Genomic DNA, 230686 nt, shown 5'->3' with positions numbered 1-230686 from the left:
TTAAACCCTGTGCCGCCTCTTCCAGTGTTACCAAAAAAGGAACAAGTTCAAAAGCAGCCCGAAGAGCCATCCTTTGCTCCCAAAGCGGCGAAACCAGCGCATACTCATACTCAGCCTTTAGAATATGTGAGGAATGAACGGCATGCTGGTATTCTGCCTGAACCTCTCGTAGCAATCGATCAAAAGCTAAAGGATCAAGGTCTTGATGATGCTATTCGAGACGAATGCCTGAAAGGTCTTTTAACAAAGGGCGCGGTTAAAGAAGATCACATAGAAAAAGAACTTGAACAACTGCTGACAGATATGCTACCAGCTAAAACCTCTGATGAGCCGATGATTTCTTCAAAATACATTGTACTGTTCGGTTCAACTGGAGCTGGTAAAACGACAACGATTGCAAAGCTGGCTGCTAAAACGGCCATTCAGCAGCAAAAAAAGATCGCTTTTATTACAACTGATACGTACCGGATTGCAGCGATCGAACAGCTGAAAACATATGCTGAACTGCTGAATGCACCGCTTGAGGTTTGTTATTCGAGAGAGGATTTTGTAAAAGCTCAAGAGACCTTTAAAGAGTATGATCATATTTTCATCGATACAGCAGGCCGTAACTTTAAAGAAGAAGCGTATATCAAAGAGCTGACCGACATTATTCCATTTGATGAGAGCATTCAAAGTTTTCTCGTGATGAGTGCTACATCAAAATATCAAGACATGAAAGCCATGGTCAAGCGCTTTGAACACGTTCCAATCGATCAATTCATTTTTACAAAAGTAGATGAAACGGACACGATGGGAACCATTTTTCAAATCATTGCTGACTCTCAAATCAAACTTGGTTTTTTAACAAATGGCCAAAATGTGCCTGAGGATATTCTTGAAGGTTCTCCTCGTGAACTTACAAGGATGGTTTTACAATCATGAAGCCCGACCAAGCAGAAGGGTTAAGAAAACTAGTTCAGCAGAGTCAAATGATCACACCGGCTCCTCATAACGTCAACGGACAGGCAAAAACCATTGCCGTTATGAGCGGCAAAGGCGGGGTAGGTAAATCGAATTTGACACTGAATATGGCACTGTCTATCGCAAGCACAGGCAAAAGAGTGTTAGTGATCGATCTTGATTTTGGGATGGGGAATATTGATATTTTACTAGGGAAAACATCGACTAGCTCTATATTAGATGTTCTCGTTAGAAAAAAATCCTTCCAAGCAGCTATGACAAAAGGAACGGACAACCTATATTACATTTCTGGCGGAAGCGGACTTGAACAGCTGTTTTCTTTAGATAAAGATCAATGGTCGTTCTTTTTGGAAGAGATGGAAAAAATGATGCAGGGCTTCGATTGTATTTTCTTTGATATGGGTGCCGGGCTGTCAAAAGATCAGCTGCCATTTGTCTTATCAGCAGGAGAAGTAGTCGTTGTGACTACGCCAGAGCCAACATCCATCATGGATGCCTACAGCGCAATTAAACACTTAGCCATTCATCAGTTTGAACGGTCTGTGCAAATCATTGTCAATCGGTGTAAAACCCCGTCAGAAGGGTCTGAAACCTACCGGAAATTAGCAGGAGTGGTCACAAGTTTTCTTCACAGAAAACTTGTATTCGCTGGCGCTGTGCCTGATGATCCTGCGGTTCCTAAAGCAGTATCAGAACAAATTCCATTTTATATGAAGCAGCCTCATTCAAGGCTGAGTAAAACCGTTAAGATGCTGGCAGAAACACTATATCATCAGCAGATAAGAGAGGCACGGAGAGAACAGCATACGTTTATAGATAAGTTGTCCTCTTTTTTTAAAAGGAGGAAGGTGGACTCATGATTAGAGTGCTAGTAGTAGATGACTCGGCCTTTATGAGAAAACTCATTAGTGATTTTCTAAGTGCTGAGCAAGAAATTGAAGTCGTCGGAACGGCGCGAAATGGGGAAGATGCCTTAAAACGGATCAAGGAACTGAATCCAGATGTTGTCACATTAGATGTGGAAATGCCCGTTTTAAATGGAACAGAAGCATTAAAACAAATTCTGGCTGAACACGACCTTGCCGTGATTATGGTGTCAAGCCAGACAAAGCAAGGAAAAGATTTAACCATCCATTGCTTAGAACTCGGTGCTTTCGACTTTGTGACAAAACCTTCGGGAAGTATTTCGCTCGATTTGCACAAAGTGAGAGGGCAAATTGTAGAGCGGGTACTTGCGGCAGGACTGTCAAGGAAACGCACTGAAGAGAAGGTGTCTCCTAAACCGGTGATAAAGCCGCCAAGTGCAGTGGCTGCACCCCGTCTGCTGCAAACAGTAAAAGGCGCCTCACTCCGAAAGATTATTTCTATCGGAACATCTACAGGAGGGCCAAGGGCACTTCAACGAGTCGTAACGAAGCTGCCTAAGGACATAGAGGCACCTATATTGATTGTGCAGCATATGCCGGCAGGATTTACGGCATCACTTGCTGCTAGGTTAGACCATTTATCACAAATTACGATTAAAGAAGCGCAAGATGGAGACATCGCGAAAAATGGAGTGGCTTACATAGCTCCTGGTGGATTGAATATGTCACTTCATGACCAAGGGGGATCACTTGTTATCAGGCTGTCCCCTGAAGACACGGAAAGCCGGCACAAACCATCTGTTAACTATTTATTTGAATCCATCAGCAATATAAAGGGTTACGAGAAAATCGCTGTCATTATGACAGGCATGGGCAGTGACGGTACGGAAGGTGTCAAAAAAATGGTCGCAAGCGGTCATACGAAAGTCATTGCTGAAAAAGAAGAATCATGTGTTGTTTTCGGAATGCCTAAATCAGTCATTAAAGCAGGCCTTGCACATGAAACAAGGCATGTGGATGACATCGCACATGCAATTATAAGCTCCATGAAAAAAGAGAGGGCGTGAACACGTTGGATGTAAACCAATACTTAGATATCTTTTTAGATGAAAGCAGAGAACACTTACAAACTTGTAATGAAAAACTTCTTGATTTAGAAAAGAACCCAACCGACTTGCAGCTAGTGAATGATATATTCAGAGCAGCTCATACATTGAAAGGCATGAGTGCAACGATGGGCTTTGATGATATGGCTCACTTAACGCATCATTTAGAAAACATGTTTGATGCTATCCGTAATGAACAAATGATTGTCACTCCTGAGTCAATGGATACGATGTTCGAAGCACTCGATCATCTTGAAGCAATGGTTCAATCGATTGCAGAAGGAGGAGACGGGAAACGTGATGTCACTGAGATTAGTAAAAAGCTAGATGTGACAGGAAGCCATGCTGAGGCAGCTTCTAGCGTTGAAACAGCAGATGCATCAGCAGCTGCTAATGACTTAGATTATAACGAATTTGAACGAACGGTTCTTGATGAAGCGAGAGAGCAAGGCTTTAAATGCTATGAACTCAACGTGACATTAAGCGAAGCGTGCTTACTAAAAGCCGTTCGTGTCTATATGATTTTTGAAAGACTAAATGAAGCAGGCGAGGTTGTCAAAACCGTTCCGAATGCAGAGCTGTTAGAATCAGAAGATTTCGAATCAGAATTCAGCATTTCTTATCTTTCTAAACTGCCGATGGACGAAGTGCAGAAAATCGTCACGGCGATCTCAGAGGTTGAGAAGGTTGAGATCTCTGAAGTCTCCGCATTTGATGAAGCAGCTCCGGCTGAAAAACAAGAGGCGCAGCCTGAACAGAAAAAAGAAGAAGTCTCCGTTCCTGCTGCGAAAGCGCCAGCAAATGATGCACCAAAAGCAAATGGCAATAACGGTGCAGCTGCCGGCGGAACAAAAACAATTCGTGTCAACATCGACCGTCTAGATTCTCTAATGAATCTATTTGAAGAACTTGTGATTGATAGAGGCCGATTAGAACAGATTGCCAAAGAACTAGAAAATAACGAACTCACAGACACAGTCGAAAGAATGACACGTATTTCTGGAGACCTGCAATCAATCATCCTGAACATGAGAATGGTACCTGTGGAAACTGTCTTTAACAGATTCCCGCGTATGATTCGTCAATTGACGAAAGAGCTTAATAAGAAAATTGAACTTATTATTGAGGGTGCTGAGACAGAGCTTGATCGAACAGTGATCGACGAGATTGGAGATCCGCTCTTGCACTTACTTAGAAACAGTCTAGATCACGGGATTGAATCACCAGAAGAACGTGTGAAAAAAGGCAAGCCGGAAAAAGGTACGGTTCTATTAAAAGCGTATCATAGCGGAAACCATGTCTTCATTGAAGTAGAGGATGATGGAGGCGGGATTAACCGTAAAAAGGTGCTTGAAAAAGCATTAGAGCGCGGAGTTATTACAGAAAGAGAAGCAGAAACACTTGAAGATCATCAAATTGATTCATTGATCTTTGCAGCAGGCTTCTCTACAGCTGACACGATTTCTGACATCTCAGGCCGCGGTGTAGGTCTTGACGTTGTGAAAAACAAGCTGGAATCACTTGGCGGATCTGTGAGTATTAACTCAACAGAGGGACAGGGCTCCCTATTCTCGATCCAGCTTCCGCTGACACTATCGATTATTTCCGTTCTTCTTGTAAAACTGGAAGAGGAAACATTTGCGATTCCGATTTCTTCTATTATTGAAACGGCTGTCATTAAGAAAAGTGACATCCTGCAAACGCATGATCGTGAAGTGATTGATTTCCGCGGATTTATCGTACCGGTCGTGTACTTGAAGAAACAATTCCACGTACCAAATGCGAATGAATTAGAGGAAGAGCTGCACATCATTGTTGTTCGTAAAGGAGACAAGCTGACAGCATTTGTGGTCGATTCATTTATTGGTCAGCAAGAGGTTGTATTGAAATCACTAGGAGATTATCTGCCAAACGTATTTGCGATATCCGGCGCAACGATCCTAGGTGACGGTCAAGTTGCACTCATCGTTGACTGTAATGCACTGATCAAGTAAAAAACAATAGAGGAGCGGTCTGAAATGAGTACAGATATCAAAACTGGCGAAAAGATGATTGTGTTTATCGTAAACAAAAAAGAATACGCCATTTCAGTATCAGAAGTAAAGTCCATTGAAAAATGGCAGCAGCCGACAAGAGTTCCTGGCGTTGCCCCTTATATATGCGGTGTTATTAATTTACGCGGTGTCGTGACACCTGTCATTGACCTGAGAGTCAGACTTGGTTCTACTGACAACGAGATTACAGATGAAACAAGAATGATCATTGTACAAGTTGGTGATATTGAAGTCGGCTGGATTGTTGATGAAGCAAATGATGTCATAACCGTCCATCAGGAAGAAGTAGAATCTTCTCCTGAATCAGCTGAAAAAGAAGGACAGTCATGGGTGACAGGTATTATTAAGCATGATCAGCGTCTTTTCAATATCATTCATGCCGGTGCTGTCCTCGACAAGAGCGTTCAAGGTGCACCTGTTCATTAAGGGGGATGTGAAATGAGCATTTTCAACGAAATTAAAGATGAACAGCTAGATATTTTAGGAGAGGTTGGTAATATCGGGGCAGGCCACGCAGCGTCTGCTCTTGCCAACCTATTGGATCGCAAAATTGATATGGCTGTTCCTTTTGTCAAGGTTCTCTCGTTTGAAGATTTAATGGATTTCTTTGGCGGTGCAGACCTTCCCGTTGCAAGCATTTTCCTGCGAATGGAAGGGGATTTAACCGGGTCAATCTTTTTCATTATGCCGTTTGAGCAAGCGGAGCAATTTGTAAGAGAGCTTGTCCAGGATCCGGCATTTGATATTGATACGATTCATGAACATGAGATGGGGACGTCAGCACTTCATGAACTGGGAAATATTTTAGCGGGCTCTTATCTATCAGCCCTTGCCGATTTAACAAAATTGCAGCTTTACCCAAGTGTTCCAGATGTCACGCTCGATATGTTCGGAGCTGTCATTAGTGAAGGGTTAATGCAATTCAGTCCTCTTGGTGATCAGGCGATTGTGATTGATACATCTATTTTTGATGATCAAAATAAGCAAGAGCTGAAAGGAAATATGTTTCTATTACCAGACTTTGAATCGTTTGAAAAACTATTCAAAGCATTAGGTAACCTATAATGAACGTGCAAATTCCGGCAGTTGTAAAGGTTGGTATTGCGGATGTTCAGCTTGTCAAAACACCGGACCGCATTCGGACATCAGGTCTTGGTTCTTGCGTAGGGCTTGTCTTGTTTGATCAAGAGAAAAAGCTGGCAGGCCTTGTCCATGTTATGCTGCCAGACTCCTCTCTTTCAAAAGGGACGGTGGAGAACTTGGCTAAATATGCAGATACAGGTGTCAAGCATACAATTGATCTGCTCCTAAAAGCAGGCGCACGCAAACATGCGCTAAAGGCAAAACTTGCTGGCGGGGCGGAAATGTTTAAGTTTAAGTCAACCAATGACCTTATGAGAATTGGACCTAGAAACGTTTCAGCTGTGAAAGAACATCTGTCTCTTCATCATATCCCGATTATTAGTGAGGATACAGGCGGAAACAGTGGTCGTACGATTGAATTTGATCCGCTTACGGCAGAACTTGAGATCCGTACTGTGAAGCAAGGCATTATGAAGATATAACTAAGGAAGTATAGGGGGATAAAGATGCAATCCTTAAATTACGAAGATCAGGCGCTATGGGCTAGATGGAAAGAGTGGAAAGACCCTGCTGCTGGAGATGATCTTATGCGCCGCTATATGCCGCTCGTCACATATCATGTTGGAAGAATTTCCATCGGTCTCCCGAAGTCAGTGCATAAAGAAGACTTGATCAGTCTAGGAATGCTCGGTTTATATGATGCCCTTGAAAAATTTGATCCCGGAAGAGATCTGAAGTTTGATACATATGCATCCTTCAGAATCCGCGGGGCCATCATCGACGGTCTTCGTAAAGAGGACTGGCTGCCTCGTACATCAAGAGAAAAAACAAAAAAAGTAGAAGCGGCTATTGAAAAGCTTGAACAGCGTTATTTGCGTAATGTGACGCCGACAGAGGTGGCTGAGGAACTCGGCATGAGTGAACAAGATGTTGTCACAACGATGAATGAAGGATTCTTTGCAAATCTGCTCTCAATCGATGAGAAGCTGCATGATCAAGAAGACGGAGAAAACGTCCAAGTCATGATTCGCGACGAGAAGTCTGTGACTCCAGAAGAGAAAATGCTGAAAGATGAATTAATTGAACAGCTTTCTGAAAAAATCACTGAGCTTTCAGAAAAAGAAAAGCTCGTGATCAGTCTTTTCTATAAAGAAGAACTGACATTAACGGAAATCGGTCAAGTGCTCAATTTATCTACCTCGCGCATTTCGCAAATTCATTCAAAGGCCTTGTTCAAGCTTAAGCATCTGCTTGATAAAGCCATTCAATCTTAAAGAGTTAGTGAGTGAAAAAATATGTTATGGCTGATTAGCTTCATGCTTCATGCTGCACTTATTTATTTTGTGATTATTTTATATACGAGAATGAATTCGCTGAAGGCAACAGAACAAAAACAGCGAGAACTTCTAGAAGAAACGGAAAATACCCTGGCTGCATTTTTGATGGAAGTCAAAGAAGAGAATGACAAACTAACAAAAGTGGCAGCCGCTTCCCCTGATTTTTCTGCTGAAGAGCTGAAATCGGATCTTCAGACACCAAAGCAGCCACAACCACCAATTGAATCCCAGCAATCGGTCGAAAGTGAAGATCCCGTACCAGAGCACCTGTCGGCTCTCCTTAGCGAAGTTGAGGTGCAGGAAGAGAAGGTAAACGAACCCGTTCCACAACTTGAAACAGAGGCTTCTCTGCCTTCTAAAAGTGAAATAGAAGAAACATTCGAAGATCAAGTGAAGACCTTATATAATGAAGGGCGATCACTAGAAGAAATAGCGAAAGAAATGAAAACTGGCAAGACAGAAATCGAGCTTTTATTAAAATTTAGCGGAAAGCTGTAAAGGATTCTTGATTGTCAGTCCATCATGTGTTATATTATTTCTTGGTGTTAAATACACACGCTTAATGATTCGTATGAAGGTGCTGCCGTGGCGCAGTTTTATGTGAACATGACTTAAGCGGAGGAAAAAAAACCATTATATTAGGAGGCAACAAAATGTCAGTTATTTCTATGAAACAATTGCTAGAAGCTGGTGTTCACTTCGGTCACCAAACTCGCCGTTGGAACCCAAAAATGAAGCGTTACATCTTTACAGAGCGTAACGGTATCTACATCATCGACCTTCAAAAAACGGTGAAAAAAGTAGAGGAAGCTTACAACTTCACGAAAAACCTTGCTGCTGACGGAGGAAAAATCCTTTTCGTTGGTACGAAAAAGCAAGCACAAGATTCAGTGAAAGAAGAAGCAATCCGTTCTGGTATGTTCTATGTGAACCAACGCTGGCTTGGTGGAACTTTAACAAACTTTGAAACAATCCAAAAACGTATCAAACGTTTAAAAGATATTGAAAAAATGCAAGAAAACGGTACTTTCGAAGTTCTTCCTAAGAAAGAAGTCGTTCAACTGAAAAAAGAATTAGAGCGTCTTGAAAAATTCCTAGGCGGAATCAAAGACATGAAGAGTCTTCCGGATGCACTTTTCATTATCGACCCTCGTAAAGAGCGTATTGCAGTTGCAGAAGCTCGTAAATTGAATATCCCAATCATCGGTATCGTTGACACAAACTGTGATCCAGACGAAATTGATGTTGTGATCCCTGCAAACGATGATGCAATCCGTGCTGTAAAACTTCTAACTGCTAAAATGGCAGATGCGATTCTTGAGTCTAAACAAGGCGAAGAAGAAGCTGTTGTAGAAGAAACGACAGAAACTGAAACAACAACTGCGTAACCTATTCAAAAGGTGATAAGAGGGAAATGCCTTTTATCACCTTTTTTTCACCTAGTAATCCGTGTTTTAACATAGAAGGAGGAAATGTAAAATGGCAATTACTGCTCAATTAGTTAAAGAACTGCGTCAAAAAACTGGTGCAGGTATGATGGACTGTAAAAAAGCGTTAACAGAAACTGATGGTGACATCGAGAAAGCAATCGACCTTCTAAGAGAAAAAGGAATCGCAAAAGCTGCGAAAAAAGCAGACCGTATTGCGGCAGAAGGATTAACTCTTATCAAAACTGACGGCAACACAGGCGTCATCCTAGAAGTGAACTCTGAGACTGATTTCGTTGCGAAAAACGAAGGATTCCAAGCACTTCTTAACGAACTTGCTGATCATTTGCTTGCTGCTAAACCTGCAACAATTGAAGAAGCTCATGCTTCTAAAATGGAAAATGGTTCAACAGTTGAAGAGCATATCACATCTGCAATTGCGAAAATCGGAGAGAAAATCACTCTACGCCGTTTCTCTGTCATCACAAAAGAAGATAATGCTGCATTCGGTTCTTACCTGCACATGGGCGGACGTATCGGTGTGTTAGCTGTTCTTAACGGAACAACTGACGAAGAGCTTGCAAGAGACATCGCAATGCACGTTGCAGCTGTAAACCCTAAATACATTTCTCGTGACCAAGTGTCAGAAGAAGAAGCAAACCGTGAGCGTGAAGTATTAACTCAGCAAGCGCTTCAAGAAGGAAAGCCTGAAAACATCGTAGCTAAAATGGTAGAAGGCCGTCTAAACAAATTCTTCGAAGAAATTTGCTTACTTGACCAAGCGTTCGTTAAAAACCCAGATGAAAAAGTGAAACAAGTTGTAGCTGCGAAAAACGCAACTGTTCAAACTTATGTTCGCTATGAAGTGGGCGAAGGTATCGAAAAACGTCAAGACAACTTTGCTGAAGAAGTTATGAGCCAAGTGAAAAAATAATGTTTGAAAAGCTCTCTGGGGCTTTTTTAGGGGAGCACAAGCACTGTGTTCCCTATTTTTTAGAGGATATTGATTTACAAAAGGCAGTTTCTTACGCATAATAAGAGACGGTATAGTTTACACTTGGAGGTTATCATGAGCAAACCGAAATATAATCGCATTGTACTGAAGCTAAGTGGCGAAGCACTAGCGGGTGATGCTGGAAATGGAATTAACCCAACTGTCATTCAATCCATTGCAAAGCAAGTAAAAGAAATTGCAGAGCTTGATGTTGAAGTTGCAGTCGTTGTAGGCGGAGGAAACCTTTGGCGCGGAAAGACAGGCAGTGATCTAGGAATGGACCGTGCAACAGCAGACTACATGGGGATGCTGGCAACAGTGATGAACTCACTGGCGTTACAGGACAGCCTAGAAACGCTTGGCATTCAGTCTAGAGTGCAAACCTCTATCGAAATGAGACAGGTTGCAGAACCATACATAAGAAGAAAAGCGATCCGTCATCTTGAGAAGAAACGTGTCGTCATTTTTGCTGCTGGAACAGGTAACCCTTATTTCTCTACAGATACTACGGCAGCACTTCGAGCAGCAGAAATTGAAGCAGATGTCATTTTAATGGCGAAAAATAATGTAGATGGTGTCTACAGTGCTGATCCTCGTACAGATGCGGATGCAGTAAAATATGATAAGCTTTCATATCTTGATGTACTTAAAGAAGGGCTTGCTGTAATGGATTCTACTGCGTCCTCATTATGTATGGACAATGACATTCCATTAATTGTCTTCTCCATTATGGAAGAAGGAAATATTAAACGTGCCGTAAATGGCGAATCAATCGGAACGATCGTGAGGGGGAAATAACGTGTCAAAAGAAGTGTTGAACCAAACGAAAGAAAAAATGGAAAAAGCTGTACAAGCATACGGACGTGAGCTTGCAACTGTTCGTGCAGGCCGTGCAAATGCTTCACTGCTTGATAAAGTGACAGTTGATTATTACGGTGCACAAACACCTCTTAACCAAATTGCGTCAATCACAGTGCCAGAAGCACGTATGCTGATTATCACACCTTACGATAAAACAGCAATCGGTGATATCGAAAAAGCGATCCAAAAGTCTGATCTTGGCATCACGCCAACAAGTGACGGAAATGTGATCCGCATTGCGATTCCTGCGCTGACAGAAGAAAGACGTAAAGAGCTTGTGAAAGTAGTAAAAAAATACTCAGAAGAAGCAAAAGTAGCTGTTCGTAACGTTCGTCGTGATTCAAACGATGATTTGAAAAAGCTTGAGAAAAATGGGGAGATCACTGAAGATGAATTAAGATCATCAACAGAGGATGTCCAAAAATTGACAGATGAATATGTCGCTAAAATTGATGACGTGACGAAAGATAAAGAAAAAGAAATCATGGAAGTTTAAGAAAAAACTATGTACAATAGATAATAGTGAAAAGACCCTCTTCATGTTTACAGGGGGTTTTTTTGTTAATACTGTTGATGACTATATTATTAGCGGGAACGCAACCTTTTTGGGTGATGGAGGAATCTCATGCTCAATATACTCAAAAATTGGAAGAATCAGCAAACAGCAGCTTCCAACTTAGAAAGCCTGACAAAAGAAGACATATTAAATGGAGAAATTCCTGAACATATCGCCATTATCATGGATGGGAACGGAAGATGGGCGAAAAAACGTGCTCTTCCACGGGTAGCAGGTCATCATGAAGGAATGAAAGTCGTCAAGCGCATGACAAAGCTTGCAAATGAGCTGAATGTCAAAGTGCTGACTTTGTATGCTTTCTCTACGGAAAATTGGAAACGTCCAAAACTAGAAGTAGACTTTTTAATGAAACTTCCTGAAGAATTTTTAAACATCTACCTGCCTGAACTCATCGAGGAAAATGTCCGTGTGCGTTTAACAGGTGATCCAGACGGCCTCCCGCAGCATACGAAAAAAGCGGTAGAGAATGCAGTAAAGAGTACGGCAAATAACGACGGACTCGTTTTGAACTTTGCGCTCAACTATGGGGGGCGCACAGAAATCGTCTCCGCATGCAGACAAATTTCTGAAATGGTCAAAGAAGGTAAGCTTCAAGCAGAAGACATCACAGAAGAGATGTTTTCAGCTTATTTAATGACAGAATCTCTTCAAGATCCGGATTTGCTCATTCGCACGAGTGGAGAAATTAGATTAAGCAACTTTATGCTTTGGCAAATTGCTTACAGCGAGTTTGTCTTTACGGATGTGCTTTGGCCTGACTTTTCTGATGAGCACCTTATAGGCGCTATTGGAGAGTACCAGCGCCGCGGCCGGAGGTTCGGTGGAATTTAGAGGGTGGTGCAGATGAAACAAAGAATTTTGACGGGTGTTTTGGCAGCTGCAGTCTTTTTACTTGCTGTTATATATGGACAGATGCCATTTACCCTGCTGATTTATTTAATGGGAAGTGTCGCTCTCTTTGAGCTTTTAAGAATGAAAAAAATCTCGATTTTCAGCTTTCCTGGTATTGTCAGCTTAATATTGCTTTGGCTTTTAATGGGCGGAGACAACAGTTTCTTCCCAAACGTGGACGCATCAAAAATGCAGATTGCTTTATTCGCAGTCTTAATACTTTTAACTTATACAGTTTTGAGCAAAAACTCTTTCACATTCGATGAGGTTGCTTTTGTTGTATTAGCCACATTATATATTGGCGTTAGTTTCTATTATTTTATCCAAATTAGAGGCTTATATGGCATGAGTGCGATCTTCTTCGCAGCAGTGATTATTTGGTCTACTGACTCAGGAGCCTACTTTATTGGGAAATCTATGGGGAAACGAAAGCTTTGGCCAGAAATCAGCCCAAACAAAACAGTAGAAGGATTTATCGGCGGAATCGTCACAGCGGTCGTGTTGTCACTTGTGTTTCAGGCGGTTACAGGATTTTTGCCATCATATCTGCTTGTGATGTTTATTACTCTTTTACTCAGTATCTTTGGACAGCTTGGCGACCTAGTGGAATCTGCTTTAAAGCGTCATTATCACGTGAAGGATTCAGGGACAATTCTCCCTGGCCATGGCGGAATTTTGGACAGGTTTGACAGCTTTTTATTCGTTCTGCCGTTTTTATACTTACTGCTCGCAACGTTTGCCAGCTAACCTCATAGAAACTTATTGAACGAGAGAAGGAGTGGCAATTTGAAATATATTTCGCTATTAGGCGCAACAGGATCAATTGGAGAACAAACGTTAGATGTGATCAGGCAGCACCCGGACAAATTTAAGCTGAAAGCCATGACCTTTGGCAGAAATATAGCAAAAGCGATTCCGATCATTGAGCGCTTTCAGCCTGAATTCGTTGGCTGTGTAGACGAAGAAACCTATCGCATGCTAAAAAATCATTCATTTGCATACGGTGTGAAGCTGGCTGCTGGTGATGAAGCCAACATCGAGGCAGCGACCTATGATGCAGTGGACGTAGTGGTAAATGCACTTGTAGGAAGTGTTGGACTTGTTCCAACATTAAAGGCCATTGAACAAAAAAAGACGATTGCACTCGCAAATAAGGAAACACTTGTAACAGCTGGTCATATAGTAAAAGAGTATGCTAAAACATATGATGTACCTTTACTTCCTGTCGATAGTGAGCATTCCGCTATTTTTCAATGCCTGCAAGGTGAACAAGCTAAAAATATTGAACGCTTAATCGTGACAGCTTCAGGTGGTAGTTTCCGAGATAAAAAACGAACTGAACTTGAAGGTGTTACGGTTGAAGAAGCGCTGAACCACCCGAACTGGTCGATGGGAGCGAAAATCACCATTGATTCAGCGACGATGATGAATAAGGGGCTCGAGGTGATTGAGGCACATTGGTTGTTTGATATCCCTTATGAACAAATTGATGTGCTGCTACATAAAGAGAGCATTATCCATTCGATGGTGGAATTTCACGACAAAAGCGTCATGGCTCAGTTAGGGACACCTGACATGAGAGTGCCTATTCAATATGCACTCACATACCCTGACAGGGCGCCGTTACAAGAAGCGAAATCATTGAACCTTTGGGAGATTGGACAATTGAATTTCCAAAAAGCGGATTTTGACAGGTATCGCTGCTTACATTTTGCTTATGAATCAGGTAAAATAGGAGGGACAATGCCTGCTGTACTTAATGCAGCAAATGAAATAGCAGTCGATGCATTTCTGAAAGGCAAAGTAACGTTCCTGCAAATTGAAGAATTGATTGAAAAGGCACTAATTAGACATCATGTGATTTCAACGCCTAGTTTGCAAGATATCCATGAAGTGGACAAAGATACGCGAGACTTTGTTCAATCAATCCTCACATAAGGTGGTATGTTCGTGAATACAGTGATTGCGTTTATTATTATTTTTGGAACGCTCGTTTTTTTCCACGAGCTTGGCCATTTAATTATGGCGCAGCGCGCGGGGATTTTATGCCGCGAGTTCGCAATTGGTTTTGGGCCGAAGATTTTCTCCTTTAAACGAAAGGAAACCGTTTATACCATTAGACTCCTCCCTATTGGCGGATTTGTGAAAATGGCTGGAGAAGACCCTGAAGTCATCGAAATTAAACCAGGTCATACAGTGGGGCTCTTATTCAATGAGCAAAATGAAGTAGAAAAGATCATTTTAAATGATAAAGAAAAATATCCTGATGCACTTGTTATCGAAGTGGAGCAGATCGATTTAGATCATGCCATGAGAATCTCGGGATATGAAGCTGGAAATGAAGATATTCTGACTGGCTACAATGTCAGTCAAACAAGCTTCTATATTGCAGATGGTGAAGAAATTCAAATTGCACCATACAATCGTCAATTTGGTTCAAAAACGGTTTGGCAGCGAATTAAAGCCATCGCAGCTGGACCAATTATGAACTTTATCCTGGCGTATGTGATTTTGGTTGCTTTAGGCTTTATCCAAGGGGTAACCGTTGATGACCCTGTACTCGGTAAGCTGACGAAAGACGGCCGAGCGGCGGAAGCTGGACTGATGCAGGGAGATCACATCGTGTCGATTAACGGCGAGAAAATGAATTCTTGGACAGACGTCGTTCAAACAGTTCAAAAGAACCCTGAGAAAAAAATGAATGTCGTCATTGACCGAGACGGTAAAGAAAGCACTGTGCAGGTTGTACCAGAAGCTGTGAAAGCTGACGGAAAAAGCATTGGCCGTTTCGGATCATATCCGCCAACGGAAAATGGATTCTTGAAAGTCATTTCATCTTCAGGCACAACCGTCATTTCAACGGCAGGTCTGATCTTAACGAACTTGCAAAAAATTGTCACAGGACAATTTTCACTAGATATGTTAGCAGGTCCTGTTGGAATTTATGACATGACAGGAGAAGTAGCCAAACAAGGTGTATTAACATTAATGCAGTTTGCGGCGTTCCTCAGTATCAACCTAGGCATCGTGAATTTGTTACCGATTCCTGCATTAGACGGAGGACGTTTACTATTCTTATTTGTTGAAGCCATTCGCGGTAAACCAATTAATCGTGAGAAAGAAGCACTTGTTGTCTTTATTGGTGTTGCCTTCCTCATGCTGTTAATGTTAGTGGTAACGTGGAATGACATTCAGCGGTTATTTTTATAAAAACCATTCTCTCTTGTTTCTCATTCCGGGAAACAAGAGTTTTTGTGAGAAGTCCTATTTCATAAATGAGGTGTAACGACATGAGACAATCCCTGACTTTCATTCCAACTCTTCGAGAGGTGCCGGCAGATGCTGAGGCAAAAAGCCATCAACTCTTAGTAAGAGCTGGATTTATTAGACAAAATACAAGTGGAATCTATCATTATCTGCCGCTTGCGCATAAAGTCATTCAGCATATTCAATCCATCGTCCGCAAGGAAATGGAAAAGGCAGGCGCAGCTGAGCTGTTAATGCCAGTGCTCCAGCAGGCAGAAATGTGGCAAGAGTCAGGAAGATGGTATACATACGGTCCAGAATTGATGCGTATGAAGGATCGCCATGGCCGCGAATTTGCGCTTGGTCCAACCCACGAAGAAGTGATTACATCACTAGTACGCAGTGAAGTGAAATCGTATAAGAAGCTACCTTTAACTCTATATCAAATTCAATCAAAATTCCGTGATGAACAGAGACCACGCTTTGGACTGCTGCGCGGACGTGAATTTATTATGAAGGATGCATACTCATTCCATTCTTCACCAGAAAGCCTTGACGAGACATACAACAAAATGTTTACAGCTTATTCTAATGTGTTCTCAAAAGTAGGTCTCAATTTTAGACCAGTCATTGCAGATTCTGGGGCAATGGGCGGAAAAGATACACATGAGTTCATGGCACTCTCAGAGGTCGGAGAGGATACCATCGCTTATTCTGATACTTCCTCATATGCTGCAAACATTGAAATGGCTGAGGCTGTATATCACGGAGAAGAAGCAAATCCTGCGGACTTCAAAGAGCTTGAAAAAGTCCACACGCCGCAAGCGAAAACAATTCAAGATGTGGCTGGATTTTTAGAAGTTGATCCTTCTGCATGCATGAAATCTGTTTTATTTAAAGCAGACGATGCGTATGTTCTCATCCTTACTAGAGGCGATCATGAAGTAAATGATGTGAAAGTGAAAAACTTAGTAGGAGCACAGCTTGTCGAACTAGCATCACGCGAAGAAGTGCTAGAAGTCATTGGAACTGAGCCTGGATTTGTTGGACCTGTTAAACTGGAAGCAGAAGTCGATATTTATGCGGACCTTGCTGTGAAGGGAATGACAAATGCAGTCGCTGGTGCAAATGAAGCGGATTATCACTATGTCAATGTCAACCCTGCACGTGATGTGTCAGTGAAAGAATTCACAGATCTTCGCTTGATTCAAGAAGGAGATGTTTCTCCAGACGGGGAAGGCACCATCCAGTTTGCAAAAGGGATTGAAGTAGGACAAGTCTTTAAACTCGGCACTCGTTATTCTGAGTCAATGGATGCAACGTACCTTGATGAGAATGGACGGGCGCAGCCAATGATTATGGGCTGCTATGGCATCGGCATCTCTAGAACTCTTTCAGCGATTGTTGAACAGCATCATGATGAGAAAGGAATCATTTGGCCGGAAACAGTGGCACCATATGACCTTCACCTTCTTGCATTAAATATGAAAAACGATGCGCAAAAAGAACTGGCTGAAACGTTGTACGAGCGCTTAGAAGATGAAGGCTTTGACGTACTTTTCGATGACCGCCAGGAGCGTGCAGGAGTGAAATTTGCAGACAGTGATTTAATTGGACTGCCAATTCGCATTAGCTGCGGTAAACGTTCAGAAGAAGGTATTGTTGAAGTGAAGTTTAGAAAATCAGGTGAATCACATGAAGTATCTGTTGATGATCTGATTTCATTTATACGCCAAGCATAAAACGAACAAAAAAATGAAGGTACCTCCTGTAGAAAAGAGGTACCTTTCTGATTGACAAAAGGAGGGTCCTGTCTTGGATGAACAATTACCGATCACACGGCGGCAATTTCATATATTACTCAATCAGATTCAAATGACAGATGATGACCTCAGTCGTTACTTTGAAGAAGGAGAAATCGTCAAATTGACGGTGCACAAAGCGACGAAAACATGGCATTTCCTTTTTAAATTTAAGGCTCTTTTGCCTTACAAAGTATACGCCATGTTTCTCAGCAGACTGACAAATGCATTTTCTCATATTGCACAAATTACTTGTACGATTGAAGTAAGTGATCCGCACATCTCTGAAGAACTCGTGCAATCGTACTGGTCACATTGTGTGGAAGAACTTCAAGGAATTTCTCCCCCAATCATCAGTTTGCTTCAGCAGCAAAAACCATCGCTGTCTGGCCATAAAATCATCATTAAAACGAAAAGCGAAACAGAGGCACTCGCTATTAAGAAGAAGTACAGCCCGATGCTCCAGGCCGCATTTAAACAAGTAGGTTTTCCAGAGCTGCAATTCGATACAGAAATTTTTGTATCAGATCAAGAGATTCAGAAGTTCAGAGAACAAAAGCTTGCTGAAGATCAAGAAAGAGCCATGCAAGCCCTCACTGAGATGGAGAAGAAAGAAAGTGAGGAGCAGGATGAAGCTCCATCAGGCCCTCTGATGATTGGCTATCAAATCAAAGACAATGAAGAAATTCGTACGCTTGACAGTATCATGGACGAGGAAAGAAGAATCACCGTTCAAGGCTACGTATTCGATGCAGAAACGCGTGAGCTGAAAAGCGGGAGAACGCTTTGTATCTTTAAGATCACTGATTATACAAATAGTATATTGATCAAAATGTTTGCAAGAGAAAAAGAAGATGCTCAGCTGATGAAATCATTGAAAAAAGGCATGTGGGTGAAAGCAAGAGGAAGCATTCAAAATGATACGTTTGTCAGAGATCTTGTCATGATCGCTAATGATGTCAATGAAATGAAACCGCAGCTGAAAGAAGATACAGCACCTGAGGGTGAAAAGCGTGTGGAGCTTCATTTACATTCACCTATGAGCCAAATGGATGCTGTCACTGGCATCGGCAGGCTTGTTGAACAAGCAAAAAAATGGGGACATGAAGCCATTGCCCTGACAGATCATGCCGTTGTACAATCCTTCCCGGATGCGTATGCAGCAAGTAAAAAGCATGGCATCAAAATGATGTACGGTGTGGAAATCAATTTAGTGGACGACGGGGTACCGATTGCATATAACCCAGAGCACCGCTTGTTAGAGGATGCGACATATGTCGTATTTGACGTAGAGACAACTGGACTTTCAGCCGTTTATGACACGATCATTGAGCTGGCAGCAGTGAAAATCAAAGGCGGGGAAATCATTGACCGCTTTGAGGCGTTTGCAAATCCCCATCACCCGTTATCAGCGACAACCATCGAATTAACAGGTATCACCGATGATATGGTGAGAGATGCACCAGATGTCGTCGACGTCGTACGGGATTTCAAAGAATGGATTGGACAAGATATTCTTGTTGCGCACAATGCGAGCTTTGATATGGGCTTTTTAAATGCAGCGTATAAACGCCTCTTAAAAACAGATAAAGCGTCAAACCCTGTCATTGATACACTTGAACTTGGCCGTTTCCTTTACCCAGAATTTAAAAATCACCGGCTGAACACCCTCTGTAAAAAGTTTGATATTGAACTAACGCAGCATCACCGGGCGATTTATGATGCAGAGGCGACAGGCTATCTCATGCTGAAGATGCTAAAAGATGCGGCTGAAAAAGAGATTGCCTATCACGATCAATTGAATGAAAACATGGGGCAGTCGAATGCTTACCAGCGCTCACGTCCTTACCATGCAACTTTAATTGCTCAAAATGAGACAGGTCTTAAGAATTTATTTAAGCTTGTTTCACTTTCTCATATTCATTATTTCTACCGTGTCCCGCGTATTCCACGCTCCCAGCTTGAGAAATATCGAGAAGGTTTAATTGTTGGGTCTGCTTGTGATAAGGGTGAGGTATTTGAAGGAATGATGCAAAAGTCACCTGATGAGGTGGAAGACATTGCAGCATTTTATGACTATTTAGAGGTACATCCGCCAGAAGTGTATCAGCACCTGCTGCAGCTTGAGCTAGTTCGAGATGAACGTGCGTTAAAAGAAATCATCACAAACATTGTCAAACTTGGCGAAAAGCTGAATAAACCAGTTGTGGCGACTGGGAATGTACATTACCTGCATCCAGAAGACAAAATTTATCGTAAAATCTTAATTTCATCACAAGGTGGAGCGAATCCGCTGAACCGACATGAACTGCCAAAAGTTCATTTTAGAACGACAGATGAAATGCTTGAAGCGTTCTCCTTCCTAGGAGACGAAAAAGCGAAAGAGATCGTCGTAACAAATACGCAAAAAGTATCTGAGATGGTCGAAAGCATTAAACCTATCAAAGATGATCTTTACACACCAAAAATTGAAGGTGCAGATGAAGAAATACGGGAAATGAGCTATCAAATGGCGCGCAGTATCTACGGAGATGACCTGCCGAAAATCGTAGAAGACCGCATTGAGAAAGAATTAAAAAGTATTATCGGTCATGGTTTCGCCGTTATTTACTTAATCTCTCATAAGCTCGTAAAAAAATCACTTGATGATGGATATCTTGTTGGTTCAAGGGGATCTGTCGGATCATCTCTTGTTGCGACATTAACAGAGATTACTGAAGTAAATCCACTTGCACCTCATTATGTATGCCCAAGCTGTAAGCACTCTGAGTTCTTTAATGACGGATCTGTTGGTTCAGGCTTTGACCTTCCAGATAAAGACTGTCCTGAATGTGGAACGCCGTATAAAAAAGACGGACATGATATTCCGTTTGAAACGTTCCTAGGTTTTAAAGGAGACAAAGTTCCTGATATTGATTTGAACTTCTCAGGCGAATATCAGCCGATCGCGCATAACTATACGAAAGAGTTGTTCGGAGAAGAGTATGTATACCGAGCAGGGACGATTGGTACCGTTGCAGAAAAAACAGCATACGGTTACGTGAAAGGCTATGCAGGGGATCATAACCTTCATATGAGAGGTGCTGAAATCGACCGGCTTGTACAAGGCTGTACAGGGGTAAAACGGACAACGGGCCAGCATCCAGGCGGGATTATCGTTGTGCCGGATTATATGGATATTTACGATTTCTCACCTATTCAATACCCAGCAGATGCGACAGGTTCTGATTGGAAGACGACACATTTTGATTTCCATTCGATTCACGATAACTTGCTCAAGCTGGATATTCTTGGGCACGATGATCCAACGGTCATTCGTATGCTTCAAGATTTAAGCGGAATCGATCCAAAAACGATTCCAACAGATGACCCTGAAGTCATGAAGATTTTCCAAGGGACAGAGCCGCTAGGTGTAACAGAAGAGCAAATAGGCTGTAAAACAGGTACACTCGGTATCCCGGAATTTGGAACAAGATTTGTTCGGCAAATGCTAGAGGATACAAAACCAACGACCTTCTCAGAGCTTGTTCAGATTTCTGGACTCTCACACGGTACGGATGTATGGCTCGGAAACGCACAAGAGCTCATTCACAATAAAACGTGTGAACTAAGTGAAGTCATTGGGTGTCGTGATGATATTATGGTCTATCTCATCTACCAAGGCTTAGAGCCGTCACTTGCCTTTAAAATCATGGAATCTGTTCGTAAAGGAAAGGGGCTTCCTCCTGAATGGGAAGAAGAAATGAAGAATAATAATGTACCAAACTGGTATATTGATTCTTGTAAAAAAATCAAATACATGTTCCCTAAAGCCCACGCGGCTGCATATGTATTAATGGCTGTTCGTATTGCTTATTTCAAGGTGCATCATGCACTTCTGTACTATGCTGCTTACTTTACCGTTCGTGCGGATGACTTTGATATTGAAACGATGACAAAAGGATCGAATGCGATTCGAGCCGTTATGGACGATATTAATTCAAAAGGTTTAGATGCATCACCGAAAGAAAAGAACCTATTAACTGTACTAGAGCTTGCCCTTGAAATGTGCGAAAGAGGCTACCATTTCAAAAAAGTTGACCTCTATCGCTCAAGTGCAACAGAGTTTATCATTGATGGAGACGGACTAATTCCACCATTCAACTCGATCCCTGGACTCGGAACAAACGTTGCGTTAAATATTGTTCGCGCGCGGCAAGATGGGGAATTCCTTTCAAAAGAAGATTTACAAAAGCGTGGAAAAGTCTCAAAGACTATTCTTGAGTATTTAGATCGTCAAGGCTGTTTAGAAGCACTTCCTGATCAAAATCAGCTTTCTTTATTCTAATGTGATGAATAAGAGCGCCCTTAAAAGGGCGTTCTTTTCTATATATACAATAATATTATTATGTTAACTAATAAAGATTTTTCACCAACTGGAATTATTTTCATATCCATTCATATATCTTGATTTAGCGTGATGTTTTAAGAGAAGAGATTGTATGTCATTCTTTCTACCCAAATAGAGCTCAAAAGAGAATTTCGCCGTCTGAAATGTTCTTAAGCGACATATGATCATTCTGGGTACAGTCAGAAGGAGAATCAAGAGAAAACTTCGATGAGCGTAAAGCTGATTGCTGTTTACTATGCTTATTTTTGAAACATATTTGATTCTTTTCAAAACTGTACAGATCACGAAACGAAGTATCAAAAGGAGGCGGTGCGTCTATTGATCAATGTTTCACTAAAAAGAAGGGGTGAGCAATAGAGAAATGGCATCTTACAACTATGTAGAGGTTTTACAAAAATCCATGCTTTTTTATGAAGCGCAGCGGTCAGGCCGGCTTCCGGAAAACAATCGTCTTAACTGGCGGGGAGATTCTGGGCTAGAGGACGGGAAGGATGTTGGGCATGATTTAACTGGCGGCTGGTATGATGCAGGAGATCATGTGAAATTTGGACTTCCGATGGCTTATTCAGCAGCCGTGCTTGCATGGACAGTATATGAATACCGGGAAGCTTATGAAGAGGCGGAGCTGCTTGATGAGATACTAGATCAAATCAAGTGGGCAACGGATTATTTCTTGAAAGCACATACGGGCCCGAATGAATTTTGGGCGCAAGTAGGTGATGGAAATGCTGATCATGCTTGGTGGGGACCAGCAGAAGTGATGCCGATGAACCGGCCAGCTTTTAAAATTGATGAACATTGTCCTGGAACAGAAGTAGCTGCACAAACTGCGGCGGCTTTAGCAGCAGGTTCTATCATTTTTAAAGAAACAGATGCGTCTTATGCGGCAAAGCTTTTGACGCACGCCAAACAGCTATATGCATTTGCTGACAAGTATCGCGGCAAATATTCAGATTGTGTCACCAATGCGCAGCCATTTTACAACTCCTGGAGCGGCTATGTTGACGAACTGATTTGGGGCGGAATCTGGCTGTACTTGGCGACAAATGAAGAAACTTATTTAAACCAAGCATTAAAAGCGGTAGAGGAATGGCCGGAGGATTGGGATTATACGTTTACCATGTCATGGGACAATACTTTTTTTGCTTCACAAATCTTACTTGCAAGAATCACGAAAGAGAACAGATTTATAGAATCCACTGAGCGCAATCTTGATTACTGGACCACAGGTCTCGTTCAAAATGGAAAAGTAGAAAGAATCACCTATACGCCTGGTGGTTTGGCATGGCTAGATCAATGGGGGTCACTTCGTTATGCCGCCAATGCAGCATTTTTAGCCTTTGTTTATGCTGATTGGGTATCTGATCAAGAAAAGAAGAATCGATACCAATCGTTTGCGATCAAGCAAACTCACTATATGTTAGGTGATAATCCGCTGAATAGAAGCTACGTCGTTGGGTTTGGCCAGAATCCGCCGAAGCACCCGCACCATCGTACTGCACATGGCTCATGGTCTAACCAGCTGACAAACCCTCCAAATCACCGGCACACACTTTATGGAGCGCTTGTTGGAGGTCCTAATGCACAGGATCAATATGACGATGACATCTCTGATTATATATCTAACGAAGTGGCGACTGATTATAATGCCGCCTTTACTGGAAATATCGCCAAAATGGTGCAGCTCTTTGGTCAAGGCCAATCAAAGCTGCCAAATTTCCCGCCTAAAGAACAGGTGGAGGATGAGTTTTTTGTAGAGGCAGCTGTGATGCATAACGATACAACATCTACTCAAGTGAAAGCAGTGCTGTACAACAGGTCCGGCTGGCCGGCAAGAACCAGTCAAACACTCTCCTTCAGATATTACGTTAATCTGAGCGAGGTCTTTGCAAAGGGATTGACTGAAAAGGATATTCAGGTGACAGCAGCCTACAATGAAGGCGCTTCCTTATCGCCTTTAAAGGTATATGAAGCATCAGCCCGCGTCTATTTTGCAGAAATCGATTTTACCGGCGTAGCTATTTCTCCTAGAGGAGAATCTGAGCATAAGAAGGAAATACAATTTCGATTATCTGCTCCAAATGGATCGAATATATGGGATGCCTCAAATGATTATTCCTATCAAGGATTAACATCCACTATGCAAAAAACAACGAAGATTCCTGTCTTTGACGATGGTGCTTTAGTATTTGGCACACTTCCAGACAAATAAAAATCAACGATTTTATTGAAAGGGTGAAGGACTTGTCAAATAAAGAACGGTTTTTAACGCTTTATCATCAAATCAAAAGCGATGCGAATGGATATTTTTCACCAGAAGGAATTCCGTATCATTCAATCGAGACGCTCATTTGTGAAGCGCCTGATTACGGGCATATGACAACTTCAGAAGCGTATAGCTATTGGCTATGGCTTGAGGTACTGTACGGACATTACACAGGGGATTGGAGCAAATTAGAGGCAGCTTGGGACAATATGGAGAAGTACATCATCCCAGTCAATGAAGATGGGCATGATGAGCAGCCGCATATGAATGCTTATAATCCGTCCAGTCCAGCCACATACGCAGCAGAGAAACCATTTCCGGATCAATACCCAAGCCAATTAACCGGTGCCCGTCCTGCTGGTCAAGATCCAATTGATGGTGAATTAAAATCAACCTATGGATCAAATGAAACGTATTTAATGCACTGGCTCCTTGACGTAGATAACTGGTATGGCTATGGGAACTTGCTCAACCCATCACATACAGCCGCATATGTGAACACATTCCAGCGTGGTCCACAGGAATCTGTATGGGAGTCCATCCCTCATCCATCACAAGACGATAAATCTTTTGGTAAGCCGAATGAAGGCTTTATGAGCTTGTTCACAAAAGAAAATCAAGCTCCAGCTGCTCAGTGGCGTTATACGAATGCAACAGATGCTGATGCACGTGCGATACAAGCGATGTATTGGGCGAAGGAGCTCGGCTATAATCAGTCAGCTTATCTTGATAAAGCGAAAAAAATGGGGGATTTCCTTCGTTACGGCATGTACGATAAATATTTTCAAACGATTGGAAGCGGGAAGCAGGGGAATCCGTATCCTGGAAACGGAAAGGGTGCCTGTCATTACTTAATGGCTTGGTATACCTCTTGGGGCGGAGGACTTGGGGAGTATGCAAACTGGTCATGGCGTATTGGAGCGAGCCATTGTCATCAGGGATATCAAAATCCTGTCGCTGCTTATGCTTTATCCTCAGATAAAGGAGGCTTAAAGCCATCTTCTGCTACCGGGGCAAGCGATTGGGAAAAAACTTTAAAGAGACAGCTTGAATTTTACGTATGGCTTCAATCGAAAGAAGGAGCCATAGCAGGAGGCGCAACCAATAGCTGGAATGGAGACTATAGCGCTTATCCGGCGGGAAGAAGTACTTTTTACGATATGGCATATGAAGATGCGCCTGTTTACCTTGATCCACCATCAAATAACTGGTTTGGAATGCAGGCGTGGCCAATGGAGCGCGTAGCAGAGCTTTATTATATTTTTGTCAAAGATGGCGACAAAACATCTGAAAATGTCCAAATGGCCAAATCTGCCATAACAAAATGGGTCAACTATGCATTAGATTATATTTTTATCGGCAGCCGTCCTGTGTCGGATGAAGAGGGTTATTTCTTAGATGAGCAAGGACAGAGAATTCTAGGAGGAACAAATGTTTCGGTTGCTACAACAAGTGCGCCTGGAGAGTTTTGGCTTCCTGGAAATATTGCTTGGAGCGGACAGCCTGATACTTGGAATGGGTTCCAGTCTGCAACAGGAAATCCAAATTTAACAGCTGTCACAAAAGATCCAACTCAGGATACAGGCGTATTAGGGAGTCTTGCCAAAGCTTTGATTTTCTTTGCTGCAGCCACCAAGCTGGAAACAGGTGATTATACAGCGCTTGGTGCAAGAGCGAAAGATGCAGCCGCGCAGCTCCTAGAGGTTGCATGGAATTACAATGATGGCGTCGGCATAGTGACCGAGGAAGATAGAGAAGACTATGACCGTTTCTTTAGAAAAGAAGTGTATTTCCCAAATGGATGGAACGGGACATTTGGTCAAGGAAATCAGATTCCTGGAGCCAGCACCGTTCCTTCTGACCCGCAGCGAGGAGGGAATGGGGTCTATACGAGTTTTGCTGACCTTCGTCCGAAGATTAAACAAGATCCAGCGTGGTCTTCACTCGAAAGTAAATATCAGTCTTCATTTAATGAAGCTACGGGCAAATGGGAGAATGGCGCACCAGTTTTCACTTATCACCGCTTCTGGTCTCAAGTGGATATGGCCACTGCCTATGCTGAATATCATCGTCTGATCAACTAAGAGATCAAAGGTCAAATTCAAGCTGTCGGCTTCTAGCCGGCAGTTTGAATAGAAAATATCAAGAATCCAATGAAGATAAGGGTGAGTTTATATGGTCAAAGAAAGAAGTTTTCTTCATCATTCATTCAATAGGGGCGAAAATGGACAGGACAATCTGATGTGGAAAAAAGAGGCGGATGATCGAATCTCAGAGCATAGGCAAAGAGATCTTGTGATCAATGTGACAAACGATGAAAAAAAGCCAATAGCAGGTATAGAGGTTGAAATAAAGCAAATCAGACATGAATTCGCCTTTGGTTCAGCGATGAATGATCAAGTGTTATTTAATCAACAATATGCTGATTTTTTCGTGAAACATTTTAATTGGGCTGTTTTTGAAAATGAGGCAAAATGGTATGCGAATGAGCCTCAAAGAGGGAGAATCACCTACGAAAAAGCAGATGCGATGCTGAATTTTGCAGATCGACATCAGCTTCCAGTGAGAGGGCACGCTTTGTTTTGGGAGGTAGAGGATGCGAATCCAAGCTGGCTAAGGTCACTCCCGAATCACGAAGTATATGAAGCCATGAAAAACCGGCTTGAGCATGCGGGTAATCACTTTAAGGGAAGGTTCCGTCATTGGGATGTAAACAATGAAATGATGCATGGTTCATTTTTTAAAGATCGCTTTGGGAAAAATATTTGGAAGTGGATGTATGAAGAAACGAAAAAAATTGACCCTCAAGCACTATTGTTTGTAAATGATTATAATGTGATCTCATATGGTGAACACCATGCCTATAAAGCGCATATCAATGAACTGCGTCAGTTAGGCGCACCTATTGAGGCGATTGGAGTTCAAGGCCATTTTGAAGAACGGGTCGATCCAGTCATTGTCAAAGAGAGACTCGATGTGCTTGCTGAGCTAGGTCTTCCAATATGGGTCACAGAGTACGATTCGGTTCACCCTGACCCTAATCGAAGAGCGGATAACCTGGAAGCTTTATATCGCGTCGCATTTAGTCATCCAGCCGTAAAAGGAGTGCTGATGTGGGGATTTTGGGCAGGTGCCCATTGGAGAGGGGAAAATGCAGCCATCGTGAATTATGATTGGTCTTTAAATGAAGCAGGAAGACGTTATGAAAAGCTTCTAAATGAGTGGACGACCCAAAGAGTTGAAAAAACAGATGCTAATGGCCATGTGAGATGTCCAGCATTTCATGGAACATATGAGATTCGAATCGGTAAAGAAAGTAAAATGTTGAAACAGCAGACGATTGAACTTGATTCAAATGAACAAACACCATTTCAACTAGATGTGATCTTGCCTCAAGAAGGATAGAGATAGATTGTGAGGAGAATGTAAATGAAAAAGTGGGCTCAAAGAGTGTCTTGTTTCATACTTGTGGCCGCTATATGGTCCGGCTGGTTTTCTCTTACGATTAAAGCCGCCGCTTATGTGCAGACGTCTGGTACACAATTTACGCTGAACAATCAACCATTTTACTTCGCCGGCACAAATAATTACTATTTCCATTACAAATCTAAAAAGATGGTAGATGCAGTGTTCGATGATATGAAAGCAATGAATTTAAAGGTCATACGGATTTGGGGCTTTCACGACGGGGCCCCTCAAGAAAACTCAGTCTTACAATCTAGTCCAGGCGTCTATGAAGAATCGGGTTTTCAAAAACTAGATTATGCGATTTATAAAGCAGGCCAGGAAGGAATAAAGCTTGTCATCCCACTAGTGAACAATTGGGATGACTTCGGCGGTATGAATCAATATGTGAAGTGGTTCGGGGCAGGATCGCATGATGCCTTTTATACAGATCCTCGTATTCAAAAAGCTTACAAAAATTATGTCCGCTATGTATTAGAAAGAACCAATACGTATACAGGTGTTCAATATAAAGACGATCCAGCTATTATGACGTGGGAATTAGCCAACGAGCCGCGGATGCAGTCAGATCCAACGGGAAATGTACTAGTCAAATGGGCAGATGAAATGAGTACATGGATCAAATCGCTTGATCGTCACCATCTTGTTGCAGTAGGAGATGAAGGATTCTTTCGTATACCAGGACATGAAGATTGGTTTTACGGAGGAGGGGAAGGCGTCGATTGGGACCGTCTAACATCTCTTCCTCATATCGATTATGGAACCTATCATTTGTACCCAGATCACTGGAACAAGTCTGCTGTCTGGGGAGTGAAATGGATTGAAGACCATATCACCCGCGGAAATTCAATCGGAAAACCAGTTGTGCTAGAAGAGTTTGGCTATCAGAATCAATCAGCTCGTCCCGACGTATATCAAAGCTGGCTGTCAGCGGTAGAGCGGCTTGGAGGGGCTGGCAGTCAATTTTGGATTTTAACAAGCATTCAGGACGATGACTCGCTCTATCCGGATTATGATGGATTCCGCATCATAAAAGGGAGCAGGGAGGCAGCACTTATCAGTGAACATGCGAAAAGAATGAATGAAAAAAACCGATGATGAATGCCTGCTGAATAAGGAACTTCATTTGCATAAAAAAATTGGATATGGTATAGTTTTTATGGAAATGCTAACGATTACCGAGACAAGAGTGGGGAAACCCGCTCTTTTGTATTGAACAGGCAATTTTTGTCTCGACATTATTCATCCGTTTTCTGCTCCCCCTGCTCACATAAAGCAGGGTTTTTATGCAGAATGATTGATAAGAGCGTTTATCGAAAGCACAAGGAGGAAGAGAATGAGCAAAAAAGTAGTGGATGTCGTAAGCGAAATGGTGCAGCCAATTTTAGATGGCTTACAGCTTGAACTCGTTGATGTTGAATTTGTCAAAGAGGGTCAAAACTGGTTCCTTCGCGTGTTTATTGACTCTGATAAAGGTGTCGATATCGAAGAGTGTGCCAAAGTGAGCGAAGCCTTGAGCGAAAAGCTTGATGAGGCAGATCCGATTAGCCAAAACTACTTTCTTGAAGTGTCCTCTCCTGGAGCGGAGCGCCCATTAAAGAAAAAAGCTGATTTTGAAAAAGCACTTGGAAAAAATGTTTTCATGAAAACATATGAACCAATTGATGGTGAAAAAGCATTTGAAGGTGAGCTTACAAGCTTTGATGGTGAGATTGCAACAGTGACAGTGAAGATCAAGACAAGAAAGAAAGAGATCAATATTCCATACGAAAAAATAGCTAACGCAAGATTAGCAGTTTCGTTCAATTAACCTTTTCATTGATATAAGGGGGAACCATAAAAATGAGTAGTGAGTTGTTAGATGCCCTGACTGTTCTTGAGAAAGAGAAGGGTATTAGTAAAGAAATTATAATTGAAGCGATAGAAGCTGCACTCATTTCTGCATATAAGCGTAATTTTAATCAAGCACAAAATGTTCGTGTTGATTTAAACCGCGAAACGGGAACGATTCGTGTGTTCGCAAGAAAAGATGTTGTAGATGAAGTGTACGATTCTCGCCTTGAAATCTCTGTAGATGATGCAGCCAATATTAACCCGAATTACATGGTGGGTGACGTCGTTGAGATTGAAGTCACACCAAAAGACTTCGGGCGCATTGCAGCTCAGACAGCGAAACAAGTTGTGACGCAGCGAGTGAGAGAAGCAGAGCGTGGTGTGATCTACACTGAGTTTATCGACCGCGAGGAAGACATTATGACGGGAATCGTTCAGCGAATTGACAGTAAATTCATTTACGTGTCACTTGGCAAAATCGAAGCCCTTCTTCCTGTCAATGAACAAATGCCAAATGAAGAATACAAACCTCATGACCGCATTAAAGTGTTCATTACAAAAGTAGAAAAAACAACAAAAGGGCCACAAATTTATGTGTCTAGAACACATCCAGGTCTTTTAAAGCGTTTATTTGAAATTGAAGTACCAGAAATTTATGATGGTACTGTAGAGCTTAAATCGGTTGCTAGAGAAGCTGGGGACCGTTCTAAAATATCTGTTCGTACAGATGATCCTGATGTTGATCCAGTTGGCTCCTGTGTTGGACCAAAAGGCCAGCGTGTACAAGCAATTGTCAATGAGCTAAAAGGCGAAAAAATTGATATTGTCCATTGGTCTAATGACCCGGTTGAATTTGTTGCCAATGCGCTGAGTCCATCAAAAGTACTTGATGTCATTGTGAATGAAGAAGACAAGGCGACAACAGTCATTGTCCCTGATTATCAGCTATCATTAGCGATTGGTAAAAGAGGTCAAAATGCTCGTCTTGCAGCGAAGCTGACCAGCTGGAAAATCGACATTAAAAGCGAAACAGATGCAAGGGAACTCGGTATTTTCCCAAGAACTGAAGACTCTGAATCTCTTTTCTTAGAGGCTGAACCAGTAGCTGAGGAATCTGACGAATAAGAGGTGATATAAAAGGTGAAAAGCCGAAAAAAAATCCCGCTTAGAAAATGCGTCGTGACGGGAGAAATGAAACCAAAGAAAGAACTGATCCGTGTTGTTCGTTCGAAAGAAGGAGAAGTGTCTGTTGACGCTACCGGAAAAATGAACGGACGCGGAGCTTACCTTTCTCTCGATAAAGAAACCATTCTTGCGGCAAAGAACAAACGCAGTTTACAGCAGCAATTTCAGACACAGATTGACGAACACATATTTGAAGAATTACTAGAACTAGCTGAAAAGGTGAAAAAACCTAATGAATGAATCTGAATGGTATCCTTTGCTTGGTCTAGCAAATCGAGCTCGTAAAGTCGTGTCAGGAGAAGATCTGGTGATCAAAGAAATTAGACATGCGCGTGCTAAGCTGGTTCTTCTTGCAGCAGATGCCTCACCTAACACAGAAAAAAAGGTATCTGACAAATGCAAATTTTATAATGTTCCGGTTAGAAAAGTTGAAGACCGTTCCGTTCTCGGACGTTCTATTGGGAAAGAAGCTCGCGTAGTTGTCGCTGTCACTGACCAAGGCTTCGCTAAGAAGCTCATAAGCTTGCTCGATTAATTTATTTGGGGGTGAACGAATGGCTAAAGTGAGAGTATATGAATACGCAAAAGCCATAGATGTTTCAAGTAAAGATATTATAGCAGCGCTTAAGGATATGAACGTGGAAGTGAACAACCACATGGCGACGCTTGAAGACGACACTGTGAAAAAGCTAGACGCTATCTATAAAAAAGCCAAAGCAAAAGAGACAACTAACGAGAAACCCGCAGAACAAAAAAAACAATCATCTAACAAAAACAATGATAGAAAGAAGAATGACGTGCAGAATAATCAATTTAATAAAAACAAAAAAAACAACAACCAAAACAAAAACAAAAATAAACGCGGTGGAAATAACAAACCGCAGCATCAGCAAGCTAGACCTGTGAAGCCTAAAAAAGAGCTTCCTGAAAAAATTGAATTTACAAATTCAATGACCGTCGGCCAGCTGGCTGATGAGCTTGGAAAAGAAACAGCTGAAATCATCAAAAAGCTGATGATGCTTGGTGTTATGGCAACGATCAACCAAGAACTTGACAAAGATACAGTTGAATTAATCGCTTCTGAATATGGTGTTCCAGTAGAGGAAGTCATTATTTTAGAAGAAACTGAACTTGAAAAGTATGAAGTTGAAGATAAAGAAGAAGATATGCAAGTACGCCCTCCAGTTGTAACGATCATGGGACACGTTGACCACGGGAAAACAACTCTTCTTGACAGCATTCGTAAGACAAAAGTCGTCGAAGGTGAAGCAGGTGGAATCACGCAGCATATCGGTGCATACCAAATCGAAGAAAACGGCAAAAAAATTACGTTCCTTGATACACCTGGACACGCAGCATTTACAACGATGCGTGCACGTGGTGCCGAAGTAACCGATACGACAATTCTGGTTGTTGCAGCAGATGATGGTGTCATGCCGCAAACAATTGAAGCGATTAACCATGCGAAAGCGGCAGAAGTGCCAATCATTGTCGCTGTCAATAAAATTGACAAACCAACAGCAAACCCTGACCGCGTGATGCAGGAATTAACTGAGCATGGTCTTGTACCAGAAGCTTGGGGCGGGGAAACGATCTTCGTGCCACTATCTGCAAAAACAGGTGAAGGCATTGACGAATTGATCGAAATGATCCTTCTTGTCAGCGAAGTAGCAGAATTGAAAGCCAACCCAAATCGTGCGGCAAAAGGGACTGTTATCGAGGCTGAGCTTGATAAAGGAAGAGGTTCTGTTGCAACCCTTCTTGTTCAAACAGGTACACTTCAAGTAGGTGACCCAATCGTTGTCGGAAATACATTTGGCCGTGTACGTGCAATGGTCAATGATATCGGCCGCCGCGTGAAAACAGCAGGACCATCTACACCTGTTGAAATCACTGGTTTAAACGATGTACCAAATGCAGGGGATCAGTTCCTCGTATTCAAAGATGAAAAAACAGCTCGTCAAGTTGGTGAGGCGCGTGCTTCTAAACAGCTGGACGAACAGCGTTCAGACAAAGCAAAATTATCTCTAGACGACCTATTTGAGCAAATCAAACAAGGTGACGTAAAAGATATCAACTTGATCGTAAAAGCAGACGTACAAGGCTCTGCTGAAGCATTAACGGCAGCTCTACAAAAAATTGAAGTCGAAGGCGTAAAAGTGAAAATCATCCATACGGGTGTTGGAGCGATTACAGAATCAGATATCATTTTAGCAAGTGCTTCTAATGCCATCGTGATCGGCTTTAACGTACGTCCTGATGGAAATGCGAAGAGCACAGCTGAGACTGAAAACGTTGATATCCGCTTGCACCGCATTATCTATAAAGTCATCGATGAAATTGAAGCTGCGATGAAAGGAATGCTTGACCCTGAATATGAAGAAAAAGTCATCGGTCAAGTTGAAGTTCGTCAAACGTTCAAAGTATCTAAAATCGGTACAATTGCTGGCGGCTATGTAACTGAAGGAACGATTACAAGAGATAGCGGAATCCGCTTAATCCGTGACGGCGTTGTTATTTTCGAAGGCGAAGTTGACGTATTAAAACGATTTAAAGATGATGTGAAAGAAGTTTCACAAGGCTATGAATGTGGTATTACCATTAAGAAATACAATGATATCCGTGAAGGTGATGTTATGGAATCATTCGTTATGCAAGAAATCGAAAGAAAATGATCGGTTATACCGAATGTGAGTGTATGATCTATGATGCATCCTCACTGAAGGAAAAACGTGCGGTTCTTCAGCGTATATTGACAAGAACGCGTCATAAATTCAATGTAACCATTGCTGAAATGGATTACCAGGATACATGGCAGCGTACATCAATTGGAATCGCCGTGATTTCCTCATCTCGGGTTCAAGTGGAAAAGGAACTTCAGCGTGTATTAAGCTTTATCGATTCTTTTCCAGAAATTGAACGAACGATCACGAAAACTGAGTGGTTTTAATTAGAGGTGATAAGATCATGAGTATGAGAGCAACCCGTGTGGGTGAGCAAATGAAAAAAGAATTGGGCGACATCCTAGGCAGAAAGCTAAAAGATCCAAGAATCGGCTTTTTGACTGTAACCGATGTCGAAGTATCCGGTGATTTGCAAATTGCCAAAGTCTACATTTCTGTTCTTGGCGACGAGAAGAAAAGAGAGGAAACCTTAAAAGGCCTTACAAAGGCTAAAGGGTACATCCGCTCTGAAATTGGCAATCGAATCAGACTTCGCAAAACACCAGAACTTCATTTTGAATTCGACGAATCCGTAGATTACGGAAACCGAATTGAAAGCCTGATTGCTGAATTAAACACAAAAGATCACGAATAAGACGTTGAAATAAGGATAGGCGATGATCGTCTGTCCTTTTTCATCGTTTATGAAAGGAGAGAACGCAGATGATAAATGGTGTTCTTTTATTACATAAAGAAAGAGGTATGACTTCCCACGACTGTGTGTTTAAGGTAAGAAAAATATTGCACACAAAAAAAGTCGGACATACAGGCACCCTCGACCCAGAGGTTTCAGGTGTTCTGCCTATTTGTATCGGAAGAGCAACGAAGATTGTAGAATACTTAACAGATAAATCAAAAACGTATGATGCAGAAATCACGATTGGCTTTTCTACAACAACAGAAGACCAAACAGGTGAGATCGTAGAAGAAAAAAAAGTGGAAAAACCGATCTCAGAAAAAGACATTGATGCGGCGCTGAAGCAGTTTGAAGGAACTATTGAACAAATTCCTCCCATGTTTTCTGCTGTGAAAATTGGCGGGAAAAAGCTCTATGAATATGCTAGAGAAGGCATTGAAATTGAGCGGCCGGCCCGTAAAATTACTATTCACCGTATCGAGCGGACTACACCTGTCACATATGAGGATGGCAGCGTGTCATTTAGATTCACCGTACTATGCTCAAAGGGAACATATGTGAGAACTTTAGCAGTTGATATCGGGAAGAAACTAGGGTTTCCAGCCCACATGTCACATCTCATTCGTACAGGATCTGGTGATTTTACACTTGATGAATGTATCACGCTGGATGAGCTGCGAGAGATAAGCGAGGAAGGAACTGTAGATGAGCACCTTGTCCCGATCGAGCGTGCGCTCAATCATTTGCCGAAATGGGAGATAAATGATACATTAGCAAGTAAAGTGGAAAACGGTGCAGTCCTGCCAATGCCTGATGAATTTGCTCATTTCGCAGAGGAGGATCGTGTCGCTGTTTTTGCTCCTTCAGGTCGTTGTCTGGCGATATATATGAAGCACCCGACCAAACCGAACCTGATGAAGCCGGCGAAGATCTTATCTCAGGACAAGCAATCTTAAAGAAAAGGTGACATCTCGTGAAGACTATACATATTTCACACCCACATACATTGAATCAAAAGGATCAAGTCCCGTCTGTCATGGCTTTAGGGTACTTTGACGGTGTTCACCTCGGGCATCAAAAAGTCATTGATGAAGCAAGAAGCATTGCGAAAAAAGAAGGATTGGCCTTAGCGGTCATGACCTTTCATCCGCATCCATCACATGTTTTGCAAAAGGCAAGGGAACCAAAAGACTTAATTACACCGCTTGAGGATAAAATTGATTTCATCGAACAGCTGGGCGCTGACTATTTATACATCGTACAATTCAGCGAGAGCTTTGCAGCTCTATCTCCTCAAGAGTTTGTGGATCAATATTTGGATGAATTGAATGTGAAGCACGCAGTAGCGGGGTTTGATTTTACGTTTGGCCGTTTTGGTGCAGGCACAATGGAAACGTTCGATGAATACGGAAAAGGCCGTATCACGGCAACCATCGTCCCTAAGCTGTCCAATCAAGATCGAAAAGTCAGCTCCACTCTCATCCGTTCTGCATTAAAGAATGGGGATGTTGAATATGTGAGCGAGCTTTTAGGAAAACCTTATCAGCTTCGCGGCATTGTCATCCATGGAGACAAACGCGGACGGACGATCGGATTTCCGACAGCTAATGTCGGCTTATCTGCTGAATACATTATTCCGCCAACAGGGGTATATGCTGTAAGAGCAGAAGTGAAAGGCAAAGTATATGACGGCGTTTGTAATGTTGGGTATAAACCAACATTTTATGAAAAGCGACCTGATCAGCCTGCCATTGAAGTAAACCTCTTTGATTTCAACGAAGAAATATATGGCCAGCCGATTAAATTACAATGGTTCAAGCGCATTCGCAGTGAACGTAAATTTAACGGAATTCAGGAGCTGACGGCTCAAATTAGTCAAGATAAAGAAGAAGCGATTCAGTTTTTTCAAGATCAACACAAGCAAACAAAAAAAATATAGAAAAACTGCTCTACCATTTGCAAATTTAGCATATTTTTAGTATGATAATTCCTGTAGCTTTAAAACCACTTACTTGGCAGGCCGACTTCACCGACGGTTGCGAGGTAGATGGGGCTAACATGATTTGGAGGTGAAACAGGATGGCAATTACTCAAGAGCGTAAAACGCAATTAATTAATGAGTTCAAAACACACGAATCTGATACTGGATCTCCAGAAGTTCAGATCGCTGTCCTAACAGAATCAATTAACAACTTGAACGAGCATTTACGTACTCATAAGAAAGATCACCACTCACGTCGCGGTCTTTTGAAAATGGTAGGTAGACGTCGTAATCTTCTTACGTATCTACGTAATAAAGACGTAACTCGTTACCGTGAGTTAATTAACAAACTAGGCTTACGTCGATAATCGTAAAAAGCGGGAGGATTCCCGCTTTTTTATCGTATAATCACTAATATTTTATGGTTAAAATGTTGAAAGAATGGCAAAAACCCTTCTACATACAGCTTTCACATTGATATGTGAAAATCATTTTGTTCATAATAAGAACTAACTAAAACTTTACGATAAGAGAGGAGTTTATCTCAGAATGGGACAAGAGAAACATGTCTTCACCATAGACTGGGCTGGACGTCAACTGACAGTTGAAACTGGCCAGCTTGCAAAGCAAGCAAACGGAGCGGTCCTCGTACGCTACGGAGATACGGCTGTGCTTAGCTCAGCAACAGCTTCTAAAGAACCAAAACCACTTGATTTCTTCCCGCTCACTGTGAACTACGAAGAAAGACTATACGCAGTAGGTAAAATTCCTGGCGGCTTCATTAAAAGAGAAGGTCGTCCAAGTGAAAAGGCGATCCTTGCAAGCCGCTTAATTGACAGACCAATTCGTCCGCTGTTTGCAGATGGATTTAGAAACGAAGTACAAGTTATTAGTATCGTCATGAGTGTGGATCAAGATTGCTCATCTGAAATGGCTGCAATGTTTGGCTCATCTTTAGCTTTATGTGTGTCTGACATTCCATTTGAGGGACCAATCGCCGGCGTTACAGTAGGACGAGTGGATGGAAAGCTCATCATTAACCCAAATGTGGAGCAGCTTGAACAAAGTGACATCAATCTTGTGGTTGCTGGAACAAAAGATGCGATCAACATGGTAGAAGCTGGTGCTGATGAAGTACCGGAAGAAACAATGCTTGAAGCGATCATGTACGGTCACCAAGAAATCAAACGCTTAATCGAATTCCAAGAAGAAATTGTGAAGGCAGTCGGTAAAGAAAAAATCGATATTCCTTTATATGAAGTAGATCAAACGTTAGCAGACGAAGTAAAAGCCCTTGCTGAAGCAGACCTGCTGAAAGCGATTCAAGTACATGAGAAGCATGCGCGTGAGGATGCAATCAGTGCTGTGAAAAAAGCTGTAGTCGAGAAGTTTGAAGCAGAAGAACGTGACGAAGCAACGATTAAACAAGCGAAAGATGTATTAAATAAGCTTGTCAAAAACGAAGTTCGCCGTCTGATCACTGAAGAGAAAGTACGTCCAGATGGACGCGGAGTAGATCAAATCCGTCCACTTTCTTCAGAAGTAGGACTCCTGCCAAGAACGCACGGTTCAGGCTTATTTACAAGAGGACAAACACAGGCGCTTAGTATTTGTACATTAGGTGCACTGGGCGATGTGCAAATTCTTGATGGTCTAGGTGTTGAAGAATCAAAACGCTTCATGCACCATTACAACTTCCCGCAATTCAGTGTTGGTGAGACAGGTCCAATGCGCGGTCCAGGCCGCCGTGAGATCGGACATGGCGCACTAGGTGAACGTGCACTAGAACCAGTAATTCCATCCGAAAAAGATTTCCCTTATACGGTTCGCCTTGTTTCAGAGGTATTAGAATCAAACGGGTCTACTTCACAAGCAAGTATTTGCGCAAGCACACTTGCGATGATGGATGCGGGTGTTCCAATTAAAGCACCAGTTGCAGGGATTGCAATGGGACTTGTGAAATCAGGGGAATACTACACAGTGCTGACAGACATTCAAGGAATGGAAGATGCACTTGGAGATATGGACTTTAAAGTTGCAGGTACATCAAAAGGTGTCACAGCACTTCAAATGGACATCAAAATCGATGGTCTATCAAAAGACATCTTAGAAGAAGCTCTTCAACAAGCGAAAAAAGGAAGAATGGAAATCCTAGACAGCATGCTGTCAACGATTCCTGCTTCTAGAGGAGAATTGTCTCGTTATGCACCAAAAATCTTAACGATGACAATCAATCCGGATAAAATTCGCGATGTCATTGGACCAAGCGGTAAACAAATCAATAAAATCATTGAAGATACCGGTGTGAAAATCGATATTGAACAAGATGGTACAATCTTTATTTCTTCTACAGAAGAAGATATGAACCAAAAAGCGAAGAAAATCATTGAAGATCTTGTGAGAGAAGTTGAAGTAGGACAGCTTTACCTAGGTAAAGTCAAACGCATTGAAAAATTCGGTGCCTTCCTTGAAATCTTCAGTGGAAAAGATGGACTTGTTCATATTTCTGAGCTTGCGCTTGAGCGTGTGGGCAAAGTAGAAGATGTTGTGAAACTTGGCGATGAATTACTTGTCAAGGTCACTGAAATCGATAAACAAGGCCGTGTGAACCTTTCTCGGAAAGCTGTTTTACGTGAAGAAAAGGAAAAAGAAGAAAAGCAGTCTTAATGAGATCAAATAAAATGTGTTAGAAGCCAGGTATCCGTGCCAGGCTTCTTTCTTTTCTTGCGCTAACAATAGTTCTAGCTTGTTTCTCCCCATCATAATTTGTGGTAAAGGGGAGGGACAACCATTGAAAAAAACGTTACCATTCATTGTGTTTGTATTTTTACTGCTCGTGTCATATCAAACGATGAAGCAGCCGGCTGCTGTTACATATATTGAATCAATGAAAGAGCATGCCGAGGTAGCATCTGTTTCAAAAGATATTTTATATCAGGAGATTGAATCGAAGTCTTCTGACTATGAAGTAAAGGCGCAAAATGCTAAGATTGATAAAGTGTGGAAAAAGATACCTGGCTTAAATGGACAGACAGTTGATATCGATGCCTCTTATGAAAAAATGAAGAAACAGGGGTCATTCGATGAAAAGCTGCTTGTTTTGAATGAAACAAAACCATCTATTCATTTACATGAGCTTGGTGCTGAGCCCATTTATAAAGGCCATCCAGATAAAAAAATGAATGCATTCCTCATCAACGTAGCTTGGGGTGACGAGCATTTAATTAACATGTTAAAGACGCTGGAAAAGCATCAAGTCAAGGCGACCTTTTTCTTAGAAGGCAAATGGGTGAAAAAAAGCACAGAGCTTGCTAAAAAAATCGTGGCAGATGGTCATGAAATTGGAAATCATTCATACAATCACCCAGATATGCGCACACTGACAAGAGAACGAGCATTAGAGCAGATAACGAAAACAAATCGCCAAATTGAAGAATCCCTTGGGAAGAAACCAAAATGGTTTGCGCCTCCAAGCGGCAGCTTTAAAGAAGAAACAGTTAAGCTTGCCAAACAAGAAGGCATGGAAACCATTATGTGGACAGTAGACACCATCGACTGGCAAAAGCCATCACCGGCTATTTTACAAAAGCGGGTGCTTGGGAAAATTCACAATGGGGCGATGATATTAATGCATCCAACAGATGCAACGGCGAAAAGTCTTGACGCACTTATCACTCAAATCAAAGAAAGAGGATATGAATTAGGGACGGTTTCTGACCTCCTAAGTGAAAAAAGACATCCGTGATGCGATCTGTTTGTTGAATAGGAGGAGCAAAACTTGGTCAAAACGTATACTTGCCAAAACGGAGTAAGAATTGTACTCGAAAACAATCCCACTGTAAGGTCTGTCGCAATTGGCGTCTGGATTGGAACAGGCTCTAGACATGAGACACCTGAAATTAATGGAATCTCACACTTTTTAGAGCATATGTTCTTTAAAGGGACAAAGACAAGATCTGCACGTGATATCGCAGAATCCTTTGACCGCATTGGTGGTCAAGTGAATGCCTTTACATCAAAAGAATACACTTGCTACTATGCAAAGGTGCTTGATTCACATGCTGGCTACGCCCTCGATGTATTAAGCGACATGTTCTTTCACTCTGCTTTTGATGAAGAAGAGCTGAAAAAAGAAAAAAATGTGGTGTACGAAGAAATTAAAATGTATGAGGATACACCTGATGACATCGTTCATGATTTATTAAGCAAAGCCATTTATGGTGAACATTCATTAGGATATCCGATTTTAGGAACAGAGGAAACACTTTCTACATTTAACGGAGACTCACTTAGAAAATATATGGATGAATTCTACACGCCGGACCGCGTTGTGATCTCTGTTGCAGGGAACGTAGATGAGACCTTTATTCGTGAGGTTGAAAAGCTATTCGGCTCTTATGAAGGAAAAGGGAAAAAGCAGCCTGTCGAAGCTCCAGCATTTCATTATGACAAGCTCACACGCAAAAAGGAAACGGAACAAGCGCACCTATGCCTGGGCTTTAATGGCCTTCCAGCGGGAGATAAAGGCATCTATGACTTAATCGTCTTAAATAATGTTCTTGGCGGAAGCATGAGCAGCCGGTTATTCCAAGATGTAAGAGAGGACAAAGGACTTGCTTATTCCGTCTTCAGCTATCACAGTTCATTTGCAGATAATGGAATGCTGACGATTTATGGCGGAACTGGGGCGAAGCAGCTAAACCTGCTCTCTGAGACCATCTTACAAACATTAGACGTCTTAAAGCGTGAGGGAATCACGCAGAAAGAACTAGAGAACTCTAAAGAGCAAATGAAAGGCAACCTTATGCTGAGCCTTGAAAGCACAAACAGCAAAATGAGCCGAAACGGTAAAAACGAACTGCTCCTTGGCAAACATCGGACACTCGATGAAATTATTGACGAAATCAACAGCGTCACATTAGACGGCGTGAATAACTTATCTAAACGCATCTTTACAGAAGATTATGCGCTCTCGCTTATTAGTCCGACGGGTGATGTACCTTCTGCTTAAACAAAAAAGGCATGTCTTTTAAAGAGATGCCTTTTTTTCATGCAAAAAGATTAATCAGCTAACTTGTTTTGCAGCTGATGAACAATTTTATTGATTGTCGAAAAGTGCTCTGTCAGTAATTCCTCATCTGCAAATTGAATATCAAAAACCTCTTCTAATTCCAATATGAGTGAAACTGCTTTAATTGAATCGAGACCGTGATTTGTTAATTCTTCATCTGCACCAATAGAAATCTTGCTGCTATCATCCAAAGAACGCAGAACCAAATCTTTTACTTGACTTGAAAGTGAAAGGACATCCGTAGGTTCATTCATCTGCAACGCTCCCTTTTACAAATTTTCTATCATTTACATAAATTAACTATATTAGAATGGAAAAACATTGTAAAGCAGTTTCGACATAAATAGGAATTGTTAATCATTCTATTCAAATGAAATATTTGGTAGAGTGAGAAGAAAAGAGACTGGAAGGATGAATGAATCCATGAATAAAACAGACCTTATGCAGCACATTCCTTTATTAAAAGAAGCGGTCAGAATAGACCAGATTGATAAAGGGTATTCACGAGATGAAAAATGGGTCATGACTACCGTATCAGGTGAAAAATATGTCCTTCGATTCACAGAACAAGACCAGTATGACAAAATAAAGACGCAGTTTGAGCTGCTATATGAATTAAGACGTCACGGTGTTCAGTGTGCTGATCCAGTGGACATCGGTGTTCTAGAAGCAAAACAGCAAGTGTACTATATTTTATCGTTTATAGAAGGCCAGGAAGCAAAAGAAATCATGGGTCAGTTAACTGAAGAAAAGCAGTATGCTCTCGGGGTAAGTGCAGGTCAGGATTTGCGAAATATGCATAAATATCCGGCACCTTCACACATCGAACCTTGGGAAGATCGTGTCATTAAAAAGTATCATCGATATTTAACTGCTTACCGGGAAAGCGGCATCTCCCTTGAAGGGGATGAAAAAGTGGCTCAGTTTATAGCCAAGCACATAGATATTGTGAAAGGCAGACCTAATCAATTTCAGCACGATGATTTTCATTTAGGGAACATTATAGTAAACGATAATAAATATGCAGGTGTCATTGATTTTAACAATTTTGATTGGGGAGATCCCATTCACGATTTTTATAAAGTAGCTCTTTTCAGCAGAGAAACAAGTGAAGCCTTTTCGGCAGGTCAAATTAATGGATATTTTGATGGGAACATCCCAGATGATTTTTGGCTGCTTTACTCTGTTTATGTCGCAATGAGTATCTTCTCATCAATTATGTGGGTCATTAAATTCGATCCGGGTCAAATGGATGAGATGATTGAAAGACTAGAAAATGTGCTAAAAGATCATCATTATTTTGATCAAATAGAGCCTGAGTGGTATACGCGTATCACTAGATAACAGTGAAATATAGGACGATTAGGCGGTGATGGAAGTCACTGTCTTTTTTGTTATAATGATACAAATTACACATTGTCATGACTAAAAACATTTTATATAATCCAAACAAGGATCGAAAAAGATGTAAAAAAATTCCGTTTTTTGTTGAAAAAGAGCAAAAGGCTGGTGGTGGATTGAAACAAATCGACAAGGGTTCAAAGCAGTTATGGCGTGTATATTTATGGACACTTTCATTCTTAAAGCCTTATACAGGTAAAGTGATTCTAGTTATTATGAGTGGTTTCGTTATTACCTTGAGCGAGCTCATAATACCTAAATTTATTCAATATTTTATTGAGACCATTTTGCCAGCAAAAGACTTTTCAAAAATGAATGGTTTATTGTTAGGACTGACTGGCTTAATTGTACTTGGTATTATACTGACAGCCGCACGAAATTTATGGCAAAGAAAATTAATTGAACAAGCCTCAAGAGATTCACAATTTGCTGCCTTCCAGCAAATCCGTCAACTTGGTTTCTCATACTACGAACAACATTCTGTTAGTGAAACACTCTCCTTTGTTAACACACAGACACGAGCTGTACAAGAAATTTACAGACGATACTTCCCACAATTTATCAATCAGATATTATTTATCGCCATCTCACTTTTCTTTATGATAAACATTTCTATTTTTCTCACACTCATCATCATTCCAAGTTTTATTCTCTACTATGTCTTTGGACCATGGCTTGAAAAAAAGGCAACAATCTACGGTAGACAAAGTGCAGAAGGTTTTCGCACGCTGCAAACAAAATTATACGAAAGTCTTGCTTCGATGGAAGAGCTTAGAATTTTAGGCTATATGAAATGGGATATGGAACGAATTCAACGACTGCATGAAAAAGTGCGCCAAGATCATGAGAAAAATGTGTTTTTCGCCTATTTACGAGGAAGCAACCGCAGGCTGACTTATTATATTGGTGCTCTTGCCACTTTTGGTATTGGTATCCACCTTGTAAAGACTGGACAGCTGACGACAGGTGGTTTTGTGGCATATATCCTATATTATTTTTCAGCGATGCATATGCTTACTTCCATTGTCACACTTTTAACAGAACAACGGATATTAACCTTTCAAATTGAACCTTTATATCATTTTATGAAAAAAACACCTGATATTAGAGAGCCTCAGCAGCCGGTGCACCTTGATCATGTAGAAGGCGATATCGAGTTTCATGACGTCAGTTTTCATTATCCAAATCATCCTTCTTTATTAAAAGGGATGAATCTACATATTCGGAAGGGTGAAAAAGTAGCGATTGTCGGTACGAGCGGTGGAGGGAAAACATCTCTTCTTAAGCTAATGGGACGCTTTTATGATCCCTCAGCCGGGATGATTACACTGAATGGAGTAGATTTGCGCCATTTACCTACTAGTCAAATAAGAGGTGCGATGGGATTTGTTTTTCAAGAAACGTTCTTATTCAATATGAGTGTAAAGGACAATATTCGTTTTGGAGATACAAGTCTTTCAGATCAACAGATCATTGAAGCCGCAAAAAAAGCAGACTGTGATTCATTTATAAGAGAATTAGAAAATGGATACGACACCATACTCGGGGAAAGGGGATTAAAACTTTCCGGCGGGCAAAAACAAAAAATAGCGATTGCCAGGCTATTTGCTAAAAATCCAAGTGTTGTATTACTCGACGAAGCCACAGCATCTCTTGACAATGTCAGTGAGCAAAAAGTCCAGCAGGCATTACACCAAACATTTAAGGATTCTACTGTCATTGCAGTTGCACACCGTTTATCAACAGTCAGACATTTTGACAGAATTATTTTTATAAAAGATGGTCGTGTGTTAGAGACTGGATCTTTTTATGAATTGATGAGGAAAAAGGGGCATTTTTACCAATTAGCGTCTGACCGATCAGAAAAGGAGGCAGGTGTAACATGAGAAAAAATTGGCTGTTTCTTTTAATCACAAGGCAAAAATGGATGCTCCTCCTTGCTCTTTTACTCGTTTTGATTGAAGCAGCAGCTAATTTAGCCATGATAGGACTGCAAAAGTGGCTCATTGATGATGTTCTTTTGCATAGTGGTATCAGTCCACATTTTTCCCAGATCTTGATGCTGTTTGCCATTATATTTCTTGTCTATGTTGTGATGTTTGTGGCGAGCCCGTATGTGATGCATAAAAACTATCTGACCATCCACCATTCATTGCAGAAAATGATGCTAGATCAGCTTCAGCAAGTATCCATGAGATCATATAAAACTCACCCAGTTAGTTTTTATTTACACAAGCTTAATCAAGATGTAAAGACAGTTGCTGTCACGGCTGCTTTACATATACCGAAAATTGTCCAAACGATTTTTATGGCCGTTGTTTTATCTATCGTTTTACTATCTGTGAGTTATGTCTTATTTTTCTTGCTTCTCTTTGCAAGCACTTGTTATTTCATTATCGGTAAAAAAATGGCGAAAACGGCAACAAACATAGCAAAAGATGTGCAGGAGAGAAAATCAGACCTATTCGTGCATGTAGAAGAAGGAATTTCCTCTACAAGGGAAGTTGTCGCATTTGATCGACGTAAGTGGGAAATTGGTTTGTATGAAAAGCTGTTTAACAAAATGATGGATCGTGTCATGAAGGAAGGTAAGTTTCAAAATAAGCTTCTTTTTTTAACAGAACCATTGAAATGGTTTGGGATACTATCAGTTCTAGTGTTTGGCACATATCAAGTAGCAGCAGGAAACATGTCCATCGGTTTATTTGTCGTCATTTACCAATATGCCTCTCAATTAATGAAGAGTTATCAAGAGTTATTCCAGTATGTATTTGAATTTTTCCAACAGCGTGCATCTGTTCATCGAATCGCAGAAGTGCTGCAAATGGAAAACGAAGAAAAAGGAACAAAACAAATAGATGCTGTAGAAGACGTGGTGTTTGAAGATGTTTGCTTTTCTTATGAACAAACCTCTAAAGGCGCTTTAGACGGCTTGAATCTTCATATTCCAAAGGGAAAGAAAGTGGCGATTGTTGGAGCAAGTGGCAGCGGAAAATCGACAATCTCAAAGCTCACACTTGGACTTTACCAGCCAGATAGCGGGGGAATTTTAGTGAATGGGATTGATCTATCAGAGATAAATCCATCTCATTTATTAAGGCGAATAGCCGTTGTTCCGCAAGAACCTTATTTTTTCCCAGACACTATACGCCTGAATTTAATCATGGGATTAAATGATGTGACCGAAGAACAACTTGAACAGGCGTGTGAAGTTGCACAAATTCTTTCCTTCATCAAAGGGCTTGAAAAAGGTTTTGACACAGTCATTGGAGAGAGGGGAATTTCCCTATCAGGAGGACAAAGACAGCGTTTAGCAATTGCCAGAGCGCTTTTAAAACAGGCTGATTTACTTATATTAGATGAGGCGACCTCCGCGCTTGATCGGCAGACTGAAAGGAAAGTTCAAAAAGGGATAGATGATGCCAAAGGGGGCGGCACCTTGCTTGTGATTGCGCACAGATTATCAACCATACAAAATGCAGATATGATCTATGTACTTGAAGATGGTGCTGTTCAAAGCTGCGGTACTCATGAGGAGCTGATGGAAGCCTCCTCGCATTACCGCTCTTTATTTATGGCCCAGGTGATTACAGCGTCTTAGTCAGTTTGTTTTTAACCAAAGTAAAGAGTCGATCTAAGGTGCGGAAGTGGTCGGGGTGTAATTCTTCATCTTCAAAGGCAATATGAAAGGTGTCCTCTAATGAAATAACAAAAGAGACGATTTGGACAGAATTTAATCCTAAAGCTTTTAAACTATCATCCCGGCTTGGCTGCTCATTCAGAGACAACTTATTCATGACAAGCTGGACAATTTTTTCTTCAACTTCAGTTAGTTTCAGTTCATTCATGTCGCGGCTCCTTTCTAAGAGATTGTATATGTTACATTTTGGTTGATGAAGGAAAAAAATGCAATTTTTTTTATAAATCTATCATAAGGGGTGGCATTCATTGTCATATGTAAGCTATCAAAAAAATGATGTTCGTGTCGTATTAGGTGCAGATGAATCAATTCAGAATTTAGTCATAAGTAAAGTACATCCCTATATTGATTGCAGCAAATTAACAGAAAGACATGAAGGAGACGTTTGGACAATTTTAACCAGTGAATATGCACAAGAAATTCAAAAAGAAATCCCGCTTGAAGAAGTCTTTTACCAAACAAAGATGGAACCCCGCTGCCGCTACCTGTATCACGGAGAGAAAAAAGTCATTGTGATAGATGAACCAAAAGATGTCAGATGGGCAGCCCAGCATGCTCTACGGTTAATTAGAGTTTTGCTCCGCCTTTTGTGTTATCAGGATGGACTCATCTATTTGCATGGGGGCATGATGGAGATGAATCAAAAGGGAATTGCCCTAGTAGGCGGATCAAGGGCAGGGAAAACGTCCACCATCTTATCCTTATTATCATTAACCGATGCCCGGTATATCACAAACGATGATATAGGTGTTTCATATACGAACACCGAGTACACGGGAACTGGCTGGCCTAGATCTATGAGCATTCGGAAAGATTCGTTTGAAGCCATTGAAAAGCTTGGTACCCCATACAGACTCCAAACATCAAGTCACCCTTTTAACGAGGATGATAAAAGCTATCATTTTGTATATCCAGAGGAGCTAGAAAAATGGTTTGCACGTGAAGTCAAAACAATGGGGAAAATCGATGTGATTGTGTTTCCTGAATTTTTACCTCACGGGCAAACTGGTGCAGAACTATCGAAAATGACATCGCATGAAGCAGCGGAACGTCTGAACGAGCATGCAGTCATTAATCCTGGAAGACATAATGAATTCTTATTACCGTTTTTCACATTGCCGACACCCGAAGAGCTAGAACCATTTCTTAACGCACTAGCGGAAAAGGTGCCTTGTTATTCATTAAAGCAGGCATTTACTTCTTTAGAGAAAGGTACTGTCCTCATTCAAGAGCTTCTTGAACAATCCGACATTGTCGTGTAAGACTTTTTGGAGGTGAGTCATGGTTGAGCAGGAATATAAATATTTGTTGTCACAAACAGATTTTCAGCACATATACGACATGTTCATTCAAAGCTATAGCCCTACTTATATACTTAATTTCAATTACTATTACGACACCCCAGATTTTCTATTAAAACGATTTGGTTACACCGTACGTATCCGTCAAATCAGCGGGAAACTAACACTTGAAATCAAACGCCCCAGTCAAACATCTGGCTATAAAAGAGTAAGAGAAGAAACGTCATTACCTATTGAGGAGTTACCGCGAAAACTAGATCTACTAGACATCATGACGTCTTTACCTATTATAGGTACTCAACAGCCAGAAATGTTAGGGCTATTGGTCACTGAGCGAACAACCTTTCACATTGAGGAAGGCATCAAAGTGGATTTGGATCAAAGCAGCTATCTTGGCATCACAGATTATGAACTGGAAATTGAATATGACAGTGAAAAAGCATATGAGGCAGATCAATTGTTTCATACACTAACTGATGATTTGGACATGCCAGTCAATCGAAAAGGAAAGCGCTCTCGATATATCACTAGATTTCAATCGTTTTACGGGAAGGAGTAGTCAAACATGCGAGCTGTTTTGGATCAATCCACTCTCTCAAATGAGCAGAGACTGTTATTACTTAGCTCACGTATTCAATTAAATGAACAAGAAGAAGAGTCTATTAGAGCTCTATTGAAAGATGGCATCGATATGCCTAAATTAATTGGACTGGCATCAAGACATAAGGTGCTTCAGCTGATGACACCTCATTTAATTCGCCTTGATGATGAAAAGAGCATTACGACAACATACAAATTTTTGCTTCATTATCACTATATAGGGAATCGTCAAAAAAATGTGGAGAGATTCAAAGAATTCAAGCGTCTGTTACAAACATTCCGAAATGCAAAGCTGAAAGCGGTCCCCCTTAAAGGCGCCATTTTAACCCCGCTTGTGTACAAAGATTATGGACTGCGAATGATGTCAGACCTTGATTTCTTAATTCATCCAGATGACCGGAAAAGTGCCTCATCATTGCTCAAGAAAGAAGGGTTTATCATCGGGAAATATGACTGGGCTGCCGACCAGGAAATACCGATTGAAAGAGAAGAAGAAATGATGTGGAGAATGAATGCCGGGAATCTTTATTCACATATTAAACGGAGCGGAGAAGATTTTTTGAAGGTACACCGAGTCGATTTCTCTTATGATGTTGAACTGAAAAAAAACTACGAAGCAACAAATGCTTTGCTGGATGCTGTTGAAGAAAAGCACTTTTTTCAAACAGATGTCCATTTGCTCCAGCCATTAGATTTTCTTATCCATCTTGCTTTCCATCTATATAAGGAGGCAACAAATGTACAGTATGTCTACTTACATGCAGATCTTAATTTGATCAAGTTTTGTGATGTAAGAGAGTACGTCATGTTTGTTGAAGAGCAAAATCAGCTTGATTGGCATGCTTTGCAAGTAAGAGCGAAGGAATTAGGGGCCGAGAAAGCACTTTTTTACACGTTTACGTTTTTAGATTTATTGTATCAAACGAACTATATCGATCAATTGAAGCAGCTAGACATGAGTGACCAATCCTTCTTAGAAGCTTATGGAGAGAATGATTTCGGTTCTTTGAAAATATGGAAAAAATCTTTTATTGAGCGTTTTTTCAGCTTAGATAATCGCGATGAACTTGAAGAGGAACCAGCCATACAGCTATTTCCTGAAAGGCAATAGCAAATTGAAGAGGAGGATTCTATATGGATATAAAAGCGCTTTTTGAAAAGCCTAAGAACGATTTTCCTTTTGAAAAGTCATTTGTGTTTGCAGGTATTCATTTTCATATTCTATCAATGGAATTGCAGGCGATTGAAGATATTGAACATTATATCCCAAAAGAATTGGATCGCCGCGAGGGGGATATCCCTTCACAGATTGAAATAAGGTTTATTATTGATCCGGAGCTTGAACAGTCTGTTCGCAGTGCTTGCTTTCAAAAGGGCGAAACCATTATTGCAAAAAGGAAGTTTACTTACAAACGATTAAAATTAGATGACCAAGTATTATTTGCCTCACATGAAGGTGACGAGCCGCACAGTGTGGCGGTCAATAAGGGGCGTTATGCTGTGATTGGAAAAAACAATAATGAGTCTGCGATACGCTGTCCACTGCGAATCGTCCGAGAAATTGCCCTTAGAACACTAGAAAACCAAGGTGGATGCTTTACACATGCAGCAGCTGTTTCTTTTGAAGATGGCCAAAAAGGAGCGCTCATTATCGGTGATAAAGGTGCCGGGAAGTCAACCACTATGTGGCAGTTTTTGCATCATGGAGGAGCAGATTTTATCACAAACGATCGTTCTATTTCAGTGCTTGAAGATCAGGAACTGACTGTGTATGGATGGCCGATGTGCTTGGCGCTTGGAGTAGGAACCGTCCAAGCCACAACAAATATACAGGAACTGAAAAACAAAAAATTCAGCCGGTCTCAAGATAAAAGAATATGGGATGAAACCATATCAACAGAGGAAGAGGCAAAAGAAAAATGGGCGAGCGGCTGTAAGTTTGAAATTACACCGAAAGAAGCAGCTGAAATGACAGGAACAACGATTCGGAGCTCTACGAAAGTAAATATGGTGATTTTCCCTTCACTTAAAATAGGTTCGGGTGAGATTAGGCTTGTGCCGGTAAAAAAAGATGATCAAAGAGCAAAAGATATTATGGCAGCAAATATAAGGGAACCAGAAGATCCCGACTATTTAAAAGGCTGGCTCGGACTTCGACATGTGTCAGATACCTTTCTGAGGCAAAAGGCATCTGAGCTTATCCATCACTTGTTTAACATGCCATGCTTTTATTTAGAGGGTGATCCGCGTTACCTGCAGGATGCAATTCCAGAACTGTTAAACAAAAAAGTCAGTTCGATTTAAAGAGACGATTGTCTAAACATTCGTTTGAGCCGATCTTCACGTTTTTTCATTTGCTCGTGATCTGCTGGCAGCAAAATTTGAAAGAGCATTTCGGCAATTGGCCGTGCGAGCCTTTCGTCAGAGTTCATGAGAATGCAGACTCCTAATTTTTTCTTTGGAATGAATCCAATATAGGAGGTGAACCCTTTAATTTCTCCGCTATGTTCAGCTAAGGTGAAACCGTTAAAAGGTCTCAAAAACCATGAAAGACCAGCACCTCTGCTGAAATCTTCTTCAACCATAACGGGGCTTTGCATTTCTTTTAGCGAATGCTGATGAAGCAGGCTGTTTGCACCGTATTGAGCTTGAATGAATTGAATCAGATCATCTGCTGTGGAGATTAGTCCGCTTGAACCATCCTCCCAAGATTGTGTTTCAGCACTTGGATAGGTTACGTCAGACAGGCCTGAGGAAGAAACTGTATATCCTTTGGCTGTGGAGGCTGTTTCAATAAATCCAGTTTGCTTCAAATCGAGCGGTTTTAGTATGTGGGTATGCACTAATTCTCTATAGGGCATATGACTCGCCTTTTCTAGCACTTTACTTAATATAGAGTAGCCAAGACTGGAATAATTGATGATAGACCAAGGCGGTGTGAAAATAGTGAGTATTTCAATACACTGAGCTAGAGTCATCTCTCGTAAATGAACGGCTTTGTCGAGTGCTTTGGGCAGGCCTGAGATATGAGAGGCAATCATTCGGAAAGTGAGTGGAATTGGTTCAGGTAAGTGACTTTTTATGGAAGAAAGCAAAGGTTCGTAAGTATGAATGGGTTCATCGAGTTGAATGAATCCTTCCTCTCGCAATTTCATCATCACCATTGCAGTAAAAGGCTTAGTCACAGAACCAATTCGAAAGGTTGTGTCTTTTGTAACAGGGATGCTGTTTTCAATATCAGCGAGGCCCTCATACCACGACCAAATGTGCTCATCTTCATGAGAAATACAAATGGAACAGCCGGGAATTTGATGTTGCTCCAATAATTTTCTAATGTCGGCGGTTGTATCTTGCAGACGCTGCAGGATCGATTCATTGATCAAAATAGACACCTCTTTCATACAGAATATATATATATTACCAAATGTTTCATGTTGTTTTAAGATGAACGATCAATATTTTTATATTTTAAAAGAGAGCGGGCGATAGAAAATGAAAACAATTCAAAAAACCATTCTTGATATTTTAAAAGGTGATGGCCAAGATATAGAACAAATTCCATATGAGCTTGTGGAACGTAAAGGTGTAGGACATCCAGATACAATGTGTGACGCCATAGCAGAAAGAGCTTCTCAATACTATTCTCAATATTGCATGGAGCATTTCGGCAGGGTGGCACACCACTGGTTTGACAAAGTCATGCTTCTTGGCGGAGATGCGGATGTCACGTATGGGAAAGGGACAATGGTCAAACCGTATCAAGTTGTGTTTGCTGGAAAAGGGGCATACGCATACGGGGATGAGCCCATTCCTCTTAAAAAGATTCTTTTCGATGCGGCAAAGGATGTGTTATCAGAGGTGACAACAGGATTTGACCCTGAAGAACATCTCGTCATTGACTGCCGAATCGTCGATCATCAGGGGGCAGGCCGCAAAAATTCACGATATCGTCCGATGGTTGAAACGGACATGATTGAAATCGGTGATCCAAAGCTTGTGTCAAACGACTGTAACTTACTGCATGCTCATGCTCCGTTAAGCCGTCTTGAGAAGCTGGTCCTTTATACAGAGCGTTATGTGAATGGACCAGAATTTAAAAAGGTCAATCCAGATACCGGCTGGGATGTAAAAATATTTGGAAGCAGACGTCATGAAGATTTCAAACTCATTGTTAACATGCCATTTCTAGCTAAAGATATTCATAGTCTTGAGGAGTATTTTGCCCGCAAAAAAGAATGCCAAGATCAAATCGCTCGCTATATTCATGAAACGTTAGGCCTCACGCCTGATCTCATGCTGAACGCAACAGATCGCAATGGCCGTCCGTACTTAACAGCGCTAGGTTCTGTAGCAGATACCGGCGATGTAGGAGTTGTTGGAAGAGGAAATAGATTAAATGGACTGATCACCCCAATGCGGTCTATGAGTATTGAAGCGCCAGCTGGGAAAAACCCGCTTGATCATACAGGGAAATTATATGGGGTGCTCGCACAAAGGCTGGCAGATCAAATTTTTGAAACGATTCAAAAGCCAACAGAAGTGCATATCTTTACTTCAAAAGAGGCACCGCTCCACAACCCTGATGAAATTGCCGTCCGTATTCAGCAGTGGGATGGAAATGAAGTTGATAGAAAAAGAATTGAAGACCTTGTCATGAATGCGGTTCATTCCATGGGCGATGTGACAACAGATTTAATTTTTAAAGGCGTGACAATGTGGTAAAAAGGATGAAAAAAAGAGTCATTGAAGCCGTTCAAGCATGTATTCATACAAAAGAACCTATGGCAGTGACCATTCATCCATATGAAATTGAAAAACAACAACAATTGAATCAACATCATCTTCTGTTGATGCTAAAGCCTGAATTAACAAGTATCAATAAAGGTGTACAGCTTGATCTAATACTAGATGAACTTCTCCAACGATTAGATGATCGTGAGATAGAAATAGGGGCCGTGCGCGTTATATCATCCTTATATTTGAAGGGAAAGAAAATTATTGAAAATCAATATGGGATGCTAAATAAAATTTCTAAACACGGTCTGAGTGAAGTGTCAGATGCAGCAAAAAAGATGCTCGCCATGAAATACCCAGAGTTTAAAAAGAAGGAACATTTCATATATGGAGGCCATCAATTTTTACAAAAGTACAAAGAGCTTACGCCGTATGGTTTAGAGCTGTTAACCCGAAACGTCAAGGTAGACAAGCTGGGTGCGGGCACATACGCCATAGAGGCCGAGGTGGATGGAGAAAAGATGCTTCTGCTCAATTCATTTCACCCTTGTCAAATAGAATGGTTCACTGCACCTGCAAAGTCTATTATCGTCATTGAATGTTTTTCAAAGCAGCCTATGAGGAAGTTAAGAGAAGATTTTATCGGTGCAACGGATCCTAAAGAGGCAAAAGCGGGTTCTTTTAAACACATGCTGCTGTCGGAGCAAAAACGGTTTGGTTTATCTAACGTGTGTACCCGGTTTAATGGCATTCACCTGTCACCGGGTCCTGTAGAAGCAATGGCGGGAATGATTCACTATTTTAGTACACCTGAAACAAGATTGACTCCCGCACATACACTTTTTGGCCAGCTATTAAAGGAAAATGGCTTTTCGCCGGAAGCATTAGATCTATTATGTAAAGATGTGTCCATTCATTCAAGCGAAACACCTGTATTTGAATTAACAGAAAACCTGAATTGGGATGAAGCACTTGATCTGCTAGTAAAAGTGAGAAACGACATTCAAAAGCATGAACGTGTTCTGTAACGGAGGGAACAACTTGAACAATAAAGGAGCTAGCCAGCGAATTTGGATTGTCGGTCCACCTGGATCTGGAAAAACAACCCTTGCACATCAATTGAAGCAGGAGTTAACGTTACCTCACTATGAACTCGATGCCCTATTCTGGCAAGCGAATTGGAAAAAAACAGATAAGACGGTGTTTATCGATAGTGTCCATGAAATTGTCAAAGAAAAGAAATGGGTCATTGATGGTCAATATTCATCTGTTCACCACATATTGGCTGAATATGCTGATACGATCATTTGGCTTGATGTCAAGAGAAGACAGACATTCCCCCGCCTTATGAAAAGGACATTCAAACGGCTCATCACAAGGGAGAAACTTTGGAATGGAAATAAGGAGCGAATGGGTAACGCGCTCCAATTTTTCTCATATGCCTTTCAAGTCTATCCAGAGGTGATTCATCAAAACGAAAAGCTTTTTCACAAATTAAAAGAAGAATCTCATGTGAAATGCCTGCGCATAGACAAGCGGGACGAGGCAGGCCAGGTGCTTATGAAGATCCAAAACCTTGAGAAAAAGGGGTGAGGACATGACGACATTAGATGATGCTTATAATGTCCTGAAATATTGGTTTTCTGAAAAGCCGATGCGTTTAACACCTTTAAACGGAAGAAGCCCTAATGAAGGGTGGCTTGTAGAAACGATCAAAAACCGCTTTGTCTTGAAAAAATGTGCAAGAAATCATGATGCGGAGTGGCTTCAGTATTTAGAGGATTTAACAGATGCTCTGCTTGATCATCATTTCCCGATCCAGCCTATGATGGAGGCAGAAGACCATCGTAAGACCATTTTATTCAAAGAACATTTTTGGCAGCTGCGGCCTTATTTTGAAGGAAGACCATATGAAATGGGAAATCGTTCTGATGAACAAGAAGCCATTCGGGTATTAAAACAGCTTCATTCATTAAAGGACTTACCGAAAGGGCCTGTGAATCCAAACTGCGAATTGAAGAACTGGATTGCTTCTCCGCACGAAACGCTCGGCAAGACGGCTTACGCACTAAAAAAGGTTGTTTCTTCTAAAAAGGCTGCTGCTTTGCTCAAAGTGTATGATCGAGAACTAATGAATATCATCACGCTGTTAAACCCTAGTATATACGAAGCATTACCTCATGCTGTGACACATGGTGACTTTCATTCTGGCAACCTGTTAATTCGTGACAAAAAGCTTGCCATGGTTCTTGACTTTGATACAGCAGGCTTTAGACCACGAATATATGATGCAGCCATATCTGCATTTTTATTAACGAGAATCAAGAGAGGAACGTTTCAACTAGATATTGTGAAAACAATTCAATTTTTAAAGGCATATGCAGATGACTTATCCGAATATGAATGGCGTTCTATATCTGCGTTTATCAGACTTTTATATATTCCAACAGAGCGGTATTTAACATTGCTGCATACCTATACACCTCACCTATTAAACTGGTATATTGATTGGTCTTTCGAAGCACTAGAATCTGCATCGAACCAGCTGAAGGAAGATTGGTATCTCCAGAAGGGGATGAGAATATGAAGGTCGCTGTTGTCACTGGTGGAAATAGGGGCATAGGCAAAGAAGTGTGCAGACAGCTTGCGCAGTGTGGAATGCTTGTTATTTTAACTGCACGGCAGTTTGAAAGTGCCAAAATAGCTGCGTCTGAAATGGCTGAGCATGTTGTGCCATTTCAGCTCGATGTAACAAATGAAGAATCGGTTGAACGTTTCTCGCAATTTATGAAAGATTCGTTCGGCAGAGTGGATGTGCTCATTAATAATGCCGGTGTCTTTCATGACAACATAAAGGATCACACATTTCCATCTTTTCTAGATCTTCCGGTATCGACTCTTCAAGAAACGATGAATGTGAATGTGTATGGTGCAGTCAGAATGACCAAGGCCGTTTTCCCTTATATGAAACAGGGAGGATATGGACGGATCGTCAATGTATCTAGCGGTATGGGAAGGCTTTCGGCGATCTACGCTTCAGACGATGTCAGGCGTGACGGAAAAAGCGGTCCGTACTACCGGATGTCAAAAGCGGCACTGCATGTTCTCACAAAAGTCACCGCTTTAGAAGGGGCACCCTATTCTATTCTTGCGAATGCAGTGTGTCCTGGCTGGGTACAAACGGACATGGGGACATCAGAGGCTGTTAAAACCACACAGGAAGGTGCATCAGGAATCGTGTGGGCGGCACAGCTGCCCCGAGATGGACCAACAGGAGAATTGTTGAGAGACGGGCAAAGACTTCAGTGGTAAGAGGAGGCAGCTACATGCGAGGTATGAAAGGAAAGACGGTTATTGTGACAGGCGGGGCTCAAGGGATTGGATATGCGGTCGCAGAACGAGCCGCACGAGAAGGCGCACAAGTCGCCATTGCTGATCACCATGTAAATTACGGAATGTCAGCAGAAGAACAGCTCAAAGCAAATGGATATGATGTTTTGTTTATAGAGGCTGATATTGCTGATGAAGCATCAATTGTTTCAATGATCGAAAAAACAGCCAATCATTTCGGAAAAATAGACATGCTGGTGAATTGTGCAGCCGTTTTTATCATGCGGGGTCTTGAAGCAACCGTTGAAGAATGGCGGCGCATCATGGATTTGAATATTATGGGACAAGCACTTTGTGTGAAACACACTGCGCCATACATGGAGAAAATAGGAAAAGGATCGGTTGTAAATATTGCCTCCATTTCAGGTCACATTGCCCAGCCGAAATATTTAACATATAACGCGACAAAAGCAGCAGTTGTCAACATGACGCGGTGCATGGCAATGGATTTGGCGGATGCAGGTATTCGTGTAAATGCAGTGAATCCAGGTACGGTATGGAACAAAAATAACGAGCGGTTCCATTTGGAAGAGCTTGGATTAACAAGAGAGCAAGCAAATCAGCATCCTGATATTGGCGGGATGCACATGTTAAAACGAACCGCTGATCCAGAAGAGATCGCATCTGCTGTCATCTTCCTTCTTTCAGATGAAGCGAGTTTTATTACAGGAGAAAATTTGATGGTTGACGGCGGCTATACTGCCATGTAGAGGAGTAAAAATTGCATGAAATTTGATCTGCACACACATCATCAACGCTGTGGTCATGCGGAGGGGAACATCAGAGAATATGTCGATGAGGCTGTGAAATTAGGTCTGGACTTTATCGGGATTTCGGATCACTCTCCCTTCTTTGGTGAAGAGGCTGACCACTTTAAACCATGGGTAGCGATGGCTAAAAGTGAATTTCAATCATATATAGAGGAAGTCCTGCAGTTGAAAAGGGAATATGACGGAAAAATTCACGTGCTGTTAGGTGTTGAATCTGACTATTTTCCAGAACACGAGGCCCTTTACCGAGACGTGTATCGACATTATCCATTTGATTATATCATTGGCTCGGTTCATGTCAGTAATGGATACGACCTATTTAACCGGAAACGGTGGGAACGAATCACAGAGCAGCAAGCCATCATTGAAAAAGAAACATATTACCAGTTGATTAAAATGTCTGCTGAGAGTCAAATGTTCGACGTTTTAGGCCATATTGACGCCTTAAAAGGTTTTTATCCAGAGATTGCTCATCTCAAAACAGAAGCTGTCGATGATGCACTAAAAGCAATTGCGGAGAGTGGTTCTGTCATTGAAGTGAATACCTCTGGCAAAACAAAAGACTGCGGCGGTTGGTATCCATCAATGGATCTATTAGAGCGAGCCAAATTTTATGGTGTGGATGTCACGTTTGGCTCAGATGCCCATCAGCCAGCCCGCGTAGCAGATGATTGGCTGAAAGTAAAACAGGTGCTGAAGGAATTAGGTTATCGGGAATGGTATATCTTTCAATCTCGTCAAAAGCGAAAATTGGCTCTATAAATTCTAAAAAAAGGGGTTATGAAAATGACAAAAGTTCGCGTAGCAATTGCAGGAGTAGGATCATGCGCTTCAAGTATCGTTCAATTTGTAGAATTGGCAAAGGAAAAGATGGATACGCTCTCCGGTGTTATGCATGATGTCATTGGAGGTTATCACTTGTCTGATGTAGAATTTGTTGCAGCTTTTGAAGTAGATCAAAATAAAGTAGGAAAAGACTTGTCAGAGGCCATTTTTACTAAACCAACGGCTGCAGTAAAACATATAGATGTCCCGTTTTTCCAAGTACCCGTTGAAGCAGGTCCTTTGTGTGATGGTCTTGAAGGAGATTTGTCCAACTGCATTCAGCCGCATGAACATTCATTAAAAATGAACACACATGATGTGACGCAAAGATTAAAGGACGTTCAGGCAGATGTACTAGTCTGCTTCTTACCGACGGGTTCATTTGAAGCTGTTCGAGTATACGCAGAGGCGTGTGCACACGCGCAAACTGCCTTTATTAATGCGACACCTGAACCGGTGGCAAATGATCCTGAATTTGTCAAAATGTTTGAAGAGTCGGATACCCCGCTCCTTGGAGATGACTTAAGAAGTCATTTAGGTGCCACAACACTGCATACAGCGTTAATTGAGCTATTAAAATCCCGAGGGATTGACATTACCAATACGTACCAATTGAATGTGGGAGGCAATACAGACTTTTTAAACCTTGCCAACCCAATGAGATCAACGAGTAAACAAAAATCGAAGAGAAAAGCATTATTTGCCTCTGGTATTGATGCCAGCGAAGTGGCAGCAGGTCCAAATGGCTATGTCAGCTACTTAGGAGATCATAAAGTCTGCTTCCTGCGATTGGAAGGAAATTCCGTTTTGGATTCAGACATTTCGCTTGAAATTCGTTTACAAGTAGAAGATTCTCCGAATTCAGCTGGTGTTATCGCTAACGCAATGCGTGTAGCAAAAGCAGCTAAAGACATGAATCACAGCGGTGTCATACATGACGTTTGCCCATTCTTATTCAAAAGCCCTCCAATTGGACAAGTAGATTCAGAATCATTGCGTCTATTCAATGAATATGTAGCAAATGCTCAGCTGAAAAAGGTGTGATCAGTGGAAGCAGAACTAAATCTTTGCGAGATAAAATTTGCCGCTTTTGACTTGGATGGAACATTAATTGATGACAGAGGCAGGCTTATTGGTGATGTCCATGGCGCAGTGAACATGCTGCGCCAAAGAGGCATTATTTCAATGATTGTCACAGGCAGAACGTATGATTCTTTCTTCTCTCTGAACTTAGATCCATCTTTACTCGATTTATTTCATCATGATGTGTTGTTGAATGATGGAAATGTGATTTGCCACCATCAAAAGAAAACATTTGACGTTATACAATATCTAGATGCTGCTATATGCCGGCAGGTCATCTCATCACTTGATGGTCAAGCTGAATTTGTCATGGAATCACACGGGAAGCATGTGGCATCCAGTAAAAGCGCTAAGTTGAAATATTGCATGCTTTACACATTTCCACGAGAAAAAATAGAGGTTGGTCATCAGAAAGAGTTCAGATTTGACCGTGTGACAAAGCTATTTATTTTACCGAAACAAAAAATAGATATCGCTCATCTATTAAGAGATTGTCATTGTGATGTTGCGGATGCACAGTTTTTAAATGCACAAGTGATTTCCCCGAAAGGAATTTGTAAGGCAGATATGCTTGAACGTCATTTATTAGATTGTTTTGGAGAAAGTGATTTACATCGTGTGATTGCTTTTGGCAATGGTCACAATGACAGACTGCTGCTGAAGAAGGCGAGGTGGGGGCTTGCAGTTCAAGATAGCCATCCATCGGCGATTGAGTTATGTGATGTACATCTGGGGGAGTCTATTTATGAATATCTTGATAAAGTTTTACAATCATTAGAAGCACCAAAAGTGATCAATGAAAAGGGAGGTATTTAGTTGAAAACCCTTCAGCTGCCTTTACCAGATGCACTAGAAGATACAATGATACCGGATTTTGTGGAAAGAGTTTCTTTTCTATCTGCTCACATTTTGCACGTTGATCTTCTTGAAGAGGAATCTGTTATAGAAGTAACAGTAGATCAAACGGGAGATGCAGAGGCAATATCAGCTGCGTTTTTAAAGTTATCGTCAAATGTAGCTCAACTGCGGAGGTTTCGTGAAAAGGAAATGAAATCAAATATTCATTTGTCCAATGAGCCTGTTCATTCGAAACTAAGCGAGGATGATCAAAAGAGAACCTTCTATGATGAAATTGAAATGGAACTCTCACATTATTTTGATCAATTATTCTTAAATATGGGAGCTTCACTTGGAGCCAAAATAAGAAGATACCCTTCTACGATGAGTAAAGAATTAATGGAAAAATGTAAATACCATACGAATTTTCCGCAAAATATTTATTCTGTTTTTGAAATACCTCATGATTACCAAATTATTGATGACATTCGAGAAAAGCATCATGGTTTTCTGCCTGAACACTTCCAGCAAGCAGGCCGTTTTTTACAGCCGTGTATTTGTTATCACTGTTATGAGGAATGGGAAGGAAAGACCTATCTAGACAATCAAATGATGACAGCAGCGGGGCAGTGTTTTAGACATGAAATTTCTTGGAAAGTCGATCCTCTTCGGAAACTAGAATTTAGTATGCGTGAAATTGTCTTTATCGGTGATAACGAATACATCAACGAAACAAGAAAAACACTTCTTGAACACACATGGCAATGTTTTCATCAGCTTGGCCTTAGCGGAAAGGTCACGACCGCAAATGACCCCTTTTTCTTTTATGATGATATGGATAAAGCGAATTATCAATTAATGGCGAATAGCAAATATGAGTTAGTAGCTGTGACAGAAAAGAAAGACGTTTCGATCGCTTCTTTTAACGACTGTGGAGAGATGCTTTGTGAAAGGTTCCAGATCAAGGGAGAAGATGGTATGCCGCTTTATTCAGGTTGTGCTGCATTTGGTATCGATCGATGGGTGCAAGTCTTTTTACAAACGTACGGTCGAAATCGAAAGAATTGGCCAAATGAGATGCTTCATATAAAGGAGGGTCACTATGCTGCAAAGTAATCTGACTCAAGAAGAGCACACAGCCCTCATTTTATCTGATCCTTTTTTAGAAGACAGCCAGATAAAAGAGATGCAGGAGCTTCTGTATCAGCAGCAAGACTGGAATGTCATTCTCGGAATGCTGCATGTTCACCGGACAGCCGGTATTGCATGGAAAAATATTAAACGTTATGCCATTCATTTAAGAAAAGATTTTAAAGCAACTTATTTTTTAAAGTCATTAGAAATTATGTATAAAGGGCAATTAGAAACGGCACGAGACAATATTACGTTAAATGATCAGTTATTCAAAGCACTTGATCAAAAAGGAATTGAGTATGCCATTGTAAAAGGAAGTGTGCTTGGCCAGTGGGCATACGGCGATGTAGGGCTTCGCTTATTTGGAGACAACGATCTCTTTATCTCACAAGATCAGCTGCAAGAAACCGGACATGTATTAAAAGAATTAGGCTATATTCAAGGTTCTTGGAACTATGAAACGGAGACAGTCACACCTGCGAAACGAAAAGACATTCTTTACCTCATCATGAACTCACATCAAACCTACACCTATATGAAACCTACACCAGAATGCCGCTTTATTGATTGTCATAAAATTGATGTTCAGTTTTCAGTTGACCTCATGACAGGAAACCGGACAGATTCAATTGTCCAAGAAATGCTGTCTAGACGAATTCAAACGTCTGTTGATGAGCATCTTGTATGGTCATTAAAAGAAGAGGATATGCTGATTTTCTTATGTATTCATTTTTACAAAGAGGCGATTTATTTAAATGAAGTGGAGTCAATGAAAGACTTGCTGCTTTATAAGTTGCTTGATATATATGGCATGTTTATGAAAGAAGACCTATTGGATGTGGAGTTGTTTGTCCGTCGAACGAAAGCGTATGGCTTTGAAAAGATGGTCTATTTTGCTTTGCATTATGTGAATGAAGTCTTTCCTCATACGATTTCTGATCTTGTCATGGATGCACTTCAGCCTGAATCACTTGCTTATTTATCTGAAGTGCTGGATGCAAATGATGTCGTTCATACCTGGAATCAGCCTATTCGCAAACGATTTTTTCACATTAACCGGTCTTTAGAAATACAAAAGCATTCTGTTCATAAGGAGTAGTGTGATGAAAGATCCGGCAGCGCTATTTGATTTTAAGGGAAGAAACGACGTCATATGGTTTGGGAATATGAATCAAGAACAAAGCTGGGATCAAACAAAGGCTTTACCTGTTATGACAGACCATGTTCAAAATGAACTAGTTCTCCAACAAGAACAACAACTGCTTTTGATTGCTTCTAAGGATCATCATGTCATTATGCATCACCAGCCAGAACCTGCTTTTTTAGCCTATTTGGAAAAGCAAGGTGTCAAGCTTCCGCATATGGTTCAAAAAGAAGATGCCTTGAAATTAAAGGGACTCATTGTACCCTATCTTTTAGATGAATCGGTTGAACAAGCATCATCGCTTGAAAAAAGAAAGATTTATGGTTCAAATCCAACACTTGTAAAACGATTCAATCATAAGGTTTCGACTAGAAAATGGGCAGAAAAACATCAGTTTACTGTCACGTGTGGTGCTGTTTGTCAAAATGCTGACGAGTTAAAACAGACGTATGAAGAATTAAGAGCGAATCATTTCTCAAAAATGGTTCTGAAAATACCTTATGGATCATCTGGTAAGGGACTTCGTATTTTAAAAAACGAGAGAGAATTTAAGCAGCTAGTGACCTTTATTGAAAGAAGAAAAATCCAAACAGACCTTCTCTTAGAGGGGTGGCATCCGATTAAGCGATCTTTAAATGCCCAATTGCTCATTCAAGAGGAAGGATCACACTTACTTTCAATTACAGAACAGAAAATCAATGAGGACGGCATCTACTTAGGGACCGATTTTGCGCCTATTTATGAACAGGACAAAAAACGTGAATATGAAGTAAGCATGCATCGAATCATAGATCTACTATATGAAGAAGGGTATCGAGGTGTGGTTGGCGTTGATTCGATCATTGATATGAATGAACAGCTTATACCGATCATTGAAATAAATGCCCGGTTCACGCAAGTTACTTATTTACTCCCAATCATTTGTCGTTTTTTTTCAACCTACGAATATATTGAAAGCCGCTTTAAAAGATTCTCATGCAGTGCCGACCTGCCGTTTGAAGATGTGTTAACGGAGGTGACCGAAGCACTCGATCCGGGAGAAGATGGTGGGTTTTTTATTTATACTTTCGGTAAAACGAGAGCGGATGATATGTGGCATTATCGCCTGTTTATATTGTTTTACCATATGAAGAAGGATAAGCAGATTCATATGCTGACAAAGTTTGATGATATGGAATTTTCAGCAGAAAGGGGGAGAGAATTTGCCGAAAAATGACTCTACGCTCTTAGAGAAAGCGAATGGTTATGGGACGCCGATGTATGTATACGATGGAGATGCGTTGAAAGATCACTATGATCACATTACAGGATGGCTCCATCAATCAGCAGAGGTGTTCTTTTCATTTAAGTCCAATGGAAATGTCTCGATTGCGTCATTGTTACGGTCTTTTGGAGCTGGTATAGAAGTGGCTTCTGCAGGAGAGCTCCTTATGGCTGTAAATGCAGGTTATTTGCCGGAGCATATCATTTTTTCTGGTCCTGGTAAACAGAAGCAAGAGATCGATATTGCGATTCAGCACGAGATCTATTGTATTATTGCCGAATCGAAAGAAGAGCTCATCTATATCGCTGAGTCTGCAAAGCATCAAAACAAACGAGCATCCGTCGGCATTCGGATTAATCCTGAATCCATTGAGTCACGAGCAAAAATCAAAATGGGCGGAGTTCCAAGTCCATTTGGGATAGATGAATCCAAACTGAAAGACGTATTTGACCTATTTCAGAAGTATGATCATTCGCTTGTTTTTAAAGGGATTCATATGTATTTGGGAACCCAAGTTCTTGATGAAACATCGCTTTTATCATCGTTTGAATACACGCTTAATACAGCTGTTCGAATCAAGAAAGAATATGGACTAACATGCCAGATGGTTGATTTAGGCGGCGGGTTTGGAATTCCGTATTTTCAGCATGAGACACCTCTTCATGCTGAACGGTTATTTCAAAACGTAGCGGAATTGATTCGAGCGTACGAAGATGAGCTGGAATTTCCGAGGTTTATTATTGAGATGGGGAGATTTCTTTTAGCGGAATGTGGTGTTTATTTAACCACTATACAATATGTAAAAGAATCAAAAGAGCAGACGTTTTTAATTGCAGATGGAGGAATGCATCATCATCAAGCGATGACGTTTAGAGGCAGGCTGCTCCGCAATAATTATCCGATGCGGCTCATTAAACATTCCAGTAAACCTTCGGCTGTAGTGAAACAATCGATTGTGGGTCCACTTTGTACTCCGGAAGACTTAATTGGCCGGCAGGTGGAGCTTCCGCAAGGCGATGTAGGTGATCTTCTTTGTATTGAGAAATCTGGGGCATATGGACTTTGCTACAGCCCTACCTTATTTTTAGGTCATTCTTCTCCGCTAGAGCTGCTTTTGTTTGAAGGAAACGATTATGTCATTCGAGAGAGAGGGACTCCGGATGACCTTTTATTGAAACAAAATAGATTATTCTTTAGACAGAGGAGGGATGAATATGACACTGACGGAGCTTCGTCAAGAAACGATTGATCGTCTTGTTTTGCAATTTTCGGAAAGGGCGGGTCAGCTTGATGACGAATTTCAGTTCCCGCATCAGAATCTAGACGAGCTGATTGATTGTGGATTACATGTCGCCAATATGCCGAAACAAGACGGTGGTCTTGGGTATGGATTTGAAGAAACGGTGACTCTTTTGTCACACATATCTAAAGGATGCGCGTCGACAGGACTCATTATGGCGATGCATTACTATTCGCTCGGCGCATTTTCTGAAGTGCTTACAAGTGAGCAGCAAGCCGTAGTTTTTGACGATATTCTGCAGTCAGGAGAACTAATCGCTTCTGTTAGCGATCCGAATGTGATTTTTATTTATCAGCGTAAGCAAATGGACGGAATTCCGACCATTACTGCAGAAAAAACAGATGGCGGGTATCTTGTGAGTGGAACTAAATTTACAGTGACTGGTGCACCGCGCATTAAATATTTACCGATTTATTGTCAGTATGCGCCGTCGTCATGCACATCTCAATATGGAATGACGGCGCTCTTAATGACATTACCGAGTGAAGGTGCTGCGATTGAGGAATCGTGGAATTATTCGGGCATGAGGGCATCGATGAGTCATCACATTCATTTTGACCAAGTATTTATACCCGATCATCAGCTCATCGGGAGAGAAGGCTACGCAATAGAAGATACTGAAAATTTAATCTATTGGTTTCGTCTAGCTGTTACAGCTGTTTATTATGGCATTGCAAAAGCAGCATATGAACATGCCCTCGGTGTGATATATAAAAGAAATGATCGAATTTCCAAGAAAAAAACAGCCTTTTTACCAGGCCAGCAATTTCGTATTGCAGATATGAAAATGAAATTAGATGTTGCACATTCTCAGCTTATGGCTTGCGCTCAGCAAGCAGATCAAGAAAAGAAACAAAATCATTACTCGAGTGATTTGTATACGAAGACGCTGATTACAAAACATTTTGTGACGCAATCAGCAGAAGAAATCGTACAGCTAGCTTCTCAGGTCGAGGGTTTTTCTTCGTTACAGCAAGGCTCTTTGCTTGAGCGTTTAAGCCGAGATGTGAAAGCGGCAAAATTTCATCCGCCTTCTGAAGATTTATTAAAAGAAGTGATTGCAAAAAAAGAGCTGGGTATTATCCCGTTAAAAAATCGCTGGGTATAAAAAGGAGGAGACATATGTGGCTACTGCAGCACCTATTTACCGGAACAATTATTTAAACTGTTCTCAATTAACGATTGCAGCCATGCTTCTTAGAAAAGGGATTGAAATTGATAGGGTTTGGAGGCAGGCAGGCCTTGTTTATAGACCTCAAGACAAAGGGTTTGTTTTGATCGGTTCCTTTAAACATTTTCGTGATGATATTCTCCATCATAATGGCATTCATTTAGAAGAGATTTTTTACACGGAAGAGGAATTAGACCTCTATATCAACCGTGTGTTTAAACAGCATCCAAGCGGAGGGACTGTCTCTGTTTCTTTAGATATATTTGAATTACCGTACTGTCCATTTTACGAAAGAGAGCATGGGTATCACACATTGGAAGTACTTGAGGTGAATGATGATCATGCAGTGGTCAGTGACCATGCATACTCCTATCATGGCACATTGAGTAAAGACCACTTGCTGAAAGCTGCCCGCTCTGTATATGAACATACACCTCGAACTGAAAATCGTTATAAGTGGATCAAACATGTGGAACTTCAGAAAGAACCAGATGTGCTGGTGATATTAAAGGAGCATGCTGCCATCTTAGAAGGAGCACCGCCGCATTTTGATTTGCCTGAAGCTGTCACAGGGCTAGGCGCTATTTCAGTCATTCAAAGGGATTATATTGATAGTATCAAAGACAATGAAAATGGAAATTTATTAGACAATGTTTACTTTGAAGGATTAAAGGATGTGGCTAACTCCAGAAAACATATGGTCACATTCTTATCTTCGTATGAAAATGAGTTTTTACATCCCCTTATTCAAGCTTTTGAAGATGCTTATCAAAGCTGGACAGTGCTCGCCAATTTTACGGCTAGAGTAGGCCTCAGTAAAAACCCTCGCAGTATGATAGAAAGAACGGCAAATCGGTTTCAAAAAACATTAGAAGTGGAAACCAGCCTGCTCACAGAACTAAAAGAGGTGATTCAAAATGAAGACCTATCAAACTCTCTCTCTTCATGATTATGTCAATAACAGAGGCATCACATATCGAAATGAATATGAAAAAGGCCAATTAACAATTGGCGGAGCTTCTTTGCCAGCTGAGTTAATCATGAACGTGCAAGAACCTTTTGTCGAAGGGATTCCTTTTCAGTTCATATATCAAGATCAAGGAGACAATATTGAACTAGAGGGACAGTCTCTTCATTTTCCGCCACTTGAAGCAGAAGCGCTTCACGTCGTTGGTTGTTCTTCAAATGGCAATCTTTACGAAGAGATTTCATTATTACGAGATGGGAACGTTGTCTGTGAGTCTCGGCTTTCATTAACGGATGTGATTGAACGTGAACCTGCCTTTCATGATCGAGCGGCATATGCATTTGATTATATTCATACAGTATCCGGCATTAATCATCATTTGACATCAAACCTATGGCTTGATTCGCTCACCTTTTCGCAAAAAGTAGTTTTTGATGAAATTCGCTTTCAAGATAATCCATTTATGCATATTTTCGCAATGACGATTCAGCAGTCAGATCATTAATGGAAGGGAGCCATGTCTATGTGCGGCATTGCAGGCTATTGTCATTTTAACCAAGCACCACTTGATCCTCACATCTTACTGGAGATGAAAAACGCACTTGCTGTGCGTGGACCTGATGATAGTGGTATATATCAAGATGACTCAGTTGGTTTGGTTCATACGCGGCTTTCCATTATCGATATTCAATCTGGGCCTCAGCCAATAACAAATGAAGATGATTCTATATGTGTGATTCTAAATGGAGAGATTTATAATTTCAAAGAATTAAGAGAAGACTTATGGAATAAAGGCCACTTATTTCGTACAGAGACAGATACAGAAGTACTGGTTCATGGCTATGAAGAATACGGAATTTCCTTTGTTGAGCAATTAAACGGAATGTTTGCAGCTGCGATATGGGATAAAAAGAAGAAAGCACTTTATTTGTTTAGAGACCGGTCTGGGATTAAACCGCTGTATGTTTCAGAATGCCGGGGAGGGCTTATTTTCGGGTCGGAAATGAAGGCTCTTTTTCAGCATCCAGACATACAAACTGCGATTGAGCCGGAGGCTGTTATTAGTTATTTATCCTTCCGTTATGCGATCGGCGAGCAGACTTTTTTTAAAGGAATTCAAAAATTACCACCAGGTGTTATCTTGAAAATAGATGAAACAGGCATAACAAAAGAGATCTACTGGCAATATCCGCTCCCAGCTGATGGGATCGATCGGGGAGAACGTTATTATCAAAAGGAATTGTTTGAATTAATTCAAGATAGTGTGCAAAAACAGATGATGTCTGATGTGCCTGTGGGAGCTTTTTTGAGCGGTGGAGTGGATTCGACTTCGATTGTCGCTTTGATGTCCAAATACAAAAACGAGAATATTCATTGTTTTTCGACCAGCTTTGAAGAGGAAGGCTTTTCTGAAGAGAGCTATGCCAAGCTGGCGGCAGATCAATACAATGTCAAGCTTCACTCACATCGAATGAGTGAAGAAGAGTACTTTCAATTACTGCCTGAAGTTGTGAAGCGAAGGGATCATCCTCTTTCTATTCCTCATGAAGTCGCTTTTTACCATATGTCACGGGAAGCAAAAAAGCACGTGACGGTGGTTCTATGTGGTGAAGGAGCGGATGAATTGTTTGCAGGTTATGGACGTGTCTTTAGGAGTCCAGCAGATTGGCGGAAAATTTTATGGCTTCAAAAAAACCGAAAAATGTCCTCCATCCTTTCAAAGGTATTATTTGAACCATCTTTTCAGCAGCAGGTACATCAAATGATCGATCTTGATGGTGAGATGGATCATTACAAAAAAAGGTATGCGTGGTTTACTGCTGGCGAAAAAGAGCAGCTTTTAAGTCGTCACGCTGATTCAATTGATCCCCCTGACTCACACATGAACCAGTTTATCACTCATTGTTTTCAAAAGATGGAGGGAGCGTCGTATGAAAATAAACTGCTTTATTTATTTCAGCAGATTCATTTACCCAATCTGTTAGACCGGCTGGATATGATGACGATGTCACATGGACTAGAAGCACGTGTTCCATTTCTTGACCATCGCATCATCCAATTTGTTAATGACATGCCCTTCAAGTATAAGCTTCCTTATAAGGGACTGCCTAGCAGGCTGCAAGCATTTTTTCAGTCGAGTCTCAAAACAAGTGAAGTACAAGACATTCCAAAATATATGTTAAAAAAGACAATGGAGCAAACGGTGGATAAGCGTATATTATATAGAAGAAAAATGGGTTTTCCGGTTCCAGTGTATCATTGGATGAGCAAAAGAATGAAAGAAATCGAAGAGAAGCTTCTTGACCAACAAAGCTTTGCAACAGAACTCTTTCAAAGAAAACCACTAGAGCAATTTTTACGAAATGATCCGAATCAGAAAAACAAAAATGGAGCGGATCAAAAAGTCTGGATGCTTTACAACTTGGAATTGTGGCATGATCACTATATGAAAGGGACCCAGCTTTCTCTCCAAACGAGTCATTAAAGAGATCTGGTCTATTCCTCTTGCCTGCCGCATATATGATACGGAAGGGAAGTGATGCGATTTTGAGGCTGAGTGAACTGTCAGGAAAAGAGATCGTCGATATTAAAAGAGCGGAGCGGCTTGGCGTGCTTGGACAAACCGACCTTGAAATCAATGAACAGGACGGTCAAATTACAGCACTCATTATACCTTCCGTGAAGTGGTTTGGCTTTCGAAAACAAGGAAATGACATCCGCGTCCCGTGGAATCACATTCAAAAAATAGGATCAGATATGATCATTCTCGATGTGCCTGAAGAACTTCAGCCGCACGGAGAAAAAGAGCACCCACAATAACGGGTGCTCTCAGCGTGTAGACAAACCCTCGCATTCTTTGTCAGGTCTGCGCTCCGGTGCTCACGAATGCTAAATTCGCTCCACTCCGGTGCTCGTCCTTCCTAGACTTCAAAGGTTTTCTATCACGCTGAATAGAAGACAAAGGGCTAAAAGAAAACCCTTTTAGCCCTTTGTCAACAATCTAAGAGCACCCACATGGGTGCTCTTTTTCTTTTCTCTCTCTGATTCGTTCACAGGCTGAATCCTCTCCTCATATGCTGAAAGGGAGATTCAGAAAATATTACAGACTTTTTTAAATAAAGAAGGTGAACGGTCAGTATGTTGAGCGGTTTAACGGTTGCGGTGATCGGGGGAGATGCAAGGCAGCTTGAAATTATTCGCAAGTTGTCACAGCAGCATGCCAAAGTGTTTTTGGTCGGATTTGATCAGCTGGATCATGGATTTATCGGTGCTGAAAAGCTGAAAATGTCTGAACTTCCATTCGAACAAGTAGACAGTATGATCCTGCCAGTATCAGGAGCAACGGATGAAGGCGCTGTTGCTACAGTTTTTTCAAACGAGCAGGTCTTGCTGGAAGCCAAATATTTAGAAAGAACCCCTGCCCATTGTACCTTGTACTCAGGTATTTCAAATACGTACTTAGACAATCTGGCAAAGCAGGTGAACCGGAAGCTTGTGAAGCTGTTTGAGCGAGATGATATTGCCATATATAACTCTATTCCAACAGTTGAAGGGATTATCATGATGGCCATTCAGCAAACGGACTATACGATTCACGGGTCACATGTCGCTGTTCTCGGACTTGGAAGAACAGGACTCACGATTGCCCGCACATTTCGGGCACTAGGGGCAGACGTAAAAGTAGGGGCGGCAGACACGGCACATTTAGCGAGGGCCTTTGAGATGGGGCTTGATCCATTTTCAATGGACCGGTTAAAAGAAGAAGTAACGGACGTTGATATTATCATCAATACCATTCCAAGTCTTGTATTAGATTCATCTGTCATCGTCAGTATGACACCAAAGACACTCATTTTGGATATCGCCTCCCGCCCGGGCGGAACAGACTTTGACTTTGCACAAAAGCACGGAGTAAAGGCACTTCTTGCACCAGGACTCCCGGGGATTGTTGCACCTAAGACAGCAGGACAAATCATTGCAAAAGTGCTTTCCGGGCTTTTATGTGAACTTGCGGAGGAAAAAAGGGGGATGGAATCATGACAACATTAAAAGGGAAAAGAATCGGCTTTGGTTTAACAGGTTCCCACTGTACGTATGAAGCCGTTTTTCCGCAAATCGAAGCGCTTGTAAAAGAAGGGGCAGAGGTGCGTCCAGTAGTGTCGTACACGGTGCAGAGCACGAATACGAGATTTGGAGAGGGAGCCGAGTGGATCGAGCGGATTGAGAAGCTGACTGGATTTCAAGCGATTGACTCAATCGTGAAAGCAGAGCCGCTCGGACCTAAGCTGCCGCTTGATTGTATGGTCATTGCGCCTTTAACTGGAAACTCGATGGCGAAATTTGCAAATGCTATGACAGACAGTCCTGTTTTAATGGCTGCTAAAGCGACCATTCGAAATCATCGACCTGTCGTTTTAGGTATCTCAACAAATGATGCGTTAGGCTTAAATGGTACAAATCTGATGAGGCTGATGTCGACAAAGAATATTTTCTTTATTCCGTTTGGCCAGGATGATCCATTCAAAAAACCGACCTCTATGGTCGCAAACATGGATCTGCTATCTCAAACAGTAGAAGAGGCACTCCAGCATAGACAAATTCAGCCGATTTTAATTGGACCAAACGAATAATAGATTCACTAGAAAATCATGAAAGATTCAAAAAAGATGCTTCAAGCCTTGCTTTTCTATGGTAAAATAAAATGTAAAAAGTCATAGGATGGCCATCCGAAAGAAAAGAATCATGGATGGGTCGGAAGGAGTTTTACTGATGGGAAGAGGATTGCATGTAGCTGTAGTTGGAGCGACTGGAGCTGTCGGTCAACAAATGTTAAAAACACTAGCTGACAGAGATTTTGAAATGGATACACTTACTCTACTATCCTCAAAACGTTCTGCTGGAACAAAAGTGACATTCAGAGGTCAAGAGTACACGGTTCAGGAAGCAACACCTGAAAGCTTTGAAGGAGTAAACATTGCATTATTCAGTGCTGGAGGAAATGTTTCTAAAGCGCTGGCTCCTGAAGCAGTCAAACGAGGTGCGATTGTTGTTGACAACACTAGTGCTTTTCGTATGGACGAAAACATCCCTCTTGTCGTACCAGAGGTAAACGAAAAAGATTTGCATGATCATCAAGGGATCATTGCGAACCCTAACTGTTCAACGATTCAAATGGTAGCGGCATTAGAACCGCTTCGTCAGGCGTATGGAATGAAAAAAGTCATTGTCTCTACGTATCAAGCAGTATCAGGTGCGGGACATGAGGCCATTGACGAACTATACAGCCAATCACAAGCCATTTTAAATAAAGAAGATGTAACACCTGAAGTTATGCCTTATCAAATTGCATTTAATGCGATTCCGCAAATTGATAAATTCCAAGACAATGGCTATACATTCGAAGAAATGAAAATGATCAACGAAACGAAAAAAATCATGCATATGCCAGAGCTCGAAGTAGCGGCAACATGCGTGAGACTTCCAATTGAAACGGGACATTCAGAATCTGTCTACGTCGAACTAGAATCAAATGATGCAACAGTGGAAGACCTCAAATCAATTCTAAAAGATGCACCAGGAATTACGCTGCAAGATGATCCGTCTCAGCAAATTTATCCAATGCCTGCAGATGCTGTTGGGAAAAACGACGTATTTGTCGGCCGCATTCGGAAAGATTTGGACCGTCCAAACGGGTTCCATATGTGGATTGTATCTGATAACCTGCTTAAAGGTGCTGCATGGAACTCAGTTCAAATTGCGGAAAGCTTAAAAGCATTAAAATTAGTTTAACATTCAATGGATGATGAGGACGAACAGAAGAGAGTTAGGCATCTTTCGCCTGCTCTCTTCTGTTACGTCAGAATGAACTTGGAGTGAAAACAGTGAAAATAATTGTCCAAAAATTTGGCGGTACATCTGTCAAAGATGATCAAGGTAGAAAAAGGGCACTTGCACATATCTTATCTGCAAAAGAGAAAGGCTATAAGTCGGTTGTCGTCGTTTCTGCAATGGGACGAAAAGGCGATCCCTATGCGACAGATACGCTGCTTGGTCTGCTTTACGGCAGCGCGCAGCATATGACAAATCGAGAAAAAGACTTGCTTGTTTCCTGCGGAGAGAATATCTCAGCTGTTGTGTTTTCAAGTATGCTGAATGAAAACGGTCTAAAGGCTGTAGCGATGACTGGTGCTCAGGCGGGCTTTGTAACAGATAAGGAGCATACAAGTGCGAAAATTATTGACATGAAGTGCGAACGTCTGGAGGCAGCACTGTCTGAACATGATGTTGTCGTTGTTGCTGGATTCCAGGGAGCCGCGAAAAATGGAGACGTGACAACAATCGGACGAGGTGGCAGTGATACGTCCGCCGCTGCTTTAGGCGCTGCATTGCAGGCAGACTTTATTGATATTTTTACAGATGTAGAAGGCGTTATGACAGCAGATCCCCGTATTGTTGAAAATGCAAAACCGCTAAGAGTTGTGACATATACGGAAATTTGCAACCTCGCATATCAAGGGGCAAAAGTCATTCATCCGAGAGCTGTCGAAATTGCGATGCAGGCAAAAGTACCAATGAGGGTCCGTTCAACATACTCTAATGATGAGGGCACACTCGTTACATCACACTACTCAGATAAAATGAGCCATGATGTGTACGACCGCCTCATTACGGGTATTGCACATGTCAATGATGTGACGCAAATCAAAGTTCCTGCAAAAGAAGGTCAGTACAGCGTACAAACAGAGGTCTTCAAAGCAATGGCAAACGCACAAATCAGTGTCGACTTCTTCAACATCACACCGAGTGAAATTGTGTATACGGTGACAGGTGCAATGACTGAAAAGGCAACGTCGATCCTAAAAGATCTTGGCTATACGCCAATTGTGACAACAAATTGTGCGAAAGTATCAGCTGTTGGCGCAGGCATTATGGGTGTACCAGGTGTCACATCTAAAATTGTATCGGCACTATCCGAGCAAAACATTCCGATTTTACAATCAGCTGACAGTCATACGACCATTTGGGTGTTAGTGAACGAAGAAAACATGAGAGCGGCCGTCAATGCCCTGCATGAAGTGTTTGAACTTTCAAGATAAATGTGATTGAATCATGATGAGGTGAAAAAAATGAATTTCGGAAATATCGCAACAGCTATGATTACACCTTTTGATAAAAAGGGCAACATCGATTTCCAAAAGCTATCAATTCTCATTGATTATTTATTAAAAAACGGCAGTGACTCCTTAGTCGTTGCAGGGACAACAGGCGAATCGCCAACTTTATCGAATGAAGAAAAAGTCGCTCTTTTTCAGCAATCGGTCAAATTAGCAAATGGTCGTTGTAAAATCATTGCAGGAACAGGCAGTAATAATACAAATGCGTCTATCAAACTAACGAAAAAAGCAGAAGAAGCGGGCGTTGATGCAGTGATGCTTGTCGTACCTTATTACAACAAGCCATCACAGGAAGGCATGTATGCACACTTTAAAGCCATTGCCGAGTCTACATCTCTTCCTGTCATGCTTTACAATGTACCAGGAAGAACGGTCGCTTCATTAGCACCAGAAACAACAATTAAGCTTGCACAAATACCTAACATTGTTGCCATCAAAGAAGCAAGCGGCGATCTTGATGCCATGACAAAAATCATTGCTGAGACGCCAGAAGATTTCGATGTATATTCAGGGGACGACAGCTTAACACTTCCGGCTGTATCTGTTGGTGCAAAAGGAGTTGTCTCTGTTGCGTCTCATATCGTAGGGCTGGATATGCAGCAAATGCTGCAAAGCTATGCTTCAGGCCAAACAGCGAATGCAGCATTGATCCATCAAAAGCTGCTTCCAATCATGAAACAGCTTTTCTCAGCGCCAAATCCAACGCCTGTCAAAACAGCTCTTCAGCTGAAAGGACTAGACGTCGGATCTGTTCGTCTTCCGCTTTTGCCTTTGTCAGAAGAAGAGAGACTGGATTTAAGCAGCGTTTTAAACAGCTGATCAAAACAAAAGATTTCGTAAGCGGTCATTCTCAGATGTCCCTGAGTATGACCGTTTTTTATACATAAACACTTTCTTAAAATGTGACTTCATCTTGTTTTCTAAAATTAGATTCAGTTATAATAGCATTAAGCGATGATGGACGGGCTTGAGACTAGGAGGATAAGAATTTTGAAAAAGAAAAATACAGAGAACGTAAGAATTATTGCACTCGGAGGCGTTGGAGAAATCGGAAAAAACCTATATGTCATTGAGATTGATTCGGACATATATGTAGTAGATGCAGGTTTAATGCATCCAGAAAATGAAATGCTGGGCATTGACGTCGTCATTCCTGATATCTCTTACTTAACAGAACGTGCTGATCGGGTGAAAGCAATTTTTCTTACCCACGGACATGATGAAGCAATCGGAGGCGTATTCCATTGCTTGAGCAAATTGTCTGTACCAGTCTACGGAACGAAGCTGACCCTTGCGTTACTTCGAGAAAAATTAAAGCAGTATGGCTTCAATCAAAAAGCTGATTTGCGTGAGGTACATGCAAAATCAGTCATTACTTTTGAAACAACAAAAGTATCATTCTTTAGAACGAATCACAGCATCCCTGATTCAGTTGGGATCAGCTTCAAAACCTCTCTTGGTTCAATCGTATGCACAGGTGATTTTAAATTTGATCAAACCCCAGCGCTTAACCAAGCCTGTGACATCGGAGAGATTGCGAAAATTGGAAACAATGGCGTTTTAGCACTACTTTCAGACAGTGCAAATGCTGAAAAACCAGGCTATACACCTTCTGAGGCGCTCGTCCAAGACGAAATCTCAAATGCGATGTACAATGCTGAAAATCGTGTGATTGTTGCTGTGTCTTCATCTAATATTAACCGCGTGCAGCAGATCATTAATGCAACCAATCAAAATGGCCGTAAGCTTGCCGTTGCAGGGAAGAATATGATGACAACCCTTCAGCTGGCGATCAAGCTTGGTTATGTGACAGCAGACGAAGAATTATTTGTACCCGTTCAAGAAGTGAAGAAAATGGCGAAAAACGATGTGGTCATCCTGACTGCTGGAAGCCACGGAGAGCCGCTTGCTGCTTTAACAAAAATGGCAAAGCAAAATCACAAACAGCTTCATATTGAAAAAGATGACACTGTTGTGATTGCATCTACACCACTTCCTGGACAAGAACTCACATACTCTAAAACAGTGGATTTCCTAACAAGAAGCGGAGCACAAGTCATTTTTGCACAAAAACGTGTGCATGTATCTGGACATGGCTGCCAAGAAGAGTTAAAGCTGATGCTGAACTTACTAAAACCGAAGTATTTAATTCCGGTGAATGGCGAATATCGTATGCAAAAAGCACATTCTCGTATTGCCGAAGAAGTAGGTATGAAACGCAGCGACATTTTCTTGATTGATAAAGGAGATGTGGTTGAGTTTAGAGGACAGAACGTCAAAATCGGTGAAAAAGTTCACCAAGGGAACATTTTAATCGATGGTCTTGGCGTTGGTGATATCGGAAACATCGTGCTACGCGATAGACGCCTGTTGTCTCAAGACGGCATCTTGATCGTTGTCATTACGCTAGATAAACAAAAGAAACAATTAATTTCTGGACCTGAAATCATCACAAGAGGATTTGTCTATGTAAGAGAATCTGAAGAGCTGATTGTGAAAGCAACAGAAATGGTCAAAGGGATTGTCAAAGAGCAAACGGAAAACTCAATTGTTGAATGGTCAACATTGAAACAATCCATGCGCGATGTACTCAATCAATTCCTATATGAAAAAACAAAACGTAAGCCGATGATCATTCCAATTATTATGGAAGTGTGATGAGAAAAGCCCAAAGAGTATAAGCTCTTTGGGCTTTAGATTATTGACAAAGTGCTAAAATGAACTTTATTTTAGCACTTTGTCTTCTTTTTAGCGTGATAGAAAACCTTTGCAGTCTAGAAAGGACGAGCACCGGAGCGGAGCGAATTTGACATTCGTGAGCACCGAAGCGCAGGACTGCGGGCGAATGCGAGGATTTGTCTACACGCTAAGCCCAAGGAGCATAAGCTCTTTGGGCTTTTTTGATGTAGCGTGAGGAATGCGGATGGAATATGGGCTATTTGTTCATAATAGGAGAAGAGTTTGAGGAAAGGATGGAGACAAATGGACGAAAAGAATGAACAGCAGCCTGAGCGAAAGCCAGAAGAAAAAGATAGCATTATGAGCAAAATACAGCAGCTTGGTGAAACAGCCGTTCCGCAGCTGCCGCAAGATACAAATATCCATTGCCTCACCATTATTGGACAAATTGAAGGCCATATGCAGCTTCCACCGCAGAATAAAACAACCAAATACGAACATGTCATTCCACAAATCGTAGCTGTTGAACAAAACCCGAAAATAGAAGGTCTTCTGATCATCTTAAATACAGTAGGGGGAGATGTTGAAGCGGGACTCGCAATTGCAGAAATGCTTGCTTCATTATCGAAACCAACTGTTTCGATTGTGCTTGGCGGCGGCCACTCTATAGGTGTCCCGATCGCTGTATCGTGTGACTATTCGTATATTGCCGAAACAGCCACAATGACCATTCACCCTGTGCGATTAACAGGTCTTGTCATTGGTGTTCCGCAAACCTTTGAATACTTAGATAAAATGCAGGAAAGAGTCATTAACTTTGTCACAAGCCACTCCAACATTACAGAAGAGAAGTTTAAAGAGCTCATGTTCTCAAAAGGCAATTTGACAAGAGACATCGGAACAAATGTCGTTGGTCATGAGGCAGCGGAATACGGACTTATGAATGAAGTCGGCGGTGTAGGACAAGCGATTAAAAAGTTGAACGAACTTATCGGAGACAGGGCATCTCAAAACGAGGGGCTGATCCAATGATTTTATATACGCCTATGCCATATGAAGCCATTTACGCTGAGGAACAGGGAGAACGTAAACTCCAGCAGGTAAACATTCAAGGTGTGCCAGTGATGGTTGAAATGAAAGAAGATGAAGCAGAAATCGTTCAAGTCATGAGCACCAATCCTATGGATTTTCTCAATCAAGAGCTTGCACCAGGCAAGCGATTGAAGTTACATTTAGGCACCAATCAAACCGACTCATATGAATGATTCTATGCTATAATAAAGGGAAAACTTACAACAAGATGCAGCCAAAACCAGGCTGCTTTCTTTCTGATCTTTCGGTAGGTTATATTTTCTTTCGTAGTAAGGTGATGAGTATGGCTAAAAAGAGAAAACGGAAAACGAGAAAAAAACAAAATAAACAGCTAAAACTGAAATATGAATTAAATGGGTTAGTCTGTATTGCCATAGCGATCATTGCCATTTTACAGCTGGGCGTTGTTGGACAAACCTTTGTACATTTATTCCGATTCTTTGCAGGTGAATGGTTTATTCTCTGCCTTATCGGATTATTTCTTTTTGGTGTGACGATTTTCTGGAAAAAACAAATCCCAGATATTTTGACAAGAAGAAAAGCAGGTCTCTACTGCATCATTGCGAGTATCTTGCTTTTGTCACATGTGAAGCTTTTCCAGCATCTTTCATCTGCTGGCGTCATTGGCTCTCAAAGTGTAATTAGAAATACATTTGAGCTTTTCTTGATGGATATGAAAGGCGAAACAGGGTCACCTGATTTAGGAGGCGGCATGATCGGAGCTGTATTGTTTGCTGCTTCTTATTTCTTATTTGCGCAAGCAGGCTCGCAAATCATGGCGATTGTTCTAATGCTGATTGGAATTGTTCTGATTACAAACCGATCCCTGCAGGAAATGGTGAAAAAAGTGACGATTCCTGTATCACAATTTATGGTGAAGCAGTGGAAGGCGTTTGTTGAAGATATGAAAGGAATCAGGCAGGCGAAAAAGAGCGCGTCCTCTCAGAAAACAGGTGAAAAGAAAAAACGTTCACGCATTCAAGAACAGGACGAGGATGATCTGATCTTGATCGAAGAGGAAACGCCGTCTTCTGAGAATAGCCAGCCGATTATTTCAAGCTTTGCAGACAGGGATGACATTCTCACCCCGCCCGTTCAAAAAAAGCAGGCGGCAAAAGAGACAGAGCCTCTTCAAGAGTCTGTGCAAAGTGCACCAGTTCAATTAGATACAGCTGATGAACCAAAAGAGGCGCCGCCGATGACATTTACAGAACTTGAAAACAAAGATTACGAATTGCCGTCACTTGATATTTTGGCAGAGCCGCAGCATTCAGGTCAGCAAACAGATAAGAAAAATATATATGAAAATGCAAGAAAGCTTGAAAAAACATTTCAAAGCTTCGGTGTGAAAGCAAAAGTCACACAGGTTCATTTAGGTCCAGCTGTGACCAAATATGAAGTATATCCAGATGTCGGCGTGAAGGTCAGCAAAATCGTCAATCTAAGTGATGATTTAGCCCTCGCCCTTGCAGCAAAGGACATTCGAATTGAGGCGCCGATTCCTGGTAAATCAGCCATCGGGATTGAAGTTCCGAATGCAGAAATTGCCATGGTTTCATTAAAAGAGGTATTAGAATCGAAGCAAAATGACCGTCCAAATGCTAAGCTCCTTATTGGCTTAGGCCGCAATATCTCGGGTGAAGCCGTGCTTGCTGAAATGAACAAAATGCCGCATTTACTTGTAGCAGGTTCTACTGGAAGCGGAAAAAGTGTGTGTATCAATGGCATTATCACAAGTATTCTCATGAGAGCGAAGCCTCATGAAGTGAAAATGATGATGATTGATCCAAAAATGGTTGAATTAAATGTGTATAACGGCATTCCGCACCTTTTGGCACCTGTCGTAACAGACCCTAAGAAAGCTTCTCAAGCACTTAAAAAAGTAGTCAGCGAAATGGAACGCCGCTATGAATTGTTTTCTCATACGGGGACAAGAAATATTGAAGGATACAATGATTACATTAAACGAATGAATCAAACAGAAGATGCCAAACAGCCAGAGCTTCCTTATATTGTTGTCATTGTAGACGAGCTTGCTGATTTAATGATGGTGGCTTCCTCTGATGTGGAAGACTCCATTACAAGACTTTCTCAAATGGCTCGTGCTGCGGGAATTCATTTGATTATCGCTACACAAAGACCTTCTGTTGATGTCATTACTGGTGTCATTAAAGCCAACATCCCGTCCCGCATTGCCTTTAGTGTATCCTCCCAAACAGATTCACGGACGATCCTTGATATGGGGGGCGCAGAAAAGCTGCTGGGCAGAGGGGACATGCTGTTTTTACCTGTTGGTGCAAACAAGCCGGTTCGTGTGCAAGGCGCCTTTTTATCAGATGAAGAAGTGGAACATGTTGTTGATCATGTGATCACACAGCAAAAAGCCCAATACCAAGAGGAAATGATTCCAAGCGAAGAAACGCAGGATCAGCTTGCAGCTGTGGAAGATGATCTATATGATGAAGCAGTTGAACTGATCATTGGCATGCAGACGGCTTCTGTCTCTATGCTGCAAAGAAGGTTCCGGATTGGTTATACCCGGGCAGCACGTCTCATTGACGCAATGGAAGAGCGAGGCGTTGTAGGCCCATATGAAGGAAGTAAACCAAGAGAGGTTCTTCTCTCAAAAGAACAATATGACGAGCTCTCTTCATAAGTTGAAGAGAGCTTTCCTGAAAAGAAGTAAACGATAGTATGATTATGTTAACTGGATGTCAGACTATTTATTTATTTGCAAAAACATGATATAGTTATGTTCAACTTATCTCGGAATAGAGATTTCTCATCTTATCATTTGCATTGATTAGACGGAGGGAAAACATGTCGACCAAAACAGACAATCGCCATTTATATTTGAAAGTGATTGACCGTATTAAAGAAGATATTCAAACAGGTGTATATGCCGAAAAAGAAAAGCTGCCTTCTGAGTTTGAGCTCTCAAAGCTTTTAGGTGTGAGCAGAGCGACACTGCGTGAAGCCCTTCGTATATTAGAAGAAGAAAAGTATTTAATAAGAAGGCATGGTGTGGGGACTTTCGTCAACTCAAGACCACTTTTTTCGACAGGCATAGAACAGCTGACAAGTGTCACGAAAATGATTGAGCAGGTCAATATGACGCCTGGTACCATCTTTTTATCCTCGCAAGAAGGGGAGCCAACAGAGAATGATGTCATTCGTTTTCAGTGTGATGAATCTGATGGGATTTTTTCAATGGAACGCGTTCGAACGGCAGATGGACAGCCAGTTGTTTATTGTTTAGATAAAATTCCAGTCAAACACCTTCCCGCTTCTTTTACACATGAAGAAGAGTCTCTTTTTGAGCTGTTTGGAAGAGAACCGCACAGCGGGATTAAATATGCGGTTGCGGACATTGAGCCAATTGGCTACCACGATCAGGTCTCACCGATTCTAGAATGTGATCCTGAAACGGCGTTATTATTACTGAAACAAATGCACTATGATCAGGATGATCAGCCGGTCTTATACTCCCTCAATTATTTTCGAGCGGATAAATTCAGCTTTCATGTCATACGCAAACGATTTTAACAAGCAGTCGCTTCCATAGGCGGCTGCTTTTTGTTTGCCATACATAATACTCGTCAAACTTGCCACACTAATACGTAACAGTATATAGAATTGGGTGAATGATGTTGGGCGAGAAAACAGTCAGTAAAAAGAATATCATTGCGTTATCATCAGTCCCTCTAATCATGACACTAGGGAACTCGATGTTAATACCTGTATTGCCAGAGATAGAAAAGAAACTCTCGATCACTTCCTTTCAAGTCTCTCTCATTATTACGGTATATTCGGTTGTAGCAATCCTATGTATTCCAATCGCCGGTTATTTATCAGACCGGATTGGGCGGAAAAAGGTACTGCTGCCGTGTCTTTTAATCGCCGGACTTGGAGGGGCTGTGGCAGCAGTCGCCTCAACAATCATGAAAGAACCGTATATGTGGATTCTTCTTGGCAGGGTCCTTCAAGGTGTCGGTTCAGCTGGAGCGGCACCTGTTGTTATGCCGTTTATAGGAGATTTGTTTCATGATGATGAAGAGGTCAGTGCAGGACTTGGCGCCATTGAAACCTCTAACACAGCGGGAAAGGTCCTAAGCCCGATTATAGGGGCATTTCTTGCTTCATGGTTTTGGTATGTGCCGTTTTGGTTCATTCCGTTCTTTTCGGCCATCAGCTTTCTCATGGTACTGTTCATGGTAGAGTCGGCAAAAAAAGAGGAGGACCCGCCTTCATTTAAAGAATTTTTAAAATCAACAAAGACCATTTTTAAGCATGAAGGACGCTGGCTTTATGCCATTTTTGCAATTGGCGGTTTTATTATGTTTCTTCTTTTTGGTGTGCTTTTTTACTTATCCGATAATCTAGAGGCGGCTTATCAAATAAAAGGTGTCAAAAAAGGGTTCCTGCTGAGTATTCCGCTCCTTTTTCTATCAATCAGTTCCTTCGTTGCTGGAAAAACGATTGGAAAAGAAAAAGGCAAAATGAGAATCTTTTTAATCGCAGGTATGGCTTTGTTATCTCTTTCTTATATTTTTTTATGGTGGAATCACAGCTTTTACGTATTGTTTATCTGTTTAAGCATTGGCGGTGTTGGTATCGGTATTGTGCTGCCTGCACTTGATGCGCTGATTACAGAAGGAATTGAAAAAGAACAGTGCGGTACCATTACGTCATTTTATAGCAGTATGCGTTTTATCGGTGTTGCTTTAGGGCCTCCGATTTTTGCCTATCTTATGGATAAAGGGGATTCCATTGTTTTTATTCTCTCGACCATTTGCAGTCTCATTTCACTATTTTTGGTCCTCTTTTTCATCCAGCCAGATGAAGAGGATGAGAGCGAACAATTGAAAACAGTTTAAATATAGAAAAAAGACGGCATTTTGCCATCTTTTTTCTTTTTTATAAATTGACATGTAAAATTTTGATAGTTAAACTAATGTATAGTAATATCTTTTAAATTATCCCAAATTGGAGGTGTTCAAAAACATTCATTTTCTGTCTTTCTTTAGGCAGAAATTGAGCTCGCGTGCTGATGATGGAGATGTGTTTCTTCAACACGTAAGGACAATTGAATAGGTCATCCTGCCAATTGAAGGAGACGCAGTCAGCACTTCAGACACGCTCAAATACAGCAAATTGATTGATGAACTAGAAGGAGCTTGAAGCAGCTATGTTGCAAATAATTAAAGCAAGATGGATTGTATTAGTGGTGTGGATGATAACAGCTGTGATTCTGTTTATTACTGCGCCCAATTTAGAGGAATTAACAAGAGAAAAAGGGCAATTAAAGGTTCCGGAGGGGACACCAACAGCTGAGGCACTTCACCTATTGGATAAGCTGTCAGATAAGAACGGGAAAAAAGATACAGGTGTGCTTGTATTCTCCGAACAACATCTGTTCCCTGCGAAAGAGCAGGAATTAAAAAAGGCTTTAGCTGCACTCATGACACATGCCCCAGAACTCCACATTGACGGAATTACTTCATATTTTCATGTAGATCCGGACATTCAAAAACAACTTTTATCAAAGGATAAAAGTACACTTCTTGTTCCATTCAAATTCGACCACTACGAAACAAAAGCTGTGAAGATTAAAGAACAAATTGAGGAAGTTTTAAAGCCCTATCATGTCTCATATGAAATAACGGGTCAAAAATTTGTGGATTCAGATGTCATTAAAAGCTCTCAACAAGGTCTGAAGAAAACTGAACTTATCACGATGATTTTTATTTTCTTTATTTTAATTATTGTTTTCAGATCGATATTGGCACCTGTTGTTCCGCTCATTACGATAGGCATTTCTTACGCTGTCAGCCGGTGTATTGTGGCTTTTCTTGTAGAATATACACAATTTCCTCTATCTAATTTTACTCAGATTTTTATGGTAGCCATTATGTTCGGTATCGGAACGGATTATTGCATCCTGCTGTTAAGCCGTTTTAAAGAGGAGATCGGTCAAGGCCGTGATGTCAAAGAGTCGATTATCGTCACGTATCAATGTGCAGGGAAGACGGTATTTTTCAGCGGCTTAGCCGTGTTAGTCGGCTTCTCAAGTATTGGATTTGCTAAATTCCAATTGTATCAATCAGCCGTTAGTGTTGCCGTTGGAGTGGGCGTTCTGCTGATTGCCCTTGTTACCATCGTTCCCTTTTTTATGTCTGTTTTCGGAAAATCTCTATTCTGGCCATCTAAAAGAGAAAACATCCGGCACCCGCAAAGTAAAATGTGGGAATGGGCTGGGCGTTTTTCATTTAAAAGGCCGCTGATCAGCTTAGGTTTAGTCGCTCTTATTACAGTGCCTCCTATTCTGATGTACGACGGCACCCTATCTTATAACAGTTTAAATGAAATTGGGAATAAGTATGAGTCGGTGTCTGCATTTAATAAGATATCAGAGCAATTTGGCTTTGGTGAAGCGCTGCCGCTGAATGTGCTAGTCGAAAGTGACAATAAGCTAGATAATCAAAAAAAGATTGTGATCATTGAAAAACTGACCCGTAAGCTAAATGACATTGACGAAGTCAAAACAGTCCGCAGTGTCACTCGCCCTGTTGGAGACGGACTGAGCCAGCTTTATGTCACCTCTCAAGCGAAAGAGCTGGGAGGAGAACTTGGCAAAGGACATGAAGGAATCGGGAAAATTTCTGATGGCTTGACCGAAACAAATCTGGCTCTTCTCAAACAAAAACCAAAAATTGAAGAATCCGCTCAAGGCATTGACAAGCTGATTGATGGAACGAAAGCAATCAAAAGCGGTATCGGAGAAGTCAGGGAATCCCTTATCTCATTAGAAGATGGGGTGAGGCGCAGTAAAGAAGGCGTCGGTACGATTCGAAGTAAAATCAAAGAAGCGAAAAAAGAATTAGAGCAAGAGTATCGCAGCAGCGAAACGATGATTCAAGAGCTAGAGCAAGTGGTGAAAACACTGGAACGCCATGCGAAATCGAATCAGCAGCTGATGACAACCATTAAGAAAGTAAAGAAATCTTATGAAAATCTATCATTTGAAGCACTAGAAAATCGTCTTCCAGAAGTAAAAGACATGCAAGAATATAAAGAAATCAAGAAAATATTCAAAGAAACAAAAGGAATGCTTGATCAAGCAGGGGATCAAATGAGTGTATATGAAGAGGAAGCCTCTCACTTTAAGCAAAAGATCAAGCAGGCAGATCAAGTGATTCAAACCTTATCAAGCAAGCAAAAAGAAGTAAAACGCCAAGTGCAGGCGCTCATGGATGGGCTTGATCAAATTTATGACGGTCTTGACCAAACAAATGAGGGCCAAAAACAATTGATTAAAGAAATGCCTAAAATTGAAGATGGTGCAGATCAGCTGACAGACGGCCAAAAAGCCATCAAAAAGGGATTTGGCCAGCTTTCATCCAAACTTACATTATTAACAGATGGATTAGATGAGAGTATTGAAGGGCTTGAGCAGGTCAAAAGCGGCTTCACCGAGGCTGACGGCTACTTAAAACAGCTTCAGCAAGCACCAGATGAAGAAATAACGGGCTGGTTTATTCCAGAAGAAGTGCTGAAACGCCAAGAATTTAAGCAAATCTTTCATACGTATATGTCTCCAGATCGTAAATTAACGACTTTTGAAGTCATCCTAAATGTGAATCCATACAGCAATGAAGCGATGAAAGGTGTCGCAAAAATCGAGGAAACTCTTGATCAATATTTACCTGTAAGTGGACTCAAAAATGCCAAATACGGTGTATCTGGTATCTCAAGCTTAAATGTGGATTTAAAAGAAACGTCTGACGGTGACTTTATTCGAACTGTCATCTTCATGTTAATTGGTATTTTTATAATTTTAATTATTTTATTACGGTCAATCGTCATGCCGATATACTTAACACTTTCACTGATTTTAACGTATTTTACATCGATCGGGTTAACAGAATGGATCTTTAAAACATTTTTTGGCTACGATGGTGTCAGCTGGGCTGTCCCATTTTTCAGCTTTGTTATTCTTGTGACACTCGGGATCGATTATTCCATCTTCCTCATGGATCGTTTTAATGAATGGAAGGGAGAGCATGTACAAGCATCGATGATATCAGCGATGAGAAATATGGGTTCTGTCATTATTTCTGCAGTGGCCATTTTGGCAGGTACGTTCGCCGCTATGTTGCCATCGGGAGTATTATCACTTGTTGAAATTGCAACGGTCGTACTCATTGGACTTTTATTATATGCTTTTGTTGTATTGCCGCTCTTTATTCCGGTCATGGTTCGTATTTTCGGTAAATGGAATTGGTGGCCTTTTAGAATGAAATAACAACTGGCGTCTCTGCTATGAGCAGAGGCGTTTTTATTTCCTATCCTTTCCTCTGATTGATATAATGTCTATTAAATGGCTGTTTCACGTATATATCAGCTATGTTCTAATACATAATAAATAGGATGAACAAAGGAGGTTTCTCATGACGTACTTACAAGAGAAGACACTGGACACACCTGGTCTTCATACTCATATTGTCAAAACAGAAAAATTTAAAACCGTGACAATCCTTTTTAAAATGCTTGCACCGTTATCCAAAGATGACGTCACCATGCGTTCTCTTTTCCCGCATGTGTTGTTAAGAGGAACAGAAAAAATGCCGAAAACAGGTGCATTGCGTGCTTATTTTGATGAGCTCTATGGAGCAACCGTTTCGGCAGACATGGCGAAAAAAGGTGAGAATCACATCATTACCTTCCGTCTAGAAATGGCGAATGAAAAATATCTAAAGGATCAAACCCCTTTACTAGAAAAAGGGATTGCCTTACTATCTGACCTATTATTCCACCCGTATGTTGAAGATGGGGTGTTTAGTCAATTATATGTAGATCAAGAAAAACGCACGTTAAAACAGCGAATTCAGGCAGTCTATGATGATAAAATGCGTTATTCGAATTTAAGACTCGTGCAGGAAATGTGTAAAGGTGAACCATATGCACTGCACGTCAATGGTGAAATGGAAGACATCGACGCAATCACCGCTCACTCGCTCTTTGAAGCTTATGAGCATGCGCTTCAATCAAACCAGCTTGATCTTTATGTAGTAGGAGATGTTGACGAACAAGACATCAGCCGAATGGTCTCCCAATACTTTAAAACAAGTGAAAGAGAACCGGTCAAACAACAACAGACTGAATCAGCAAGACCTCAAAATGAACCAAAAGAAGTCATTGATGAAGAGGACGTAAAACAAGGCAAACTGAACATCGGTTTTCGCACACATACAACGATTGCAGATAAAGATTATCCGGCGCTGCATTTGTTTAATGGTATATTCGGCGGTTTCTCGCATTCTAAGCTATTCATCAATGTTCGTGAAAAAGCAAGTCTTGCGTACTACGCTGTGTCTAGACTTGAGAGCTTTAAAGGCTTGATGATGGTCATGTCAGGAATTGAAGTCGGCAACTACCAGCAGGCAGTAGACATCATCAAAGAACAATTTGAAGCGATGCAAAAAGGTGATTTTTCTGATGAAGCAATTGATCAAACAAAAGCAGTCGTCAAAAACCAACTGCTTGAAACGATCGATACGTCTTATGGGACAGCAGAATATTTGTATCAGCATGCCGTTGTGCCAACTGGGGAAACCCTTGATTCCTTTTTGGAAGCATTAGACCAAGTGACAAAAGAGGACATCATCAAAGTGGGTCAGAAAATCGAGTGGGATACGACCTATTTTCTTAAAGGAACGGAGGGTGCTTCATGACAGTGAAAACAATTCAATTCGACCAGCTGCAAGAAACGGTCTATCACGAAAAAATGGAAAGCGGACTTGACGTCTATGTGCTGCCAAAGCAAGGGTTTAACAAAACCTATGCGACCTTTACAACAAAATATGGCTCAGTTGATAATGAATTTGTGCCGCTTGGCAAAGAAGACATGATTCGAGTACCTGACGGAATTGCCCATTTCTTAGAGCATAAGCTGTTTGAAAAAGAAGATGGAGACGTGTTTCATACCTTTAGTAAACAAGGAGCATCCGCAAACGCTTTTACTACGTTTACGAGAACGGCTTATTTATTCTCAAGCACCTCAAATGTCGAACAAAATCTTGAGACACTTATTGATTTTGTTCAGGAGCCTTATTTTACTGAAAAAACAGTCGAAAAAGAAAAGGGTATTATTGGCCAAGAGATTAACATGTATGACGACAATCCGGACTGGCGTTTATTCTTTGGTCTGATTGAAAATTTATATCAAGAACATCCTGTGAGAATAGATATTGCTGGAACAGTAGAGAGCATTGCCCCTATTACAAAAGATCATTTGTATGAATGTTATGAAACGTTCTATCACCCGAGCAATATGCTTCTTTTCGTTGTCGGTCCCGTTGATCCGAAGCAAATTTTAGATCAAGTCAGAGCGAATCAGGCGAAAAAGCCATTTACAGATCAGCCGGAGATCAAACGAAAAGACATCAATGAGCCTGAAGGTGTATACCGGAAAGAATACGAACTACCAATGAACGTACAAGGCTCTAAATGTATGTTCGGGTTGAAAACAAAAAATCCGCATAAAAAAGGAAATCAACTGCTAAAGCATGAGCTTGGGATGAACCTCATTTTAGAGACGCTGTTTGGCAAAAGCTCATTACAATATGAACAGATGTATGAAAAAGGCTTAATTGATGAAACATTCAGCTACGATTATACAGAAGAAGGCGGCTTTGGCTTCACTTCAGTTGGCGGGGATACAAATGATCCTAATCAACTCGCAAAAGTATTAAAAGAAACCCTTCTTCAAGCAAAAAGCCTCATGACAGAGGAGAAAATTGAGCTTGCCCGCAAGAAAAAAATCGGCAGCTTTTTAAAAGCCATGAATTCTCCAGAATACATTGCGAACCAATTTACTCGATATGCATTCTTAGAAATGAGCTTATTTGATGTCGTCACAGTGCTGGAACAAATTCAATTAGCTGATATTCAGCAAATTTTAGATGAAGAAATTGATGAAGAACGGATGTCCGTTTTCAAAGTCGTCCCAAAAACAAAATAAATGTAAAAAGACAAACTCATATCGGCAGAGTTTGTCTTTTTTTATGTTTATTGAAAAAGCCGCTTTATTTGCGAGGATATTCATTGACAATTGTTTTGTTCGTTAGTTAAACTCTTTAATAGTTAAACACTTAAACTAAAAAGGAGCAGCGTATGGAACAAAATAAAATTGCCCAGCTCATCCAGAGGTATACAGATGTCTATCTCATGATGGAGAAAAAAGTATCGAGTATGATCACAGAAAAGCTTGATAAAGAGCTGACGCTTGATCAATATTACTCCCTTCGATACATCAATTTACATCCGGGGTGTACATCAACGGACCTGGCTTATGTATGTAATGTAAACAAAAGTGCTGTAACATCTATGACCAATCGTCTTTTTACGAGAAACTATATTTTTCGTGAACATGATCAAGCTGACAGAAGAAATGTTCACCTGTATGTCACGCCAGAGGGCAAAGATGTAGTCAGCCGAATGGAAAAGCAGCTTCAAGACCTAGTTCGATCTTATTTTGAAAAGCTTGAAGAAAAAGAAATGGAATCATTTATTCAAACATATGAAAAGATCTATCAAGTGATCATCGAAGAGGAGGCACAAAGTACTAATGAGAGCAATCATAAAGGGTAGATGGCTGATCACGATCCTGTGGGTCGTATTAGCGGCAGTGTTACTCATCACCGCTCCTAATATGGCGCAATTAACAAAAGAAAAGGGGCAAATTTCTGTACCAGACGGCTATCCGTCCTCATATGCCAATCAGTTATTAAAGAAAATGTCTGAAAACGGGGATACAGAAAAATCAATCGTCATTGTCTTTCAAGAAAAGAACATTGTGAAAGAAAGAGAAACCTCTTTAAAAAAGGCAATGGACATTTTAGAAAAGGATCAAGATCTCCACATAGAGGACATCACTTCTTACTTTGAAGCCAATAAAGATATTAAAAAACAAATGCTCTCCAAAGATCAAACGACACTTCTTGTTCCAGTTACATATGACTCAAACAAAATCAAAGCATCCGATTTTAAAGAAAGAGTCAATGAAAAGCTGAAAAGCTTAAACCTGAAATTTGAAATGACAGGGCAGCCGTTAATTGATGATGATGTTATCACAAGCTCGCAGGAAGGCTTGAAGAAAACAGAATTCATTACGATTGGGTTTATTCTCGTCGTTCTTGTTCTTGTTTTTAGATCAGCTGTGGCGCCTTTCGTTCCGTTAGTCGCAGTCGCACTCTCTTACTTGGTGAGTCAATCGATCGTGGCTTATTTAGTGAAATATGTAGACTTTCCTCTCTCGACCTTTACTCAGATCTTTATGGTCGCGATCTTGTTTGGAATTGGAACGGACTACTGCATACTGCTACTCAGCCGCTTTAAGGAAGAGATCGCACACGGTAAAGATAAAATTGAGGCGATTCTCATCACGTATAAAACAGCAGGAAAGACCGTCTTATTCAGCGGAATTGCGGTTCTGATCGGTTTTACATGTATTGGTCTGGCGCAATTCCAGCTTTATAAATCAGCTGTTGCTGTAGCAGTTGGGGTTGCGGTGCTCATTGTGGCTCTTCTCACGATTGTGCCGTTCTTTATGGCAGTTTTAGGAAAGGTGTTATTTTGGCCGATTAAAGGCGATATTGCTCACCCGCAGTCAAAAATGTGGGAAACAGCAGGCCGCTTTTCATTTAAGAAACCGCTTTTCAGCTTAATAATCGTAGGAATCATTACACTTCCGCCCATTCTGATGTATAAAGGAACCCTTTCTTATAACAGCTTAGATGAAATTGGTAACAAATACGAATCGGTCAACGCATTCAATACCATTTCTGACAAGTTTGGACCGGGTGAAGCACTTCCGGCAACAGTGGTCGTGAAATCAGCTGATGTTTTAGACAACAATGAAGGGCTGATTGCCATCGAAAAACTCAGCCGTGCAATTGAACAAACAGATGGCGTCAGCAAAGTCAGAAGTGCTACCCGTCCTGTCGGTAAAGGGCTGAGTGATCTGTACGTGAAATCACAAGCCAAGGAACTGAACACAGGGCTTGATAAAAGCAATGAAGGATTGAAAAAAATTCAGGATGCCCTCACAACAATGAGTCAATCCATTGAGGATCAAACGCCGCAAATCAAATCATCAGGAAAAGGGATTAATCAATTGATTTCCGGTACTGAATCTGTGCAAACAGGGATTCAAAATGTTGAAAAATCCTTAAGAAAATTGCAAAACGGCATCGACCAAAATAAAAAAGGTGTAGCAGCCATTAAAAATGAAATCAAAGGTGCGAAAAAGGAATTAACGGCTCAAGTCGCACAAGTGAATCAGCAAGTTTCGCTGTATAAAAGCATTTCTAAAGAACTAAAGGCGGCGTTAGCGCAAGTGGATACATCATCCTCTGCCGCAGCAGATGTAAAAGCGTTAATCAAACAAGCAAATACACAATTTAGTACACTTGAAAAGCAAATCCCGCAGGTAAAAGAAAATCAATCGTATCAAGCGATCAAAGCTTCGTACAATGAACTTTCTGCGACCTTGCAAGAAGGGGCGAAACAGGCAGACAGCTATGCCAAACAAGCGAAAGAAGCTAGAAAGCAGCTTGAAGCAGCTGATGCCTTTATCGCAAAAGCTTCAGAGCAGCAAAAAGTCTTGACTAGTCAAATCGATGAACTCATTGCTGGCTTAGATGCAGTTGAAACTGGACTGGATCAAACGTCTAAAGGCCAAGGACAATTAGCTGATAATATGCCAAAGCTTGCAAATGGAGCGGGCGACATCATTAATGGTCAAAAGCAAATGAAAGAAAAGATTGGCGGCTTTGGGGATGATCTGACAAAGCTGACAGATGGCCTGAACAAAAGTGTAACTGGACTTGAGAAAATTTCGAGCGGCTTAATGGGTGCAGGTGACTACTTAGATGAACTGAAAAATGCACCAGATCAAGACATGGCCGGCTGGTTTATTCCAAAAGACGTCTTAAAAAATAAAGCGTTCAAGCAAGTATTTGATTCATACATGTCAGATGATCGCAAGATGACAAAAATTGATGTCATTTTAGAAAAAAATCCATATGGAAATGAAGCTCTGTCGACAATAAAACAAGTGGAAGCTTCTGTTGAGCGGGCACTTCCTGAAACAAACCTAAAAGATGCGTCATTTGGCGTTTCAGGTGTATCAAGTATGAACGCTGATCTGAAACAGCTGTCAGATCAAGATTTCAATAAGACGGTGCTTTACATGATGATCGGTATTTTCCTTATTTTGGTGATCTTGTTCCGTTCGCTTGTTATGCCGCTGTACTTGGTAGGTTCACTCATATTGACTTACTTTACAGCAATCGGTATAACAGAATTTATCTTCACCCATTTCTTCGGATATCCAGGCATTAACTGGGCTGTACCATTCTTTGGATTTGTCATATTAATGGCGCTCGGAGTCGATTATTCGATTTTCTTAATGGAGCGATTCAATGAATACAAAACAAAAGACATCCAGTTTGCCATGACCGAATCAATGAAAAATATGGGATCTGTCATTATGTCTGCTGCTGTTATTCTGGCAGGAACATTTGCCGCAATGCTTCCATCAGGTGTGCTGTCTCTCTTGCAGATTGCAACACTTGTCCTCACAGGACTTTTATTGTACGCACTCGTTGTGCTACCATTGTTCGTACCTGTAATGGTGAAATTGTTCGGATCAGCCAACTGGTTCCCATTTAAACGAAAAGAATAGGTATCCCATATAGAAAGAAGGAATCAATGTGATGAGTCGTTGGGCGCTGATAACAGGTGCCAGTGGCGGGATTGGGCAGGCAGCAGCCAAAAAGCTTGCCCAAGAAGGCTGCAACCTAATGCTTCATTATCATAAAAATGAACAGGCAGCTATGCGCCTCGCCGCTCATTTGGATGAGGCATATCACATTCAAACGCATGTCGTTCAAGCAGATTTAGCTATAACGGGCGGAGCAGATGAGCTTGTCAGCCGCCTGCCGCTCTGTCCAGATATACTTGTTTTAAATAGCGGCAGGAGCCATGTCGGATTGGTGACAGACACAGAAAAAGATGTATTAGCCAGTATGGTGCAGCTTCATGTCACAAGTCCATATGAGCTTACCCAATCCCTTTTACCTGCCATGATCCAAAAGAAAGCAGGTCATATCATTGCGGTCAGCTCGATATGGGGAGAAACGGGAGCATCGTGTGAAGTGCTGTACAGCATGGTCAAAGGTGCGCAAAATGCGTTTATAAAAGGATTAGCAAAAGAGCTTGCCCCAAGTGGAATTAGAGCAAATGCTGTCTCACCAGGCGCTGTCAAAACAGACATGATGAGTAGTTTTACGCAGGAAGACATCGCAATGCTGGAAGAAGAAATCCCGCTTGGCCGGCTTGCATCGCCTGAGGAAGTTGCAGATGTCATTTGGTTTCTCGCCTCAAAACAGTCAAGTTATATCACAGGTCAAATTTTATCTGTTAATGGCGGCTGGTACTGTTAAAAAACGTGTATAATTCGTCTCTCCATGACAAAAGCTATGGCTGTAATTCATCTTTTCGAATGGAGGAATCGACATGTCTGTACTTGAGAACTGGGACCATTGGAAAAACTTTTTAGGTGATCGCTTAAATCATGCGCAGGATAAAGGTTTAGAAGATGAGACCATCAATAACCTTGCATATGAAATTGGCGGATATCTAGCTAACGAAGTTGAGGCAAAGAACGAGCAGGAAAGAGTACTTGCTGACCTTTGGAGCGTTGCATCAGAAGATGAGCAGCGTGCCATTGCAAATATGATGGTCAAGCTAGTTGAAAATAATAGCTCGCACTAAACAAAAAGAGAGGTCGTTTGTGCCTCTCTTTTTATTTTAACCGTTTCACAACATTGTGCTTTCTAAAAATGTGAAAATGCTTTATGATAAAGGAAGGTAAAAATTTGCCACAATGAAGGGGGTAATATCATTTGGCAAAGCTCGAATGGTATTTTGAATATGAGATACAGGTAAACCGTCCCGGACTTTTAGGAGACATTTCTTCTCTAATGGGGATGCTTTCAATTAATATTGTGACAATCAATGGTGTTGATGTATCAAGACGCGGAATGCTTTTACGCTGTGACCACACAGATCAAATTAAGCGGCTTGAATCAATTTTAAATACAATGGAAACGATAAAAGTAACGAAATTAAGACAGCCAAAGCTTCGTGACCGCTTAGCTGTTCGTCATGGAAGATACATACAGCGTGATGCGGATGACAAAAAGACGTTCCGTTTTGAAAGAGACGAGCTCGGTCTTCTTGTTGATTTTATGGCTGAACTCTTTAAAAAAGAAGGACATAAATTGATTGGGATTCGCGGTATGCCGCGTGTCGGAAAAACAGAATCAATTGTGGCTTCAAGTGTTTGTGCAAGCAAGAGATGGCTGTTTGTATCGTCTACTCTTTTGAAACAGACGATCCGAAGTCAGCTGATCGCAGATGAATACAGCCCAGATAACGTCTTTATTATTGATGGAATTGTGTCGACAAGAAGAGGTTCTGAGAAGCATTTGCAGCTTTTAAGGGAAATTATGAGACTGCCGGCAACAAAGGTGGTCGAGCATCCAGACATCTTTATTCAAAATTCAGAATATACAATGGATGATTTCGACTATATCATTGAATTGCGTAATAGCGCAGACGAAGAGATTACATATGAACACGCTGAAGAACCACAAGTGTTTGATCATTCTGGTTTTTCTGGCTTCGATTTTTAATATGGTAATGGTAGGTGTTTGTTTTGACTGAATTGGGAAAACGGCTCGTTGAGGCCAGAGAGGAAAAAGGGATGTCGCTGGAGGATCTTCAGACGGTTACCAAGATCCAAAAGCGCTATTTGCTAGCAATCGAACAAGGAAACTATGATATTATTCCAGGTAAATTTTACGTCAGAGCGTTTATTAAACAATATGCCGAAGCCGTTGGACTGAATCCTGAACAATTGTTCGAAGAGTTTCGTAAAGATGTTCCAAGCACGTACAATGATGAAGTATCTGATAAATTATCGAATATTAAGCCGCAAAGAGAGCTGCCAAAGCCTGCCTCGAAAGTGCTCGAGCTATTGCCGACAATTTTAATTATTGGAGGCATCATTGTGGTTATCGCCATCATTTATGTGATCGTGCAGGCGGTCAATCATGATAGCGGACAGAAGAATAATCAGGCGGCCCCTCAGCAATCAGAATCTAAATATGAAGTATCTGAGGATTCATCTCTTGCAAAAGATCAAAAGAAAAAAGAAAAAGCTACGTCAGATGATAAAGAAAAATCATCTAAAAAAGATGATTCATCAAAAGACGATGAAACTGTATCTTTAAAGGCGACGAATACAGAAGGCTCGACGACAACGTATGAAGTATCAGGTGCTGACGAAATGGAGTTAACCATTTCTGCCTCCCAAGCTTCATGGCTGCGCGTAAGAGACGAATCTGGAAAAGTGCTGAAGATGGGTGAACTAAAAGATGGCGAATCGTTTAAAACAGACCTTTCTGATCTTTCTCAGGTCGATATCCGTCTAGGCAATGCGTCTGGAATTGATATCAAGGTAAATGACGAGACACTTAAGTACGAATTAGACCCTAAGAACACCATGACACAAAACATTGTGATTGTGAATAAAGGAAAGGAAAAGTCATCTTAAGCAAGTAGATGACTTTTCTTTTGTTCCTACTATTATATATACATAAAAAATTGCATTATTGGAGGATTGGATTTCATGTTTAACTTACCGAATAAAATAACTCTTTCTAGGATCGCCTTGATCCCTGTTTTTATGATCATTATGCTTGCACCGTTTGATTGGGGTGTCGCACGCTTTGGCGACGTCAGCATCGAAGTAACGCACCTTGTTGGAGCGATCCTGTTTATTGTCGCTTCAACAACTGACTGGATTGATGGATACTACGCACGTAAACTTAATTTAGTGACGAACTTTGGTAAATTTTTAGATCCGCTTGCAGATAAATTGCTTGTTTCAGCTGCTTTAATTATACTTGTTCAATACAACCTCACACCGGCATGGATGGCGATTGTGATCATTAGTCGTGAATTTGCTGTAACAGGTCTAAGGCTTGTATTAGCCGGAGGCGGTGAAGTAGTGGCAGCGAATATGCTTGGAAAAGTGAAGACATGGGCGCAAATCATTGCGATTTCAGCACTTTTACTGCATAACCTGCCGTTTGAACTTGTATCATTCCCGTTTGGTGATCTAGCGATGTGGGTAGCGGTGTTCTTCACTGTTGTCTCAGGCTGGGATTACTTTGCAAAAAACTGGGAAGCTTTAAAGAATTCTAACTAAAAAGGACGTGTACGCTTTGAAGTCAGAGAGAAAAGCAGAAATTATTGCAGTCGGTTCCGAACTCTTGCTAGGGCAAATTACGAATACGAATGCACAATTCATCAGCAAACAACTAGCTGAAATTGGTGTGAATGTTTATTACCACACAGCAGTTGGTGACAATCCAGAGCGTTTAAAACAGGCCATTCAGGTGGCGCAGGAAAGATCTAATTTTATTATCTTCTCAGGTGGTCTTGGACCAACCAAAGATGACTTAACAAAAGAAACAATTGCGAGTACGCTCGGTAAAGAGCTTGTACTAAATGAAGAAGCATTTGAATCGATTCAAGACTACTTTCGAAAGACCGGCCGCGATATGTCACCGAACAATCGTAAGCAGGCACTCGTTCTAGAAGGATCAGATGTGCTCGTGAACCGTTTCGGGATGGCCCCAGGTATGTTTGTTCAAGAAGACGATACGTTTTATATACTTCTTCCTGGACCGCCAAGTGAATTGCACCCGATGTTTGAAAACGAGGCAAAGCCGCTGATTTCTGAGAAGCTTGGCTTAAAGGAAAAAATTGTGTCTGTTGTTCTGCGCTTCTTCGGAATCGGTGAATCGCAGCTTGAAACAGACCTAGAAGATTTAATTGATGCTCAAACCAACCCGACGATTGCACCACTCGCATCTGACGGTGAAGTGACGCTAAGGTTGACTGCTAAGCATGAGGATGAAAAAGAAACAGAGCGTCTGTTAAAAGAAACAGAAGCGCAAATTTTAGCGCGGGTAGGAGAGTACTTCTACGGATATGGGGATACATCGCTTGTCCGCGAAGCGTCCAAAGCCTTGCACGAGCACGGGAAAACAGTAGCAGCAGCAGAAAGTCTGACTGGTGGAATGTTCTCCGAATGGCTGACAGATCTCGAAGGGGCATCATCCATTTTGAACGGAAGTGTGGTTTGTTATACAAACCAAGTAAAGCAGCAGGTACTTGGCTGCCGGGAGGAAACACTGTCTTCTTATGGTGCTGTCAGCAAAGAGTGCGCTTTAGAGCTTGCTGAAGGGGTTAGAAAGCTAACCGGAAGTGATATTGGCATTAGCTTTACGGGTGTAGCAGGACCTGATTCCCAAGAGGGTCAGCCTGTTGGAAAAGTATTCATTGGATTATCCACGAAAGACCAGACGGACGTGTTTGAATGGATGTTTACGGGCAGCCGGTCGGGCATTCGAAAGCGCGCTGTGAAATATGGTCTGCATCACTTACTCAACTTATTAAAAGAGAGTTAATTTTGTTTTTTGTTAGGTTTACTCCTTTATAAAAGAGCGTTTTTTTCTAATAGAAAACACTCTTTTCTTAAAAAATCGGCCAAGAAAAAAATCGAATATGTGTTCGTTTTTTTCTTGGCAAATGACGTAAAACAAGGTATAGTATAGATAGTGGAATTGATAAAGGAGGAAACAATAGAATGAGTGATCGTCAAGCAGCCTTAGATATGGCTCTTAAACAAATAGAAAAACAGTTTGGTAAAGGCTCTATTATGAAACTAGGAGAGCAAACAGATACACGTATTTCAACAGTACCTAGTGGTTCGTTAGCACTTGATACTGCGCTTGGAATAGGCGGATATCCCCGAGGCCGTATTATCGAAGTATATGGTCCAGAGAGTTCTGGTAAAACGACAGTAGCCCTTCATGCCATTGCTGAAGTTCAGCAGCAGGGAGGACAAGCTGCATTTATTGATGCAGAGCATGCACTCGATCCAGTTTACGCTCAAAAACTAGGTGTCAACATTGATGAACTGTTACTTTCTCAGCCGGATACAGGAGAGCAAGCACTTGAAATTGCAGAAGCTCTTGTCCGCAGCGGGGCAGTTGATATTGTTGTGATTGACTCTGTAGCTGCTCTTGTACCAAAAGCAGAGATTGAAGGAGACATGGGTGATTCACACGTTGGTCTTCAAGCGCGTTTGATGTCTCAAGCCCTTCGTAAGCTATCAGGTGCTATCAACAAATCAAAAACAATTGCCATCTTTATTAACCAAATTCGTGAAAAAGTTGGGGTCATGTTTGGTAACCCTGAAACAACGCCTGGTGGACGTGCGCTGAAGTTCTATTCATCTGTTCGTTTAGAAGTGCGCCGTGCTGAACAGCTGAAACAAGGCAATGACATTATGGGGAATAAAACGAGAATTAAAGTGGTCAAAAACAAAGTAGCACCGCCATTCCGCATTGCGGAAGTAGACATTATGTACGGTGAAGGGATTTCAAAAGAGGGAGAAATCATCGACCTTGGAAGCGAACTAGATATCGTACAAAAGAGCGGCGCTTGGTATTCTTACCAAGAGGAACGTCTTGGACAAGGCCGTGAAAATGCGAAACAGTTCCTAAAAGAAAATAAAGATATCATGCTGATGATCCAGGAGCAAATTCGCGAACATTACGGCTTGGATACTAACGGAGTAACGCAGCAGGAATCTGAAGAAGCGCTAGAACAATTAGAATTAGAATAAAAATTAAATTAGTATGAAATGATAAAAAAGGCTGAGTGAAAAACTCAGCCTTTTTTATTTTGCAAAAAACTTTCGACAACTTTTTCAGTACTTCATCCGTCTAAAGTGTACAAAATGGCATTTATTTTGGGAGGAAAAAATAATGACAAGCCCGACCCGCAGAGGAACTGCAAAACGCAGAGGGAGAAAACCAAGTCAGAGGGGAAAACTTGTGCTTGTTTTTTTAGCAGCGATGATTTGCTTTACAATGTGGAATGTGCTTCATCGAACTAGTGAAGAAAAAAACCCGTTTCAAAAAACTGCAGTAGCTTTAGAAAACAGCCAGAAAAAAGAAGTCAAAAGGAAAACCACCAAAATATCAAAGGAACAAATCAAAACAGTGGACCGCAATCACAAAATCAGCAGTTATTTAAATAAGATCGGTTTCAGCGGAACAGCCATGATTGTTAGAAATGGAGAAATCATAACAAATAAAGGTTTTGGTTATGCAGACCGTAAACGAAAAATTCAAAATAATCCATTAACATCTTTTTATGTTGGTTCGTCTCAAAAAGCACTGATTGCAACCGCCATTTTACAGCTTGAGGAAAAGGGGAAACTTCAGACAAGTGATCCGGTAAGCACGTATTTACCTCATTTCCCTAACGGACATACGATTACTTTGAAAAATCTGCTTACACATACATCGGGAATAAACGGACATATTGAAGGAAACGGCGCAATTACTCCGGACGAATTAATAAAAGACATAGAACGTCAGGGAATTAATCGTCAGCCGGGCGTATGGGGCTACAAGGATTCCAACTATTCTGTTCTTGCTTATATTGTTGCTGAAGTAAGCGGTGAGTCCTATGAACAATATATAAAGAATCATATTTTTAAACCGGCGGGAATGACGCATGCAGCCTTTTACAAAACATATAAAAAAGAACCTTATCCTGCTGTCGGGTATAAGCTGAAAGGCAGCAAAGCGGTTACACCGTATATGCCCGATCTATCTCAGCTGTACGGTGCTGGAGATATTTATATGAGTGCTATAGATATGTACAAATTTGACCAAGCTCTTATAGACGGCAAACTGTATTCGCAGAAGAGCTATAAAAAGATGTTTACGCCAGGAAGCAGCTCCACATACGGTATGGGATTTTATGTTGATCCCGGTAGCTATTCAAACCATGGTGTCGTGCCGGGCTTCAACATTTTAAACAGTTTTAGCAAATCTGGGCAAACCATTGTTGTTTTGTTCTCAAACATTCAAAATAACACTAAACTGGGTCAAGTGAACAATAAAGTATATCAGCTGCTGAATCAAGAATAATTCTGATCTGCTTTTGCAAACGCTAAGATGGCACGCTTGACAAGTATTTCCGACACAATTACAATGGGAATGTATCACTTGTTTTTCTTAACATGATTGATAACTAATTTAAACTTGACAAGGGCAGTGAGGATCTCATTCCCTGTGAAGGCCCTGTATGTTGAGACACAAAACAATGTACATGCCGACACTTTATTTGTAAAACCAAGTTCATAGCAAGAGGAGGTGAAAATATGTCGCCTACGATGTTTACGATCATCTCCATTTTGCTGAGCCTAATCTGTTTAGTTGTTGGCTACTTTGTTCGTAAAACCATTGCAGAAGCAAAAATATCCGGCGCAAGAAACATGGCCGAACAAATTGTTGAGGATGCAAAGCGTGATGCGGAAGCATTGAAGAAAGAAGCGCTCTTGGAAGCGAAAGATGAAATTCATTCGTTTCGTGTAGAGGCGGAGCAAGAAGTTCGTGAAAGACGAAATGAGCTTCAAAGACAAGAAAACCGTTTACTTCAAAAAGAGGAAAATCTTGATCGCAAAGACGAATCTTTAGATAAACGGGAGTCCCTGTTGGAGAAGAGAGATCATTCTCTGAATGAACGACAACAACATATTGAAGAGATGGAAAGCAAAGTGGATGATATGATTCGTTTGCAGAAAGCCGAGTTGGAACGCATTTCAAGTCTAACTCGAGATGAAGCGAAACAAATCATTCTGGATCAAGTTGAAAATGAGCTTTCCCACGACATTGCAGTCATGACGAAAGAATCTGAAAACCGAGCGAAAGAAGAGGCTGACAAAAAGGCGAAAAACATTCTTTCACTTGCGTTACAGCGTTGCGCAGCTGATCATGTAGCTGAAACAACGGTATCTGTAGTCAATCTTCCAAATGATGAGATGAAAGGTCGTATTATCGGACGTGAAGGACGAAATATCCGTACGTTAGAAACGTTAACTGGTATTGACTTGATCATAGATGATACACCTGAAGCTGTTATCCTATCGGGCTTTGATCCGATTAGACGTGAAACAGCGAGGATAGCTCTGGACAAGCTAGTCCAGGATGGCCGCATTCATCCTGCACGAATTGAAGAAATGGTGGAAAAATCACGCCGTGAAGTCGATGATTATATCCGCGAGATGGGTGAGCAAACGACATTCGAAGTCGGAGTTCACGGTCTGCATCCGGATCTTATCAAAATTCTCGGCCGCTTGAAATTCCGTACAAGTTATGGACAAAATGTCCTGAAGCATTCAATTGAGGTTGCACATCTTGCAGGTCTCATGGCTTCAGAGCTTGGAGAAGATGCAAAGCTTGCAAAACGAGCAGGTCTTCTGCATGACATTGGAAAAGCCATTGATCATGAAGTAGAAGGAAGCCACGTAGAAATTGGCGTTGAGCTTGCGACGAAATATAAAGAGCATCCTGTTGTCATCAACAGTATTGCCTCTCACCACGGTGACCAAGAACCGACATCTATTATCGCTGTTCTTGTTGCGGCAGCTGATGCATTATCTGCAGCACGCCCTGGTGCAAGAAGTGAGACGCTTGAAAATTACATTCGGAGACTTGAGAAATTAGAAGATATCTCTGAATCTTATGAAGGTGTTGAAAAATCGTTTGCGATACAGGCTGGACGTGAAGTACGTATAATGGTGAAGCCAGATTCAATTAATGATCTTGAAGCTCACCGTCTAGCAAGGGATATTCGTAAGCGAATTGAGGACGAGCTCGATTACCCTGGTCACATTAAAGTGACAGTCATTCGAGAAACTCGCGCAGTAGAGTATGCAAAATAGAGCGGTGCGCTTAGCGCCGCTTTATTTTTTTGTGTAAATATGCAACACTGATAAGAAGATCAATTTATAAGAGAAAGGGTTCAAAAGCGCATGAAAATATTATTTGTTGGAGATATCGTCGGTTCACCTGGCAGAGACACACTGAAAGAATACTTGCCAAAGCTGAAGAAAAAATATCAGCCGCACTTTACCATTGTCAACGGGGAAAATGCTGCTCACGGGAAAGGTCTGACTGAAAAAATCTATCATGAGCTCCTGCAAGCAGGAGCTGATGTGCTCACAATGGGCAACCATACTTGGGATAAAAGAGACATTTTCGATTTCATCGATGACGCAGCCCATATGGTCCGTCCTGCTAACTTCCCAGAAGGCACACCTGGAAAAGGTCTCACGTTTATTAAAAAACAAGGAAAAGAATTGGCTGTCATCAACCTGCAAGGACGTACGTTTTTACCGCCAATTGACTGCCCATTTCAAAAAGTAGATGAATTAATTGAGGAAGCATCCAAACGGACACCGTTTATTTTTATTGATTTTCATGGTGAAGCCACAAGTGAAAAGCAAGCAATGGGCTGGTATACAGACGGCCGTGCATCATGTGTCGTTGGAACGCATACACATGTTCAAACAGCAGATAACCGCGTATTGCCAAAAGGAACTGCGTATATTTCAGATGTTGGGATGACAGGACCTTATGATGGCATTTTAGGTGTTGACCGAGAAACGATTATTAAACGATTCAAAACAAGTCTCCCAGTCCGGTTTGAAATTGCAGAAGGCCGCACAACGTTAAGTGCAGTCATCGTAGAAATTGACGAACAGTCGAAAAAAGCTGTCAAAATTGATCGAATTTTGATAAATGATGACCATATTTTCTTTGAATAAATGTTCACATATTTATTTCAGAAAAATATTAATCAGAAAGAAGGAATATGCGCCCTCTATCGTGAATATAGTAAAAATGGTAGGTAGCCTGCTATTTTTGAAAAACATTTTGGGGATGGATTTTCAAAAAATAGCATCATCTAACAAAGATTGTTCTAATGAACACTCACTTATCCATTGTAAATTTAAGGGGGAGCAGAAATGGAAATTTTAAAAGTTTCAGCAAAGTCAAATCCGAATTCAGTAGCAGGAGCATTAGCGGGCGTTTTACGTGAACGCGGTGCAGCAGAAATACAAGCAATCGGCGCTGGAGCACTGAATCAGGCGGTTAAGGCTGTCGCCATTGCAAGGGGATTTGTTGCGCCAAGCGGAGTGGATTTGATATGCATTCCAGCCTTTACTGACATTCTGATCGATGGAGAAGAAAGAACAGCCATCAAATTGATTGTTGAGCCACGATAATTCTAATTTTATTATTTTCAACCTGCTTACATCATGTAAGCAGGTTGTTTTTGTTTACCGCTATACATTTCTTATATAACATATTCAGTTCGTGAAATAGATAAAAATGACATATTAGAGCTTGCATTTTTTCACCATGATGATAAATTAAGATTAAGTTGAATTTACTTCATCAAAAATAAATATTTAAGTAGGTGAAATAATGTTTGAAGCTTTTTTGAAAAGAGGAAAGCTTGTTTTTATTTTATTTTTTATCGTTCTCATTGCTGGCGGCTATTTATTCGCGCAGCTTCCTAAACGAGAACTGCCAGAATTCGAGGCGAATCTCGTCACGATTTCTACCGTTTTCCCTGGTGCAGATGCAAAACAGGTGGAAAGAGACGTCACCAATAAGCTGGAATCAGCTTTATCTGATATCAATGGTGTAGAGGAAACGAGCTCGGTTTCTGCCATTGGTTTCTCAAATATTGTGCTTGAAATTGAGGATCAAGCCGACTTTCAAAAGGTGGCAAGTCAAATCAAGAATGAAACGACAAGTGCTGCGTCATCTTTTCCAGACGGAGTGATGGAGCCGGATATAAAGGATGAGTTCGGCAGCGTACCCGTTGGTTCTTATATGATTGTGTCGAGTCAATCATCGGACTTAGCAAAGAGTCAGAAATCGCTGCGTGCATTGAAGGAAAAAGTAGAGGACATCAAAGGGGTAGATAATGTCGTTATCAAAGGCTTCAATGACAAACAAGCGATATTAAACTTAGATTCAAACAAGCTGGAGGGGGAAGGGTTCAATGTAACTGATGTCACAAATGCCATCAATCAGGAATTTGACACATCTCCACTAGGCGATATTCGGGCAGGTAAAGAGAAGGTCAAGCTGTCCATCGATACATATGACCGCTTAGATCAAGTCAAAAAAATTGAGCTTTTCTCAAAAACAAAACGAGAGCCGGTCACAATTAGTCAGCTTGGCAGCTTAAAAGAAGTAGAAAAAGAGAAAAGTGATATTGTGTCCTATAACGGAAAGCCCGCCTATTCATTTACAGTGAATATTAAACCAGGGCTTGATATTCCTAAAATGTATGACAAAGTCAATGATGTCATTGAGAAAGAAAAGCAGCTACCAAATGGGGTGGAGTGGGTAGACTACTATTCACAAAAAAGTGAAGTGGATGCCATTTTCAATGATTTAATAAAAGAAGCCATTGTTGCAGTCATCGCTGTCATTATCGTTACTACACTTGGACTCACGATTGGCGGGGCGTTTATCGTTTCACTCGCCATTCCGCTATCCATTACAATTGGAACCATTCCGCTGCCATTTTTACAAGTGGATCTCAATCAAATTTCGATCATCGGCTTTATCATTGCCTTAGGGATACTTGTCGATGATGCGATTGTCGTCAATGATAATATTTTAAGACAAATGAAAAAATACGAAAGTCCGCTGAAAGGAACAATTGCTGGCGTAAAAGAAGTCGCAGGGTCCATTTTGACATCAACACTTGCTGTTGTATTTGCTTTCCTGCCGCTTCTTTTCTTATCAGGTGCAAACGGTTCATTTATTCGGGCATTACCGTCTGTTCTAGTAACGACTGTGCTTGCGTCCATGGTGATTTCACTGACACTTGTGCCGGTCTATCAATATACTGTGAACAGGAAAAGAAAGAACAAGAAGAGTCAAAAAGAGCCGGGCTTCCTAGGAAAACCATTAAAAAAGCTGGCGGATTTCTATGCAGACCGTGTGCTGAAAAACATTGTGAAGCGGCCGCTCGTTATTGGACTAAGTGGCTTGCTTGTTGCAACGCTTGCTTTTTTACTTATTTTCGTCACACCATTTGAATTTTTCCCTGCGGCGAATAAGAAAGAAGTGGTCGTCACGGTCACGCTTCCAAGTGAAACAACATTAGACAAAACAAATGAAACACTAAAGAAAATAGAACAAGAAATTAAGCAGCAAAAAGGCATTGAAGAAACGGCGATTTTTGCAGGCGGTGGGGTGCCGAATCTGTTTAATGAAAGTATTTCAAATGCAAGTGACCACACTGGTCAGATTGTTGTAAGAGTAGACAATGATCAGATGACAAGTAAGGCATTGATAGATCGTATGACCGAGCCTTTGCGAGAGAAATTCAAAGAGGCTGATCTCTTTATGAAAACTATTGTTCAAGGACCGCCCTCTGGAGCGCCAGTAACAGTAACAGTTGCAGGTGACTCTTTCACAAAGCTCATTGATGTCAAAGAAACGCTAACAAATGAAATGAAAGACAAAGGAGCAAGCTTGATTACAGATGATGTCAATCAGCCGGTAAAAACGATCTCCTTTGAATTAAACCGTGAGCGAATGGCAGAGGATGGCCTCAGTGCTCAATTTGTCAGCAGACAGCTTGGGCTTGTGACAGAAGGGATTCCATTAGGTACCTTTAAACAAGGAACAAATGATATCGATTTAGTGGTAAAACAGGATACAGGTACACATCAAAATGGTTTAAAGCTAAAAGAATTGAAAGTGCCTGTGAAGACAAACGAGGGTGTTATGCCTCAACTTGAGCCGCTTAGCCGATATGTAACAGAAAAAGAAACAGAGCAGTATGAAAGCATTCCACATGAAAATGGAGTTCCAACCATTACGCTAAAGGCGTATCCCGGCGCATCAGATTCGTTTAAAGACGATATGAAAGAAGTCGTTAATCAAGTGGGGAAAAGCGCGGCAGCGAAGGATTTGACCATTTCACAAGGTGGAGAAAATGAAAATCAGACCCAGTTCTTTATTGAAATTAGTCTCTTATTTGCGGTTGTCCTGCTGCTCATTTACGTGACCATCGCATTCCAGTTCAATTCATTAATGCTTCCACTGTTAGTTCTAGGAACGGTTTACTTAGCCGTATCAGGAGCCATTATCGGACTGTTTGTCACACAAACGCCATTCAGCTTTATGGCAACAATGGGAATTGTCTCATTGGCTGGTATTGTCGTTCGAAATGCGGTCGTCTTATTCGAATTTATTGAACAGCGGCGCAAGCAAGGATTTGATCAACAGACAGCCGTCATTGAAGCGGGAAGAGCAAGGATTAGACCGATACTTTTAACAGCATTTACGGCATTAGTTGCATTAATGCCTGTTGCATTAAGTCATGATCCTCTCTTTAAGCCGCTGGCCATCTGCATTGTATCAGGTGTCTTTTTCTCAACGATTCTGACATTATTTATTGTGCCAGCCCTATATGTTGCCGTTTCAAAGAAACGCTGACGATGAAAGCAAATCTCCTCTCAACCGGAGATTTGCTTTTTTTTTTAGAAAAATATCTAAAAAAATATGTGGAGTGTTCATTTGTCTTTATCTAGTAGACAGTGGTGTTTACGACTAAAATAAGTCGTGTTAAAATCTGATTGGGAGAAGTTTTTTAACAAAGGGGTTGTACGTCATGTGTGGAACGATGAAAGCAATTGTTAAAAAAGAAAGCGCTTACGGAGCGGTGCTGACGGAGATGCCGATTCCAGAAATCAAAGATCATGAAGTATTGATAAAGGTGAAAGCCACTTCGATATGCGGAACAGACGTGCATATTTATAATTGGGATGACTGGGCTAAGGGACGAGTCAAAGCGCCTTACATTTTTGGACATGAATTTACAGGGGAAGTTGTCAAAGTGGGGAAGCAGGTCTCACGAGCAAAAGTAGGGGATTTTGTATCGGCTGAGACGCATGTTGTATGTAATCAATGTTATATGTGCTTAACAGGGCAGCAGCATTTGTGCAGTGAAACGAAAATTTTAGGGGTAGACATTGATGGCTGTTTTGCTGAATATGTCAAAATACCTGAACAAAATGTGTGGCATAATCCGGCTCAAATGCCAGTTGAGCTTGCTTCTATACAAGAGCCGCTAGGAAATGCTGTCCATACAGTACTGCACACACCTGTTTCAGGTAAATCTGTGGCGATTTTTGGCTGCGGACCAATCGGTTTAATGGCAATCGCTGTCGCAAAAGCTTCTGGAGCTGTTCAAGTGTTCGCCGTTGATAAAAATGAATACAGGCTCGATCTTGCCCGAAAAATGGGTGCAGATCATATCGTGGATATTGGGAAAGATGATCCAGTCGCGATGATTAAGCAGCTCACGCGGATGGAAGGGGCAGACGTAATGTGTGAGATGTCAGGTCATCCAGCTGCCATTAATCAAGCACTCGAAGCTTGTGCAAATGGAGGAAAAGTCAATATACTAAGCTTGCCAGAACGGCCAGTGACAATTGATATTACGAACCAAATTGTTTTTAGGGGATTAACTGTGCAAGGGATCACGGGGAGAAAAATGTTTGAGACGTGGCGTCAAGTATCTGAGCTGTTAAGAACGAATACCATTGATGTAAAGCCAGTTGTCACTCACACACTGCCATTTGAAGAGTTCGAAAAGGGTTTTGAACTCATGCGGAATGGTACGTGCGGAAAAGTCGTACTGATGATGCCATCATATCAAAGGGGGAAGAAATGATGAAGGAATTCACGTATTTACAAGATGAATTGGAAACAATGAAGCAGCAAGGCACCCACCAAACCTTAAAAGAGATCGACTCAAAACAATCATCCACTGTTACATTAAATGAACAATCTGTTATACAACTCTCCTCAAATAACTACTTAGGCCTCACCTCGCACCCAAGGCTGATGAAAGCAGCAAAAGAGGCGATTGATGAATTCGGAGCGGGTACAGGATCCGTACGAACCATCGCCGGCACAATGACAATGCATGAACGTCTTGAAAAAAAGCTTGCTGCATTTAAAAAGACAGAGGCAGCCCTTGTGTTTCAATCAGGCTTTACGACCAACCAAGGAGTTTTATCGAGTATCCTGACAAAAGATGATATTGTCATTTCGGATGAACTGAATCATGCCTCAATTATTGATGGAATCCGATTAACCAAAGCTGATAAAAAGGTATACAGTCATTCCAATATGGAAGAGCTGGAGAAGATTTTGAAAAAATCAATGAATTATCGCGTCCGTCTCATCGTAACAGACGGTGTTTTCTCAATGGATGGTGATATCGCGCCACTTCCTGAAATCGTCAGGCTAGCAGAAGCATATGATGCATTTGTCATGGTAGACGATGCGCATGCCTCGGGCGTGCTTGGCGAGAATGGCCGCGGGACGGTCAACCATTTTAAACTCGACGGCAGAGTGCACATACAGGTCGGGACACTTAGTAAGGCTGTCGGAGTGCTCGGCGGTTACGTAGCTGGTTCAGCGGTTTTAATTGATTATTTAAAACATAAAGCAAGACCGTTTTTATTCAGCACCTCACATCCGCCGGCTGTGACTAGAGCGTGTGAAGAAGCGATTGAAGTACTGTTAGATGAACCGGAGCGAATCGATACACTTTGGGAGAACGCCGCTTATTTTAAAGAAAAGGTCATCAGCCTTGGATTTCAAGTCGCCCCAACAGAGACACCGATTATCCCAATCATGATTGGAGACGAAGCACTTACTTTTCGTTTCTCAAAAGCTTTAATAGAACGAGGCGTGTTTGCTCAAGGCATCGCCTTCCCAACAGTAGCAAAAGGCAAGGCAAGAATTAGAGCCATCATCACAGCCGAGCACACAAAAGAAGAACTAGACCGGGCACTGACAATCATTGAAGAAGAAGCAAAAAAACTGAACATACTTGATTGAGAGAGCGCAGGCTCTCTTTTTCTTTTTATGAAAAATGGTTATGACTAATAGACAATTTTCATAGAAGAACCGTATATGATTTATTTTCAATTCATCACAAAATAGTCTATACTGTAGGGTGGAACTTGGTTTGAAAGGAGTACAAATTCATGAATGAAGAGCAGAGAAAAGCGAGCGGACAAGTAAGTTCATCGGACAAAAAATCCGAGAAGGACTACAGCAAATATTTTGAAGCTGTGTACATTCCGCCTTCCTTAAAAGATGCAAAAAAACGGGGTAAAGAAGAAGTCGAATACAATCAATTTCAAATTGACGAGCAGTTTCAAGGGTTAGGGAACGGCCGCAAGTTTTATATTCGCACATATGGCTGTCAAATGAATGAGCATGACACAGAAGTGATGGCTGGTATTTTTATGGCGCTTGGCTATGAACCAACAAATTCAACGGAAGATGCAAATGTCATCTTATTAAACACTTGTGCTATTCGTGAAAATGCAGAAAATAAAGTGTTTGGAGAGCTTGGTCATTTAAAAGCATTAAAACGCGAAAAGCCAGATTTAATTTTAGGTGTATGCGGATGTATGTCACAAGAAGAATCTGTCGTGAGCCGTATTTTGAAGAAACACCCATTTGTTGATTTGATTTTCGGCACGCACAACATTCACCGCCTGCCAGAGCTGTTATCTGAATGTTACCTTTCAAAAGAAATGGTGATTGAGGTTTGGTCAAAAGAAGGCGATGTGATTGAGAACCTTCCGAGAGCCCGTCAAGGTAAAATCAAGGGCTGGGTGAATATTATGTACGGCTGTGATAAATTCTGTACATACTGTATCGTGCCTTATACGCGCGGCAAGGAAAGAAGCCGCCGCCCAGATGAAATTATTCAAGAGGTCAGACGTTTAGCAGCAGAAGGATATAAGGAAATTACCCTTCTTGGTCAAAACGTGAATGCATATGGAAAAGATTTTGAAGATATGGAATATGGTCTTGGCCACCTGATGGATGAGCTGCGAAAAATTGATATTCCGCGTATCCGTTTTACAACAAGTCACCCGCGTGATTTTGATGATCACTTAATTGAAGTGCTAGCCAAGGGCGGAAATCTTCTTGATCATATTCATCTGCCAGTTCAATCGGGAAGTTCTTCTGTGCTGAAGCTTATGGCGAGAAAATATGACCGTGAGCGCTACCTTGATCTTGTGCGCAAAATCAAAGAAGCTATGCCGAATGCTTCATTAACAACGGACATTATTGTTGGGTTCCCAAATGAAACAGATGAGCAGTTTGAAGAAACACTTTCCCTCTATCGCGAGGTTGAGTTTGATGCCGCTTATACGTTCATTTATTCTCCAAGAGAAGGAACGCCGGCAGCGAAAATGAAAGACAACGTGCCAATGCGTGTGAAAAAAGAACGTCTGCAGCGCTTAAATGCACTTGTGAATGAAATTTCTGCGAAAAAAATGAAGGAATATGAAGGGCAGATTGTCGAAGTATTAGTAGAGGGTGAAAGTAAAAATAACCCTGAGATCCTAGCCGGATATACAAGTAAAAGCAAGCTTGTGAATTTTAAAGCACCAAAAGAAGCGATTGGCAACATCGTCAAAGTGAAAATCACACAAGCCAAAACTTGGTCTCTTGACGGAGAAATGGTTGGAGAAGCTATCGAGGTGAATTAAAATGACACTTTATTCAAAGAAAGAGATTGTCGAGCGCGCAAGAGAGCTCGCTAAAATGATTTCTGAAACGGAAGAAGTTGATTTCTTCAAAAAAGCAGAAGCGCAAATCAATGAAAATACAAAAATTTCAACGATCATTAATCAAATTAAGGCGCTTCAAAAACAAGCTGTGAACTTAAAGCATTACGGCAAACATGAAGCCTTAAAGCAAGTCGAAGAAAAAATCGATGCCCTGCAAGAAGAACTGGATGACATCCCAGTCATTCAAGAATTCAAAGAATCACAAATGGAAGTCAATTCCTTGCTTCAGCTTGTAGCGCACACAATTTCGAATCAAGTAACAGATGAAATCATTCTTTCAACCGGCGGTGACCTCTTATTAGGAGAAACCGGTTCAAAAGTGAAAAACTCATCACCAAGTTGCTCCATTAAATGAGAAAACCCCGCAGATGCGGGGTTTTTTTATTATATAGAATATATGTTATTTGTATTTTGCTACTGCATCAACAACAAAATGTTGATGCAGTAGCCCTTGTATTTCGTAAAAAATAAATATTATATTGAAGTGTTATCAACTAAAAATGATTTGATTCTACAGATTAAAAGATTTGAACTGAAGCTCAATGCTTAATCCAAAAATGTTTATTATAATATTAAATTGTTTCATAAGATCTCCTCCTTATATAAAGAAGGGCTACTATCTTTATTACATCAAATGACACCATTTCAGTCAACCCCAACCTCTCACTCTCCAACTTTTCCAATTTTCAAGGCAAGTTTATGGGCGACCATGCATACACTGAAACAGAAATGAATTTAATTGAACATGAAGTTCAAAATCGTGACACACTAGACGAATGCCCAGCATAAGATAAAACGATCAAGAACAAGGAGGCATGCCGGAATGTCTGAATACAGAGAAATTATTACAAAAGCGGTGGTTGCAAAAGGGAGGAAATTCACCCAAAGCACACACACCATTTCTCCATCGCAAAAACCAACCAGCATCTTAGGTGGTTGGATCATTAATCATAAGTATGATGCTGAAAAGGTCGGTAAAACGGTTGAGATCGAAGGAACATTTGATATTAACGTATGGTACTCTTACGCTGACAACACGAAAACAGAAGTCGTCACAGAGCGTGTGAAGTATGTAGACATCATTAAACTGAGATATAAAGATAAAAATTTCCTTGATGATGAGCACGAAGTGATTGCGAAAGTTTTGCAGCAGCCCAATTGCTTAGAAGTGACCATTTCTCCAAATGGCAATAAAATTATCGTTCAGGCAGAGCGTGAGTTCATTGCTGAGGTAGTCGGTGAAACAAAAATTGTTGTAGAGGTCAATTCAGACTGGAAAGAAAAAGATGATCACGAGTGGGAAGAAGAAGTGGATGAGGAGTTAGAGGATATTCATCCAGAGTTCCTAGCAGGTGATCCAGAAGAGTAATAAATGACTAGGGCGCATATCCCCCTAGTTTTTTTGTGCCTGATCTAGGAGAAAAAAGGTGATTTTTTATGCTATAATTGAAGATGGTATGAATTCGAAAGTAATATAGTGAGGGATTAGAAATATGGCAAGTTATACGCCCATGATACAGCAATATTTAAAGATCAAGGCAGATTATCAAGATGCCTTTTTATTTTTTCGCTTAGGCGATTTTTATGAGATGTTTTTTGATGATGCGAAAGAAGCGGCGCAAGAACTAGAAATTACGCTAACAAGCAGAGACGGCGGCACAATTCCAATGTGCGGTGTTCCATATCATTCTGCTTCTGCATACATAGAACAGTTGATTTCAAAAGGCTACAAGGTCGCCATTTGTGAGCAGGTGGAAGACCCTAAAACGGCAAAAGGTGTAGTCAAAAGGGAAGTCGTTCAACTGATTACACCAGGTACCGTCATGGATGGTAAAGGTTTAAGTGAAAACGAGAACAACTTCATTGCGTCTGTTACTAGCTTTCAAAATGGATACGGTCTTGCGCTGTCTGATTTATCAACAGGTGAAAACATGGCGGCTTTCATCGATCGATTAGATGAAGTCGTATCAGAAATTTATTCTGTTGGTGCAAAAGAAATTGTGGTGTCAAAGCAGCTGGATGAGGAAACAATCAAAACCCTTAAAGAACGCTGCCAAGCAACTATTTCATACGAAGATAGTGATGAACTATTAGAGGAAGCTGAACAGCTCGTTTCCCATCTTGACGACAAGTTAAAAACGGCATTTTTAACACTATATGCCTACTTAAGAAGAACGCAAAAAAGAAGCTTGGATCACCTTCAGCAAGTTCAAGTGTTTGAGCTTGAACAAACGATGAAAATTGATCTTTACTCAAAACGAAACCTTGAATTAACAGAAACGATTCGTTCAAAAAGCAAAAAAGGCTCTTTATTATGGCTGTTAGATGAAACAAAAACAGCGATGGGCGGCAGACTGCTCAAGCAATGGATCGACCGGCCGCTCATTCGTCTTTCGCAAATCAACGAGCGCCAGGAAATGGTGCAAATTCTGATGGATCATTTCTTTGAGCGCGAGGATCTGCGCGAACGATTAAAGCAAGTATATGATCTTGAGCGTCTAGCGGGCCGCGTAGCATTTGGCAACGTGAATGCCCGTGACCTCATTCAGCTCAAGGAATCTTTAAAACAAGTACCGGATATTAAACAACTCGTTCAATCATTACCAGAGGAAATGGCAAAATCAAGAGCGAATGAGATTGATCCTTGCGGCGACCTGCTTGAGTTATTAGAAGATGCACTTTATGAAAATCCGCCGATGACGATAAAAGAAGGCAATTTGATTAAAGATGGCTACAATGCAAAATTAGATGAATACCGTGATGCCAGCCGAAACGGAAAGAACTGGATTGCACGTCTCGAACAGCAGGAAAGAGAATATACCGGCATTCGCTCATTAAAAGTCGGGTTTAATAAAGTGTTTGGTTATTATATCGAAGTGACACGTGCAAATACACATCTGCTGGAGGAAGGGCGTTATGAAAGAAAACAAACGCTTGCCAATGCTGAGAGGTATATCACACCTGAATTAAAAGAAAAAGAAGCACTGATTCTTGAAGCGGAATCAAATATTAACGAATTGGAATATGAACTATTTACAGCTCTCAGGGAGCAAGTAAAAGGCTATATTCCTAGATTACAGCTGCTCGCAAAACAAATGAGTGAGCTGGATGCGCTTCAATGCTTTGCGACTGTTAGTGAAAAGCGCCGTTATATCCGTCCGGAATTCTCAGAGGATGACGTGGATGTCAAGGATGGCCGTCACCCTGTCGTTGAAAAAGTGCTGGATCACCAGGAATATGTACCGAATGACTGCCATATGGGAAAAGGAAGACAAACCTTACTCATCACTGGACCGAATATGTCAGGGAAAAGTACGTATATGAGACAAATGGCTCTCATCTCGATTCTTGCACAGATTGGCTGCTTTGTACCTGCGTCAAAGGCGACGCTACCAATCTTCGATCAAATCTTTACCCGTATTGGTGCAGCAGATGATTTGATTTCTGGTCAAAGTACTTTTATGGTAGAGATGCTCGAAGCAAAAAATGCGATGGTGCACGCAACGAAAAACAGCTTGATTTTATTCGATGAAATTGGACGTGGGACAAGCACCTATGATGGAATGGCGCTTGCGCAGGCGATCATTGAATTTGTTCATGATCATATTGGGGCCAAAACCCTATTTTCTACACATTACCATGAGCTGACAGTTCTTGAATCTCAATTAAGCGAGCTGAAAAATGTTCATGTGCGCGCTGAAGAGCATGAAGGCACAGTCGTTTTCTTACATCAAATCAAAGAAGGTGCAGCTGATAAAAGCTATGGTATTCATGTAGCACAGCTAGCTGAATTGCCTGATGCCATCATCAATAGAGCCCAGACCATTTTAACGGAGCTTGAGAGCGGATCACATGACGTGACCCCGAACGTATCTCCAGCACCAAAAGTAGAAAAGACTGAAGAAAAACAGCAGCTATCTTTCTTTGAAGTAGAAGAAAAACCGCAGCCAAAAGCTGCTCTAAAACAGAAAGATCAGGCGGTCATCGATGAATTAAAATCATACAACCTAATGGATATGACGCCGCTTGAAGCTATGACAAAGCTGTATGAATTGCAAAAGAAATTATAATGTAAGGTGAGGTGAGCAGAAATGGCAAAGATTATTCAGTTATCTGATGACCTATCCAATAAAATTGCTGCAGGTGAAGTGGTCGAGCGCCCAGCTTCTGTTGTAAAGGAGCTTGTGGAAAATGCGATCGATGCAAAAAGTACAGTGATTGAAATCGATGTAGAAGAAGCAGGTCTTTCTTCTATAAGGATTATTGATAATGGTGTTGGAATCGATGCTGAAGATTGTAAGCTCGCCTTCCAGCGTCATGCAACGAGCAAAATCAAAGACGAAAATGATCTGTTCCGTGTCAGAACCCTTGGATTCAGGGGAGAGGCACTGCCAAGTATTGCATCTGTCTCTCATTTAGAAATGAAAACAAGTACTGGCGAAGGAGCTGGGACACACCTAGCTTTGCAAGGCGGGAAAATCATTTCAGAGAAAAAAACCTCTGGCCGCCGCGGCACTGAGATTGTGGTCACCAATTTATTTTACAATACGCCAGCCCGCCTGAAATATATGAAAACCGTTCATACGGAGCTTGGTAATATATCGGATGTGGTCAACCGAATTGCGCTAGCTCATCCCGAAGTATCGATCCGTTTGCGTCATCAAGGGAAAGTTCTCCTCCAAACGAATGGAAACGGAGATGTGCGTCATGTACTTGCGGCCATTTATGGAACAGCCGTGGCGAAAAAAATGCTGCCGCTCCACGTACAATCACTTGATTTTGAAGTGAAAGGATATATTTCCTTACCAGAAGTGACGAGGGCATCACGGAATTATATGTCTTCTGTTGTAAACGGCCGATATGTCAAACATTTTCCGCTCGTGAAAGCGATCCATGAAGGATATCACACGCTGCTTCCAATTGGCCGTCATCCAATTACATTTATTGAGATGAAGATGGATCCGATTTTAGTCGATGTGAACGTTCATCCTTCGAAGCTTGAAGTGAGACTAAGTAAAGAACAGGAACTTCATGAGCTGATTAAACAAGGAATTAAGGAAGTATTTCAAAAGCAGCAGCTCATTCCAAGTGCTTCAGTACCAAAAAAAGCACCAACACCAGCTGTGAAAAATGAGCAACAATCCTTAACCTTTGATGCGAAACAAGGAAACCAAAGCCAACCGGAAACACCGCTATCCTATCAGCCGGAGCCGCACGAGTCGGTCGTATACGAGACAAGTTATACCGATGCATACGGGATGCCTAAACAAGAGAAGACAGAAGCATCATCACCAGTAGCTTATGAAGAAGTATCATCTGAGCGTATTCAGTTAGAGGAATCCGCCGCTTCATTTGAAGAGGAAGAGACGATACTATATGAAGATGTGACAGAGACGATGCTTGAAAACGAACGCGTCCCTGTGATGTATCCAATTGGGCAAATGCACGGCACATATATTTTGGCTCAAAATGAACGAGGACTTTATATCATTGACCAGCATGCAGCTCAAGAGCGAATCAAGTATGAGTATTATCGTGAGAAGGTAGGAGAGATCGAACAGGAAGTGCAAGAAATGCTCGTCCCTTTAACATTTCACTACTCTAAAAACGATATGCTGATCATTGAAGAGCATAAGGATATTCTAGCAAAAGTGGGGGTCTTCTTAGAGCCCTTTGGTTCAGGAAGCTACATCGTTCGTTCGCATCCGCAGTGGTTTCCGAAAGGTGAAGAGGCTGAACTGATCGAAGAGATTATAGAGCAAGTGCTTAATGAAAAACGTGTTGACATCAAGAAACTGAGAGAAGAAGCGGCGATTATGATGAGCTGCAAAGGCTCAATCAAAGCAAATCGTCATTTGCGTCATGATGAAATCAAAGCCTTATTAGATGAACTCCGGACAACGAAGGATCCATTCACCTGTCCACACGGCCGGCCGATCATTATTCATCACTCCACTTATGAAATGGAGAAAATGTTTAAACGGGTGATGTGATATAAAAAAAGCGCTCTTAACAGAGCGCTCAGCGTGTAGACAAACCCTCGCATTCGTTGTCAGGTCTGCGCTTCGGTGCTCACGAATGTCAAATTCGCTCCGCTCCGATGCTCGTCCTTCCTAGACTGCAAAGGTTTTCTATCACGCTGAAAAAAAGACAAAGGGCTAAAATTAAGATCATTTTAGCCCTTTGTCAACAATCTGAAGCGCTCTTAACAGAGCGCTTTTTTCTTTAGCATCCGCAAGGATCTGGCGGTGTGACCACAACTGGCCGTGTATTAATATCAAGCGTATCTTCTGCATAAAATGTAGAACCGATGCTGAGTGCTCGATTTTCTGCGCGGAACGTATATGTACCTGCAGCAGGAAGTACTTTATGTGAAAGCTTTAATGTATACTTGGAAATTCCAAGTAAATCCAATCTGAGCGGAATACGAACGGTTTGCCCGTTGTTCAAAATGTAGCTGTCTTTTAATGCTTTACCGTTCATAATGTCTTTCGTTGTTGCTTGGAAACCCTTTGGCAATGTGAACTCTACTGTACCAAGACTTAAAACTGAATTTGGGCTGTACGTCAGCTCAATGTCAGAATAAGACCATTCCTGCTTACTAGCTCCTGTAATTTTAGCGTAAAGCGCAGCTGGCTTTACATTGGTTGATGCTTTGCTTTCGGCTCCTTCAGCAGATGCAGAAAGTGGTACTGACAGCGCCATAACCAATGTGAGCATCCCCAGCATAAGAATCGTCCATGTTTTTTTCATTTTTTCCTTCCCCCTTGTTGAATATAGGTAAATAATAGATGATTACACCCATTATTTACCTATAATGTTACCATATTACCATATGGTATTAAATGGGATATTATACCCTTATTTTGTCATTCTTTAGTAATAGCGGGGGAATAGCGCATTTGGTTGATTCATTCCGTAAAAATGGCCAGGCATTTGCTGGTTTGTTGGCATCATCATATGCATATCTTGATAACCGTATGGATGGTGCGGCATCATCCCGTACCATCCATAATGGCCTAGATGATGGTGGTCCTTCATTGGAACATGCTTTGAAAAGTAATCATGCTGATTTGGAAACGTTGAATAGGGTGAATGATGATGTGGATGGTGCACATTATACATATCTTTTTTGCCGTTATGATAATGGTTTGGCATATTCATATGATCATGCATGTTTGGTGCGATCATATGCTCATGATTGGCTGTATACACATTTTCAAATGTGTGATAGGGATTTTCTTGGTGATAATGATTCATTTGGCTGTTCATATCGTTCATGTATATCTCATCCTTTATGTCAGGTTGCCATATCCTATGAGACAGATTTACTTGATGAGCCTATCCATACGAAAGAAAAAAACCGGCTTTTCAGCCGGGAAAAGGAAAAGCAGGTAAAGCGTCAAGCCTTAAATTTCGTAGCGATGTCTTCTTCTACGACGCTTTTTACATCTGCTGCAGACACTTTTAGGAAAATAACAGGGATCGTAGCTTCGAGAGGTATCCCAAAAATCGCTCTCAAACCATTTATCTTTTTTATGACAATACTTTTTTTCTTTACATGGATCCTCATAGTGATGATCGTCATGCTTTTTATGACAGTTTGAGTGGGAATGTTTGCACTTGCATTTGCACATTGTCATCCCTCCTAAATGTGACTCAATGCTAGTATATGCAAGAAAGAGTCATGAGGACTGGATGCTCTCACTTCTTTTATAAAAAAGGCTTTTTCTGAAAAAACTCAAATAAAAAGAATTGACTAGTGCTAAATTAACATGATAAAATATAAATTTTTATCCTCTGATGAAATGTGTTATAATGATATTGTGAATACTTTCGGAGGTGGCGGATTTGTTTCAAATAGGTGATAAAATTGTTTATCCAATGCATGGAGCCGGTGTGATTGAAGGAATGGAAGAAAAAGAGATTTTAGGTAAGACGCAGGAATATTTTCTGATTCAAATGCCGAATATGCAGATGATGGTCCCAAAAGGCAGAATCAATCAACTAGGTATACGTCCGGTAGCAGATCAAGCAACGCTGAAAGTTGTGATGAACAATTTTGCAGAAGAAACAAACGACGACACGCTTACTTGGAAGCAAAGATATGATGAAAATCTGAAAAAGCTAAAAACAGGTGCGATCGAAGATGGTGCAGACGTTGTTAAAGATCTGATGAGAAGAAATCAGAAGAAAGCATTAAATTCAAGTGAAAAGAAGATGCTTGAAGATGCAAGAGGCATGTTAGTGAGTGAGATTTCACTTGCGCAGGGACTGTCGCAAGATGAAGTGATGACAGCTTTAGAGAATGAATTAAGAATGTAATGATGATATACAGAGACTAGCTGTAAACAGAAGAGGAGACTCCTTTGTTTACAGCTTTTTTGTTTTGAAAAAAAGAGTAATATTGGCATTTTTGTAGGTGGTTTTAACTAATATTGAAATGAGGTCATACGATTTAGTTTTTACGTGGACAACAAAAATTCAAAGACCTCTGATATACCTAGATGACATTAAAAACAGGTAAGTTTTCCTGATTCATTCAAATGAGCCGGACAACCTTTGAATTTTTTAAGCCATTGATAGTAAAATATTGCGGTAAGATGACACCTAAGAGAAAAAAGGAGCGGTGAAATGAAAAGGTTACTAATAAGTGGATTCATCTTTCTTATTCTGTGTACTCTTTTAATGGTGAAATGCACCCATTCTGTTCAAGAAAAAAAAGAGCAAAAGAAGCATTATCAAGAGGTAGAAAAGTATCAAAAAGAGCGAAAACAAGGTGATCAATACGAAAGCTTTAAACAGCTCATACGACATGAAAAAGAAGGGTACGAGATAGAATTTCACGAAAAGGGCGGAAGTGATTTACTCGTATTTTCTCCTCATGGAGGTGAGATTGAACCAGGAACAAGTGAAATTGTAGAAGCCTTTCAAGAAAGCTATTCTACATATTTGTTCGAAGGTACAAAGCAAGACAATAACCGGGACCTGCATATCACGAGTACTAATTTTGATGAACCCGTTTTGGTTCAAATGATTAAAACGTATCCTTTTTCAATTTCCATCCACGGCTATAGAAGTGATAAAAGACACACGCTCGTTGGAGGCACAAATGAAAAAATGCAAAGAGCGGTTGTGCGAGAACTAAGAGATCGAGGATTTTCCGCAGAAATGGTACAAAAAGGCGAACGGCTTTCTGGTACAGATCCTAAAAATATAAATAATCAAAATGCAAGTGGAGAAAGTGTTCAGCTAGAAATTAGTACAGCGCAAAGAGAAGCTTTTTTTGACAATTTTGATACGAGAAAAGGAAAGAAAAAAGCATTCAGACGTTATATCAATGCGTTAAAAGAAGTACTAAGAGAATTCGACCCGTCTTCGTAAAAAAAGTTTTGATGGGCAAAAGTACTCTATTTAAACTTGGTAAAAAAGATAGGAATATGCGATTTGAACATAAAATATGTAATAACTTACAATTTGCCTTAAAAACATAAATTATGTAAAATAATAGTTATCAGTTTGATATGATAGAATGGGGCTGAAGTGGATGGCACACAAAATACCATCTTCCGAAGTAGGTGTAAAGATCAATCAATGGTACACGCATATTTGCAAATTTGAAGTTGAACAAGCAAACGGCATGAAGCGCCTTGTTGAAGAAGAAATTCATGATATGGAAGAGGATCAAGATTTACTCCTATATTATTCTCTAATGGATTTTCGCCATCAAATGATGCTTCAGCACTTAGCGCCCGTCCATGCAGGGAGTGAAACGCTTCAAGCAGTGTCCTTTCCTAAAGAAATTGACGATGCAGAAGATGAGATGACAGGCTTACTAGGCTATTATTTTCATTTTTTTCATGGAATGTATGCGTTTATCCAGCGCCGGTATATCGAGGCCATTTCATATTACAAGCATGCGGAACATCAACTGATTTTAGTGACAGATGAGATCGAAAAAGCAGAATTCTACTATAAAATCGCAGAAGTATACTATCATATGAAACAAACTTATTTCTCCATGCACTATGCTAAAAAGGCGAGAGACATCTATAAGAAACATCAGCTTTATGGAAAAAGAAGCATTCAATGTGATTTTGTCATGGCAGGTAATTGGATTGATGTCAATCAGTATCAAAAAGCGCTTCCTTATTTAGAAAAAGCGTTAAAAGTCTGTGAAGCGATGGAACAAAAAGAATGTACATCTTACTTTAAAGCAATGGCTCTTAATAACTTAGGCACTTGTCATTATAGTATGGGAACGTACCATACAGCGACTGTCTTTTTTGAACAAGCCATTTCACTTTATCAGAAAGATCAAGCATCCACGATGATCAAATCGTTGTTTTCACTTGCCCTTACTTGTTTTAAACTCGGAGATATTCAGCGGGCGGGCGAGGCCATCTCTACAGGAATGAAAGAGGCTTGTGTATTGGAAGATGAAATTTATCAGTTGAAATTCCAATTTTTACAGGCGCTCTATATAGAGAAAGACGGCTGTGAGCAATTGAGGTCGGCCCTTTTTGGCCTGAGAAATAAAAAAATGTTTGCTGATTTAGAGGAATTAGCACTTGATGCGGCTAATTATTATAAGGAACGCGACATGTACAAGGAATCTTCCACTTTTTTTGAGATTGTGATCGAAGCGCGTACGCACATTCAAAAAGGAGATGAGATGTATGAGAACGAAGCATAACATGTCAGCTGCTCAAGTAGATGAAAGACTTCACACTTAAAAATGAGACAAACAACACCCTTTACGCATAAACGTAAAGGGCTTTTTTCTTTATTCTTTGATTGCTTTTTCTGCGTCAATTGCACCTGCTCCATAAATCATCGGATCATCCCCAGACCACTTGCTTGTATTTTCTTTTAACAGGGTTTTGACTTCATCTGGCGTTAAATCTGGTGAATGCTCTAATAGTAGAGCGCAAATACCAGCACAAATCGGTGTTGCCATCGATGTGCCAGATAACGTTGTATAATCATCGTCTACTCTGCTTGATTTGTCGAGTTTATCCAGAAAGGATCTTGGTGATCTGAGAGAAACGATGTTTACTCCTGGTGCGAGGATATCAGGCTTTGCTTCCCCGTAAACAGTAGGCCCTCTGCTTGAAAATGGTGCCACGATATCGTCACTTGATTCTGGTGTATTCCTGTCATCATAGGCTCCGACCGTAATGACTTTTTGACTGACAGCAGGGCTTGCAATCGTCTGGCTGTTAGGACCAGAGTTCCCGGCAGCGACGCATACAACAATCCCTTGATCCCAAGCCGCATTGACAGCACGCACCATTGGATCGTCCTGTTCGTCATCATAACGCTGCGCAGCTCCGCCTAGCGACATACTGATAATATGAATCGGATCATCAGGGTGGTCTTCGTTGAACTGCATACACCATTCAACACCTTCTATAATAGTAGAAAGTGATCCAGCCCCTTGTTTATTTAACACTTTCACACCAATCAGATTTGCTTTTGGGGCAGGTCCTTTGTATAAGCCGTCTGAGGCGGATCCATCTCCCGCGACATCTCCCGCGCAGTGTGTACCGTGGCCATTATCATCATAAGGCTTTGTTTTTTGTTTGACTAAATCCACAAAATCACGAATTCTTCCATCTAAATCTTCATGCGGATAAATTCCCGTGTCAATGACAGCGACCGTAATGCCTTCACCGGTTAAAGTTGTCCCGTTTCGGATGACTTCTTCAGCATGACTTGCTTGTGTGGCTACGTCCAGCAGCGCATGAACTTTCCGGTCTAAATAAATTTTACGAATATGCTCACCGTTTGCTAATAGCTCCTCTAAAGCAGCAGGGGTTAAATCAGCAGCGCAGCAGTCGATATGTGAAAAATGTCGTTTTATATTTGTTTTTCTGCTTTTTTTCATTAATTGTTTCGTGCTTTGAATCCCTGCCTCGGCTGCACCTTTCTTAAATTCAATGATCACACGAAGCTTCTTTTTCTTCTTCAGCCTGCCTTCGAAAAAACGATGAAGAAAGCATGGCGTCCATTTAAAAGGTTTATAAAGGTGAAGAACGGTTTCTCTTAAAGGCTGATCTAGTTTACTAGCATGTGTTCTGACCATTTGCACCATAGAAAATCCAAACATGTGATGCCCTCCATTCCAGCTATCCATTCTCGTACACTCTTACGTTATGTGATTGAGAACTGCTTGGTTCGGATTCTTGTCCCTTCTTTTCTTTATATTGGCGGCTTGCTTATGCCTTTCAAAAAAGAAAAGCGCTTACATTTTGTAAAATAATAGAAAAAGGTGGAAATCATGTAGAATCTGCCGATGATAGGTGGGAGAGTTCTTCTAAGAGAACCAGCGAATCAAAGGATTTTGCAGAAAAAGGAGGGGTGTAGACAGGGTCAATGCTCATATAAATGTGATGCGTGACAGATGGAAAAAATCAAATCCTTATCAAAAAAAGCCGAATTAAAGAAAACAGACTGGATAGGACTAGGTCATATTAAACATAACGTCATTTCTTTGTCATACTATTCTAACTCTGTTTTCAAAGAGGAGAGGCGTTTCTGTGTATATAAATGCAATTATCTTATTTTTGAGGAATCTCATGATCTAGAGTGTTATGATCAAACGTGAAGAGAAAATGTGGAAAAAATGATAAGAAATGATGATTCAATATAAATCATAGAAACGGCTTAGAAATCTGTTAAAGGAGAACGGGAATGAAGAAGTTTTTTGCTTTGCTTCTCCTGCTTGCGATCGGATGGGGCGTTTATTATACCATGCAAGCACAGGAACATGATGAGCCAGTGTCATCAGGTGGGGAAGACGAAAGCGGTTCAAATGATATTTATCGAAATTTTAAAGAACTGGAAGAAAACGAATCAACAAGCAGCTACAACATTACAGCCAACCCAGTGCCCGGCAGCCGCCTTCTTGTGATGTCACCTCATGGCGGGAGGATTGAAGGCGGCGTGAGCGAGATTGTCCATTTTTTTGACAACGATTTTTCGACGTATTTATTTGAAGGTCTAAGAGAGAATGCATCAGAACTTCATATTACAAGTACAAACTTTGATGAGCCAATCGGCGTCGCGCAGGCAAAAGCACATGATTACGTGTTAGCAGTGCATGGATACAAAGGCGAGGAAGGAATTGACCATACTCTCGTCGGCGGAACAGATTACGACCGTGCAGAGAAAATTGTGAGCTCATTAGAGCGGAACGGGTTTTCTGCTGAACTAGCTGTCGCACACGCAACCCTGAGCGGGACAAGCAATCATAATATTAATAATCTTACTAAAACAGGGCAAAGTGTGCAGCTTGAGATTAGCAGAAGTCAGCGTGAAGCTTTATTTGACAGTTTCGACTTTCGGAGGCGGTCTAGTACAAAAAACGAGACGTTCTATCGTTATGTCAGGGCAATTCGCACAGTGCTTGATGAAGAATATACATAAGGGCCGTGCACATGTTAAGACAAGCTGGGGAATTCTTGTTACACTATGAACAGTGATAACAAAAGGAGAGACGGATATGACGCGTCATCATTTTCATCTTCAGGCAAGCTGGCCTGGTCTGCGTAACGATGTGGGTACAATCGCATGTGAACAATTAAAAACAAAGATTTCGATTCCAAAGGAAATGGACGGTCCAGGTATTGGAACCAATCCAGATGAGATGCTCTTAGGTGCAGCGGCTACGTGTTATATCATTACACTTGCAGCCATGATGGAGCGGAGTCAATTAGAGAAAGAGGATCTATCGATGAGCTCTGAAGCTGTCGTAGATGTGACAAATGGTGTGTTTACTTATGAGGAAATCATTCATCGACCTGTCATCATCCTCAAAGAGACCGCTTCCGCACAAGATATTGAGCTGGCCCGAAAGCTTGCGCATAAAGCCGAAAGCTCATGTATGATTTCAAGAGCTGTTCAGGGTAATGTGAACATTTCCTTAGAAGAAACTATTCAAGCCGGTCGTTAAAACAAAAAAGTCATTTTCTCTTGAAATATGGAGAAAATGACTTTTTTTATGACGTCCATTCGGTTTGATCGAGTTGTGCTTCGGTTTCGTTCTTTTGCTTCTTGGACTGATTTAAGACAATCACGCCGCAGATAACAAGTGCAAGGCCAATGAAGCCTTTCGTGCTGATTGTTTCGTTAAACAGGACAAGTCCTACAAGAGCAGTGAGAGCTGTTCCAACACCAGACCATGTTGCATAGGCAGATGAGAGCTCAATGGTTTTAAGTGCTAAACTGAGGAAAGTAAAGGCGCATCCAAATCCGATCAGTACCCCGATACTCGGCAGTAGCTGCGAAAAGCCTTGAGAAAGCTTCAGCATTGTACTGCCAAAAACCTCCGTTAAAATGGCTCCTGTTAAGTAGAGCATTCCTTTCATGATCTCTCACATCCTTTATGACATATTTAATAGTACGACCCCTGAGACAAGCATCGCCATCCCAATGACTGCTTTTTGGTTCAAGGTTTCTTTGAAAAAGAGCACGCCAAAAATAGCCGTGAGGACCGTACCAACCCCAGACCATGTTGCATAAGACATGCTAAGCGGAATAATGTTCAGTGTCAATGACAGCATATAAAAAGCAAGAGAATAGCCAGCCACAACGACAGCGCTTGGCTTCCAGCGTGTAAAACCATTAGATAATTTTAACATCGCGGCGCCAATGGCTTCAGAAAAAATGGCCACTGCCAAAAAAAGATATCCGAGGATCATGATCATCCCTCCTCTAATAGGTATAAAATCCGATGAAGTAAAAGGGTTTTTATCCTCTCTTTTCAGCGGTTCAAGCTGAAATATTTCTGAAAACCAGCATGCTCTGCCATCTGATGAAGGGTGAGCTAGCTTAACCCTTCTTTTAAAATCGTGCTGGCAGCTGCATCAAAAATTTGCTCTTTTTTGGTTTTAGACATAAAAAAAACACCTACTTTACTGAACAGTCGGTAAAGTAAATGTTAACCCATGAAAAAAGAGTGTGTCAATCGATTCATTTTATGAACGGATGTTTTCACTTAAACGTCATATTTAATACCAAGGGTATGGTCCGTACGGCGGGTAAGGAGGCGGGTAAGGGTATCCATAACCATATCCTGGCGCAAGCAGAGATCCAGCAAGCAAGCCTCCAGCAAAACCACCTAAAAATGGAGGTCCAAAGAATCCAGGTCTCCCAAACCCAAATCCGGGTCTCCCAAACCCAAAACCAGGACGTCCAAATCCGAATCCAAAAGGTCTTCTCATGTCTTCTTGAATAAACGGAGGTGCGTCAAAATAATTCATAATAAAAGGCTCCTTTCTCATAAAATCACTGTAACTGACATCAGTGTATTCCAGTTGCCTACATGTGTTTGGGTGAACGCCTAATATAAGGAGGAATGTTAGAAATGGGCCTGTATCCATCTGATTGGGCAAAGTGTCCGCCGCATGCTCATGCGTATAAAGCACGTACGGATGTAACAGAGGGGCATTATCATTTAATAGAAGGTATTTCTCAGCCTGTGAATGGAAGCAGTACCGACCGGCATACTCATTTTTATCGCGGGATCACCTCCTTTGAAAGAGGGCATTTCCACAGGTATTACGGTATCACAGGGCCTGCGATTCCTAGAGTGGATGGAACACATTATCACGAGATTGAGGAAGTCACCTATCCTGCCTACCTCGATTCTGTTCCCATCCCATATGGAGGTGTCGTCTATAGTCCAGATGAGAATCAGCCAACACATAAGCATCGTTTAAAAGGAAAAACATATGAAGTGGTCGGAAATGAACCGCTTGGCTGGTGATGGCCAGTATATAGGAGAGTAAGAAAAGTTATGCTATACTGTAGGCAGTTTTGTAAAAGAGAGTGATGTTATGAATAAAGCGAAGCAGCCAGTAATCGTATTAGTAGGGCCGACGGCTGTCGGCAAAACCAAATTGAGCATTGATATAGCCAAAGCATTTAATGGAGAGATTATCAGCGGGGATTCTATGCAGATTTATAAAGGGATGGATATCGGAACAGCTAAAATCACCCCAGAAGAAATGAATGGCATCCCGCACCATTTAATTGATATTAAACAACCGGACGAATCCTTTTCGACAGCTGAATTTCAGCAGCTGGTCCGTTCGAAAATCAAAGAGATTGCCGCTAGAGGGAAAACGCCAATGATTGTCGGCGGAACAGGCCTCTATATCCAATCTGTTTTATATGATTACACATTTACGGATGAGAAAAGTGACCCTGTTTTTAGAGAAGAAATGGCGCTGTTTGAACAGCAGCACGGCGCGATTTTGCTGCACGAAAAGCTAAAGGCAGTAGATCCTGATGCGGCAAATGCTATTCATCCGAATAACGTCCGCCGCGTGATCCGGGCGCTGGAAGTGATCCATACAACAGGTCAGAAAATGTCGGAAATGCAAAACGGGCATCAAGAAGTTCCTCTTTATGATACAGCCTTCATTGGGCTGAAAATGGATCGAGAGCTTTTGTACGAGCGCATTCATCAAAGAATTGATATGATGATAGATGAGGGCTTAATTGAAGAAGTGAGAGCACTTTATCAATCAGGCTTGAAGGATTGTCAGTCTGTTCAAGCCATTGGTTATAAAGAGCTGTATGCCTATTTTCAAGGTGACTGCTCACTTGATGAAGCCATCCAGCAATTAAAGCAAAATTCCCGTAGATATGCGAAGCGTCAGTTCACGTGGTTCCGTAATAAAATGGCGGTCACTTGGTTTGATATGACACCGCCTTGCCACTTTTCAGACAAAAAAGAGGAAATTTTCGCATATATAGCAGGAAAGCTTGGACTTAAAGCGAAACTGTAGTTATCAGAATCAAGGAGGACGAAACATGAAACCGATTAATATTCAGGAGCAGTTTTTGAATCAGATCCGCAAAGACAATACATTTGTCACAGTATTCTTACTGAATGGCTTTCAGCTTCGCGGTCAAGTGAAGGGATTTGACAATTTCACGGTGCTGCTTGAAACAGAAGGAAAGCAGCAGCTTATTTATAAACACGCCATTTCTACATTTGCACCTCAAAAGAATGTAAATCTGGAATTAGAATAGGATAGGTTGTATTGAATAGCCCCATGCCTCTGCGAATAAACCGGCCGAACCCGCTACGTTTTTTGTCAGTGCAGAGGGGCTATTTTGTATGCAATGAAACTTTTCTGCCAATTTTCCGTATAATTCCTTATTGGATATTAGAAGGGTGAGGGGATTCATATGGAAAATGCAGAGCTTGAATTAAGAAGGATTAGAGTGATCCTCCTTTTGATTGGAATTGTAGTCTTGTTTGGATCGTGTGCTATCTCAAACATTGAAACGAGACAAGAAAGTTGGAATAACCATTCTCATGAAAATGCAGATGGAGTTTTACCATCATCTGCTGCACTAAAAAATAATCACTTTGCTGTTGTGAAAGATGATCAAGTACATGTGTACCGATTTGATGAAAAAGAGGGAGAACTGACTCTCGTTACAACGAAATACATAGATGAATGGGATGACGAAGAATATGATGATGGTCTTGATGATGAAGAGTAAGCACGTAAATTTACAAATGAATGTGAAGCCGCTACACTATAATCATGCATCAGACATCTAGACAGAAAAGGATGAGTTCATGACACATAAAATTAAAATTAATCATTGGGAACAAACTTGTGAAGACGATTCCTGTTTCGAATATGGAACAAGTGTTTCTGTAAATGGGAAAGAATTAGTGAGAGAAGCTTCAATCGTCTCTGCGCTTGAAGCGGTGCTAAAAGAATTAGGTGTTGAAGTGGAAATTACAGAAGTGTCAGAAGATTTACAGTGCGATGCCTACAAAAAATAAAACAAAAAGTCTAGTCTACTAAGCGATTTTTTTTCGTGTTATGATAGATTTCGGTTTCAGTTGAATAGGGAGTAGAGCAGTCTATTTTTAGATCCTGTTCTGCTCTATTTATTTGAACGTACGAGTTCGGCTATGAAGGTTCGGCCGGGTTGGTTGATTTTTTTCGTTTTGAACATCTATATGTTGTGTTTTGAAAAAACATAGTATACTATATATAGTGAATAGCGAAATGATCAACAATACTAAAAACTAGGTCGTGATGGAATTGATTCAAATCGTATTTGATTCAAAAACAGGAAATGTTCAACGCTTTTTGGACAAGACCCCTTTTACAGACAAACGAAAATTGACTGGAGAAGAGTTTTTGGATACGCCGTTTATTCTCGTCACCTTTACGACAGGATTTGGACAAGTCCCTAGTACCACTCAGTCTTTTTTAGAAAAAAATGCTCACCTTTTACTAGGTGTTGCGGTGAGTGGCAACAAAGTGTGGGGAGATAATTTTGCAAAAAGCGCCGATACGATTTCTAAACAATATCAAGTTCCTATTTTGCACACCTTTGAACTAAGCGGAACAAAAAGGGATGTTGAATTGTTTACACAGGAGGTAGAAAGAATTGTCACAAAATCAGGTTCCAAAGTGGATACAATTAAATAACGAAATTATGATTCAAAAAGAAGGAAAGTTTCAGTTCGATAAGGACAAAGAAGCTGTACATAGTTATTTCGTAGATTACATTAATCAAAACACGGTCTTTTTTCACAATCTAGAAGAGAAGATTGATTACTTAATAGAAAACGACTACTATGAGGAAGAATTTTTAAGACAATACAGCATGGCAGATATTAAAGAAGTCTTTGAAGCTGCATATGCCAAAAAATTTAGATTCCCATCATTTATGAGTGCATTTAAGTTTTACAATGACTATGCACTGAAAACAAATGATAAAAAGAAAATCCTTGAACGCTATGAAGACCGCATTTCAGTTGTAGCACTTTTCTTTGCGGGTGGGGATAAAGAAAAAGCACTTGAGTTTGTAGAATTGATGATCAATCAAGAGTACCAGCCAAGTACACCAACCTTCTTGAACGCTGGACGTAAAAGACGCGGTGAGCTTGTGAGCTGCTTCTTGCTTGAAGTAAATGACTCACTAAACGATATTTCAAGAGCGATTGATATTTCCATGCAGCTGTCAAAACTAGGCGGCGGCGTCAGTTTGAACCTGTCAAAACTTCGTGCAAAAGGCGAAGCAATCAAAGATGTAGAAAATGCGACAAAAGGTGTCGTCGGCGTGATGAAGCTTCTTGATAATGCATTCAGATATGCAGATCAAATGGGGCAAAGACAAGGATCAGGCAGTGCCTACCTGAATATTTTCCACAGAGATATCAATGATTTCTTAGATACGAAAAAAATCTCTGCAGATGAAGATGTTCGCGTGAAGACTCTGTCCATTGGAGTCGTCATTCCGGATAAATTTATCGAGCTTGCTAGAGAAGATAAAACAGCTTACACTTTCTATCCGCACACAGTCTATAAAGAATATGGACAGCATCTTGATGAGATGGACATGGAAGAAATGTATGACGAGCTTGTAGAAAACCCGAAAGTTAAAAAAGAAAAAGTCAATCCGAGAAAGCTTCTTGAAAAATTGGCTGTTCTACGCTCAGAATCAGGCTATCCATATATCATGTTCCAAGATAATGTAAACAGAGAGCATGCTTTGAACCATATTTCACGAGTGAAATTCTCAAACCTTTGCTCAGAAGTGCTTCAGGCGTCAGAGGTTTCTTCTTACACGGACTATGATCAAGAAGATGAAATCGGTCTTGATATTTCTTGCAACCTTGGTTCATTAAATATCATGAATGTCATGAAAAACAAATCGATCGAAAAAACGGTTAAGCTTGCAACAGACTCACTAACGCTTGTGTCTGAAACAACAGACATTCGCAATGCACCGGCTGTTCGAAAAGCGAACAAAGCGATGAAGTCAATCGGACTTGGTGCGATGAACCTTCATGGGTATTTAGCTCAAAACCAAATTGCCTATGAAAGTGAAGAAGCAAGAGATTTCGCCAATACGTTCTTTATGATGGTGAACTATTATTCAATTAAACGCTCAAGTGAGCTTGCGAAAGAAAAAGGAGAAACATTCCATCGTTATGAAGGCTCTGGCTATGCAACTGGTGAGTACTTCAATAAATACGTGGAAACTGATTTCACACCAAAAACAGAAAAAGCAGCAGCACTATTTGAAGGCATGCACATTCCAACAAAAGAAGACTGGGCAGCACTCAAAGAATTTGTAGCGGAAAATGGCATGTATCACAGCTATCGTTTATGTATTGCACCAACAGGTTCCATTTCTTATGTTCAATCGGCAACAGCCTCTGTGATGCCAATTATGGAACGTATCGAAGAAAGAACATACGGCAACAGCAAAACCTATTACCCAATGCCAGGTCTATCAGCGCAAAACTGGTTCTTCTATAAAGAAGCGTACGATATGGACATGTTTAAAGTGGTCGATATGATCGCAACAATTCAGCAGCACGTCGATCAAGGAATCAGCTTTACACTATTCCTGAAAGATACGATGACAACGCGTGATTTAAACCGCATCGATCTTTATGCACACCATAAAGGCATTAAGACACTTTATTATGCAAGAACGAAGGATACAGGGCAGGAAGGCTGTCTTTCTTGTGTTGTTTGATTAAAGGAGAGTTTAACGTGACAAAAATTTATGATGCAGCCAACTGGTCAAAACACGAAGACGATTTTACACAAATGTTTTACAACCAAAATGTGAAGCAGTTCTGGCTTCCAGAAGAGATTTCCTTAAACGGAGATCTCTTAACATGGAAATATTTAGGTGAAAAAGAGCGAGATACGTACATGAAGGTACTTGCTGGATTGACTTTACTTGATACAGAACAAGGAAATACAGGGATGCCGATTGTGGCTGAACATGTGGACGGCCATCAGCGTAAAGCTGTACTCAACTTTATGGCAATGATGGAAAATGCGGTACATGCGAAATCATACTCCAATATCTTCATGACACTCGCACCAACTGAAACGATCAGTGAAGTGTTTGAATGGGTCAAAAAGAATAAATTCTTGCAAAAGAAAGCAGATATGATTGTCAGTTTATACCGTTCGATTCAAAAGGACGATCCTATTTCTCTCTTTAAAGCAATGGTGGCTTCTGTTTATTTAGAAAGCTTCCTGTTTTATAGTGGTTTTTACTACCCGCTATATTTCTATGGGCAAGGAAAGCTCATGCAAAGCGGTGAAATCATCAACTTAATTTTGCGTGATGAAGCGATTCATGGTGTGTACGTTGGATTATTAGCACAAGAAATTTACAACAAACAAACACCTGATGTGCAAAAAGAGCTGTATGATTTCTCAATTGACCTCTTGAACGAGCTTTATGAAAATGAACTTCATTACACTGAAGATATTTATGACCAAGTCAATTTATCGCATGATGTGAAAAAGTTCATTCGTTACAATGCCAATAAAGCGTTAATGAACCTTGGATTTGCCCCTTATTTTGAAGAAGAAGAGATTAACCCTATTGTATTGAACGGACTCAATACAAAAACAAAGTCGCATGACTTCTTCTCAATGAAAGGGAACGGCTACAAAAAAGCAACCGTTGAGCCGTTAAAAGATGACGACTTCTTCTTTGGAGATGAATCATAAGGAAAGCGTAAAAGTCAAAACGCATCACTCGTTTTGGCTTTTTGCCATTTCTAACAATGTGTTACATACTGGAGGTTACCGAACATGGGAAAAATGGACGAAATCATTTTAGTTGCACCGCGTACGCGCGTGTTCCAAAATGAAACACTTGCGTTTAATGGTGTGAACAGTGAAGAGAAAACAATCAGCACCATTATGAAAGAAATCGAAGAGCACTTCGAGCAGATGCGAAGAGGCGATGCAGAAGAAAATCCTGACTTCAAGCAGCCGATTCCTTATGTTGTGATTAAGCGTGAGGACGAAGTATATGTATACGAAAGACTTCAAGGCGGAGGAGAGACTCGCTTACATCATAAGTTATCTCTTGGCTTTGGGGGGCATATGAATTTCGTTGAAGGGAAAAACTTTGCTGAGATTCTAAAAGAAAATACGGATCGTGAGCTGGACGAAGAACTTTCAATTCAAGAAGAAGACAAACTTGAAATGAAAACCCTTGGATTAATCAATGACGATGACAACAGTGTCGGCCGTGTGCACATTGGACTGTTATCAGCGCTTGAACTATCTCCAGGTGCTCATGTAGAAGTAAAAGAAACAGATCAAATCTCAGGAAAATGGATGAAAACAGCCGATTTGAAAAAGCCTGAATACTTCGATCGTCTTGAAACATGGTCTCAATTTGTCGTCAACATCTTAGCGTAAATAAATACACAACAAACCGGCTCAGCAGAAGACTTGAGCCGGTTTGTTTCGTTACAACAGCTTCGGATTATTGGAAAACGAATGCGTCATGACCGGCCTGCTTCAATCTTGCGACGAGGTCATCTGCATTTTGCTTTGTACGGAAAGCCCCGGCCTGTACTCGGAACATACCTCCGTCTAATACAACAAATGCGTCAAAGCCTTTGGATTTAAGTGTGGCTGCTAATTCATCTGCATTGGCTTTCACTTTGAAAGCTCCTGCCTGCACTTTATAAAGATTACTTGCTTTTTTTTTCAATTGAAAGGCTTCTTCTAGACCAGTCGCATGAGCGCGAGCGATGCCTTGAAGGAAGGTTGCGTTGCGGAGCTTATTAGCATCGGCTGTCGTATCAATAAAACCATTCTCTGTTAAAATAGCGGGCATAGAAGTTTCTCGAAGAACGTGGAAGTTCGCAGTTTTCTTGCCGCGGTTAGCAAAATCAACCGAGCGGACAATCTCATCATGAAGGGCGTTACGATACGTGGTAGTCGGTGCTGAAACGCCTGGATACACATAGCTTTCAAACCCTGTGCCCCCGCCAGCATTAATATGAATAGACACGAAATAGTCAGCTCCCCAGCTGTTTGCTGCATTCGTACGCTGGGACAAAGTGACGGATTGGTCAGTTGAACGACTTAAGCGGACAGAAACCCCATCATATTCACTAATCAAAATGTCTCTCAGTAAAAGCGCGATTTGAAGTGTTATATTTTTCTCCAAAAGTCCATTAGCACTAGCTCCAGAATCTGTTCCTCCGTGGCCAGGATCAATAAAAATTTTCACCATCTATTCATCACCTCGTCTTTATTTTATGAGAAAATAGAAGAATTGCCTGTACAAAATGCGGAAATCATTGAGACTCTTTTCTGCATCATTTGTGATTAAAAAGCTACATTTTTCTAAGAAAAAACAAATTGTTGGTTTGTCCGCCCAAACGGGATGAATACAATGGAAATAGCACATCATTTCCTGGGAAACCGCAGAAATCCCTACAATATTCGGTATCTCGGGTCATTTTGACAGCAAACTTGGGCTTAAGCGGGCGATTGTCACGATTACAGCTCCACCCGAATAGAATAAAGAGAGAAGAGCGAGAGGTGAATACGTTGGAGCGAGCTGTCACATATAAAAACAACGGCCAAATCAATATTATACTTAACGGACAAAAGCAAGTATTGGTTGATGCAGACTCAGAGGCAGAATACCTAGAAGCCTTGCAGAAAAATGAGGCAAAACACAGCATCTTACGGGAAATAGAGCGTGAAATGAACAGCCTTGTCGGTATGGATGAAATGAAACGAAACATAAAAGAGATTTATGCCTGGATTTTTGTTAATCAAAAACGGCAGGAACAAGGGTTAAAGGTAGGAAAACAAGCGCTTCATATGATGTTCAAAGGGAATCCTGGCACAGGGAAAACCACAGTTGCAAGACTTGTCGGGAAGCTTTTCTTTGAAATGAATGTGCTCTCAAAAGGTCATTTAATTGAAGCAGAACGCGGTGATCTTGTTGGAGAGTATATTGGTCATACAGCGCAAAAAACAAGGGATTTAATTAAAAAATCACTAGGCGGTATTTTGTTCATTGACGAAGCCTATTCTCTTGCACGCGGAGGAGAAAAGGATTTTGGAAAAGAGGCGATAGATACCCTTGTGAAACATATGGAGGACAAACAGCACGAATTCATTCTAATTTTAGCTGGCTACTCCAAGGAAATGGATCATTTTCTTTCTTTAAACCCCGGTCTGCAATCAAGATTTCCAATCAACATCAGCTTTCCTGATTATACAGTCGATCAACTCATGGATATTGCTAAACGAATGATGGCGGACAGGGAGTATGTTTTTACCCAAGAAGCCGAATGGAAGCTGCGGGATTATTTAATGCACATTAAAAGTACCACAAGCCCGGCAAAATTCAGCAATGGCAGGTTTGTGCGAAACACCATTGAAAAGGCCATACGAACCCAGGCGATGAGACTGCTTCTTGTGGATCATTATGATAAAAAAGATTTGCTAACCATTAAAAGTCACGATCTTCAAATGAAAGAGGATACGCCTTCTTGAAATGGCGTATCCTTTTTATAAAGAGTCACTAAAATAAACCATCCGAATAGTGGTATACGTGTGATCTGTTTGGTATGATGGTACTACTGAAAACTTAAGTACAGAAAGGAAACAACTGACGTTGAATGAACATGAAATGACTGAAAAAGCGATCCTTGTCGGCTGTCAATTGCCGCATGTAACGGATGAACGCTTTCAATACTCAATGGAAGAATTAGCTTCCTTAACCAAAACGGCTGGCGGTGAAGCTGTCAGCGTGATGACGCAGAAGAGAAATAGACAAGACAGCGCAACATATATCGGTAAAGGGAAAGTAGAAGAACTTGAGGTGCTTTGCGAGGAACTCGAATGTGATGTCATTATTTTTAACGACGAGCTTTCTCCAAGCCAGCTAAAAGCTTTGGCGACTGCTTTAGATGTAAAAATTATTGATCGTACGCAATTGATTTTAGATATCTTTGCAAAAAGAGCCCGTACAAGAGAGGGGAAGCTGCAAATAGAGCTTGCCCAGCTTCAGTATGCCCTGCCGAGACTAAGTGGACAAGGGATCAGCCTCTCAAGACAAGGAGGCGGAATTGGCGCAAGAGGTCCAGGTGAAACAAAACTCGAAACAGACAGACGCCATATTCGAAACCGCATTCACGAAATTAACGGGCAGTTATCTGCAGTCAAAGAACACCGAACAAGATACCGGGAACGCCGAAAGAAAAATGGTGTGTTCCAAATTGCCATTGTCGGGTATACGAATGCCGGAAAATCAACTTTGTTTAATCAATTAACAGAAGCAGATAGTCATGAAGAGGATCTGCTGTTTGCGACACTTGACCCAATGACACGTAAGATGACATTAGAATCCGGATACAGTGTGCTCATTTCGGATACAGTTGGGTTTATCCAAGACCTTCCTACAACACTGATCGCTGCATTTCGTTCAACCCTTGAAGAAGTGAAGGAAGCCGATTATTTGCTTCATGTCATCGACTCTTCTAATGAGGATTATGAAGGACACGAACGAACGGTTCATGAGCTTTTAGAAGAATTAGAAGCGGACCGTATTCCGATGCTGACTGTTTATAATAAGGAAGATCAAATCCGACCAGATTTCATCCCATCTTCAAAGCATCGCCACATATTAATCAGTGCTAGACGCAAAGAAGATGTAAAAAGGTTAAAAGCGGATATTATGGCTGAGCTGAAAAAAGCCTTTTTAAAGCCATATCATGTGAAGATTCCAGCGTATGAAGGGAAGCTCATCTCCGCATTAAAATCAGAAACGCTTGTGGAATCACTAGAATTTCAAAAAGAAGCAGAAATTTACGACATCACCGGATTTAGTGGTGAGGATCAGACCATTTTAGGTCAAATCAAGAAGTATATGTTGGAAAGGAATTAAATCAAGATGTTTCACACATTAAAACACGGCAGTATTTTAGAAAAAGCAGCAGCAGAAACAGAACAAGAGATTTTACACGTACATCAGCAAATTGATCAAACGAGCGAACAAAATGAGTGGCGGGTGCTTGAAAGCTATCGAAAGCACAAAGTCAGTGACTCTCACTTTAATCCAACAACTGGATATGGCTACGATGATATGGGGAGAGACACGTTAGAAAAGATTTATGCGGATGTCTTCGGAGGAGAAAGCGGCCTTGTCCGTCCGCAGATCATTTCCGGCACACACGCGATTTCCATTGCTTTATTTGGTGTGCTGAGACCTGGCGATGAATTGATCTACATGACGGGAAAACCATACGACACGTTAGAAGAAATTGTCGGGATTCGCGGGAAAGAAGGGACAGGCTCATTAAAAGACTTCCAGATTGACTACAAAGCCATTGATTTGCTTCAAGATGGATCAGTCGATTACGACAAAGTAAAAGAGTCGATTTCTTCTAAAACAAAAGTGATCGGCATTCAGCGTTCAAAAGGCTATGCGTCGAGACCATCCTTTACTATAGAAGAAATTGAGCAAATGATTTCATTTGTGAAAGAGATAAATGAAGAAATCATTGTGTTTGTAGACAACTGTTATGGTGAATTTACTGAATTACAAGAGCCGTGTCATGTCGGAGCTGATCTCATGGCCGGTTCACTTATTAAAAACCCAGGCGGAGGTCTTGCCAAAACAGGCGGCTACATCGTTGGAAAAGAAAAATGGGTCGAAGCTTGCTCTTATCGAATGACATCTCCGGGCATCGGCAGTGAAGCGGGTGCATCGCTGTATGCGCTCCAGGAAATGTATCAAGGCTTTTTCTTGGCGCCGCATGTTGTAGCTCAAAGCTTAAAAGGCGCAGTATTTACGGCTCGTTTTCTTGAGAAGCTCGGATTCCAAACAAATCCAGCATGGAATGCGAAAAGAACGGATTTGATTCAATCTGTCGAATTTGGAGATCCTAAAAAAATGATTGCGTTCTGTCAGGCAATCCAGTATGCATCTCCGATTAACAGTCACGTCACACCGCATGCAAGCTATATGCCGGGCTACGAGGATGATGTCATTATGGCAGCGGGCACGTTTGTACAAGGTGCCAGTATCGAATTATCAGCCGATGGTCCGATCAGACCGCCTTATACTGCCTACGTGCAAGGCGGACTCACGTATGCCCATGTGAAAAATGCAATTTGCAGTGCTGTCGATGCCTTATTGGCTCAAGGTTTTATTGAAGTGCCTGCTCAATAAAAAAACCATGTTAATATTCCTAACATGTTGTTGACACATAATATAACATGACATATAATAAATTTAAGCAAAGAGGAGGAGACAGTTGAGATGAGTGATAACATTCGCCGCTCAATGCCTTTATTCCCAATTGGGATTGTCATGCAGCTAACAGAATTATCTGCAAGACAAATTCGCTATTATGAGGAAAATGGTTTAGTATTTCCAGCAAGAAGTGATGGAAACCGCCGATTATTTTCTTTTCATGATGTTGATAAATTACTAGAAATTAAAAACCTCATCGAACAAGGTGTAAACATGGCAGGAATCAAAAAGCTTTTTGCCAAAGCTGAGGCAGAAAATCCATCGTCTGATAAAAAGACGGAGGAAAAAACCACAGCTAAGCACAACTTGTCAGATGATGAACTCAGGAAGCTACTGAAGAAGGAACTCATTCAGGCTGGACGTTTCCAACAAGGAACGACCTTTAGGCAGGGGGATATGTCAAGGTTCTTCCGTTAACCAATTAGCAAAAGCATTGCTATACACATTTTACCTTTTGTAGGGGAGGAGTTTTACGAAATGGCAAAGTACACAAGAGAAGATATCGTAAAATTAGTAAATGAGGAAAACGTAAAGTACATCCGTCTGCAATTTACAGACATTCTCGGAACGATTAAAAATGTTGAGATTCCTGTGAGCCAGTTAGAAAAAGCTCTCGATAACAAATGTATGTTTGACGGTTCATCTATTGAAGGATTCGTACGTATCGAAGAATCAGATATGTACCTATACCCAGATCTAAACACATTTGTTATTTTCCCTTGGACAGCAGAAAAAGGTAAAGTTGCACGCTTTATTTGTGACATTTATAAGCCAGACGGGACACCATTTGATGGAGACCCGCGTAACAACTTAAAGCGTATCTTAAAGGAAATGGAAGAACTAGGATTTAGTGATTTCAACCTTGGACCTGAGCCAGAATTCTTCTTATTTAAATTAGATGAAAAAGGCGAGCCAACGCTTGAACTAAACGATAAAGGTGGATACTTTGACCTTGCACCAACAGATCTAGGTGAAAACTGCCGCCGTGATATCGTGCTAGAGCTTGAAGAAATGGGCTTTGAAATTGAAGCATCTCACCACGAAGTAGCACCAGGACAGCACGAAATTGATTTCAAATATGCAGGCGCAATCCGTTCTTGTGATGACATTCAAACATTCAAACTCGTTGTCAAAACCATTGCGAGAAAGCACGGTCTTCATGCGACATTCATGCCAAAACCATTGTTCGGTGTAAACGGATCTGGTATGCACTGTAACCTATCATTATTCAAAAATGGTAAAAACGCATTCTTTGATGAAAACGCAGATTTACAATTAAGCGAGACTGCTAGACACTTTATCGCAGGTATCGTCAAGCACGCAACAAGCTTTACAGCAGTCACAAACCCAACGGTTAACTCATACAAGCGTCTTGTACCTGGCTATGAAGCACCTTGCTATGTGGCATGGAGTGCACAAAACCGCAGCCCATTGATCCGTATCCCGGCATCACGCGGCATCAGCACACGTGTAGAAGTGCGCAGCGTAGACCCATCTGCAAACCCATACCTTGCACTAAGCGTATTACTTGCAGCAGGTCTAGACGGAATCAAAAACAAACTAGAAGCACCAGCACCAATTGACAGAAACATCTATGTCATGGACAAAGAAGAGCGCCTTGAAAACGGCATCGCTGACCTACCTGCAACACTTGCAGAAGCACTCGAGCTGCTAAAATCAAATGAAGTCATGATCAACGCACTAGGCGATCACCTATTCGAGCACTTCATCGAATCAAAAGAAATCGAATGGGATATGTTTAGAACCCAAGTACACCCATGGGAACGCGATCAGTATATGTCTCAGTATTAATAAAGAAAACCCCTTGGAGCCATTGGCTTCAGGGGTTTTTTATTTTGGTCAAAAAATGAACGGAACAATATTTTTGGTCCTTGACCAAAATATGACCAAAAAAATTTGAAGTTATGAATTTAACTCCACAATTAATTATACGTAAGATCGTGAATAAACAGACAATAGATAAAATCATTAATTATTACAAGGCATTGCTCAAGACTTCAATACAAAAATAGATGGCTGGTTCAACATGAAAGGGATGCGGCGATAAAAGTCTCGAAGATTGCTCGTTTTATTTTGGGAGAACGGATGGAGGGTCCTTGACACTTCCGTTTCAAATTTTGAAAGTGAAAAACGGACAAGCTATCTTTAGAAATTTACGAAAGGGCCATGTTTTATTTTAAGGGGAATAAATCATGACTATTATTCATTACAACTATTCAGATACAGAGTTAAAAGAAATTTTAGGCAGTATGATCATTATTGTGGATACGAGAGAACAGAAGAATCAACATGTTCTTGACTATCTCCGCAAAAAGAATGTATCAATCAAATTCAAAGGGATGAAGACGGGTGACTATTCCGCAATGATTCCCAAAAATGAGGCATACGGGATCAATAGAGATATGTATTTAAACGCTGCTATCGAAAGGAAAAATGGAGTTGACGAGCTTGTTCAATCCATTAAGGATCGTTCCAGGTTTGAAAATGAATTGATTCGTGCATCAAAAAACCCTTTCACTCTTCTTGTGGAAGACCTGGAAGGGTATCAAAAGATACTCAACGGAAAATATCGTTCAAAATATGAACCTAAATCGCTGCTCGATAGCTTGAAAACATTTGAAGTGCGTTCCAATTTTTCAACTGTTTTTATTAATCCAAGTGCGACCGGAAACTATATCTATCATCATTTTCATTATATGGCACGGGAATTATTAAAAGGTGGATTAGTATAGCAAAGCCCAGACAGCAAAGAAGTTGTATATGAGATGAGTTTTGCTGTCTGGTTTCTTATATAATCACTTATTTTTATCGTGTGAGTGTTTGAGTACCATCTAAATCGTAAACTGATACCCATCTAGCCTCTATAACACATGAACCATTACTAGATACTCTTGGATATACGACATAGATGTATTCTATCCATTCATTTCTTACGTTGTCATATTGAAACTTTACATCATGAATAAATACTCTAGTGCCATTTTTAAAGGCTGTCGATTGTGGTGGGACTGTAATAATCTGTCCAATACTTGGTTGATATTTTCTTAGTTCCGATCTTTGAATATTCGGTGCGTAATCATTGTGAATATAAGGTGACGGAACATGATAATACATTGGATACATTGAATACATTTTAAAACATCTCCTTGGAAAATAATTTACAGTTCATCGTATTTCTGATTTGTGTATAAGGTGATGGGTATAACTTATTGTCCTGTTTTTAGGACTTTGAACACGAAATGTAAAATAATTAGACGGAATATTCAAAAAACAATTGATTGAAAGGGGAAAATGAATATGGCTTTTGTAGGTTTTGAAGAATCACACGAGGTGCGGCAGCTGGCTAAAAGTTTAATTGATGAACACCACCCACATTTAAAAGATGCGATAGGACAAATTGGTTTTTATATTCGAGAAGGCAGTAGCAAATGGGCGGGGAAAGCGAAAAAATGCACGGCCTTTGAACGCCATATGACCGATTACATGCTTTTCGTATTTGTAAATAAGGAAGCCTGGAAGGCAATGAACAAGAAACAGCGTGCGCCCTGGTCGATCATGAACTAAACGGAAGAACCTGACCCGAAAGATGCGAAGAATTGGATCACTGTGTACGGGCCCGCCGATAAGCCTGACAGTTGGGCATTCGTGAGCACGATGTTGAGAAATTTTCCGAAATCATTGAGCGTCATGGTCTTTGGGATACGGGTATTGAATCATTCGCCGCAGTTGTGTGGGAGGCTGATCACCAAATGAATATTGATGATGTAAACCGTATAACAAGGGTGAAGTAGATGAGGAATCGGCTACTAATCTTTTATATCGTGTTTGGATCGGTTTCTGTTTAGCAGTCATGAATATAAATTAGGGAGGCAATGAAAGACTTGAGATTACAAGAACATCCAAGTGAAATTATAGATATTGAGACTTTAGGCACAGGAAAAGAGTCAATTGTTTTGGTTTTCTCCGATGGCAGAGCTAGATATGCACCGTTGCCGTCTCATGGCGAAATAAAAATTGTTACACATGATGATAAAGTAACTCGTGTTAATTTCAACGAAGGGAAGTTATTCTAATAAATCGTTCTACCGGAAAGCCGGGGGGCACTGATCATGACAGCATAAGCGCTGTTTGGTTGGTGTCCCTTTTTTATATTCAGAAAAGAAGAAAACGAGGTGTAAATCTATGTCTAAAAAAAGAACTGATGTTCCTAAGAGCTTTCATATGAAGAGATAAAGGAACTCGTGGGTATCCGCCCTAAATATAAAAGAAGCCGTGGCGGACGTTAAAAAGCAAATAAATGGGGAGGGTATTTTATGTTGGGTGAACCACCAGTAATAGATAAAAAGGAATCGAGAAAAAGAGTTGAACGTATACTAGACAATTATCGTTTGTATCTTCTTCAAATTCCTGATGATATGCTACCTAAAATAACGGCCGGATTTAGTATCGTGCCGCCAGCTGCGACGAATGCTTTTCATTCTTCTACAGAGAGTACGGCCATAAAACGTATTGAGTGGGAGCAAAAACGAAATGCATATCTTGAGAGAGTGCAAAAGGCTGTCAACCGTCTTCCGTATAACGAGAGACAAATAATCATTAAACGTTACATGCAGCAAGAACCTGTTTTCGATTACCAGGTATATAACGAAATTGGCATGAGTGAAAGATCATACACACGCCTAAAAGGGAAGACATTTCTTGATCTTGCTCATGCTCTCAATGAAATTGTATTTAAACGCACCCGTTTAGAGGTGTTTTTTATTTAGAAAAAAACGACCCCCAAAACTGGAAGTCGTTTAAAAAATTTGGCTTATTACTTTGAAACCCAGCACTTTCCATCAGTTAATTCTTCGCATTTTACAAGGATATAACTGTTACTACTTGTCCAAACTTGAGTGTAATTCTGACCATTTACTTTGACTAATACATAATTCCATGCATTAGGATAAGCGTCTCTGACCCATTCTAAGGCATTGATGCTTGCTGCACTTGCGGTATTCATGGAAAATAACATTGATGTAGAAAAGGCAACGGCTAATAAAACTTTTTTGATGGGTGATTTTTTCATAACAACCATCTCCTTAATTTGTATTTTAACCCATTAAATGTTAACGGATTAATCTAATAGTATCAAAGAGAAAAAACAATTTGTGTCGAAAAATGCAAAAAAACCTTAAAATTACCTATTTTCATAGGTGGGAATTTTCATAATTTTTTAAAAGAGTGCCTAACACCGATTAACGGTGTTTTTATTTTGGCGTGATGTTGGCGTAGCATGACCGAAAAAAGGTTGTAATATTGTATTATAAGATAGATTGAGAACGGCTTCCGAAGGAGATCGTTTTTTCATAATACAAATTTGTAAGTTAATTTAACATTTATGTTTCCTTTCCGATATAGACTTGGGAGGAAATTATATGAAAATTTTAAAGAAGATACTGTTTTATTTGTTCTGGATGATCAAAAAATTTATGGTTTTTTTAATTGTTCCATCAAAAAAATATTCAACAAGAAATTTCCAATTAATTATACAGGTAATTTTAGTTCGTAAATTCGCGGTATTTCTAAAATTTCCAAATGTTGAATTTTTATCTTTCCTATTAAGAAATATAATTATCTTTTCTATGATTAATTGGTTTGCAACTTTAGTTCTTTATCTAATAAGCAGAAAAGATCCAATATTTATGAAAAGTGAAGAAATATCCCCTTTCACACATGAAAACTCAAATATAAATAACATAATATTCCAGATTGAAAATCTAAAGAAATCTGTTAAAAAGTGGGCAGGAGATGATGAGGAAAAAGCTCTAAAAAATTTAAAGCTATTAAGAATACTTGATAAAGTTAATGCAGATAAAAAAAGATATAATTTCTTTATTAATTCTACAATAACTTTTATTTTAGGTTTAACGGCGACTATTATTTTTAATAAGGACGTAATGAAGGTTCTTAATTCTAAAATTGGACCAACTTCAATTGACGAAAATCTCATTTATTATACTAATGGATTCACTCTGTCTTTAATTGGAATAATGCTAGCAAGTAAACTTTTAATTCTAGGTCACAATATAAATAGAATAAATGAGCTTTATGAGGAAGTTCTTAATAATCTTATTTTAGAAATTGAAGAAAAAAAGATTGATACTGAAAATACCTCGATTTCCAATAACTAGATATACTTATTCAAAATAATTCTAATCAGTGTTTAATTTCATATATATATGTATTATGGCGCTTTCCCAAAAGGGATGGCGTTTTTTCTATTTGCTGTAAAGCGTCCCTGTCTGTTTATAAAAACAATGGCGGCTAACAAACAGGGAAGGCTTAGATCAAATAAAAAAGGAGCGATTGCAATGTCATTTATAAAACCAACAAGTTTGAGTTTTGTAAAGTCATCTGATGATGAGGGAAATAAAGAAGAGCAAGACTTTCAAAGAACCTTCGTTTAGGGATATTAACACTCAATGAAGTGCGTGCGCATTATGGACTAAAGCCCATAGGAGAGATTGGTAATGTTATTTATAGGGGGAGGAAAAACCAATGAAACCTATTAAAGAAACGTCAGAAGGTCAGATCATGTCGGATGAAAAGAATCATAAGGTGATATTTGTCCCGAGACATCAAAGACATCAAATGAATGAATCAATACAAGAAGATGAAACACCTGTGATTGAAGAAACAGAACAGCGACACGAAGACGGATCCGGCGCTTGATGATCTTACGAAAGAGGGACTTATGAAGCTTACTACGGGTCGAGGCATTGAAGTAAAGCCAGCGATGAACAAACCAACGATCGCAGCTGGACGAACTAAAGGAATACGATCCAGACCTTTATCGAATAGCCCGAAAAGGTCATTTTAGCATTAACGGAATTCGTGTTCTTCCTCAATTCGAGGTACGGCCGCATGAAGATATGATGCTGTCCATCTCAAAGGATTAATCGGCCTTTACTTAGAGCGGGTATGGACTTTGGTTTCGTAGAGTCATATAACGCTTTGATTCGACTGGCCGTCGATCACGAGAAGAAATATCTATGTATCTATTGGGAGTAATATCAAATGGGCACAACCGATGATGAAACTGAACAAGAGCTCATCGAATTTACAAAAACAAAAGAGCTGATCAAAGCGGATGCAGCTGAACCGAAAACCATCTCATACTTCAGGAAGATGGGTTACAACATGGTGGCTGCTCGTAAATTCCAGGGATCACGCTTGCAGTACACCAAGAAGATCAAACGGTTCAAGAAAATCATATGTTCCGATTCATGTAAAAACACGATCTATGAGCTTCAGCCGCTGACATACAAGACAGACAAGAACGGTAACATCATAGAAGACGAGTTTAAGATTGACCCTCATACTTTTTCAGCTATCTGGTATGCGTTAGATGATTATGAGGTCACCGATCTGAAAGAGCAGCCTAAAGAGCGGACACGTCCGAACAGAGATAGGAGGTCACGCTGATGAATAAAGTGAAAGCGACTGTGATTAAATCAACTGTTTCTGAAACGACCAAACAAATTCATAAAGAGACAGCTGAGAAAGAATGGACCCAACTTGAAGAGTTAACCAGGTATATGAACTATGATGAGTCAGCCGAAGTGGTTCTTGGTTATGTAATAGAAGACCGAGAGAAAACCGGTAATGGATTTGTCGAAGTTCTTCGTGAAGGTACAGGGAAGCCTGCAGGCATTGAATATCTTGATGCACAATATTTACGTGTTTGTAAGCTGAGCGATCCCTTGACGTCGAATTCCGATACACAGAAAACGGCCAAGTGAAGTCATTGCAACGGAAGAAGAGATTCAGGAAGTATGTGCAGCAGGTCAATACTAAAAAGTTTTCTTTAAGGAGTACGGTGATCCCAGAGTCATGAATGCTACTACGGGAGAATACAGCGAAGACACCCCATCTGATCTTGTAGCAAGCGAAGTCATCCACTTTAAGATTGGCAGCGGTACATATGGTGTTCCTCGTTGGATTGGTAACATCGTCAATATGTAAGGAGCGTGCAAAGCTGAAGAGCTGAACTATCTTTACTTTAAGCAAGGTCGTCATGTGCCGGCTGCAATTACTGTAGAGAATGGAATGCTTTCTGAATTTTCATATGAGCAGCTGCAGGAATACATGAACGGCATTGAAGGTTCAGATAATGCACATAAATTCCTGTTACTCGAAGTGAAGGGATTCCGAAGAAGGATGAGCTAGCGAACGATGAAGAGCCGGCTAATGTAAAGGTGGATGAGCCGATAGAAAACACAATACCTTTGTGCAAAAAGCGGAGGAAGATGAGGTCAAGGAACTCGAAGCAGCTGTAGCAGATTTCCCTGAACTGCAAGACATACCCTCTTTGGTAGAAGAATACGAGAAAACCATTGCTAGATTGTTCAGATTACAACGTAGGACGTTTTTAAACGCTCTGAATGGTTTTTTTAGATTCAGAGACGTTAGAATCCATTCTGGCGTTTTTTAATAATGATCTTTTCACTTCAGATGAATTTGCGGAGTTGTTCGTAAAAGAAACGGCTGCCTTTCTAACACTTACCGTCGCGCAACTGGCTGAGAAGATCATGTATTCCATCGATGCTATTCCTTTTAAGGTCTTATCCGAAAAAACCTCAGAGTGGATTGAATCATGGTCGCAGGAATTGGCGCAGCTGATGCAGCTGAATACTCATACGGCCATTGAGCAAACCTTGAAAGAAGGTATAAAAGAAGGTCGCTCTATCCAGGAGATTGAACTGGAACTGAAGGACCTTCCTGAATTCAGCCGGAAACGCGCACGTGTAACAGCCATTACAGAGGTGTTGACCGCTTCTTCCGTCGCTCAACATGAAACCTACGTCCAATCCCCGGCAGTAACGGGGAAGAAGTGGAAGCACAGCGGCGGGAAGAAGAATCAGTCAAGAGAAAGTCATGTGCAGCTGGACGGCACGATCATTCCTTTGGATGAGGAATTCGAGATACCAGGAAGCGGAGAGCGGTGCATTTCCGAGAGATACACAGCTCACGCCAAAAGAGAGAGTAAATTGTCATTGTGCGGTTGGTCCTGTGGTTGACCCAGTCATTTTGGGTTTGTCAGCTGAGGAAAAAGAAGAGATTAGAAGAAGAGTCTTACAAAACATGGAATGAAATAGTATAATATCCTCATTACTTTAGAAATGAGGGTATTGTGGATGATTGCAGAAGTACTAATAGCTTACAAGTGGCCGATAACTATAATTGTTCTCTCATGCATATTTAGAGAGCTTGTAATGAAAGTCGTTCCAGAAAGAGACGTAAATCTCAAATATAACAATGGGTCTTTAGAATTAAGCCTTAATCAAATTCAAGAAAAAGCACAGAAATATGTGGAAAAATCAATTGTTCATTCTTTAGCACTTGATGACTCTAAGCAGAATCAGATTCTTTATAAAAATTTTGAAGTGGAACTTCCAGAGCTAGTATCGAAAAAAGATACTCAGTCGATATCGGATATCTTAACTATCGCACATAATAATCCTATTGGAGCGATAAATAAAATATCCGAGAATTTCAGAGAAGATTTATATAAATTAATAGACTTTTATGGTGATTTAACTAACCTTTCATACGAAGGAGATACAGTCCATTGTCTAAATGTGCTGAGAAACAATGGTGTAATAACTAAACAAACTCATTCTGCTGCTTTAAGCTTCTATAATCTCTTTATTATGATTGATTTACAATCCGATTCCATAACAAAAGACTTTATAGAAAGTAAAGTTAGAGATTATCAAATTCTTTCTGTTGAGATTCTTACTAATATCAAAAATGAAATGGCACAGAAACTAAAAGACCTTGAATCATAGGGTCTTTTTCTTTTGAAAGGAGGTGAACATATGCCAAGGGAATTAAAAAACGCAAAAATTACGCATGTTTCATACGTAGACAAAGCTGCTACCAAAAGCAGTTCTTTTTTATGAAGTCAGAAAAAGAAAATGACTTTCAAAAAGAGATCAAGGTCATTGCAAAGGCTGATGATGCGCAGCGTCTTGTGTATGGTATTGTTTATGAACCAAACGTAGCAGATGCACATGGGGATTACATGACACCAGAAGAAATCGAAAAATCCGCTCATGGGTGCCTGAAGGATGCACGTGAGATTGATAAGCAGCACGACTTTCAAGGCGGTGTCGGGGAAGTCGTTGAATCTTATATCGCTCCTTCCGATTTTGAAATGGGCGATGAGCTGATCCGAAAAGGATCTTGGGTGCTTGTGACAAAAGCATCTGATGAAATCTGGGAACAGATTCAAAAGGGGTGAGATCACCGGATATTCAATGGCCGGAACAGCAGACATAGGTAAACAAGAGCGTGAGCCAGCTTCTGAAGAGAAGGGGCTTTTTTCTTTGCTCAAAAACTTCTTTTTGAAGAATGAGAAGCCAAAGGAAACAAGTGGTTAAAGATTTCCGATTAAAAAATTGAATTGATTGATAAAGTAAAGTAGTACTACTTCATTATAAGCACAAATACTGGTAGAATTGAGCAAGCAAACCATAAAATACAACTGAGTTAGAGCAGTATAGCCAATATTCGAAAATAATTAAAATATGAGGGAGAAATTTAATGGAGTATGTATTAATGGAACCACCAATTATAATGGAATCCTTTGAAACTTTATCAAAAAAAGAGGCTAAAATTCTCTTCGTTTGGTTTGTTAATCAGATACCACTTCGGATTGAAGTTTTGAAAAATGTTACTAATGAAGAGGTGGACTTTAATTTCACTCCCGAATCACTTATAGATATCTATAGTTGGTTTTTATCTCAGATTGAAATTTATGAATTATCAGAAGAAGAGATTGGTAGAGAATTAGAAGAATTAAGGCAATATCCTGATTTTATTTATGAAGATGAAAAAAAGAGCTTATTGGCTAATCCAGTTGAAATTGCAAAAGTGGACTATGCAATAGCAATGGATATCGGGATTTATTATGCAGAAGTTATTAGAAGAAACCATCCTCAAGTAAAGTGGACGTGCTTTACTAAGCCAAAATCTTATGCATACTTAAACAAGCCTATTCTTCATTTCGAAGAAGGCGACAGCATTTATTATGAGCGTGAACCTATAGATTTAATGTTTATTCTGAACCAACGAATTAAAAAAGGAGAAGTAACAGAGCGTACACTTTATGAAATGTATTTTAAAGATGAGAATTTGATATTGGGTGTAGATGAAGATCCTGAAGATGAAGATTAAAAAGAGTAACTTCTGACATGGAATTTGCTCTTTTCATTTTGTTTTTAGAAACTTGAATAAAGAAAGTATGTCTAAAATAAATACTCAACGAAAATGATTGTTTGCTGATACTCTATAATCATAATACTAGTTGGATTTCAAAAGAATATGGAGATAGCATAAAGAAGATGGGATATTTACAAAATGATTGAGCCCTTATGCGTCTTTTGGTTAATTTAAGAGCTGAAGATCCTTTTCAGTAAATATATTAGAATTGTATTAAATATGAAAATTAGTGAAAAGATACTTATGTAATCCAGAAAAGTATTAATTTTTAATGCCCTTAGAAATTGAGGGATTATTTTTAAATTAGGCAAGGAGGCTGTAATTTAGATGAGTTCGGATAAATTTAAAAGTATAAAGACTATAGAATATACCGAATTAAAGAATGATCTGAGGACTGGTGACCTTTTATTATGTTCGGGTGAATATTTGGTAAGTAAGTTAATTAAACAAGTTTCCAATTCACTCTTTAGTCATGTTGGTATTATTCTGAAGTGGAAAGGGCTATTATTAATAATTGAAAGTGTCGAGGACGATGGTGTTAGAATAGTTCCTTTAGAACATTATTTGACTAACTATGAGAATACAAATGAAAGTTATGATGGGAAGCTATATATTGCACGGCACAAACAGTTAAATGAAGATGGTGGTGAAAAACAAAATACCATTATTGTTAAAGGTTTATCTTTATTAAACAAGAATTATGATAAATCTGAAATAGCACAGATAGTTGCTCGAATAGGATTGGGAGTAGGTAAACATAAAGATAATGAGGAGTTTATCTGCTCTGAATTTGTAGATGTATGTTTTAAAGAGGCAGATATTTGTTTTACCTCAGATACAAAAGGTTTTATTTTTCCTGAACACATTGCTGCTGATGAAAATGTTATTCCTATCGCTCGAATAGGTTGATATTTGATTCATAACAAACTGGCCTTCGACATGAGAAAGGCTTGTTTGTTTATGCAATTACCTGTTGATTTTTTTGTGATAGGCATTAAAATAACATTTTGTGAATTCCACTTTTAGCGTAGCCCTTCTAAAAGAACTCAGAATTCGTTCAGTTGCTTGTCACTTCTAATCAGCGATTCTAAAGTCACTCATTCAATGTATTTGCGGGATACCGAAAATTTCTATTAGGGACAGTTTGTCTTTACATATGTTGTAAATCTAGTGTTAAAATATTATAAGGGATTTGCTTAGAAGGGGGTAAAGGGATGACAGAATTAATTGCCTCTCAGGAGGTAGGAAACATGTTAAACACCTGGAATCTTGCCATACAAAAAGGGGATTTGTCGGCAGCTATTGAAATGCAAGATGACATAGACAAGGCAATCGAGCAAATGGAAGAAAATCAAGATGTTCTTTTGTATTATCAACTTTTAAGCTTTAGACTTAAGCTAAAACTTCAGAATATTAGCAAAAACCTAGATAAACCATTCTTTGAGAGGAATGCACCAGACGAAAAAGAAGAGAAGACAAACAAACTCATGTCCTATTACTTCTATTTCTATAATGGGATCTATCATGACTACTTACAAGATTATGATAAGGCGCTAAGTTATTTCAGAATAGCTGAAAAGAAGTTGGCCTATGTTGATGATGAAATAGAAAAAGCAGAATTTCATTATAAATTAGCTGTTCTATTTTATGATTTGAAAATGACTTTCTTATCTAAATATCATGCTCAAATTGCTTGTGACACATTTAATGCACATGAATCATATATCAAAAGACAAATTAACTGTAGAATGCTGCATGCGCTGAACTTAATCGATCAATTTGAATATGAGAAAGCAAGTGAACTTTTTAACGAAGCAGAGAACATGATCCGAAGTATCAATGACAATCATTTAATTATTCATCTCTATTACAGCATGGGTTTTTTGGAAAGCAAAAGAGAGAATGCTGAGAAAGCATCTGCATTTTTTAGACGCACACTGAGTTATGAAGAAATTGAGAAACAAATGTTATTAAAAATGAGATGTTTATATGAACTAGCCAGAATAGAAGTATCAAATCAAAGCAATGAAGTGATTGAATGGGTTGATCTAGGCATTTCTTTGTCGGAACAAGTGAACCATCACATTTTTCAAATTAAATTTAAATTGTTTAAAGAACTATTATATGAAACAAATGAAACTCAACAAGCCAATATCAGTAATTTGTGTGCAGAGCTTGAAGAAAGAAGAGTTTGGGTTGATTTAGAGGAAATCTTGGTTGATGTGGCGAAATATTTAGAGGAAAAAGGCTTGTTGCAACAATCATTGAGTTATTATAAAAGAGCCTTACATGCAAGTCAATTTGTAGGAAAAGGAGTGAATTAAATGAAAAAGTCTTTTTTTATTCCATTATCAATAGCTGTGGTAGCATTAGGTACACTTTTCTTTACAAATGGTTTCATTCAACCTCAACATGATGATGTCCAAACCGTCGCATCAAGAGGGAGCTCTGGAGGATAATTGGTTAAAAAACGATAATGTGGATTAAAGTGTCAGACTCCTTATGATATTCTAGTAAAAGAATATTCCATAAAAGGAGTCTTTTTTATATGAAAATATTAGATGCTCCATCTTTACTATCAGCTGTCGAACAAAGGTCAAAAGTCTATCAGGAGCTTCGAGACGAAATGCAGCATGTGAAAAAAGCATTAAAAAGTGTGTCGGGATTAGGTGATGAATTTACTGGAAAAGGTGCAGACAATATCAAAGCCTTTTATGAGGATCTTGCGCTTTACACGGACACTTATCTTGATTTTATTGATATGCAAAAAGCTTTTTTAGATGGGGTAAAAGGAAAGCTTGATGATGAAACGTTAGGCGGGAGTACATTTATTGATGAGCATTTCTTAGACGCTCAACTGAAACAAGGGATTCAGAATAATAAAGATATGGTTAAGGAACAAAAAGAAGCTCTCTCCACTATTTTTGATGACATCAGTGATCTCATAGAACTGAATGTATTTTCAAGTAAAGAGGTCAATGAACATTTAGATGATGCGAACAAAAAAAGAAAAGATGCAATTGAGGCTGTACATAAAATAGATCATGAGCTAAAAACAGAATACGCAAAATCAGAAGCGATTGAAAAACACCTCTCAACTTTTTATGCAAAGATGATGGCTGCTACAGGAAAAGGAAAAAATGCGCAGCCCATGTATTACGATGCAAAAGCATTTCATGAGACAGATGTGTACAAGAATCATGATAAAATCGATGCACAGGTGAAAGCATATTTAAAAGTGAAAAAAGAAGAAAAAGAGAAACGAAGAATCAAAGAATTGAAGGAAAAGCTCAACGATCCTTCTTGTTTATCAGAAGAGAAATACTTTGAGATTGTAGACGAAATTGGTTATGAGAATCTTTCTTACGATCAAAAAATGTATTACAGCCAGCTTCTCCAGATCAAAGCGCAGGAAGAAGCCTCAGAGGGGTTCGTTGATGTTGTAAAAGGTGCAGCAGTAGGTCTATATGATGTAGCCAAAGATACAGTAGTTGGCATCTATGATCTTGTGACAGATCCTGGAGGTGCCGTTGAATCGGTCGTAACGGCTGTTTCCCATCCAATTGAAACATCGAAAGCGATTGGAAAGTCGATTTCAGACTCATTCCAAAAAGAAGTCATTGATGGTGATGCATATTCTCGATCACACTGGTTTGCCTATGCGACTGGTTCTCTAGCAGAAATTGTCTTTGGTTCTAAAGGTGCAGGAGCCATTACAAAAACGGGGACAACAGCGGCAAAAACAACGGTGAAGAAAGGCCTTGAACAAGGAGCAAAATCATTAGACAGAGTTTCTATTCCGAATCTATTGCCATACTCACCAAAGTTTCAACTGGCTGGTGGAGGGAAACTTCCTTACAATGTGTTTGATGGGGAGAATCTAAAAAATAAACTTCTTTCCATGGCAAAACACTTGGACAATCAGCCTGTATATGGTATCTCTAAGACAGGTAGAAGATTACCTGCACCAAAATCACCACCGACTGTTGTCAGTTACGGAGATCACTATGTGAAATGGAAACGCAAGAAGGTATTAAAACCAAATGTAGTTTATACAACAAAACAAGGGTACTCATACACTACCGATCACTATGGACGTATTGTCAAAGTCGAAGCAAGTGATTTAAAATACGGGGAGGTCAAAAGAAACCAGTACGCTCAGTCCAATTCAGGAAAGCCGGACCGATTACTAGATGATGACGGAGGTCATTTAATCGCGACTATTTTTAAAGGTTCCGGGGATATTGATAACCTGCTTCCGATGAATTCACAAATTAATCGTAGTGGTGGGAAATGGTATGAGATGGAGCAGAAGTGGAAAAAAGCATTAACGGCTGACCCGCCAAAGCATGTAGAGGTTAAGATTGAACCTGTCTATATGAATGATTCATTAAGACCTGCAGAGTTTCTTGTAGAATATAAAATCGGAGACCAAAAGAGATTTAGAACTATTAAAAATATGCCAGGAGGTTGAAGTATGGAAAAAATAGAAGAAAACTATAAAGAAATAGCAGAAATAATAAATGAAATGATTCCTGTAGAATGGGATAAAGTTTGGATGTATGCAGAAATCGTGGATGATTCGTCAGAAGTGAATTTTTATTTCTGTAACCCAGGCAGTGAAGAATTGATATATGGTCATAATATTCCCGAAAAGTATAGTGTTAGCAACTCTATTTATAAAGAGTTATTATTAAAACTTCTCCATTCTTTTGAAGATTTAAAAAAGGAATATGTAAAAAGTGGATTCGGAGATTGGTCGACAGCAATTTTAAAAATGGAGCAACCAGGGAAACTCTCGATTGAGTATGGATACGAAGATATTTATTCATTAGGCATTGATGGTGATCAAAGAATAGCAGTTTGGGAATATGAAACGTTCGGATTTTTACCCGACGATGAAGAAGATAAAGAAGCCGTATTAAATTATATAAAAAGTAACGACGATAACTAACTCAGAATACCCTCCGAATTAAGGAGGGTATTTGTTATATATTTTTCATATGAAACTCATTTCCATTATCTAAACCGATAAACCGTCACCTCACAATCACCCAGCACCTCTTCAATCATCTCTTCAACAGTCGTCCAATCGCCACCGGCCAAGCCGCAGCCAATCCCGTATGGAATGGCGATGGACGTTTGGTTTTTCTCTTCAGGTGATTGTGTCACTGTATCCTTTAGGTGTTGAAAGCAGCTGCGTAAAGCATCGTAGTCGGTTTGCTTTCTTGTTCTTCCATACCCAGCTTGGGCAAATAGGTTGGCAATTGTTTTTCCATCTTTTGTTGTGATGAGTTGAATGGAGCTTAACAAGTCATCTCCTTGTTCTGTACATAACTGTTTATAATCTTTGTACACATTCGGATATTTGCTTTTGATCTGTTTCGCTAATCCAGCGCCCATGACTCCTTTACAGTTCACCTGGTGACAAATGATGTCTTCGCTTGCCTCTAATATATTACCGTCTACCGTTTTGATCATATGCAGTAACCCCTTTTTGATAAAATGCAAACTTATGTTCTATTATAACAGTTTTGTTCCTGTGATTTAATAGCCTTTGATGAGTTTTTAGTTAGTACATGATGTTCAAGTGACAGCAAAGTGACAAACCTGTCATATGATTCCATGGTTTGTTCGTTCGATCGATGGAGGCAGACATCTCATTTCAATTATCCTTATCATAAATCAAGTAAAAAAGGATGAAATGAGATGCAGGGATTTAATGAAGATTTGTTTAGGTGGGTGAATCAGCTCAGTATTGATTATGGTTCCTTGAATCCGATATTTATTGGACTAGCTGAATATACAGTGCTGCTGGCAGCACTCATGTGTCTGTTTGTATGGTTTCAAAATCGCAGCAGGTACAATAGGGCGATGGTCGTTTCTGCTGGACTGACCTTCATATTGGCAGAGTTACTTGGGAAAATCGCAGGGGTGTTTTATTTCAATCAGCAGCCCTTTGCAGAAATGAGCCACGTCAATCTTTTGATTCAAAAAGAAGTGAATAACTCGTTTCCGAGTGATCATACCATCTTTATTTTTTCGATTTTCCTGATCTTTTGGCTGTTTCATAGACGCCATTTTTATTGGCTGATCATTGCGTGTGCTGTTGGATTTTCAAGGATTTGGGTAGGTGTTCATTATCCATTTGATGTCTTCGCAGGAGCTGCTATAGCGTGTTTAACAGCCGCTGCTGTTGTATATTTGCCGATATTTCAAAAAAGTGTTAATTCCCTCTTGTCATGTTCTGAGTGGCTTGAACAGAAATTGGTAGGGAAGAGAACTAAATAACATGAAGCAGTAAAATACCCCGATCTGTTAACGGCTGAGATCGGGGTACTGTTTATTTTCGCCAAAACGTTGAACAATCCGCTTTGTCTTCGATATTAAATTCAATGATTTTTTTCAGAAGAGGATAATCAACTGGCAAGCTTTCTTTCATGCGAAACATCTTTTTTCCATGATCGTACCCAGCTTGTACAATGTCAGCTGAAAATTGATCAATTCCTTTTCCTTCTGGTGCGACAGAAATGTGATGTTTTGCGACGCTAAACCCAATAATAAATGTGCCGTGATCTGTGAACATAGGCTGATTCCAAGCAATTCTTGGCTCTAATTGAGGGAATGTGTCTTCTACCCATTGTAAGATGTCTTGAGTGCGCTGCTTCAGCTCGGGGTTACCGATGTTGCTGATATATTCTTCAAACACATGCATGATGTTTATCCTCCATTTCCATCGACCTCATAAGCCTCAGACGGGATTCGAACCCGCACTCCTTTCGTAAGCATAGGCTAGGGGCAACACGCTTCCCTACGGAATTTCACCGACAGGAATTTCACCTGTCTCAGCTCGTGTGCTTTTCGGTGCTTCTGAAACCCTTGCCTTGCGACCCGCCAGCTACAATTTGTTTTACGGCGCTCTTCCCTTCTAGAGCTACTGAGGCGTGTAAGTGATTGATCATATTATATAAAGAAACTCGATAAATGAAAAGCTGCGCTGATCATTAGTTTACTGATCTTTAGGCGAATCGCACAAAATAGTCTTTGAAATGATGCGGTATTAACCATCATAAGATTAGAAAGCCCTAACAATGGGCTTTTTTCATTTCATCTCGAGATGTTTATTTTAAAAAAAGGCGGAATTTTTTCGCAAATATCATTGACTAGAAGAAAGAAACGCATTTTCAATGGAAACGGTTATTGAAGATTCAAGTGATTCATATTAAAATGATGTCAAATGGACGAATTAGCAATTGCTAATAGAAGTTCCATATTTAGTGAAATCATGTGCTGCAGCTGAAGGTGATTGGGGGTGTAGAATGAGCAAAGTTCCTGTTGCGGAATTGGCATCATTATTAAATGACTGGAACATGGAAATCAAAAAAGATCATGCAGATGAGGCAGAACGGTTATTTGCCAAAGCGAAACAAGCAGTAGAGGAAATTGACGATGCGGATATCCTCATATACTATTCTCTTCTTGAGAAAAGACATCACATTCTTATGTACAATTTAAGAGGGCAAAAGGGCAATGTTTCACCGAAAAGTATAGAGGGTCATTATGGAAAAAAAGAAGATGACCTGTCTAATCGTCTTGCCTATTATTTCGATTTCTATGAGGGTGTGTATGAGCAGCATCAAGGTAATTATGAGGTTGCATTGCAAATGTATCAAAGTGCTGAAAAGCTCTTAGATAAAATTCCAAGTGAGATAGAACGTGCTGATTTCGATTTTAAAGTGGCATGGCTTTACTACCGGCTTAGTCATATTATGCTTTCATTAAGCTATATCCGCAGAGCGCTCCACGTCTATAAGCGGCACAAGCAGTATGAAAGAAGAACGGCCCTTTCATACTCTCTTATAGCAGCGAATCTAACGGAGATCGGCCGGTATGAAGAGGCGCTTGAGAATTATCGTCTGGCAGAAGAAGTTTTGACAAGCGAGCAGGATGATTTTATGCTGGCTCAGCTTCATCACAATGTGGCCATTTTATATTCATTTTGGAACAAACCGAAGGAATCGATACGTCATCTTGAAAAAGCACTGTCCCATCAAGAGTACTATGATTCAGATTTCTTTTTCCATTCTACGTATCTGATCAGCCGGGAACTCTGTGTGATTGGTGAAAAGCAGCGTGCAAGCCAATATATAGAGGCTGCATATGCCAGAATAAAGGATGCTTCGCATGAAGTGTTTCAGCTAAAAATAGGCATCGTACATGATCTTTACTTAACGCATGCGCCACAAAGATTTCAGCAAATTGATGAGAAATTAAGAAAGTTAGAAGAGAAGAATGAATATCATGAAGTAAAAGAGCTATCACAATTTGCAGCAAAATATTGTGAAAAGCAAGCACTTTATGAGCAGTCTGTTTTTTACTTGAACAAAAGTTTAGAAGCAGATTTACATATGAAAAGAATGGGGTTGATTTAAGATGAAAACAGGACTAAAAGTATTATTTGTTGTTGGTTTAGCGGTCGCTGCGACTGTTCTATCGCAAAATGTAGCGGGTTCATTCGAAGTTGCAGAAAAAATCATTGGTGGTTAATACCATGTATCTCTCGCCCTTGTTGATATCGTCAGCAAGGGTTTTTTGTGTTTTAATAGGCTCTTCTTATTAAACGCTGCAAGAACGTTTAATAAGAAGAATTCGCAACAAAGGGGGTGTGCAAATTTATTACCTGCTCCATTATTCTAAATAAACATAGGGCAGAGCAACAAGTTAAAAAGGTCACTTTTCTTTGCTTAATTTAATTTTTTGCAGGACTTTTCATTCAAATTTTATCAAATTGGTCTAATGTACATAGAAGGAAAAGAAAAAGCAGGAGCACCGCCCCTTTTGTCATGCATATGATGAGATAAGGTCTGATTTGAAGGCAGGTGATTGTATGTATCCACGGGTTTATGGTGGTTTTCATGGAGGCGGTTTTAGCGGAGGCGGGGCACATATTGGTCCGGTTGGTTCCCATATCGGCTTTGGCGGGTATTATTTGAGCCCAGGTGTGTTCTCTGGCTTAGGCGGTTTTCCCGGGTACGGGGGATTCGGGACATTTTCTGGATATCCGTATGGTTCTACGTTCATCATGGGGCGCCCTCCTGGATTTTATGTGAGGAGTTATTAGTGTAAGATCACATTAATTGAAATAGCCATCTAAAGAGAGGCTATTTCAATTGGTGAAAGTGCTTCAATCCAGCTGTTATCACAATGATGCCTAGAATGATGATCGGCAGCCAAATGATGATAAACGGATCGTAACGATCTGTGTATGCAGCTAAAGCCGCACCAAGGCAATAGAAGACAATAGAGCCTATTCGCATCAAGCTGACAAGCTGGATAGGAGCTTTTCTTTTTTCCCTGTATGATATGCGCTGAGCTGCATCTTCAAATAGATTAGCGAGTGTACTCGTGAGAACAGTTGTGGAAATGCCAGCAACATTCAATTTACGAGCGGCTGCTGTCTGCATGCCCATGGCCATACTTAAAAGGATGATCAGCATAAAGTAAGCACCTTGTGTATAAGGGAAAATGGTCATGAGAGCAAATAGAAGCAAAATCATCACTTCTATGATAAAAATGCGTGTCACGGCTTTTGGCCAAAACGCTTTCTCATGCTTCCCGCCTACCACAACTGCAAGTAAAACCCCTAAAACGAATCCACTTAGAGCAATGATGGAATGCAGGGCCGTTAGCTGCAAGGAGCTTCCCGCTGCAATGCCAAGCAGCACAATATTACCTGTCATATTGGCTGTAAACACATGCCCTAGGCTTAAATAGCCAATTACATCCACAATTCCTGCGGAAAGACATAAGAAAATCAAAGCTGTATTACGAAATGAATGTGCGGTCAAAATCGTCATCCCTTTCTTCCTCTCTAATGAATAAGTGTAACGCTTCATGACCGCGGATGTCCATCTGATGAGAAGGTCACATGTGTGCAAGCTGATGTAAGACTTGTCTAAAAGCATCATCGTTCACAAGGTGCCTCATGCAGCGGAACGGATCGCCTTTTTCCTTTAAACGCTCTATGACAGCTGGCATCGTAAAAAGAGTAGGATGAAGCTCATCATGATAGAGTTCGTCCCATTCCAGCGGTGTCGCAACAAGTCCAAGCTCATTTCCTCTCGGGGAATATGGAGCGATAATTGTTTTTCCAGCATCATGCTGAATGTAGTCTAAATACAAGCGATTGCCGCGATTTTTCTTAAGACGTTCCAGAGTAAATAGATCCGGTGCTTGCTCACATAAAAATTGGCATATAAACGAAGTGAATTGCCTTGTTTCTTCGTATGTGAAGGCATTTTTCTTTAAAGGAATATAGACCTGAAGCCCTTTACCTCCGCTTGTTTTAATAAAAGCTGTGAGAAAAAGTCCGTCTAAAAGCGCTTTGATTCGTTTAGCAGCTTCGATGGCTAGATGAAATTCATTTACAGATGGCGGGTCCAGATCAAAGACGATTTCTGTCGGCCGATCCGTATCTCTTGTTTCAAAAGGGATATGAAATTCCATCGCTAGCTGGTTGCCAAGCCAAAGAAGCGTACGAGGATCATTACAGACTGTGTAAGAAATATCATCAACTTCATCTGTCAAAACAAAATCCGGCGCATAATCAGGAGTTGACTTTTGATAAAAGAATTCGTCTCCACTGCCATGCGGATACCGAATTAAAGTAAGACGCCTTTCACGTAAAAAGGGCAAAAGATAGGGAGCCACTTGTCTTAAATAAAGTAAGTAATCTGCCTTGTTCAGTTGAAGGGCCGGGACAATCGGTTTCTCAGGGTGAGTGACGTCTATAACAGTAGGGAGTGGATACAGCTGTTTAAGCATTTGCTGAAATGTACATGCTGATGGATCCGCATCCAGTAAAAAGGAAGAGAAACGCGGCTCTCTTAAGGCCGATCCATCAAAGGATATACAAGCAATGCTGGCAACGATAGAAGGAGGAATTTCATATGATGATCCTCCTGTTAACTGGCCCTTTGTCTGAAATAGCGTGCGCAGTGTTTGTTCTTCTTCTTTAGATAATCCATGCTTGAATTGGACAACCTCGATGAGAGCCGAATCTTGATAAATGGAGCCTTGGAAATAGCCATTTTCTTTGTCAAAACGGGTTACAATGACAGATACATACCGCCAGTTTTTTATTTTCAGCCATTCTTTTGAACGAGTATTGTCATGCCATTTACTCGTCTTTTTTTTCGCTACTAATCCTTCTGCTAAATACATCGTCATCAAGTTTTTCATGTATTCAGAGTCTAGGTCTGAATGAATGACCTGCAGAAGGGAAGGGTGCTCCAGCTGAACTGATGAAGGGAGCTTTGCGTCTTGGAAAACTTGCTGCAGCTGATTTTTTCTCTCCGTCAACGGTAAATCAACGAGAGGTTTCCCTTTACATCTTAATAGATCAAACGCAATGAAATGACATGGAAATCGTTCAGCCTGTCTTTGGATGGCTTCTTTGTTTTTCAGCCGGCCTCTTTGTTGAACCTTCGCAAACTCACTTTGCTGTTCACTTAGTAAAAAGACCAATTCTCCGTCAAGTGTCAGTGGTAAAAAGGGAGCAAATTCAACTCTTAATTGTTCGCACTGATCCATCACTTCAGGAAATTGCTCATTTAGCTGTTTTCCGGTCCTGCTTTCTAAACGAATCTCGTCTTCTTCCCATACAAGAATAGCCCGAAAGCCATCATATTTTAATTCATACACCCAGTCTGCACCCGCAGGTATATCATGTGCAGGTGTTAATCGCATAGGTTTCATTGTGCATGTCACTTCCTTATATCATGTGTTCTTAGAGTGGGATGAAATTTTCAATCACATACATAAGTATGGTGAAAACATTACATAGTAAGGAGAAAAGAACGGAGGAAGCGCGATGCATACAGTATGGAAAGGCGGCATTAGTTTCGGATTGGTCAATATTCCAGTCAAGCTGTTTACCGCTACAGAGAACAAAGACATTAAATTAAGACAGCTGCATAAAGAGTGCCACACGCCCATTAACTACAAGAAAGTATGTGCTAATTGCGGTGAAGAGGTAGCACCGGAACAAATTGTGAAGGCGTATGAATATGCGAAAAATAAATTTATTGAATTGGACGATGAAGAGCTAGAAAAATTGCGAAAAGAAAATGAAGAAAAAGCCGTTGAAATCATTGATTTTGTAAAGATTGAAGAGATTGATCCTATTTATTATGAAAGAAGTTATTTCTTATCACCGGATACCGGTGGAGCGAAGGCTTATTCATTATTAAGAAAAGCTTTAGAGGAATCGGGGAAAATTGGTGTGGCAAAAATTATGATCCGCTCAAAGGAGCAATTAGCGATCGTTAGGTGCTATGAACATATTTTGCTGATGGAAACCATTCATTTCCCTGACGAAATTAGACAAGTATCAGATGTACCGAATATTCCCCAAGAGGAGAACATTGTCAAGAAAGAGTTAGATACAGCGCTCCTTTTAATCGAGCAGCTGACCACAACATTCGATCCAGCGGCATATCAGGATGAATACAGAGAACAGCTGATGAATTTAATTGGCGATAAAATATCTGGAGAACATACCGTTCAACCTGAAACGACAGGTAAAAAAGATCCTGCATCCAATGTGACTGATTTAATGGCCGCACTACAGGCATCAATCGACCGATCAAAACCAGCCAAAGCGAAAAAAGCAGCGCCTAAGAAAAGAAAAACACCAGCGAAAAAAGAAAAGAATGCATAAAATAAGACCGCTGACGAGCGGTCTTATTGCGGCTTTAACACGTCCTGAATCGTCCCATCTTTTCGGTGAATGACAACGGATGTTCCTTTATTAGCTGAAATCTCCTTTGCCCGGTCAATTGCTTCTTGTTTTGTTTCTTTGACCTCACTTGCTCGTTTCGCTTTCTCTGTTTGAATCGCCCAGCCTTCCTTGTGCTTCACTACATGCTGCGCATGATCCATGAGCTCTGGTCTTGCGGAGCTACTGCCCTCAGAAGGTTTGACAGAACCATGAGATGAGAAATTCTCTACCTCTTTCTCCGTTGCGTTCTTTTTCCACTCTTTCGCTTGACTGATTGCAATTGGAATGGCTCTATTTTCCTCATAGCCTTCCTGTATCATTTTATTGGCAATCTCAAGCGCTTTTTTTCGAATGACGTTGTCTAATGATTGAAATGAAGCTGGATAATCGTTCATCGTCCAAGGCATATGAACCGCTCCTTTCTGTTATTTTATTTGAACACCTTCCCCCATCTGCAATGGGTCAAACATACAATGTCTCTCAAACTAATGTTAGGGATAAAATACATCGTTTTGCTGAGGCAGAATATCATCAACTCCTGCAGAATAGAAGGTAGAAAAGGAGTGATTTTGATGATGATGAAAGGTTTATATGAAGCACATTTACCTGTGAGTGACTTGAAGGCATCTATTGCGTTTTATGAAAAATTGGAATTGACACTTGCTCATGAAAATGAACGAGTTGCTTTTTTATGGATTGAGAAAGGAAAGAGCTGGCTTGGCCTGTGGAAAGTAGATATAAATGACTTTCCATACCATCCAGCGACTCGGCATGTTGCCTTTCAAATTACAACGTCTAGTATCGAACAGATCAAGACTTGGCTGATTGAAAGAGGCATCAGCATTCACCCAATGTTTGGTTTTTCAGAAGAAAAGCAGCCTTTAGTTCTCGATAATCCGCCGCAATTTCATGCAGCGATCTATTTTCTTGACCCAGATGAGAATCTGCTTGAATGCATTGCTCCGCTTGAACTTGATACAGGTGAAGACTACGATATCATGACGTATGAGGATTGGGAACGAAAGAAAAATCCGTTTATTGATTGACAAAATCACTCATTGTAACTATATTGATTACAACGGTGGTGAAAGATTGTGAAACAAATTAGCAGCAGGTATCCGATTGCTGTTCATATTGTGTCATTTATTGCAGGTGTTCCAAAAGAGTGTACTAGTGATTTTATTGCAGAGAGCGTGAATTCAAATCCAGCCATTGTTCGAAAAATGATGGCAATGCTCAAACGGGCGGGTCTCATTGAGATTCGCCGCGGAGTAGGCGGTGCTTATTTAAAAAGAGCGGCTGAGGATATTACGCTGTTAGATGTGTATCGTGCTGTGGATGTAAGCGAGGATGAAGAATTGTTTAACTTTCATCAGCCCGTCATCGCATGCCCGATTGGTCAAGCGATGGACACGAGACTTCGGCATGAACTAAAAGAAGCACAAGATGCACTTGAGAATCACCTAAAGCAAGTGACAATTCAGCAATTATTAACAGAGGCGGAATAAAAAAGCTCGTACATTAGAGCTTTTTTTACACCTTTGTTGTAACCATTTCGATTATAACGAATGCACATCACCGTTGAACGAAAAATGAGGAGGTCAACAAATGAAATTATTAGTAACAGGCGCAACGGGACAACTTGGATCGCTCGTCGTCAAGCATTTGCTTACAAAAGTACCGGCTGAACAAATTGCAGTCAGTGTTCGAAATCCGCAAAAAGCAGCACATTTGAAGGATGCTGGGGTGGATGTACGCCGTGGAGATTTTACTCAGCCAGACACCCTGACATCAGCATTTGAGGGCATTGACCGTCTGTTGATCATTTCAACGGCGGATGGAGACCGCGTGCAGCAGCATAAAGCGGCAATCGAAGCGGCAAAAGCAGCAAATGTGAGTTTTATTGCTTATACAAGTGTTGTCAATGCAAGAGAGAGTCAGCTTGTCCTTGCAAATGACCATGCCAAAACAGAAGAAGCCATTTTGGCCTCTGGCATTCCTCATGTATTTTTAAGAAACAACTGGTATGTTGAAAACGAAAAAGATACGATTCTGGCGTCAGTCAGCGGCGCACCATTTTTAAGCCCTATTGGCGAAGCAAAGGTTGGCTGGGCAACAAGAAATGACTACGCAGAAGCGGCAGCAAATGCATTAACACTTCCAGTACATGATCAGGAGATATATGAACTGTCAGGCCCGCTTCGGACACATAGTGAACTTGCACAAATTGTCAGCAAGGTGAGCGGAAAAGAAATCAAAGTAGAAAAAATAGATGTAGATACATTTGGAGAATTTTTAGCTTCAAATGGTGTACCAAAAGAAGCAGTGCCATTTGTCAAAGCCATTCAAAGCGGCATTCGCGATGGTGCTTTAGCCGTCGAAAGCCAAGATTTTGAAACATTGCTAGGCCGGCCGTTAACACCTATTGAAGAAAAAATTAGTGAATTGATTTCAAAATAAACATCAAAAACGCCCTATGAAAAGGGCGTTTTTTTATTTAGTCACACAGTCCATAAGTACAAATTTTAGACAAATCACTTCGTTGAAATTTCAGAAATTTGGGATTAAAATGAAATTAAGGCCTGTTATTTAATCATCAGATGATCAGAATGATGAATCAAAATGCAGCAATAGAAGGGAAGTTCGCCGATGAAAGTCCATTTATTCGTTACTTGTTTAGTTGACACGATGCAGCCAAATGTAGGAAAGGCGACAGTGGAAGTATTGGAAAGACTCGGTGTTGAAGTGGAATTTCCAGAAGCACAAGTGTGCTGCGGACAGCCAGCCTTTAACAGCGGCTATACAAAGGAGACAATCAAAGCAGCGAAAAATATGATCAAAGCCTTTGAATCAGCTGAATATGTTGTGACACCATCAGGTTCGTGTAAGGCGATGTTTTTAGAATATCCTCATCTTTTAAAAGAAGACCGAGTGTGGTCGGCCAAAGCTGAGGCACTTGCCGCAAAAACATATGAATTAACAGAGTTTATTGTTGATATATTACACGTGACAGATGTAGGGGCAAGCCTGAAAGGGAACGCAGCCTATCACACCTCCTGTCATATGACGAGACTGCTGCGTATTAAGGAGGCGCCTTTTACGCTGTTGTCAAATGTCAAAGATTTGACGATGAGACCATTGCCCCGCGCAGAAAATTGCTGCGGATTTGGAGGAACCTTTTCAGTGAAAATGACCCCTATTTCTGAGCAGATGGTTGACGAAAAAGTACAAAGCATAGAGGAGACAGGCGCTGATTATATTATTGGTGCTGACTGCGGCTGCCTGCTGAATATTGGCGGGAGGCTGAACCGTCTTGATAAACCCATCCAAGTGATGCACATCGCAGAAGTATTAAACAGCCGCGGACTTTAAGAGGAGGAACGGCACATGAGTATGAAAATTGGAGAAAAGGCCTTTAAAGAACGGATCGGGAAAGGTTTAGAAGACGCTGTCATGAGAGGTGCTGTCTCCTCAGCACAGGAACGTCTGTATAAAAGGCGGCTGACTGCAAGCGAGGAGCTTGGCAATTGGGAAAAGTGGCGTGAGCTTGGTGAGGAAATCCGGCAGCATACGCTGACGCATCTTGATGACTACTTATATCAATTAAGTGAAAGTGTAAGTGCACGCGGAGGCCATGTCTTTTTTGCGAAAACAAAGGAAGAGGCATCAGCATATATTCAAGAGGTGGTACAGAAAAAAGCAGCCAAAAAGGTCGTCAAATCAAAATCAATGGTCACAGAAGAAATCGAGATGAATCAAGCGCTTGAAGAGGTCGGCTGTGAGGTGGTAGAAAGCGATCTTGGTGAATATATTCTGCAAGTGGATGACCATGAACCGCCTTCACATATTGTGGCACCTGCTCTTCATATGACGAAAGAGCAAATACGGGAAGTATTTCATGAGAAGCTAGGGTATGAGATGTCAGAAACACCCGAAGAAATGACGAATTTTGTAAGAGCCATCTTGCGTGAAAAATTCCTAGAAGCTGATATTGGTGTGACCGGCTGTAATTTTGCAGTGGCCAACACAGGGTCCATCTGCCTTGTAACAAATGAAGGGAATGCAGATCTTGTCACGGCTATACCGAAGACGCATATTGCCGTTATGGGAATGGAGCGGCTTGTTCCAACGATGGAGGAACTGGATGTCCTTGTGGGTCTTTTGTGCAGAAGCGCAGTCGGCCAGAAATTAACTAGTTATATTTCTGTAGTGGGACCAAAAGGAGAAGGTGAAGTGGATGGACCAGAAGAATTCCACTTGGTCATTGTGGACAATGGGCGGTCAAATATATTAGGAACGGCCTTTCAGCCTGTTCTCCAATGTATCCGGTGTGCAGCCTGCATCAATGTCTGCCCCGTTTACCGGCATGTTGGCGGACATTCGTACGGTTCGATTTATCCAGGGCCAATCGGAGCTGTTCTTTCGCCGCTTCTTGGCGGCTATGATGACTACAAGGAGCTCCCCTTTGCATCAAGTCTGTGCGCAGCCTGCACGGATGCTTGTCCAGTGAAGATTCCACTTCATGAGTTATTGATTAAACATAGACAGGTAATCGTTGAAAAAGAGGGGAGAGCGCCTAAAACTGAAATGCTGGCGATGAAAATGTTTGGCATAGGGGCAGCGTCTCCCGGGATGTATCAATTTGGAACAAAAGCAGCCCCTGCATTGATGAATCGTATGGCGACAAATGGACAAATTTCAAAAGGAATAGGTCCTTTAAAGAATTGGACAGATATTCGTGACCTGCCAGCTCCAAGTAAAGAAAGATTCAGGGATTGGTTTAAGAAGAGACAAAAGGAGGAGCAGCGATGAAGGGGACCATTTCTCACCGAGAGTCGTTTTTATCTCATATCCAGCATCAATTAGGCAAAAACTCTTCCCCATCTGCCTCTATTCAACGGCCGGCATGGAAGCATCAAGTCCAGTGGGATACAAACGGAAGTTTGTCTAAAGATGAATTAGTCGAGCAATTGAAAAAGCAATGTCAGCAAATTCATACAAGAGTAGTCGAAACAACACCGGAGAAAGCGCCCTCGGTATTACGATTGTTGATGACAGAATATGGTGAGGGTGCTGTGATGACATCGTGTGATCATCGCTTTGAACAATATGGTTTCAGCCCTATGTTTGACAGCTTGCAACGAGATGGGATTTCCATCGCCTGCTGGAATACAGATCTATCAAGAGAAGAAAACATAAGGCAGGCAGAACAAGCGAAATATGCAGTTGTGTTCAGTGATTATACCCTTGCAGAATCAGGTACAGTTGTCCTTTCATCCCATCAAGGTCAAGGGAGAGCGCTGCATTTTTTGCCAATGATGTATATCGTGTGTATAGAGAAAAGCTCGATTATTCCGCGAATGATTCAGGCTGTTTCGGCTCTTAATCGCTCAGTAGAAGAGGGGGAGCAGGCGAAAGGTGCCATCCATTTCATATCAGGTCCAAGTAATTCTGCCGATATTGAAATGAATTTAGTGGTAGGGGTTCATGGTCCAGTTCAGGCCATTTATCTGTTAATAGATGATGAATGAAGGCTTTCGTAATGAAAGCTTTTTTTCATCCAACAAGTTGACGCCAGTTTTAAAAAATCATCTTGCCACTAGGTGAATGGACATAGTAAGATGACGACATATAAGATGAACTGCTCATCTACTGCTGATGTAAAGGAAGCTGCTAATGGAAATCAAGACAACTGCTCAAACGAAATCAATTGCACTGCCACTTGTGATTTCGATAATTGCTATTTCGTTTTCTGCAATCATTGTGAAATGGTCAAATGCACCTGCTGCTATTTTAAGTATGTATCGAATGATCTTTGCGGCGGCTTTCATGCTGCCATTTATCCTGCCAAGAAAAAAAGAATTTCTCTCAATAAAACGCAGAGACTGGTTTTTCTTATGTATGTCAGGCTTCTTTTTAGGCCTCCATTTTGTGCTGTGGTTTGGCTCACTGAAGCTGACGACAGTGGCAAGCTCTACCATTATTATCGCTCTACAACCGATGGTGTCCTTATTAGGCGGATTCCTCATTTTCCGTGAACGAACGACGATGTCTGCTCTATTGACGATGTGTGCAGCGATTGTTGGTGCCCTCATGATAGGCTGGGGAGATATTGGTCATAGCAAGGAAGCCATCTTAGGAGATATTTTATCCTTTTTGAGTGTGATCGCTGTTGTTTGTTACTTGTTAATAGGTCAACAGGCTGTAAGAAAAATATCTCATTGGATTTATAGTTTTTGTGTATTTGGTTTTGCTGGTCTTTTTTTAATTTTATTCAATCTCCTTCAGCAAACCCCTTTTATAGGTTATCCGGCTAAAGAATGGGGAATCTTTTTATTGCTCGCTATCATTCCCACTATGTCTCATGTCATTAATAATTGGCTTTTAACTTATGTTAATGCGACAACTATTTCAATGAGTATACTAGGAGAGCCTGTTGGGGCAACGATCCTTGCTGTATGGCTTCTTGGAGAGAAAGTCACGCTGCTCCAAATGCTTGGCGGTCTGCTTGTTCTTTTAGGTGTCTTTTTCTTTTTGATGCAGCAGCGTCAAGGAATCGTGATGAAAACAAAAAAATCCGGTTAACTCCCGGATTTTTTACTCTTTTAGATCGTTTTTTTCAATCACTTTGTTTAATCTTGCCTCGATTTTTTTCAATTCCATTCGTTTTCTTCTAATCATGCGAAATGCGAGGACAATGATTGTCACAATAAAGGCAATGAACAGAAGAGAGAACACTTGAAATAGAAGATCTCCCATGTTGAATACCATATTCTCTCCATTAAACATACGTAAAACCTCCTTTTCTATCTATATATTACCATAATCAATAAAAGATTGAGATTTATCCATAATTTATCTATAATAGGTAAAATATCACTCATTAAAGGAGAACCAATATGAGAACTTTAGTCCTTTTACGAGGTCTCCCAGGCGTAGGTAAATCAACATGGATCAAAGAACAAGGCTTAGAGCCTTACACTTTATCAGCGGATCAAATCCGGCTGTTAACCCAGCCGCCGCAGCTATCAGTCAATGGGAAACTAGACATTTCAAGCAAGCATGACCACAAAGTTTGGTCTTTATTATTCGATTTACTCACAGCCCGTATGGAGCGCGGAGACTTTACTGTGATTGATGCGACACATATTTCAAGCAAATCAATTTCTCAATATAAGTCTTTAGCGACATCGTATCGTTATAGGGTGTATGTCGTCGATTTCACGCAGGTGCCCCTTGAGACAGCTCTTTTACAAAATCGCTCACGTGAATCTCACAAAGTGGTGCGGGAATCTGTTTTGTATCAAATGAACGAGCGGTTAAAAACAGAAAAGGTCCCATCATGGGTGACTGTTTTGAAGCCGGAGGAATATCCGCAAGTGATGACCTATCAGCCTCGATCCTTTGATCAATATGAGGCCATTCATGTTTTCGGGGATATTCACGGTTGTTACACCGCACTTACCACTTATTTGCAAGGAGATATCAAAGAAAACGAACTTTATATCTTTGCAGGTGACCTTCTTGATAGAGGAATAGAAAACAAAGAAGTATTAGAATGGATGCTTGCCCATAGAGAATGCCGGAATGTCATCGTCATTGAAGGCAATCATGATCAGCATTTATACCGGTTTGCACATGGTGAAAAAGTCAGGAGCAATATGTTTAACAGGCATACTGCGCCTGAACTTGAAGCAGCAGATTTTGATTTAAAAGAAGTACGAAAGTTTGTTAGAACATTTCACCAGCTTACGTATTTTACATACCATGGCCAGACATTTCTTGTTACCCACGGGGGGCTTGCTCATTTGCCAGAAGAGCTTTTGCATGTCTCAACACAGCAGCTCATTCACGGCGTAGGAGAATATTCAGATGACATTGATCACTTGTTTGTTCAAAACACGGCTGGGCTGGATGTCATCCAAATTCACGGTCATCGCAATTTATACAGACTGCCAATTCACGCAGCGGAAAGATCTTATAACCTAGAAGGTCAGGTTGAATTTGGAGGGCAGCTACGGGTGTTGAAAATCATGGCTGAAGGGATTGAGACTCATGAAATTGACAATCCAGTCTACAGAGCCTCTGAGAAAAAACAATCAGCTGCTGTTCAGCCAGATATTTCACTGGATGATTTTTTAGCTCATTTAGATCAGCATGAATATGTACAGGAATTAAAGCTTCCACACCATATTTCATCTTTTAATTTTACGAAAAAGGCTTTTAGTGAGCGGCAGTGGGACGATGTGAATGTGAAGGCAAGAGGTTTGTTTGTCAACATGGTTTCAAAGCAGATTGTGTCTAGAAGCTACAATAAATTTTTTAACATTGATGAGCGTCCGGAGACAAGAATGCAGCATTTAGTGAACCATTTACAATTCCCTGTCACTGTATATGATAAAGCAAATGGATACCTAGGAACTGTTGGGTATAACGAAATGGAAGATGAATTGGTGTTTACGTCCAAATCGTATACATCACATGTGAAACAAAATCAGCATGCCTCCTGGGTCGAAGAGCTATTTTATAAGACCTTCGATGACGTGCAAGCTGACTACATCAAATCATACGTCCGTGACCAGCATGTATCTCTGGTGTTTGAAGTCATTTTGCCAGAAAAAGATCCGCATATTATCACATATGAACAAGATCAACTCATTTTACTCGATATAGTGAAGCGGCAGTTAAGCTACGAAAAAGCACCATTCGCTGAAGTGAAAAGATTAAGAAAGCAGCTGGGAATATCCAGCAAGCAGGAAGTGGCTGTTTTCCATGATTGGACGTCTTTTTATAAATGGTATCAAGCGGTCTCTCATGATGACACAATTGAAGAAGAGGGATATGTCATTGAGGACGCTCGCGGCTTTATGACCAAACTCAAGCTCCCTTATTATCAATTCTGGAAGCAGATGCGCGGGATCAAGCAGCGCGTTGCAGAGAAGCGTTCCTCGCAAAAATATATGCATGCTTTGCAAACAGCGGAGCAAGCTAAGTTCTATACATGGCTTCTTGAGCAAGAAGCAGATCATGTGAGGAATAGCTCAATTATTGAACTGCGATCACAATTTGAACAAAGCAGTACTGCCCAATTGAATAATGATGAAATAAATGCATAGTCTAACAAAGAGTCTTTTCTAAGGAAAAGGCTTTTTTTGATGCAAATGAAAGGTGGACACTTTCATGTCTGAACATATTGAAGTGATTCTTCGGACAATGTTTGCTTTTGCGATTTTATTTGGAGGAGCACGTCTTTTAGGGAAACAAACCATTGCGCAAATGAATATTTTTGATTTTATAGCAGCCATCAGCTTAGGTTCAATTGCTGCAAACCTGGCGTTTAATACAACGCTGCCGCTACAGCACACAACGATTTCCTTTGTGTCACTTGTCATGATTATTTATGTGATTTCCCTGATTGCATTAAGAAGCCGGAAGATGAGAGGGCTGATGGCTGGTAAACCAACTCTTGTCATACAAAATGGGAAAATTCTTGAAGGAAATATGAAGGGAATGAGATATACCCTTGATTATTTAAATCAGCAGCTGAGAGAAAAAGACATCTTTGATATTAGTGAAGTTGAATTTGCCATGATTGAAACAGATGGGCATATGTCAGTGAAAAAATACCCTTCGTTTGAAAATGTCACACGGAAGGATCTTCATTTATTCATGAAGGCAGAGCGTTACATGCCGATTGAAGTCATCATGGACGGGAAACTCATCCAAAAAAACATACATGAAAATCATTTAACAGAGCAATGGATAGAAGAAGAGCTTAAAAAAAGGCAGCTGTCCTTAAAGGACATTGTTTATGCTGTCCGTTCAAGTAATGGAAGCTTATATATTGATACATATGACGACCACATTCAGTCACCAATCGATCAGGAATGAATGTGTAGTGCCGATGACACCTGCATGACACACATTTGACAATCTTTATAAGTCCTTTGGATGTCATCTGCCTAGGTATCATTTCTCAATTATTATTATTTTCAGAAAATGTGGTGACGGAGTAAAATAAGTGTGTTTAAGTATAAATAGATGAAATTGAAATATTAATATAATATACCGTTTGCGGAATGAACGTTCATTCCTATATTTCAAAAGGAAGGGATGAAATGCCAGCAGTGACTGATAAACAAGAACAGATCATGAAAGCTTCGCTGGAACTATTTATAGAACGAGGCTTTGATGGCACCACAATGCCGATGATTTCAAAAAGAGCAAACGTCGGAGCGGGCACCATTTACCGTTATTTCGACAGCAAAGAGGCACTCGTCAATATTTTGTACCAGCGCAGCCTCTCAGCATTTATCGACAAAATGAACACAAACAGTCCGGATCCAAAGGTAAGTATTCGGGCGTACTTTAAGCATGTATTTTATTGCTTGGTTTTGTTTACAAAGGAGAATCCAAGCGGGCTGTATTTTTTAGAGATTGATAAACGGTCCCATTACTTAGACGAAACGAGCAAAGAGAAAATGCAGCATTTGTTACATGAGCTGTTCCTTATCTTTGAAGAAGGGAAAAAGGATGGAATTCATCCAAACCTCTCAGGCAGAACCATTTTATCGATTGTATTTGGTGCTTTTGTGCAGCTGCATAAACAAATTCTTGCAGAAGAAATAGAGCCAACAATTGAATTTTTAGAGGAGATTGAGCAATGTTTATGGCGCGCCATCAGCGTTGCATCATAAAGAGATAAAGGGAGTGGGCATATGAAGCAAACATCAATCATTCCAAAACCAAAAACATACGGACCTTTTAAAAATATTCCCCATATAAAAAAGGGGGAGCTTTCTCAAACCTTTTGGCGGCTGGCAGATGAATTAGGACCGATTTTTCAGTTTGAATTTTCAAATGCAACAAGTATTTTTGTTTCCAGCCATGAGCTTGTCCAAGAAGTATTTGATGAGAGCCGTTTTGATAAATTTATTGGGACTAGTCTCAGTAAAGTAAGAGCCTTTGCAGGAGATGGGTTATTTACGAGCTGGACAGAAGAACCGAACTGGAGAAAGGCTCATCAAATCTTGATGCCAGCATTCAGCCAGCAGGCCATGAAGGGCTATCATGAGATGATGCTCGATATTGCGACACAGCTTGTACAAAAATGGCAAAGAACAGGCCGCGATGAAGAAATTGAAGTAGCTGAGGATATGACAAAGCTGACTTTAGATACGATCGGCCTTTGCGGTTTTGATTTTCGCTTTAACAGCTTTTATAAAGAAAACCAGCATCCATTCATAGAAAGCATGTTGAAAGGCTTAAATGAAGCAATGGAGCAGTCGGGCCGATTGCCGATTGCCGATAAACTCATGATCAAAAGAAGAAAAGAATTTGATCAGCATGTCGATTTTATGAAGCAATTAGTAGATGACATTATACAGGAACGAAGAAAACAAGATAAAACAGGCGATGATTTACTGTCTCTTATGCTGCATGCAGAGGATCCTGAAACAGGTGAACGTTTATCTGATGAAAATATCCGTTATCAAATCATCACCTTCTTAATTGCAGGGCACGAAACAACAAGCGGACTGCTATCCTTTGCGATTTATTTCTTACTAAAGAATCCAGAGAAATTGAAGAAAGCTGTCCAAGAAGCAGATGAGGTGCTGCAAGGCGGATTGCCGACATTTAAACAAGTGCAAAAGCTAAGCTACACTCGTATGGTGTTAAATGAAGCCCTTCGCCTCTGGCCAACCGCGCCTACGTTCTCTCTTTATGCGAAAGAGGACACAGTAATCGGGGGAAAATATCCGATTCACAAGAATCAAAGTGTCTCTGTTCTGCTCCCTAAATTACACCGTGATCCAGCGGTATGGGGCGAGGATGCTGAAGATTTTAAACCAGAGCGGTTTACGCATCCTGAGAAAATCCCGCAGCATGCTTACAAGCCTTTTGGGAATGGACAGCGTGCATGTATCGGTATGCAGTTCGCCCTGCATGAAGCTACGATGGTTCTCGCGATGGTCCTGCATAATTTAGAGTTAATTGATCACACATCTTATGAGCTTAATTTAAAAGAATCTCTGACGATTAAACCAAACGATTTCAAAATCAAGGTGCGGCCAAGGAAACAGCAATTCTTTATGGCACCACCGAAAGAAGAACCGAAAAAAAGCAACCAATCTAGTGAGTCAAAAGTGCCGAGTCACGGTACACCGCTGCTAGTTTTGTACGGATCGAATCTTGGCACAGCAAAGCAAATAGCGAACGAATTGGCGGAAGATGGGAAAGCAAAAGGATTCGATGTGACCACTGCGCCGCTTGATGAATATACACGCCAATTGCCAGATACAGGCGCTGTCCTCATCGTGACCGCTTCATACAACGGATATCCGCCTGACAATGCGAAGCAATTTGTGGATTGGCTGGCGCAGGATGAGGAGCAGGATTTATCAAACGTGACATTTGCGGTCTTTGGATGCGGAGATCGAAACTGGGCGAGTACGTACCAGCGGATCCCCCGTCTGATTGATGAGGCCCTTGAAAGAAAAGGAGCCAAACGTGTAGCTGATTTAGGAGAAGGTGATGCAGGCGGTGATATGGATGAGGATAAAGAAATCTTCCAGAAAACTGTCTTTGAACAGCTTGCAAAAGAATTTAAGCTCACCTTCCAAGAAAAGGGGAAGGAAAAACCAAACCTATCAGTTGCTTATACGAATGAGCTAGTGGAGCGTCCTATAGCCAAAATATATGATGCCTTTTCAGCTGTTGTATTGAAAAATGAAGAATTACAATCAGAAACAAGCACGAGGCAGACAAGACATATTGAATTGAAATTGCCTGCTGGAAAAGCATACAAAGAAGGGGATCATATCGGGATTGTACCGAAAAATAGTGATGCACTCGTTGAGCGTGTGACCCGCCGCTTTAAACTAAATCCAGAGCAGCTTATTAAGCTTTCATCTGAGAAAGAGGCAAGTCATTTACCATTAGATCAGCCGATTCCAATCAAAGAATTACTCGCCTCACATGTTGAGCTTCAAGAGCCTGCGACACGTACACAGCTAAGAGAGCTCGCAGCACATACGGTATGTCCGCCTCACCGCGTGGAGCTTGAAGAAATGGCTGGTGAAGCATATCAAGAAGCCATTTTAAAGAAACGAGTAACCATGCTGGATTTATTAGATCAATATGAAGCGTGCGAGCTGCCGTTTGTACACTTTTTGGCGCTTTTACCAGGTTTGAAACCGCGTTATTATTCGATCTCTAGCTCGCCTAAGGTAGATGAAGAAAAAGTCAGTATCACAGTAGCAGTTGTAAAAGATAAAGCGTGGAGCGGTAGAGGAGAATATGCCGGAGTTGCCTCAACCTATTTATGTGGTCTAAAAGAAGGAGAAGAAGTAGCCTGCTTCCTGCATGAAGCGCAAGATGGATTCCAGCTGCCTCCTTCATCAGAAGTGCCGATGATCATGATTGGACCAGGTACAGGAATTGCTCCATTTAGAGGATTTGTTCAGGCAAGAGAAGTGTGGCAGAAGGAAGGGAAGCAGCTAGGCGAAGCCCACTTATATTTTGGCTGCCGTCACCCTGAGGAAGATGATCTATATTTTGATGAAATGCAGCTTGCCGCGCAAAACGGAGTTATCCATATCCATCGTGCTTATTCTCGTTACGATGAGCAAAAAGTATATGTCCAGCATTTGTTGAAAGAAGAAGGCGGCATGCTCATCGAATTGCTTGATCAAGGTGCCTACCTTTACGTGTGCGGAGACGGAAAAGTCATGGCCCCAGATGTAGAGGCTACACTAATCGATCTCTATCAAAACGAGAAACAATGCTCGAAGGAAACAGCTGAAAATTGGCTGACAGCCCTTGCAAATGACAATAGATATGTAAAAGATGTGTGGAGCTGACAAAGAGGAAAGACCGCCAATTAGGCGGTTTTTTTCTGTTCACATAGAAAGAGATCGATAGAATGAAGGTTGGGAAGTTACAAAACACCTAATTTAAATATGAAATATTTTGTAAAAAATAAGAATATTCTCTCATTTACTCCAATATGAAACAATCGTATGATTTTTGATATAGGACATAAAGGAGGAATATGATGAAAAAGGTGAAAATGTTACTCCCTTCTCTTCTCGTTTTTGGTGCTTTAAGTGTGCCTAGTTTTGCCCATGCCGCATCGGATTCAGTACTAACGTCTGATTATGACATGGTGACTTCTGATGGAAAAGTGATTTCTTCAAGTGATTTCCACAATGATACGAAAGCCCCCTCATCCTTTGACAAAGTGGATGATCTTTCTTCTACTGTTGGCGAAAAAGTAAAACCACTATCAAAATATTTAAAAGATTTTCAAACAAAAGTCGTCATTGGAGACGATGGTAGAACCAAAGTAGCAAATACAAGAGTAGCACCATACAATTCGATTGCTTATATTACATTTGGCGGCTCCAGCTGTACAGGGACACTCATTGCTCCTAATAAAATTTTGACAAACGGACACTGCGTGTACAATACGGCATCGAGAAGCTATAGTGAAAAAGGAACCGTATATCCAGGTATGAATGATAGTACTGCGGTGAACGGTTCAGCAAAAATGACTGAGTTCTATGTGCCAAGCGGGTATATTAATACTGGTGCAAGTCAATATGACTTTGCCGTAATCAAAACCGATACGAATATTGGCAATACGGTCGGCTACCGATCCATCCGCCAGGTGACAAACTTGACTGGGACAACCATTAAAATCTCAGGATATCCTGGTGATAAAATGAGATCGACTGGCAAGGTGTCACAATGGGAGATGTCAGGTCCTGTGACGAGAGAAGATACGAATCTAGCATACTATACGATTGATACATTCAGCGGAAATTCAGGTTCTGCCATGCTAGATCAGAACCAGCAAATCGTTGGAGTTCATAACGCTGGGTATTCAAACGGAACGATGAATGGCGGTCCAAAAGCGACAGCTGCCTTTGTGGAGTTTATAAACTATGCGAAAGCGCAATAAAAAATAGAGCTTGTTTCCTTCATAGGGGACAAGCTTTTTTGTATGGATTCATTTAATAGAGGATTCATTTTTTTAACCTGTGGATTTGAGATTGAGAGCTACATCAATTTTTTCACATGTCATTCGCGAACCACTCATACATTAAAATGTCACATTTCCTTTAAGTCAAAACCATGCTTGAGATGGATGAGGAGGTCACGCGCTTTTGAAGATGAAAAGAGGCTGGATCGCTGCTGTCGCTTTATGTTTTGTGATATGGATGGGCATGTTGTTAGGTGGATTTGGAGAGAAGCAGGCAGCAAAAGGGACTGATCGATATGATCATGTCGTTCAATTTCCAAAGGAAAGGTACCCTGAAACAGGCAGTCATATTCAAGAAGCCATTCGAAAAGGGCATTCAGATGTGTGTACCATTGACAGGAATGGAGCAGATGCCCGCAGGCAAGAATCATTAAAAGGGATACCGACAAAACCTGGATTTGACCGGGATGAATGGCCGATGGCGGTTTGTCTTGAGGGAGGAAAAGGCGCAAGCGTTCAATATGTCAGTCCATCTGATAATAGGGGAGCAGGCTCATGGGTCGGGCACCAAATCAGCGGATTTCCTGATGGGAAAAGAATATTATTCATTGTGAAATAAATCTGAGGAAAAGGCACCCCTCGAGCGGGTGCCTTTTTTGTTTATGGCAGAGCGTATCCGAGCTGGCAGGGAAAAAAGATTCAGTGGTACAATCAATCTATAAGGTACAAAGACTGACAAGAAGAAAATGTGAAGGGACATTTGCTTATGGATAAGAACCGTGCATTATACGATTTTTTTATGCAGCATGCAGAGAAGCTGACTGAAACATGGTATGAATCAATTGAGGACGATGATCCAGAATCGATATATCGTTCAACAGATTCCAGCATCATTGCAGAGCTAAAACGGCAAAATCAAGATTATTACCAGCACTTTATACGAGCTATTATTGAAGACAAGACATATTTACATACTGAATTTAAAAAATGGTCTGAGGATTTAGCCAGTGATCCGAAGCATTTAAATACACCATTAGATTATGTCGTAAGAGAATACATGTCCAATCAAAGAGTCGTTCTGCATTACTTAAAAGAATTTATTAAACAGCGTCAAGGTGACATTGATATTGACCGCATTTTTTATTGGTATGATTTAATTTCCGAAGCGTTTAATATTTCAATCCATGTGTTTATCCAGCAATATGTGAAAAATACAACGAAGAAGCTTGTGGCTCAAAGAGATATGATTTATGAATTGAGTTCACCGGTGATTGTTTTAAAAAGCCAGATTGCGTTGTTGCCTTTAGTAGGTGATATTGACACAGCGAGAGCAAAGATTATTTTAGAAAATACGCTAAAACAGTGCTCGCAAAAAGGGGTTCAGCATTTATGTATTGATCTATCGGGTGTTGTCATTATTGATACAATGGTGGCTCATCAAATCTTTGACCTTGTTACGTCACTTCGGTTAATTGGAGTAGAGACGACCATTTCAGGAATTAGACCAGAAATTGCTCAAACAGCAGTACAGCTCGGGCTTCCTTTTAATGAATTTCGCACGGCATCATCACTTGCTCACGCGCTGGACCGCATGACTGAATTTTCTCCAATATAAAAACCAGGCCGATGAGAGGCCTGGTTTTTTATTTAGATGACAGCGTCAATTTGTGTGACTTTCCAATCTTTTTGTACTTTTTCGTACGTAACAGTTCGTTTTACTTTGCGTCCATCAAGTGTTGGGACAGTAAATTCATATGTGCGGACTGTTTGTTTCTTAGAAACAAGTTTAGGTGTGGCTTTTTCCCAATTGAGCATGTTATCTCCGTCACCGACTGGAACAGCCATTTTGCCTTTATGAACAATAAACTGATAATCTTTTAAACCATGTTTGATGGCATCTTGAGTGAACACTTGAGATAGGTAGCTGTTTAATTTTTTCTTTGTATCAAATGTTTTAGAAAGATAGTTGTATGTCATATCTTTATAGGTAAATGATTTTAATTTGTAATTAGAATGTTCTTTAATTTTGTAGCCTGACATTGCACTCCAAAAGTGTTCTCTTGCATCAAGGGCAATATGTAACGCTTCTTTATTTGTCAAAGCGGCTGATTTCTTGGAAGCGGCCAATGTTGTAGTTTGTAATGAGATCATAAGCATAATAGCAGTTAATAAAACAAATAATTTTTTCAAGGCAATTGCCTCCTTTTCTCAATGAAAACTTCTTATGTTACAAATGTTACAATAATTACAGTGATATTACAAGTATTAAATCTAAATGTTTTTTATTTCTTTTGTTTCTAATTATATAACGTTTGAAGGAGACAAAAAGTTTTCATTTTTTTTATTTTTCTTCTTAATGATTATTTAACCGTTCTAAAGAAGAACGAAACGTCTTTTGGAAAAATTTCTATTTAGACGTTTAACACACTTTTTTATTTATGACATATACTGTCGTGATGAATGTCTAAAGAAAGTGGTGTTTATTATGTATCATCCGTATGAAGGTGTGTGGAATGGGTACTCATATGATAGGCAGATGCAAGGATTTCCATCTGTTGGTATTCCTCAAGGTGGAGGGTTTCCTGGGTTTCCGATCGGAGGAGGTACTTGGCCAGGGCAAGGTTCAGGCGGACAATCTGCACCGCCGGCACCGCCGCAGCATATCATTTCGCAGTATCAACAAGCACTCTCGCAGCCACAGAGTATGCAGTCGCTTATATCTGGGCACGGTGTTGGCGGAGGTCATCAAACTGTACAATTTGCAGCGGGATGTAATAGAAGATGGACAATTGTGTTTTTGAGAAACGGTCAAGTATTTTTAATGTTCGTTCTTTCCTCACAGCCTTTTGGCCGAACAACTGGTTTTATATGGCCGAACTTTACATTTGGTTCCTTCCCAAGTTCAAGTATTCTTGCCTATTCTTGTGCATAAGAAAAAGCCGGTTCTCATCAGCAGCTGATGAAATACCGGCTTTTTTTAATGAATATTTCGAAATACGCCAATCACTTTACCTAGTATACTCACATTCTGTAAAATAATCGGTTCCATTGATGGGTTCTCTGGCTGTAATCTAAAGTGTGTATCTTCTTTATAAAAGCGTTTGACTGTCGCTTCATCTTCCTCTGTCATGGCGACCACAATATCACCATTGTTAGCGGTGCTTTGCTGACGCACGATGACATAGTCCTTGTCCAAAATACCTGCATCAATCATACTTTCTCCCATAATTTCAAGCATAAACACTTGTTCATCTGGTGCTGCAAAAGTCTCTGGAAGGGGGAAGTATTCTTCTACATTTTCAACAGCAGTGATAGGAAGGCCGGCCGTTACTTTTCCGATGACTGGAACGTTCATTACAGCACTCTTTGGAATATTCATTTCCTCTTCATCTAGTACTTCGATCGCTCTAGGTTTTGTCGGGTCTCTTCTAATTAAGCCCTTTGTTTCTAGTCTAGCTAAATGTCCATGGACCGTTGAACTGGATGCTAGACCGACAGCTTCTCCAATTTCACGGACGGATGGGGGATAACCCTTGCTTTTTACTTCATCTTTGATGAATTTCAGGATATCGAGTTGTCTTTTTGATAGCTTCGTCATCTTTTGCACCTCAAAACGTCAATTTTAAAGAAATTATAGCATGTTTTTCCTAACAGTACAAACATAGGTTCGAAAAAAACGTTTGACAGAAACGTTTGTTCGTATTTATAATGAGTGACAGAAAGAGCGAACACATATTCTATTAGGAGAGATGACATTATGAGGTTAAAAGAATCTATTATTTTTATTGGGGTATTCTCATTCATCGTTGGCATATTTCTCTCACTTATTGCAGTCACAAGCCATAATGATACAAATCAGTATGTTAAAATAGAGGTTCAATCAGGTGATACTCTTTGGGGGTTAGCTGATCAAGTAAACGACAGCAAATCAATCGACAAAAATGCATTTATTGATTGGGTTACCGAACACAATGATCTTGCTTCAACTGAAATCCAGCCTGGCGACATTCTTGTTATACCCGTCAAAAAAGAGCATCCAGTCGTATATCAGCTTGCAACAGTACAGTAGAAAGGTCGATTTTAGACATGAACGCAATCATTTATGCGAGAGTAAGCACTGTCAAAGAAGAGCAGGAAACCTCGTTGAAAAGACAAGAAGAAGAACTGCTGGCGTTAGCTGCCATGCACAAGATGAATGTGGTCAAAGTCATCAAAGAAAAAGCAAGTGGATATGATTTAGATCGTGATGGTGTGTTTGAAATGCTTGCTGCACTGAAGGAAGAGTCAATCGATGCCGTTTTGATCCAGGATGAAACTCGTCTTGGAAGAGGACAAGCAAAAATTGCACTTCTTCATTGTTTATTTAAAGAGAACGTAAAGGTATACAGCGTGTTTCATAGAGGAGAGCTTGAGCTTTCAGAAGCAGATGAAATGGTCATTGAGATTGTAGGAGTCGTCGAAGAATACCAACGGAAAATTCATAACCTGAAAATCAAGCGGGGAATGAAAAGGGCAGTTGAGCGCGGATATCAGCCTGAACTGAATTTAAGGCAGCAGGACCATGCACCTGGCCGTGAGCGTATTGAAGTGCCGATTTCAGAAATTGTTCGATTAAGAAAAAACAATATGACATTCGCCGAAATTGCCGCAACTCTTCAGGCATTAGGTTTTGACATTTCAAAAGCAACGGTGCATAGAAGGTATCAAGAATATGAAAAAGACCTTACCACCTAAAGCGTGATTTGTTGTCAAAATGATTGATATTTAGTAGTATGTAGAGAAAATGCTTTAAAGGAGTTTGTCATGATTTCTAAAGAACAGCTTGCAAGAATAAATGAGCTTTCAAAAAAGTCGAAAGAGACCGGTTTATCAGACGCTGAAAAAACAGAACAAAAGCAGTTGAGAGAAGAGTATTTGAAAGCTTTTCGTTCTTCTATGAAAAATACACTTAAAACTGTCAAGATCGTTGATCCTGAAGGAAACGATGTCACACCAGAAAAATTAAAAAGAGAAAAAGATCAGAACCTTCATTAAGGCTGTGATTTCTTGAATTTTGAAAAGATGGGAAGATTATTCTCGTCTTTTTTCATATTTGCATAACTTTTTAGGTGATCGATAAACTAAATGTGACAAAATCCTTCTTTTTCAGCGTGAAATAGTTGTGAAAAAAGGACAGTAGATTTATGATAATGGTGTACACAAGATACGGAAGGGGATTTATATGGAAACGATTGAATTGAAATCTATTGCAACAATACGTACTCTCTCCATAGACGCAATTGAAAAAGCGAATTCCGGTCACCCAGGAATGCCGATGGGTGCTGCACCAATGGCGTACGCTTTATGGACGAATCACTTAAACGTAAGTCCGCAAAATCCAAAATGGTTTAACAGAGACCGCTTTGTTTTATCTGCGGGACATGGTTCTATGCTTCTATACAGCATGCTTCATTTAAGCGGATACAATCTGAGCATCGATGATCTAAAACAATTCCGCCAATGGGGAAGCAAAACACCTGGACATCCTGAATTTGGACACACAGAAGGCGTAGATGCCACAACAGGTCCTTTAGGCCAGGGAATTGCTATGGCAGTAGGGATGGCACTTGCAGAAAGACATCTTGCGGAAACGTATAACAAAGACAACTTTCAGGTTGTAGATCACTATACATACAGCATTTGCGGAGATGGAGACTTAATGGAGGGGATTTCCTCAGAAGCTGCTTCACTTGCTGGTCATTTAGGCTTAGGCCGTTTAATCGTTCTTTACGATTCAAATGACATTTCTTTAGATGGCGACTTAGATCGCTCATTCTCTGAAAATGTGAAGAATCGTTTTGAAGCGATGAACTGGGAAGTTCTTTACGTGAAAGACGGCAACAACATCGAAGAAGTAACAGCTGCTATTGAAAAGGCGAAACAAAGCACAGACAGACCTACTTTAATCGAAGTGAAAACAACAATCGGTTTCGGTTCGCCAAACCGTGCGGGAACGTCTGGTGTGCATGGTGCACCTCTTGGCAGCGAGGAAGCTAAGCTGACGAAGGATGCTTACTCTTGGACGTTTGAAGAAGATTTCCATGTACCTTCTGAAGTGTACGATCATTTCAAAGAAGCTGTCAAAGACGCTGGTCAGAAAAAAGAAGCAGCTTGGAATGAGCTGTTTGCGCAATACGAAAAAGAATATCCAGAGCTGGCAGCACAGCTGAAGCTTGCGATTGAAGGAAAGCTTCCTGAAAATTGGGACCAAGAGGTTCCTGTTTATGAAGCAGGTTCAAGCCTTGCCTCCCGCGCTTCTTCAGGCGAAGTGTTAAATGGCATTGCAAAGCAAGTACCTTTCTTTATTGGCGGGTCTGCTGACCTTGCTGGATCAAACAAAACAACGATTAAAAACACGGATGATTTCGGAAAAAATAATTATGCCGGCAAAAACATTTGGTTCGGTGTGAGAGAATTTGCAATGGGTGCGGCGCTCAACGGTATGGCGCTTCACGGCGGTCTTCGTGTATTCGGCGGAACGTTCTTTGTTTTCTCAGATTACTTAAGACCAGCGATTCGTCTTGCTGCCTTAATGGGACTTCCAGTCACATACGTCTTTACTCATGATAGTATCGCTGTTGGTGAAGATGGTCCAACACATGAACCAGTTGAACAGCTTGCTTCACTGCGTGCGATGCCTAACCTTTCCGTTATTCGCCCAGCAGATGGAAATGAAACAGCTGCAGCGTGGAAACTAGCTGTATCTTCAACGGATAAACCGACTGCACTAGTTCTTACTCGTCAAAACCTTCCAACGATTGACCAGGCACCAGAGAAGGCATATGAGGGAGTAGAAAAGGGTGGATACGTTGTGGTTGAAGCAGCTGATGCACAGCCAGAAGCACTTCTACTCGCTTCAGGATCTGAGGTTGGTTTAGCCATTGAAGCGCAAAAGGCACTTGAAAAAGAGGGTATCCGCGCATCTGTTGTCAGCCTTCCTGCATGGGATCGCTTCGATCAGCAGTCAGACGAATACAAAGAATCCGTTCTTCCTAAAGCAGTACGTGCACGTATTGCGATTGAAATGGGTGCTTCACTTGGCTGGGAGCGTTACACTGGCCTTGACGGTGACGTGATTGCAATTGATAAATTTGGCGCATCTGCACCAGGTGAAACCATTATCGAGAAATACGGATTTACTGTCAGCAATGTAGTCAGCCGTGTGAAAGCGAAGCTGAATAAATAAACGAACTCCAAGCATCATGCTTTTTTGCTATCTGTTTGCAGAGCATTTTCATCCGCTCTGCAAACTTTTTTCTTTTTTCTTGTTTTTTTGACAAAACTAGTTTCTTCTTGCTTCATATATAGACAATTCTTTCTTTCACATTTTTGTATAATACAAGCAATAAACGAGATTGACGAAATGTGAAAGGAAGGGATAGACATGGAACGCCATTATTATATTTATTGGATTGAGGATGAATTTGCACATCACTATTTTGGCAGAGAATCGATTTTGTTTCATTTGTTTGAGTCATTACACTGGACGAATCGCACCGACGATGAGTTAGTTATGCTTGTGAAGCAAGTGGATTATGTGACGAAGCGAATCCCTGCTTTTCATATGCACCAGCGTCTCATGAATAACTTAACGAACATTCACTATACACAAATAGGCTCGATTTACAGCGCTTCTTTACCAGATGGAAAAGGAACCGCAGCATTTATTATTAAAGACCGGTATATCCAAATGTCTGCGACTGGCAGTTATGAGGCAGAAGCGGTGTTTTTTGAAGTGCTGAGAAAAATCAGCCCTTGTTTTCTTGCGATGGACTTTAGTTCAAAGAAGCACGGGTGGCTTAATCCAGTAAAAGTGAGGAATTTTGTTTAAAAAAATAAAATTGAACGTGAAATGTTGTATAATAGCCTTTTGTTTAGTACACTTTATACGAGACAACATGAAGGAGGAAGAATTATGGATTTATGGGTTGTCATCCTTGTAGGCGTTGTTGCACTGCTTGCAGGAGTTGCACTCGGATTCTTTATTGCTCGTAAGTATATGATGAGCTATTTGAAAAAGAATCCACCGATTAATGAACAAATGCTTCGAATGATGATGATGCAAATGGGCATGAAACCGTCCCAGAAGAAAATCAATCAAATGATGAAAGCCATGAACAACCAAGCGAAATAATACGTACGATATTATGATCATAGATGGAACATGGTTATAAAGAATGGACAAGCGTTGTCCTTTCTTTATTCAATTCACCTTCATCAGACGCTTAAAACCACTGTACTTGCATGAATGAAGCAGGGAAGGTGGTTTTTATTATGGCGTCAAACAGCATGAAAAACAAAAAACCCCTATATCAGAGGTTTTCGTTTCTTTTATGGTCACACATATCAACTGTTCTACAATGGTGCGGCATGTTTGATATCATGAAGTATAATTAGTTGGCTGAGTTTGAGTGTAAGTGTCGTTGATATTGTAAGAGGAGATGATCTAGCTGCTGGCTATGTTCGATGGTCACTGTTGATGTCATCCCATTATGCAAGACAACTTTCATCAGCTCTTCTCTTTTTTCTTCGATTTGAGTTAATAATGATGTTTTTACCAAAGTCATGTTCCTTTCATGCAAATCTTGATAAAAAGAATCGATTCTATTATATCCATTTTAAGGTTTATTTTCAAATTTAAAGGATTCATTATCTTGATGTCAAATTAAATTATATAAGGTTTTAAGAGAATAGACCATCTTTATTGAGGTGATGTAAAAAAAATGAAATGATTTTGTCATCTCTTATTGTATATTTGTAAGAAGGGGGTGTTCTTTTGACAGATTTGAATTACTTTTTAGCATTTGGAGCAGGATTTCTTTCTTTTATTTCACCGTGTTGTCTTCCGCTTTATCCAGCATTTTTATCGTATATTACGGGCGTTAGTATAGATGAAGTGAAATCCGAGAAGGTGATGCTGAGAAAAAGAAGTCTGCTTCATACATTATTCTTTTTAATTGGTTTCTCTATTATATTTATTGCGATTGGGTTTGGGACATCGTTTGTCGGGAAGTTTTTTAATGATTATCATCAAGCGATTCGTCAAATTGGAGCCATCCTTATTATTTTCTTTGGTTTTATGACTCTTGGCGTATTCAAGCCCTCTTTCCTCATGGGTGAAAAGAGAATACAGTTCAAAAATCGTCCTGCTGGTTTTTTTGGATCCATTCTCATCGGAATGGGCTTTGCCGCTGGATGGACACCTTGTACTGGCCCTATTTTATCCGCTGTCATCACACTGGCGAGTAACAATCCTGAGTCGGCTGTCATGTATATGATTGCGTATATATTTGGATTTGCCGTCCCGTTTTTTATTCTCTCCTTTTTCATTACGAAAATGGGGTGGATCAGAAAGCGCCAGCAGCTTATCATGCGAATTGGCGGAATCATTATGATTGTGGTAGGGATTTTGCTGTTCTTTGATCTTCTGACATGGATTATCATCATGTTCTCATCATTGTTTGGCGGTTTTACAGGCTTTTGAAATCGTTTTCTACAGTCGCGGCGAATGGTTTTTTTTCGTCAATTGGAGTATATTATACATAGGCTGACCTTAAAGAATAAAGGAATGATTTGATATGATGATCTTGATCTCTTCTATAATTGCGGTATGTATGGCGGTGGCCGTCATGTTTATTCGCATTAAGTCATCTGCAAAACCTGCAACGGCAAAAAAAATTATTTTACCTCCTATTTTCATGAGCACTGGCGCACTGATGTTTTTTGTTCCAATGTTCCGGGTAACTGGAGCTGAATTTCTAGAAGCGATCACAGTGGGGATGTTTTTCTCTATATTTTTAATTAAAACATCGAAGTTTGAAATTAGAGGCAATGACATTTACTTAAAGCGGTCAAAAGCATTTGTGTTTATTCTCATTGGACTTCTTGTCCTTCGTATCGGAATGAAGACCATCCTAAGTTCTTCTATTGATTATGGCTCATTAAGCGGGATGTTTTGGATTCTTGCCTTTGGCATGATCGTACCTTGGCGGGTTGCCATGTATTTGTCGTTTAGAAAGCTGTCTAAACAATTAGATCCGCAGCAAATTCAAATGAATTAAACCTCCTTTTTAAAAAAGGAGGTTATTTTAATAACGATTCATATGGCGAGTGATCAATGTTTTTTTCTTGAAGGCGCTTCAATAAAAATTTATGATCACGCTTTGGTGTAGCCATAATGTAGCCGCGAATGATTAAGTCTAGATTAATGCTGGCAGCCTGTTCTTTTAATGCCAGCTCACCAATTTTACCCGCTATTTTTTCTTTGGCAACATCTCTAAACAGCTCTGGAACAGGTGATACGAGTTCATTTAACAGCTGTTTGTCCTCATCCCGCCATAGGTGAAGGCTCTTTTGAATATATTCATCCTGCCAATCAAGCTCTGATTTCCCATCTTCCTTTGGCAATCGTTTTAAAAATTTGCGAAACATAAAAAAGCCACCGATTGCGAGTAATCCGATCATCACTGTACCCCAAAATAAAATGAACCACAAAAACCAGCCGCTTAACATGTTCTCACTCCTTATACCCCTTATCTCTCTATTTTATATTACATGAAGAGAGGATAGAAGAAAATAACAAAAATGTATGTCTATTATCTCTATAAACGCCCTTTTTCATTGATAGCCGCCCATTTACTAGAATGACCCAAACCGATTAGTAGAAAAAGAATACATTATCATATAGCGATTCTACTATTTGGCCATGGTGGTTCGCAAAAGGTATTGACTTGAAACGAACGGGAAGAGAGCCCACCTATATGAAGGTGGGCTCTTAATGTTTGAAGTGGGGGATTTGAAAGGAAAATGCACCGCTTGGATGGTCGGAACATTTTTTAATTTTTATCGATATGATTTGGTTTTCATAATCTGTTGCAATGTCTTTGTCGTTTAAATAAAAAGGAAGCATCACGCTTTTTTCAATTGGCTGTTCGCCTTCACCTTTTGGCTTTTGTACTGTGTAAGTCAACGTCAGCTCATGTCCAGCGAAGGTCAGCTTTACATCAGTGATCGATAAGGTGGAGACATCGATTTCAATAATATAATCACGGCTTGTTTCATAAAGATCAATTGGGAGGTGTTCATCATACCAGGCAAATGGATCATCCATTAAAACATTGAGCCAATCATCTATTTCAAGGAAATCAGAGGAATTCGATTGCTTTTCATTCTCCATAAACACTCCTCCATCACATCTCATAATAAATCATATGATGAAAATGGAAATGTGTGAAAGACCTAAAACATCCCGTGTGGTCACGGGATGAGAGGGGAATGATTACATATCATGATGAGAATTGTGCTTTTGTCTTGTATGGTTGCGGTTTTTCACTTTTTTACTGCCTGATAGCGGCTCAGGCTGACCGCCTTGATGCTCCTTAGGAGAGTTTTGACGGATGTCTTTCCCTGTGTTTTTATTCGTCATGATGTTTGGCTCCTTCTTATTGATTTTTTTTGCGTTTTTTATTGTTTTGTCTTTGTTCTTCTGTTAAAACGAGTTGATCATCTTCCGTATAGCCTGCGCCATTACCTTGGCTTTTGGCTGCGTTCATGCCGTCAATGACATGATTTGCTTTGCGTTTTGTCATGTTCTTTCACCTCATTTGTAGTATGAACCCGCTGCGCTTAGTTTATGAAGAGTAATCATTTCCTAATGATAAGTTAAACTTATTGAATTTAATAAAAGCATTGTTATTTACTTATGTATGAATTTGTTTTAAGATGAAATTGTGAGAAAATTGTGGTGAAATACGACGATTTTTCTGAGAATTGAAATTGATCTTGATCATCAAAAGGGGGATTTTGGACATGTCGAAACAGCAGCAAGTCGCTAAACAAGACGCTTTTCAATCTAGAAAAACGTTTTCGACAAATGGGAAAACGTATCACTATTATTCGTTAGAAGCACTAGAGAAACAAGGAATTGGAAATGTTTCTAAGCTGCCTTATTCCATTAAGGTACTTTTAGAATCAGTGCTTCGCCAAGTAGACGGTAGAGTGATCAAGAAGGAACACGTTGAAAACTTGGCAAAATGGGGAACTGCCGAGGTAAAAGAAATTGATGTTCCATTTAAACCTTCTCGTGTTATTTTACAAGACTTCACGGGTGTACCAGCCGTCGTTGACCTTGCTTCTTTAAGAAAAGCAATGGCAGATGTGGGCGGGGATCCGGATAAAATTAACCCTGAAATTCCAGTTGACCTTGTTATTGACCACTCAGTACAAGTTGATAAAGCTGGAACTGAAGATGCATTAAACATTAACATGGATTTAGAATTCGAACGTAACGCAGAGCGTTATAACTTCCTTAGCTGGGCAAAGAAAGCGTTTAACAACTACCAAGCTGTTCCGCCTGCAACAGGAATTGTTCACCAAGTGAACTTAGAGTATCTTGCAAGTGTTGTTCATGCGATTGAAGAAGATGGCGAGATCATCACTTACCCAGATACATTAGTTGGAACTGACTCTCATACAACGATGATTAACGGTATCGGTGTACTTGGATGGGGCGTTGGCGGTATCGAAGCGGAAGCTGGTATGCTTGGTCAGCCTTCATACTTCCCAGTACCAGAAGTGATTGGTGCTAAATTAGTTGGAGAGCTTCCAAACGGAACGACTGCAACTGACCTTGCATTAAAAGTCACACAAGTCCTTCGTGAAAAAGGCGTAGTAAACAAGTTCGTTGAGTTCTTCGGACCGGGTGTTGCTCAATTGCCATTAGCAGATCGTGCAACAATTGCGAACATGGCGCCAGAATACGGTGCTACTTGTGGATTCTTCCCAGTAGATGAAGAAGCACTTGCTTACCTTCGCCTTACTGGACGTGATGAAGAGCAAATTAATATCGTTGAAGAATATTCTCGTGCAAATGGCTTATTCTATACGCCAGATGCAGAAGAACCAGTTTTTACTGATGTTGTGGAAATTGATCTTTCTAAAATTGAGTCAAACTTATCTGGTCCTAAACGTCCACAAGATTTGATTCCACTTTCTCAAATGAAAGAGACGTTCCATAAACACATCGAAAGCCCAGCTGGTAACCAAGGGTTTGGCTTAGATAAATCAGAGCTTGATAAACAAATCGAATTTGATCTTGCAAACGGTGAAAAAGCTGTGATGAAGACAGGTGCGATTGCGATTGCAGCGATTACGAGCTGTACGAATACATCGAACCCATACGTGTTAATCGGAGCAGGTCTTGTTGCGAAGAAAGCAAGTGAGCTCGGTATGAAAGTGCCAAACTACGTGAAAACGTCACTAGCGCCGGGTTCTAAAGTTGTAACAGGATACCTTGTGAATTCAGGACTTCTTCCATATTTAAGAGACCTCGGATTTAACATTGTTGGATATGGCTGTACAACTTGTATCGGAAACTCAGGACCGCTTGAGAAAGAAATTGAAGATGCTGTCTCTGAAAATGATCTGCTGATCACTTCTGTTTTATCAGGTAACCGTAACTTTGAAGGTCGTATCCATCCGCTTGTGAAAGGAAACTACCTTGCATCTCCACCATTAGTTGTGGCTTATGCACTTGCAGGTACGGTGAATATTGATTTAACAAAAGATCCTATCGGTGTCGATAAAAATGGCGAAAACGTTTATTTCAATGACATTTGGCCATCAATGGACGAAATCAACAGCGTCGTTAAAAGCACTGTCACACCTGAGCTATTCCGTTCAGAGTATGAAACTGTTTTTGACAACAATGACCGCTGGAATGAAATTAAAACGACGGATGATGCATTGTACAAATGGGATGAAAATTCCACATACATTGATAACCCGCCATTCTTTGAAAACCTATCAGTTGAACCTGGTAAAGTTGAACCGCTTAAAGGCTTGCGCGTAGTTGCGAAGTTCGGTGACTCTGTCACAACTGACCATATTTCTCCTGCTGGAGCGATTGGTAAGGACACACCGGCGGGCAAATACTTGCAAGAAAGAGGCGTGTCGCCTAGAGACTTTAACTCATATGGATCTCGCCGTGGTAACCACCATGTCATGATGAGAGGTACTTTTGCAAACATCCGTATTAAGAACCAAATTGCACCGGGAACAGAAGGCGGCTATACAACTTACTGGCCAACTGGTGAAGTGACATCCATTTATGATGCATGCATGCGCTATAAAGAAGATGGAACAGGTCTAGCGATCTTAGCAGGTAAAGACTACGGAATGGGTTCTTCACGTGACTGGGCTGCAAAAGGAACAAACCTTCTTGGAATTAAATTTGTTCTAGCTGAAAGCTTTGAGCGTATCCACAGAAGTAACCTTGTCTTCATGGGCGTACTTCCTTTGCAGTTTAAAGACGGAGAAAGTGCAGAAACTCATGGTCTAACAGGAACAGAAACATTTGAAGTTCATGTTGACGAAACAGTTCGTCCGCGTGATCTCGTTACTGTGAAAGCAATTGACACAGATGGTAACGAGAAAACATTTGAAGTGGTCGTTCGCTTTGACAGTGAAGTTGAAATTGACTACTATCGTCATGGCGGTATCCTTCAAATGGTACTTCGCGAAAAATTGGCAAGCAACTAATACAGCAAAGAAGAGAAGGCGATTCAACAGCTTTCTCTTCTTTTTTAAAATAGTGGAGGATCAATCATGTGGAAAAAAGGAATGGCAAGCGCTGTTTTACTTGTGTTGATTGGTTTACTTGCATGGAATTTATTTGGGCCAAAAGAGCCCGCAATCGGTCTTGAAAAAGGGGATCAAGCCCCTGATTTCGAACTAAAAACCCTTGATGGCAAAACCGCCTCGTTATCTGATTACCGAGGGAAAAAGGTGCTCATCAATTTCTGGGCGACATGGTGTAAGCCGTGCAGGACAGAAATGCCGGATCTAGACGCAATTAGGAGCGAAAATGACCAAGTTGAAGTACTAGCGGTGAATTTGACGACTACTGAAAAGAGTGTGGATCATGTGGCAGCATTCACAAAAGAATTAAAGCTGAGCTTTCCTGTTTTATTGGACCAAAAAGGCATTCAAGCAAGATATCAGGTTCTTTCATACCCAACGACCTACATATTAGATGAAAAAGGACGCATCATGTCTGTGAAGCATCAAATGCTGACAAAAAAAGAAATTGAAAAAGAGCTGGATCTATAATGATTCAGCTCTTTTTGCTTATTTTCCAAATGTTTTGGCGAAAATGTAATCATACATATATGGAGGTGAGTGGAATGAGAAGAAGAAAACGACGCACATTTGAAGAGCTTGTGCTTGAAAATAAAAAAGAATTATTAAGCAATGAGGAATTTTTAAACCAGCTCGAAGAAAAGTTGGAAGAACGATTTAGACAAAAATAAGTCATGAATTATCCGTTTTCGTTCATCCTAAAGGAGAGGGAGGGATGAATAATGGGTAGAGAGCATGATAAACAAGCGCAGTTTACACCAGACCATTTAGGGACAAAACCTGTAGCATACAAACGGAATAAAGGTAAAAAGATGCATAATAAATCAAATGAACAGCCAGATGTGATACAGACAAAGGGCGAATAAGGAGGGGAATCATCATGAATAACGAGTCATATCAATCCAATCCAGATGATCGATCTGATAATGTTGAAAAGCTGCAAGATATGATCGAGAACACACTTGACAATATCGATGAATCTGAAGCAGCGATATCCGTTTCGACTGAGACAGAAAAGCAAATGATCAAACAAAAAAACGAAAACCGCAAAATGAGTATTGACGCGATGCGTTCTGAGATCAAGGACGAAGAAGCAGCAAGAAAGAATGGCTATACTGAATAAACCAGGGATTCCTGGTTTATTTTATTGCCTCTTTTTAGAAGAACCATTTGGAATGTGGTAAAATGGCAGAGACAGACCTTAGGTTTTGATAGGAGAGCGATGAAAACGTGTATGTATCCAAAAAAGAAATAGAAGTCCGTTATGCAGAAACAGATCAAATGGGCATCGTATATCATGCCAATTATTTAATCTGGATGGAAGTCGGCAGAACAGCATTGATTAAAGAATTAGGGTTTTCCTATGCGCAGCTAGAAGCAGACGGTGCTCTTGCACCTGTTATAGACTTGCAGGTTCAATATAAAAAACCATTGCTGTATGGTGAAACAGCAACCGTTCATACATGGATTGAAGAATATAATGGTGTCAAAACGGTGTATGGCTATGAAATTCAAAAACCTGATGGACAAACAGCGATTACAGGGACAACCTCACATATTTGTGTAGATAAAGACACCTTTAGACCTATTCAATTTAGAAAAGCCTTTCCTGCTTGGCATAAAGTATATGAACAGTCGAAGAAGCAGGTTTAATTTATGGCTTTTGGTATTAAACGAAGCGATTTAAACGCTTGGAAAACAGCTGTCCAGGAAGGAAAAGTTGCTTTTTTAACACACTACTGGCTCGATGACCGTTTTCCAAATGCCAATACCGTCACAAAAGCAGCCTGTCAGGATATGAAGCGGTTAGTTGAGTGGGGAGAAAGACATGGACTAAAAAAAGAATGGATTCATGACCGGGAAGGGTTTCCTCATTTTGACTTGATCGGTGAGCCGCAAAAAAGAATTCTGCAAAAGGAACGGTCTTTAGGAAACATTCAAGAGTATGGGCTGTATATTGAAGTGTAAAACAAAAAAGATACCCGAGGGATGAGGTATCTTTTTTGTTTATTCATAATGAAATTCTGGTTCTTTCACGGACTCGTTATAATCAATATGCAGATCATGGTTGTCAAAGTACCAAATATCACTTTCCTCAATAAAGAAAGTAATACCTTCTATTTCAGCAGTTGCGCCGGCATTTTGAGGTTCATCTTTTGCGACGCCGAGAGAAAAGCCTTTTTGAACATTACTGCACCCGCCATATCTCACAAAAAAGCGAACTTGATCACCTTTTTCTAAATCTAATTCATCCTTGTACCAATTGAGTGCATCTTCTTTTATTGTTAATTTCAATGTGATCGCCCCTTTTTGAAGTCATGCTGTTTTTAAAATGCAGGATGCAAAAACAGCTTTTCTTTACTTTTACCACATATTTAAATGGATGAAACGGCTAGAGCCATTTGATTTTCGGTTCAGTTTTGTTGAGAATTCGTTTGAGGTTGGCGATGTGTCTGTAGATCACAAAGCCAGCAAGAACGGCAACAACAATGATTAAGAATAGGTCTTTGGTGAATATGCTGTAAATGAATGTATAGATCCCGGTCAGCATAGATGATAGTGAAACATATTTACTAATGTATAAAAATAAGAAAAAAGCAGCGATCATCGTGATAAATAGGAATGGGGCATAAAATAGCAGTACACCGCCTGATGTAGCGACTGCTTTTCCCCCTTTAAATTTTGCAAAGACAGGAAAGCTGTGACCGATAACAGCAGCAACTCCTGCTAATAAGGGATGGATGTCCAGCTGCATGAAAAACGGTAAAGCTGAAGCAAGCGTCCCTTTTAGGATATCAGCAGTAATCACAATAGACCCTGCTTTTACGCCAAGTGTACGAAATGCATTCGTCGCACCTAGGTTTCCGCTGCCATGTTCACGGATATCGATACCCTTTGCAGCTTTCCCGACAATGAGACCGGATGGAATACTGCCGAGAAGATAAGCCAAAATAAACATCAAAGCAATTAACATCTGCATAACTCCTTTATATTCTCCCTCTTGTCTTACATTTTAACATGATCTTGTGAAAAACATGGGGAACTTTTTTTGAAAAAATCCAAAGCAGATGGATTCAGCTTTGTTTTTAAGCAGAAATTCGCTAAAATAGAGGAAAAGGAGTGTCTTGATGAACAATCCTTCGAAAGAAGAAATCGGCCGTATATTAAAGAGCAGTAAACGAATTGCTGTTGTTGGATTATCAGATCAGCCGCACCGGACGTCTTATATGGTGTCTAAAGCGATGCAGGATGCCGGGTATGAGATTATCCCAGTGAATCCAACGATCGATGAAGCACTCGGTGTGAAAGCAGTCGCTTCTTTAAAAGACTTAAAAGAGCCTGTTGATATCGTCAATGTCTTTAGACGTTCAGAGTTTTTGCCAGAGGTGGCAGAAGAGTTTCTCGAAATAGACGCACCTGTTTTTTGGGCGCAGCAAGGCATATATCACGAAGAAGCGAAAAGGCTGATTGAGGAAAATGGCAAGGTCGTCATCATGGATTTATGTATCAAGGTGGCTCATGCGATGACAAAAACTCATTAAATCGTCAAAAATCCTTGGTTTTTCAAGGATTTTTGCTTTTTTGTTGCAGAAATATATTTGCGATTCTAGAAGAAAGCGATAAAATAAGGCGACAGGGACATATCGGCGGCCTTGCATATCTAGAAAAAGAGCGATAAGATAAATGCAGAACATTTGTTCTATTTTGCTAAAACCATCATATGATTGCATTTGGCTTATGAAACAGTCTTGTTTATAATGGACTTCTAGTTCTGATTGCAGAATGTAGAATGATTCTCATAGCTGTGCAAAAGAGCATGTATTGGTGAATCCTACATGCATGGTGATGATGCAGCTTATTAAAGTGGACAGTAATGAGCAGCATGATCATCATTAAAATCTAGAGAGATCATTTGATGATTAGCCGGTTATGTTTGTTAGTGAAAGGGGATTAAGCATTTGGTTAAAAAGCAGCAAGTAGATTATAACGATGATTCTATTCAGGTGCTAGAGGGGCTTGAAGCGGTCCGTAAACGTCCAGGGATGTATATTGGATCTACGGATTCCCGCGGTCTTCATCACCTTGTCTATGAGATTGTAGACAACTCTGTCGATGAAGTGCTCGCTGGCCATGGAGATCATATCATTGTCAAAATACATAAAGATAACAGCATTTCCGTCCAAGATAAAGGGCGAGGAATGCCTACTGGTATGCATAAGCTTGGAAAACCGACACCTGAGATCATTTTAACGGTCCTGCACGCAGGCGGAAAATTTGGTCAAGGTGGATATAAAACAAGTGGTGGACTTCACGGAGTTGGGGCATCGGTTGTGAACGCGCTGTCAGAATGGCTTACTGTCACGATTGAACGGGACGGATTTATTTATCATCAGCGCTTTGAAAACGGCGGTAAACCTGTCACATCACTTGAAAAAGTCGGAAAATCGAAAAAAACGGGAACACTAATTCATTTTAAGCCGGACCCAACCATGTTCAGTGTTACGACCTATAATTTCGATACATTATCAGAACGTTTAAGAGAATCTGCCTTTTTATTAAAAGGGTTAAAAATAGAGCTGATCGATGAACGGCATGATGTACAAGAAACGTTTTATTATGAGACAGGCATTGAAGCCTTTGTTGCTTATCTAAATGAAGAAAAAGATGTTCTAAGTGAAGTCGTCTCATTTGAAGGAGAGCATCAGTCCATTGAAGTAGATTTTGCTTTTCAATTTAACGATGGCTACTCGGAGAATATCCTTTCCTTTGTCAATAACGTCAGAACAAAAGATGGCGGAACACATGAGTCTGGCGCCAAAACGGCCATGACGAGAGCCTTTAACGAATATGCACGCAAAGTGGCCCTTTTAAAAGAAAAAGACAAAAATTTAGAAGGCACTGATATTCGCGAAGGACTGTCTGCTATTATTTCTGTCAGAATTCCTGAAGAGCTGCTTCAATTTGAAGGGCAGACAAAAGGAAAGCTTGGGACAAGTGAGGCTCGTTCAGCTGTTGATGCTGTTATTTCTGAAAAACTTGCGTATTTCCTTGAAGAAAACCGGGAAACAGCCACTCTTCTTGTGAAAAAAGCGATTAAAGCGCAGCAGGCAAGAGAAGCTGCTAGAAAAGCCCGTGAAGAAGCGAGGAGCGGCAAGAAGCGGAAAAAGTCTGAAGCAACGCTGAGCGGAAAATTAACACCTGCCCAATCTAGAAACCCAGCAAGAAACGAACTATATCTAGTAGAGGGTGACTCAGCGGGCGGGTCAGCAAAACAGGGACGTGACCGTAAATTCCAAGCGGTGCTGCCTCTGCGCGGAAAGGTCATCAATACTGAAAAAGCAAAGCTTGCTGATATTTTCAAAAATGAAGAAATCAACACCATTATTCATGCAATTGGTGGAGGCGTCGGTGTCGATTTTAATGTGGAAGACATCAATTATGACAAAATCGTCATCATGACAGATGCGGATACGGATGGAGCGCATATTCAAGTGCTTCTCTTAACATTCTTCTACCGCTATATGAAGCCGCTGATTGAGCATGGCAAAGTGTTTATTGCACTTCCGCCTTTATATAAAGTCAGCAAAGGCTCAGGAAAAAAAGAGATTATTGAGTACGCATGGTCTGATGAAGAAATGGATGACGTATTGAAGAAAGTTGGAAAAGGGTACACGATTCAGCGCTACAAAGGGTTAGGTGAAATGAATGCCGACCAGCTATGGGAAACGACAATGAATCCAGAATCGAGAACACTTGTCAGGGTCAAAATTGATGATGCTGCACGTGTGGAACGACGCGTCACAACTCTAATGGGTGACAAAGTTGAACCACGCCGTAAATGGATTGAAAAGAATGTCGCCTTTGGACTTGATGAGGAAAGCAACATTCTTGAAAATGAAAACTTGTCGCTAGCTGAGGAGGTTTAAACATGGCACAACAAGAACGATTTCATGATTTACCATTAGAAGAAGTAATCGGCGACCGGTTTGGGCGCTATAGTAAATATATTATCCAAGACCGTGCGCTTCCAGATGCACGTGATGGTCTAAAACCCGTACAACGAAGAATTTTATATGCGATGTACGCAGAAGGAAATACGCAGGATAAAAACTTCCGTAAAGCCGCTAAAACAGTCGGTAACGTGATTGGTAACTACCATCCGCACGGGGACTCATCTGTTTATGAAGCGATGGTAAGAATGAGTCAGGAATGGAAAGTACGAAATGTGCTGATTGAGATGCACGGAAATAACGGGAGTATTGATGGAGATCCGCCTGCTGCCATGCGTTATACGGAAGCAAGACTGTCTGCCATTGCTTCGGAGCTTTTAAAGGACCTAGACAAGGAAACGGTCGAATTTGTTGCAAACTTTGATGATACAAGCAAAGAGCCAGTTGTATTACCAGCAATGTTCCCAAATCTTCTCGTGAATGGATCAACAGGGATTTCAGCTGGTTATGCGACAGATATCCCGCCGCATCATCTTGGAGAGGTCATTGATGGCGTCATTAAGCGAATTGAACAGCCGCATTGTACGGTTGAGGATTTAATGACAGTCATCAAAGGGCCGGATTTCCCAACGGGCGGTATCATTCAAGGTGTAGACGGTATTAAGAAAGCGTATGAAACAGGAAAAGGGAAGATCATGATTCGCGGAAAAGCGGAGATTGAAACCATCCGCGGCGGACGCCAGCAAATCGTGATCACAGAAATTCCTTACGAAGTGAATAAAGCCAACCTTGTCAAAAAGATGGACGAGTTTCGAATTGAAAGAAAAGTAGAAGGTATTTCAGAGGTCCGAGATGAAACAGACCGTACTGGGCTTCGAATCGTAGTAGAGCTGAAAAAAGAAGCAGATGCAAATGGTGTGCTGAATTTCTTATATAAAAACTCAGATCTGCAAATCCCGTATAACTTTAATATGGTAGCGATACATAATCGAAGACCTACCTTAATGACGCTCACAACTGTACTAGATGCATATATTGCCCATCAAAAGGAAGTGGTGACGAACCGCTCAGCGTACGAGCTTCGAAAAGCGAAGGAACGCCACCATATTGTCGACGGTTTAATTAAGGCACTTTCCATCTTAGATGAAGTCATTGCCACAATCCGCTCCTCTAATGATAAGCGAGATGCCAAGAACAACTTGATGGCGAAATATGATTTTACAGAAGCACAATCAGAAGCGATTGTTTCACTCCAGTTATATCGTTTAACGAATACAGATATTACGCAATTAAGAGACGAAGCAAGAGAGCTTGATGTGCGCATCGCAGAGCTTGAAGACATTTTAGCGAACGAGAAAAAGCTACTGAAGGTCATTACAAACAGCCTGAAAAAGCTCAAAAAGACATATGCTGATGAGAGAAGATCCGTCATTGAGGAAAAAATCGAAGAAATTAAGATTAACCTTGAAGTGATGATCGCATCAGAGGATGTTTACGTGACAGTCACGAAAGATGGTTACATTAAACGAACAAGCCAGCGCTCTTATGCTGCCTCTAACGGTAAAGACTTTGGCATGAAAGATACTGACCGTTTGATTCATCAGTTTGAAATGAATACAACGGATGTTCTTCTGCTGTTTACGAATAAAGGAAGCTACATTTATTGTCCTGTTCACCAGCTGCCAGATATACGCTGGAAAGACATGGGGCAGCATATTACAAACATCATTTCAATTGATCGCGAGGAATCAATCCAAAAAGCCATTCCAATAAAAGAATTTGATGAAACGTCATATCTTTTATTCTTTACGAAAGGTGGAATGGTGAAGAAAACAGAGCTTCTTCAATATAAAGCGCAGCGTTATTCGAAACCGCTTGTCGCCTTGAATCTAAAAGGTGACGATGAACTCGTAGATGTTCATGTCACAACAGGACAGCAGGAATTGTTTATTGCAACGAAAAATGGTTACGGTTTATGGTTTGATGAAGAAGAAGTAAGTGTTGTTGGACCGAGAGCGGCAGGTGTCAAAGGAATCAACTTGAAGGAAGGGGACGAGGTAGTCTCTGGCCAGATCATTGATCCGAAGAACGATGTCCTTGTGCTCACAACACAAAGAGGGGCTGTAAAGCGAATGAACCTCTCTGAATTTGATAAAACATCAAGAGCGAAACGCGGAGTTCTTATGCTGAGAGAGTTAAAGAAAAACCCGCATCGTATTGTGGCTGTGATCGCTGCAGCGCTGCACGATACACTTGAGATAGATACCGAAAAAGGCACAACGATTCCACTAGATATTTCTACTTTAAGAGCGAATGACCGCTATAGCAATGGGTCATTTATTGTAGATGAGGAAGAGCAGGGAGAAGTGACTCATGTCCTTCTGACTCCTGAACGTGCACCAGATGACAATAAATAAGCAAACGAAAACCCCCTGCGATTGGCAGGGGGTTTCTTTTTATATACAGGTCAATTAGCTCTCGTGGTTGCCAAACATGCTTGTAATGGCATGAACTACTTCAATTCCTTGGTAAACGAAAAGAGAAAGTGAAGTGACAGAGAATAGACCTAGAATGAAAATTCTTAAGAAAAATAACATCGTGTAAAACCTCCCAATTTTTGTTTTGATTTAGATGGTTGGGTTAAACACGAGCTTGTCGGAAATAAGAAGATTGATAGAACACTGCAAGTAAATGCTTCTTTTTCCGGTCAAATCGATCAGTATGAGTGATGCGCGCAAATCCAGCTGTCATACTGCCAATAATCAGCAGTGCTGTAAATGCGGCAAATACTGCGCTCACATGTTTTTGTTTCTTTTCATCGCCCATTGTCTGGACGATTTTCATTTCATGTGATTCTTGATCGGCAACCACCTTCGCATGATGGTATACCTGAACGGAATGAGGCATTGAGAACAAATGAAAACTTGCAAGTGCTATACATAAAACACCTAATTTTAATAGCATATTTCTTTTCATTTTTCTCACCCCTTCCTGGTTATTTTCATGATCTTACCACGTTTTCAGTTATTTGAAAAGTCTTATTTTTTTACTTTCCCTCTTTAAAAAAACGATAAACATCAGGACATCTATAGGACTGTTTCACTTCATGAAAGGTTTCAATTTTATTTTTTAAATTTAAAAAAAGTGCCATGATCAAGGATCAGACACGTTTAGTGAGCTTGTAATGAATGTGGTTTTGCTACAGCTTTAGTAAAGATTCCTGCAATACATATGGCAAATAGAACAAAGATAAAGGCATGAAGCAGTCCAACTTGATTAGCAAGCAGCCCTAAAATAGGAGGGCCGGAAAGGGAGGCTGTGTAACCAGATAAGGTCACAATACTGACGCGTTTGACAGCGTACCGGCTATCATCGCCAGCTGCAGAAATGGTCAGCGGAAAGCCTAAAGATGCGCCAAGTCCCCATAAAAAGATCGATATCATACATACAACAAGTGAAATCTTTAAAATGACTAAGAATAGTCCGGCAGCTGCTGATAAAATGGCCACTCTTAGCAATAACACTCTGCCAAAGCGATCAATCAATCGTCCGCTGATCAGTCTGCCGCTAATCATGCCGCACAAAAACAAAGCATAGATGACCGTACTCATGGAATGTGAAACTTGATAGCCATCCACCATTGCAAGTGGAATCCAATCATTGGCCGAGCCTTCGACAAACGCAAGACATAAGGCGATCATCGCAAGAGATATCGTTCGTTTGTTCAGCCATGCTGTTTGAGTAGGTTCAACTGTATCTGACTGCTTCTCATGCTGATCTTTTCCTGTCCCATGCGGGATAAACCGTGTACAAATCAATATGCTGAGGAAGAATAGAAGGGCAATAACGAGAAGGTGTATCAATACAGAAACCCCTAGATGGATAAAAAGAATACCAGCACCTGCTCCAATTAACGTCCCAATGCTAAAGGAAGCGTGCAATATAGGCAGAATGGTTTTCTTGATGCTGTACTCAATCTCTGTTCCTTCTAAGTTCATCGCTACATTACACATGCCAGAGCCTGCTCCAAAAAGAAAAAGACCAGAAGTGACGACAAAGATAGAAGAGAGCGTGGAACCAATGGCAAGAGTAGTGAATCCAAGGAACATCAAAAAAGCACTGATCACAATCGCCACTCGGCCGCCTTTTTTGCGGACGAATACATTTGAAAGAACAAGCCCAACAATTGAGCCAACAGATAAACCGAGTAAAATAAGTCCCATTGTTCCTGTGTTTGCTTGTAATAAATCTCTAACTTCCGGTGTCCGCGAAAACCATGTAGAAATGGAGATTCCAGACATCGTAAAGATCACAATAATTGCTTTATACCACTTTAATTCCATCTAATCCCTCACATTTAAAGATATATATGTTATTGAACAAATCTACTCGATTATAAATGAGACTTGCTGATTCGTAAATAACAGGAGGGAGGAACGTAATGAAAAAATGTTAGTCAAAAGAAATTTCTATTGGTGAGAGGTGAAATTGATGGATACACAATGATTAATGAGCATTTTTCAAGTGTAATGTTGGACTAGATGTTTTGACATATTAGAACGAAAAAAGCATTGATTTGGTAAACACACAATCGAACATCAACTGGAGCTATAATGAACGCTTGATACAAAGCTCATAGCATCTGGCGTTGTTGTGACAAAAACGTTGCAGCGAAATGTTTATGGCCATGAAATCGTCAGAATATCATCAAAGCATTTAGATGAATCAATTTAAAATTGATTTTTTCTTTTTTGTCTCAATAAGATAAGTATACTTAGTTTTGAGACAAAGGAAATTCGTTTGTTGTTTAACTTCCTAGAATATATATTATGTAAACTAATAAATGAGATACATCGATCGATATTTAATTTCACAACCTCTACCACCTTTTCAATAAATTAGATTGGTCGTAAAGGTTGTGCCTTTCCTTATTGGCTGCAACAGTTAATTAAATACTTTGGGCTATTTCGTTTAAAAATACTTTCCTCTTTTCATCTGTTGTTAAGTTAACTCTCGAAAAATGAATCCATTGGGTGTCTTCATTTTTAAGTCCCAAGTCAGCAAGAGTTCTGTTAATAAAAACGCCTTGAATTGCATTCCCGCCTTCAGATTCTATATAATCCTTATCTGTTGTAGATGTTGAGATCACAGTTGTTTTTTTAATATTTGTCAATAAACCTTTTAAAGCCCCAGTGTTTTTATCTTCTAAGAATGCGAAACCTCTTAACATGACTTTATCAATAAATCCTTTTAAAATTGCAGGTAAATCCCACCACCAGACAGGAAATATAAATATTAATTCAGTTGCCTGACTTAATTTCTTTTGAAAATCCTTAACTAATTGATAAGGTGTTTCGCCTTTAATAAAATACTTCAATTCTTCAGCTGAAAAAACGGGATTAAACCCATCTTTATATAAATCGATCACTTGAAATGGTTCTCTCTTTGTTTCTAGATTTTCTGTAATGGAAGTCAAAATGGCATGATTATAGCTTCCGTCCCAAGGATGTGCATAGACAATCGTTTTCATTATTCATTCACCCTTTTTTGTTATTTTCATCATATTTTGATGTACATTCATTTTATTGTATGCTATAACGTACTACAAGTACGGTAATTAAAGTGCGATACTAACCTAAAGGAGAGTGTGAAATGACGAAAGAATCCTTTCCAGCTAATGTTGATCTAAAAGAAACTGGATTTGGGTACACTTTATCTTTAATTGGTGGGAAATATAAGATGACGGTACTGTATGCTTTATATGCAAACAATGGTCCTATTCGCTATAATCAGTTAAAACGAATGCTCGGGACTATCTCTTTTAAAACATTAACCAATACACTAAAAGAACTTGAAGCGGATCAATTAATTAATCGTAAAGAATATCCTCAAGTGCCTCCAAAAGTAGAATATAGTTTATCGGAAAAGGGATTATCATTGATACCTGTATTAGATGCAATTTGTTATTGGGGAGAAGAACAAATGAAAAAATAGTTAGAAGTTGAGTGAAATTGTACTTTTGGTAAAAGAGATTGTGCATTCAGGCATGAAAAAGAGCATCTCTCTTGAGATACTCTTAGAATGATAATGAAACAACTATTTTTCGACCTCTTCCTATATAAATCCCAATACCTCATTTTGTTCATGCGCTAGTTCCATACCTTCTGCTAGATAGAGAGCGTTCATTTTATCTATGTCATCATCTACTAGCCAATGGCGGATCAGTTGACGCAATCTCGCAGCAACGGTCTGACAAACCTCTGGTGATAAGTAACTATCAGAATCGGATTGTTCCAGCAATGGGATGAGGTCATCTTTCAAGTTGTATTCTACGGGTTATTTTGACTTAATCCCTGCCCCGCAAAGAGGTATGACGATGGTTTCTTTTGATTCCTTTTTATATTTCAAGTAGCCGGCAAAATTGACTGCAGATGTCACTTCCACATAAAATCCTTTTTCACTTAGTTTAGAGCGTGCATTCAATATTTCATCTTCTTCAATATCTATAAATGTACCATTGGTATCTTGTACAGCTTGTAGAATTTGTTTGGAGCGCGCCGGGGCAGCAATGGCTATCCCTTCTGCTAAGGTTCCTGTATTCGTAACAGGCGATGCTGATTCCTCCTCGTTTTGATAAGCTTTCACAAGAGGTGCACAGTTTTTCGCTTGTATGGCAATGATTTTCGGTGTTTTATGAATCAAACCATTTTCAAATAACTCTTTAAAGCCATAATACGCTCCTAGAAGGAGAGTGCCGTTTCCAACCGGAATGATTACAGCATCTGGAGCTCCTTTTATTTGTTCATAGATTTCATATGCGTATGTTTTTGTTCCCTCAAAAAAATAAGGATGATATACATGGCTTGCATAAAAAACGTTTTCGTCGTCTACTGCTTTTTGGGCTGCAGCAGCAATGTCCTCGCGTGTACCACGAATTTCTTTAATCGTTGCTCCATGGGCTTTTATTTGAGCGACCTTTTTAGGTGAAGTTTCATCGCTTAAATAGATGTCACATGCAATCTCGCAACGAGCTGCATAAGCGGCAATCGCTGTTCCTGCATTCCCGCTGCTATCCGCAATGACTTTTGATACCCCTAATTTCTTTGCCTTTGTCATTAAAACAGCAGCTCCTCGATCTTTAAAGGAGAGTGTAGGCATCATATAATCAACTTTTACATAAGTATTTGGCTCATTCGTATCTAAAAGGATTAACGGAGTTTGACCTTCACCCATTGTTACAGATTCCCAAGTCTTAGAACCCTTTGAAAAGGGCATGGTTTCAACATAACGCCATAATGAGTTTGGATAGTGATCCCAAGCCGCCATATCTATTTTAGGGGTATCTTTCACCAGGTTTAATACGCCGTTACAATCACATTTCCATAGGGTTGTTGTCATCTCATATACTTTCCCACAATCGTTACAAATCAATTGATTCATCGATCATCATCCCCTTCGAATAATTTTTTATACGAAATATACTTTTTTATATATCATAGGCAAAAAAATATTCTAAATATAAGAAATAGCATCAATTTCAATTTTGAAACCGAAATGTAATTCATTCGTTGGTACAACAGTACGTGCTGGTTGGTGTTCACCGAAAAATTCAGTGTAAACCGCATCTACCTTGTCCCATAGTTCAATATCAGAAATGTATAATGTCATACGCAAAATTTTTTCTTTTTTACTTCCAGCCGCTTCTACAATCATCTCGACATTTTTAAGCGCTTGTAATGTCTCTTCTTCAATGGGACCGAATTCTTTTTCTCTCGTTTCAGGATTGATGGCAAATTGTCCTGAAACATAGACCGTGTTTTGATGAACGGTTGCGAATGCATAGTGTCCGTTGGCTTTTAGATTCCCTACCTCAAAGATGCTTTTCATTTCGTTTCCCCTTCATTCGATTTATGTTTGATCTCATCCAAATAGCTATAGACGGTGACTTTAGAAATACCTAACATAGATGCGACCTTCTCAACTGAACCTTTCATTAAAAAAATTCCCTTTTCATCCATAAACCTTATTAATTCAATTTTTTCATGGCGTTTCATGACTGGGTGAACACTGTTTTCAATGATCTGTTGAATCAATTGATCTACGATTTCTTCCACATTTTCAAGATCATCATTTGTTGTTGTTTCATTCTCTTGAACTTCAACTTTTGTAGAAAGAAAAGTATCCATAAATTGCTGCATTTGATTCAATGCTTCAACATCAAAATTGATACAGAATGCACCAATTACCTTTTGCTCGGAATCACGAATTAATGAAGTCGAAGAACGAATGGTACGGTTGTCTTCGGTTTTAAATGTATACCCAGCGAGATAATCTTCTTTAAAATCTTCTGATTGTAAAACAGTCTTTACCAAATGATCAAATGATTGACCGATTTTTCTTCCCGTGACATGATGATTGACTGTAAACATGACTGATGCTTGAGGGTTCGTTAAATCATGAATCACGACTTCACAATTTGGTCCAAACATTTTTGCAGTAGATTTTGCTAAAGGAATATAGCTCTGTAATAAATTCTTTATATGTTCCATGCCTAAGCACCTCATTTGTTTATTCCACTAGATTATATAATTTTTTATATACAAAAACAATATGTAGATTTTTTTATACGTTTTGAAAAAGTGGAGAAAATATAAAAAAGCAGCCATTGACTGCTTTTTTTGCTCCTTTCTAATTGATTTTTTGCTGGATCCCAGACAAAATGACGTCAATTCCCCACCTGAACCGTTCCATTGATACGGTATCACCTGCAAACATTTCTTCTTTCAGGCTATGAATGAAAGGAAACCGCGTTTTGTCTGCATCATGAAATGTTTTTTTTGTATCTGAAATCTGCGAAGAGCCTTGTTTCTTCCAAGAGACCTTTTCGTATGCTACGGAAGATATGTATAACAGTAAAAGGTCTACTCCCCATGCAGCGGATGTAGATTTGATTCCGCCTTTATGCAGTGCAGCGAGAAGATGTTCGGTCAACTGTAAAAAGTTCGTTCCTTGCGGGATGGTGGAAAGAGAAATTTCAGCAAGACCAGGCTTTTCGTATAGCAGCAGGAAATAAGTATGCAATATGTCAAATAACTGTTCTTTCCATGTGCCACCCGCTGAATTTGGATAAACCATCTGGCCGAGACCATAATCCAATACGTAAGCACTTAGTTCTTGAAAATTGTTCACGTAGACATACAAGGATGCAGGTCCTGTATCTAATGCTTTAGCCACTTTACGCATACTCATGCCCTCTAACCCTTGCTCCTTAAGAAGATCAAAGGCAGTTTTCACAATGAGTTCACGGCTTAAGGGCTCTTTAGCCGGCTGAGACCGACGACTGATAATACGACGATTTGAATTGTTCATACTCTCTTTATAACATGTCAAAGTCAAATAGTAAATTGAGCATCAATCTCCGTTTTCTTGAAAAGAATTCATCATATCTGCAAGCTTGACCGCAGCGTTTTTTGAAAAACACAGTTTTAAGCTTTTCTCCGATTCATGAGCTTTCTCCGATGAATATTCGTACATCATGTCTTCGTATTGTTCTATAGCCTTTTCGATATGATGAGGATTTCGGACAATCGCAAGTGCGAGTTCCATTGCATCAAACATCGCCATGTTTACGCCCTCCCCTGCGAATGGTGACATGACATGAGCTGCATCACCGATAAGCGTTACTCCTTTTTGGCGGTTCCATTTAAAACCGACAGGAAGCGTATAAATCCGTCTTGGAATGATGGCATCTTCTGCATAACGAATATAATTTTTCAGCTGTTCGTCCCAATCACTAAATAACTCTAATAATTGTTCTTTTGCTTCTTTCGCTTGATGAAAAGGAATACCACAAGCCTCAATCCAGTTACGTTCTACCATAAGGCTTGCATACACTTTTATTCGTCCATCCCCGTTTAACTGACCAATTAGTCCTTTGTGGTCTGCTAAAGCAAACATCTTCCCGCGTTTATTAAATGCAGCTAAATCAGGGTGGTTTACCTTTACGTTGAGGATATTCAGTTCCAGCATCGTAAGTCCGGCGTATTCAATATCAATATCTGTTAACAGAGGACGCACACGAGAAAAAGCACCATCTGCTCCAATTAAAAGATCAACTGTCTCGACAACTCCGTTTTCAAAATGAAGCTCCGTCAAGCCGTTTTCTAGTGAAACGCATCTTTCTAGTTTATATCCATATTTGATGTTTTTAGCATCAATTTGATCTAACAGCAGTTCGCACAAAACACCACGGTCAATTTCTGGGCGGGTGCCTTTTTGATCTGGTTCCGTTTCTTCATCTAAATAAATTTTTCCTGACTTATCAAGTAATCGGAAATCTTCTCCTTCATAGCGTGCGTTCCTTTGAAATTTCTCATAAATTCCCGCTTCTTTTAAAGCTTTTTGGCCTGTTTCTTCGTGAATATCCAGTGAGCCCCCTCTTTCAAGACTCTTGTCATGCACCTCTCGTTCATAGATGGTTGTTTGTATACCGTGATTTTGCAGTATTAAGGCGAGCGTTAGCCCCCCAGGTCCTCCTCCAATGATAGCGATTTGCTTTTGATCCTTAGATAATGCCGTCATCGTATGCATCTCCTCTTCTTTATGAAAATCGTTTAAAGCCATATCTTATTTATATTATAACGAACACCGTTCGTTAAGAACGGTGTTCGTTTAAAAAAGTTTATTTTACGAGTGCTTTAAGAAAAAGAAAGCAATCGACCGTTACCATATGATACACTCCAAATATGATTCTTTTCGATTGTTTTCATTCTGAGTGTAAGGGGTGTTTCTATGAATAAATTATTGGCAATGTTGATATTAGGATTGAGCTTTAGTGGTGCCGCTCTCATTCTTTCTGTCCCTTTGTTATTCAAGTCCAAACTAGAACAATCTGAGCTCGTGTTTGCTGCTGGATCAGCGGGCGCTTTTGCAGTATTTGCTGTCTCATGCTTAGTTCTTCGAAAACAATTCAATCGCTAAAAAACCTAAACATCATCCACCATTAGAATAGTGGAGATTTGTTTAGGTTTTGTGACTTACCTTGATATGAACTTAAAGAATGTGGTACAAGCTGATCCCAATACTAAGAGCGAATAACACAAGTGCCGGGATTGCTTTTTTAAAGGGATCTTTGGCCAATACGATCAGAGTAAATGTAGCTGCCAGCATCGTGCCTCCTAACAATAAGCCTGATAATATTGCGATTGTTGGCATCCATATGCCGATCAGCATTCCAGCTGCGCCTATGAGCTCAAAGGCTCCGGTTAAAACATTAAAAAAAGCAGGTAAACCAAATCGTTTGAACTCTTCTGCCATTTTCCCTGATATAATTTTCGATCCTGTTACAAAAAAGAAAGCAGCCAATATCATTTGCAGAATAAGTATGAAAATCGTGATCACATCTTCCTAAGTTATTTGACTGAAACACTCCGCTGATACAATTTATATGTCATAGCATATATCGGATATAAATAGTTAGTTACAGATTAGACATTTCAAGATTCATAGTGTGAATGAAATAATTTGTTTAAAAGTAATTTTAATTGTTGAATCTCTTCATCGTTTAATTGCTTTGTCACCGTTTGATGTGCATCCATGACGACAGGAAGAATGGCTTTTTTGACCTCGTCCCCTTTTTCCGTTAAAAGCAGGTGATGTGAGCGCCGGTCTCGTTCATTATAGATCTTTTTGACAAGCCCTTTTCGTTCCATAGACTGGATCATTCTGACGACAGTGGTTTGATTTTTATCAATTCCTTCTGCCAATTCTTTTTGAGTAGTCCCCTTTTCACTACTCAGAATACTTATAATACTCCATTGTTCAGGAGTGACCCCGTAAGGCTTTAACCTGTTCGTAAAATAATTAGTCATTTTGAGATCGGTACGATGAACGAGATAGCCTATTAAATCTTGTAAATCCATGTAAACACCCTCTATAAAATTTATATGCTATAGCATATATATTAGTGAAGCCTTTGAAAATTGTCAAATCATCCATCTGCTTGTTTAAAATCAATCCCTGACAAGATATATGGCACTGCTGATTTGATAAACTCCTCTGATGATAAGTGCGAACTATTTTTTCTCCACTCAACAGAAGCTCCGTGAATTCCCCAACTTAAAAAAACAGCTGTGACTTTTAGAATTTGCTTTTCCACATTTGTATATTGATTGATTAACAATTGATAAAAAATAATTTCAAGCTGCTCCCTCACAATAGGAGCAAGTTCAGTTTCATATTCTACTTGGCAGCGGTTATGCAGAGATTGTTGAAAATTCGTTAGGGCTTTAAAAATATTGATAATCGTATCTTCATCTAGTTTACGATGATTGAAATTAATACTTTCTAAATTAATCGATAATACTTCTGATAGTGTTTTATCCAGCAAATCGTATTTATCCTCAAAATGATAATAAAACGTCGCTCGGTTGATTAAGGCTTCTGCCGTGACATCTTTGATCGTAATATCCTTAAATTCCTTTTTCGATGAAAGTTTAATAAATGACTCCATGATTAACTTACGCGTTCTCAGAACCCGTGGGTCTGTCTTTGGCTGTGTCATCTTATCCCTCCTCCTTTTTCAACACATCTATCAATCTGTTGGATAAACAACAAATTGAAGAAATTATTGGTGTTGGTCTCACTCATTGTGTCTTAAGATCTAATTGTAAAGTAAATTATTGCTTGATTCAAACAAACTGATAGGCAATAGCGTTCCTACAAAATTTGAGGAGGTAAATGAAATTGAAAAACAATGAGATGTTTTGTGATATAGAAACAGGTGTATGTGGTGTAGGTGAAGAAGAGGATATTCAGGTCATTGATTTTCAGCAACCTAAAAAAACAATAACGCTCTATTATGTAACAGATCCGATTTGTTCGCATTGCTGGGCAATTGAACCTGTGCTGCGTCGATTTAAAGAGCAATATGGACATTATTTTCATTTCCAGACTGTGTTGGGTGGACTGTTAGAGAAATGGCATGGCGGTCCAATTGATCCTGCAAACGGAATTTACAAACCTGCTGATGTGGCTGGTCACTGGAGAGAGGTTGGAGAACATTCCCGCATGCCAATTGATGGGTCCTTAATGATTGACAATCCTGTTCAATCTTCCTACCCGCCCTCTCGCGTATTCAAAGTGATTCAAAAACATCATGATGATGCACTAGCCTATACTTTTTTACGCCGTGCGAGAGAAGCGCTATTTGCATTCAATCAAAATATATCGGATATCACGGTGTTAATTGACATCGTCAACGACCTTGGACTTAACGGAGATGTGATTGTCCATGAAGGGGAGCTGCCAAGCGGCCAGGAATTATTAAATCAAGATTTTACGCTAGTTCGAGACCTTGGTGCTAGAGGTTTCCCAACGATCATCTTCGTCAACGAGGAAAATAAAGGAGTCAAAATCACAGGTGGCCGCTCATTTGAAGTCTATGTTGAAGGATTAAAGCAAGCTTTAAACACTGAAGAACTTGAACCGAAAAAACGCCCAGCTGTTTCTACCCTGCTCGAAAAAGAAAAACTTCTATTTTCTAAAGAAATTGAAGTGATGTACGATGTTGACCAATCAGATGTACGGTCTTTTATGAAGAAAGAACTTCCGCAGCAGCAGTATCAAATGAAAGAAGTGCTGGGGGAACTGTATTTTACAACTTCAACATAAGGAGAATGACGATGGCACATTTATTACAGGTTGATTTTAAGATGAAAGGCCCTTTCGGTGATGAAATGGCAAAAGAGTTTGCTGATTTAGCGAAAAGTATAAATGAGGAAGACGGATTCATATGGAAAATATGGACGGAGAATTCGGAGAAGAATGAGGCTGGCGGAATCTACTTATTCGAAACAAAAGAAGCAGCTGAAAACTATCTTGAGATGCATTTTAAAAGAATCACTAGCTTTGGAATAACAGACATCAACGCTAAAATCTTTAACATGAATGCTCACCTTACTCATATCACAAAAGGTCCATTAAAAACTCATCAAGGTTGACACACGAAAAAAAGAGCGGCTGATGGCTGCTCTTTTTTCGTGTGATTTCATCGATTCATCCACTTTACATTTTCTTTTTTTTCTTCATTCACGACGAGTTGGAAGATATCAGGTCTTGAATAATGCCCGACTACATCAAAGTCGAATTGACTAGAGGAAATATCACGCAAATCAAGATCTGCCAGCAGTATCTCTTCCTGACCATAGACAGGTTCTTTTATATATTCGCCTAAAGGACCGACTATTGCACTCCCCCCTCGGCACATCTCATCAGGAGAAGATGCTAATTCATCATAGCAGGCTAAATCTTTAGGATACATCTCTTTATTCACATATTGATTACAAGATAGAACGAAGCATCGGCCTTCTGCGGCAATATGGCGAATCGTAGATTGCCATAGTTCCCTGGAATCTGCCGTAGGGGCTATATAGATTTGGACGCCTTTTGCATACATCGCTGCTCTAGCTAATGGCATATAGTTTTCCCAGCAAATTAAAGCGCCTATTTTACCATACGGTGTATCGAAAACCGGCAGTGTGCTGCCATCCCCCTCTCCCCATATGAGTCGCTCGGAACCAGTCGGCTTTAGTTTACGGTGCTTTCCAAGTAAGGTTCCATCTGGTCCGAAAAACAATACGGAGCAGTATAAAGTCCCGCGACTTGATTCATCATCTCTTTCAATGACACCGATGACGAGGTAGACACCAGCTTTGCGGGCTGCTTCTCCTAATCTGTCAGTCGTTCTACTTGGAACTGGAACTGAATTTTCTAAGTAACGAAGCCAGTCCTTTCTTCCTTCTGGAGAACGGCTTCCTACTGTGGCCCCAAAAGCTAGTCCTCTAGGATAGGCAGGTATAAAAGCTTCAGGAAATACAACAATATTGGCTCCTTTTTCTCCGGCCTCAAGTGTTAACGAAATGGCTTTTTCAGTACATGCTTCTCTATCCATAATGACAGAAGCAGTTTGCACAACAGCAACTTTACATGTTGACATCTTACCCCCTCCTTAATCAAAGTGTAAAAATAAATATTTATAATGTACAATATATAATGATCATAATGAGTATGCCTATTTGGAATAATGGGAGGATAACATGAACATACGGGACTTTGAAATATTTAAAACGATTGCGGATTGTGGAAGTTTTTCAAGAGCAAGTGAAAAGCTTTTTATCGCCCAGCCTTCCCTCTCTAAAACCATTCAAAAATTAGAGAAAAAACTGGGTGTCATCCTTTTCGATCGGTCAAATCGAATTTTCAGGTTAACGGATGAAGGAGAGCTTGTATATGAAAAAGCGATCGCGGTACTGCAGCAAATGAATGAATTGCAAATGGAGCTGGGTGATACCGACACGCATATTCGCGGCGATTTAAAGATCGGTCTGCCGCAAATAATTGGTACCTTTTTCTTTTCGAAAGTGGCAAAAGCTTTTACTCAAAAGCATCCAGATGTGACGCTCGAAATGATTGAGGAGGGCGGCTTACATGTAGAAAAACTCGTTGAGAAAGGCGAAGTAGATGCGGCCTTTATTGTCATACCTGCCCAAAGTCATGAATTAGAAGAACAACTCATTTTTGAAGCGCCGTTTGTGGCTTGTTTACCAAAAAATCACGCTTTAAAAGATGAACAACAGCTCTCGCTCGAACAGCTTAAAGAGGATAAATGGATATTGTTTGATTCTTCATTTGCATTAAGTCAAGTGATTTTAGAAAGCTGCCGAAAGGAACATTTTGTTCCTGATGTCGCTTACAGTACAACACAATGGGATTTGCTTTTGACATTAGTTCGTGATGAATTAGGAGTTGCGATCATTCCAAGTCCTTTAACGGACATGTATAAAGAGGACATTTGTGTAAAACCAATTAGTAGTCAATATATTCCCTGGAAAATTGGCATTGTCGTGAAAAAAGGTCGATATAAAACACGTGCTTTGAAGGCTTTTTTAAAAATCGTCACGGATATATACCCTGGAGAAACAAAAAAAGCCTAATTCTCTAAGCTTTTTTTCATTTTAGATCAATTTCTGCTCGTTTTCTTAATCAAGTTCACGCCATCGTATGATAGACTTTCAACATGTACAGGCTTTTGCAGAATGTAATGATCAAAAAAGATCCTTGTATAGTCTGTGATAAGATTCCGCATCTCCATCGCATTCCGTTTGCCTCTCAGTTCTTCGTTTACACTGGTAAAAACGATGTCGCAATAATCTAAATGCGCAGCATGCTCAACAGAGAAATAATAGGTTTCCATGCTATTGTTTGCGCCAATGATCGCATTCATATGATAGTTAGGCTCAGAAAAAAGCAGCATAAAAGGTTTTTTCAGGTCGCTGTCAAGAAGACCAAATGCACCGCTATCGAGGCCGATCCCGCAGGCAAATCGGTCGTCATCCCGGCAAACAATCGCTGTCGTTGGCCCTCCGTAAGAATGTCCGATTATGCCCATGCCGGCGTCAAGCTGCAATCTGCCATTGAAGATGGAATTGAGTTCTCCGGTGTCTAGTTTGTAAAGATAATCAGCTGCATACCTTACATCCTCTGCCTGTAATTTGCTATATTTCGTTAACGGATGAAGTATTGGCAGTGTAAGGACGTTACGGCATGTCTCAATGGCAGTTTCATCGTCAAGCCGCATCGTCATCTGACCAGCCAGCGCCATCATGTCTGGATCTTCAGAAAACGCCATAATGACATCTGAAAAATCCTTTGATACATTAAACAGACGCCCATCTTTACGCTTATACATCGTGCTGTTTTGATGACCGATACTGACGACAACATACCCCATGCTTGCAAGGTCTGTACAGATCACAGTCCCCCATTCTGGAGAGCCGCCCCCGCCGCAAACATAAAATAACACTGGATAGCGTTCTTCCTTCCCGGAAAGAGCGAGGTCGTCGTAACAATGCGTTTGGATATCGATAGAGAAAAAATCCTTTTCCTTCATATACTCAGTGACAAGCGGCTGGTCATGCAGCATGTCGTATACTTCAGGAAACATGTACGTTGATGGGGTCTTCCTTTCATTGCTATTAGACGGATAGTATACAAATGCGGTCAGTTCTCTTTTTGAGTGATCAGATGCCGTGTACTCAAAATCCATCTGTGTGCGTCCGGCAGTATAGCCACCGATTGGTTCTGGGAATGCGTCATATCTTTTCATTCTTTTGTCCCCCCTTATGATTTAAAGTGAGTGTGAAAGACACATTGCAAGATAAGCGCTTTCAAAATGATGATCGCTCTCTTTATGTTTCGAGCTTTATGATATAATAACTTGTCAATGCCAGCCGTTCAGTGAAACAGAATGAACTTTTGGAAGGTATTCATCCTGGTTAAAGATTAAAAGATAGGTGATCACAATGAGAAGGCTTGAGTCTGGTATGTCAGTAGACAATGAAATATTTTCTGATATTGTCAGGTATGAACACGAAACGATAAGCGGATCGACGATTAGCAAATCGAATGTTCATTCACCTATATTTTGGAGCTGTCAGCTGCGTCATCTTGTATTTAATACTTGTGATCTGACGAATGCGAGGTTTTTTGCAGGTAGTACGATTGAGCATTGTACTTTTATTCGTTCCGATTTGCGCTCTGTTGGGATTGCTGAAGGCGAGGCTGTTTTTACGAATTGCGAATTTTCCTCCTGTGATATGAGAGGAATGACATTGGAGAATGCTGTGTTTATCAACTGTACATTTTATCAATGTAGGTTTAATGACCGCATTTTACAAGCAGCGAATATTGTTCATTGTACCTTTACCGGTAAGCTAGTGGATATAACGTTTGAGGGAAATGGTAAACAAAAGCTGATCGCCAACTTTGAAAACTGCATTCTTGACGGTGTTCGCTTTACAGGCTGTGACCTGTCGCAATGTATTCCGCCAGCTTCCAAAAACCATCTATATGTTGAAAAGGTCTCTGCGCGTGTCAAACAGGCATTGCTGAAGATAAATCATGACCCTCACCTTTCTGACGAGGATCGGAAAGTACTGGTACGCAGCCTGCGCAAGCTTGAGCATATGGAACAATATATTTTTAACACGGCGCATATGGAGAAAATACATGGGGCTGATTTTGTGGAGCGATTTTTCAGTTATCTGGAATGTAACAAAGAGAACGCTTGATGCGTCCCTCTTCCTGCTAAGTCTAGGTCGTACATCAACTTCTAGTATATTTGAGTGGAATCAGTTCACCGATTTTCACTTTGACTAGTTCGCCATGTATTTCTATATGGAAAAAGCTGATTTTTGTGAATATCAGCTTTTTCGTTATGCTCTTTTATAGCGGCCATACATATAGCGAATGATTTTTGTGATGACAGAGGTACACATGCATAAAAAGGTCATCACCACGACCCAATACATATTTGACAGGTCAAACCCAGTATAGGCAAATATGAAAATAGTGGAGATGGCAAATGTGATGATAAGAACGATATAAACTCGCTTAAAGATGCAGTAGCCAACAATCCCCCAAATCAAAGATAACAAAGGCAATGTAAATAAGATCAGCGCCATAGGATGAAGAAAGAAAACACTCATCATGTCACTCTCCTTTATGAAACGGTGAAGAACCGAATATGTATCATATTAATAGGAAATCCGCGCGTTGTAAACAAAAATTGGAATTTAAGGAATTTTTAATCTGAGGTGAATTGACATTCTAAATGTATTTCATGTTGAATGGAAAAAGACTGCTTTTAGTAAGCAGCCTATTTTTTCGAATATTTAAGTCAGAGCATTTTGATGTGTGAAAAAGACCTAACTATTTATCACCTGAATGATTTTTTCCTGAGCATCTTGTGCCTCAGGGATTGGCATGACGACAAACACATGCAGCATTTCTGGATAAACAAAGGTTTTCATATTAATTCCTTGTTCTGTTAGCTTTTCATCTAGCTTTAGTGCATCTGGATATAAAATATCATGTGTTCCAATAAAATGAGTGATCTTCCCAAGACCATGAAAGTCTCCGTGAATTGGACTGATTAATGGGTCAGTTACCTTTTTATCTGCTGCCCACATTTTTGTAATGACATCTATTCCTTCTGGCGCTAGAATGGGATCTTTATCGGCATATTCAGATATAAGAGGATTGCTTAAACTCATATCAACACATGCAGATAATAAAATAATATCCTTCGGCTGCGGCAGACTTTCCATCTTTAAGAGATGCGCCAGGCCAAGTGAGATATTTCCGCCCGCTGAATCTCCCATAATTGTTAATTGATCGGTACTCTCAACCGTTTTTAGTATTTCTTTATATAGATTTAAGATTTTCGGATAAGTATCTTGGTAGCTATAATGAGGTAATTTAGGATATATAGGAGCGACCACTTTGGCATTAAGGGATTGAGCCATTTTATCCATGTACCACCAATGGAAATTAAGAGGCTGGTTTACCCAAGCGCCACCATGTATATAGAGAATCACCTTTTGATTTTTCGACATTTGGTCATTCAATGTGAAAACCTGCATTCCTTCGAAAATTTGCTCCTTTATTTCACTCACTAGTTTCACATCATCTCCGATTGCATAAGGCTTCATATTTTCTATTTGAGATAGAAAGTTTTTGGTTTTTTCGACACTAGCAAAACTTTCTTTATTACTTTGGGACGTGAATAATGTTTCAAATTGAATACTTTCTTCAGAACGTTCTCCGTTATAAATTTCGACACTCATTTTATTTTCTCTCCTTTAAGCAGATATGTTTATTCGTCATCCTGATTCATCACACGAAATGATTTGAGATACACTTGTACTTCTTTCTCAGGAGTCTTTAATAAGTTAGATAAAAGGTCTTGAATGAGGCGCAGGCTTTTGATTTTCTTTTCAATTTCTTCATGTTTATGTTTTACAATTCTTTTTAAAGTATCAAGTTCTATATCTTGACTCAGCATTTCCAATATTTCTTTTATTTCCTTTAGTGAATAACCCAATGATTTGGCATCTTTGATCAATTGAATTTTCACAATATAATCTTCTGTGTATAGTCTATAACCGTTCGAACGGCGTCTCGGGACAGGTAAAATGTTGTGTTCTTCATAGTAACGAATTGCGGCAGGGCTTATTCCAGTTTGTTTGGCAAGTTCACCTCTAGTCATCAACTCCATTGTTACTCCTTTTTTGTGATTTTGTCTTACTATAATTACATTATAAAGGTTGAACTATACTTCAAGGTCAAGAGATGTTTTCGTGAAAAATAAAACACCATCGCATGCAGCCGGTTAAGGCGCCCTGAGATGGTGTTTTTCATCATTCAATCTGCTTTTATAGGTCTTCTCCATTTGATGCGATAACATTTTTGTACCAGAAAAATGAATCTTTACGGTAACGATTCAGTGTACCATTTCCTAGGTCGTCTTGATCCACATAGATCAAACCATAGCGTTTAGTCATTTGAGATGTTCCGCAGCTGATTAAGTCAATACAGCCCCAAGGTGTGTATCCCATTAAGTCAACACCTTCTTTTACTGCTTCTTTCATCTGTTCAATATGTTTTTTCAAATAATCAATTCGATAATCATCGTGGATTTTTCCATCTTGTGTCAATGTATCTCTTGCGCCAAGTCCATTTTCACAAACAAATAAAGGCTTTTGGTATCTGTCATACAGTTTAATTAATGAAATGCGCAGACCCATTGGATCGATCGGCCAATCCCATTGTGATAATTCCAAGTGTTCATTTTTAATTGGACTGTCAAACGTACCCGCTAGCTCAGCGGCATCTTCACGCGCTTCTGCTACGTGTGACATATAGTAGCTGATTGCAACAAAATCAACAGTGCCCTCTTTCAAAATTTGTTCATCCTGCTCTTCAATATCCAGCTTAATTTGATTATCTGCAAAATATTTCACCATGTATGTTGGATATTCGCCTCTAGCTTGAACATCAGGATAGAACATATTCAATTGATTCGATTTAACTGCCTGCAGCTGATCCTCTGGTTTTGTTGTTTTTGCATAGGCTTCGATTTGGTTAATCATACAGCCAATTTGGACATCTGGAATGATTTCCTTCGCTGCCTTCACTGCTAATGCACTTGCCACAAATTGATGGTGAGATGCTTGGTAAGCAGCCTGTAATTTATGGTCTACTAAATCCTCTAAAATGCCAGCACCTGTATAAAGACTATTGAGGTTCATATTCATTTCATTAAATGTAATCCAATATTTCACTTTGTTTTTATATCTTTCTAAAATCGCACGTGCGTATTTTTCGAACAATGGGACAAGTTCTCTACTCATCCATCCATTATATTTCTCTGTTAAAGTAATCGGCATTTCATAATGAGACATCGTTACTAGCGGTTCAATTCCATATTTCGCACATTCATCAAATACTTTATCGTAAAAAGCCAATCCTTCTTCGTTCGGCTTGTCCTCTAAACCTGTTGGAAAGATTCTTGCCCATGAAATAGACAAACGAAAGACTTTGAATCCCATTTCTGCAAATAGTGCAATATCTTCTTCATAACGATGATAAAAATCAATTCCGCGTCTTTTTGGGAAATCAAATGCATCAGGATTTTCCTTGTATTTGTTTAGTTCAGCTGAACTAACATCGAATGTAAAGTTGTTTACTTTTCCTTGTGCATAGGGATCTTTATATGCCGCGAAGTCTGAAGTTGACAGCCCTTTCCCGCCTTCTAAATACGCGCCCTCTATTTGATTGGCAGCTGTTGCGCCACCCCATAGAAAATTATCTGAAAAACCTTTTTTTAATTCTTTCATTTCAATCATCCCTTCTATTTATGATTAATGAATGAGCATTAAGAGTTTATTTTCTCCTGCGTTGACATAAGAGTCACCTGTATGGATCACATCCAGGTACTTCGAGGAATTAGTGACGATAATAGGTGTCACGACATTTAATTCTTTTGATTGAATTCCTTCTATATCAAATGATAATAAATGATCCCCAATGTTGATTTCATCTCCTTCTTCCACCAATACCTCAAAGAATTGACCATTTAGGCTGACGGTATCAATCCCTACATGTATTAATAATTCAATCCCATCATCTGAAACCAAACCTATTGCATGTTTAGTAGGTGTAACGGTCACTACTTTTCCGGAAAACGGTGCTTGTACCACCCCCTTATCAGGCATAATCGCTACTCCCTTGCCCATCATTTCGCTTGAGAAGACGGCATCATTGACTTCAGATAAAGGAACGACCTGACCAGTTATAGGTGCTTGTACTTCATAAGGATTTACTTGTCTGGCAGCTTGTTGATTGACTGCATGCTCTGAATCTTTAGATGACTTTCCTTGTTTTAGCGGCTGACCTTCTTCTTTTGTGGCAGGTTCTTTAAAACCAAGGAACATAGTGACAAGCAGTGAGACCAAAAAGCTCAGCGCTATTCCAATTAAAGCGAGCTGGAAATTGTTTGTGCCTTTCATAATGTAAGTTGGCAGAGATGTAATACCTGGAATTGAAAATGCTGTCGTTTTGACTGAAAATAAACCATAAAAACATCCGCCAACTGCCCCGCCAATTAATGAAGCATAGAAAGGCTTTTTCAATCTCAGTGTGACTCCATAAATGGCAGGTTCTGTGATACCAAAGAAACTCGGCAGCAATGTTGATAATGCCAAAGACCTTGTTTCTACTCGTTTTGTGCGAATGATGACTCCTAAAACGGCGCCTGCTTGTGCCATATTGGCAATAAAGTTCATCGGAAGCAGCATGACATCGTATCCAACTTTTTCAAAGCTGGCAAACGTGCTAGGGAAGAATGCATAATGCATCCCAGTTAGCACAATTAAAGGCATGAGGCCTCCCATTAATAAACCTGCAATCGGTCCAGCAAAATGGAATAAAGAAGTGAAAAAGATCTCTAAATACTGACCGAAAACGTTTCCAATAGGCGCTATGAAAGCTAGTGTAAGAGGCGCTGTGATCATTAAGCTCAGTACCGGTGTAAATACGATGCTTAAGGATTTTGGAATGACTTTCGTTATCCACTTATCGATAAAGCTAAGTAGCAGTACTCCTAAAATAATCGGTAAAACGGAAGAAGTATAATTATTTAATGGAATACTCAATCCTAAAAAACTAAGTGGATCTGCCCCTTTTGCTGCCCCTTCCACCATCGTGGGATACAATAAAATCCCAGCGAGTGCCATCGCGAGAGATTCTCGTGTCTTAAATTTCTTCGCTGCAGAATAAGCAATGAGGAAAGGTAAAAAGTAAAAGACAGCATTTGAAAAGATTTGTAGTACAGCATAGGTAGAGCTTTTTTCCGTCAGCCAGCCTAAACTAACGAACAAAGCCATGATCCCTTTAATCAATCCACTACCAACAATCGCCGGCAAAATCGGTGTGAAAATTCCGCTAATGACATCGAATACGACTTCGATTGGATTCATCTTTGACGTATTTTTAGCAGTAGAAGAATCATTGCTACTGTCACCAATCAATTGGTCGATTTCCTCATAGACTTCTGCAACTTTTGCTCCAATAATGACTTGGAATTGTCCGCTTTGGAATTGCGCTCCGAGCACTCCATCTACTGTTTTCAGTTCATCTACTTTTACCTGTTTTTCATCGTTGATATTAAATCTCAGCCTCGTAATACAATGCCAGCTTTGAGATATATTGCCTGTTCCGCCGATTAATTTGATAATTTCTTGCGCCAATTCTTTGTTGTTCATGTCTTCACCCCTTCATTTTCACAAAAAAAACCTAAACAAAATCCACCATTAGAAAGACCATTCTTCTAAATGGAGATTTGTTTAGGTTAATGCTTTTTCATAACACGCCTAAAAGAAATCATGTATTCTGTTGATGTTTCTTTGTGATTCTTTCAATATGAATGACTAGAAAAACAAGTTCGTCTTCTGTGACATTCCAATTAAATTCACGCTTTAACATTTCTTTAATAATCAAACCGCATGCATAGCTCTTCATATAACGATCCTGAATTAATTCTTTTAATGAATCATCCATCTGCTGAGGCGGTTGATTTGTTTCTTGTCTGACAATAAAATATCTCAAATGAGTGATAAACCTCGAATAATCTATCGATGATTTATCTAATACCATCTCGAAAATGTTTTGAATAATCTTAACGATTTCCTTCGTGAGATGGGTCATTTTAATCGTATCTCCCATAGACTGACCATCTATTTGAGCGTTTACAAAATGAAGGGCAATGAGTGAAGCTTCTGTATCTTCAAAGGTAATCCCCATCATTTTTTGAATAATTTTAAGTGCTTTTTTCCCAATTTGATATTCTTGAAAATATAGATGTGGAATTTCCCATACGATAGGGTTTTCATATTCCATTTTTTCTTGATGCCTTTGAATAGAAAAGGTAAGATGATCAGATAGCGAAAACAGCATGCTGGAACCTAATTTTTTATTCAACATCTCTTCGCCCATATGAATGATTTTTTCAGTTAATAAAAGAATATCAGTTGGGATAGCGGCAAGTTGAGATTCTAATGGAGACGTCTGATCAGAATAAAATGTCTTACTGACAGCGCTCTCATCAAGAGTATCACCTTTTTTCTTCTTAAAGCCTATTCCTGTACCAAAAACAACTACTTCATTTTGCGTGTCTGTTAGAGCTAATACGATATTATTGTTTAAAACTTTAACGACGGTGAACATCTTCATCCCACCTTACCTAAAACTGCTAAAAAAAGCATAAAAAAACACCAAAATCTCAGCAAACAACGTACAAATGTACAACATGTTTACCTGACTTGGTGGTGCCTGATGATATCAGTAACACTCCTGCATCGGTTACGACTTTATTGTAAACACAGGATAAACCAAAGTCAACTATTTTTTTCGGTAAAATAGATTTAAATACCTATATTATAGTATGTCGTTTATAAATTATTTTAAAAGGTAAATAAGTTTAAGGTTGCTGTAAGGTTCGGATTAATACAGGTTAAGGTTCAGGTAGTACAATGAGTTTGTAGTGAATAAATCATAGAGGTGAAACGTTTTGAGAGAAAATAAAATCTTGTCTTCATTATGTTACTTTAGTATCTTTTTTGCACCATTTTTGTTCCCAATTATCGTCTATTTCTTAGGGCAGGACGACCTGAAATATCATGCGAAAAAATCATTATGGACGCATATTATTCCTTATTTGATTTTTGGTATTGGCATCCTTGGTTCAGGTTTACTTGGTATGAAAGATATCAGCCATGCGGGGCCTTTCTTAATTGCGACATATGCAGTAACATTCCTTGTTGCTATCTACTTCTTCATTTGGAACATTGTGAAAGGCATCAAAGTGTTTTCAGAATAAATAATAGATGAAAAAACGGTTCTGTTGTTGATCAGAACCGTTTTTTTTGTATGTTTTCATGCTGGTAGTTGGATGTCAATTGTTGTTCCTTTTCCTACACTGCTGCGGATCGTGATATCCCCGCCGTGCTTGACGAAAATATCCTTTGCAATAGCCATCCCAAGACCAGAGCCTGCATGCGAAACTCCTGTATTCGTCCCTCTGTAATAGCGGTCAAACACTTTTTCCAGCTCTGCCTCTTCTATTCCTCTGCCGTTGTCTTGAATCGTAATATGGGTTCTTTCTTTTTGTTCAAGCTGTACAATAATCGTCACATCAGGATCATTGTGAACGAGGGCATTTAAAATCAGATTGGTGACCGCTCTTCGAATGAGGATTTTATCAATATTCAGCATGAGCTTGTCTTCATTCGTTTGAAGCTCAATCGTCTGATCGGCATATCTTGAATCGTTTAAAATATCAATTAACGTTTCCCGCAACAGTGACACAATGTTGACCAGCTCTTTATTTAGCATGACGCCGTTATTTTTCAGCCTTGTCGTTAAATTCAGATCCTCCATGACATCTTTGATATACAATGATTTATTCTCAATGATGCCCGCATAATGTCTGATGTCCTGGTTTGAAAGAGGATACTTTGGATCTTTGAGGATTTCTGCATAGCCTTGAATAGAAGCTAGCGGCGTTTTAATATCATGAGAAATATGGCTGATCCATTCTTCCCGCATTTGCTCTAGTTTGTCCTTTTCTTTTTTGCTTGAAGCGAGCTGCTCTGATAAGTGATTGACATTATAGAAGACATCTTTATAAATTCCTTTAGCAGGCAGATTTGTCGTGTAATCGCCGTTTGCCAGCCGCTGGATGCTATGAATGGCACGGGCAAGCGGTTTTGTGAGCTGCCGGCTGAATAAGTAACCAATGAGTAACGCTATGATGGCATCAATTGATAATAAAATCATCGTCCCGATATTGAATCTTGTTACTAAGTCCTTCGTGTCAAACGAGAATAGGTACTTTCCGATGGAAGGGTCTTTAAATCCGATAAAGTAGCTGTATTCTTTGCCCTTTACTTTTTTTCCGCCAGCATAAATGGTCGATAATAATTGCTTATCTTTATATTTATGTAAGTTCACGATTTCTATCGGTGTATATTTGTTCTTTAATCCTTTAGGTGCCTGCGCATGATACACGTCTTGGCCATTTTCGTCTAAAATTTGAATCCATGCATTCTGTTGTTTTAAGGCTTTCTGCCCTTCTTTGTTTACGGTAATTCCTTGATCAGAAAAAGAGACGTATTGTTCAAATGATCTTGTGAAGGTTTCGGGCGTATTTTCCTCGTTATGCTGGCTGTTTGCCTGAAGTACGAGCCAAATCATAAATCCGAATAAGTTGATAAAGACCGTGATAATGGTCACGATAATGACAGAGACCATATACCTGCCTGTTAATCGCCATTTCATCTTTACGCATCCTTTACAACAAATTTATAACCAAGCCCTTTGACGGTGACGAGAAACTCTGGTGTTGACGGGGAATCCTCTATTTTTTCCCGAAGTCTTCGGATATGAACCATTACCGTATTGTCAGAACCGAAGAAGTCTTCTCCCCAAACAGTTTGATAAAGCGTTTCTTTACTGATAACGCGGTTCGGATGCTGCAAGAAGTAGGTCATCAGCAGAAGCTCTTTCGGCGTGAGCTCAATGACCGCTCCATTTTTAGTCAGTTCTGCTTGCTGCTCGTTTAACTCAAACGGCCCTTTTTTGATCACGGGATCGGCTTGAGTTGACTGCAAGTATGAGATCCTTCTCAGCTGCGCTTTCACCCGGTAGGCGACTTCCTTTGGACTGAATGGTTTTGTAATGTAGTCATCTCCGCCGATGGCAAGTCCTACAATTTTGTCGGATTCTTCTCCCTTTGCTGATAAAAAGATAATCGGAACATGGGAGGTCTCTCTGATTTGTCTGCAAATATCATAGCCTTCACCGTCTGGCAGCATAATATCAAGTATGACAAGATCGGGTTGTTCTTGATGAAATTTTGCAAGCCCATCACGGGCAGTTGAAGCTGTGATGACGCGATCAATGCCTTCTCTTGTTAATACAGTGTTGATTAATTCCAAGATTTCTTTTTCGTCATCGATCATTAATACTTTGCTTTGAAGCTTTGGCATACATTGATCACTCTCCTGAAGTCATTGCCATTATTATACCCAATGTAAGGACATAGTGAAAAAATCAACTTCCTATTTGCATAAAAAAAGCCAATTTTCTTTTGAAACGAGAAAATTGGCTTTTGGTGGTTCAATTAAATTCTAGCGTTTGACCACAAATGTTGTCACACTTTGAGCCGGGAGATGAGCCCAAAATTGATTACCTGATATATTTAAGTCTGTACCAGGCTGAAGGTTGCTGTTGCTACTTGTGATCCATCTTGACGCTTGTGAAGCAGTTCCGTTTTGCATCACAAAGTGCTGATTGACTCCTGTATTGTTTTTGTTAATCGCGACAATGACGACTTGATTGTTTCCTTTATAGGCTGATACGAAAACATTCGGTTCAGGACTTTTCGTTGCATCAATTCTGATGTATCCTGGGCGTACAAACTTGGAGAAATGCGCCATGTTGTAACCACGTTTGCTGATTAGACCGTCTTCTTTCATAGGGCCGTAGGATCTGCGAATGTACCACCAAACATATGCCTGAAAGTCCCCTTCTACCATCGAATGGTGAATATGCTCTGAAACCCCTAATGCTTCAGGCCAGCGGTCCGCTGAATTGTTATCGCTATTCGGGTAGTAGACCTCTGTCATCCAAAGCTCCTTTCCCCCTCCCTTTTGTTTGAAAAGAGGATACGGAAGCTGGCTGATTTGGGTTCCGTACAAATGGGCTCCGAGAATGTCCATGTTTCCAAGCGCCTGCGGATCGTTTAGGATAGGATCTGATATATTTTTAAGGTATTGAAAGGATTCTGGTGCGATCACGCGGGCATTAATGGAGCCAGCATTTTCTCTCATGAAACGCAGGATTTCCTGAGGAGTCCACCATGTCCATTCGTGTGCATAATCGGGCTCATTTTGTACAGATATAGCATAGAGATTGACGCCATTATTTTTCATATACGTCACAAAATCGTTCAGATGCTGAGCATATGCGGCGTATTGATTGTATCTGAGCCGCTTTGCAGATGTACCATTCCGGTTGAAGGTCTCTACCATATTGCTTGGAGGATTCCAAGGTGAAGCGATCACCAAAGCTCCATGCTCTATTGCTCTTTTGGCAGTGGCGACCTCTCTGTGCCAATTATTTCTGTTCTCATCTACAAAAATTCTTAGAATCGAAAATCCTAATTGATTCTGCCCATTCCCAAAGGCGGTTTCCCTTTGAGGTGCGGTCAAATCACCAATCCAAGCCGGATGGTTCATTCCACCAAAGCCGCGAATCACTTGTCTTTCCGCATTGATATTAATATTGGCATCTGCTGCTGAAACCTCAGTTACGCCAGGTCCGATGAACATGACAGACAGCATGGTGAAGCAGATCAATAAAGTGCAGATTGGTTTTTTGATCATTGACATCAAATTCTTCCACTCTCCTATCATCTTGTCTTTCTTCGTTACCTTTGAGTAAACTGCCAGGAATCAAATTGAAATAGGTTTGCACCTGTTCCAGTAAAAACAAAAAATACGTTGTGCACGCCTGCTGCTCCATTTACTGCCGTTTCTACTTCTCGCCAGTTATTTGTTCCCCCTGTGGAAGGGACATTCAGTGTCCCGACAAGTCTGCCGTCAGGACTTCCGAGGCGTACTTCTATTTTCCCGCCTGCATTTGACGCTACACTCGCTTTAAATGTTCTCGCACCGTTTGATCCGAATTCGACGTTACTGGCAGCCACCCAATCTCCGTTTTGAATGTTTGTGACATGCTGGTTATTGACCGGTCCGCCTGGAGCTGAAGATGCCTCTGTTAAAATGCGTCCATTCCATGCGAATGTTTCAGCTTCTACACGCTGATAAGGATTCAGATTGGAAAGCTGTTTAACCCCTTCAAAATTGGCTGCTACCTCTCGAAGGGAGCCGTCAGCATTATGCACAAGCTTATTAATATGCGGAGATCTGTAGCCTTTTCCTGCTCCGTATAAGGCAGAGCTGACCGTTTGGGTATGATATACGACATACCACTCGTTTTTAAAATTGAACACAGCATGATGGTTATTACCGCCTCCCCCGAAAAATGCACCCGGATTTTTCAGGAAGTGCCCTCTATACGTAAAGGGACCCATCGGACTTGAGCTCGTCATATAACCGATCTCACCAGGTGGTTTATCTGCTGGGTGGGAGCCGCCAAAGTTGATGCAATAGGAATAGTAATAGGTTCCGTTATACTTATGCATCCCCGAGTCTTCAAACATAAAAGGAGCATCAATGGTCGAGGCGCTGCCCACAACACTTGTCATATCAGGCCCTAGTTTTAGAACTCTTGCTGTTTTAGGATTCGCCCATTGTCCCTGCGTGGGATTAGAACCGCCTGGAACACCTCCGCCGGCATATAGATAACCAGTGCCGTCATCATCTACAAAAACGGCAGGATCAAAAAGCCATACAACTCCAGCCATCCCTGGTGTATTTGGCGTGACGAGTGCTTTTCCGATAGGATCTGTCCATGGACCGATGGGGGAGTCTGCTGTCAGAACGCCAATCCCTCCGCCGCTGTTCGCGAAATAAAGGAAAAATTTATCCTTCCCATTGATTTTTTTCACCGCTGCTGATGGAGCCCAGGAAGCACCTGCCCATTTGGCAATTCCTTTGCCGCCATTCGCTCCATTTGCCCCAGCTACTGGAATCGCGCCATGATCTGTCCAGTTCACCATATCTGCTGAAGAGATGACGAAGACCCTATTCAAATTGGCAAAAGAATTATCCTTAATCGTTCCGTTGCTGTGATATTCATAGTCATCACTCGACATATAAATGTACACTCTTCCGTTATAGGTGAGCGCAAATGGATCAGCGCCCAAGTGGTGGTCTATGAGCGGGTTGGCATTTCCTACACGTTTTGCAATTGTTGTGCTTGCCGCACTCGCATCATATACCGGTAAAAAGCTCAGTACCAAAGCAAGAATCAATAAACCAACGCCGCACTTCATCCTCGTCCTCATCGTTTCATTTCCTCCTGTTTTCATCTTCCTAATATTGGGGTTTAGGCCCAATTTCAAAATATGTTGAGAGGTACTGATGAAGAATGAATATAAAGAATGATTTCTAGTGTAAATCCTTGCTGGAATCACGTTGAAAACCCTTACTTTTTGACTAGAAGACAACAAAAAAATGCAGTCTCCCATGCTGGGGCTGCATTTTTTCTTCTTATGATTACATATAACGAGCGGTGACCATTTTCTTTCTTGTGTAAAACTCCACTCCGTCTGTTCCATTGGCATGCAAGTCTCCGTAGAAAGAATCCTTCCAGCCGGAAAACGGGAAGAATGCCATTGGTGCGGGTACACCGATGTTTACACCGAGCATGCCCGCTTCGATGTTTTCGCGAAATTCTCTTATGCTTGATGCGCTGTCCGTATACAGGCAGGCACCATTCGCAAATTTTGATTGATTGGACAGGTCGATGGCTTCTGCTAATGAAGAAACACGGACAATTGATAAGACTGGGGCGAAAATCTCGTCCTGCCAAATTTTCATTTGATTTGTGACATGATCAAAGATCGTCGGTCCGATGAAATACCCTTCTCCATTTGTTTCGTGGTCTTGCCGGCCATCACGAATGAGGCTTGCTCCTTCTTCAATCCCTGACTGGATGTATTGAAGCGTTCGTTCTTTATGTTCCTTTCGAATGACTGGCCCAAGAAAGACCTCTTCATTAATTCCGTTTCCAATGACGAGCTCGTTTGATTCATCCACTAATTTTTGAATCAACTCATCAGCCACTTCTTCTTCCACTGCGACAACGGCTGCGGCCATGCAGCGCTCTCCTGCTGATCCGAAGGCAGCCCCGATGATTTGTTTCGTTGCCGCGTCTAAATCCGCATCTTTGAGGACAATGGAGTGATTCTTTGCGCCTGCAAGTGCTTGGACACGTTTGCCATGCTCCGTTCCTTTTTTATAGACATATTCAGCGACTGGCTGAGATCCGACAAATGATATGGCTTTGACCTTTTGATGTTCAAGCAGGCCGTTGACGACATCATGAGCTCCATTAACGATGTTGAGAACACCTTTTGGAAGACCCGCTTCTTCAAACAGCTCAGCTAACCGTGCCGCAAGAATAGGAGTTCGTTCTGAAGGTTTTAAAACAAATGTATTTCCGCAGGCAATGGCAAGCGGGAACATCCAGCATGGAACCATCATTGGAAAGTTAAATGGCGTAATGCCGCCGATGACGCCAATTGGATAGCGGTACATGCCTGATTCAAGTCCAGTCGCAATATCTGGCAGCTGTTTTCCCATCATTAACGTCGGTGCGCCCGCAGCAAATTCCACACATTCAATCCCGCGCTGCACTTCTCCTTTTGCTTCTGTTACACTTTTTCCGTTTTCAATCGTTACGAGTTCAGCCAGCTCATCCCAGTTCTCAACGAGTAACTGCTGGTATTTAAATAAAATGCGTGCACGCCGGGGAACAGCCGTTTTAGACCAAGTAGTAAACGCTTCCTGTGCTGCTTGTACCGCACGTTCAACATCTGTTTTTGTTGAAAGCGGCACTTCCGCGATGATTTCGCCAGTAGCAGGGTTATACACTGCCTCTGTTTGACTTGTTTCTGCCTCAATCCATTGTCCGCCAATATAATTTTTCAACGTTTGTACATCTGTTTTGGTCATGTTCCCTCTCTCCTCTTTGTTAAAGAATGTCATGCTTTAAGGGTGTGTATGTATCGTCATTGTCTCATCTAACGGGCATTCATCTGTATACACTCTTTGTCAAATCAAACGGCAGTTTGGGTTTACGTTGTGATCATCTGGTTTGTTTGTGACATATGACACGAGAATGCCAAAAATTCATGATGTATTTTTGGTTAACTGTTGGTTAACTTCAGAAAAATCATAATATGAAAATGGCCCTCAGTCAATCTTCTTTTTGCTTCATAAGAAAAACCTGATGCGCTGTGCATCAGGTAGAGGCTGGTTCATTGATATTATTTGGTTGATGCGGCATATTGATTTGGTTCTATATAATTTGGCAGCATCTCTCCATGTGCTTCAATGAGTTCATCACATAATTTAATGGTGTCATCAATTGATAGTTCAGCGCTTGTGTGTGGATCCAGTAAAGCCGCTTGATAAATGTGTTCTTTTTTACCGCTGATTGCTGCTTCAATTGTCATCAGCTGTGAGCTGATGTTCGTTCGATTGAGTCCAGCCAATTGTTCAGGTATCTCTCCGACATAGCATGGCATGATGCCGCTTCGATCTGCCACACATGGTACTTCTACACAGGCTTTTTTAGGCAGGTTATCAATGAGCCCGCCAGTGTTCAGAACATTTCCGCCAAATTTAAAGGGAACGTTCGTTTCGATCGCTTCAATGATCCGGGAACCATATTCTTTAGAGCGGGTATGTGTGATCTGTGTGTTTCCTATAAGGTCATGCTTCATTGTATTCCAATTGTTGATTTGTTCCTCGCAGCGTCTCGGGTATTCATCAAGCGGAATGTTAAACTGACCGATTAGTTCTGGGTACTGTGATTTGATGAAATATGGATGGTATTCGGCATTGTGCTCTGAGGATTCTGTGACATAATAGCCGAATTTATCCATTAGTTCAAAACGAACCATATCATGATGCCGCGATTGCTGCTTTTCTTTTGCTCGTCTTTTGATTTCTGGATACAAGTCTTTTCCGTCCCGTTTCACTTCTAATAACCATGCCATATGGTTAATGCCGGCGATTTTTTCTTCAATGCCTTCATGTTCCATTTCAAGAGATTCAAATAGGTCCTTTGTACACACTTGCACACTATGACAGAGACCAACTGTTTGAATCTGAGTATAGCGCAGCATTGCATCTGTCAATGTGGCCATAGGGTTTGTGTAATTTAACAATAAAGCACTTGGGCAAACCTCTTCCATATCCTTTGCAAAGTCAAGCATGACAGGAATGGTTCGAAGGGAACGGAAGATGCCACCGATCCCTACCGTATCTGCAATCGTTTGTCTTAATCCATATTTTTTAGGTATTTCAAAATCAATGATTGTACTTGGCCGATAGCCTCCAACTTGGATGGCATTGATGACATATTTCGCATCCTGTAAGGCTTCTTTCCGGTTTTGATAGGACTGGATGGTCACATTTGCACCGTAATTTGCTTTTAAATGCCGTAGCATCGTTTCTGATTCTTTCAGCCGGTTGTGGTCGATATCATATAATGCGAATTCAAAGCCTGCAAGGGCAGGAACAAACAGACAATCTCCTAATATATTTTTAGCAAACACGGTACTCCCTGCACCGATAAATGTAATTTTAGACATAGACGACTCTCCTTTTTACATCCATATTGGGCTAGCCTTTGATAGACCCTTGTGAAAGACCTGCGATAAAATATTTTTGTAAAAGTAAAAACATCGTAACCATTGG

At 40.5% G+C, this 230686-nt stretch carries 226 protein-coding genes and 4 pseudogenes (2 of these 230 only partly in view); 177 read left to right on the top strand and 53 right to left on the bottom strand.

All coding sequences use genetic code 11. The annotated features are described in order from the left end of the window. From flhF to AC3WTB_RS01250, 36 genes are all read left to right on the top strand, one after another. Positions 1-924, top strand: partial view of a flagellar biosynthesis GTPase FlhF gene (gene flhF, locus AC3WTB_RS01425; protein WP_144490548.1) — the 3' portion only. It extends 195 nt beyond the left edge of the window; the window shows 924 of its 1119 coding nt (coding positions 196-1119); its start codon lies beyond the left edge, outside the window; it ends in the stop codon at positions 922-924. Further along, positions 918-1823 carry a MinD/ParA family protein gene (locus AC3WTB_RS01420; RefSeq protein ID WP_039178561.1) on the top strand — a complete coding sequence of 302 codons (906 nt, stop codon included), beginning with the start codon at positions 918-920 and terminating at the stop codon, positions 1821-1823. The genes flhF and AC3WTB_RS01420 overlap by 7 nt, the downstream gene beginning before the upstream one ends. Beyond that, a complete protein-coding gene (locus AC3WTB_RS01415) occupies positions 1820-2896 on the top strand; it encodes a protein-glutamate methylesterase/protein-glutamine glutaminase (RefSeq protein WP_144494938.1) in 1077 nt (358 codons plus the stop codon). Before AC3WTB_RS01420 ends, AC3WTB_RS01415 begins: the two co-directional genes overlap by 4 nt. A 5-nt stretch (positions 2897-2901) precedes the next feature. Then, positions 2902-4929 (top strand): chemotaxis protein CheA, encoded by a 2028-nt coding sequence (locus AC3WTB_RS01410; RefSeq protein WP_039178565.1) that lies wholly within the window; start codon positions 2902-2904, stop codon positions 4927-4929. A gap of 24 nt (positions 4930-4953) precedes the next feature. After that, positions 4954-5415: a chemotaxis protein CheW gene (locus AC3WTB_RS01405; RefSeq protein ID WP_024424157.1), complete on the top strand. Its 462-nt coding sequence runs from the start codon at positions 4954-4956 to the stop codon at positions 5413-5415. Positions 5416-5427: 12 nt separating this feature from the next. Next, entirely contained in the window at positions 5428-6054 is a 627-nt protein-coding gene (locus AC3WTB_RS01400) for a chemotaxis protein CheC (RefSeq protein WP_024424156.1), read from the top strand. Further along, positions 6054-6554, top strand: a complete 501-nt coding sequence (locus AC3WTB_RS01395; RefSeq protein WP_039178568.1) for a chemotaxis protein CheD — start codon at positions 6054-6056, stop codon at positions 6552-6554. Before AC3WTB_RS01400 ends, AC3WTB_RS01395 begins: the two co-directional genes overlap by 1 nt. A 24-nt stretch (positions 6555-6578) precedes the next feature. Then, positions 6579-7346, top strand: a complete 768-nt coding sequence (locus AC3WTB_RS01390) for a FliA/WhiG family RNA polymerase sigma factor (RefSeq protein WP_024424154.1) — start codon at positions 6579-6581, stop codon at positions 7344-7346. Between the two features lie 21 nt (positions 7347-7367). Next, positions 7368-7907 carry a Swarming motility protein SwrB gene (locus AC3WTB_RS01385; protein ID WP_492333229.1) on the top strand — a complete coding sequence of 180 codons (540 nt, stop codon included), beginning with the start codon at positions 7368-7370 and terminating at the stop codon, positions 7905-7907. A gap of 155 nt (positions 7908-8062) precedes the next feature. Beyond that, complete coding sequence (gene rpsB / locus AC3WTB_RS01380) at positions 8063-8797, top strand: 30S ribosomal protein S2 (RefSeq protein ID WP_024426991.1); 735 nt, start codon at positions 8063-8065, stop codon at positions 8795-8797. A 91-nt stretch (positions 8798-8888) separates the two neighbouring features. Then, positions 8889-9770 carry a translation elongation factor Ts gene (gene tsf, locus AC3WTB_RS01375; protein WP_034281801.1) on the top strand — a complete coding sequence of 294 codons (882 nt, stop codon included), beginning with the start codon at positions 8889-8891 and terminating at the stop codon, positions 9768-9770. Between the two features lie 135 nt (positions 9771-9905). Continuing rightward, positions 9906-10628: a UMP kinase gene (pyrH, locus tag AC3WTB_RS01370; protein ID WP_008344767.1), complete on the top strand. Its 723-nt coding sequence runs from the start codon at positions 9906-9908 to the stop codon at positions 10626-10628. Between the two features lies 1 nt (position 10629). Beyond that, the gene (gene frr, locus AC3WTB_RS01365; RefSeq protein ID WP_151284284.1) at positions 10630-11187 is read left to right on the top strand and encodes a ribosome recycling factor; all 558 of its coding nucleotides are present in this window, start codon (positions 10630-10632) and stop codon (positions 11185-11187) included. 129 nt (positions 11188-11316) lie between these two features. Continuing rightward, positions 11317-12099 (top strand): undecaprenyl pyrophosphate synthase, encoded by a 783-nt coding sequence (gene uppS / locus AC3WTB_RS01360; protein ID WP_039178577.1) that lies wholly within the window; start codon positions 11317-11319, stop codon positions 12097-12099. A gap of 12 nt (positions 12100-12111) precedes the next feature. Continuing rightward, complete coding sequence (locus AC3WTB_RS01355; protein ID WP_024424148.1) at positions 12112-12906, top strand: phosphatidate cytidylyltransferase; 795 nt, start codon at positions 12112-12114, stop codon at positions 12904-12906. A 39-nt stretch (positions 12907-12945) separates the two neighbouring features. Then, on the top strand, positions 12946-14097 hold the full coding sequence (dxr, locus tag AC3WTB_RS01350) for a 1-deoxy-D-xylulose-5-phosphate reductoisomerase (RefSeq protein WP_039178581.1): 1152 nt from the start codon (positions 12946-12948) through the stop codon (positions 14095-14097). A 6-nt stretch (positions 14098-14103) separates the two neighbouring features. Next, positions 14104-15369: an RIP metalloprotease RseP gene (gene rseP, locus AC3WTB_RS01345; protein WP_087975441.1), complete on the top strand. Its 1266-nt coding sequence runs from the start codon at positions 14104-14106 to the stop codon at positions 15367-15369. A gap of 80 nt (positions 15370-15449) precedes the next feature. Continuing rightward, on the top strand, positions 15450-17147 hold the full coding sequence (locus AC3WTB_RS01340) for a proline--tRNA ligase (protein WP_260775933.1): 1698 nt from the start codon (positions 15450-15452) through the stop codon (positions 17145-17147). Positions 17148-17220: 73 nt separating this feature from the next. After that, on the top strand, positions 17221-21534 hold the full coding sequence (locus AC3WTB_RS01335) for a PolC-type DNA polymerase III (RefSeq protein ID WP_039178587.1): 4314 nt from the start codon (positions 17221-17223) through the stop codon (positions 21532-21534). A 424-nt stretch (positions 21535-21958) separates the two neighbouring features. Continuing rightward, on the top strand, positions 21959-23809 hold the full coding sequence (locus AC3WTB_RS01330) for a glycoside hydrolase family 9 protein (protein WP_427369365.1): 1851 nt from the start codon (positions 21959-21961) through the stop codon (positions 23807-23809). Positions 23810-23841: 32 nt separating this feature from the next. After that, complete coding sequence (locus tag AC3WTB_RS01325; protein WP_047202176.1) at positions 23842-25947, top strand: glycoside hydrolase family 48 protein; 2106 nt, start codon at positions 23842-23844, stop codon at positions 25945-25947. A 91-nt stretch (positions 25948-26038) separates the two neighbouring features. After that, positions 26039-27268, top strand: a complete 1230-nt coding sequence (locus AC3WTB_RS01320; RefSeq protein WP_492333228.1) for an endo-1,4-beta-xylanase — start codon at positions 26039-26041, stop codon at positions 27266-27268. 24 nt (positions 27269-27292) lie between these two features. Next, entirely contained in the window at positions 27293-28426 is a 1134-nt protein-coding gene (locus tag AC3WTB_RS01315; RefSeq protein ID WP_492333227.1) for a glycoside hydrolase 5 family protein, read from the top strand. A gap of 238 nt (positions 28427-28664) precedes the next feature. After that, positions 28665-29138, top strand: a complete 474-nt coding sequence (gene rimP / locus AC3WTB_RS01310; RefSeq protein WP_003211398.1) for a ribosome maturation factor RimP — start codon at positions 28665-28667, stop codon at positions 29136-29138. A gap of 32 nt (positions 29139-29170) precedes the next feature. Then, entirely contained in the window at positions 29171-30286 is a 1116-nt protein-coding gene (nusA, locus tag AC3WTB_RS01305; RefSeq protein ID WP_024424140.1) for a transcription termination factor NusA, read from the top strand. A 15-nt stretch (positions 30287-30301) separates the two neighbouring features. Beyond that, the gene (gene rnpM / locus AC3WTB_RS01300; protein ID WP_024424139.1) at positions 30302-30586 is read left to right on the top strand and encodes an RNase P modulator RnpM; all 285 of its coding nucleotides are present in this window, start codon (positions 30302-30304) and stop codon (positions 30584-30586) included. Next, the gene (locus AC3WTB_RS01295) at positions 30579-30881 is read left to right on the top strand and encodes a YlxQ family RNA-binding protein (protein ID WP_039178647.1); all 303 of its coding nucleotides are present in this window, start codon (positions 30579-30581) and stop codon (positions 30879-30881) included. Before rnpM ends, AC3WTB_RS01295 begins: the two co-directional genes overlap by 8 nt. Positions 30882-30900: 19 nt before the next feature. Next, positions 30901-33021, top strand: coding sequence for a translation initiation factor IF-2 (infB, locus tag AC3WTB_RS01290; RefSeq protein WP_039178650.1), 2121 nt, complete (start codon positions 30901-30903; stop codon positions 33019-33021). Next, the gene (locus tag AC3WTB_RS01285) at positions 33018-33296 is read left to right on the top strand and encodes a DUF503 domain-containing protein (RefSeq protein ID WP_024424137.1); all 279 of its coding nucleotides are present in this window, start codon (positions 33018-33020) and stop codon (positions 33294-33296) included. Before infB ends, AC3WTB_RS01285 begins: the two co-directional genes overlap by 4 nt. Before the next feature lie 17 nt (positions 33297-33313). After that, a complete protein-coding gene (gene rbfA, locus AC3WTB_RS01280) occupies positions 33314-33664 on the top strand; it encodes a 30S ribosome-binding factor RbfA (protein ID WP_492333226.1) in 351 nt (116 codons plus the stop codon). 68 nt (positions 33665-33732) lie between these two features. Beyond that, the gene (gene truB / locus AC3WTB_RS01275; protein WP_268474366.1) at positions 33733-34662 is read left to right on the top strand and encodes a tRNA pseudouridine(55) synthase TruB; all 930 of its coding nucleotides are present in this window, start codon (positions 33733-33735) and stop codon (positions 34660-34662) included. 17 nt (positions 34663-34679) lie between these two features. Further along, positions 34680-35645, top strand: a complete 966-nt coding sequence (ribF, locus tag AC3WTB_RS01270; RefSeq protein ID WP_492333225.1) for a bifunctional riboflavin kinase/FAD synthetase — start codon at positions 34680-34682, stop codon at positions 35643-35645. Between the two features lie 140 nt (positions 35646-35785). Beyond that, positions 35786-36055 (top strand): 30S ribosomal protein S15, encoded by a 270-nt coding sequence (gene rpsO, locus AC3WTB_RS01265; protein WP_008354438.1) that lies wholly within the window; start codon positions 35786-35788, stop codon positions 36053-36055. Positions 36056-36236: 181 nt separating this feature from the next. Further along, positions 36237-38354 (top strand): polyribonucleotide nucleotidyltransferase, encoded by a 2118-nt coding sequence (pnp, locus tag AC3WTB_RS01260; protein WP_024424134.1) that lies wholly within the window; start codon positions 36237-36239, stop codon positions 38352-38354. Between the two features lie 124 nt (positions 38355-38478). After that, complete coding sequence (locus AC3WTB_RS01255) at positions 38479-39432, top strand: polysaccharide deacetylase family protein (protein WP_039178663.1); 954 nt, start codon at positions 38479-38481, stop codon at positions 39430-39432. A gap of 33 nt (positions 39433-39465) precedes the next feature. Further along, positions 39466-40698: a M16 family metallopeptidase gene (locus tag AC3WTB_RS01250; RefSeq protein WP_041084832.1), complete on the top strand. Its 1233-nt coding sequence runs from the start codon at positions 39466-39468 to the stop codon at positions 40696-40698. A gap of 50 nt (positions 40699-40748) precedes the next feature. On the opposite strand, the gene AC3WTB_RS01245 is transcribed toward AC3WTB_RS01250, so the two are convergent. After that, a complete protein-coding gene (locus AC3WTB_RS01245; RefSeq protein WP_064498454.1) occupies positions 40749-41012 on the bottom strand; it encodes an acyl carrier protein in 264 nt (87 codons plus the stop codon). A gap of 169 nt (positions 41013-41181) precedes the next feature. Here AC3WTB_RS01245 and AC3WTB_RS01240 point away from each other — a divergent pair, with 169 nt between their 5' ends. The 3 genes from AC3WTB_RS01240 to AC3WTB_RS01230 all read left to right on the top strand — a co-directional run bounded on the left by AC3WTB_RS01240 (position 41182) and on the right by AC3WTB_RS01230 (position 45760). Continuing rightward, positions 41182-42102, top strand: a complete 921-nt coding sequence (locus AC3WTB_RS01240) for an aminoglycoside phosphotransferase family protein (protein WP_492333224.1) — start codon at positions 41182-41184, stop codon at positions 42100-42102. 173 nt (positions 42103-42275) lie between these two features. Next, positions 42276-44045, top strand: coding sequence for an ABC transporter ATP-binding protein (locus AC3WTB_RS01235; RefSeq protein ID WP_492333223.1), 1770 nt, complete (start codon positions 42276-42278; stop codon positions 44043-44045). Next, complete coding sequence (locus AC3WTB_RS01230) at positions 44042-45760, top strand: ABC transporter ATP-binding protein (RefSeq protein WP_492333222.1); 1719 nt, start codon at positions 44042-44044, stop codon at positions 45758-45760. Before AC3WTB_RS01235 ends, AC3WTB_RS01230 begins: the two co-directional genes overlap by 4 nt. On the opposite strand, the gene AC3WTB_RS01225 is transcribed toward AC3WTB_RS01230, so the two are convergent. Beyond that, complete coding sequence (locus AC3WTB_RS01225) at positions 45747-46007, bottom strand: acyl carrier protein (protein ID WP_041084830.1); 261 nt, start codon at positions 46005-46007, stop codon at positions 45747-45749. The two genes, AC3WTB_RS01230 and AC3WTB_RS01225, sit on opposite strands and share 14 nt — an antisense overlap. Before the next feature lie 100 nt (positions 46008-46107). On the opposite strand from AC3WTB_RS01225, the gene AC3WTB_RS01220 reads away from it, so the two are divergent. The 4 genes from AC3WTB_RS01220 to AC3WTB_RS01205 are packed head-to-tail and all read left to right on the top strand — an operon-like array spanning position 46108 to position 50064. Beyond that, positions 46108-47121, top strand: coding sequence for a hypothetical protein (locus tag AC3WTB_RS01220; RefSeq protein WP_492333221.1), 1014 nt, complete (start codon positions 46108-46110; stop codon positions 47119-47121). Positions 47122-47140: 19 nt separating this feature from the next. After that, the gene (locus tag AC3WTB_RS01215) at positions 47141-47719 is read left to right on the top strand and encodes a CYTH domain-containing protein (protein WP_492333220.1); all 579 of its coding nucleotides are present in this window, start codon (positions 47141-47143) and stop codon (positions 47717-47719) included. Between the two features lie 6 nt (positions 47720-47725). After that, a complete protein-coding gene (locus AC3WTB_RS01210; RefSeq protein ID WP_144490535.1) occupies positions 47726-48871 on the top strand; it encodes a nucleotidyltransferase family protein in 1146 nt (381 codons plus the stop codon). Between the two features lie 23 nt (positions 48872-48894). Further along, a complete protein-coding gene (locus AC3WTB_RS01205; protein ID WP_492333219.1) occupies positions 48895-50064 on the top strand; it encodes a hypothetical protein in 1170 nt (389 codons plus the stop codon). On the opposite strand, the gene AC3WTB_RS01200 is transcribed toward AC3WTB_RS01205, so the two are convergent. After that, positions 50061-51143: a serine hydrolase domain-containing protein gene (locus tag AC3WTB_RS01200; RefSeq protein ID WP_492333218.1), complete on the bottom strand. Its 1083-nt coding sequence runs from the start codon at positions 51141-51143 to the stop codon at positions 50061-50063. The genes AC3WTB_RS01205 and AC3WTB_RS01200 overlap by 4 nt on opposite strands. A gap of 109 nt (positions 51144-51252) precedes the next feature. Between AC3WTB_RS01200 and AC3WTB_RS01195 the strand changes: the two genes are divergently transcribed. From AC3WTB_RS01195 to mutL, 53 genes are all read left to right on the top strand, one after another. Then, complete coding sequence (locus AC3WTB_RS01195; RefSeq protein WP_052468186.1) at positions 51253-52482, top strand: methionine adenosyltransferase; 1230 nt, start codon at positions 51253-51255, stop codon at positions 52480-52482. A gap of 5 nt (positions 52483-52487) precedes the next feature. Next, the gene (locus tag AC3WTB_RS01190) at positions 52488-53522 is read left to right on the top strand and encodes a hypothetical protein (protein WP_492333217.1); all 1035 of its coding nucleotides are present in this window, start codon (positions 52488-52490) and stop codon (positions 53520-53522) included. Positions 53523-53535: 13 nt separating this feature from the next. Continuing rightward, a complete protein-coding gene (locus tag AC3WTB_RS01185; protein ID WP_492333216.1) occupies positions 53536-54087 on the top strand; it encodes an AAA family ATPase in 552 nt (183 codons plus the stop codon). A 4-nt stretch (positions 54088-54091) separates the two neighbouring features. Next, on the top strand, positions 54092-55081 hold the full coding sequence (locus tag AC3WTB_RS01180) for a phosphotransferase enzyme family protein (RefSeq protein ID WP_492333215.1): 990 nt from the start codon (positions 54092-54094) through the stop codon (positions 55079-55081). Next, entirely contained in the window at positions 55078-55806 is a 729-nt protein-coding gene (locus AC3WTB_RS01175) for an SDR family NAD(P)-dependent oxidoreductase (RefSeq protein WP_041084822.1), read from the top strand. The genes AC3WTB_RS01180 and AC3WTB_RS01175 overlap by 4 nt, the downstream gene beginning before the upstream one ends. Before the next feature lie 14 nt (positions 55807-55820). After that, on the top strand, positions 55821-56594 hold the full coding sequence (locus tag AC3WTB_RS01170) for an SDR family NAD(P)-dependent oxidoreductase (protein WP_126681832.1): 774 nt from the start codon (positions 55821-55823) through the stop codon (positions 56592-56594). A 15-nt stretch (positions 56595-56609) separates the two neighbouring features. Continuing rightward, positions 56610-57416, top strand: coding sequence for a histidinol-phosphatase (locus AC3WTB_RS01165; RefSeq protein WP_058837675.1), 807 nt, complete (start codon positions 56610-56612; stop codon positions 57414-57416). A gap of 24 nt (positions 57417-57440) precedes the next feature. Then, positions 57441-58523, top strand: a complete 1083-nt coding sequence (locus tag AC3WTB_RS01160) for an inositol-3-phosphate synthase (protein ID WP_041084818.1) — start codon at positions 57441-57443, stop codon at positions 58521-58523. Between the two features lie 3 nt (positions 58524-58526). After that, positions 58527-59378 (top strand): HAD hydrolase family protein, encoded by an 852-nt coding sequence (locus AC3WTB_RS01155; protein WP_126681833.1) that lies wholly within the window; start codon positions 58527-58529, stop codon positions 59376-59378. After that, a complete protein-coding gene (locus tag AC3WTB_RS01150; protein WP_126681834.1) occupies positions 59379-60515 on the top strand; it encodes an aminoacyl--tRNA ligase-related protein in 1137 nt (378 codons plus the stop codon). It begins immediately after the preceding gene. Then, positions 60502-61632, top strand: a complete 1131-nt coding sequence (locus tag AC3WTB_RS01145) for a nucleotidyltransferase family protein (protein ID WP_126681835.1) — start codon at positions 60502-60504, stop codon at positions 61630-61632. Before AC3WTB_RS01150 ends, AC3WTB_RS01145 begins: the two co-directional genes overlap by 14 nt. Positions 61633-61636: 4 nt before the next feature. Beyond that, the gene (locus AC3WTB_RS01140; RefSeq protein WP_126681836.1) at positions 61637-62893 is read left to right on the top strand and encodes an ATP-grasp domain-containing protein; all 1257 of its coding nucleotides are present in this window, start codon (positions 61637-61639) and stop codon (positions 62891-62893) included. Beyond that, positions 62880-64190, top strand: coding sequence for a type III PLP-dependent enzyme domain-containing protein (locus tag AC3WTB_RS01135; RefSeq protein WP_492333214.1), 1311 nt, complete (start codon positions 62880-62882; stop codon positions 64188-64190). Before AC3WTB_RS01140 ends, AC3WTB_RS01135 begins: the two co-directional genes overlap by 14 nt. Continuing rightward, a complete protein-coding gene (locus tag AC3WTB_RS01130; protein WP_327842475.1) occupies positions 64156-65349 on the top strand; it encodes an acyl-CoA dehydrogenase family protein in 1194 nt (397 codons plus the stop codon). Before AC3WTB_RS01135 ends, AC3WTB_RS01130 begins: the two co-directional genes overlap by 35 nt. Before the next feature lie 16 nt (positions 65350-65365). After that, positions 65366-66361: a hypothetical protein gene (locus tag AC3WTB_RS01125; protein ID WP_492333213.1), complete on the top strand. Its 996-nt coding sequence runs from the start codon at positions 65366-65368 to the stop codon at positions 66359-66361. Then, positions 66330-66884, top strand: coding sequence for a beta-sandwich domain-containing protein (locus AC3WTB_RS01120; RefSeq protein WP_144490526.1), 555 nt, complete (start codon positions 66330-66332; stop codon positions 66882-66884). The genes AC3WTB_RS01125 and AC3WTB_RS01120 overlap by 32 nt, the downstream gene beginning before the upstream one ends. Before the next feature lie 12 nt (positions 66885-66896). Beyond that, positions 66897-68864 (top strand): asparagine synthase (glutamine-hydrolyzing), encoded by a 1968-nt coding sequence (gene asnB / locus AC3WTB_RS01115; protein WP_492333212.1) that lies wholly within the window; start codon positions 66897-66899, stop codon positions 68862-68864. 62 nt (positions 68865-68926) lie between these two features. Then, the gene (locus AC3WTB_RS01110) at positions 68927-69199 is read left to right on the top strand and encodes a YlmC/YmxH family sporulation protein (RefSeq protein ID WP_024424130.1); all 273 of its coding nucleotides are present in this window, start codon (positions 68927-68929) and stop codon (positions 69197-69199) included. 318 nt (positions 69200-69517) lie between these two features. After that, a complete protein-coding gene (dpaA, locus tag AC3WTB_RS01105; RefSeq protein WP_039178673.1) occupies positions 69518-70420 on the top strand; it encodes a dipicolinic acid synthetase subunit A in 903 nt (300 codons plus the stop codon). Continuing rightward, entirely contained in the window at positions 70417-71010 is a 594-nt protein-coding gene (gene dpaB / locus AC3WTB_RS01100; protein ID WP_039178677.1) for a dipicolinate synthase subunit B, read from the top strand. The genes dpaA and dpaB overlap by 4 nt, the downstream gene beginning before the upstream one ends. A gap of 139 nt (positions 71011-71149) precedes the next feature. Next, complete coding sequence (gene asd, locus AC3WTB_RS01095; RefSeq protein ID WP_024427010.1) at positions 71150-72169, top strand: aspartate-semialdehyde dehydrogenase; 1020 nt, start codon at positions 71150-71152, stop codon at positions 72167-72169. Positions 72170-72261: 92 nt separating this feature from the next. Further along, positions 72262-73476, top strand: a complete 1215-nt coding sequence (gene dapG, locus AC3WTB_RS01090; protein ID WP_330545098.1) for an aspartate kinase — start codon at positions 72262-72264, stop codon at positions 73474-73476. 30 nt (positions 73477-73506) lie between these two features. Further along, positions 73507-74373: a 4-hydroxy-tetrahydrodipicolinate synthase gene (gene dapA, locus AC3WTB_RS01085; RefSeq protein WP_492333211.1), complete on the top strand. Its 867-nt coding sequence runs from the start codon at positions 73507-73509 to the stop codon at positions 74371-74373. Between the two features lie 171 nt (positions 74374-74544). Continuing rightward, complete coding sequence (gene rnjB, locus AC3WTB_RS01080) at positions 74545-76212, top strand: ribonuclease J2 (protein WP_012010007.1); 1668 nt, start codon at positions 74545-74547, stop codon at positions 76210-76212. A gap of 324 nt (positions 76213-76536) precedes the next feature. After that, positions 76537-77265, top strand: coding sequence for a ClpP family protease (locus AC3WTB_RS01075; RefSeq protein WP_024424124.1), 729 nt, complete (start codon positions 76537-76539; stop codon positions 77263-77265). Further along, a complete protein-coding gene (locus AC3WTB_RS01070; RefSeq protein ID WP_008344712.1) occupies positions 77262-77498 on the top strand; it encodes a YlzJ-like family protein in 237 nt (78 codons plus the stop codon). Before AC3WTB_RS01075 ends, AC3WTB_RS01070 begins: the two co-directional genes overlap by 4 nt. 110 nt (positions 77499-77608) lie before the next feature. Beyond that, positions 77609-79981 (top strand): FtsK/SpoIIIE family DNA translocase, encoded by a 2373-nt coding sequence (locus tag AC3WTB_RS01065; protein WP_492333210.1) that lies wholly within the window; start codon positions 77609-77611, stop codon positions 79979-79981. A 164-nt stretch (positions 79982-80145) separates the two neighbouring features. Further along, positions 80146-80871: a GntR family transcriptional regulator gene (locus AC3WTB_RS01060; RefSeq protein WP_024427014.1), complete on the top strand. Its 726-nt coding sequence runs from the start codon at positions 80146-80148 to the stop codon at positions 80869-80871. A 101-nt stretch (positions 80872-80972) separates the two neighbouring features. Beyond that, positions 80973-82202 (top strand): bacillibactin exporter BcbE, encoded by a 1230-nt coding sequence (bcbE, locus tag AC3WTB_RS01055; RefSeq protein WP_268474532.1) that lies wholly within the window; start codon positions 80973-80975, stop codon positions 82200-82202. A 311-nt stretch (positions 82203-82513) separates the two neighbouring features. Further along, complete coding sequence (locus AC3WTB_RS01050; RefSeq protein WP_492333209.1) at positions 82514-85630, top strand: MMPL family transporter; 3117 nt, start codon at positions 82514-82516, stop codon at positions 85628-85630. Between the two features lie 145 nt (positions 85631-85775). Beyond that, a complete protein-coding gene (gene yfmF / locus AC3WTB_RS01045; protein WP_492333208.1) occupies positions 85776-87059 on the top strand; it encodes an EF-P 5-aminopentanol modification-associated protein YfmF in 1284 nt (427 codons plus the stop codon). Continuing rightward, positions 87056-88348, top strand: a complete 1293-nt coding sequence (gene yfmH / locus AC3WTB_RS01040; RefSeq protein WP_492333207.1) for an EF-P 5-aminopentanol modification-associated protein YfmH — start codon at positions 87056-87058, stop codon at positions 88346-88348. The genes yfmF and yfmH overlap by 4 nt, the downstream gene beginning before the upstream one ends. Before the next feature lie 152 nt (positions 88349-88500). After that, positions 88501-88977: a MarR family winged helix-turn-helix transcriptional regulator gene (locus AC3WTB_RS01035; RefSeq protein ID WP_039178702.1), complete on the top strand. Its 477-nt coding sequence runs from the start codon at positions 88501-88503 to the stop codon at positions 88975-88977. Further along, positions 88955-92074: an MMPL family transporter gene (locus AC3WTB_RS01030; protein WP_492333206.1), complete on the top strand. Its 3120-nt coding sequence runs from the start codon at positions 88955-88957 to the stop codon at positions 92072-92074. The genes AC3WTB_RS01035 and AC3WTB_RS01030 overlap by 23 nt, the downstream gene beginning before the upstream one ends. 31 nt (positions 92075-92105) lie before the next feature. After that, entirely contained in the window at positions 92106-92834 is a 729-nt protein-coding gene (ymfI, locus tag AC3WTB_RS01025) for an elongation factor P 5-aminopentanone reductase (RefSeq protein ID WP_039178709.1), read from the top strand. A 73-nt stretch (positions 92835-92907) separates the two neighbouring features. Continuing rightward, a complete protein-coding gene (locus AC3WTB_RS01020) occupies positions 92908-93165 on the top strand; it encodes a DUF3243 domain-containing protein (RefSeq protein WP_024424114.1) in 258 nt (85 codons plus the stop codon). A gap of 131 nt (positions 93166-93296) precedes the next feature. Continuing rightward, positions 93297-94088, top strand: a complete 792-nt coding sequence (locus AC3WTB_RS01015) for a DUF3388 domain-containing protein (RefSeq protein WP_003211480.1) — start codon at positions 93297-93299, stop codon at positions 94086-94088. Between the two features lie 23 nt (positions 94089-94111). After that, positions 94112-95011, top strand: a complete 900-nt coding sequence (locus AC3WTB_RS01010; RefSeq protein ID WP_059376236.1) for a helix-turn-helix domain-containing protein — start codon at positions 94112-94114, stop codon at positions 95009-95011. Positions 95012-95086: 75 nt separating this feature from the next. Further along, positions 95087-95668: a CDP-diacylglycerol--glycerol-3-phosphate 3-phosphatidyltransferase gene (pgsA, locus tag AC3WTB_RS01005; RefSeq protein ID WP_047202208.1), complete on the top strand. Its 582-nt coding sequence runs from the start codon at positions 95087-95089 to the stop codon at positions 95666-95668. 16 nt (positions 95669-95684) lie between these two features. Further along, on the top strand, positions 95685-96935 hold the full coding sequence (locus tag AC3WTB_RS01000; RefSeq protein WP_039178717.1) for a competence/damage-inducible protein A: 1251 nt from the start codon (positions 95685-95687) through the stop codon (positions 96933-96935). A 179-nt stretch (positions 96936-97114) separates the two neighbouring features. Beyond that, positions 97115-98158, top strand: a complete 1044-nt coding sequence (recA, locus tag AC3WTB_RS00995) for a recombinase RecA (RefSeq protein ID WP_039178719.1) — start codon at positions 97115-97117, stop codon at positions 98156-98158. Positions 98159-98300: 142 nt separating this feature from the next. Then, positions 98301-99476 carry a serine hydrolase domain-containing protein gene (locus tag AC3WTB_RS00990; RefSeq protein WP_492333205.1) on the top strand — a complete coding sequence of 392 codons (1176 nt, stop codon included), beginning with the start codon at positions 98301-98303 and terminating at the stop codon, positions 99474-99476. A 233-nt stretch (positions 99477-99709) separates the two neighbouring features. Continuing rightward, the gene (rny, locus tag AC3WTB_RS00985) at positions 99710-101272 is read left to right on the top strand and encodes a ribonuclease Y (RefSeq protein ID WP_003211958.1); all 1563 of its coding nucleotides are present in this window, start codon (positions 99710-99712) and stop codon (positions 101270-101272) included. 90 nt (positions 101273-101362) lie between these two features. Next, complete coding sequence (locus AC3WTB_RS00980; protein WP_039178723.1) at positions 101363-102157, top strand: TIGR00282 family metallophosphoesterase; 795 nt, start codon at positions 101363-101365, stop codon at positions 102155-102157. Between the two features lie 201 nt (positions 102158-102358). Continuing rightward, positions 102359-102619, top strand: coding sequence for a stage V sporulation protein SpoVS (gene spoVS, locus AC3WTB_RS00975; protein ID WP_003211281.1), 261 nt, complete (start codon positions 102359-102361; stop codon positions 102617-102619). Between the two features lie 202 nt (positions 102620-102821). Further along, positions 102822-105866: an efflux RND transporter permease subunit gene (locus tag AC3WTB_RS00970; protein WP_492333204.1), complete on the top strand. Its 3045-nt coding sequence runs from the start codon at positions 102822-102824 to the stop codon at positions 105864-105866. 175 nt (positions 105867-106041) lie between these two features. Then, complete coding sequence (gene tdh, locus AC3WTB_RS00965; RefSeq protein WP_039178727.1) at positions 106042-107106, top strand: L-threonine 3-dehydrogenase; 1065 nt, start codon at positions 106042-106044, stop codon at positions 107104-107106. Continuing rightward, positions 107103-108284, top strand: a complete 1182-nt coding sequence (locus AC3WTB_RS00960) for a glycine C-acetyltransferase (RefSeq protein WP_126681849.1) — start codon at positions 107103-107105, stop codon at positions 108282-108284. Before tdh ends, AC3WTB_RS00960 begins: the two co-directional genes overlap by 4 nt. A 149-nt stretch (positions 108285-108433) precedes the next feature. Then, positions 108434-109960 (top strand): tRNA (N6-isopentenyl adenosine(37)-C2)-methylthiotransferase MiaB, encoded by a 1527-nt coding sequence (miaB, locus tag AC3WTB_RS00955; protein WP_034281907.1) that lies wholly within the window; start codon positions 108434-108436, stop codon positions 109958-109960. A 1-nt stretch (position 109961) separates the two neighbouring features. After that, the gene (gene ricA, locus AC3WTB_RS00950; protein WP_008358013.1) at positions 109962-110396 is read left to right on the top strand and encodes a regulatory iron-sulfur-containing complex subunit RicA; all 435 of its coding nucleotides are present in this window, start codon (positions 109962-109964) and stop codon (positions 110394-110396) included. Positions 110397-110864: 468 nt separating this feature from the next. Next, complete coding sequence (gene cotE, locus AC3WTB_RS00945; protein ID WP_039178732.1) at positions 110865-111410, top strand: outer spore coat protein CotE; 546 nt, start codon at positions 110865-110867, stop codon at positions 111408-111410. Positions 111411-111534: 124 nt separating this feature from the next. Next, positions 111535-114111 (top strand): DNA mismatch repair protein MutS, encoded by a 2577-nt coding sequence (mutS, locus tag AC3WTB_RS00940; protein WP_492333203.1) that lies wholly within the window; start codon positions 111535-111537, stop codon positions 114109-114111. Positions 114112-114132: 21 nt separating this feature from the next. Beyond that, positions 114133-116034 (top strand): DNA mismatch repair endonuclease MutL, encoded by a 1902-nt coding sequence (gene mutL / locus AC3WTB_RS00935; protein WP_492333202.1) that lies wholly within the window; start codon positions 114133-114135, stop codon positions 116032-116034. Positions 116035-116266: 232 nt separating this feature from the next. On the opposite strand, the gene bslA is transcribed toward mutL, so the two are convergent. Then, positions 116267-116794, bottom strand: a complete 528-nt coding sequence (gene bslA, locus AC3WTB_RS00930; protein WP_058837651.1) for a biofilm surface layer hydrophobin BslA — start codon at positions 116792-116794, stop codon at positions 116267-116269. A 123-nt stretch (positions 116795-116917) separates the two neighbouring features. Beyond that, positions 116918-117322, bottom strand: coding sequence for a hypothetical protein (locus AC3WTB_RS00925; protein WP_330545110.1), 405 nt, complete (start codon positions 117320-117322; stop codon positions 116918-116920). Between the two features lie 570 nt (positions 117323-117892). Between AC3WTB_RS00925 and AC3WTB_RS00920 the strand changes: the two genes are divergently transcribed. From AC3WTB_RS00920 to AC3WTB_RS00910, 3 genes are all read left to right on the top strand, one after another. Next, positions 117893-118366: a CarD family transcriptional regulator gene (locus AC3WTB_RS00920; RefSeq protein ID WP_039178750.1), complete on the top strand. Its 474-nt coding sequence runs from the start codon at positions 117893-117895 to the stop codon at positions 118364-118366. A 309-nt stretch (positions 118367-118675) separates the two neighbouring features. Beyond that, positions 118676-119425, top strand: coding sequence for a poly-gamma-glutamate hydrolase family protein (locus AC3WTB_RS00915; protein ID WP_126681852.1), 750 nt, complete (start codon positions 118676-118678; stop codon positions 119423-119425). 163 nt (positions 119426-119588) lie between these two features. Then, positions 119589-120737 (top strand): Rap family tetratricopeptide repeat protein, encoded by a 1149-nt coding sequence (locus AC3WTB_RS00910; RefSeq protein ID WP_034281920.1) that lies wholly within the window; start codon positions 119589-119591, stop codon positions 120735-120737. A 90-nt stretch (positions 120738-120827) separates the two neighbouring features. Here AC3WTB_RS00910 and AC3WTB_RS00905 read toward each other — a convergent pair whose 3' ends face one another. After that, on the bottom strand, positions 120828-122153 hold the full coding sequence (locus tag AC3WTB_RS00905; RefSeq protein ID WP_126681853.1) for a S8 family peptidase: 1326 nt from the start codon (positions 122151-122153) through the stop codon (positions 120828-120830). A 584-nt stretch (positions 122154-122737) separates the two neighbouring features. Here AC3WTB_RS00905 and AC3WTB_RS00900 point away from each other — a divergent pair. Beyond that, positions 122738-123472, top strand: a complete 735-nt coding sequence (locus AC3WTB_RS00900; RefSeq protein ID WP_039178760.1) for a poly-gamma-glutamate hydrolase family protein — start codon at positions 122738-122740, stop codon at positions 123470-123472. 76 nt (positions 123473-123548) lie between these two features. Continuing rightward, complete coding sequence (locus tag AC3WTB_RS00895) at positions 123549-123998, top strand: OsmC family protein (protein ID WP_039178763.1); 450 nt, start codon at positions 123549-123551, stop codon at positions 123996-123998. Positions 123999-124044: 46 nt separating this feature from the next. Here AC3WTB_RS00895 and erbB read toward each other — a convergent pair whose 3' ends face one another. The 3 genes from erbB to ymaG form a co-directional block, all read right to left on the bottom strand. Beyond that, positions 124045-124413 carry an SMR family multidrug efflux transporter EbrB gene (gene erbB, locus AC3WTB_RS00890; protein ID WP_039178767.1) on the bottom strand — a complete coding sequence of 123 codons (369 nt, stop codon included), beginning with the start codon at positions 124411-124413 and terminating at the stop codon, positions 124045-124047. A gap of 15 nt (positions 124414-124428) precedes the next feature. After that, the gene (gene erbA / locus AC3WTB_RS00885) at positions 124429-124746 is read right to left on the bottom strand and encodes an SMR family multidrug efflux transporter EbrA (RefSeq protein ID WP_039178769.1); all 318 of its coding nucleotides are present in this window, start codon (positions 124744-124746) and stop codon (positions 124429-124431) included. Between the two features lie 309 nt (positions 124747-125055). Further along, positions 125056-125307 (bottom strand): inner spore coat protein YmaG, encoded by a 252-nt coding sequence (gene ymaG / locus AC3WTB_RS00880; protein ID WP_041084775.1) that lies wholly within the window; start codon positions 125305-125307, stop codon positions 125056-125058. A 104-nt stretch (positions 125308-125411) separates the two neighbouring features. On the opposite strand from ymaG, the gene AC3WTB_RS00875 reads away from it, so the two are divergent. The 9 genes from AC3WTB_RS00875 to AC3WTB_RS00835 all read left to right on the top strand — a co-directional run bounded on the left by AC3WTB_RS00875 (position 125412) and on the right by AC3WTB_RS00835 (position 132279). Then, positions 125412-125813 carry a YmaF family protein gene (locus tag AC3WTB_RS00875; RefSeq protein ID WP_039178775.1) on the top strand — a complete coding sequence of 134 codons (402 nt, stop codon included), beginning with the start codon at positions 125412-125414 and terminating at the stop codon, positions 125811-125813. A 70-nt stretch (positions 125814-125883) separates the two neighbouring features. After that, on the top strand, positions 125884-126840 hold the full coding sequence (gene miaA, locus AC3WTB_RS00870; protein WP_058837643.1) for a tRNA (adenosine(37)-N6)-dimethylallyltransferase MiaA: 957 nt from the start codon (positions 125884-125886) through the stop codon (positions 126838-126840). 25 nt (positions 126841-126865) lie between these two features. Next, the gene (gene hfq / locus AC3WTB_RS00865) at positions 126866-127087 is read left to right on the top strand and encodes an RNA chaperone Hfq (protein WP_024424088.1); all 222 of its coding nucleotides are present in this window, start codon (positions 126866-126868) and stop codon (positions 127085-127087) included. A gap of 159 nt (positions 127088-127246) precedes the next feature. Next, on the top strand, positions 127247-127567 hold the full coding sequence (locus AC3WTB_RS00860) for a YmzC family protein (RefSeq protein ID WP_059375464.1): 321 nt from the start codon (positions 127247-127249) through the stop codon (positions 127565-127567). Between the two features lie 79 nt (positions 127568-127646). Beyond that, positions 127647-127859 carry a hypothetical protein gene (locus tag AC3WTB_RS00855; protein WP_003212415.1) on the top strand — a complete coding sequence of 71 codons (213 nt, stop codon included), beginning with the start codon at positions 127647-127649 and terminating at the stop codon, positions 127857-127859. 265 nt (positions 127860-128124) lie between these two features. Then, entirely contained in the window at positions 128125-128517 is a 393-nt protein-coding gene (nrdI, locus tag AC3WTB_RS00850) for a class Ib ribonucleoside-diphosphate reductase assembly flavoprotein NrdI (RefSeq protein ID WP_008360380.1), read from the top strand. Continuing rightward, positions 128477-130579, top strand: a complete 2103-nt coding sequence (gene nrdE / locus AC3WTB_RS00845) for a class 1b ribonucleoside-diphosphate reductase subunit alpha (protein WP_058837641.1) — start codon at positions 128477-128479, stop codon at positions 130577-130579. Before nrdI ends, nrdE begins: the two co-directional genes overlap by 41 nt. 17 nt (positions 130580-130596) lie before the next feature. Next, complete coding sequence (gene nrdF / locus AC3WTB_RS00840; RefSeq protein ID WP_024424085.1) at positions 130597-131577, top strand: class 1b ribonucleoside-diphosphate reductase subunit beta; 981 nt, start codon at positions 130597-130599, stop codon at positions 131575-131577. A gap of 84 nt (positions 131578-131661) precedes the next feature. After that, complete coding sequence (locus AC3WTB_RS00835; protein ID WP_058837640.1) at positions 131662-132279, top strand: hypothetical protein; 618 nt, start codon at positions 131662-131664, stop codon at positions 132277-132279. Between the two features lie 67 nt (positions 132280-132346). Here AC3WTB_RS00835 and AC3WTB_RS00830 read toward each other — a convergent pair whose 3' ends face one another. After that, positions 132347-133105 (bottom strand): N-acetylmuramoyl-L-alanine amidase, encoded by a 759-nt coding sequence (locus tag AC3WTB_RS00830; RefSeq protein ID WP_047203907.1) that lies wholly within the window; start codon positions 133103-133105, stop codon positions 132347-132349. A gap of 320 nt (positions 133106-133425) precedes the next feature. Between AC3WTB_RS00830 and spoVK the strand changes: the two genes are divergently transcribed. The 10 genes from spoVK to AC3WTB_RS00780 all read left to right on the top strand — a co-directional run bounded on the left by spoVK (position 133426) and on the right by AC3WTB_RS00780 (position 141936). Next, positions 133426-134385: a stage V sporulation protein K gene (gene spoVK / locus AC3WTB_RS00825; protein ID WP_024424083.1), complete on the top strand. Its 960-nt coding sequence runs from the start codon at positions 133426-133428 to the stop codon at positions 134383-134385. Positions 134386-134506: 121 nt separating this feature from the next. Further along, a complete protein-coding gene (hflX, locus tag AC3WTB_RS00820; protein WP_039178793.1) occupies positions 134507-135778 on the top strand; it encodes a GTPase HflX in 1272 nt (423 codons plus the stop codon). Positions 135779-135784: 6 nt separating this feature from the next. Then, positions 135785-137065 (top strand): methionine gamma-lyase family protein, encoded by a 1281-nt coding sequence (locus AC3WTB_RS00815; protein WP_492333201.1) that lies wholly within the window; start codon positions 135785-135787, stop codon positions 137063-137065. Between the two features lie 90 nt (positions 137066-137155). Then, complete coding sequence (locus tag AC3WTB_RS00810) at positions 137156-137566, top strand: MerR family transcriptional regulator (protein ID WP_039178801.1); 411 nt, start codon at positions 137156-137158, stop codon at positions 137564-137566. Between the two features lie 60 nt (positions 137567-137626). Continuing rightward, entirely contained in the window at positions 137627-138961 is a 1335-nt protein-coding gene (glnA, locus tag AC3WTB_RS00805; protein WP_492333200.1) for a type I glutamate--ammonia ligase, read from the top strand. Between the two features lie 401 nt (positions 138962-139362). Next, entirely contained in the window at positions 139363-139902 is a 540-nt protein-coding gene (locus tag AC3WTB_RS00800) for an ERCC4 domain-containing protein (protein WP_492333199.1), read from the top strand. Positions 139903-140467: 565 nt separating this feature from the next. After that, complete coding sequence (locus AC3WTB_RS00795; RefSeq protein WP_235354799.1) at positions 140468-140734, top strand: putative metallopeptidase; 267 nt, start codon at positions 140468-140470, stop codon at positions 140732-140734. A gap of 71 nt (positions 140735-140805) precedes the next feature. After that, positions 140806-140961, top strand: a complete 156-nt coding sequence (locus AC3WTB_RS00790; RefSeq protein ID WP_492333198.1) for a hypothetical protein — start codon at positions 140806-140808, stop codon at positions 140959-140961. A 90-nt stretch (positions 140962-141051) separates the two neighbouring features. Then, positions 141052-141243 carry an XtrA/YqaO family protein gene (locus tag AC3WTB_RS00785; protein WP_492333197.1) on the top strand — a complete coding sequence of 64 codons (192 nt, stop codon included), beginning with the start codon at positions 141052-141054 and terminating at the stop codon, positions 141241-141243. 240 nt (positions 141244-141483) lie between these two features. Next, complete coding sequence (locus tag AC3WTB_RS00780; RefSeq protein WP_492333196.1) at positions 141484-141936, top strand: ArpU family phage packaging/lysis transcriptional regulator; 453 nt, start codon at positions 141484-141486, stop codon at positions 141934-141936. Between the two features lie 47 nt (positions 141937-141983). Here AC3WTB_RS00780 and AC3WTB_RS00775 read toward each other — a convergent pair whose 3' ends face one another. Next, on the bottom strand, positions 141984-142238 hold the full coding sequence (locus AC3WTB_RS00775; protein ID WP_039178814.1) for a hypothetical protein: 255 nt from the start codon (positions 142236-142238) through the stop codon (positions 141984-141986). 349 nt (positions 142239-142587) lie between these two features. On the opposite strand from AC3WTB_RS00775, the gene AC3WTB_RS00770 reads away from it, so the two are divergent. From AC3WTB_RS00770 to AC3WTB_RS00710, 13 genes and pseudogenes are all read left to right on the top strand, one after another. Then, a complete protein-coding gene (locus AC3WTB_RS00770) occupies positions 142588-143343 on the top strand; it encodes a hypothetical protein (protein WP_039178821.1) in 756 nt (251 codons plus the stop codon). A 367-nt stretch (positions 143344-143710) separates the two neighbouring features. Further along, positions 143711-143884 (top strand): hypothetical protein, encoded by a 174-nt coding sequence (locus AC3WTB_RS00765; protein ID WP_158333013.1) that lies wholly within the window; start codon positions 143711-143713, stop codon positions 143882-143884. An 83-nt stretch (positions 143885-143967) separates the two neighbouring features. Further along, positions 143968-144637, top strand: a pseudogene (locus AC3WTB_RS00760) (PBSX family phage terminase large subunit); the annotation flags it as partial. A 59-nt stretch (positions 144638-144696) separates the two neighbouring features. Beyond that, positions 144697-145416, top strand: a pseudogene (locus AC3WTB_RS00755) (phage portal protein); the annotation flags it as partial. Positions 145417-145442: 26 nt separating this feature from the next. Then, a pseudogene (locus AC3WTB_RS00750) lies at positions 145443-146305 on the top strand (phage minor head protein). Positions 146306-146349: 44 nt separating this feature from the next. Further along, complete coding sequence (locus AC3WTB_RS00745) at positions 146350-147003, top strand: hypothetical protein (protein WP_492333195.1); 654 nt, start codon at positions 146350-146352, stop codon at positions 147001-147003. Positions 147004-147033: 30 nt separating this feature from the next. Then, positions 147034-147573, top strand: a pseudogene (locus tag AC3WTB_RS00740) (XkdF-like putative serine protease domain-containing protein); the annotation flags it as partial. Positions 147574-147775: 202 nt separating this feature from the next. Next, complete coding sequence (locus tag AC3WTB_RS00735; protein ID WP_492333194.1) at positions 147776-148393, top strand: hypothetical protein; 618 nt, start codon at positions 147776-147778, stop codon at positions 148391-148393. Between the two features lie 372 nt (positions 148394-148765). After that, positions 148766-149347, top strand: coding sequence for a YiiX/YebB-like N1pC/P60 family cysteine hydrolase (locus AC3WTB_RS00730; RefSeq protein ID WP_492333193.1), 582 nt, complete (start codon positions 148766-148768; stop codon positions 149345-149347). Positions 149348-149652: 305 nt separating this feature from the next. Further along, positions 149653-150762: a response regulator aspartate phosphatase gene (locus tag AC3WTB_RS00725; RefSeq protein WP_492333192.1), complete on the top strand. Its 1110-nt coding sequence runs from the start codon at positions 149653-149655 to the stop codon at positions 150760-150762. Continuing rightward, positions 150763-150897 (top strand): hypothetical protein, encoded by a 135-nt coding sequence (locus tag AC3WTB_RS00720; protein ID WP_254966822.1) that lies wholly within the window; start codon positions 150763-150765, stop codon positions 150895-150897. It begins immediately after the preceding gene. Positions 150898-150986: 89 nt separating this feature from the next. Beyond that, a complete protein-coding gene (locus AC3WTB_RS00715; protein ID WP_492333191.1) occupies positions 150987-152912 on the top strand; it encodes a T7SS effector LXG polymorphic toxin in 1926 nt (641 codons plus the stop codon). A 3-nt stretch (positions 152913-152915) separates the two neighbouring features. After that, the gene (locus AC3WTB_RS00710; protein WP_492333190.1) at positions 152916-153392 is read left to right on the top strand and encodes a TIGR01741 family protein; all 477 of its coding nucleotides are present in this window, start codon (positions 152916-152918) and stop codon (positions 153390-153392) included. Between the two features lie 65 nt (positions 153393-153457). Here AC3WTB_RS00710 and AC3WTB_RS00705 read toward each other — a convergent pair whose 3' ends face one another. After that, on the bottom strand, positions 153458-153919 hold the full coding sequence (locus AC3WTB_RS00705; RefSeq protein ID WP_492333189.1) for a macro domain-containing protein: 462 nt from the start codon (positions 153917-153919) through the stop codon (positions 153458-153460). A gap of 228 nt (positions 153920-154147) precedes the next feature. Between AC3WTB_RS00705 and AC3WTB_RS00700 the strand changes: the two genes are divergently transcribed. Beyond that, entirely contained in the window at positions 154148-154729 is a 582-nt protein-coding gene (locus AC3WTB_RS00700) for an undecaprenyl-diphosphatase (RefSeq protein WP_492333188.1), read from the top strand. Between the two features lie 52 nt (positions 154730-154781). On the opposite strand, the gene AC3WTB_RS00695 is transcribed toward AC3WTB_RS00700, so the two are convergent. Next, positions 154782-155153, bottom strand: coding sequence for an iron chaperone (locus tag AC3WTB_RS00695; RefSeq protein WP_058837630.1), 372 nt, complete (start codon positions 155151-155153; stop codon positions 154782-154784). Positions 155154-155757: 604 nt separating this feature from the next. Between AC3WTB_RS00695 and AC3WTB_RS00690 the strand changes: the two genes are divergently transcribed. Together AC3WTB_RS00690 and AC3WTB_RS00685 are read left to right on the top strand one after the other, a co-directional pair. Beyond that, a complete protein-coding gene (locus AC3WTB_RS00690) occupies positions 155758-156870 on the top strand; it encodes a response regulator aspartate phosphatase (protein WP_126681888.1) in 1113 nt (370 codons plus the stop codon). 455 nt (positions 156871-157325) lie between these two features. Further along, positions 157326-157559 carry a hypothetical protein gene (locus tag AC3WTB_RS00685; RefSeq protein ID WP_024425111.1) on the top strand — a complete coding sequence of 78 codons (234 nt, stop codon included), beginning with the start codon at positions 157326-157328 and terminating at the stop codon, positions 157557-157559. A 40-nt stretch (positions 157560-157599) separates the two neighbouring features. Here the strand turns inward: AC3WTB_RS00685 and AC3WTB_RS00680 are convergent, their stop codons facing one another. Then, positions 157600-158295, bottom strand: coding sequence for a YoaK family protein (locus tag AC3WTB_RS00680; RefSeq protein ID WP_126681889.1), 696 nt, complete (start codon positions 158293-158295; stop codon positions 157600-157602). A gap of 67 nt (positions 158296-158362) precedes the next feature. Beyond that, positions 158363-160195, bottom strand: coding sequence for a DNA ligase D (locus AC3WTB_RS00675; RefSeq protein ID WP_492333187.1), 1833 nt, complete (start codon positions 160193-160195; stop codon positions 158363-158365). 115 nt (positions 160196-160310) lie between these two features. Here AC3WTB_RS00675 and ku point away from each other — a divergent pair, with 115 nt between their 5' ends. Then, positions 160311-161159 (top strand): non-homologous end joining protein Ku, encoded by an 849-nt coding sequence (ku, locus tag AC3WTB_RS00670; protein ID WP_048240214.1) that lies wholly within the window; start codon positions 160311-160313, stop codon positions 161157-161159. A 23-nt stretch (positions 161160-161182) separates the two neighbouring features. Here ku and AC3WTB_RS00665 read toward each other — a convergent pair whose 3' ends face one another. Beyond that, positions 161183-161626, bottom strand: coding sequence for a DUF2188 domain-containing protein (locus tag AC3WTB_RS00665; RefSeq protein ID WP_039178858.1), 444 nt, complete (start codon positions 161624-161626; stop codon positions 161183-161185). 165 nt (positions 161627-161791) lie between these two features. On the opposite strand from AC3WTB_RS00665, the gene AC3WTB_RS00660 reads away from it, so the two are divergent. The 7 genes from AC3WTB_RS00660 (at position 161792) to AC3WTB_RS00630 (ending at position 167804) form a co-directional block, all read left to right on the top strand. Continuing rightward, complete coding sequence (locus tag AC3WTB_RS00660; RefSeq protein WP_081258458.1) at positions 161792-162265, top strand: VOC family protein; 474 nt, start codon at positions 161792-161794, stop codon at positions 162263-162265. A 48-nt stretch (positions 162266-162313) separates the two neighbouring features. Then, positions 162314-162727, top strand: a complete 414-nt coding sequence (locus AC3WTB_RS00655) for an Rrf2 family transcriptional regulator (protein WP_064498501.1) — start codon at positions 162314-162316, stop codon at positions 162725-162727. Positions 162728-162827: 100 nt separating this feature from the next. Further along, positions 162828-163679, top strand: coding sequence for an SDR family oxidoreductase (locus AC3WTB_RS00650; RefSeq protein ID WP_064498502.1), 852 nt, complete (start codon positions 162828-162830; stop codon positions 163677-163679). A 189-nt stretch (positions 163680-163868) separates the two neighbouring features. Further along, entirely contained in the window at positions 163869-164591 is a 723-nt protein-coding gene (locus AC3WTB_RS00645; RefSeq protein WP_058838693.1) for a (Fe-S)-binding protein, read from the top strand. A 15-nt stretch (positions 164592-164606) separates the two neighbouring features. Continuing rightward, positions 164607-166031, top strand: coding sequence for a LutB/LldF family L-lactate oxidation iron-sulfur protein (locus AC3WTB_RS00640; RefSeq protein ID WP_492333186.1), 1425 nt, complete (start codon positions 164607-164609; stop codon positions 166029-166031). Further along, positions 166028-166750 (top strand): LutC/YkgG family protein, encoded by a 723-nt coding sequence (locus AC3WTB_RS00635; protein ID WP_059375419.1) that lies wholly within the window; start codon positions 166028-166030, stop codon positions 166748-166750. The genes AC3WTB_RS00640 and AC3WTB_RS00635 overlap by 4 nt, the downstream gene beginning before the upstream one ends. Positions 166751-166895: 145 nt before the next feature. Further along, on the top strand, positions 166896-167804 hold the full coding sequence (locus tag AC3WTB_RS00630) for a DMT family transporter (RefSeq protein ID WP_039178879.1): 909 nt from the start codon (positions 166896-166898) through the stop codon (positions 167802-167804). A gap of 12 nt (positions 167805-167816) precedes the next feature. Here AC3WTB_RS00630 and AC3WTB_RS00625 read toward each other — a convergent pair whose 3' ends face one another. Beyond that, entirely contained in the window at positions 167817-168008 is a 192-nt protein-coding gene (locus tag AC3WTB_RS00625) for a TIGR00366 family protein (RefSeq protein WP_247544149.1), read from the bottom strand. A gap of 110 nt (positions 168009-168118) precedes the next feature. Here AC3WTB_RS00625 and AC3WTB_RS00620 point away from each other — a divergent pair, with 110 nt between their 5' ends. From AC3WTB_RS00620 to AC3WTB_RS00590, 7 genes are all read left to right on the top strand, one after another. After that, positions 168119-170335, top strand: a complete 2217-nt coding sequence (locus AC3WTB_RS00620) for an RNA ligase (protein WP_144490485.1) — start codon at positions 168119-168121, stop codon at positions 170333-170335. Positions 170336-170399: 64 nt separating this feature from the next. Beyond that, the gene (locus AC3WTB_RS00615; protein ID WP_058838689.1) at positions 170400-171110 is read left to right on the top strand and encodes a DUF421 domain-containing protein; all 711 of its coding nucleotides are present in this window, start codon (positions 170400-170402) and stop codon (positions 171108-171110) included. 227 nt (positions 171111-171337) lie between these two features. After that, on the top strand, positions 171338-171916 hold the full coding sequence (locus tag AC3WTB_RS00610; protein WP_059375412.1) for a TetR/AcrR family transcriptional regulator: 579 nt from the start codon (positions 171338-171340) through the stop codon (positions 171914-171916). 21 nt (positions 171917-171937) lie between these two features. After that, on the top strand, positions 171938-175081 hold the full coding sequence (locus tag AC3WTB_RS00605; RefSeq protein WP_327842495.1) for a bifunctional cytochrome P450/NADPH--P450 reductase: 3144 nt from the start codon (positions 171938-171940) through the stop codon (positions 175079-175081). Between the two features lie 194 nt (positions 175082-175275). Next, positions 175276-176184 (top strand): trypsin-like serine peptidase, encoded by a 909-nt coding sequence (locus tag AC3WTB_RS00600; protein ID WP_039178896.1) that lies wholly within the window; start codon positions 175276-175278, stop codon positions 176182-176184. A gap of 259 nt (positions 176185-176443) precedes the next feature. Continuing rightward, positions 176444-176824 (top strand): sporulation protein, encoded by a 381-nt coding sequence (locus AC3WTB_RS00595; RefSeq protein ID WP_492333431.1) that lies wholly within the window; start codon positions 176444-176446, stop codon positions 176822-176824. A 147-nt stretch (positions 176825-176971) separates the two neighbouring features. Beyond that, positions 176972-177820 carry an STAS domain-containing protein gene (locus tag AC3WTB_RS00590; protein ID WP_039178899.1) on the top strand — a complete coding sequence of 283 codons (849 nt, stop codon included), beginning with the start codon at positions 176972-176974 and terminating at the stop codon, positions 177818-177820. 32 nt (positions 177821-177852) lie between these two features. Here the strand turns inward: AC3WTB_RS00590 and AC3WTB_RS00585 are convergent, their stop codons facing one another. Next, positions 177853-178395: a DL-endopeptidase inhibitor IseA gene (locus AC3WTB_RS00585; protein ID WP_039178902.1), complete on the bottom strand. Its 543-nt coding sequence runs from the start codon at positions 178393-178395 to the stop codon at positions 177853-177855. Positions 178396-178690: 295 nt separating this feature from the next. On the opposite strand from AC3WTB_RS00585, the gene AC3WTB_RS00580 reads away from it, so the two are divergent. Further along, positions 178691-179137, top strand: coding sequence for a hypothetical protein (locus tag AC3WTB_RS00580; protein ID WP_039178904.1), 447 nt, complete (start codon positions 178691-178693; stop codon positions 179135-179137). 45 nt (positions 179138-179182) lie between these two features. On the opposite strand, the gene lexA is transcribed toward AC3WTB_RS00580, so the two are convergent. Next, positions 179183-179803, bottom strand: coding sequence for a transcriptional repressor LexA (lexA, locus tag AC3WTB_RS00575; protein WP_024425129.1), 621 nt, complete (start codon positions 179801-179803; stop codon positions 179183-179185). Between the two features lie 159 nt (positions 179804-179962). On the opposite strand from lexA, the gene yneA reads away from it, so the two are divergent. The 6 genes from yneA to AC3WTB_RS00545 all read left to right on the top strand — a co-directional run bounded on the left by yneA (position 179963) and on the right by AC3WTB_RS00545 (position 184378). Further along, positions 179963-180274, top strand: coding sequence for a cell division suppressor protein YneA (gene yneA, locus AC3WTB_RS00570; protein ID WP_034283425.1), 312 nt, complete (start codon positions 179963-179965; stop codon positions 180272-180274). A gap of 17 nt (positions 180275-180291) precedes the next feature. Then, on the top strand, positions 180292-180939 hold the full coding sequence (locus AC3WTB_RS00565) for a YneB family resolvase-like protein (RefSeq protein WP_041085133.1): 648 nt from the start codon (positions 180292-180294) through the stop codon (positions 180937-180939). A gap of 69 nt (positions 180940-181008) precedes the next feature. Further along, positions 181009-181239 (top strand): DUF896 domain-containing protein, encoded by a 231-nt coding sequence (locus AC3WTB_RS00560; RefSeq protein WP_024425132.1) that lies wholly within the window; start codon positions 181009-181011, stop codon positions 181237-181239. Positions 181240-181426: 187 nt separating this feature from the next. Further along, the gene (tkt, locus tag AC3WTB_RS00555) at positions 181427-183430 is read left to right on the top strand and encodes a transketolase (protein WP_059375396.1); all 2004 of its coding nucleotides are present in this window, start codon (positions 181427-181429) and stop codon (positions 183428-183430) included. Positions 183431-183628: 198 nt separating this feature from the next. After that, on the top strand, positions 183629-184075 hold the full coding sequence (gene sirA, locus AC3WTB_RS00550; protein WP_024425134.1) for a sporulation inhibitor of replication protein SirA: 447 nt from the start codon (positions 183629-183631) through the stop codon (positions 184073-184075). Positions 184076-184159: 84 nt separating this feature from the next. Next, the gene (locus AC3WTB_RS00545; protein ID WP_003212379.1) at positions 184160-184378 is read left to right on the top strand and encodes a YneF family protein; all 219 of its coding nucleotides are present in this window, start codon (positions 184160-184162) and stop codon (positions 184376-184378) included. 259 nt (positions 184379-184637) lie between these two features. On the opposite strand, the gene AC3WTB_RS00540 is transcribed toward AC3WTB_RS00545, so the two are convergent. Then, positions 184638-184811: an aspartyl-phosphate phosphatase Spo0E family protein gene (locus AC3WTB_RS00540; protein ID WP_369810454.1), complete on the bottom strand. Its 174-nt coding sequence runs from the start codon at positions 184809-184811 to the stop codon at positions 184638-184640. Between the two features lie 209 nt (positions 184812-185020). Between AC3WTB_RS00540 and AC3WTB_RS00535 the strand changes: the two genes are divergently transcribed. Together AC3WTB_RS00535 and AC3WTB_RS00530 are read left to right on the top strand one after the other, a co-directional pair. Then, the gene (locus AC3WTB_RS00535; RefSeq protein WP_151284320.1) at positions 185021-185728 is read left to right on the top strand and encodes a cytochrome c biogenesis CcdA family protein; all 708 of its coding nucleotides are present in this window, start codon (positions 185021-185023) and stop codon (positions 185726-185728) included. A 94-nt stretch (positions 185729-185822) separates the two neighbouring features. Next, entirely contained in the window at positions 185823-186305 is a 483-nt protein-coding gene (locus tag AC3WTB_RS00530) for a CcdC family protein (RefSeq protein ID WP_024425136.1), read from the top strand. Between the two features lie 22 nt (positions 186306-186327). Here AC3WTB_RS00530 and AC3WTB_RS00525 read toward each other — a convergent pair whose 3' ends face one another. From AC3WTB_RS00525 to sspO, 4 genes are all read right to left on the bottom strand, one after another. Further along, entirely contained in the window at positions 186328-186756 is a 429-nt protein-coding gene (locus tag AC3WTB_RS00525) for a DUF2621 domain-containing protein (protein ID WP_075611441.1), read from the bottom strand. A 262-nt stretch (positions 186757-187018) separates the two neighbouring features. Beyond that, complete coding sequence (locus AC3WTB_RS00520; protein WP_039178919.1) at positions 187019-187420, bottom strand: Hsp20/alpha crystallin family protein; 402 nt, start codon at positions 187418-187420, stop codon at positions 187019-187021. 102 nt (positions 187421-187522) lie between these two features. Next, the gene (locus AC3WTB_RS00515; RefSeq protein ID WP_003211331.1) at positions 187523-187669 is read right to left on the bottom strand and encodes a small acid-soluble spore protein P; all 147 of its coding nucleotides are present in this window, start codon (positions 187667-187669) and stop codon (positions 187523-187525) included. Between the two features lie 16 nt (positions 187670-187685). Next, a complete protein-coding gene (sspO, locus tag AC3WTB_RS00510; protein ID WP_039178922.1) occupies positions 187686-187832 on the bottom strand; it encodes a small acid-soluble spore protein SspO in 147 nt (48 codons plus the stop codon). A gap of 220 nt (positions 187833-188052) precedes the next feature. Between sspO and acnA the strand changes: the two genes are divergently transcribed. From acnA to AC3WTB_RS00475, 7 genes are all read left to right on the top strand, one after another. Beyond that, positions 188053-190782: an aconitate hydratase AcnA gene (gene acnA, locus AC3WTB_RS00505; RefSeq protein WP_064498511.1), complete on the top strand. Its 2730-nt coding sequence runs from the start codon at positions 188053-188055 to the stop codon at positions 190780-190782. 66 nt (positions 190783-190848) lie between these two features. After that, positions 190849-191352: a TlpA family protein disulfide reductase gene (locus AC3WTB_RS00500; RefSeq protein WP_039178927.1), complete on the top strand. Its 504-nt coding sequence runs from the start codon at positions 190849-190851 to the stop codon at positions 191350-191352. A 74-nt stretch (positions 191353-191426) separates the two neighbouring features. Continuing rightward, positions 191427-191552, top strand: a complete 126-nt coding sequence (locus tag AC3WTB_RS00495; RefSeq protein ID WP_003211002.1) for an FbpB family small basic protein — start codon at positions 191427-191429, stop codon at positions 191550-191552. 51 nt (positions 191553-191603) lie between these two features. Then, complete coding sequence (locus tag AC3WTB_RS00490; RefSeq protein WP_008357830.1) at positions 191604-191747, top strand: acid-soluble spore protein N; 144 nt, start codon at positions 191604-191606, stop codon at positions 191745-191747. Positions 191748-191761: 14 nt separating this feature from the next. Then, positions 191762-192004: a small acid-soluble spore protein Tlp gene (tlp, locus tag AC3WTB_RS00485; protein WP_064498512.1), complete on the top strand. Its 243-nt coding sequence runs from the start codon at positions 191762-191764 to the stop codon at positions 192002-192004. A gap of 107 nt (positions 192005-192111) precedes the next feature. Then, on the top strand, positions 192112-192534 hold the full coding sequence (locus AC3WTB_RS00480) for an acyl-CoA thioesterase (protein WP_024425143.1): 423 nt from the start codon (positions 192112-192114) through the stop codon (positions 192532-192534). Between the two features lie 3 nt (positions 192535-192537). Continuing rightward, positions 192538-192849 carry a hypothetical protein gene (locus AC3WTB_RS00475; RefSeq protein WP_039178934.1) on the top strand — a complete coding sequence of 104 codons (312 nt, stop codon included), beginning with the start codon at positions 192538-192540 and terminating at the stop codon, positions 192847-192849. Positions 192850-192888: 39 nt separating this feature from the next. On the opposite strand, the gene AC3WTB_RS00470 is transcribed toward AC3WTB_RS00475, so the two are convergent. Then, entirely contained in the window at positions 192889-193176 is a 288-nt protein-coding gene (locus AC3WTB_RS00470) for a HesB/YadR/YfhF family protein (protein ID WP_024425145.1), read from the bottom strand. A gap of 97 nt (positions 193177-193273) precedes the next feature. Continuing rightward, positions 193274-193855 (bottom strand): glycerol-3-phosphate 1-O-acyltransferase PlsY, encoded by a 582-nt coding sequence (plsY, locus tag AC3WTB_RS00465; protein WP_024425146.1) that lies wholly within the window; start codon positions 193853-193855, stop codon positions 193274-193276. Between the two features lie 154 nt (positions 193856-194009). On the opposite strand from plsY, the gene AC3WTB_RS00460 reads away from it, so the two are divergent. From AC3WTB_RS00460 to parC, 3 genes are all read left to right on the top strand, one after another. Then, positions 194010-194423 (top strand): CoA-binding protein, encoded by a 414-nt coding sequence (locus AC3WTB_RS00460; protein ID WP_492333185.1) that lies wholly within the window; start codon positions 194010-194012, stop codon positions 194421-194423. A 417-nt stretch (positions 194424-194840) separates the two neighbouring features. Further along, a complete protein-coding gene (gene parE / locus AC3WTB_RS00455) occupies positions 194841-196808 on the top strand; it encodes a DNA topoisomerase IV subunit B (protein WP_039178939.1) in 1968 nt (655 codons plus the stop codon). Between the two features lie 2 nt (positions 196809-196810). Continuing rightward, on the top strand, positions 196811-199249 hold the full coding sequence (gene parC, locus AC3WTB_RS00450) for a DNA topoisomerase IV subunit A (protein ID WP_059375377.1): 2439 nt from the start codon (positions 196811-196813) through the stop codon (positions 199247-199249). Positions 199250-199303: 54 nt separating this feature from the next. Here the strand turns inward: parC and AC3WTB_RS00445 are convergent, their stop codons facing one another. The 4 genes from AC3WTB_RS00445 to AC3WTB_RS00430 all read right to left on the bottom strand — a co-directional run bounded on the left by AC3WTB_RS00445 (position 199304) and on the right by AC3WTB_RS00430 (position 202362). Beyond that, positions 199304-199429, bottom strand: a complete 126-nt coding sequence (locus AC3WTB_RS00445; protein ID WP_254966705.1) for a hypothetical protein — start codon at positions 199427-199429, stop codon at positions 199304-199306. Positions 199430-199472: 43 nt separating this feature from the next. Further along, positions 199473-199808, bottom strand: coding sequence for a hypothetical protein (locus AC3WTB_RS00440; RefSeq protein ID WP_151284324.1), 336 nt, complete (start codon positions 199806-199808; stop codon positions 199473-199475). 194 nt (positions 199809-200002) lie between these two features. After that, entirely contained in the window at positions 200003-201175 is a 1173-nt protein-coding gene (locus AC3WTB_RS00435; protein WP_144494779.1) for an MFS transporter, read from the bottom strand. Between the two features lie 605 nt (positions 201176-201780). Beyond that, entirely contained in the window at positions 201781-202362 is a 582-nt protein-coding gene (locus AC3WTB_RS00430; RefSeq protein ID WP_492333184.1) for an NAD(P)H-dependent oxidoreductase, read from the bottom strand. Between the two features lie 122 nt (positions 202363-202484). On the opposite strand from AC3WTB_RS00430, the gene AC3WTB_RS00425 reads away from it, so the two are divergent. Beyond that, positions 202485-202826: a winged helix-turn-helix transcriptional regulator gene (locus AC3WTB_RS00425; RefSeq protein WP_126681907.1), complete on the top strand. Its 342-nt coding sequence runs from the start codon at positions 202485-202487 to the stop codon at positions 202824-202826. Positions 202827-203168: 342 nt separating this feature from the next. On the opposite strand, the gene AC3WTB_RS00420 is transcribed toward AC3WTB_RS00425, so the two are convergent. The 5 genes from AC3WTB_RS00420 to AC3WTB_RS00400 all read right to left on the bottom strand — a co-directional run bounded on the left by AC3WTB_RS00420 (position 203169) and on the right by AC3WTB_RS00400 (position 207413). Continuing rightward, positions 203169-204272: a threonine synthase gene (locus AC3WTB_RS00420; RefSeq protein WP_492333183.1), complete on the bottom strand. Its 1104-nt coding sequence runs from the start codon at positions 204270-204272 to the stop codon at positions 203169-203171. Positions 204273-204344: 72 nt separating this feature from the next. After that, positions 204345-204719 (bottom strand): RidA family protein, encoded by a 375-nt coding sequence (locus tag AC3WTB_RS00415; protein WP_039178961.1) that lies wholly within the window; start codon positions 204717-204719, stop codon positions 204345-204347. Then, positions 204716-205381, bottom strand: a complete 666-nt coding sequence (locus AC3WTB_RS00410) for a helix-turn-helix transcriptional regulator (RefSeq protein WP_099663305.1) — start codon at positions 205379-205381, stop codon at positions 204716-204718. Before AC3WTB_RS00410 ends, AC3WTB_RS00415 begins: the two co-directional genes overlap by 4 nt. A 139-nt stretch (positions 205382-205520) precedes the next feature. Further along, complete coding sequence (locus tag AC3WTB_RS00405; RefSeq protein WP_492333182.1) at positions 205521-206201, bottom strand: TetR/AcrR family transcriptional regulator; 681 nt, start codon at positions 206199-206201, stop codon at positions 205521-205523. A gap of 42 nt (positions 206202-206243) precedes the next feature. Then, positions 206244-207413 carry an FAD-dependent oxidoreductase gene (locus AC3WTB_RS00400; RefSeq protein ID WP_492333181.1) on the bottom strand — a complete coding sequence of 390 codons (1170 nt, stop codon included), beginning with the start codon at positions 207411-207413 and terminating at the stop codon, positions 206244-206246. A 210-nt stretch (positions 207414-207623) separates the two neighbouring features. On the opposite strand from AC3WTB_RS00400, the gene AC3WTB_RS00395 reads away from it, so the two are divergent. Next, a complete protein-coding gene (locus AC3WTB_RS00395) occupies positions 207624-207812 on the top strand; it encodes a hypothetical protein (protein WP_039178972.1) in 189 nt (62 codons plus the stop codon). A 72-nt stretch (positions 207813-207884) separates the two neighbouring features. Here the strand turns inward: AC3WTB_RS00395 and AC3WTB_RS00390 are convergent, their stop codons facing one another. The 3 genes from AC3WTB_RS00390 to AC3WTB_RS00380 all read right to left on the bottom strand — a co-directional run bounded on the left by AC3WTB_RS00390 (position 207885) and on the right by AC3WTB_RS00380 (position 209394). Next, positions 207885-208232, bottom strand: a complete 348-nt coding sequence (locus tag AC3WTB_RS00390) for a DoxX family protein (protein WP_492333180.1) — start codon at positions 208230-208232, stop codon at positions 207885-207887. A gap of 95 nt (positions 208233-208327) precedes the next feature. Continuing rightward, positions 208328-208753, bottom strand: coding sequence for a MarR family winged helix-turn-helix transcriptional regulator (locus AC3WTB_RS00385; protein ID WP_492333179.1), 426 nt, complete (start codon positions 208751-208753; stop codon positions 208328-208330). Positions 208754-208821: 68 nt separating this feature from the next. Next, positions 208822-209394 carry a TetR/AcrR family transcriptional regulator gene (locus tag AC3WTB_RS00380; RefSeq protein ID WP_251180792.1) on the bottom strand — a complete coding sequence of 191 codons (573 nt, stop codon included), beginning with the start codon at positions 209392-209394 and terminating at the stop codon, positions 208822-208824. A gap of 182 nt (positions 209395-209576) precedes the next feature. Between AC3WTB_RS00380 and AC3WTB_RS00375 the strand changes: the two genes are divergently transcribed. Further along, entirely contained in the window at positions 209577-210503 is a 927-nt protein-coding gene (locus AC3WTB_RS00375; RefSeq protein WP_492333178.1) for a DsbA family protein, read from the top strand. A gap of 11 nt (positions 210504-210514) precedes the next feature. Continuing rightward, positions 210515-210832, top strand: a complete 318-nt coding sequence (locus tag AC3WTB_RS00370) for a monooxygenase (protein WP_492333177.1) — start codon at positions 210515-210517, stop codon at positions 210830-210832. A gap of 47 nt (positions 210833-210879) precedes the next feature. On the opposite strand, the gene AC3WTB_RS00365 is transcribed toward AC3WTB_RS00370, so the two are convergent. Further along, positions 210880-211827, bottom strand: a complete 948-nt coding sequence (locus tag AC3WTB_RS00365; RefSeq protein ID WP_492333176.1) for a carbon-nitrogen hydrolase family protein — start codon at positions 211825-211827, stop codon at positions 210880-210882. A 100-nt stretch (positions 211828-211927) separates the two neighbouring features. Here AC3WTB_RS00365 and AC3WTB_RS00360 point away from each other — a divergent pair, with 100 nt between their 5' ends. Continuing rightward, entirely contained in the window at positions 211928-212824 is an 897-nt protein-coding gene (locus AC3WTB_RS00360; RefSeq protein WP_492333175.1) for a LysR family transcriptional regulator, read from the top strand. 26 nt (positions 212825-212850) lie between these two features. On the opposite strand, the gene AC3WTB_RS00355 is transcribed toward AC3WTB_RS00360, so the two are convergent. Continuing rightward, on the bottom strand, positions 212851-213996 hold the full coding sequence (locus tag AC3WTB_RS00355) for an alpha/beta hydrolase (protein ID WP_492333174.1): 1146 nt from the start codon (positions 213994-213996) through the stop codon (positions 212851-212853). A gap of 196 nt (positions 213997-214192) precedes the next feature. On the opposite strand from AC3WTB_RS00355, the gene AC3WTB_RS00350 reads away from it, so the two are divergent. Continuing rightward, complete coding sequence (locus AC3WTB_RS00350) at positions 214193-214960, top strand: pentapeptide repeat-containing protein (protein WP_492333173.1); 768 nt, start codon at positions 214193-214195, stop codon at positions 214958-214960. 144 nt (positions 214961-215104) lie between these two features. Here AC3WTB_RS00350 and AC3WTB_RS00345 read toward each other — a convergent pair whose 3' ends face one another. From AC3WTB_RS00345 to AC3WTB_RS00320, 6 genes are all read right to left on the bottom strand, one after another. Continuing rightward, on the bottom strand, positions 215105-215377 hold the full coding sequence (locus tag AC3WTB_RS00345) for a DUF2651 family protein (RefSeq protein ID WP_492333172.1): 273 nt from the start codon (positions 215375-215377) through the stop codon (positions 215105-215107). A gap of 219 nt (positions 215378-215596) precedes the next feature. Continuing rightward, a complete protein-coding gene (locus tag AC3WTB_RS00340; RefSeq protein ID WP_492333171.1) occupies positions 215597-216517 on the bottom strand; it encodes an alpha/beta hydrolase fold domain-containing protein in 921 nt (306 codons plus the stop codon). Between the two features lie 29 nt (positions 216518-216546). Continuing rightward, entirely contained in the window at positions 216547-216948 is a 402-nt protein-coding gene (locus AC3WTB_RS00335) for a MerR family transcriptional regulator (RefSeq protein WP_047203156.1), read from the bottom strand. Between the two features lie 157 nt (positions 216949-217105). Continuing rightward, a complete protein-coding gene (locus AC3WTB_RS00330; RefSeq protein ID WP_212044322.1) occupies positions 217106-218569 on the bottom strand; it encodes a glycoside hydrolase family 1 protein in 1464 nt (487 codons plus the stop codon). Between the two features lie 24 nt (positions 218570-218593). After that, positions 218594-220495, bottom strand: coding sequence for a beta-glucoside-specific PTS transporter subunit IIABC (locus tag AC3WTB_RS00325; protein ID WP_487268911.1), 1902 nt, complete (start codon positions 220493-220495; stop codon positions 218594-218596). A 118-nt stretch (positions 220496-220613) separates the two neighbouring features. Then, positions 220614-221456, bottom strand: coding sequence for a PRD domain-containing protein (locus tag AC3WTB_RS00320; RefSeq protein ID WP_041085182.1), 843 nt, complete (start codon positions 221454-221456; stop codon positions 220614-220616). 343 nt (positions 221457-221799) lie between these two features. Between AC3WTB_RS00320 and AC3WTB_RS00315 the strand changes: the two genes are divergently transcribed. Further along, a complete protein-coding gene (locus tag AC3WTB_RS00315) occupies positions 221800-222108 on the top strand; it encodes a magnetosome magnetite crystal formation protein family (RefSeq protein ID WP_492333170.1) in 309 nt (102 codons plus the stop codon). Between the two features lie 56 nt (positions 222109-222164). Here the strand turns inward: AC3WTB_RS00315 and AC3WTB_RS00310 are convergent, their stop codons facing one another. From AC3WTB_RS00310 to AC3WTB_RS00280, 7 genes are all read right to left on the bottom strand, one after another. Further along, positions 222165-223568 carry a sensor histidine kinase gene (locus AC3WTB_RS00310; protein WP_492333169.1) on the bottom strand — a complete coding sequence of 468 codons (1404 nt, stop codon included), beginning with the start codon at positions 223566-223568 and terminating at the stop codon, positions 222165-222167. A gap of 2 nt (positions 223569-223570) precedes the next feature. Continuing rightward, on the bottom strand, positions 223571-224278 hold the full coding sequence (locus AC3WTB_RS00305; RefSeq protein WP_047203160.1) for a response regulator transcription factor: 708 nt from the start codon (positions 224276-224278) through the stop codon (positions 223571-223573). A gap of 141 nt (positions 224279-224419) precedes the next feature. Continuing rightward, entirely contained in the window at positions 224420-225685 is a 1266-nt protein-coding gene (xynC, locus tag AC3WTB_RS00300) for a glucuronoarabinoxylan endo-1,4-beta-xylanase XynC (RefSeq protein ID WP_039179020.1), read from the bottom strand. Between the two features lie 35 nt (positions 225686-225720). After that, a complete protein-coding gene (locus AC3WTB_RS00295) occupies positions 225721-227262 on the bottom strand; it encodes a glycoside hydrolase family 43 protein (RefSeq protein ID WP_492333168.1) in 1542 nt (513 codons plus the stop codon). A gap of 211 nt (positions 227263-227473) precedes the next feature. After that, on the bottom strand, positions 227474-228934 hold the full coding sequence (locus tag AC3WTB_RS00290) for a CoA-acylating methylmalonate-semialdehyde dehydrogenase (RefSeq protein ID WP_330545145.1): 1461 nt from the start codon (positions 228932-228934) through the stop codon (positions 227474-227476). 314 nt (positions 228935-229248) lie between these two features. Further along, positions 229249-230580, bottom strand: a complete 1332-nt coding sequence (locus AC3WTB_RS00285) for an alpha-glucosidase/alpha-galactosidase (protein ID WP_492333167.1) — start codon at positions 230578-230580, stop codon at positions 229249-229251. Positions 230581-230611: 31 nt separating this feature from the next. Then, positions 230612-230686, bottom strand: the 3' end of a protein-coding gene (locus AC3WTB_RS00280) for a carbohydrate ABC transporter permease (protein ID WP_492333166.1). The gene runs 756 nt beyond the window's last position; the window shows 75 of its 831 coding nt (coding positions 757-831); its start codon lies off the right edge, out of view; it ends in the stop codon at positions 230612-230614.

The organism is Bacillus sp. EB106-04-04-XG123 (genome assembly GCF_058791855.1).
This window is presented reverse-complemented; position numbering and strand designations above follow the sequence as displayed.

What these genes read in the sequence shown, in the direction of transcription:
- hfq (WP_024424088.1), top strand. Translation starts at nt 126,866, where the DNA reads ATGAAACCGATTAATATTCAGGAGCAGTTTTTGAATCAGATCCGCAAA.
- AC3WTB_RS00355 (WP_492333174.1), bottom strand. Translation starts at nt 213,996, where the DNA reads ATGAAAAGATATGACGCATTCCCAGAACCAATCGGTGGCTATACTGCC.
- asnB (WP_492333212.1), top strand. Translation starts at nt 66,897, where the DNA reads ATGTCTATGTGCGGCATTGCAGGCTATTGTCATTTTAACCAAGCACCA.
- AC3WTB_RS00330 (WP_212044322.1), bottom strand. Translation starts at nt 218,569, where the DNA reads ATGAAAGAATTAAAAAAAGGTTTTTCAGATAATTTTCTATGGGGTGGC.
- asd (WP_024427010.1), top strand. Translation starts at nt 71,150, where the DNA reads ATGGGAAGAGGATTGCATGTAGCTGTAGTTGGAGCGACTGGAGCTGTC.
- AC3WTB_RS00360 (WP_492333175.1), top strand. Translation starts at nt 211,928, where the DNA reads ATGAACATACGGGACTTTGAAATATTTAAAACGATTGCGGATTGTGGA.
- AC3WTB_RS01035 (WP_039178702.1), top strand. Translation starts at nt 88,501, where the DNA reads ATGGAACAAAATAAAATTGCCCAGCTCATCCAGAGGTATACAGATGTC.
- AC3WTB_RS00335 (WP_047203156.1), bottom strand. Translation starts at nt 216,948, where the DNA reads ATGGAGTTGATGACTAGAGGTGAACTTGCCAAACAAACTGGAATAAGC.
- AC3WTB_RS00425 (WP_126681907.1), top strand. Translation starts at nt 202,485, where the DNA reads ATGACGAAAGAATCCTTTCCAGCTAATGTTGATCTAAAAGAAACTGGA.
- AC3WTB_RS01355 (WP_024424148.1), top strand. Translation starts at nt 12,112, where the DNA reads ATGAAACAAAGAATTTTGACGGGTGTTTTGGCAGCTGCAGTCTTTTTA.
- AC3WTB_RS00295 (WP_492333168.1), bottom strand. Translation starts at nt 227,262, where the DNA reads ATGAGGACGAGGATGAAGTGCGGCGTTGGTTTATTGATTCTTGCTTTG.
- nusA (WP_024424140.1), top strand. Translation starts at nt 29,171, where the DNA reads ATGAGTAGTGAGTTGTTAGATGCCCTGACTGTTCTTGAGAAAGAGAAG.
- AC3WTB_RS00695 (WP_058837630.1), bottom strand. Translation starts at nt 155,153, where the DNA reads ATGCATGTGTTTGAAGAATATATCAGCAACATCGGTAACCCCGAGCTG.
- AC3WTB_RS00990 (WP_492333205.1), top strand. Translation starts at nt 98,301, where the DNA reads ATGACAAGCCCGACCCGCAGAGGAACTGCAAAACGCAGAGGGAGAAAA.
- infB (WP_039178650.1), top strand. Translation starts at nt 30,901, where the DNA reads ATGGCTAAAGTGAGAGTATATGAATACGCAAAAGCCATAGATGTTTCA.
- recA (WP_039178719.1), top strand. Translation starts at nt 97,115, where the DNA reads ATGAGTGATCGTCAAGCAGCCTTAGATATGGCTCTTAAACAAATAGAA.
- AC3WTB_RS00440 (WP_151284324.1), bottom strand. Translation starts at nt 199,808, where the DNA reads ATGAAAAGAAATATGCTATTAAAATTAGGTGTTTTATGTATAGCACTT.
- rbfA (WP_492333226.1), top strand. Translation starts at nt 33,314, where the DNA reads ATGAGTATGAGAGCAACCCGTGTGGGTGAGCAAATGAAAAAAGAATTG.
- AC3WTB_RS00630 (WP_039178879.1), top strand. Translation starts at nt 166,896, where the DNA reads ATGGAAATCAAGACAACTGCTCAAACGAAATCAATTGCACTGCCACTT.
- AC3WTB_RS00690 (WP_126681888.1), top strand. Translation starts at nt 155,758, where the DNA reads ATGAGCAAAGTTCCTGTTGCGGAATTGGCATCATTATTAAATGACTGG.
- AC3WTB_RS00595 (WP_492333431.1), top strand. Translation starts at nt 176,444, where the DNA reads ATGGGCATGTTGTTAGGTGGATTTGGAGAGAAGCAGGCAGCAAAAGGG.
- AC3WTB_RS01225 (WP_041084830.1), bottom strand. Translation starts at nt 46,007, where the DNA reads ATGAATGAACTGAAACTAACTGAAGTTGAAGAAAAAATTGTCCAGCTT.
- AC3WTB_RS00615 (WP_058838689.1), top strand. Translation starts at nt 170,400, where the DNA reads ATGTCTGAACATATTGAAGTGATTCTTCGGACAATGTTTGCTTTTGCG.
- AC3WTB_RS01075 (WP_024424124.1), top strand. Translation starts at nt 76,537, where the DNA reads ATGGACGAAAAGAATGAACAGCAGCCTGAGCGAAAGCCAGAAGAAAAA.
- truB (WP_268474366.1), top strand. Translation starts at nt 33,733, where the DNA reads ATGATAAATGGTGTTCTTTTATTACATAAAGAAAGAGGTATGACTTCC.
- AC3WTB_RS01160 (WP_041084818.1), top strand. Translation starts at nt 57,441, where the DNA reads ATGACAAAAGTTCGCGTAGCAATTGCAGGAGTAGGATCATGCGCTTCA.
- AC3WTB_RS01210 (WP_144490535.1), top strand. Translation starts at nt 47,726, where the DNA reads ATGCGAGCTGTTTTGGATCAATCCACTCTCTCAAATGAGCAGAGACTG.
- AC3WTB_RS00325 (WP_487268911.1), bottom strand. Translation starts at nt 220,495, where the DNA reads ATGAACAACAAAGAATTGGCGCAAGAAATTATCAAATTAATCGGCGGA.
- parC (WP_059375377.1), top strand. Translation starts at nt 196,811, where the DNA reads ATGGCACAACAAGAACGATTTCATGATTTACCATTAGAAGAAGTAATC.
- AC3WTB_RS01050 (WP_492333209.1), top strand. Translation starts at nt 82,514, where the DNA reads ATGTTGCAAATAATTAAAGCAAGATGGATTGTATTAGTGGTGTGGATG.
- glnA (WP_492333200.1), top strand. Translation starts at nt 137,627, where the DNA reads ATGGCAAAGTACACAAGAGAAGATATCGTAAAATTAGTAAATGAGGAA.
- AC3WTB_RS00730 (WP_492333193.1), top strand. Translation starts at nt 148,766, where the DNA reads ATGAGTTCGGATAAATTTAAAAGTATAAAGACTATAGAATATACCGAA.
- tkt (WP_059375396.1), top strand. Translation starts at nt 181,427, where the DNA reads ATGGAAACGATTGAATTGAAATCTATTGCAACAATACGTACTCTCTCC.
- AC3WTB_RS00775 (WP_039178814.1), bottom strand. Translation starts at nt 142,238, where the DNA reads ATGAAAAAATCACCCATCAAAAAAGTTTTATTAGCCGTTGCCTTTTCT.
- AC3WTB_RS00610 (WP_059375412.1), top strand. Translation starts at nt 171,338, where the DNA reads ATGCCAGCAGTGACTGATAAACAAGAACAGATCATGAAAGCTTCGCTG.
- ymfI (WP_039178709.1), top strand. Translation starts at nt 92,106, where the DNA reads ATGAGTCGTTGGGCGCTGATAACAGGTGCCAGTGGCGGGATTGGGCAG.
- AC3WTB_RS00545 (WP_003212379.1), top strand. Translation starts at nt 184,160, where the DNA reads ATGGATTTATGGGTTGTCATCCTTGTAGGCGTTGTTGCACTGCTTGCA.
- AC3WTB_RS00915 (WP_126681852.1), top strand. Translation starts at nt 118,676, where the DNA reads ATGAAAAGGTTACTAATAAGTGGATTCATCTTTCTTATTCTGTGTACT.
- AC3WTB_RS00380 (WP_251180792.1), bottom strand. Translation starts at nt 209,394, where the DNA reads ATGACACAGCCAAAGACAGACCCACGGGTTCTGAGAACGCGTAAGTTA.
- AC3WTB_RS01395 (WP_039178568.1), top strand. Translation starts at nt 6,054, where the DNA reads ATGAACGTGCAAATTCCGGCAGTTGTAAAGGTTGGTATTGCGGATGTT.
- AC3WTB_RS00515 (WP_003211331.1), bottom strand. Translation starts at nt 187,669, where the DNA reads ATGACGAATAAAAACACAGGGAAAGACATCCGTCAAAACTCTCCTAAG.
- AC3WTB_RS00500 (WP_039178927.1), top strand. Translation starts at nt 190,849, where the DNA reads ATGTGGAAAAAAGGAATGGCAAGCGCTGTTTTACTTGTGTTGATTGGT.
- ricA (WP_008358013.1), top strand. Translation starts at nt 109,962, where the DNA reads ATGACACTTTATTCAAAGAAAGAGATTGTCGAGCGCGCAAGAGAGCTC.
- mutS (WP_492333203.1), top strand. Translation starts at nt 111,535, where the DNA reads ATGGCAAGTTATACGCCCATGATACAGCAATATTTAAAGATCAAGGCA.
- AC3WTB_RS01320 (WP_492333228.1), top strand. Translation starts at nt 26,039, where the DNA reads ATGGTCAAAGAAAGAAGTTTTCTTCATCATTCATTCAATAGGGGCGAA.
- AC3WTB_RS01175 (WP_041084822.1), top strand. Translation starts at nt 55,078, where the DNA reads ATGAAGGTCGCTGTTGTCACTGGTGGAAATAGGGGCATAGGCAAAGAA.
- AC3WTB_RS01020 (WP_024424114.1), top strand. Translation starts at nt 92,908, where the DNA reads ATGTCTGTACTTGAGAACTGGGACCATTGGAAAAACTTTTTAGGTGAT.
- AC3WTB_RS01400 (WP_024424156.1), top strand. Translation starts at nt 5,428, where the DNA reads ATGAGCATTTTCAACGAAATTAAAGATGAACAGCTAGATATTTTAGGA.
- AC3WTB_RS00495 (WP_003211002.1), top strand. Translation starts at nt 191,427, where the DNA reads ATGAGAAGAAGAAAACGACGCACATTTGAAGAGCTTGTGCTTGAAAAT.
- AC3WTB_RS01295 (WP_039178647.1), top strand. Translation starts at nt 30,579, where the DNA reads ATGAATGAATCTGAATGGTATCCTTTGCTTGGTCTAGCAAATCGAGCT.
- AC3WTB_RS00395 (WP_039178972.1), top strand. Translation starts at nt 207,624, where the DNA reads ATGAATAAATTATTGGCAATGTTGATATTAGGATTGAGCTTTAGTGGT.
- AC3WTB_RS00665 (WP_039178858.1), bottom strand. Translation starts at nt 161,626, where the DNA reads ATGCCTTGGACGATGAACGATTATCCAGCTTCATTTCAATCATTAGAC.
- AC3WTB_RS00345 (WP_492333172.1), bottom strand. Translation starts at nt 215,377, where the DNA reads ATGAGTGTTTTCTTTCTTCATCCTATGGCGCTGATCTTATTTACATTG.
- AC3WTB_RS00285 (WP_492333167.1), bottom strand. Translation starts at nt 230,580, where the DNA reads ATGTCTAAAATTACATTTATCGGTGCAGGGAGTACCGTGTTTGCTAAA.
- AC3WTB_RS00430 (WP_492333184.1), bottom strand. Translation starts at nt 202,362, where the DNA reads ATGAAAACGATTGTCTATGCACATCCTTGGGACGGAAGCTATAATCAT.
- AC3WTB_RS00385 (WP_492333179.1), bottom strand. Translation starts at nt 208,753, where the DNA reads ATGGATTTACAAGATTTAATAGGCTATCTCGTTCATCGTACCGATCTC.
- AC3WTB_RS01340 (WP_260775933.1), top strand. Translation starts at nt 15,450, where the DNA reads ATGAGACAATCCCTGACTTTCATTCCAACTCTTCGAGAGGTGCCGGCA.
- AC3WTB_RS00320 (WP_041085182.1), bottom strand. Translation starts at nt 221,456, where the DNA reads ATGTTCACCGTCGTTAAAGTTTTAAACAATAATATCGTATTAGCTCTA.
- AC3WTB_RS01120 (WP_144490526.1), top strand. Translation starts at nt 66,330, where the DNA reads ATGAAGACCTATCAAACTCTCTCTCTTCATGATTATGTCAATAACAGA.
- AC3WTB_RS00675 (WP_492333187.1), bottom strand. Translation starts at nt 160,195, where the DNA reads ATGAAACCTATGCGATTAACACCTGCACATGATATACCTGCGGGTGCA.
- dapA (WP_492333211.1), top strand. Translation starts at nt 73,507, where the DNA reads ATGAATTTCGGAAATATCGCAACAGCTATGATTACACCTTTTGATAAA.
- AC3WTB_RS00565 (WP_041085133.1), top strand. Translation starts at nt 180,292, where the DNA reads ATGAACGCAATCATTTATGCGAGAGTAAGCACTGTCAAAGAAGAGCAG.
- spoVS (WP_003211281.1), top strand. Translation starts at nt 102,359, where the DNA reads ATGGAAATTTTAAAAGTTTCAGCAAAGTCAAATCCGAATTCAGTAGCA.
- AC3WTB_RS01240 (WP_492333224.1), top strand. Translation starts at nt 41,182, where the DNA reads ATGAATAAAACAGACCTTATGCAGCACATTCCTTTATTAAAAGAAGCG.
- miaA (WP_058837643.1), top strand. Translation starts at nt 125,884, where the DNA reads ATGAATAAAGCGAAGCAGCCAGTAATCGTATTAGTAGGGCCGACGGCT.
- AC3WTB_RS01415 (WP_144494938.1), top strand. Translation starts at nt 1,820, where the DNA reads ATGATTAGAGTGCTAGTAGTAGATGACTCGGCCTTTATGAGAAAACTC.
- AC3WTB_RS00770 (WP_039178821.1), top strand. Translation starts at nt 142,588, where the DNA reads ATGAAAATTTTAAAGAAGATACTGTTTTATTTGTTCTGGATGATCAAA.
- sirA (WP_024425134.1), top strand. Translation starts at nt 183,629, where the DNA reads ATGGAACGCCATTATTATATTTATTGGATTGAGGATGAATTTGCACAT.
- AC3WTB_RS00765 (WP_158333013.1), top strand. Translation starts at nt 143,711, where the DNA reads ATGAAACCTATTAAAGAAACGTCAGAAGGTCAGATCATGTCGGATGAA.
- erbB (WP_039178767.1), bottom strand. Translation starts at nt 124,413, where the DNA reads ATGAAAGGAATGCTCTACTTAACAGGAGCCATTTTAACGGAGGTTTTT.
- AC3WTB_RS01330 (WP_427369365.1), top strand. Translation starts at nt 21,959, where the DNA reads ATGGCATCTTACAACTATGTAGAGGTTTTACAAAAATCCATGCTTTTT.
- AC3WTB_RS01215 (WP_492333220.1), top strand. Translation starts at nt 47,141, where the DNA reads ATGGTTGAGCAGGAATATAAATATTTGTTGTCACAAACAGATTTTCAG.
- AC3WTB_RS00875 (WP_039178775.1), top strand. Translation starts at nt 125,412, where the DNA reads ATGGGCCTGTATCCATCTGATTGGGCAAAGTGTCCGCCGCATGCTCAT.
- AC3WTB_RS00635 (WP_059375419.1), top strand. Translation starts at nt 166,028, where the DNA reads ATGAAGGGGACCATTTCTCACCGAGAGTCGTTTTTATCTCATATCCAG.
- AC3WTB_RS00350 (WP_492333173.1), top strand. Translation starts at nt 214,193, where the DNA reads ATGAGAAGGCTTGAGTCTGGTATGTCAGTAGACAATGAAATATTTTCT.
- AC3WTB_RS00490 (WP_008357830.1), top strand. Translation starts at nt 191,604, where the DNA reads ATGGGTAGAGAGCATGATAAACAAGCGCAGTTTACACCAGACCATTTA.
- rpsO (WP_008354438.1), top strand. Translation starts at nt 35,786, where the DNA reads ATGGCAATTACTCAAGAGCGTAAAACGCAATTAATTAATGAGTTCAAA.
- AC3WTB_RS01385 (WP_492333229.1), top strand. Translation starts at nt 7,368, where the DNA reads ATGTTATGGCTGATTAGCTTCATGCTTCATGCTGCACTTATTTATTTT.
- AC3WTB_RS00580 (WP_039178904.1), top strand. Translation starts at nt 178,691, where the DNA reads ATGTATCATCCGTATGAAGGTGTGTGGAATGGGTACTCATATGATAGG.
- lexA (WP_024425129.1), bottom strand. Translation starts at nt 179,803, where the DNA reads ATGACGAAGCTATCAAAAAGACAACTCGATATCCTGAAATTCATCAAA.
- AC3WTB_RS01180 (WP_492333215.1), top strand. Translation starts at nt 54,092, where the DNA reads ATGACGACATTAGATGATGCTTATAATGTCCTGAAATATTGGTTTTCT.
- AC3WTB_RS00520 (WP_039178919.1), bottom strand. Translation starts at nt 187,420, where the DNA reads ATGGAGAATGAAAAGCAATCGAATTCCTCTGATTTCCTTGAAATAGAT.
- rpsB (WP_024426991.1), top strand. Translation starts at nt 8,063, where the DNA reads ATGTCAGTTATTTCTATGAAACAATTGCTAGAAGCTGGTGTTCACTTC.
- AC3WTB_RS00460 (WP_492333185.1), top strand. Translation starts at nt 194,010, where the DNA reads ATGAACAATCCTTCGAAAGAAGAAATCGGCCGTATATTAAAGAGCAGT.
- AC3WTB_RS00340 (WP_492333171.1), bottom strand. Translation starts at nt 216,517, where the DNA reads ATGAGTGTCGAAATTTATAACGGAGAACGTTCTGAAGAAAGTATTCAA.
- AC3WTB_RS01315 (WP_492333227.1), top strand. Translation starts at nt 27,293, where the DNA reads ATGAAAAAGTGGGCTCAAAGAGTGTCTTGTTTCATACTTGTGGCCGCT.
- AC3WTB_RS00900 (WP_039178760.1), top strand. Translation starts at nt 122,738, where the DNA reads ATGAAGAAGTTTTTTGCTTTGCTTCTCCTGCTTGCGATCGGATGGGGC.
- bcbE (WP_268474532.1), top strand. Translation starts at nt 80,973, where the DNA reads ATGTTGGGCGAGAAAACAGTCAGTAAAAAGAATATCATTGCGTTATCA.
- bslA (WP_058837651.1), bottom strand. Translation starts at nt 116,794, where the DNA reads ATGAAAAAAACATGGACGATTCTTATGCTGGGGATGCTCACATTGGTT.
- ymaG (WP_041084775.1), bottom strand. Translation starts at nt 125,307, where the DNA reads ATGAATTATTTTGACGCACCTCCGTTTATTCAAGAAGACATGAGAAGA.
- AC3WTB_RS00780 (WP_492333196.1), top strand. Translation starts at nt 141,484, where the DNA reads ATGTTGGGTGAACCACCAGTAATAGATAAAAAGGAATCGAGAAAAAGA.
- AC3WTB_RS00640 (WP_492333186.1), top strand. Translation starts at nt 164,607, where the DNA reads ATGAGTATGAAAATTGGAGAAAAGGCCTTTAAAGAACGGATCGGGAAA.
- AC3WTB_RS00680 (WP_126681889.1), bottom strand. Translation starts at nt 158,295, where the DNA reads ATGACGATTTTGACCGCACATTCATTTCGTAATACAGCTTTGATTTTC.
- dpaA (WP_039178673.1), top strand. Translation starts at nt 69,518, where the DNA reads ATGTTGAGCGGTTTAACGGTTGCGGTGATCGGGGGAGATGCAAGGCAG.
- AC3WTB_RS00810 (WP_039178801.1), top strand. Translation starts at nt 137,156, where the DNA reads ATGAGTGATAACATTCGCCGCTCAATGCCTTTATTCCCAATTGGGATT.
- yneA (WP_034283425.1), top strand. Translation starts at nt 179,963, where the DNA reads ATGAGGTTAAAAGAATCTATTATTTTTATTGGGGTATTCTCATTCATC.
- rny (WP_003211958.1), top strand. Translation starts at nt 99,710, where the DNA reads ATGTCGCCTACGATGTTTACGATCATCTCCATTTTGCTGAGCCTAATC.
- plsY (WP_024425146.1), bottom strand. Translation starts at nt 193,855, where the DNA reads ATGTTAATTGCTTTGATGTTTATTTTGGCTTATCTTCTCGGCAGTATT.
- AC3WTB_RS00715 (WP_492333191.1), top strand. Translation starts at nt 150,987, where the DNA reads ATGAAAATATTAGATGCTCCATCTTTACTATCAGCTGTCGAACAAAGG.
- AC3WTB_RS01070 (WP_008344712.1), top strand. Translation starts at nt 77,262, where the DNA reads ATGATTTTATATACGCCTATGCCATATGAAGCCATTTACGCTGAGGAA.
- AC3WTB_RS01405 (WP_024424157.1), top strand. Translation starts at nt 4,954, where the DNA reads ATGAGTACAGATATCAAAACTGGCGAAAAGATGATTGTGTTTATCGTA.
- AC3WTB_RS00725 (WP_492333192.1), top strand. Translation starts at nt 149,653, where the DNA reads ATGACAGAATTAATTGCCTCTCAGGAGGTAGGAAACATGTTAAACACC.
- AC3WTB_RS01285 (WP_024424137.1), top strand. Translation starts at nt 33,018, where the DNA reads ATGATCGGTTATACCGAATGTGAGTGTATGATCTATGATGCATCCTCA.
- AC3WTB_RS00560 (WP_024425132.1), top strand. Translation starts at nt 181,009, where the DNA reads ATGATTTCTAAAGAACAGCTTGCAAGAATAAATGAGCTTTCAAAAAAG.
- AC3WTB_RS00405 (WP_492333182.1), bottom strand. Translation starts at nt 206,201, where the DNA reads ATGAACAATTCAAATCGTCGTATTATCAGTCGTCGGTCTCAGCCGGCT.
- AC3WTB_RS01140 (WP_126681836.1), top strand. Translation starts at nt 61,637, where the DNA reads ATGAAAGATCCGGCAGCGCTATTTGATTTTAAGGGAAGAAACGACGTC.
- tsf (WP_034281801.1), top strand. Translation starts at nt 8,889, where the DNA reads ATGGCAATTACTGCTCAATTAGTTAAAGAACTGCGTCAAAAAACTGGT.
- AC3WTB_RS00735 (WP_492333194.1), top strand. Translation starts at nt 147,776, where the DNA reads ATGGAACCACCAATTATAATGGAATCCTTTGAAACTTTATCAAAAAAA.
- sspO (WP_039178922.1), bottom strand. Translation starts at nt 187,832, where the DNA reads ATGACAAAACGCAAAGCAAATCATGTCATTGACGGCATGAACGCAGCC.
- AC3WTB_RS00795 (WP_235354799.1), top strand. Translation starts at nt 140,468, where the DNA reads ATGGCTTTTGTAGGTTTTGAAGAATCACACGAGGTGCGGCAGCTGGCT.
- pgsA (WP_047202208.1), top strand. Translation starts at nt 95,087, where the DNA reads ATGTTTAACTTACCGAATAAAATAACTCTTTCTAGGATCGCCTTGATC.
- AC3WTB_RS00650 (WP_064498502.1), top strand. Translation starts at nt 162,828, where the DNA reads ATGAAATTATTAGTAACAGGCGCAACGGGACAACTTGGATCGCTCGTC.
- rseP (WP_087975441.1), top strand. Translation starts at nt 14,104, where the DNA reads ATGTTCGTGAATACAGTGATTGCGTTTATTATTATTTTTGGAACGCTC.
- AC3WTB_RS00905 (WP_126681853.1), bottom strand. Translation starts at nt 122,153, where the DNA reads ATGTTTGGATTTTCTATGGTGCAAATGGTCAGAACACATGCTAGTAAA.
- tdh (WP_039178727.1), top strand. Translation starts at nt 106,042, where the DNA reads ATGTGTGGAACGATGAAAGCAATTGTTAAAAAAGAAAGCGCTTACGGA.
- AC3WTB_RS00370 (WP_492333177.1), top strand. Translation starts at nt 210,515, where the DNA reads ATGGCACATTTATTACAGGTTGATTTTAAGATGAAAGGCCCTTTCGGT.
- AC3WTB_RS00645 (WP_058838693.1), top strand. Translation starts at nt 163,869, where the DNA reads ATGAAAGTCCATTTATTCGTTACTTGTTTAGTTGACACGATGCAGCCA.
- AC3WTB_RS00745 (WP_492333195.1), top strand. Translation starts at nt 146,350, where the DNA reads ATGATTGCAGAAGTACTAATAGCTTACAAGTGGCCGATAACTATAATT.
- AC3WTB_RS01065 (WP_492333210.1), top strand. Translation starts at nt 77,609, where the DNA reads ATGGCTAAAAAGAGAAAACGGAAAACGAGAAAAAAACAAAATAAACAG.
- AC3WTB_RS00800 (WP_492333199.1), top strand. Translation starts at nt 139,363, where the DNA reads ATGACTATTATTCATTACAACTATTCAGATACAGAGTTAAAAGAAATT.
- AC3WTB_RS00700 (WP_492333188.1), top strand. Translation starts at nt 154,148, where the DNA reads ATGCAGGGATTTAATGAAGATTTGTTTAGGTGGGTGAATCAGCTCAGT.
- cotE (WP_039178732.1), top strand. Translation starts at nt 110,865, where the DNA reads ATGTCTGAATACAGAGAAATTATTACAAAAGCGGTGGTTGCAAAAGGG.
- yfmH (WP_492333207.1), top strand. Translation starts at nt 87,056, where the DNA reads ATGACAGTGAAAACAATTCAATTCGACCAGCTGCAAGAAACGGTCTAT.
- AC3WTB_RS01060 (WP_024427014.1), top strand. Translation starts at nt 80,146, where the DNA reads ATGTCGACCAAAACAGACAATCGCCATTTATATTTGAAAGTGATTGAC.
- AC3WTB_RS00605 (WP_327842495.1), top strand. Translation starts at nt 171,938, where the DNA reads ATGAAGCAAACATCAATCATTCCAAAACCAAAAACATACGGACCTTTT.
- AC3WTB_RS00620 (WP_144490485.1), top strand. Translation starts at nt 168,119, where the DNA reads ATGAGAACTTTAGTCCTTTTACGAGGTCTCCCAGGCGTAGGTAAATCA.
- AC3WTB_RS00540 (WP_369810454.1), bottom strand. Translation starts at nt 184,811, where the DNA reads ATGACTTTGGTAAAAACATCATTATTAACTCAAATCGAAGAAAAAAGA.
- AC3WTB_RS00525 (WP_075611441.1), bottom strand. Translation starts at nt 186,756, where the DNA reads ATGTTAAGCGGCTGGTTTTTGTGGTTCATTTTATTTTGGGGTACAGTG.
- AC3WTB_RS00435 (WP_144494779.1), bottom strand. Translation starts at nt 201,175, where the DNA reads ATGGAATTAAAGTGGTATAAAGCAATTATTGTGATCTTTACGATGTCT.
- AC3WTB_RS01030 (WP_492333206.1), top strand. Translation starts at nt 88,955, where the DNA reads ATGAGAGCAATCATAAAGGGTAGATGGCTGATCACGATCCTGTGGGTC.
- erbA (WP_039178769.1), bottom strand. Translation starts at nt 124,746, where the DNA reads ATGATCCTCGGATATCTTTTTTTGGCAGTGGCCATTTTTTCTGAAGCC.
- AC3WTB_RS00960 (WP_126681849.1), top strand. Translation starts at nt 107,103, where the DNA reads ATGATGAAGGAATTCACGTATTTACAAGATGAATTGGAAACAATGAAG.
- AC3WTB_RS00705 (WP_492333189.1), bottom strand. Translation starts at nt 153,919, where the DNA reads ATGATCAAAACGGTAGACGGTAATATATTAGAGGCAAGCGAAGACATC.
- AC3WTB_RS01390 (WP_024424154.1), top strand. Translation starts at nt 6,579, where the DNA reads ATGCAATCCTTAAATTACGAAGATCAGGCGCTATGGGCTAGATGGAAA.
- AC3WTB_RS00410 (WP_099663305.1), bottom strand. Translation starts at nt 205,381, where the DNA reads ATGGAACATATAAAGAATTTATTACAGAGCTATATTCCTTTAGCAAAA.
- AC3WTB_RS00855 (WP_003212415.1), top strand. Translation starts at nt 127,647, where the DNA reads ATGACACATAAAATTAAAATTAATCATTGGGAACAAACTTGTGAAGAC.
- AC3WTB_RS00685 (WP_024425111.1), top strand. Translation starts at nt 157,326, where the DNA reads ATGTATCCACGGGTTTATGGTGGTTTTCATGGAGGCGGTTTTAGCGGA.
- pnp (WP_024424134.1), top strand. Translation starts at nt 36,237, where the DNA reads ATGGGACAAGAGAAACATGTCTTCACCATAGACTGGGCTGGACGTCAA.
- pyrH (WP_008344767.1), top strand. Translation starts at nt 9,906, where the DNA reads ATGAGCAAACCGAAATATAATCGCATTGTACTGAAGCTAAGTGGCGAA.
- AC3WTB_RS01245 (WP_064498454.1), bottom strand. Translation starts at nt 41,012, where the DNA reads ATGAATGAACCTACGGATGTCCTTTCACTTTCAAGTCAAGTAAAAGAT.
- AC3WTB_RS00835 (WP_058837640.1), top strand. Translation starts at nt 131,662, where the DNA reads ATGGGAAAAATGGACGAAATCATTTTAGTTGCACCGCGTACGCGCGTG.
- AC3WTB_RS00830 (WP_047203907.1), bottom strand. Translation starts at nt 133,105, where the DNA reads ATGGTGAAAATTTTTATTGATCCTGGCCACGGAGGAACAGATTCTGGA.
- AC3WTB_RS00400 (WP_492333181.1), bottom strand. Translation starts at nt 207,413, where the DNA reads ATGACGGCATTATCTAAGGATCAAAAGCAAATCGCTATCATTGGAGGA.
- ku (WP_048240214.1), top strand. Translation starts at nt 160,311, where the DNA reads ATGCATACAGTATGGAAAGGCGGCATTAGTTTCGGATTGGTCAATATT.
- AC3WTB_RS01130 (WP_327842475.1), top strand. Translation starts at nt 64,156, where the DNA reads ATGACACTGACGGAGCTTCGTCAAGAAACGATTGATCGTCTTGTTTTG.
- dpaB (WP_039178677.1), top strand. Translation starts at nt 70,417, where the DNA reads ATGACAACATTAAAAGGGAAAAGAATCGGCTTTGGTTTAACAGGTTCC.
- tlp (WP_064498512.1), top strand. Translation starts at nt 191,762, where the DNA reads ATGAATAACGAGTCATATCAATCCAATCCAGATGATCGATCTGATAAT.
- AC3WTB_RS00590 (WP_039178899.1), top strand. Translation starts at nt 176,972, where the DNA reads ATGGATAAGAACCGTGCATTATACGATTTTTTTATGCAGCATGCAGAG.
- AC3WTB_RS00290 (WP_330545145.1), bottom strand. Translation starts at nt 228,934, where the DNA reads ATGACCAAAACAGATGTACAAACGTTGAAAAATTATATTGGCGGACAA.
- AC3WTB_RS00530 (WP_024425136.1), top strand. Translation starts at nt 185,823, where the DNA reads ATGATGATCTTGATCTCTTCTATAATTGCGGTATGTATGGCGGTGGCC.
- AC3WTB_RS00600 (WP_039178896.1), top strand. Translation starts at nt 175,276, where the DNA reads ATGAAAAAGGTGAAAATGTTACTCCCTTCTCTTCTCGTTTTTGGTGCT.
- AC3WTB_RS00305 (WP_047203160.1), bottom strand. Translation starts at nt 224,278, where the DNA reads ATGCCAAAGCTTCAAAGCAAAGTATTAATGATCGATGACGAAAAAGAA.
- AC3WTB_RS01145 (WP_126681835.1), top strand. Translation starts at nt 60,502, where the DNA reads ATGCTGCAAAGTAATCTGACTCAAGAAGAGCACACAGCCCTCATTTTA.
- AC3WTB_RS00925 (WP_330545110.1), bottom strand. Translation starts at nt 117,322, where the DNA reads ATGAACGATATGAACAGCCAAATGAATCATTATCACCAAGAAAATCCC.
- AC3WTB_RS00660 (WP_081258458.1), top strand. Translation starts at nt 161,792, where the DNA reads ATGATGATGAAAGGTTTATATGAAGCACATTTACCTGTGAGTGACTTG.
- AC3WTB_RS01170 (WP_126681832.1), top strand. Translation starts at nt 55,821, where the DNA reads ATGCGAGGTATGAAAGGAAAGACGGTTATTGTGACAGGCGGGGCTCAA.
- AC3WTB_RS00475 (WP_039178934.1), top strand. Translation starts at nt 192,538, where the DNA reads ATGGCTTTTGGTATTAAACGAAGCGATTTAAACGCTTGGAAAACAGCT.
- AC3WTB_RS01190 (WP_492333217.1), top strand. Translation starts at nt 52,488, where the DNA reads ATGAAAAAAAGAGTCATTGAAGCCGTTCAAGCATGTATTCATACAAAA.
- AC3WTB_RS01195 (WP_052468186.1), top strand. Translation starts at nt 51,253, where the DNA reads ATGAAAACAATTCAAAAAACCATTCTTGATATTTTAAAAGGTGATGGC.
- mutL (WP_492333202.1), top strand. Translation starts at nt 114,133, where the DNA reads ATGGCAAAGATTATTCAGTTATCTGATGACCTATCCAATAAAATTGCT.
- miaB (WP_034281907.1), top strand. Translation starts at nt 108,434, where the DNA reads ATGAATGAAGAGCAGAGAAAAGCGAGCGGACAAGTAAGTTCATCGGAC.
- uppS (WP_039178577.1), top strand. Translation starts at nt 11,317, where the DNA reads ATGCTCAATATACTCAAAAATTGGAAGAATCAGCAAACAGCAGCTTCC.
- yfmF (WP_492333208.1), top strand. Translation starts at nt 85,776, where the DNA reads ATGACGTACTTACAAGAGAAGACACTGGACACACCTGGTCTTCATACT.
- AC3WTB_RS00310 (WP_492333169.1), bottom strand. Translation starts at nt 223,568, where the DNA reads ATGAAATGGCGATTAACAGGCAGGTATATGGTCTCTGTCATTATCGTG.
- AC3WTB_RS01230 (WP_492333222.1), top strand. Translation starts at nt 44,042, where the DNA reads ATGAGAAAAAATTGGCTGTTTCTTTTAATCACAAGGCAAAAATGGATG.
- AC3WTB_RS00420 (WP_492333183.1), bottom strand. Translation starts at nt 204,272, where the DNA reads ATGAATCAATTGATTTGTAACGATTGTGGGAAAGTATATGAGATGACA.
- AC3WTB_RS00860 (WP_059375464.1), top strand. Translation starts at nt 127,247, where the DNA reads ATGGAAAATGCAGAGCTTGAATTAAGAAGGATTAGAGTGATCCTCCTT.
- rimP (WP_003211398.1), top strand. Translation starts at nt 28,665, where the DNA reads ATGAGCAAAAAAGTAGTGGATGTCGTAAGCGAAATGGTGCAGCCAATT.
- AC3WTB_RS00625 (WP_247544149.1), bottom strand. Translation starts at nt 168,008, where the DNA reads ATGTTTAATGGAGAGAATATGGTATTCAACATGGGAGATCTTCTATTT.
- AC3WTB_RS00895 (WP_039178763.1), top strand. Translation starts at nt 123,549, where the DNA reads ATGACGCGTCATCATTTTCATCTTCAGGCAAGCTGGCCTGGTCTGCGT.
- AC3WTB_RS00815 (WP_492333201.1), top strand. Translation starts at nt 135,785, where the DNA reads ATGTTTCACACATTAAAACACGGCAGTATTTTAGAAAAAGCAGCAGCA.
- AC3WTB_RS00415 (WP_039178961.1), bottom strand. Translation starts at nt 204,719, where the DNA reads ATGAAAAGCATCTTTGAGGTAGGGAATCTAAAAGCCAACGGACACTAT.
- AC3WTB_RS00970 (WP_492333204.1), top strand. Translation starts at nt 102,822, where the DNA reads ATGTTTGAAGCTTTTTTGAAAAGAGGAAAGCTTGTTTTTATTTTATTT.
- AC3WTB_RS00910 (WP_034281920.1), top strand. Translation starts at nt 119,589, where the DNA reads ATGGCACACAAAATACCATCTTCCGAAGTAGGTGTAAAGATCAATCAA.
- AC3WTB_RS00980 (WP_039178723.1), top strand. Translation starts at nt 101,363, where the DNA reads ATGAAAATATTATTTGTTGGAGATATCGTCGGTTCACCTGGCAGAGAC.
- AC3WTB_RS00720 (WP_254966822.1), top strand. Translation starts at nt 150,763, where the DNA reads ATGAAAAAGTCTTTTTTTATTCCATTATCAATAGCTGTGGTAGCATTA.
- AC3WTB_RS01165 (WP_058837675.1), top strand. Translation starts at nt 56,610, where the DNA reads ATGAAATTTGATCTGCACACACATCATCAACGCTGTGGTCATGCGGAG.
- AC3WTB_RS01205 (WP_492333219.1), top strand. Translation starts at nt 48,895, where the DNA reads ATGGATATAAAAGCGCTTTTTGAAAAGCCTAAGAACGATTTTCCTTTT.
- AC3WTB_RS00445 (WP_254966705.1), bottom strand. Translation starts at nt 199,429, where the DNA reads ATGTTATTTTTCTTAAGAATTTTCATTCTAGGTCTATTCTCTGTCACT.
- acnA (WP_064498511.1), top strand. Translation starts at nt 188,053, where the DNA reads ATGTCGAAACAGCAGCAAGTCGCTAAACAAGACGCTTTTCAATCTAGA.
- AC3WTB_RS00710 (WP_492333190.1), top strand. Translation starts at nt 152,916, where the DNA reads ATGGAAAAAATAGAAGAAAACTATAAAGAAATAGCAGAAATAATAAAT.
- AC3WTB_RS00365 (WP_492333176.1), bottom strand. Translation starts at nt 211,827, where the DNA reads ATGTCAACATGTAAAGTTGCTGTTGTGCAAACTGCTTCTGTCATTATG.